Origin of the sequence: Brachybacterium rhamnosum, from assembly GCF_039526185.1 — a bacterium.
Classification (GTDB): domain Bacteria; phylum Actinomycetota; class Actinomycetes; order Actinomycetales; family Dermabacteraceae; genus Brachybacterium; species Brachybacterium rhamnosum.
Map to the genome: position 1 here is coordinate 733,464 of NZ_BAAAIS010000003.1, position 216,263 is coordinate 949,726.

Sequence of the window (216,263 nt, forward strand, 5' to 3'; positions counted from 1 at the left end):
CAGCTCCGGCTCGCCGCCGGTGCGGGCGGTGATCGTGACGACGGGGTGCTTCACGCCTTCACCTCCGGGAAGACGACGTCACCGTTCGCGATGAACGCGGCGACGTCGACGAGGTCGCGCTTCCCGACGAGCGGGACGTCCGCGCGCTTCCCGAACATCGCGGCGAGCGACCCGGCCTCCGCGCCCTTCCCGGCACGTCGGGACTCGAGGACGCGGAGGGCCTGCTCGAGCGCGGCGACCCGCTCCCGCTGGTACTCGTCGAGCTCGTACGTCTCCGGGAGCGTCGCGATCCTCGCCGCGAGCTCGTCGGCCTGCGCGGACAGTGCGTCGAGGCGCGCCTCGAACGCAGCCGTGTCCGGGGTGACGGTCACCGTCACGGAACCGAACGACGTCGACTCGCCGTCCTCGTCCTGGGTCGCGTCGTCGGCGTCCGCGTCGCGCGCGGCCCGCGCCTTCTCCCCGCGGGTCGTCGTTTCCGGCTCCTGGGAGAAGTCGCCGAGGATCGCGGTGCCCTCCGGGACGGACTCCGAGACGGAGACGCGGGGCCCGGCGTCGACATCCGGGGTGCGGGTTCGGTCCGGCTCGAGACCGAGCCGTGCGAGCGTCCGCGAGGTGTACCAGATGACGTTCCCGTCACGGTGGCGGGCCGGCTTGCCGAGCGCCCACTCCATGACATCCGTGCCGTCGTTCGTGAGCACGTCGCCGGGGCGGAGGTCCGCACGGCTCGCGCGGAGACTCAGCTCCGGGCCGTCCGGCTTCTCCCACCCGTCCGGGATGGTGACGGTGTCGCCCTTCGTGGCAGCTTCGAGGCGTGCGCGGCGTGCGTCGCGGGTGTCGTGGTCGGTCATGGTGGTGTCCTTTCAGCGCCGGGTGGCGCGGGTGGCGAGCACGGCGAGCGCCGCACCCATGAGGAGGTGCCGGCCGTCGATCGGTCCGGCGGTGGGGTCGAGGAGGATCGCGAGGGCGAGGGTGATCGCGGTCCCGGCGAGGATGACGTCGAGGATCGTGACCGTTCCGTCTACGCGGTGGAGACGGTGAGGGCGCGCGGAACCGCCCGCGGCGCGGGCGTGTCCCTCCGGGTTGCAGTTCATGCGCAGTCCACCGTGTCCTGCTCGTCGGCCCCCTCGAGGTACCCGACCATGCGGGTGAGGGAGGAAGCGAGGTCCGTCATGGTCGCGAGGGTGGCTGGCTCGTCGCCGACGGTCAGCTGGACGTGCGTCGTCGTCTCGTCGTCGAGGGTGAACGTGGTGGCGGTGACGTCGGCGGGGAGGTGGAACGTGCGGACATTGGTCGGCATGTGGAGTGGCTCCTTGTGGGGGATCGGCGAGCGGCCTCCCGCTCGTCTACAAATGATAGACGGATCGTCTCTTGTTGTCACATTTGCCGCGCCGACCAGACCGGGACGGCGATCTCGCCGACGGTCCACTCCGCGCCGCAGTCCTCGACGCCGCACTTCACGACGCCGCGCCCCGGATGGACCCACAGGGACATGAGCCCACACTCCGGACAGTCCACGTCGACCGGGAACGCCGACGCGACCTCGCCGACGAGCCGGCGGGCCCGCCACCGGAGCTTCGCGGCCCCGCCCTCCACGTCGACCGCGAGGGTGGGGTCCTCGAGCGCTGCCGTTCCGAGGTTGTTTCCAACGTAGGCGAGCGCACCCACGGTCGAACGTGTGTTCGATGAACCCGCGCGTAACGTTCCGGCAACGAGCCCCGCGTACCGCACCGCGAACACCTCCACGTCCCGGGCCAGGTCGATCACGTCGACCCGCACCGGCACAGACGGCCCCGCCGGCCTGCGCCCGCCCGGCGCACCCCGCCCCGGGGTCACCATCCCCCCGAGAGCCAGGTACCGCACCTCGAGGTCGTCGAGGTGCACGACGGCCCGATCGACCACGGCCCGCGTCCGCTCGTCGACCTCGTCCTGCCACGCCTTCGCCCAGTCAGCCACGCCGCCTCCGCTCCGCCGCGAGCCCCGCCGTGACAGCACCACGGACCCGCCGCACCTCGTCGTCACCGACCACCTCGCCACCCTCCGGGGGCCGCGCCGCGATGTACCGGTCCAGCCGCACGCCCTGCGCGGCGAGCTCGAGAGCCCGCCCGGGTGCTTCACCGTTCCCGACGGCGGTCCAGTACCACCGGATGAACGCCTGCCGCCGCGCCTGCCGATCGGCACGCTCCTCGATTGCGAGCTCCGGATCGTCCTCGAGCTGCGCCGGCGGAACGGGGGCCGGGGCCCGATCGTGCCGCTCCGCCCGCATGGCCCGCACCTGCCGGATCACGTCGCGGGCGGTGATCCACTTCCGCTCGCCGATCCCACCGGCGACGAGGTGCCGAATGGCGGCCTCCGCGTCCGCGAACCGCAGCTCGCACAGACCGAGCGTCCACCAGGCGAGCCCGATCCCGTCGTCCCGCCGGGCCATGCCCGACATGACCGCGAGACCCGCGATCTGCGTCGCCTGCACCGGGCACATGAGCACGTGCCCGTGCCCCGGGTCGGTGCATTCTCGGGGGCCGGCGCTCATCCGTTCCCACCTCCCGCGAACGCGTTCGCGCGGGCGAGCTCGCGACTCATCCAGCCGCCGCTCCCGCCGAGGTCGCGGCGCGCCTGCCCGACGAGGGTCGGCCACTTGTCCCGCAGCTTCGACACCGAGAGGATGTTCGGCGACCAGAACGACGACGCGGTCACCCACGCCATGACGGCGCGGACGTCGTCGACGGCGTGCCCGTCCGAGTCGAGCATGAGCCGCGCCTGCTGCTCCCACCGAGCACCGACCGTCGGCCGCTTCCCGGTGACCGCGTAGACGTGCTCCGCGACGATCCGGCAGACCTCCGCGACGTCCTCCCGGACCGTCGTCGCGTCGGCATCGCCGACACGGTTCACGGACGGTTCACTGGACGGTTCAAGGACGGTTCTGTCGGAAGCAGTGTTCCGGTCGTTCGTGCACCCTGCTTCCGGTCGTGACTGCACCGTGCTTCCGGTCGTGTCGACGTCGCCGTTCCGCCCGGAAGCTCCTTCCGCCCGTGCCGTCGCCTTCGTGAGGTGCAGCTGCAGGTCCCACACGAGGGGCCGCCGATCGGCGCGGAGGTGGGCGGCGAGCCGCTCGTCGCCGGGCACGATCAGACCCTCCCCCTCGAGGAGACGGAGCTTCGTGCGGATCGTCCGATCGGTGACGTTGACGTACGCCGCGAGCCGCTTCTGCGAGGGCCGCGCCTCCCGCCCCTGCGGGTCCGCATGGTCGGCGAGTCCGATCAGCACGAGGTGCGCGAGGGGGTCCGTGACGGGCGCGTGCTTCAGCGCCCACACCATCGCCTCGAGGCTCACAGGGCACCCCCGATGCTGTCGAGGGTGACGACGAAGCGGACCTTGTCGCCGGCGGGGATGCGGCCCCGGAGGGAGGGGTCGACGCCGCCGTGGTGGAGGTGGGGGCCGTCGACGTGCTTCCAGTCGTCGTCGGTGAGGACCCGCGCATCGCGGAGCCCGTCGACGAGCGCCTTCGCGGTGGGGTACAGGTTCGCGGGGTCGTAGTGGGAGGTGTAGCCCTTCCACACGTCGACGTCCACGCGGACGCGTACCCCGGCGGGCACCGGGTACATGGCCCGGCCCGCGCCCTTCCCGATCATCCGCAGCTGGGAGGTGCGGGCGTGCCCGGCTCCCCAGTGGCGACGGTCGTTCGCGTTGAGCAGCGTCCCGCGGGACACGAGCACGGTCGTCTGCTGCCTCACAGGAGCGCCCCGTCCTCGAGACGCACCGTCTCCGGATCGTAGACGGTACGGGCAGCGTAGCGGCGGGCAGGGTTGCCCATGCGGGACCTCCCGCCCTGGTCGACGACGAGCACGAGCTCGTCCTTCTCGAGCTCGTTGCACCGCGACCGGATCGACGAGTCCGACGCGCCGGCCCGCGCGAGACCGTCCATCTGCCGTCGCCGGTACGCGGCGATGATTTGGTCGTGCGTGAGCGGCCCGTCGGCCGCCTCGAGGATCGCGTACACGGCCGCGCGGACAGTGGGCAGGGAGCGGGTCGCGACGGCCGCGGCGGCCTGCGACGTGAACGGGTCACCGACGCGGGCGCGGGCCCGACGGTTCTGCGGAGTGGTCATGGTGGGGGTCCTCTCGGGGGTGTGGGTGGGGGTCACTCGTCGCCGCTGTCGCGGTGGAGCACCTCGCCGGTGTCGGCGTCGACGAGGCCGCCGGTCCGGTACTCCGTCACGCGCTCGTCGGCGCGGGTCGCGAGGGCGAGCGCGGTGGACGCCGGCAGGTCCGGGGCGAGCGCGCGGATGCCGGTCTTCCGGATCATCGCGTCGCGGTCCGTGGCCCAGGGGCCGCGCTGCCCGGCGGCACCGCGCTCGCGGCGCGCGTCGACCTGGTCCATGGGCGTGTACCTCGTCTGCACGGCCCCGTCGGCGAGGGACGCCCACGCGAGCACCCCGATCGGCGGGCGCTTCTCCTCGTGGTCCGCCGGCCGCCACGTCGTGTACTCGCCGCCACGCGCCGTGTCGAAGCCCTGGTCGAACAGGTCCCCTTCGCGAACGATCTGCGCCTTGACGGTGCCGACCTTCCCGGAGCGGCGGGCGAGCTCGACGAGGCCCTTGTACCCGATGATGGGGACGACCGTCTGCTCGCCCTTCACGCGCCGCGGCGTGAGGTACAGGTGCCCGAGCGCGCCGCCCGGCTCGAGGCCGAGCTGCGCGGACAGCATGAGCGCACCGAGGAGCGACGGCGCGGAGCACGCCTGCAGGTCCTCGTTCCGCTGCAGCTCCGTCAGCGTCAGTCGCATGAACGTCTCGACGGGCACCGTCTCCGGGAGCACCTTCGAGAACTCCCCGGACATGGACCGGACGAGGTCGTGAGCGGTGCGCCGCTCGACCGTCTGCGCGGTCGCGATCGTGGTCGACAGGTCGTTGCTGGTCATCAGTCGTCGTATCCCTTCACCGGGCGGAGCACCACGGCTCCGGGGGTCGTCTTCTTGTAGCGGGCGACGAGGTCCGGGTGATCAGCCTCGAGCGCCTTCGTGTCCAGCCGGCGGCCGGGCTTGTTCGCCTTCCACGTCACGAGCAGCTGCCCATCGCCGCGGGCGATCGCATTCGACCCGGCGTGGACCATCGCGTCTTTCATGGCGACCTCCGCGGCGGTCGCGTCGTCCGTGGCGGCCTTCGCCCGGTTCTTCGCGTCGAGCCACCGGCCGACCGCGAGCTCGAGCTCGTCGTCGGCGACGACGGGGTCCGCGTCGAGGTTCGGCACGTGCAGCTCGTTCATGCGGGGCGCGTCGGCGAACGACGCGGACGGCGGCCGCTGGGCGACCACGTGCTCCTTCCACCAGGTGCCCGCGTACTCGATCAGCTGGGCGTGGACGGCGGGGTCCGCGTCGATCCGGTACGGCTCCTTCAGCGCCTTCTCGGGGGTGTCATCGCGGACCCAGCAGGCGACCCATGCGGTGTCGAGTCCGGACACGGCGAGCTGCTGCTGCACCTGCACCTGCACGTACGCCGGCGGCACCCCGTCGACCCAGTTCTTCTCGTAGTTCCAGCGGGACGTCGTCTTCACCTCGAGCACGCCGAGCGGGTCAGCGCCGGTCGTGCCCCGCGGGTACAGGAGCCGGTCGAGGGTCGCGAACATCCACCCGTGGTCCGGGTGGACGAGCAGGCCGGGCGTCGGCCCGATCTTCCCGAGCTCCGGCCACTCCCGGACCGTCCACCGGGCGACCATGTCCTCCATGTCCGTCCCGATCTGCGCGGCGATGGACGGGGCCTCGTCGACGACGTCGGACGTGTCGACCTTCGACAGGTAGACGGACAGGGGCGTCGCCCACGCGGAAAGGCCGAGCACGGCGGCGGTCTCCGACGCGCCGAGGCCCATGCGGCGGGCGGTGAGCCACAGGCGACGGTCCCGTTGGTAGTCCTGCGCGGGGAGGACGAGCACGCCGGCGAGGCCGCGCATCCGGTCCGGGGCGGTCACAGGGCACCCCCGATGGGGTCGCCGTTGGGGTAGCAGAACAGGGCGTCGACGGGCTGGTCGAGGGCGGCGGCGATCCGCTCCGCCTTCGCGAGCTCGATGTTCGGCACCTTGCCGGGCGGGTAGGTGTGCACCCGCTGCTGCTTGCGGACGGTCTCGACGGACAGGGCGGCGCGGCGAGCGAGGGCGGTGCCGGACAGTCCGAACCGGTTCGTCAGCGTGTCCTGGTCGAGCGTGTAGGCGCGCGCTCGAACGTACGTGGCCATGGGTGGGGCGTCCCTTCGTAGACGTTCCGTCTACGGTGCGTAGACGGCGTGGCCACCATAGCCCCATGCCCCCCACCCCGTCTACTCCGAGTAGACATTTGTCAGACCCCACGCATACGATTTCCCCATGAACGCCACACCGAAGACCATCCGCGACCTACTCCGCGAACACATCGACCGCACGGGCGACTCCTACCAGGACATCGCCAAGAAGACCGGCCTTAGCAAGCCCCTCATTGGTGCGATCATGGCCAGCACGACCACCCGCTCGTACCGGCCCGCGACCGTCGACAAGCTCGCCGCCGGCCTCCGCCTCCCCGCCGACGTCATGCACCGCGCCGCAGCCGCGTCCGCCGGCATGGCCGTCAGCGTCCCCGACGCGCCCGCCGACCGCGACGACGCCCGGATCGTCTCCGAGCTCCTCGAGCACCTCGACGACGCGACCCTCCACACCGTCCGCGTGATCGTGCAGGCCCTGGTCGACGATGCCCGGTAGGCCACCCCTCCCGATCGGCACATGGGGCACCGTCACGGTGACCCGCGTCCCGGGCGGTTACCAGGCCCGGACCCGGTTCCGGGACGTCGACGGCGTGACCCGCTCCGTGACCCGCACCCGCCCCACGAAGGGCGCGGCACGCAACGCGCTCACCGAGGACCTCACGGACCGCCTCGCGCCCGCCGGCGAGGACCTCACCGCGAACTCCCCGATTGAGCAGGCCGTCACCCTCTGGCTCGCCGACCGGGAGACCGCGAACCTCGCCTCGAACACCCTCCGCCGGTACCGGGAAGTCGCGACCGACCACGTCAACCCCGGCATGGGAGCGGTCCGCCTCCGCGAAGCGACCGTCCCCCGCCTCGAGGCGTACATCCGCGGGCTCCGCGCGACGATCGGCGCACCCACCGCGCGCCTCGCACGGACCGTGCTCTCGGGGGCGCTGTCCCTCGCGACGCGGCACGGCGCGCTCGCCTCGAACCCCATGCGCGACGTCGCCGGCGTCACCGTCACGAAGAAGGACCCGCACGCCCTCACCGTCGACCAGGTCCGCGCTGTCCGTGCCGCGATCATCGCCTGGCAGTCCCCGCCGCCCCGCGAGGACGGCAAGCCGCGCCGCGGTCGCCCCCGCACCACCGCGCTCCTCGACGTCGTCGACGTCATCCTCGCCACGTCCGCCCGGATCGGCGAGGCGCTCGCCCCCCGCTGGTCCGAGGACATCGACCTCGAGGCCGGGACCCTCACCATCTCCGGGACCCTCTCGTGGACCGACGAGAAGCCCGCCCGCCTCTACCGGCAGGACTACCGCAAGGGCGACGCCGACCACGTCGTGCACACCCTCTCCCCGCACCTCGTCGCCATGCTCACCCGCCGCCACGTCAACGCCGACGGCAACCCCCACGACCTCGTCTTCCCCGCCGCGAACGGCGCGCACTGGGACCAGAACAACTTCCGCAAGACGCTGCGCGCCGCCCTCGAGCCGGCAGGCCTCGCATGGATCACCCCACACGAGCTCCGCCGGACCGTCGCGACCGAGGTCGACCGGACCCACGGCCTCCGCGCCGCCGCCGAGGTCATGGGCAACACGGAGGAGGTCGCACGCCGGCACTACGTCGAGCGCCGCACCCTCGCCCCCGACGTCCGGGACACCCTCGAGAAGTTCTTCGCCTAACCGTCTAGCGCGAGTAGATGCTTCGTCTACTTTTATGTAGACTGTAGGGGTACCGCCCACCCCGCCGAGGAGCTCGCCACCATGAACACCGTCACCGCCTACGCCGCCCGAGCCCGCGCCGCCCGCGACGCCGCCCTCGCGATCGCCACCGCCGACCAGCTCCCCACTCGCCTCGACGCGGACCGCGCCTGGCACCTCGCCGACTTCGCTCAGCGGTGCGACGCCCTGGCAAACATCGCGGACGGCGACCGCATGACCGCCGCCTTCCGGAACGCCGGGGACTACGCCGACCAGGCGCACGCCGCCGCGCGGACCGCCCAGGACCGCCGCCACGCGGCCTACGGTGTCGAGCGCGCATGCCGGGAGAACGACCGCAAGGCCCTCGCCGACGCGCTCCGGGTCGCCCGGGGGGCCCACATGACCGAGGGTGAGCGGACCGTTGCCGCCCGCGCCGCCCGCCGCCTCGCCACCCTGCCCGCCGGACGGCCCGCCGTCGACGCCCTCTCGTGGGCGTACGCGCGGCACCTGGGAATGACCGCCGAGCAGATCGAGCGAATGCGGGGCGCGGCCGCGCAGGCTTCCGCCGCCTGACCACCCCACCCCCGGGCGGGGGTCCCCCATGACCCCCGCCCCCGACGTCTACGCTTCGTAGACGGATCGACTAGGAGGACACCATGCACGCCGACCCCGACGACCCGACGCTCCTGCACTCTCACTTCGCGCTCCGCGCTCCTACCCTCGTCATCGCCACCCTTCCCGGACGGTTCCTGCTCCGCCGCGTGCTCCGCCGCATGGCCGAGAACGAGCTCCGCGCGACCGGCTTCACCCTCACCGGCCCCTACTGCTTCCACTTCGGCAGCACCGACGGTGCCGCCGTCGCCTTCGTCCACTTCACGTGCCGCGACCAGCTCGCCGCCGACTTCGCCGGGGAGACCGCCCGATGACCGCGCGCCCCTGCGCGTGGCGCGACTGCACCGCCCCCGCCACCGGCCGCGGCACCTGCCGACGGCACCTCGCCCGGACCTACGCCGCCGGCCACCGGGCCGCCACCGCCATGCACCCCGACGACGTCCTCGCCCGCCTCACCGCCCCGGCCCCGACGCCGGGCCGCACCCCGACCGTCAACCGCCTCGCCGACCTCGAGTGGCTGCTCGACGGCGGCGTGACCCCCGACCTCGCCGCCGCCCGCGTCGACTGGGCCCGCGACACCGCGCTCGCCCTCGCACACCGCCACGGCCGCGCCGACCTCGCCGACAAGTTCATCCGCCGCTCCCCCGCCCGCATCACGTGGGGGGCCGTCGCATGACCACCTGGGATCACCCCGACGGCCCCGCCGACTACGTCGAGGCCGGTCGCGGCGCACCCGAGCCCTACACCGGCGAGCCGACCTGGCTCCCCGGACAGCTCGACCTGCTCGACGCCCTCGACGACGACACGACCGACCAGCACCCCCGGAAGGACACCACCCCATGAGAGCGACCCCCGTCTACGACTCGACCCTCGCCGACGCGATCGACGCACTGCCCGCCGGCGACACCGCCGCCGCCGACCGCCTCGAGGCCCTCGACCTCGCCACCCTCCCCGACGAGGTCTGCCCCATGTACGCGAAGCAGACCTGGCCCTCGCCCGTCGCTGTTCTCGGGTTCGACCGATGATCGCCCCGAACCATGCCCGCACCGTCGCCGGGTTCGACCCCGCGCCGGCCATGTACCGGTTCACCGGCGAGACGCACGTCCAGCGGAAGCGGCGCGAGCGCTACGGCCACAGCCGCACCGGGTACCACGACCTCCCGGCCGTGGCGGTGACCGTGCTCGCCACCGACCAGGCCGATGCCGAGCGGATTGTGGGCGACATGCTCAGCACCCCGGCCGACACCCCGGAGGGCGGGTACAGCGACCACATCGACACCCACACCCGGCACTTCACGTGGACCCGCGTCGAGCAGGCCCCCGCCGATGCCGCTGAGGCCGAGCAGCTCCGGGAAGAGCTCGCCCGGACCGTCGCTCAGCTCGACGAGGCGCAGTCAGCCGGGCGGCTCGCGCTACAGCAGGCTCAGGCCGAGCGCGGCGCGGCCGAACACGCGCAGGAGAAGGTCGCCCGCGTATACGCGCTGCACCTCCCAGCCGGATCACCCGCCGTGTGCCAGCACTGCAACGGATCGCAGGGCACTCACCCGCCATTCCCGTGCGAGACGATCCGCGCGCTCGAAGGCTAGTAAAGCTGGAGCCTGCGTTACTTTCCGTCGTCGTCTAGCTCCTCGGCGTCTAGATCAGTGGGCGCATCGACCTCCTGGTGGATCGAGAACTGCTCTAGCAAGAACTCCGACCCCATGTTCGAGGCAATGCCATTCATGACCGGCACCCCGACCTGGCTGAAGAAGAAGACACCTCCGACGAACGCGATCTTCCGCAAGAACTCTCGCCCGGCCCTCGACCGCTTCACTGCCGGCTGGAACGCAAGCACGCCAACGGCTTCGTGGAACGTCGAGCGAGCGGCGAGCAGGTCCGGACGATCGCCCGACAGGTGAGCGAGCGCGGCATCGAGCAGCTCTCGAATGTACGTGCGGTGCGGCTCACTCATTCCAGGGATGCTTGCTAGCACCCCCTTCGCCTCTCCGATCGCTTGTCGAACGGCATCTAGATCGGCCTTCTCGAGAGTGAACTGCGGCTCTCCACGGTCGAGTATGAGCGCCCAGGACGCGAGAGATCCCATCTGCTCCGCCGAAGGTCGCTTCCCGGAACCCTGGCTGGACCAAGTCGAATCGGGCACGAAGATCGTTGCTGCGATCGAGTCCAGCATCTTCCGGTTGGCATCGAGGAGGTCGACGGTCTTGAGGCCTGCTCGCACCTCATCGAGAAGGCTCACTGCGCGCAGCACGTCGTCCCAGAGTTCCGGATTCGACGCGTTCTGTGCCCCACGCGACGAGTACACGGACGCGTTGTTCGCGACCGACCAGCCGCCTAGAAGAGAGTGGAGCTCGCGCGCGGGGTTGTTCATGGCAGGAGCCTAGCGAATAAGCGGTGAGTTTCCGGCCAGTCCGGTCGAATAGACGGGGAACGCGAAGCGGCCCCCACCCGGCAAAGTACCAGGTGAGGGCCGCTTTTCTCGTAGCGGGGGCAGGATTTGAACCTACGACCTCCGGGTTATGAGCCCGGCGAGCTACCGAACTGCTCCACCCCGCGGCGACATGGACTACTCTACGACGACCGAACCCGCAGGTCCAATCCATAGGGGTCGAACGTGGGCCAAGCCACGTTCACGCGCTGTTCGCGCGCGTTCCCGTGCCCGAGCGGCCTGCCCGCCCGCCGTGATCGACGGGCGGGCAGGCCGCGAGGATCGGGTCGGTCAGCCCTCGCCGCCGTCGGACGGCGATCCGGTGGGCACGCTCTGCCCCATCTCCTCCTGCGCGGCGATCGCGCGGTTCAGCGCATCGGAGACGCGGTCCTGGGCCTCGCCGTAGGCGGCCCAGTCCCCCTTCTCCATCGCCGCATCCGCGTCCTTGACGGCCTGGTCCATGTCCGCGAGCGCCTGGTTCAGGCGCTCCTCGGCGGAGCCCTGGTCTCCGCTCGCCGGGGCCTCGGTCTGCGTGCCCTCGTCCCCTGCGGGAGGCTCCGTGGTCGTGGCGTCACCGGTCTCGGCGTCGACGGCGCCGCTCGCACCGCCGGTGTCGCTCACGGAGGCGTCACCGGCATTGGCGCCGGAGTCGCCGCCGAAGACGAGGTCGAGGGCCTCGTCCAGCGTGGGTGCGAAGCCGATCTTGTCACCGAAGGAGACGAGCACCATCTGCAGCAGCGGGTACTGCGTGCCGCCTCCCGCGGAGGAGGACTGCAGGTACACCGGCTGCACGTAGAGCAGACCGCCGCCGACCGGCAGCGTGAGCAGGTTGCCGTTGATGACCTCGGAGTTGCCGGACTTCAGCAGGTTCAGCGCCCGCGAGACGTTCGGCTCCGAGTTGAAGGTCGCCTGCACCTGCCCGGGACCGTTGACCGGGTTCGACGCCGGCAGCACGAGCAGGCGCATCTGCCCGTAGCTCTCCGCGGGGTTGCCCTTCTCGTCCCCGGTCTCCGAGTCCACGGCGAGATAGCCGGTGAGGACGTTCTGGCCCTGCGCCGGGCGGTAGGTCGAGGACACCGTGAAGCGGGGGGCGTCCGCCCCCGGCACCTGCATCGTGAGGTAGGTCGGGGGCTGCGCCGGCTGCTCCCCCGGGGTGCCGTCCGGGTTCTCCGGGGCCGGCTTGGTGGGATCGGGCGTGACCTGCCAGAAGTCCTGCTGGCCGAAGAACTCCCCGGCGTCCGTCACGTGATACTTCGACAGCTGCTCGCGCTGGGCCTTGAAGTAGTCCGCCGGGTAGCGGAGGTGGCTCATGAGCTCGCTGCTGATCTCGGTGTGGTCGTGCAGTGACTTCGGGAACACCTCGTTCCACGCCTTGAGGATCGGGTCCTCGGTGTCCCACGCGTAGAGGGTCACCGAGCCGTCGTACGCGTTGACCGTGGCCTTGACCGCGTTGCGCATGTAGTTCGCGTTCGGCACCCGGTTCTGCGAGGTGTCCCCCGCCGAGGTCTGCGAGTCCGTGACGACGGAGTCGAGGTCCACGGACGTCGAGTACGGATAGCGGTCCGACGTGGTGTAGCCGTCGACCACCCACACGAGCGAGCCGTCCACGACCGCCGGGTACATCTGCGAGTCCAGCGAGAGGAACGGGGCGACCTCGCGCACGCGCTCCTGCGGGTCGCGGTCGTAGAGGATCTGCGACTCGTCGTTGACGTAGCTGGAGATGAGGATGTTGGGATCGCGGAACTTGATCGCGTACAGCAGGCGGTTCACGAAGCTGCCCACGGACGGGCCGCCGTCACCGGTGAAGGTGTAGTTCACCTGGTCGCCGCCCTCGTCATCGGTGCCGCCGGACTGGTAGTCGAACTCCTCGAGCTCCGAGCCCTCCGGGGCGCCGACGATCGAGTAGTCCGGGGAGTGCCGGCCGAAGTAGACGCGCTCCTCGTAGTCCCCGAAGGCGCCGGAGCCCGGCACGCCGGACTCGAGGAAGGTGGGCTCGCCGTCGCTGCTGCGCTGGTTGCCGTAGGCCGCGGCGGTGCCGTAGCCGTGGGTGTAGACGATGTGCTGGTTGACCCAGCCCTGGGTGTCCAGCTGGAACCGGTCCGGGCGCAGCTCGCGCACGCCGATCACGGTGTCCTGCTGCTGCCCGTCGATCTGGTAGCGGTCCACGGAGAGCACGTCGTCGAAGCCCCAGTAGCGACGGTTCGCCTCACGCTGCTGGAAGGTCGGCGCGATGACGTTGGGGTCCATGAGGCGGATCTGGGCGGTGGTCGCCGCGTCCTCGCGCAGGGCGCCGGGCTCGGCGTCCGTCGTCGCGGTGTAGGGGACCTCCTCGACGCCGTCGATGCCGAAGGCGGCACGGGTCGCGTCGATGTTGCGCTGGATGTACGGCTGCTCGAGGGTGCGCTCGTTCGGGCTCACCTGGAAGCGCTGCACGGCCCAGGGGTAGATGTTCCCGACCACGAGGGTCGCGAGGATCATCAGGCCGGCACCCACGGCCGGGATCCGCCAGTCCGACCGGGAGATCCACAGGACGAACAGCGCGGCCACCACGATCGCGGAGATCGCGAGGATCGTCTGTGCGGGGAGGATCGCGTTGACGTCCGTGTAGGACGCGCCGTCGAAACGGCTGTGCGTGCCCACGAGGAGGTCGTAGCGGCGGAACCAGTGGCCCGCGCCGAGCAGCACCACGTAGATCGCGGCGAGCACGCCGAGGTGGCGGCGGGCAGATCGGGTGACCTCGAGGCCGCTCTCCTGCCCCCAGGCGACGCCGCCGTAGACGAAGTGACCGATGAGCGCTCCGACGATCGCCACGAGGAGGACGAACTGCCCGAAGGAGATCACGAGGTCGATCAGCGGCAGCTGGAAGACGTAGAAGGAGATGTCCTTGGAGAAGATCGGATCGGTCTCGCCGAACTGCTGCGGGTGCAGGAAGAGCTGCACGTCCTGCCAGCGGCGCGCGGCCGCGAGACCGCCGAAGGCGCCGATCACGATCGGCGCGGCGATGGTCAGGCCGCGGCGCAGCGGCTCCACGGCGGTGCGGAACTGCTCGAGGGCCTCCTGCTCACGGGTGACCGGCGGATACACCGGGCGGCGCAGGTAGGACAGGCGGAGGCTGAGGAAGAGCGGGGCCGCGAAGAGCAGGAAGCCGAGCGCGAAGAGCACCGCCTCCGTGCCCCAGCGCACCACCAGCACCTCGGTGACGGCCAGCTGGTCGAACCAGAGGTACGTGGTCCAGACCTCGGAGGCCAGCAGCAGCACGAGCACGACGAGGGCGAGCACGCCGAGCGTGATCGCCAGCGGGGAGATCCGCCGCCGGCTCGGGGCGCCTCCCTCCGGCGCAGGTCGGGGTCGGGGGGTGTCGCCGAAGGGCGCGGAGAAGCTCACAGATGTCCTCGGGTCGTGCAGCTGGGGACCCCGACGTGCGAACGACGGACCGCGGGCCCCGGATACAGTGGGGAGTGACCACCGGCAGTGGTGGTCCCCACCATTCTGTCAGGTCGACCGCGAAGGGCGGCTCACGATTCGATGACGACTCCGGACCCTCTGGACGCCCCCACCGCCGCGCTCGCGGCCGCCGTGCTCGAGGTCGCCCGACACGTGGCCGAGGAGCCGCTCCCCGCACCGCGCTGGTTCGCGCTCGCGCGGGTCTCCGAGCTGCTCGCCGCCTCGCCGTCGCTCGCCTCGCTGCTGGGGGTCGAGGAGGCCGCCGCCGGGGAGAGCGCCGCGGACGAGCACGCCCTGACCCCCGTCGAGCTCGACGACGCCGCGGCCGCCGGGCCGGGCACCGCGCCCACGGACCCGCTCGAGGGCCTCGCGAGCATCGCCTGGCCCGATCTCGCCGTGGGCGGGGCGCTGGCCTGCGATCTCGCCGCCTCCGCCTGGACGGTGCGCGCCGAGGAGGGCCAGGAGACCCTGCCGGCCGGCTCGACGCTCCGGATCGTCGTCGCCGCTCTCGAGGACGGCACCACGTGGTCCGCCGTGCGCAGGCCCGGCGGGGACGGATTCGTGCTGGGCGAGGCCCTCGTGCCCGAGCTGTCCTCCGCCCTCCTGCAGTCCCTGCGCGAGGACGGCTGAACCCCGCCCTCGTGCTCGGGGCGCTCCTCCCGCTCGGGGCCGGGACGATCCTGCATCACCCCGGCCCCGGTGGATGGGCCTGCGCTCACGCGACGGCGACGGCCTCCTCGGGGATCGTGACCTCCTCCTCGCCGGGGGTGAGGACCTCCCCGGTGCTCGGATCGTGCTCGGGGATGGTGTCCAGGCGCAGGCGTCCCTTGTAGGTGGCGCTGCCCCAGACGAGGTCCACGGCGACGCTCTCGGCGTTGATCTGGAGGTCCGTGCGGTCCGTTCCGGCGTCGTCCTGCCAGGTGTTCGTGCTCAGCCGCCCGGTGACCACGACCGGGTTGCCCTTGCGGACCGAGGAGAGCACGTTGGCGCCCAGCGCGGGGCCGGTGAAGACGGTGTAGAACTCGGACCTGAGGTCCTTCCAGGTCTGCGACTCACGGTCGAAATAGCTGTCGGTGACCGCGACCCGCAGCTTGGCGCCGTTGCCCTGGGTCTTGGGCTGGGGGTCCTCGGTGAGGTTCCCGCGGATGGTGATGACGGTGGCGTCCTTCATGGGGGATGTCCTTCCCTGTGCCGGGAGGCTCCCGGCGCCGGCACCGTGCCGACTGCCCTCACTGTCCCGTCGGCCCGCCCGTCGGAGCCATGCCCCCGGCGGGGTTGTGGACGGACCCCCGCTGGGGAGGAACGATCGGTCCCCGGACGCGCGAGGACGGCCGGCCCCCTCGCGGGGACCGGCCGTCCGTCGGCTGCCCGGGGCCTGCCGGGCGGGGTCGATCAGGCCTGCGGCACGACCAGGCCGGAGGCGGTCGAGGTGGCGGCCTCGAAGCGCTTCTGGACGTCGGCCCAGTTCACGATGTTCCAGATCGCCTTGACGTAGTCCGCCTTGACGTTCTGGTAGTCGAGGTAGAAGGCGTGCTCCCACATGTCCAGCTGGAACAGCGGGATCGTCGCGACGGGCACGCCGTTCTGCTGGTCGTAGAACTGCTCGATGACGAGATTCCCGCCCACGGGCTCGTAGGCGAGGATCGCCCAGCCGGAGCCCTGGATGCCCAGCGCCGCGGCGGAGAAGTGCGCGCGGAAGGCGTCGAAGGAGCCGAACTGGTCGTCGATCGCGGCGGCGAGCTCGCCGGTCGGCTTGTCGCCGCCCTCCGGCGAGAGGTTCTTCCAGAAGATCGAGTGGTTGGTGTGACCACCGAGGTTGAAGGCGAGATCCTTCGACAGCTGGTTCACGGTGCCGAAGTCCTCGGCCTCGCGGGCCGCGGCGAGCTTCTCGAGCGCCGTGTTCGCACCCTTGACGTAGGTCGCGTGGTGCTTGGAGTGGTGCAGCTCCATGATCTTGCCGGAGATCGACGGATCGAGAGCGCCGTAGTCGTAGTCGAGATCGGGAAGCGTGTACGTGGACGCAGCCATTCGGATCATCCCTTCGAGGTGTCGTGCGCGGGAGCCGCAGGTGCGGGTCCCGCCGTGGATTAATCCTGCCACGTGCGCTCCTCGAATGGTCCGGGCAGTTCACAGGGAGCGAACACTCCCGGCCTCCTCCTGAGCCGTCCGGGGCCGGCGCGCCGCACGATCGTCGTCCCTGCGCGCCACAATGGGCGGATGCGCACCGGCCCGCAGGACCCTGACCCCGCCTCCGGGGAGGGCACCGGCCTGCCCGCCTCCTTCTCCCCCGCGACGACCGCCTGGTTCGCCGAGTCCTTCGCGGGCCCCACCCCGGCGCAGCGCAGCGCCTGGGCCGCGATCGAGCGCGGGGAGGACACCCTCGTCGTCGCCCCCACCGGCTCCGGCAAGACCCTCGCCGCCTTCCTCACCGCGATCGACCGCCTCACCATGGCGGCGCCGGAGGAGACTCCGTCGCCGCCCCGCGGTGCTCGCTCCGCGCGCGGTCCCCGGGAGCGACGGCGCACCTCCGTCCTCTACATCTCGCCGCTCAAGGCGCTCGGGGTGGACGTGGAGCGGAACCTCACCTCGCCGCTCGTCGGCACCGCCCGCGCCGCCGAGCGGCTCGGCCTGCCGCGCCGGGAGATCAGCGTCGGCGTGCGCACCGGGGACACTCCGGCCGCGGAGCGCCGCCGGCTCGTGGCGCATCCCCCGGACGTGCTCATCACGACCCCTGAGTCGCTGTTCCTCATGCTCAGCTCCCAGGCGCGGGAGACGCTCACCTCCGTGGACACGGTGATCATCGACGAGGTCCACGCGGTCGCCGGCACCAAGCGCGGCGTGCACCTCGCGCTGTCGCTCGCCCGCCTCGACGCCCTTCTCGAGCGGCCCGTGCAGCGGATCGGGCTCTCCGCGACGGTGGAGCCCGTGGACGAGGTCGCCGCCTTCCTCTCCGGGGCGGGGCGCCGCCGTGACGTGACCGTGGTGCGCCCGCCCTCGACGAAGCGCTGGGACCTCGCGATCACGATGCCCGTCCCCGATCTCCAGGCGATCGAGCCGCCGGCGGACGCGGTCGACGACGAGGACGTCTCCGGCACCATCTGGCCGCACGTGGAGCGGGCGGTGCTCGCGGAGGTCCTCGCCCACCGCTCGACGATCGTCTTCACGAACTCCCGCAGCCAGGCGGAGCGGCTGACCGGCAAGCTCAACCGGCTCCACGCCCGCCGCACGGCCGCCGATCCCTCGCCGCTGTCCGACGGGGCCGACGGGGCGGAGCGGGTCGAGGGCCCCGACGGCGCCGAGGTGGAGGACATCGCCCGCGCCCACCACGGCTCCATGTCCAAGGAGATCCGCGCCCAGATCGAGGACCAGCTGAAGTCCGGCAGCCTCCGCTGCGTCGTCGCGACCTCCTCCCTCGAGCTCGGCATCGACATGGGCGCCGTCGACCTCGTGCTGCAGGTCGCCGCGCCGATGAGCGTCTCGAGCCTGCTCCAGCGCGTGGGGCGCGCCGGGCACGATGTCGGCGCCGTCTCCCGGGGTGTGCTGCACCCGCTGCACGCGATGGACGTGCTGCGCTCCGCGGTCGCCGTGCAGGAGGCGGTCGCGGGCCGCATCGAGCCGCTCTCCGTGCCGCGCAACGCCCTGGACGTGCTCGCCCAGCACACCGTCTCCGCCGCCGCGATGGAGGACCTCCAGGTCGAGGAGTGGTTCGAGCTCGTGCGCAGCGCGCACCCCTATCGCGCGCTGCCCCGCGCGGCCTTCGACCAGACGATCGACCTGCTCGCCGGCCGCTACCCCTCGACCGCCTTCACCGAGCTGCGACCGCGGCTCGTCCACGACCACGAGGCGGGAACGCTCTCCGGGCGCCCGGGTGCCCAGCGCCTCGCGGTGACCAGCGGCGGCACGATCCCGGACCGCGGCCTCTACCCCGTGCACCTGGTCACCGGGGACGACGACACGCAGCAACGGCGCGTGGGAGAGCTCGACGAGGAGATGGTCTACGAGTCCCGCCGCGGCGACGTCATCACGCTGGGCACCACGAGCTGGCGGATCGAGGAGATCACCGCCTCCAGGGTCACGGTCTCCCCCGCCTTCGGCCTGACGGGCCGGATCCCCTTCTGGCACGGTGACGGCGACGGCCGCCCCGCGAGCCTGGGCCGTGCCCTGCAGGCCGCGCAGGCGGAGCTCGCCGCCCTCCCCCGCGAGGAAGCGGAGAGCCGGCTCGAAGCGCTGGGGCTCGACGGCAACGCCCGCACCGTGCTGCTCGACCAGCTCGCCGAGCAGCGGCAGGTCACGGGGGCGGTGCCCGGCCCGGGGCAGCTCGTCGTGGAGCGCTTCCTCGACGAGCTCGGCGACTGGCGGGTGGTCCTGCACTGCGCGCTCGGCCAGCGGATCACGGGCCCCTGGGCCCTCGCCGTCGGCGCCCGCGTCGAGGAGCGCTACGGGCTCGACGGCCAGGTCATGGCCGCGGACGACGGCATCGTCCTGCGGATCCCGCACGGCGAGCAGCCGCCCGGCGCGGACCTCTTCGTCTTCACCCCGGAGGAGATCGAGGAGGAGGTGCGGCGGCTCGTGGGCTCCTCCGCCCTCTTCGCCTCCCGCTTCCGCGAGTGCGCGGCGCGGGCGCTGCTGCTGCCGCGCCGTGACCCGAACCAGCGGGCACCGCTGTGGCAGCAGCGCCAGCGCTCCGCCCACCTGCTCGAGGTGGCGCGCCCGTACCCGGACTTCCCGATCATGCTCGAGGCCGCGCGCGAGTGCCTGCAGGACGTCTACGACCTCCCCTCCCTCGTGGACCTGATGTCCCAGGTGACACGGCGGACGGTGCAGGTGCGCGAGGTCGAGACGGAGGCGCCGTCCCCCTTCGCCCGCTCGCTGCTGTTCGGCTACCTCGCCCAGTTCATCTACGACACCGACGCTCCGCTCGCGGAGCGCCGCACGGCCGCGCTCGCCCTGGACCAGTCGCTGCTCGCGGAGCTGCTGGGATCGGTGAGCCTGCGCGAGCTGCTGGACGCGGAGGTGATCGCGGAGGTCGAGCAGCGCCTGCAGGGTCTCACCGAGGAGCGCGCGCTGCGCACCGGGGAGAACGTGGCGGACGCCCTGCGCCGGCTGGGACCGCTCACCCGCGCCGAGCTCGCCCATCGCGCCGCCGGCGAGCTCGACGTCGACGCGGCGATCGAGGAGCTCGAGCGGGCGCGGCGCGTGATCGCCGTGCGCTTCGCGGGGGCCGAGCACGTGGCCGGGGTCGAGGACGCCGCGCTGCTGCGGGACGCCCTCGGCGTGGCTCTGCCGCCCGGTCTCCCCGAGTCCCTGCTCGCCCCCGTGGACCGCGCCGTCCCCCAGCTTCTGCAGCGCTGGGCGCGCTCCCGCGGCCCCTTCCCCGCGGAGCACGTGGTCGAGGCGCTCGGTCTCGCCCCCGGCGTGGCCCGGGCCGCGCTCGAGCAGCTCGCCTCCGAGCGTGTCCTCCAGACCGGCGAGTTCACCCCCGGCCGCACCGGGGAGGAGTGGGTGGACGCGGAGGTGCTGCGCCGGATCCGTCGGGCGAGCCTCGCCGCGTCCCGGCGCGACATCGCTCCCGTGCCCGGCCCCGTGTACGCGCGCTTCCTCGGCACCTGGCAGCACCTGGTGCCGCGCCGGGCCGACGGCCGCCGCGCCCGCCCCGACTGGCACGGCCGGGACGGGCTGCTCTCGGTGATCGACCAGCTCACCGGGGTGTCCCTGCCGGCCTCCGCCTGGGAGTCGCAGGTGCTCCCGGCGCGACTGCCGGAGATCACGCCGGCGCTCGTGGACTCCGCCTTCGCCGCCGGCGAGCTCGTGTGGACCGGGCACGGCCGGCTCGGCGCCGACGACGCCTGGGTGCGCCTGCACCTCGCGGACGCCCTGCCGCTCGGCCTGGACGCCGCGGAGCTCGAGTCCTCGGCCGCCGCGCTCCCGGAGGGCTCCACCGCGGCGCGGCTGCTGGCCCTGCTGCGCGGCACGCCCGGTGCGCTCCGGACCGGGGAGCTCCTCACCGCCCTCGCGGAGGACGGAGCGGCGGTCCCGCCGGAGGAGCTGCAGGAGGCGCTGTGGGAGCTCGCGCTCGCCTCCCTCGTCACGAACGACTCCTTCGAGGCGCTGCGCGTGCTCACCCGCGGCAGCGCCCCACGCTCCGCCCGCTCGCGCACGCCCGGACGCTCCCGGCAGCTCAGCCGTCGCGGCGCCGCCCGGCTCTCCGCGGCGATGATGCGGCAGGGCGCGTCGAGCCCGTCGGAGCTGGTCACCGGGCCGACGGGCGCCGGCCGATGGTCGGCCGTGAGGGTGGAGCCGGTGGACCCGGCCGCACGGGCCGGTGCGCTCGCGACGCTGCTGCTGGACCGGCACGGGGTCGTCACCCGCGGCGCGATGGACGTCGAGGACCTGCCGGGCGGCTTCGCGGGCGTGTACCGGGTGCTGTCGGTGCTCGAGGAGAACGGCAGCTGCCGCCGCGGCTACTTCGTGGACGGCCTCGGCGCCTCCCAGTTCGCACCGGTCGAGGCCGTGGACCTGCTGCGGGACCGCGAGCGGGAGGCGGAGGAGCACTCCCGGCCGTCGCCGGAGGCGGGCGCCGTGGCGCTCGCCGCGACGGACCCCGCGAACCCCTACGGTGCGTCGCTGCCCTGGCCGCCTCTCGCCCCTGCCCCGCCGGAGGGAGCGACCGTCCGACCGGCCCGCCGCGCGGGCGCCCTCGTGATGCTCGTGGACGGCCATCCCCTCGCGGTCGTCGACAAGGGCGCCCGGAGCCTGCTGTGGTGGGCCGACGGCGAGCTGATCACCCCGGCCGCGGAGCAGCTGGTGCGTGCCGTCGTCGAGGACTCCCGCCTCCCCCAGCTGCAGATCGAGCGGATCAACGGCCATGCGATCGGAGCCGAGGCCGTCGCGAGGATCGCGCAGGCGCTCGTGGACGCCGGCTGCTACCGCTCGCCGAAGTCGCTGCGCGTGCGGGCAGGAGGCCGCTGATGCCGGAAGGGGACACCGTCTTCCGGCAGTGCCGGATCCTTCACGAGGCGCTCGCGGGCGCGACGCTCACGTCGAGCGAGCTGCGCGTCCCCCGGCACGCGACCGCGGATCTCACGGGCTGGAGGGTGCGCGAGGTGCGCCCACGCGGCAAGCATCTGCTGATCCGTCTCGTCCCGCCGGAGGGCTCCGGGGCGCCGCCGATGACCCTGCACTCCCATCTGATGATGGACGGCATCTGGCGCGTGGACGGCCGCGCCCTCCGCTCGAGCGACACGAGCGCCGGCCCGCGCGACCCCGCGACGATCCGGATCCGGCTCACGGCACGGCACGACGACGGCCGCGAGGTGCGGGCGATCGCCTACGAGGTCCAGCAGGTGCGGCTCCTGCGCACGGCCGACGAGGCCGAGCTCGTGGGAACGCTCGGACCGGATCTCCTGGACCCCGGTTGGTCCGAGGGGCACCGGGAGCGCGCGATCGCGAACCTCGCCACGGAGCCCGACCGGTCGATCGGCCTCGCCCTCCTGGACCAGCACCTCCTGGCAGGGGTGGGCAACATCTATCGCAGCGAGCTGTGCTTCCTGCGCCGGGTGCATCCCGCGGCGACCGTCGCGCAGGCCGGGGACCTCGGCACGCTCGTGGACCTCGCCCGCCGCCTGCTCCTGCTGAACGCCGAGCGGGAGGTGCGGGTCACCACCGGCGGCATGCTGGGGCGGGACGGCGACCTCTGGGTGTACGGGAGGGGCGGGCAGCAGTGCCGCCGCTGCCGCGCCCGGATCCTGCGCTCCGAGATCGCCGAGCCGCGCCTCGAGGGGACCGAGGGCCGGGTGTTCTGGACCTGCCCGCGCTGCCAGGGCGAGGACCCGCGCGACACGTCGACCGGGGCCCGGGCCTGGTCACCGCACGCGGGGCGCGGACCGCGGGGTCGCACCGGTCGTTAGACTCTGTGCGGCGCCGATCCGGACCAGCTCCGGCCCGCCGCGCCGCGCCTCCATAGCTCAATGGATAGAGCAACGGCCTTCTAATCCGTCGGTTCCCGGTTCGAGTCCGGGTGGGGGCACCGACCTGTCGCCCGGACGAGGAGGGATCCGATGCTGAAGCTCGTGACCCTCGGGGCGATCGTGCTGCTGGTCCTCCTGCGCCTCGCCGGCACCCGCCTCGGCGCCCGGCTGCTGGGCGTCTCCCAGCGGGTGCTGGCGTTCGTCTACCTCGCGGCGCTCGTCGTGGCCGGGGTCGCGGCCGTCGCGACCGAGCAGTGGACGCTGCTCGCCGTGGTGGGGGTCCTGCTGGTGATCAGCGGCATCCAGGAGCTGCGGCGCCGGCTCGCGGGCCGTGATCCCGTCAGGAGGCGGTGACCTCGACCGTCGTCGTGACGGGGGTCGGGTTCTGGAAGAGGTCGAGCACGGGGCAGTGGGCGTCGACGGCGGCGCGGAGCTCCTCGTAGCGCTCGGCGGTCTCCGGGCCCGTGAGGCGCACGGTCAGGCGCACGTCCCCGAAGCCGGCGCGCACGGACTCGTCCTTGCCGAAGAGGCGCGCGGCGTCGAGGTCGCCCTCGGCGGTGACGTCCACGTCGTCCACCTGGATGCCGAGCGCGTGGGCGTACAGGCGGTACACGACGACCTGGCAGGAGATCAGCGCGCCGAGCGCGACCTCGACCGGGCTCGCGGCGAGGTCGTCGCCGGCGAGCGCGGCGGGCTCGTCGACCGCGAACTCATGCTTGCCGGCGGTGATCCGGGAGGCGACGGAGCCGACGCCGGTGCCGGTGACGCGGTAGGTGAGGTGGGCGGAGTCGCGACGGGCGTCGATGCGCTCGCCCCAGGCCTGCCCGGCGGCGGTGAGGCGCTCGGACCGGGCGGCGGCGCTCTCGGCGAGGTCGGTGTCGAGGGAGGTGCTGTCGTTGAGGGTCATGGGCACACGCTAGGGATCGTGCACGCGGAGGTCACCATGCTCCGCCACATACCGTCATCAGCACAGGTGATGACCCCGGTGCGGCACAGTCCCTCACCCCCGGACGCGCGGGAATCCGGCATCCCGGACGCGACCTGCATCGATGTCGTGTCCGATCGGTAGTAGGGGGCCGCCTGCTCCGTAGGATGCCCCCCATGACCTTCACGCCGCCGAGGATGGACGCCACCGAGTCACGGGCCTGGCTGGCGCTCATCGCGACCTGCGAGCTGCTCCCTGCGGCGCTCGACGCCGAGCTCCAGGCGGACGCCGGCATGACCCATTTCGAGTTCCAGCTCCTGGGCCGGCTGAACCTCGCCTCGCGGCACACGCTGCAGATGAAGGAGCTCGCCGTCGCGACGAACTCCTCCCTCCCCCGGCTCTCCAAGGCGATCAAGCGTCTCGAGCACCGCGGCTGGGTCTCCCGCACCCCGCACCCGGAGGACCGCCGCGCGACCAATGCGACGCTCACCCAGGATGGCCGGCGCGCGATGATCCTCGCGACGCCCGGGCATCTGGAGACGGTGCGCGCCGGGGTGCTCGAGAAGCTCAGCCCCGCGCAGATGGAGCAGCTGGCCGACGCCCTCGAGCCGATCGTCGCGGGTCTCGATCCCAAGGACCATTTCCGGCTCACCCGCGCCGAGGACGCCGGCTGACGTCCACCCGGTCCGCTCAGCGTCCGCGGTCGTTCTCCCCCACCGCGCGGCTGTGCGCCGAGGACTCCTCGTTCCAGCGCTCGACCCAGTCGGGGACCACCAGGTGCTCCGGCATCGGGCCGGCGCCCTCGAGCACCTCGGAGACGTCCACCGAGCCGCCCTTCCAGCGCAGGAAGCGGGCGCGCACGATCGCGTCGGCATAGACGGTCTCCCCCACCCGGAACACCTGCTCCATGTAGATCCATCGCTCGTCGTGGCCGAGCACGCGTGTGGAGAGGTGGAAGCGCTGGCCGAGCGTGAGCGAGCGGCGATAGGTGATGGTCTGCCCGGCGACGACGGGGTACCAGCCCTGGGCGGAGATGTGCTGCCAGAACCCGGAGCGGATCATGAGGTCCATCCGGCCCAGGTCCATGAGGGAGAGGTACCGGCCGTTGTTCATGTGCCGCTGCACGTCGAGGTCGAGCGGGTTGACGCGGAACGCCGTGCGGGAGGTGTCCCAGATGCTCAGGGCGCGGCCGCGACGCAGGCGGAGTCGGATCATCAGCCACAGCAGGCGCAGGTACATGTTCATCGGTGAGGTCCTCCCGGCGACGGTGCCGTGCGGGGCGGCCCCCGCGACGATGACCCGATGGTAACTACTCATGGCGCTGACGGGGGCACGCGGTTCCGCGAGCAGGGCCCGGCGGGCGGGCCCGTGCTCGGCGTAGGGTAGGCGCTCGTGACCTCCACCAGCGCCCGCGCCGCCTCTGACCGCATCATCTGGGTCGACTGCGAGATGACCGGACTCGACAAGCAGAACGATGCTCTGATCGAGATCGCCGTCCTCGTGACCGACGCCGACCTCAACATCCTCGGCGAGGGGGTGGACGTCGTCGTGAAGCCCCCGGCCGGGGCGCTCGACGGCATGGACCCCTTCGTCGTCACCATGCACACCACCTCCGGGCTCATCGACGAGCTCGACGGCGGCATGAGCATGCGCGAGGCGGAGGAGCTGTGCCTGGCCTACGTCAAGGAGCACTGCCCCGAGCCGGGCAAGGCGCCGCTCGCCGGGAACAGCGTCGGCACCGACCGCGCGTTCCTGGACCGCGACGTGCCGGAGTTCGCGAGCTGGCTCTCCTACCGCACGATCGACGTCTCGAGCCTCAAGGAGCTCGCCAAGCGCTGGTTCCCGCGGGTCTACTACAACGTCCCCAAGAAGCACGGCGGCCACCGGGCGCTCGCGGACATCCGCGAGTCCATCCAGGAGCTCAAGTACTACCGACAGGTGCTGTTCGTCGCCGATCCCGGCCCGACGACCGCCCAGGCGCAGGAGGCCTCCCGCGCCTTCGAGCTGCCCGCCGGCTCCGTCGCCGCCCCCGTCGAGGCCGCGCGCCCGCCGCGCACCCCATGGCTCGACGCCCCGGCCCATCGGACCTGGCTCGAGGGCGAGGGTGACGACCTCCTGCTGTTCGGCTCGGAGTCCGTGCGCGAGGACGGCGGCTTCGCCTGGCTCGACGAGAACGGCGAGCCCGATCTCTCCCGTCCCTCGGAGCTGTGGATCACCTGCCGCATGACGCACTGCTTCTCCCTGGGCCACCTCCTGGGGCGCCCGGACTTCGGCCGCTTCGCCGATCACGGGATCGCCGCCCTGACCGGGGTCTTCCGGGACCGCGAGCACGGCGGCTGGTTCGCCGCCGTCGAGGGCGGCAAGGTCGTCGACGACACCAAGCAGGCCTACGCCCACGCCTTCGTGGTGCTCGCCGCGGCCTCTGCGACCGCCGCCGGCCGGCCCGGCGCCGCCGCGCTCCTGGACGAGGCGCTCGAGGTGCTCGACGCGAAGTTCTTCGACGCCGAGGCCCGCCTCAGCGTCGACACCTTCGACCGCACCTTCACCGATCTCGAGGACTACCGCGGGATCAACGCGAACATGCACACCGTCGAGGCGCTCCTCGCCGCGGCCGACGTCACCGGCGACCGCCGCTGGCTGGACCGCGCCGTCGGCATCGCGACCCGCGCGATCGACGAGTTCGCGCGCGCCAACGACTGGGCGCTGCCGGAGCACTTCGACACCGACTGGAACCCGCTGCTCGAGTACAACGCCGACGAGCCCAACCACCCGTTCCGCCCCTACGGCGCGACGATCGGTCACTGGATCGAGTGGGCGCGGCTCGTGCTGCAGGCCCGCTCCGCGCTCATCGCGGCGGACGGCGAGGCGCCCGAGTGGATGCTCGAGGCGGCGACCGCGCTCATGGAGAAGTCCGCGGCGACCTTCGGACTCGACGGCGCGCCGGGCTTCGTCTACACGGTGGACTGGGACGGGAAGCCCGTCGCCCAGGAGCGCATGCACTGGGTCGCGGCGGAGGCCGTGGGCGCCGCCGCCGTCATGTACCGCGTCACCGGCGACCCGGTGTGGGCCGAGCGCTACGAGCAGTGGTGGGAGTACGTCTCCACGTACCTGCTGGACGCCGAGGGCGGCTCATGGTTCCACGAGCTCGACGCGGACAACGAGGTGCAGGGCGTGACCTGGCCCGGGAAGCCGGACATCTACCACGCCTTCCAGGCCACGATCATCCCGCGCCTGCCGGTCGCCCCGGCGATGGCGGAGGCGCTGCGCGAGGGGCTCCTGGACAGCCAGGTCTGAGGGAAGCGACCCCGACGCCGACGGGCCCGGGGAGCGACGCCGACACGGCGATCTCCCCGGGCCCGTCCGCGCACCGGGAGGAGGCGCGGGGTTCAGCCCCGCTCGAGCCGCTCCACGGCCGCGTCGAGGCGCTCGATCTTGCCGTCGAGCTCGCCGGCGTCGTGGCCGGGACGGATGTCCGCCTTGAGCACGAGGGAGATCCGGGAGCCGTAGCGGCCGGCCTCGAAGGTGGCGGCCTTCACCACGGCCATCACCTCGTCCCACTCCCCCTCGATCTCGGTGAACATCGAGCTGGTGCGGGTGGGCAGGCCCGAGTCGCGGACCACGCGCACGGCGGCGGCGACCGCGTCGTGCACGCTCGCGGCATCCGCCCCCTCGCCGAGCGTGCGCTCGAGATGAGGGTCGGAGGGGGTGCCGGTGGGCTGGACGGAGAAGGCGACGATCATGCCTGCAGTCTCCTCCACGGGGCGCCCGGGCGGGGCCCCCGCCCGGATGGGGCGCGTCTCACACCACGAATCCCGCTCCGTGGTGCGGAGATCCGCTCCGAGGACGGTATGCTCGGTTCTCGTTGCGGAGCTCGCTCCGCACATGGTGGTCGTAGCTCAGTTGGTAGAGCTCCTGGTTGTGGTCCAGGCGGTCGCGGGTTCAAATCCCGTCGATCACCCCAAGAAACGCCCTGGCGACAGGGCGTTTTTCATGTCTGCGCGCCCCTGTCCCGCCCCGCGGTCACCGAGGGGCACCGCGGTCCCTCCTCATGCGGCGTCCCAGCCGCCCGGGTCCTGGCTCTCCTCGCCGACCTCGTCGCGCCACCACGTGGAGGCACGAGGACCGCGCGTGACCAGGCCGAGCTCGAGCTCCGCCTGTCGGGCGTCGACCCGCTCGCGCACCTGATGGGCCCACAGCGCGTACCGCTCCTTCGTGCTCATGCCCGTGAGTCTGCCGCCCGGGTCCGACGCACGAGCCGCCCGTGCGGTCCCCCAGCGCGCGAGGACAGAGCGCCGATCGCACGACGGTCGGGGCGCTCAGCCGGACGAGCACCTCGAGGCGGCGCTCCGGGTGCTGCGCATCATGCTGGCCGCCCTCGGCGACGTGGAGCGCGGCTGATCACTGCGCGAGGACGCCCGGGCGTCTGCCAGCTCCCCGTGTCACCATCGATCCTCCTGCACCCGACGGAAGGACCCTGCGATGACCGCGACGCCTGGAGACGCCGACGTCCCCGACCGGGTGCGGGACATGGTGGCGGCGCGCCAGCAGCAGCTCGCGACCGTCGGCGCGGACCCGCAGGCGCTCGCGGAGCAGCTCCGCCAGGTGTTCGAGGAGTTCACCGAGCTGCGGATGCACTACCAGTTCGGGATCGACGAGGTCCTGACAAAGGTGGAGATCCTCCGCAAGGAGTTCGAGCAGATGCACGACTACTCCCCCATCGAGCACGTGCGCACCCGGCTGAAGTCCGTGGAGTCCCTCGTCGAGAAGGCGCTGCGCACTGAGGGGGAGATGACCGTGCGGGCGATCCGGGAGCGGATCCACGACATCGCGGGGATCCGCATCACCTGCAGCTTCGTCTCCGACGCCTACTGGGTCGCGGAGATGCTCGCCGCGCAGGGCGATCTCGAGGTGCTCACCGTCAAGGACTACATCGCCTCCCCGAAGGCCAACGGCTACCGCTCCCTGCACCTCATCGTGCGGGTGCCCGTGTACCTCTCCACGCACGTCGAGCAGGTCCCCGTGGAGCTGCAGATCCGCACGATCGCCATGGACTTCTGGGCGAGCGTGGAGCACAAGCTCTCCTACAAGTACGAGCGGAACCTGCCGCCCGAGCTGCGCGCGGAGCTCGACGACGCCGCCCGGGTCGCCGACGACCTCGACGCCCGCATGGAACGGCTGCGCGGGGAGATCCGCCCCATGCCCGTCCACGAGGGCAGTCTGTTCGCCCAGCGGCCCGCACCGCCCGCGGAGGGCTGAGCACCGCGGCCCCGTCGGCTGGTCTCCCCCGCACGGGGGTTGTCGGCCCCGCGGGCGCCGGGGATCATGAGCCGATGCAGACCCCGGCTCCGTGGACGAGCACCCTCGCCCTGATGCTGCGCCTCGCGCTCGCCGCGGTGGTCCTCGCGGCGCTGACCTCCGATGCGGTGCACGCGGCCCGCGACGGGCTGCTCGCGCAGGACGTCTCCTACTTCACCAACCAGAGCAACGCCATGCTCGTGGTGCTCGCGGTGGCGACGGCGTGGATGGCGGTGCTCCCCCGCCGCATCGACGACCTGCGCGGTGCGGTCGCCTTCTACCTCGTGATGACCGGGCTCGTGTACGCACTGCTCGTGGCACCGCTCTCCGAGCTGGGGCGCTGGGACATCGGCTGGCAGGGCATCGTGCTGCACCGCCTCGCCCCGCTCGCCGCGCTCGCCGACTGGCTGCTGACCCCGCGGCGCGGCCCGGCCCGTCGCACCCGGATCCTGTGGTGGCTGGTCTATCCGCTCGCCTATCTGGCGCTCACCTGGATCCGCGGCGCGATCACGGGCTGGTACCCCTACGCCTTCCTGGACCCGACCGTCGCCGGCTGGGGTCCGGTGCTGGTGACGGTCCTCGTGGTGCTCGCCGCCTTCGTCGCCGTCGGCACGCTCATGCACCTGATCGGCGGGAGGCTCGCGCGGGGCGCGGGTGAGCCGGATCGGCGCACCCGCGCCCGCACGCGTGGGCATCGCTCCGCGAGCGAGGTGGGTCCGGGGCCCGCTCAGCCCTGACGCAGCTGCTGCCGGTAGGCGCGGCGGTACTGCGGCGGGATGATCTCGGCGTCGCCGTGCAGCGCGATCACGGCATGGAGAGCCCAGGCGGGGTCGCGGAGGAAGGCGCGACCCACACGGACCACCTCGGCCTGGCCGGTGACGAGCACGTGCTCGGCCTGGAAGGGCTCGTCGATCATGCCGACCGCGGAGATCGGCACGTCCGTGTGCGCGCTGAGGTGCGCGGCGAGCGGGGCCTGGTAGCCGGGGCCGACCGGGATCGTGGCGGGCACGTTGCCGCCGGAGGAGACGTCGACCATGTCCACGCCGTGCTCGCCGAGCCAGGTGACGACCTGGGTGGTCTCCTCGAGGTCGAAGCCGCCGTCGGTCCACTCGGTCCCGGAGAGCCGTGCGAGCAGCGGCATGCCCTCGGGGATCCGCGCGCGGACGGCGTCGACGACGCGCAGCATCAGCTTCGCGCGCCCGGCGAGGTCGCCCCCGTAGGAGTCGGTCCGGCGGTTGCTCAGCGGCGACAGGAACTCGTGGAGCAGGTAGCCGTGGGCGCCGTGGATCTCGAGGAGGTCGAAGCCCGCCTCGACGGCGCGCTCGGCGGCGGCCACGAAGGCGTCGACGACGCGGTCGATCCCGGCCTCGTCGAGGGCGACGGGATCGGCGAGCCCCTCGTAGGGCACCGCGGAGGGCGCCAGCGTGGTCCAGCCGCCCTCGGACTCCGGGAGCGACTGGCCGGGGCGGCCGGTCCCCCACTCGGCGCCGGTGGAGGCCTTGCGACCGGCGTGCGCGAGCTGGATGCCGGCGACGGCGCCCTGCTCGTGGACGAGCTCGACGACGGGCCGGAGGGCGTCGCGCTGCGCGTCGTCCCAGAGGCCGAGGTCGGTCGGCGAGATGCGGCCCTCGGGGACGACGGCGGTGGCCTCGACGATCACGGCGCCCGCCCCGCCGCGGGCGAAGGAGCCGTAATGCATGAGGTGCCAGGGGGTGACGACGCCGTCGCGGCCGGTGGCGGAGTACTGGCACATGGGCGGGACCCAGATGCGGTTGCGCACCGTGAGGTCGCGCAGGGTGATCGGGGACAGCAGCTGAGAGGGCACCGGAGGGGTCTCCTTCGCACGAGGGGATGTTCCGGCCCGCTCGGGAGCGGGCCCACCGGGCCAACTCGTTGCGTGCGCGCTTTATTTCTTCCTGCTCCATTGCAGCGCGCAGGTGTCGGACCCGTCACATCGTGGTGCGGACCATCCGGACATCCCGCCCGCCCGGACCCCAGCGCGATGTCCGTGGGTCAGATCGGGGCCACGCCGCCGGGACGTGCGGCGGACGACGCGTCGACCGTCGTCGCCCGAGCGACCGCCGCCCGCACGTGCGCGCGGTGCGCCCGCAGTGTGAGCACGAGCAGCGCGCCGACGCTCACCACGCCGATCACCACGTGCACCGCCATGCTGGAGGTCGCGTCCCAGGCGGTGTGCAGCACGATCGCCGCGACATAGGTCGCCGCGAGCTCGAGGACCGCGAGCACCTTGCGCGAGGAGGCCACGAGATGCCACAGGGCCGCGCAGATCGCCCCGGTCCACGCCACATGGCCCGCCGGGACGAGCACGCCCCGCAGGATGAGCGTCGCGTCCAGCTGGGCGAGGCCCCCGCCCCTCTCCAGGAGCGCGTTGAAGCCGTAGCCCATCGTCTCGAGCACCGCGAAGCCGGTTCCCGCGGCGATCCCCACGACGATCCCGCCGCCGCGGGTGGTGCGGTGCGCGGTCGCGAGCACCACGAGCGGCACCACGAGCTTCGCGGTCTCCTCGATGACCCCCACGAGCAGGATCGACTCCCGGCCCAGGAGCGCCCCCGCGATCGACTCCTCGAGCCCCGCGATCGTGATGCCGACGAGCCCGGCGAGCACGACCGTGACGAGCACGACGGGGGTGGGCACGAGAGCGCCGGCCCGGCTGGACTGGGCGAACAGCAGCACCGTGAGCGGGACCGTCGCCGCGCCGACCAGCAGGACGCTCGGGAGCATCGTCGAGTTCCGGGTGAGCAGCATGACGACGAAGAGCACGACGTAGGCGACCACCCCCACCACCAGGGCGGCGATCCACGAGAAGCGGTAGTACCACGGGTAGGCGGTCGGCATGGCGGGTTCCCTTCGACTCGATGAGGATCAGTATGCGTGTTGCCCAGGTCACCCGGGGGCGGGATCATCGGGGCATGAACGATCGACGTCGCGTCCTCATCACCGGAGCCACCGGAGGCGTGGGCCTCCACCTCGTCCAGGAACTGGGCCAGGAGTACGACCTGATCCAGCACGGCCGCACCCCGCGCACCCCCGAGCAGGAGGGCGCCCTGCACACGGCCGACATCTCCGCCTACCCCGAGGTGCTCGCCCTCATGGACGGCGTGGACACCGTCGTCCACCTCGCGGGCGCCGCCTCCCCGGAGTCCACCTGGGACGACGTGCTGGGCGCGAACATCGTGGGCACCCGCAACGTCCTCGAGGCCGCCCGCGAGGCCGGCGTGCGCCGCGTGGTCCTCGCCTCCTCGAACCATGCGATGGGCATGTACGACCGCCTCGAGCAGTGGCCCGTCTACCCGGACACGCTCCCCCGCGCCGACTCGCTCTACGGCGTCTCGAAGATCTTCGGCGAGGCGCTGGGCCGCTTCTACCACGACGAGCACGGCCTCGACGTGATCTCCCTGCGCATCGGCTGGGTCACCGAGGACCCGCTCGAGGCGGAGGAGGACGTGCTGCGCGCGATGTGGCTGAGCCCCGGGGACTGCGTGCGCGTGGTGCGCCGCGCGATCGAGGCGGAGAGCACCTTCGGCCTCTATTACGCGATCTCCGACAACCCCAACCGCCGCTGGTCGATGACCAACACGACGCTCGAGCTCGGGTACCGGCCGCAGGACTCGTGGGTGGACCTCCCGGGCGCCCGCGAGCACGTCGTCGAGGGCGGGGCCGACGTCCCCGACACCTGGCCCGCCGGGTCCTGACCACCACGCCCCGCACCAGACCTGACTGGCCCACCCCGACCCGAGGGCCGATGGTCCCCTGGGGCATGTCCGTTTGCGCGCTGGGGTTCCACAACGGGAACTCAGCCGCGCAAACGGACATGGATCCGGGATGCCAGTCACCGGGCCGGGCGACGCCGGGCACCGGGCCGGATCGTCGGCCGACATGACCCGGGAACGACGAAGCCCCTCGGTCTCTCGACCGAGGGGCTTCACATCGGGTGCGCCATCAGGGACTCGAACCCCGGACCCGCTGATTAAGAGTCTCGAGCCGCGCACCTCGGGGTCTCTGATCGAAGTCGACTTCGGCAAAGCCCGAGGTCGATGCACCATGGTTGGGTGACTCTTGGATGATTCCTCTGGCGGAGCAGGCGCTGTAGCGGCGCCCCTGCGCCTTCTTTCCTCCACAGGCCCCAGTTGTCCCCAAAACATCGGCGCCGCTCGAAACCCGACAGAGCTGTCGGGCAACGTGGAAGCTATGGACGTCATCGCACAACTCCCTCTCTGGACCGCTTGGCTTCGTGCCTCAGAGCGCTCCGAGACGACTGTGCGACTGCGCGAGTACCACGTGCGGCGCTACTTGAATGGTGTGCCTGCTGAGACGGATCCCCTAGATCTTGAGTGGCTTGTCGCCTATCTCGCGAATCCGCGCTGGAAGGCCGCAACCCGACGGAGCGCCCGCACCTCCCTGCGGATATGGACGACGTGGCTCCATCGCACCGGCAGGATTCTCGCAGATCCACTTGCGCTCATCCCGCCCGCCCGTGCTCCCAAGTCTGTCCCCAGGCCGTGTCCAGACCCGATCATCCGAAAGGCACTCCTCAGTTCGAGCACGAGGGTGCAAGCGATGATCACTCTCGCAGCCGAAGCGGGGCTACGGCGTGGCGAGATCGCAGTGGTCTCCCGCTCGGATGTCATTGAAGAGCGCACTGGATCGTCCCTCATCGTTCACGGCAAGGGTCGACGCGAACGCACCGTGCCCTTAACTCAGGCCGCAGCCGACGCCGTCGCACGACAGTTCCACGATGTCTCTCCTGAACTCCCCTGGCTCTTCCCGTCAATGGGGCGCTATGCCGATGCACACCTCCAGCCGATAAGGGTTGGCGAGCTCGTCAACGAGGCTCTCTCAGGCCACTGGAGTGCACATACCTTGCGCCACCGCTTCGCAACCGAGGCATACAGGAGCTCCCGAGATCTCCTCTTGGTTCAGACGCTCATGGGCCACTCGAAGCCTGAGACCACAGCCATCTACGTCGGCCTGGACACCGCCCAAGCGCGGTCAGTCGTCAACGGAATCAGCTTGGTTGCGTAGACCAGCCTGGTCACGTAAAAGAGCCCGCTCATTGAAGAAAGGTCAGATGATGTCTAGTCAAGCCCGGGTCCTGGAGCGCCGGTTCATCACTCTCGAAGGCGTACGTGAGGTCCTCTCCATCAGCGCCGCGCAGGCGTACGCCCTCGTTCGGTCGGGCGAGCTCCGCGCGATCCGAGTCGGACGGCGGGGACAGTGGCGCATCGAGAATGCTGAGCTCGAGGCGTACATCCTGCGGTCTTACCATTCGCCGCGGGCACGCGACCAGCACGCATAACTTCTGTGCGCACTGAACACTCGGGCCCCCTGGGCCTGGAGCAGTGGGAAGATCCGGACTCGAGGTGCGCCTGCGGGGTAGCGACGGAGGCCGTCATAGCCTCTCGTGGAGTCTGCCCGATGAACACACCCGTGATGGACGCTGAAGCCCGTTGCCCCGGCGGTGCAAGTCTGCTACCGGTTCGTCCTATTGACGCGAGTCGGACAGCAGCAAGAGCGGCGCGCACGAGACACTGGGAGGATGACACCGTCTTGGACGTTCGAAGTAGCCCACGCCCTCCGGTTGCTGATGGAGGACTCGTGGTACCCGTCGCATACCGGGCTCGACGACATACTCTCTCGGCGAAGCATCAATGTTCCGCGGGCTGATGATCGTGGGGAAAACCTGAATAAGCCCCGCCGGCTACGCGCGGCCTTCGAAGCGGCAGAAACTCAAGGCGAGGACGCCGTCAAATGGCTCGTGAACGACATTGTCGAGGAGATGCGCTTCCAAAACGTGTTCGCCCACCCTGCCCCAGGGCGACTCGAGCTTATTGAGAAGTTGCGCACCGCACTTGCTGCCGCTGGGGCGACCCTGGACGTCGATGGGCGTATCCAGTCGAAATTCGTGGGCCCAGATATCGCCGCAGGGGGCCGCAATACAGTCGATCGCCTACAAGCGCTACTCCGCAAGGATGATCTAGATCCAGGCTCGATTCTTGGCACATCTAAGGACCTGCTCGAAGCAACAGCGAAGCATCTGCTGCACGAGTACGATCCCGACGCCCGTCCGGGCGACATGCCGGGGATCGTGCCGCAGGCGATGAGAGCTGCCGGCCTGGCAACGAAGCCTAGCGAGATCGCCAGCCCAAACGCGAAGGCGATCGCTGGGCTACGAGACCAGGTAGTTAAGACAGCGGCGGCTGTCGCCCCGTTGCGTAACAAGGGTGGGGACGGACACGGGCACCTCGAACCCACAGACGTCAGTCCGCAGCTCGCCGACTACATCCGGCACCTGACACTCGCTGCGGTCGCCTACCTGCTCTCCTCCGTCGACGGGAGCCCACACGAGATCTAGCAGAACCGCCGATGCACGCGTACGTGCGGATGCGATCGCTAGATGTCGGTGTCTGTGACAGCTCGCTGGCGGCATCGAGGTCATCCTGGCAGTGCCGACTGGGAAAGAGTGCCTTGTGCCCGGAGAAACCTGCGAACATGTGTCCATGAGCCAGAAGCCCCTCGTGCTGCCCGACATCCGCTCTCGTGCTGGAGCGTTCGTCGCGCAGTGGCGCGACGCGGAGGGGTACGAGCGGGGTGAGGCCCAGTCCTTCGTCCGGGACCTGCTGCGGGTCTTCGGCATCACCCGCTCGGGCGCGGCGCTGTACGAGAAGCGTGCCCAGCGTGCCTCCACCGGCGGTCAGGGCTACATCGACGCGCTGATCTCCGGCACCGCCCTGATCGAAATGAAGTCAACCGGCGCCGACCTCGCCAAAGCCGAGGCCCAGGCGCTGGACTACATGGAGTCCCTGACCGAGCATGAGCGGCCCGACTTCGTCATCACCAGCGACTTCAAGCGCTTCCGGCTGCTGGATCTTGCCGCGGACTCGCCTGAGACTGAGCTGCTGGAGTTCCCGCTCGAGGAGCTGCCCGCGCACGTCGAGGATCTGATGTTTCTCGCCGGCTACCGGCGTGCGAAGTTCGGCTCCCTCGAGCAGGAGACCGCCTCGATCAAGGCCGCGCAGCTGATGGCCAAGCTGTACGAGCACCTCGAGGCCACCGGGTACGACGAGCACCAGGCCTCGATCTTCCTGATCCGCACCCTGTTCTGCCTGTACGCCGACGACTCCGGCCTCTGGGAGCGCGACCTGTTCTCCCGGTACATCGAAGAGCGCACCAGCGAAGACGGCTCCGACCTCGGCGCGCAGCTGACCACGCTCTACCAGGCCCTGAACAAGCCCGAGGACAAGCGGTACGGGCGCGACGACGACCTGATCCAGGCGTTCCCCTACGTCAACGGCTCCGTGTTCGGTGAGGCCGTGGAGATCCCCTACTTCGACCGGGCCTCCCGCGAGCTGCTGCTGCAGGCCGCGTACTTCAACTGGTCCAGCATCTCCCCCGCGATCTTCGGCTCCCTGTTCCAGGCCGTGAAGTCGAAGAAGGCGCGCCGCGAGCTGGGCGAGCACTACACGACCGAGACCAACATCCTCAAGCTCATCCGCCCCCTGTTCCTCGACGAGCTCGAGGACCAGTTCACCAAGGCGCACGCCAAGAAGCGCGAGCTGGAGAAACTGCTCGAACATCTGGGGTCGCTGTCGTTCCTGGACCCGGCCTGCGGGTGCGGGAACTTCCTGATCATCGCCTACCGGGAGCTGCGAGGCCTTGAGTTGCGCATCCACGAGCGCCTCCAGCAGCTCGACCCGTCGCGCGCGCAGCTGTCCTTGGATGCCGGTGATCGCGTTCACGTGAAGCTGTCACAGTTCCATGGGATCGAGCTCGAGGAGTGGCCGGCCACCATCGCCCGCACCGCAATGTTCCTGGTCGAGCACCAGGCCAACCAGGCCGTGAACCTCACCCTCGGCTACGCGGTACCGATGCTGCCCTTGCAGGACTCTGCTCGGGTCACGGTTGGCAACGCGCTGCGCTGCGACTGGGCCGCCATCTTGCCTGCCACGCCGAGGACGTACGTGATGGGAAACCCCCCATTCCTCGGACACGCAACCCGCACCCCCGATCAGGCGCAGGACCTGCGCGACGTCTGGCAACGCAAGGACATCGGGCGCCTCGACTACGTGACCGGCTGGTACCGCAAAGCCCTCGACTTCTTCGGCGACGTGGCCGGCCGCTTCGCCTTCGTCTCGACGAACTCGACCACCCAGGGAGAACCCGTCCCCGCACTCTTCGGCCCGATCTTCCGGGCCGGCTGGCGCATCCGCTTCGCACACCGCACTTTCGCCTGGACCAGCGAAGCCCCCGGCGCCGCGTCGGTCTACTGCACCATCGTCGGTTTCGATCGAGACACCAAGCCCGCGCCGCGGCTCTTCACCTACGAATCGGTGAAAGCCGAGCCCACCGAGATCCCGGCATCGTCGATCAACGCCTACCTCGTGGACGGTCCCAACGTCCTGGTCGAGCAACGCCGAACGCCGCTGAGCCCCCAGCTGCCTCCGGCATCGATGGGAAGCATGCCCCGGGACGGAGGGCATCTGATCATCGAGAGGGATGAATACGAGCGAGTCGCCGCCGATCCCATCGCCGCGAAGTACATCAGGCAGTTCATGATGGGCAAGGAACTCATCCATGATCTGCCTCGCTGGTGTTTGTGGCTCGTCGACCTCGACCCCGCCGACGTGAAGAAGTCCCCTGTCCTCACCGAGAGAATCGCTGCTGTCCGGGCGTTCCGGCAGGCAAGCTCTGCCGCCTCGACCCGCGCAATGGCCGCCACCGCGCACCTCTTCGGACAGAGGTCCCAACCGGACGTTGAGTATCTGGGGATCCCCAAGATCTTCAGCGAGACTCGCCCATGGGTGACCGCTTCCAGACTGTCTCCCAACGTCATCGCCGGCGACAAGGTCTACAAGTGCGAGGATCCCGATGGCTTCGCTTTCGCAATCATCAGCAGCTCCATGTTCATCACCTGGCAGAAATCCGTTGGCGGCCGCATCAAGAACGATCCAGCATTCTCGAACACGCTGACCTGGAACAGCTTCCCGCTTCCCAAGGTTAGCGACACAGAGCGCCAGTCGATCATCGAAGCCGGCGCCCGCATCCTCGAGGCGCGAGCGAAGCATCCGGAGCGCACACTTGCTCAGCACTACGCCGAAGGCTTCATGGACCCCGACTTGCTCAAAGCCCATGCGGCACTGGACCGAGTCGTTGATCGGCAGTTCTCCCCTCAACGCAGGTGCGGAACGAACGAGCGTCGCGCGCAGCTGCTCTTCGAGCGTTACGCCCAGCTCACTACCAGCAAGCAGTACTGACCCACTCACTGACCCGGAGGTCCCACGGTGCAGCACTATCTCGGTCCCGGACGGCCGCTCACGTTTCTTGACACCTGGGACAAGGTGCGCGCGGCTGCCGAAGGAGGCCTGCTCGAGGAGAATCAGTGGTGCGAGCTGAAGGAGGCGATTGGCCCGTCTACTAAGGCCGTCAACACGGAGCTGGCCCGCGACATCGCCGCTCTCAGCGTCCACGGCGGAGTTCTCATCTTCGGCGTGAAGGACAAGACCTACGAGGTCGTGGGGTGCGAAACCGGCGGTATGCGAGATCGAATCTCCCAGGTGGCGGCAACAAGGATCTCCCCTCCCCTCGTGCCAGTGGTCCTGGATGACGTCGAAGGCCCCGACGGCCGCAATGTCCTCATTGTCTCGGTGCCGCCATCACCGCTCGCGCCACACATGGTGGACGAGCGGTACTACGGGCGCTCGGCCGACGGGAAGCGAGTGCTCTCTGATCCAGAAGTACGAACCCTCATTCTCGCTCGGGACCAGCGCACCCACGGCTTCGTCGAGCGCCTCCAGGGACTCGCGCTGAACGACCCGATCGACCAGCTGATAGAGGGCGCTCCCACCGGCCACGGCCACGCGTTCTTCCTCGCAGAACCCTGCTCTCCCGTCCCATCTGAACCACTCTCCCAGGAAGGACTCACCTCGATCCTCGTGAACCTGGACAACGGTCGACGGAGCTGGTCGACTCTCCTCCGCGGATGCCTGCACACCGCGAACGACCCCGACGGTCTGAGTCTCCGCACCAGCTACGACAAGGTACGGCCGGAATACGAGCATCGAGAGGCTCAGATCGGCCTGCACGACGACCTCACGATCAGCGCGGTAAGCGGTGGCGCAACACGGATAATTGAGCGTGCGCCTGGAAGTGTCCAGCACGTGGCGCTAACGGGAACAATGGCCCTGTTCGGCGCTCAGTTCCTCGAAACACTTCGCAAGATATCCCTGGCCCAGGGATATCAGGGGCAGTGGCGTGTCGGTGTGCACCTAAATCATCTGCGTGGGGCTAGCGCTATTGAAGATGCCTTCTCTGGGAGAGCGCCGCAGTTTCCACGCGACTTCTCTACACATCACCTGGTCATTCAACCGACGGCATGGGAAGATCCGCAGACTCAGATCGAGGCTCACGTGCTGGAGTTACTCGCCAAGTACCTGAGAGGGCTGGGGCGTAGCGGTTGGTCGTACAACCAGCTCCTCCAGCAGGCGTAGAGGGTGCATTTGCGAGGATCCACCCGTCTGAATCTAGTCAAGCACCTGGTAGCAGCGGCGACGTCCCGAGGTAGCGGTACAGCGTGGATCGGCTGATGCCGTGCTCACGGGCGATTTGGGCTTTGGGTGTGCCGGCGAGGGCGGCGTTGCGGACGGAGCGGATCTGCTCGCTCTCGAGGCTGCGAGGCCGGCCCTTGTAGGCGCCGCGCTTCTTCGCGGCGGCGATGCCCTCGGCCTGGCGCTGACGGATGAGCTCGCGCTCGAACTGCGCGAAGGCGCCCATCATGTTCAGCTGAAACGCCGCCATGGGGTCCGCGTGCCCGGGCTCGAAGGTGAGCCGCTCTTTGAGGAACTCGATGCTTGCACCCTTCCTGGGGCGCTGCTCGGTGTGCTCGGCGGGGTCGCCGGTGATCTGCTGGACGATGTCGTTCAGGTCGATGACTGAGCGGGCCAGGCGGTCCATGGACGCGACGACGACGTGGTCGCCGCGGCGGACGTGCCGGATGAGCGCCTGCAGCTGCGGGCGGTCGGTCGCGCTCTTGCCGGACTGCTTCTCGGTGAAGGTCTGGTCGCACTCCCCCACCGCCTCGAGCTGCCGTGCGAGGTTCTGGCCGGCCGATGACACCCGGAGGTACGCGACGCGCTGCCCCGGGGCCCGATGTGTTCCATTCACATCTAAGAGCCTAGCCGAGACATGCGCCAAAAAGCCGGACTGGACCTTTTGATACAGCGGCGATGTCTGGGCGGCGGGTGTCGCGTTTGGGTATACCCAATTGGGCCACCAATGCGCATGTGGCGCTGCGTCACCGGAGTCACGCGGGAGGGGTGAGGCAGACTGGCTTCATGAGCGACAAAGATGAGGCGGATCAGCTACTGCACATCGGTGCGGTCGCTGAGCGTACTGAGCTCAGCCTCCGCACGTTGCGACACTATGACGAGATCGGGTTGGTCAATCCGTCCGAGCGCAGTGAGGGCGGGTTCCGTCTCTACTCCGACGCCGATGTCGAGCGGATCCTGCTGATCCGGCGCATGAAGCCGCTGGACTTCACGCTGGAACAGATGCGCGAGCTGCTCGACATCACCCACCAGGTCGCCCAGCCCGACGCTCCGCTCGAAGCACGGCAGAAGCTTCAGGAGATCGAGGCGATCGCGATCGAGCGCCGCAGCGCGCTGGAGAGGAAGGTGGCGATGGCCGATGAGTTCCTCTCGCGCCTCCGTGACCTCTCCGTACCCGCAGCCCCGGGCGATGCGAGGACGTCGGAGACCTAACACCAAGTCACTCGTGACGCAGGTCTCGTACCCGTCACCTGAAAGCTCACGTAACGTGAGGGTTAGTTAGCTGGCCCCTCACGGAAACGTTCCGTGCCGCCGGGGCCCTCCCTCCCCACGCTAGGACTTTCCGTGACTTCCCTCAGCACTGCGCCCCTCGACAGCACGCAGCAACACTCCCAGCAGCAACCGGACACCGTAGTCGCGGCCCTGCGCAACCCCCGCAAGCTCAAGACCGAGATCCTCGCCGGACTCGTCGTCGCCCTCGCACTGATCCCCGAGGCGATCTCCTTCTCCATCCTCGCCGGCGTTCCCCCGCAGGTCGGCCTCTTCTCCTCGTTCATCATGGCGGTCACGATCGCCCTCGTCGGAGGCCGACCCGCGATGATCTCCGCCGCGACCGGTGCGATCGCCCTGGTGATCGCGCCCGTCGCCCACGAGTACGGGCTGGATTACTTCATCGCCACCGTCATCCTCGCCGGACTCCTGCAGATCATCCTGGCTCTACTGGGCGTCGCGAAACTGATGCGGTTCATCCCCCGCAGCGTGATGACCGGCTTCGTCAATGCTCTGGCGATCCTCATCTTCACCGCCCAGCTTCCCCACCTCTTCGGCGAGAACATCCCGTGGATCGTCTATCCGCTGGTCGCGGTGGGCATCGCGATCATGGTGCTCCTGCCGCGGCTGACCACCGTGGTGCCGGCGCCGCTGGTCGCGATCGTGCTGCTCACCGCAGCGGTCCTCGCCACCGGCTGGTCCATGCCGAACGTCTCCGACCAGGGTCAGCTGCCCGAGTCGCTGCCGGAACTGTTCATCCCCGATGTGCCTCCGACTCTCGAGACGCTGCAGATCATCGCGCCCTATGCCCTGGCGATGGCGATCGTCGGGATCATGGAATCGCTGATGACCGCCAAGCTCGTCGACGACATCACCGACACCCACTCGAACAAGACTCGCGAGTCCTGGGGACAGGGCATCGCCAACATCGCCTCTGGGTTCTTCGGCGGCATGGGCGGCTGCGCCATGATCGGCCAGACCATGATCAACGTGAAGCAGTCCGGGGCCCGCACCAGGATCTCCACGTTCCTCGCCGGCACCTTCCTGCTCGTCCTCGTCCTTGCCCTGGGAGACATCGTGGGCCTGATCCCGATGGCCGCCCTGGTCGCGGTGATGATCATGGTCTCCGTCGCGACCTTCGACTGGCACAGCATCCGCCCCACCACCCTGCGCCTGATGCCCTGGTCCGAGACCGCCGTCATGCTCGTCACCGTCATCGCCACCGTCGCCACCCACAACCTCGCCATCGGCGTCGTCCTCGGTGTCATCACCGCGATGATCCTGTTCGCCCGCCGCGTCGCCCACCTCGTCCACATCGAGAAGGTCTGGGAGACCGACACTGATGGCGACGGCGCCATCGACATCCGCCGCTATGCCGTCAAGGGCGAACTATTCTGGGCTTCTAGCAACGATCTCGTCTACCAGTTCGACTACGCCGGCGATCCCGAGACCGTCATCATCGACCTCACCGCGGCCGATGTCTGGGATGCCTCCACCGTCGCGAGCCTCGACGCCGTGCAGAGCAAGTACGCCGCCCGCGACAAGGAAGCACGCATCATCGGCCTGGACGGCGCGAGCCTCCAGCGCCTCGAACGCCTCTCCGGCAAGCTCGGTACCGGGCACTGAGCATCTAGAGGGTCGGCCTCAGAGCTCTAGGCGGGGTCCGCCGGAGGAGTCTCCGGGGATCGCCATCCGAGGACCTCGTGGGCAAGTTCCGCGAGAGCTCTGCGGTCATCGTTCAGCGCGTCGCGGCCCGCGTCGGTCGCGCGGTAGACGCGTCGGTTGCGTCCCTCGACGGTACGGCCGGTCGACGTCAGAAGCCCATCGGATTCCATGCGGTGCAGAGTGGGGTAGAGAGTACCGGGACTGATGGAGTACCCGTGCTCGGCGAGCTCGGCCATCATCCATGCGCCGTGGATCTCGTCCTCCACCGCGTGATGCAGGATGTGCAGCCGCACCGCACCTCGTTGGAAGTCGCGCACGCACCCCACCTCCCCTGCACTCACGGATCCGATATCGGCACCGGAGTCTACGCCCCCGACCGACGGGGTCTCGAACAGCTCAAGATCGACATCCGATATCGGGTTACGATTCATAGGTCGGGTGGTTGTGCCCGCGAGGTCCGATCTGGAGGGATGACGACATGAGTGCTCAGCCTGGTCTGGCTCGGCGGTTGGGGACGGGTGACGCCGTCATGATCGGTCTGGGGTCGATGGTGGGTGCGGGCATCTTCGCCGCGTTCGCGCCGGCTGCCGCAGCTGCCGGGGCGGGGTTGCTGATCGGCTTGGCGATCGCTGCCGTGGTGGCGTACTGCAATGCCACGTCCTCGGCGCAGCTGGCGGCGCAGTACCCGACGTCCGGGGGAACCTATGTGTACGGTCGCGAGCGTCTCGGGCAGTGGCCGGGGTTCGTGGCGGGGTGGGGGTTCGTCATCGGCAAGACCGCGAGTTGCGCGGCGATGGCGATGACCTTCGCGGCGTACGCAGTCCCTGGCCCCTGGCAAAAGCCAGTCGCCGTGGCGGCTGTGCTGGCGTTGGCGGCCATCAACTACTTCGGAGTCACGCGCACTGCGGCGGCGACACGGGTGATCGTGTCGCTCGTGCTCGTGGTGTTGGCCGTGGTCATCGTGGCCGGGCTGACCTCCGGCGCTCCAGCGCTCGATGGCGCCGAGGGGCTGAGGGTTCAGGGCGGCTGGTACGGCGTGCTGCAGTCAGCGGGCCTGCTGTTCTTCGCGTTCGCGGGCTACGCGCGGATCGCGACCATGGGCGAGGAGGTCAAGGACCCTCAGCGCACCATCCCGCGGGCGATCCTGGCCGCGCTCGGTCTCGCGCTGGTGATCTACGTGCTGATCGCTGTCAGTGTCCTGATGACGCTGGGGGGCTCGAGCGTTGCGATTTCAGCGACACCGCTGGCCGACGTCGTCATCGCACGCGGCTGGGCTGGGGCGGAGCCGCTGGTGCGGATCGGGGCGGCCGCCGCGGCCTTGGGTGCGCCGCTGGCTCTGGTGGCGGGTGTCGGCCGCACCAGCCTGGCAATGGCACGCCACCAGGATCTTCCTCGCTGGCTGGCCGCAGTGCACCCGAGATACCAGGTCCCCCACCGTGCCGAGATCACCTTGGCGCTGGTCGTCAGCGCGATCATCGTCGTGGCCGATCTGCGCGACGCAATCGGGTTCTCGTCCTTCGGCGTTCTTGTCTACTACCTCATTGCCAACATCGCCGCCGCCACCCAGGATGCGCCCCACCGCCGCTACGCCAAGGCGTGGCAGGGCTTGGGCGCGATCGGCTGCGTGGTGCTGGCGGCCACCCTGCCCCCGACCTCGATCCTTGCCGGCGTTGCGGTGCTCGCGATCGGGGTGGTGTACCGGCTGATCCGCCTGCGCGTGAGCCGTCCCGGGCCACTTCACTGACATGCCTCGCACCACAGCGTCCCTCTAGCTCTGGGGTTCCCGCAGGTCCTCGAGCAGTGCCTGCACGTGGGCGTCGATGTCATCGCGCACCAGCCGCATCCGCTCCATCCCCTCGATGCCGCGGGTCGCGGGTTCATCGGTGTGCCAGGTGGTCACCGTCGCGGCCATCCCCGCAACGCGCTCGATAACAGCCTCCTCCCCAAGGACGATCACCTGGTCGACGCTCCGCAACAGCTCGTCTGTCACCGGCTGGGGCACGGCGGAGGACATGTCTGCGCCGACCTCGGCAATCGCTTCGGCGGACTGGGCGTTGATGGCCGCTGCGGGGCGGGTTCCGGCGGACAGCACGCGCACGGCGTCTCCGGCGTGGTGGCGCATCAGCGCGGCGGCCATCTGGGACTTACCTCCGTTCTTTACGCAGACAAATAGCACCGTGGGGGGCTTCGTGCTCATCATCGGGTTCTCCTTCAGCAGGATCATCGGGTGGGGACAGTGGCGTCGCCGGGGAACAGGCACTGACCCATCGCCAGGGCGACGTAGACCAGGGCGACCAGGACGGGCACCTCGATCAGGGGGCCGACGACACCGGCGAGGGCCTGGCCGGAGGTGACGCCGAAGGTGCCGATCGCGACCGCGATCGCGAGCTCGAAGTTGTTGCCCGAGGCGGTGAACGCGACGGTGGTGGACTTCGCATAGTTCAGGCCGATCGCGCGCCCGAGCAGGAACGACCCCAGGAACATGACCACGAAGTAGACCAGCAGCGGCAGCGCGATCCGGGCCACGTCCAGCGGGTTGGTGGTGATCGCTTCGCCCTGCAGGGCGAACAGCAGCACGATGGTGAACAGCAGCCCGTACAGGGCCCACGGCCCGATCCTCGGCAGGAAGCGTTCCTCGTACCAGGTGCGCCCCTTGGCGCGCTCACCGATGACACGAGTCAGGAACCCGGCGATCAGGGGGATGCCGAGGAAGATCAGCACGCTGAGCACGATCGCACCGATCGAGAACTCGGCCGAGGTCGTCGACAGGCCCAGCCACGACGGCAGCGCCTGGAGGTAGAACCAGCCCAGGGCACCGAAGGCGATCACCTGGAAGACAGAGTTGATCGCCACCAGCACTGCGGCGGCCTCGCGGTCACCGCAGGCCAGGTCGTTCCAGATCAGCACCATCGCGATGCACCGCGCGAGCCCGACAATGATCAGCCCGGTGCGGTACTCCGGCAGGTCGGCCAGGAAGATCCAGGCCAGCGCGAACATCAGGGCCGGGCCGATCAGCCAGTTCAGCACCAGCGAGAAGATCAGCAGGCGCTTGTCGGCGCCGATGCGGCGAGTCTCGTCGTAGCGGACCTTCGCCAGGACCGGGTACATCATCACCAGCAGTCCGATCGCGATCGGCAGCGACACCGAGCCGATCTTCACCGCCTCCAGCGCGACATCGAGGCCCGGGATGAACCGCCCCAGCAGCAGCCCGACCACCATCGCGGCGATGATCCACACCGGCAGCCAGCGATCCAGGAAGGACATCTCCTTCATCACGCGCGGCTGTGCCACGTCCTGGGCGGTCGTACTCATCAGGGCTCGGCACCTTCCATCGACGGATATCGATCCGAACGCTATGCTTCACATCGATATCCGTCAATGTGAGGTGAGGGCATGACCACCACGATCGATACCCCCGCTGCGCCCCTCGAGGCGGCGTCCGGCGCCGAGGCGTGCTGCACGCTGTCCGCCGGGCCCATCGACAGCGTCGACGCCGAGAGGCTCGCGTCGATGCTGAAAGCGCTGTCGGACCCCACTCGGCTGCGGCTGCTCTCCCACGTTGCCGCCCAGGGCTGCAATTCAGTCTGCGCCTGCGACCTCACCGAGCCGCTCGGGATCAGCCAGCCCACCGTCAGCCACCACATGAAGAAACTCGTCGAAGCCGGCCTCCTGACCAGGGAGCAGCGGGGCCGGTGGGCTCACTACTCCGTCGTACCCGCCGCTTTCGCTGAGCTGCGCGCGTTCCTCGACCTTGCCTGACCCCCTATCCCCGCGCCCTTGGAGGTTTCCCCGTGACCACTCGTCCCAGTGTCCTGTTCGTTTGCGTCCACAACGCCGGCCGCTCTCAGATGGCTGCGGGGTGGCTGCGGGAGCTGGCCGGTGACCGCATCGAGGTCCGCTCGGCCGGCTCCGCCCCCGCCGCCTCAGTCAACCCGGCCGCGGTGGCCGCGATGGAAGAGGTCGGCATCGACATCTCCCACCAGGTACCCAAGGTCCTCACCACCGACTCCGTCCAGGCCTCCGAGGTGGTCATCACCATGGGCTGCGGCGACGCCTGCCCCTACTACCCGGGCAAGCGCTACGAGGACTGGAAGCTCGATGACCCCGCCGGGAAGGGCATCGACGAGGTGCGGCCCGTACGCGTTGAGATCCGCACCCGGGTCGAGGAGCTCATCGCGAGCCTCCTGCCCCAGGGCGCCCCGGCCACCCCCACGCAGCGCTGAGGCGCCCGCCATGTCACGCCCCCGCGAGACACCCTCTCTACTCAGCGCTGACCACGTCCTGCACACCATTGCCAGCGACCTCGCCCACCGCTTCGCTGGAGTGTTCGCGCCCGAGACCGTCGACCGGTACGTTTTCGAGTCCTACACCGCCCTGGCCCGCACCGCGAAGATCACCTCCCACCTGCCATCCGTCACAGAACGCTTCGCCCGAGACCGCCTGACCGCCCTCGCGCAGGCCAAGGGCGCGGCCCCTCACGACGTACCCGAGATCCTCTTCGTCTGTGTCCAGAACGCCGGCCGCTCCCAGATGGCCGCAGCCCTCCTGAACCGCCACGCCGCCGGCCGCGTCCATGTCCGCTCCGCCGGCTCCGCACCCAGCACCGACCTGCACCCGCGCGCCGTGGACGTCATGCAGGAGATCGGCATCGACCTCCACGCCGCCTTCCCCAAGCCCCTCACCGACGACGTCGTCCGCGCCGCCGACGTGGTCATCACCATGGGCTGCGGCGACGCCTGCCCCCTCTACCCCGGCAAACGCTACGAAGACTGGGACCTCCAAGACCCCGCTGACACCACCCTCGAGCAGGCACGCCAGATCCGCGACGACATCGACACCCGCGTCCGCCACCTCCTCGACGAGATCCTCACGCACAAGACCCCAACCGCCCAGTAACTTCCTCGACGGGTGTGTCCCACCAGGGGAAGCCGAGCGCAACAATTACCCCGCGGTCACTGGGGGTGCCGAGAGATTCACTGCGGCCGTATTGCGCCAGATCTGCGCCACCGGGTTCACCACAGCGCGACACCGTCACCAGATGGCGGGCCGCGGGGGCCCGCTGAGGCGCCAAGGGGAGGTCAGTGGGCGCGCGACAGCGACGCCAGGGCTGCGCGCAGCCGCGCATCGGCGTCGTCGGCCACCGCGCGGACGTGGTCGCTGTCGCTGAGCTGGACCATGACCTTCGGATCCATCGCCTCGACGATGCTGTGGCCTGCCTCGTCCCCGCCGCGGACGATGACGTTGCACGGCAAGAGGGCGCCGAGCTGCGGCTCCGCGGCGAGGGCTCGTCGGGCCAGTCCGGGGTTGCAGGCGCCGAGGATGAGGTAGTCGCCGATCTCATCGGCTGCGTCGGTGTCGAGCTTCTTCTCGAACGTGGCCCGCATGTCGATCTCGGTGATGATCCCGAACCCCTGCTCGGACAGCGCTGTACGGACGGACTCGACGGCCTGGGTGTACGGCTGGTCGAGGGTGAGGTGGTGCGTGTAGGCCATCGCGCGCTCCTTCGGATCGTCGTGCCGGGTCCCGATCTTCTCGGGATCTCGGGTCTCAGGCCAGGGTCAGGAACAGCTTCTCGAGCTCCTTGCGGTCAAGGTCCTGGTCCGGGCTGGTCATGCACTGCTCCATGCCGCTGGCGATGATCGCGAAGCCGGCGCGGTCCAGGGCCTTGGAGACGGCCGAGAGCTGGGTGACGACGGCCTTGCAGTCCTTGCCCTCCTCGATCATGCGGGTCACGGCAGCGAGCTGCCCCTGGGCGCGCTTGAGGCGGTGGATGACGGGGGTCATGTCATCGGGGTTCAGTTCCATGGCGTTCTCCTGACGAGCCGAGGCGGTTCCACCACACTATACCCCCGGGGGTGTCTTGCATACCCCCATGGGTATGTGGGAGTGTGTGCGCCACTGGCGATCGTTCGCCCGTCGTCGACGGATCCCGTCGCCGGTTCTTCGATGCTCGAGAGGGAGTTTCCATGTCTGAGATCACTGTTGCCGAGGTGGACGTGCGTCGCGTCCGCGACCAGATCGTCGACGTCCGCGAGGACGGAGAGGTCGCCGAGGGGATGATCCCCGGGGCGATCCATATGCCGCTGGGTCAGCTGGCCTCGCGGGCGGGAGAGCTGGACCGGGAGCGGCCTGTGGTCACGGTGTGCCGCAGCGGCAAGCGCAGTGCCCGCGCGGCGGAGGAGCTCGCCGCGGCCGGTTTCCAGGCCGACACCATGGGCGGCGGCATGATCGCCTGGCAGAACGCCGGCCTGCCGACCTCCTGACGCCCCACCTCGAAAGGAAGGTCCTCTGTGACGCCCACCCTCGTCCTGACCCTGCTGCTGGCCGTCCTGATCGGAGTCTCCCTCGGCCTTCTCGGGGGAGGCGGCTCGATCCTGACGGTCCCGATCCTGACCTATGTGGCCGGCCTGCCGCCGAAGGAGGCCATCGCCTCCTCGCTGTTCGTGGTCGGGGCGACCTCCGCGGTCAGTGCTATTAGTCATGCCCGCGCTGGCAGGGTGCGATGGAAGACCGGGCTGATCTTCGGTGGGGCCGGGATGGTTGGCGCCCTCGGTGGTGGGATTCTCGGCGGCTACATTCCGGGCACCGTGCTGATGATCGCCTTCGCCCTCGTGATGGTCGCGGCATCGATCGCGATGATCCGCGGCCGTCGGGGCGCCCACGCGGGACACTCCGCCAGGAGCGAGCTGCCGACGGTGAAGATCATCGTCGAAGGTCTCGCCGTCGGACTCGTCACAGGTCTGGTCGGCGCGGGGGGCGGGTTCCTCATCGTGCCCGCCCTGGCGTTGCTGGGCGGACTGCCGATGCCCGTGGCGGTGGGTACCTCGCTGCTGGTGATCGCCATAAATTCTTTCGCAGGCCTCGCCGGACACCTCACCTCGGTCTCACTGGACTGGGCCCTGGTGGGCGGGGTAACCGTCGCCGCGATCCTCGGCTCCCTGCTCGGAGCGCGGTTGGCCGGGCGGATCCCCGAGCCGATCCTGCGGAAAGGCTTCGGTGTCTTCGTACTGTTCATGGGGGTGTTCGTCCTGGTTCAGGAGCTGCCGTCAATCGCTGGCGCAATCGCCGTTGCGGTGGCGGTGCTGCTCGCCCTCGCGGCCGCCGGGTGCTGGTTCCTCCTACCGAGCTGTCCCCTGCGCGCACGGAGGAGGACCGCATGAGCGGCTCCACTTCCATCGCACCAGGGCGCGTCCGCGCGCTGACGGAGACGACCTTCGGTGCCGCGATCCGGTCCCACGAGGTGGTCGTGGTGGATTTCTGGGCCGCCTGGTGCGCCCCGTGCCGGCGCTTCGCCCCCGTGTTCGCCGGCGTCGCCGCCGAGCATCCGGAGGTGCTGTTCGCCTCCGTCGATACCGAGGCAGAGCCCGGACTGGCAGCTGCCGCGCAGGTCCGGGCCCTGCCCACGCTGATGATCTTCCGTGACGGCCTGCTGGTGCAGACCCACCAGGGCGGGCTGCGCGCCTCCCGCCTGGCCAGGGCTCTCGAGACGGTGCGAGCCCTGGACATGGGCCCCGTGGAGGCGCAGGCTCGGAATGCGGGTCGAGGATGACCCAGCGCGCCGTCATCGCTCCCCTGCGCTGGGGGTTGCGGGAGAACCTGCCCCAGTTCCTGCTGCTCGTGGCAGTTAACGCCCTGGTCGGCGCGAGCCTGGGGCAGGAGCGGACCGTGCTGCCGCTGCTGGCCACCGAGGAGTTCGGGCTGGAGCAGTACTCCGGGGCACTGACCTACATCCTCGCCTTCGGACTGGCCAAGGCCTGCGCTAACTACCTCGCCGGCACCCTCAGCGACCGCCACGGCCGCAAGCCCGTGCTGGTCGCCGGATGGATGCTCGCGATTCCCGTGCCGGTCCTGCTGATCCTGGCCCCGACCTGGGGGTGGGTCGTGGCTGCGAATGTCCTGCTGGGCATCAGTCAGGGTCTGACCTGGTCGACCACCGTGGTGATGAAGATGGACCTGGTCGGCCCCCACCGGCGCGGCACCGCCATGGGCCTGAACGAAGCCGCCGGCTATCTCGGCGTCGCCGGGACCGCCATCGCCACGGGATACCTCGCCGAGGTCTATGGGCTGCGGGCTGCACCGTTCCTGCTGGGCACCGCGTTCATCGCCCTCGGCCTGGGACTGTCGATGCTCCTGGTGCGCGAGACCCGCGATCACGCACGCCACGAACCCGGCAGCACCGGGATCCTCGACCGGGACAGCCGCAGCGACCGGGAGGTCTTCGTGCTGACCAGCGTCCGGGACCGGTCGCTGTCCTCGATCAGCCAGGCCGGCCTGGTCAACAACCTCAACGACGGCCTCGCCTGGGGACTCTTCCCCGTCCTGTTCGCCACCGCCGCCCTGCCGCTGGGACAGATCGGACTGCTCGCCGCGATCTACCCGGCCACCTGGGGCGCCGCGCAGCTGGTGACCGGCGCGCTCTCAGACCGGTGGGGCCGCAAAGGCCTCATCGTCGCCGGCATGCTCACCCAGGCCCTCGCCCTCGCATTGATCGCTACCGGATCGAGCTTCCCGGCATGGCTCGGGGCCATGACGCTGCTGGGAGTCGGTACCGCCATGGTCTACCCGACCCTGCTCGCCGGCATCGGCGACGTCGCCCACCCCACATGGCGGGCACGCGCGATCGGCGTGTACCGGCTGTGGCGCGACGGCGGCTTCGCCATCGGCGCACTGGTCGCCGGCATCACCGCCGACGCCCTCGGGCTCGAGGCCGCGATCCTCATCGTGGCCTCCCTGACCGCCGCCTCCGGACTGGTGGTCGCCCTGCGCATGCGCCCCACCGACCACCACCCCACCCCAGCATTGCATACCCCCAGGGGTACCTGATACCCTCGGGGGTATCGGACGACCGTCATCGCACCCACCGCACAGGAGGATCCATGCTTCTCGAACGCATCTACGACGAGGACCTGTCCCAGGCCAGCTACTTCATCGGCTGCCAGGCGAAGAACGAGGCCCTGGTGGTCGACCCCCGGCGCGACATCCAGGTGTACCTGGATCTCGCCGCGCACCACGGGATGGCCATCACTGCCGTGACCGAGACCCATATCCATGCCGACTTCCTCTCAGGCACGCGGGAGCTGGCCGCGGCGACCGGCGCGACCGCGTATGTCTCCGGCGAGGGCGGTGAGGACTGGAGCTACGGCTTCGAGGCCGAGCTGCTGCACGACCATGGCACGATCCAGCTGGGCAACATCACCGTCACCGCTCGCCACACCCCGGGCCACACCCCCGAGCACCTCTCCTATCTGGTCACCGATGGCGCCTTCACCGACCAGCCCGGCTACTACCTCACCGGCGACTTCGTCTTCTCCGGGGACCTGGGCCGTCCGGACCTGCTGGACGAGGCCGCGGGCATGGAGGACACCCGGTTCGAGGGAGCCAAGCAGCTGTTCGCCTCGCTGAAGAGCGCCTTCCTCACCCTGCCGGATCATGTGCAGGTCTTCCCCGGCCATGGCGCTGGCTCGGCCTGCGGCAAGGCGCTCGGCGCTCTGCCCTCCACGACCGTCGGCTATGAGCGGAAGTTCGCCTGGTGGGCCACCTATCTCGAGCGCGATGACGAGCAGGGTTTCATCGACGAGCTGCTGGACGGACAGCCCGACGCCCACGCCTATTTCGCGCGGATGAAGCGCCAGAACAAGCAGGGACCCGCCATCCTCGGCCATCGCCCCGCCCCCCGCCCGATCGAGGCGGCCGAGCTCGCCCGCGGGCTCGAGGACGGCACCTACGCACTGATCGACACCCGCCCCGTGGACCAGGTCCATGCCGGGACCGTGCCCGGTGCGCTGAGCATTCCCGCGCTCGGCAAGGCCGCCACTCACATCGGCTGGGCCTTCGACCCCGAGACCGACGACGCCGAGCTCGTTGTCCTCGCCGGGGACGCCGAGACCGCCGCCGAGTACGGCGACCACTTCGTGCGCGTCGGCGTGGACTCCCTGACCGGCTTCGTGAGCTCCTTCGGGGGACTGCCGACGATGGTTCCGCAGGTCGTCTCTCCGGCCGACCTGGAGGCGCTGCGCGCCGAGGACTCCACCGCCCTCCTGCTCGATGTGCGCAACCGCAGCGAGCATGCGGACGGGACCGTCCCCGGTGCCGAGCAGCTCTCCGCCGGGAAGGTGCTCTTCCACCAGGACGACCTGCCCGATCGCGAGTCGGGCCGGCTGATCACCTTCTGCCAGTCCGGACTGCGCAACTCCGTGGCCGCCTCCACCTTGCGCCGCGCCGGCTACGACGTCGTCGAACTCGACGGCAGCTACGCCGGCTGGTCCCAGTGGGACGCGCAGCAGCACGACCTCGCCACCACCGGGGAGGATGCCCGATGACCACGACTCCCATCACCCCTCGCACCGTCGCGCCGGCCGAGCTCACCCGACGCCTCACCGAGGACCCCGAGCTGATGATCGTGGACGTCCGCACCCCGGGCGAATTCGAGACCTCCCACATCCGCGGCTCCTACAACGTGCCCCTGGACCTGCTCACCGAGCACACCGAGGCCCTCGCCGAACGCATGCACGACCACGTCGTGCTGGTCTGCCAGTCCGGCGCCCGAGCGAGCCGAGCCTGCTCGGCTCTGCATGAGGCCGGGTTCGACGCGGTCGACGTCCTCGAGGGCGGCATCGCCGCCTATCAGGCAGCCGGCGGCACCGTGGTGCGCCGCGGAACCCTCTGGGCGATGGACCGCCAGGTCCGCATGACGGCCGGCTCCCTCGTCCTGCTCGGCACCCTGGCCGGCCAGCTGATCCACCCCCGCCTGGGACTGCTCGCCGGCGCGATCGGCGCGGGCCTGACCTACTCCGCCCTCAGCGACTCCTGCGCCATGGCCTCGGTCCTCTCGAAGATGCCCTGGAACCGCGTCGCACCGGACCCCTCCCTCGGAGCCCTCTTCGAGAAGGCACCCTCGCAGGCCGCTTGAACCACCCCGCCACCACCGCAAGGAGAACCCCATGTGCAGAGCCACCACTTGCCGCACCTGCGGCAAGACCACCTGGGCCGGCTGCGGCCAGCACGTCGACCAGGTCATGAAGAACGTCGCCCCCCGGGATCGCTGCCCCGGCCACACCGACGACGCCCCCCGCGCCGGCTTCTTCGCCCGCTTGTTCGGACGCTGACCCCACCGAGCACTTGACGTCATACCGGAGCCCTCCACGAGCACTGCTGTGCCCGTGGAGGGCTCCCCTCTACTCAAAGCAGGCGCGTCGTGTCGGGAGGTACGTATCAAACTGGGACACCCCAGCGAAACAGCTACCGGACGGTCTTTTACGGTTCCCAATAGGGTCGATTTTCGCACTTTTGTTACACAACTGTCGCACTGGCTATACCCCAACGCGACACGCTGGTTCACAGCGGAGCCGGCCCATAAGTCAGCCCGCGGACACGTTCCCCGTAGCGGGGTCGTCCACGATGTCTTGAGACTTCACACGGGGTCGTTCACGACACTCGCACGGGGGGCTCCCGAAACCAGTGCTTGTGAGATGCGGTCACCTCGGCGGCTTGACCTTCCCCTCCAGGGTAAGGTGCAGGCTGAAGGCAGCACTGCACACGGGAGGCGCCATGGGGGCCTCCCCAAAGGTTCTGGGAGGACCCATGTCGGACGCTGTCACCTCAGAAGTCGACCTGGCGATCATCGGATCCGGGGGCGGTGCGTTCGCCGCCGCGATCCGTGCCACCACGCTGGGCAAGCGGGTGGTGATGATCGAGCGGGCCACGGTCGGGGGCACCTGTGTGAACACGGGGTGCGTGCCGTCCAAGGCGCTGCTGGCCGCGGCCGCGGCCCGGCACACCGCGCTCGACGCCACCCGTTTTCCCGGGATCACCGCGACCGTGGGGCCGGTGGACATGCCGGCTCTGGCCACGGGCACGGCCGAGCTGGTCGAGACCATGCGGGCCGAGAAGTACCTCGACCTGATCCGCGAGTACGGCTGGGACCTGATCCGGGGCGAGGCGGTGTTCGCGGGCACCGTCGAGGACCCGGTGCTTGTGGTCACCGGACCCGACGGCGCCCGGTCATGGGTGCGGGCGGCCCACTACCTGGTGGCCACCGGATCTGCCCCGGTCGTCCCGGAGATCCCGGGCCTGGGCGAGGTCGCCTACCTGACCTCGACCACTGCCATGGAGCTGGCCGAGGTGCCGGAGTCACTGCTGATCCTCGGCGGCGGCTACGTGGCCCTGGAGCAGGCGCAGCTCTTCGCCCGCCTGGGCGCGCGGGTGACCCTGGTCGTCCGCTCCCGGCTGGCCTCCCACGAGGAGCCCGAGGTCTCCCGGACCCTGCGGGGCGTGTTCGCCGACGAGGGGATCCGGGTCCTCCGCCGCACCACCGTCACCGCGGTGGAAACCGACCCGGCCACCGGGGAGGTGCTCGCCACCGTCACAGGACCCGGCGGGCGGGAGACGGTCCGGGCCTCCCACCTGCTGGTCGCGGTCGGGCGGCGCCCGGTGACCGCCGGGCTACAGCTCGAGTCGGTCGGGGTGGCCACCGGTGCGGACGGGGAGATCCTCATCGATGCCCGCACGCGCACCTCCCACCGCCGAGTGTGGGCTGCCGGGGACGTCACCGGCCACCCGCAGTTCGTCTACGTCGCCTCCGCCCACGGGGTCACCGCGGTGGAGAACGCCTTCAACGACGCCGGCCAGGAGCTGGACTACACCCACCTGCCCCGGGTCACCTTCACCACCCCGGCCGTGGGCGCGGTCGGGATGACCGACCAGCAGGCCCGCGCGGCCGGCATCCGCTGCGAGTGCCGGGTCCTGCCCCTGGAGCACGTGCCGCGGGCCCGGGTCAACCGCGACACCCGCGGGTTCGTCAAGATCGTCGCCGACGCCAACACCGGGCGCATCGTCGGCATCACGGCGGTGGCGAAGGAGGCCGGGGAGCTCGCCGCGGCCGGGGTCTACCTCTTGGCCGCGGGCATGACGGTCGACCAGGTCGCCACTCTGTGGTGCCCGTACCTGACGATGACCGAGGGGCTGAAGATCGCCGCCCAGTCCTTCCGCACCGACGTCTCCAAGCTCTCCTGCTGCGCCGCCTGAACCCCGGCACCCCCGCCCCGGTCGTCCCCCCGCCGGGCAGTAGCCTTGTCCCGAGGAGACCGGGCCGGAGGCGGCCCTGGAGCGAGGTGTGCCGTGCGTATTGGTGAAGCCGCCGCAGCGGCCGGCATGACCCCCAAGGCCCTGCGGTTCTACGAGCAGCAGGGACTGCTGCCCCCGGCCGCACGCTCGGCCAACGGGTACCGCGACTACCCGCCCGCGACGCTTGCGCGCCTGCGCTTCATCCGCCGCGGCCGGGCCGCCGGACTCACCCTGGCCGAGATCCGGGACATCCTGCGGACCCGCGACGCTGGTCAGCCCCCGTGCGCCCACGTGGCCGACCGGTTGGCCCGACAGCTGACGGCCCTGGACCGGCAGATCGCCGAGCTCACCGCCCTGCGCGCCACCGTGGCCGAGCACTACGAGACCGCCGCTCACGGCGAGCCCTCCCGATGCGATGCCCAGCAGATCTGCAGCTATCTGTGAAGAGGGCCCGCACGCATACCAGTCCATGACGGGCTTCCTCGCAGACGCAGACCGCCATGTAGCGATCACATCCACAGCACAGCCATCTTGCTCGGGACGACGGCGGGCACGATGCGGACGAGGATGACCATGGCGATGAGTTCGACGAGGGTCTGGGTGACGACTGCGAGTGGCGTGATCGCCAGGGCGTCGGGGAGGGCCAGTGCGAGGGGAAGGACCACCAGGGAGTTGCGGGTGGCGACCGAGAACATCACCGCCCGCGTCGAGGCGGTATCCAGCCTCGTGACCCTCGAGGCCGCGAAACCGATGAAGACGGCCGCGACCACGAACCCTGCATACAGGGGTAGGAGCCGCGCGAGGGTCCCGATCTGTGAGCCGACGGCAGCGATCTGGGAACCGATCACAGTTGCGAGGGTGAGCATCATCAGCGGCACCATGGCCCCCGCCATGACCCCCTCGATGGCTCGGCCCGACCGGTGTCGGCGCGCCAGCGCCTGCACGGCCGCTGCCGCGGTCAGCGGCACCACGATCAGCAGGAAGAACGCCTCTGCGAACGGGGCCACGTCAATCACCCCGACGACCTCGCGGCCCGCGAAGGCGAACAGGTGCAGCGGCAACAACGCCAGTTGGAGGAGCATCAGCAAGGGCGCAGCGGCCAGGAGTTTCGCGCGCGCTCCCCCCGCGAGGCCCGTGAAGACGATGACGTAGTCGATGCATGGGGTTAGCAGCACCAGGAGCACGCCGAGCAGGAGCCCTTGATCGTCGGCGACGAACCGGGACAGTGCCCAGGCGAGCAGCGGCACGATCGCGAAGTTCGCCACCAGCACCGTTCCCAGGAACCGCCGGTCACGGAAGGCCTGCCCGACCTCGATCAGCGGCACACCCAGGAACGTGGCGAACAGCAGCAGCATCAACACCGGCTCGATGGAGTGCTCCAACGTCGGCGCGAGCCCGGGAGCTGCCAGCCCGATAGCGGCGCCGGCCGCCATCGCGGCCAGGTACAGCGCGATCTGGTGGGCGTCCCACCAGGAGACCAGGCGGTTCACAGTCGGGGTGCTCCTTCAGCAGCGTCACGGGATGTGCAGGGCTGGTGGCGCTCGTCCAGGAGGACGCATTCGCTGCGGCACGAGGCGCCGCTGTCCGGGCAGGCGGCGACACGCTGGTTCGGCGGCCGCCCATAGCGTTTCACGCCGACGATGCAGATCTTCTTGTCCGGGGTGGCGAGGACGCGCTCACCGGGTCAGGCCGAGGACTGTGTGAGGTCGGCCAGGAGCGCACGGACGCGGCGGTCGATGTCGTCGCGGACCAGGCGCATCCGCTCCACTCCTTCAATGCCGCGCGTCGAGGGCTCGTCGGTGTGCCAGGTGGTCACCGGCGCGGTCATCCCCGCAACGGGCTCGATGACAGCCTCATCCCCGAGGACGATCACCCGATCGACGTTGCGCAGCAGCTCGGCAGTGACCGGCTGGGGCACAGCGGAGGACATGTCCGCGCCGACTTCCGCGATCGCCGCGGCGGACTGGGCGTTGATGGCCGTACCGGGGCGGGTACCGGCGGAGTGCACCTGGACGGCGTCGCCGGCGTGGTGGCGCATGAGGGCCGCAGCCATCTGGGACTTGCCGCCGTTCTTCACGCACACGAACAGGACTGCGGGGCGTTTCGCGGTCATGGTGACTCGATCTCTCTGCTGGTTCATCGGGTGGGAACGGTCGCGTCGCCGGGGAAGAGCCGGCGGCCCATCGCGAGGGCGACGTAGACGAGGGCGACGAGGACCGGGACCTCGATCAGGGGGCCGACGACACCGGCGAGGGCCTGGCCGGAGGTGACGCCGAAGGTGCCGATGGCGACGGCGATGGCGAGCTCGAAGTTGTTGCCCGAGGCGGTGAACGCGACGGTCGTGGACTTGGCGTAATTCAGGCCGATCGCCCGTCCGAGCAGGAAGGACCCCAGAAACATGACCACGAAGTAGACCAGCAGCGGCAGAGCGATGCGGGCCACGTCTCCCGGGGCGGAGAGGATCGCGTCGCCTTGGAGAGCGAACAGCAGCACGATGGTGAAAAGCAGCCCGTACAGCGCCCACGGGCCGATCTTCGGGAGGAACCGCTCCTCGTACCAGGCCCGACCCTTCGCCTTCTCCCCGAGGATGCGGGTCAGGAAGCCGGCGACCAGGGGGATCCCGAGGAAGATCAGCACGCTGAGGACGATCGCGCCGATCGAGAATTCGGCCGACGTGGTCGGCAGCCCTAGCCACGACGGCAGCGCCTGGAGGTAGAACCAGCCCAGGGCACCGAAGGCGAACACCTGGAAGACGGAGTTGATCGCGACCAGCACGGCGGCAGCTTCGCGGTCGCCGCAGGCGAGGTCGTTCCAGATGAGCACCATCGCGATGCAGCGCGCGAGGCCCACGATGATCAGGCCGGTCCGGTACTCCGGCAGGTCGGCAAGGAAGATCCACGCGAGGCCGACCATGAGTGCCGGTCCGACGAGCCAGTTCAGCACCAGCGAGGTCACCAGCAGGCGTCGGTCAGCTCCGATTCTCCGGGTCTCGTCGTAGCGGACCTTCGCCAGGACCGGGTACATCATCACCAACAGTCCGATCGCGATGGGGAGGGACACAGACCCGATCTTTACCGCCTCCAGGGCGGTGTTCAGGCCGGGGACGAACCTCCCCAGCAGGAGTCCCACGGCCATGGCGGCCAGGATCCATACCGGGAGCCAGCGATCGAGGAAGGACATCTCCTTCATTACGCGCGGCTGCTCCACGTCCTTGGTGGTCGTACTCATCAGGGCTATGTTCCTTCCATCGACGGTTATCGATGCGTACGCTATGCCCGACATCGATGACTGTCAATGTAAGGTGAGGGCATGGCCACGACGACCGACGCCACAGCCACCGGATCCGCGGCGAGGACCGGCTCTGAGGAGTGCTGCTCGCTGTCCGCAGGTCCGGTCGACACCGTCGACGCCGAGAGGATCGCCTCCCTGTTCAAGGCGCTGTCCGACCCCACACGCCTCCGGCTCCTCTCCCACGTCGCCGCCCAGGGCTGTGAGTCGGTCTGCGCGTGCGATCTCACCGAGCCGCTCGGCATCAGTCAGCCAACCGTCAGCCACCACATGAAGAAGCTTGTCGACGCCGGCCTGCTCACGCGCGAGCAGAACGGCCGCTGGGCCCACTACTCCGTCGTCCCGTCAGCCTTTGCCGAACTCCGCGCGTTCCTCGACATCGCCTGAACCTCACCCCCGGTCGGGAGGCTCCCATGACCGCACGTCCCAGCGTCCTGTTCGTCTGCGTCCACAACGCCGGCCGCTCCCAAATGGCCGCCGGATGGTTGCGCGAACTCGCCGGCGACCGCATCGAAGTGCAATCCGCCGGATCCGCACCCGCCGACTCCATCAACCCCGCGGCAGTCGCGGCGATGAACGAGGTTGGCATCGACATCTCCCACCAGACCCCGAAGATCCTCACCCCCGACTCCGTCCAGGCCTCCGACGTGGTCATCACGATGGGCTGCGGTGACGCCTGCCCCTACTACCCCGGCAAGCGCTACGAGGACTGGAAGCTCGAGGACCCGGCCGGCAAAGGCATCGACGAGGTCCGCCCGGTGCGCGATGAGATCCGCGTCCGCGTCGAGGATCTCATCGCCAGCCTCCTACCCCAGGACACCCCGACCGCTCCGGCTCAGAACTGAGGCTCCAGATGGCATCGCCGCGGGCAACCCCCTCGCTCCTGAGCCCCGAGCACGTCCTCCACAGCATCGCCAGCGACCTCACTCGCCGCTTCACCGGAGTGTTCGCCGCCGAAACGGTCGACCGGTACGTCTTCGAGTCCTACACCGCTCTGGCTCGCACCTCCAAGATCACCTCACACCTGCCCTCCCTCACCGAGCGCTTCGCCCGAGACCGATTGACCGCACTCGCACAGTCCAAGGGCGCCGCCCCGCACGACGTCCCCGAAGTGCTGCTGGTGTGCGTCCAAAACGCAGGCCGCTCCCAGATGGCCGCCGCACTGCTGGATCACCACGCTGCCGGTCGAGTGCACGTCCGCTCCGCCGGCTCCACCCCCAGCGACGCGCTGCACCCACGCGCCGTGGAAGTCATGCGAGAAATCGGGATCGACCTGGGCTCCGCGTTCCCCAAGCCCCTCACCGACGATGTCGTCCGCGCAGCCGACGTTGTCATCACCATGGGCTGCGGCGACGCCTGCCCCATCTACCCCGGCAAACGCTACGAAGACTGGGACCTCCGCGACCCCGCAGACAGCACACTCGAACAAGCACGCGCAGTCCGCGACGAGATCGACACCCGCGTCCGCCACCTGCTCACCGAGATACTCCCCGCCCCGACTCCACGCAGCTGACCGCCACGACGAACAACCCCAAATCAGGTGACGCTAACGGGGCCCGGTCGCCCTGTTGGCAGCTGAAGACTGACACACCGAAAGGTGGCACGCACCGCGCCGCACGTTGCGTGCCGAACTGGGGCACCTCAGCAGGACAGTTACTCACCGGTCGTTTACGGTTCCCAATAGGGCCCGAAGGCGCACTTTTGCGACACATCTGTCGCACTGGGTATACCCCAACGAAGCAACTGCCATGAGCCGAATCATGGCATGCGGTCGACCCTCGACGCACTCGCCCTTACCCGCCGCGGCCGCCGGCCGCCGGAGCATGATCTGAAACACCGCCGTGGCGCTCGCGATTCTCATCGCGCTGCTTCCTCGCGTGCTCTTCGATGTCTGGACCTAGTCGGCCCGGTCCTCGCCGCCGAAGTCGCCGAGGGCAGCGCGCCGCTCCCTACAGGGGTGAGGGCCAGCACGAGACGCCCGTGCCGGTGACCTCCGCAGCCCGCCAGGAGGAAAGCTGCGCCTCGGCGCGCTGACGTCGGGATCGCCGACCCGTGAGGCGTCGTGCTCCACTTAAGCCACAGTCTGCCCAACGAAGGCAAAGGCGAGCCCTACCCCCCGGGGGTATGCACGGTTGTGGAGTCAAGGATCGGCTAAATCCTTCGGTGGACCCTCCCATCGTTGTTCTGTGGGGCTGATCAGGGCCGTACGTTGATGTCGCCGCCCACGACATGAGCCGTCGCCTCGTTGCTCGCTCCGCTGTCGCTGTGGCACTGACGAAGTCATCGACTCCCTCCCGTCTCAAGGAGGGGAACTAACGGAGCAGAACTATGTCCCAGAACAACACCCATCGGGCCGTCGGCCGAGCAGTCACGCCTGTCGGGATCGCTGGTCGGGCTCTGCGGGGCACGGGCGGTGCCGCTGTGCTCGGCACGGTCGTCCTCGGATCCGCGCTACTCGCAGGCCCCGCACAGGCCGCCCCCGCCGGCTCGCCCGCCGCACCTGCCGTTGCTGCGCAGGCTTCAGCCCCCACGACGCCGGCTCCTGCACATGCGACGTCTGCGTTGGGGGCCGAGAAGCTGCGGTGGGGTTCCCAGGGTTCTGCCGTGGAGCAGCTCCAGACGGCGCTGAACGAGCACGGTGCCTCACTGTCCGTGGACGGCAAGTTCGGTCGGCTCACCCATGGGGCCGTGAAGGACTTCCAGCGCTCGCACGACCTGAAGATCGACGGGGTCGTGGGCCCGCAGACCCGCGGTGCACTGAACGGCGGGGGCGCTTCGATCTCTACCGGCGGAACGTCTGCTCCGGCTCCGGCGCACTCTGCGACGAACTCTCAGCAGGCGATCGTCGACGCCGCGCGCAGCCAGATCGGGGCCTCCTACTCGTGGGGCACCTCCAAGCCGGGCGTCAGCTTCGACTGCTCGGGCCTGAGCTCCTACGCGTACGCGCAGGCCGGCATCGACCTGCCCCGCACCTCGTCGCAGCAGGTCGCGGCCGGCACCACGATCTCCAAGTCCGAGGCCCAGCCCGGCGACCTCGTGGTGTGGCCCGGCCACCTCGGGATCTACGCCGGTGGCGACACGGTCATCGACGCGGGGCGCACCCCGGGCGCCGTCACCGAGCGGACCATCTGGGGTTCGCCGACCTTCGTCACCTTCCGCTGACCGCAGGTCGCAACGCCCGCGCAGAGGGAGCCCCGACCAACGGTCGGGGCTCCCTTTGCGTGCAGAGGCAGCGGTATCAGCTGATCGAGGCCAACAGCTCTGCACAGGCCTGCTCGCAGCGGCGACAGGCGTCCGCGCAGACCTTGCAGTGCTCGTGCATTTCAGCGTGCTTCTCGCACTCCTCGGCGCAGGACCGGCACGCCGCCTGACACGCCTCGAGCAGGGCACGGTTGAGGGCGACGTTCTTCCCGGTCTGGCGGGATAGGACCCGGCCGGTGACCTCGCAGACGTCGGCGCAGTCCTGGTTCAGGCGAATGCATTGGGTCAGCTCCGCCACCATGTCTTCGGCCAGGCAGGCGTCCGCGCAGGCGGTGCAGGTCTGAGCGCACTCGAAGCACGCCTCGATGCATTCGGCGAGCTTCTGCTGGTCGATGGTGCCGAGGTCCTTCGGGTAGGTCTGAAGCATTGATGCGACGTGATGGGTCATGATCCTGCTCCTTCTCGTTCCGGACGGACCGGCGGATGCCGGCCCGTCCTGACGACGCTAGCCATCGCCCCCCGAAGGACGGAAGCGGATAGACCACTCGTTTGGAGGCAATGCGGAATGACTGGCCAACGTTGTGCTCAAGAAGTCAAGATCTGACCTTGAGGAGACCTTGATCTAGGGGTCATAGGCTGGTGCCAAGTGTCCTCTGACTAGGAGAAATCATGCGTTCTCGTCGCTCTCTCGGCCGTCTCGCGGCCGTCGTCGTCACCGGTGCGATTGTGTTTGCCGGCTGCACCGACAGCGGGTCTGAGGAGGGTCAGACGCCGGGCGAGTCAGAAGCGTCGGAGGCGTCCGATGGAGGCAGCCACGGCGGCATGGAGCACCCGATGGATGGCGGCCCTGCGCCCGAAGGTATGGCGTCTGCGGAGGATCCCGAGTTCCCGGTCGGCACGGAGGTGACGCTCACGGCGGACCACATGGAGGGCATGGAGGGGGCGACGGCGACGATCTCGGGCGCCTTCGACACCACGACCTACTCGGTCAGCTTCACGCCGACCGATGGCGGTGAGCCGGTCACTGACCACAAGTGGGTCGTTCACGAGGAGCTCGAGAACCCGGGCGAGGCACCGCTGGCAGAGGGCACCGAAGTGGTCATCACCGCCGATCACATGACCGGGATGGAGGGTGCTGAGGCCACCATCGACAGTGCCACCGAGGAGACCGTGTACATGGTCGATTACGAAGCCGACGGGATGATGATGACGAACCACAAGTGGGTCGTCGAGAGCGAGATCGAGCCTGCGTGATGACCTCCCCGTCGAGCCCTCGAGGTGCGCTCGCCTCCTCCGGGGGTAGGCCCCGTCGCCGCACCGGCCGGTTGCCGCGCCGATCGCTCGTGCTCGGTGCCGGCCTGTTCCCGCTCGTGGTCGCCGGCTGCGGGGCCGGCGGGTCCGAGCCCGCATCCATCACGGGTGATCAGGAGTTGCTTCAGGAACATGGCTTCGCCGACGCGGACGCGCACGAGATCATCGACCGGCTCGAGGCGCTCCCGGTGGCTGAGCGCCCGCAGGATCTGATCGCCAGCGTCACCGCGACGTCTCTGCAGCTCCAAGACGATGCAGGGCGCGAGGCCGAGCTGCCCCTTCCCGAGGACCAGTTCTACTTGTCGGTGGCCCCGTTCGTCGAGACCACCCACGAGTGCGCCTTCCACAGCCTGACCACGTGCCGCGGAGAACTGCGCAGCCGCGAGCTCACCGTGAGCGTGGTCGACAGCAGCTCGGGCGAGGTCCTTGAGGAGGGCACTCGCACCACGCATGACAACGGGTTCCTCGGTCTCTGGCTACCGCGCGGGATCACCGCGGAGCTCACGTGCACCCTCGAGGACTACACGGGGACCGCGTCCATCTCGACCCAGGCGGAGGATGATCTGACCTGTCTGACCAGTCTCCAGCTGACGTGAGCAGGCGAAGCACCCGGTCCGCCTTCTGGCATTCGGTGGTCGGCCCAACTGGGCGGAGCGTGACACCACGCCTGAGTCGTCGGACCACGCTCCGACTGGGCGGGAGCCTGCTCGTCCTCGCGCCCCTTCTTGCGGCGTGCAGCAGTTCTTCGGACGCCGCGAGCGAGGCGAACGCCGGGTACGTCTCCGGCGATGGTGTCGTCGTCGAGATCCCCCCGGAGGGACGCGCCGATCCTCTGGAGATTCGGGGAACCACCTACGACGGCGACGACTTCGACTCCACGGCGCTGCGCGGTGCACCCTTGCTGATCAACGTCTGGTATGCGTCGTGTCCGCCGTGCCGGGTCGAAGCACCGGCGCTGAAGGCCGTGCACTCCGAGTACAGCGCCCTGGGAGTGGAATTCGTGGGCGTGAACACGCGCGACAAGGCCGGGCCAGCCGCCGCGTTCGAGGAGACCTTCGGCATCACCTACCCCTCGATCCCCGACACCGACGGGGCGGTGATCGCGTCCATGGACGGCAGCGTCTCGCCCAACGCCGTCCCCACGACTTTGATCCTCGATGCTGAAGGACGAGTAGCCGCCCGGATCGCGGGCGCAGCCGATCAGAGCACCCTAGAGAGCCTCTTGGATGCCGTGCTAGCGGAGGCCGCCTGATGGGTGAACTGTTCGCCACCACCGTGCTGAGCGGACCCCTGGCCGCAGCCCTGCTGCTGTCGATGGTGGCCGGTCTGGTCGCGTTCCTCTCGCCGTGCGTGCTTCCGGTGGTCCCCGGCTACCTCGGATACATCACCGGGCTCACCGGAGGAAGCGCCGGGCCGCCCCGCACCGGCGATCCCGGGGAACGGCCATGGCGCCTGGTCACCGGCGCTGTGCTGTTCGTCGCCGGGTTCACTGCGGTATTCCTGGTCATCGGCGGATTCGTCGGTGCACTCGGGTCATTGGTGATCCAGTACACCAGCGCGATCAATCGGATCTCCGGAGTGCTGGTGATCCTCATGGGCCTGGTGTTCGTGGGAATCTTCCCCCGCCTCTCCGGTGAGAAACGGATCCGGAAGCGCCCCGATGCCGGACTCGCCGGCGCCCCGCTGCTCGGGATCACGTTCGGCTTCTCCTGGACCCCGTGCATCGGCCCGACGTTCGCCGCAGTCGCCGCACTCAGCCTCGGGGAGGCATCCGCCAGCCGCGGCGCCCTCCTCGCCTTCGGCTACGCGATCGGGCTCGGGATCCCGTTCATCCTCTTCGCCCTCGTGTTCCGGCGCGCCCTAGGAATCTCCAAGATGCTGTCCCGGCACCGCCGCACGCTCCAGATCATCGGCGGGTCCGTCCTGATCACCATCGGGCTGCTGCTGGTCTCCGGGGTGTGGGAGCAGTGGATGGCGCTCCTGCAGGTCCAGATCGGCACCTTCACCACGATCGTCTAAGGGTGCTGCTCTCGAGGATCAGCGTTCAACGGTCGCTCGAGGAAGCCGGATGGTGAAGACGGCTCCCCGCCCGGGCCCCTCACTGGCGGCAGCCATGGTCCCGCCGTGCGCATCCACGAGGGCGCGACTGATCGTCAAGCCGATTCCCGAGCCGGAGTTTTCGCGGGTGCGAGCGCTGTCGGCGCGGAAGAAGCGTTCGAACAGCCGCGCCTGGTCACGCGCGGTGAAACCCTCACCGTCGTCGGACACCGCGATCTCCACCACGTCGCCGGTGGTGAGCGCTGAGAGAGAGACGGCGCCCCCGGGCGAGGTGTGCCGCAGGGCATTGCTCAGGAGGTTTCCGAGTACCTGGGCGAGGCGGTCCGGGTCGGCGTGAATGATCGGGGAGCGGCGCATAACGAAATCTCGTCGCAATGCCACACCCGCTGCCTCGAACCTCTCCTCCCATTCCTGGAGTGTTGAGTCCAGCAGGTCGCGGACCGACGTGGGCCGCAGCTTTACCGGGAGCTGTCCCTCTTCGGCACGGGACACCTCGCTGATGTCGTCGGCCAGCCGGGACAGGCGTATGGTCTGACCGGCAAGGATGGGCATGGCCGCCTCCGGCTCGATGACACCATCAGCCATCGCCTCGTGATGTGCCGAGAGAGTAGCAATGGGAGTACGTAGCTCGTGGGCGAGGTCAGAGAGCAGCCGGCGGCGATTCTCTTCGACGGCATCTAGGCGTGCAGCCATGTCGTTGAGCGTGGCGGCCAGAGAGTCCAGCTCGGTTCCCGCACCGAGGGCGGGCACCCGAGTGGAGTAGTGGCCTCGGGAGAGTTCGTCCACGGCCAGGGTGAGGCGGTGGAGTGTCTGCCGGAGTCGTCGCGCCAGTCTCCAGGTGACCAGGCCTGCCGCTAGGAGGGAGACCACCAGTCCGATCCCCAGGGCGAGGGCGAGGGCGTCACGGTAGGCGCGCTCGATATGCAGAATCTCAGCGCTGCCCACCGGAAGAGCAGTCTGGAGCAGGTGATAGTGGAAGACGGCGGGTCCGATCATCACCGTCAGAGCGGTGATGCTGACGGCGCCGGCACACAGCACGATGAGCTGGCCGATCATCAAACGTGAGGCGAGGCTCGTGCCGGGGCGGATCGTTCTGGCCGATGAGCGGGGATCAGTCACGCCCTCACCCCTTCCCCATCCGGTACCCGATACCGCGGACCGTGGTGACATACCGTGCCGAACCCGCTGTCTCGTCCAGTTTTCGTCGCAGGTTGGCAATATGCACATCGACGAGATGGTCATCTCCGATCCAGGTATCACCCCAGACGGCTTCCATCAGCTGGTGGCGGCTGAAGACCTGGCCCGGCCGACGGGCCAGGGTCATAAGCAGTCCCCTTTCGGTGGGGGTCAGCGGGACTGGTTGGCCAGCGAGCCGCACCTCCTGGGCGGCCGTATCGAGCTCAAGCTCTCCGAATGCGCGCACGGTGCCCGAAGGAGCGGTCCCGGGCTCGCCGCGGGGCCGCCGCAGCACGGCCTGGACCCGGGCGACAAGTTCACGCACGCTGAACGGTTTGGTGAGGTAGTCATCCGCACCCACCGACAGGCCCACCAGGCGATCAACCTCCTCTGATCGCGCCGTCGTGATCAGCACGTAGCAGTCGGAGAAGGCGCGGATCCTCCGCATCACCTCCAAGCCATCGAGGCCAGGCAGGCCGAGATCGAGGATGATCACGTCCGGTGACAAGGCGCGGGCTACCTCCACCGCCTCCGGACCGCTTCGCGCGCTCCCCGTGGCGTAGCCGGCCTTCACGAGGTATGCCTGCACGACGTCCGAGAGCGCGACTTCGTCTTCGACAACGAGAACCGTCGCTGCAGCTCGAGCCGATTCACTCCTCATGGGCTCCAGTCTGATCTCCGTTCCTGGGCGCCGTGGAGGTCCTGCTCGAGTCCGACCGGGAGCTGGCCGAGCCCGCGCGGCTCGAAGACTGGGTCGTCGACACCGAGGTCGAGCTCTCGCGGCCCGCCAGGCGCGCCGCGCTCTTGGCAGGGGTCAGATCCAGTCGGCGCAGCATCTGCGCATTCAAGGCCACAACGACAGTGGACAACGACATCAGGATCGCGCCGACCGACATGGGCAGTACGAATCCGATCGGCGCCAGGACACCGGCGGCCAGCGGAACGGCGGCGATGTTGTACCCGGCAGCCCACCACAGGTTCTGCTTCATCTTGCGGTAACTGGCACGGGAGAGCTGGATCACCGAGAGTACCGAGCGGGGATCGTCGGAGGCCAGGATCACGCCGGCGGAGGCGATCGCGACGTCGGTGCCGGCACCGATCGCGATGCCGACGTCGGCCTGCGCGAGGGCGGGGGCATCGTTGACGCCGTCGCCGACCATCGCCACGGCTCGTCCGTCGCGCTGGAGCTCGAGGACCTTCTCGCTCTTGTGCTCCGGGCGCACCTGGGCGAAGACCTGGTCGATACCGAGCTCGCCGGCCACGGCGCGGGCAACGGGCTGGGCATCGCCCGTGATCATGACGACGCGGATTCCCAGCTCATGCAGGGCATCGACGGCCTCGCGAGATTCCTGGCGCACTTCGTCGGCCAGGCCGATCGCTCCCGTGACCTGCCCGTCGAGGAGGACATGGAGGACGATCGCTCCGTCCGCGGACCACGGCCCGGTGGCCGGTAGCGGTCCCTGGCCGTGCTCGGCCAAGAGGTTGGGTCCGCCGACCTGGACGGTGCGCCCGTCCACGGTGGCGCTGACGCCGACCGCGGTGGTGGACTGGAACTCGGTGGCGCGCGGCACGTCGAGTCCGCGTTCCGCGGCAGCGGCGGTGATGGCGCGGGCGAGCGGGTGCTCGCTGTCGGCCTCGGCCGCGGCGGCCAGCGCGAGCAGCTCGTCCTCGCCCAGGGTGCCGACGGTGGTGACGTGGTTCAGGGCGGGCTCGCCCTTGGTCAGCGTGCCCGTCTTGTCGAACAGGACGGTGTCGATGGTGCGCATCCGCTCCAGGGCGGCGCGCTCCTTGACCAGGACGCCGCCCTTCGCGGCCCGCTCGGTCGAGATGGACACCACCAGCGGGATCGCCAGACCCAGCGCGTGAGGGCAGGCGATGACCAGAACGGTGATCGCGCGGACCAGTGCACTCTCGGGCACCCCGACGACTGTCCACACGATCGCGGTGACGATCGCCGCGATCAGCGCGTACCAGAACAGCCAGCCGGCGGCTCTGTCCGCGAGCAGCTGGGCCCGGGTCGTGGAGGATTGGGCGTTGGCGACCAGGCGCTGGATGCCGGACAGGGCGGTGTCCTCACCGATCGCGGTGACGCGCACGCGCAGCGCGTTGTCCGTGGCCACCGTGCCGGCGACGACCTGATCACCGATCTCGCGACGCACGGGGCTGGACTCGCCGGTGATCATCGACTCGTCGACGTCGGCGCCACCATCGATGACTTCCCCGTCGGCCGGGACCCGGCCACCGGGTCGCACGATCACGACGTCTCCGAGCTGCAGCTCGGCCGGGGAAACCGCGACGATGTCCTCGCCCTCGATCTTCTCGGCCTGGTCGGGCAGGAGCGCGGCCAGGGAATCCAGCGCGGAGGAGGTCTGCGCGAGGGAGCGCATCTCGAGCCAGTGGCCCAGCAGCATGATCACGATCAGGAGGGCGAGCTCCCACCAGAAATCGAGCTCGTGGGAGAGCAGTCCGAGGCTGGCGCCGAGCGAGGAGACGAAGGCGACCGTGATCGCCATCCCGATCAGGAGCATCATGCCGGGCTTGCGGTCCCGGATCTCCTCGATCGCTCCGGTCAGGAACGGTCGACCGCCCCACAGGTACATGACCGTGCCCAGGACCGGCGAGACCCACGGCACCCAGGCCGCGTCCGGCAGCGCATAGCCGAGCAGGTCGGCGAACATCCCGTTCAGCAGTACCGTCGGGATAGCAAGGACGAGCATGATCCAGAACAGCCGACGGAACATCCCCACGTGATCACCATGACCCGCATGGCCCCCGTGACCCGACATGTCGTGCCCCGCGTGCGGGTCGTGGTGCTCGTGGCCCGCCATGTCGTGCTCAGCGTGCCCGGTCATGTCATGGCCGGTGTGCGTGGCGGTCGGCAGGGCATGCCCCTCGTGCGCCATCTGCTCGGCATCGTAGCCGCCATGACGGTCCCCGCCCGGCGGAGCGTCCGCCGGGCCGTGTGGGCCCGTGCCGCGGTGATGCCCGTGCTGGGCCATGTCGTGCCCGGCGTGGTCGGGTTCGGGGGTAACCGGGTGGTCGTGGCGGTGGTGGTGGGGGGTGCTCATGGTGTCCCTTCCGCAAGGCCCCGGACGGGGCTGGGTGTTGCCGGGGTGGGTCAGGCGTCGGCCACGGTGTAGCCGGCCTCCGCGACGGCGGCGCGGACGGCGGCCGGTGCGGCAGCTCCGGCCACGGTCACGGTGGAGATCCCACCGGGCGCCAGGTCGATCCGTACTTCCTCCACGCCCTCGAGAACGGTGATTGCCGTGGTCACGCTGTCGGCGCAGTGACCACAGGTCATGCCCCGCACCGGATACGTCGTGGTCTCGGCCGCGGACGTCGCAGTCGCCTCAGCAGCGGCGCGGTCCTCCACCGGGGCGGTGGCGCAGCAGGAACAGCCGGTGGAAGCCATCGGCAGGGGTCGAAGTGTCTCGGGGCTCATGAGGTACTCCTCGCATCAGAGGGTGCAGCAGCGGCGGAAACTGTCGTTGCTCCCCTCAGTTTTATACCCCCCGGGGGTATTTGGCAAGTGATTCACTGCGGGAGCATGGGGTCGACCGGTCGACCGGTCGACCGGTCGCTCGGTGCCGGCTGCGCGGCTCTCGTCGGACACGCTCTCGTCCGCGATCGAAGAACGGCCGAGCCTGCCCGTCCTGCTGCTCGCAGTTGCGTGCGGCGCCGCCATTAGCAGGAACCCCCGAAATCACGCCCGCGGCCCGGGCAGCCGCTTTTGAGCTATTAAGGTCCCGGCCCCAACGGGCGCTAGCCGGAAAGACCAGCTATCGGCTAGTGCCGGCCGCGGCGGTCCGGGCTAGCCCGCGGCGCCGCGGACACGCCGCTGCGGCATGCCCGAGCGCGCCGCGGGTCGGGGTCGGCCCATAGGGTGGCGCGCCCGCTGGAGGGGAGGGGGTGAGTCGGGAGATCACAGAGGCGCTGGTGGCGGTGGCGGCACTGGCGACGGCGCTGCTGAACCTCTGCGCAGCCGTACTGCGGCTGCGTGAGGCCGAGCAGACTCGGAGCCGGGAGCAACGGGGTCGCGGCGGACGACACCGACGATGAGATGACGGGAGGGGCGGGAGCAACCCGCCCCCTCCCGTCATTGCGGGACTCTCGAGCTGCACGGAGCGTTCCTACTGAGACCCGGCAGGGTCTCCGCCCGCTGGTGACACCATGGAGCGTGCCCACCAACGCTGAGAACATCCGCGCCCGCGACATCAAGGTGGTCACCTGGGCCGCCCCCTTCATTCGGTCCGGTCGCTCTGTGAGTCGTCGGTTTCGATTTGATGGGTGCACTGCCGAGCGTACTCGGCCGGGGGTAGGTAGCCGAGCGATGAGTGCCGACGCTGATGGTTGTACTCAGTCTTCCAGTCGCCGATCACGACCTGGGCGTGCAGCAGTGAGTAGAAGCTGTTGATGTTGAGGCACTCGTCGCGGAGGCGGCTGTTGAACGATTCGACGTATCCGTTGTGCCAGGGCGAGCCGGGCGGAATGTAGAACAGGCCGGTGCGGGTACCCGCCCAGTCGGCCATCGCGTCGCTTATGAACTCGGGCCCGTTGTCGCTGCGGAGCACACTCGGTGCACCGCGGACGGCGACGAGCTCTTCGAGGTGGGCGGTGAGCCGGTCGGCGGTGATCGACCGCTCCACGAGCCCGCCGATGCATTCGCGGGTGTGCTCGTCGACGATGGAGCAGATCTTGATCGGGCAGCCCCGCTCGTCGGCGTCGAACTGGAAGTCCACCGCCCATACGAGGTTCGGTGCGACTGCCGCCGGGGCGTCGACGGTCGAGGATCCGACACGCTTGCGGCGTCGCCGCTGCGGGACGCGGAGGCCTTCGGCTCGCCAGAGGCGTTGGATCTTCTTGTGGTTGACCGCCCAGCCCTCACCCCGGGCGTCGTGATACGCCCGCCGGTACCCGTAGCGGGGATGCTTCTTCGCCCACGCGCGCAGCCAGTCTCGCAACGCGCGATCAGGGTCGGCGACCGTGTCGCCCTTGAGCGGGCAACGGTACGCGGACCTGCTCAGCCCGGCCAGACGGCACGCCATCCGCTCGCTCACCTGCAGTGTCCTGATCAGGTGCGAGACGGCGGCGCTGCGCCTGCCCGGGCCTAGAAGTTTCCCTCGGCCAGATCCTTGAGCGCAGCCTTCTCCAGCTCCGCTTCGGCCAGCAACCGCTTGAGCGTGGCGTTCTGCTTCTCCAGCTCCCTGAGGCGCTTCGCGTCGTCGGCCTTCAGTCCGCCGTACTGGTTACGCCACCGGTAATACGTCTGCTCGGATATCCCAAGCTCCCGACACACCGCGGCGATGTCGCTGCCGTCGGCGAGCATCCTGTCGGCCTGCCCGAGCTTGCGGACGACCTGCTCCGGGGTGTGACGCTTCCTGCTGTTCGACATGATCTGACCAGTCTCCCTGCCCGCAACCACGGGCGACAGGACGACTCCCAGAACCACCGGACCTAAAAAACGGGGTCAGCCCAAGCGCACCATGGCCGGGCTCGAAGCCGCTCGGAACCGCGGCCACCGCCCCGGCCGACCGATCGCCGTCAAGCCCGAGCAGTACGAGACCGTCTTGCTCCTGCGCGGCCAGGGCCGGCCGTACCGGGACATTGCCTCCGCAACCGGACTATCCGCCAGCACCGTTGCTCGCATCTGCGAGAAGACACCCCCAGCCACGAGACGTACCGCCAGCAACAGGAGATCCAGCCCGTTCTCCGCTGACCGTCCCGCCGGACCAGGCATTGCAGTAGTGCAGTAGTTCCGTATTGCAGTAGGTCCGTATTGCAGCAGGTCAGTAGTTCCGTATCGCGAGCGGATCACGGGGCCGGACCTCAGGGGCGGCATCCACGCAGCCGAGGACCGTGCGCTGCCCGCATTCTTGGCAGTGCCAGGTCCGATGCCCGAGCGTCATCGGTCCCCCGCCGCACAGACACGCGGCCCATCCCACGAGGTATCGAGTCGAGCCGCAGCCGCAGCGTGGCGGCGTGGGCTCGCTCCAGCCGTTCGGGCCGCGCCGAAGCCATGCCTCAGTCATGACGCCATGGTGCCCTGGAGGTCCGACAACGGCACTCGATCGGTGGGCTGGGAAGGCGCTGCCGCGGGCCGCTTCGCGCCCCTTGCCTCCGAAGAACCGAGGGGTGCGCTGACAGCCGTACCCGACGCACTGTGCCAGTAGCCGGCACCTGTCACGTTCCAGCGACCGCGGGGCCGTGGTCCGGTCCCGAGAGGAGAGGCTGTGAGAGCGTGCAGTATTGAAGTACCTCCGTAATGCAGTGGGTCCGTGGGTCAGTAGCTCGACTGGCAGGTCTGGGGGGAGCTGTCGTGATGGGCGCGCTTGTCTGGGGCATGCGATCAATCCGAGCAGTTCCGATAGCGGCCGTCGCGCTCCTGATGGTGGGCTGCAGCGGCCCGGCCGATGTGCCCGAGCCGGAACCGACCACCAGCGAGGCCCGGGCGACCACGACGAGCGAGCCCGCGCAGCCGGAGGAGTCCCCGACCGAGTGGGACGTGGCTCCGAGCGACGAGGCCCCTCCGGTGCCCGGCGACGAGGGTCCGCCCGAGGCCGAGGAGGGAGACGCCGAGGAAGCCGGCACGGCCGCTCACGCGGCCGTCGAGGCGTACTTCGCCACCGACAACCCCGACCAGTGGTGGTCGAACTTCTCCCAGCACCTCACGCCGGCCGCACAGGAGGTCTGGCAGTTCACCGATCCGCGCCGCGTGCCGACCGGAGCGCCCGAGGGCAGCGCCGAGTACGGCTTGGTCAGCGGCACCGATGCTGAGATCACCGTCCCGACGACGATCGGGGACTTCCAGTTGGTGATGGTCCGCGCGGACTCCGCCGACCCGTGGAAGGTCTCGTACTTGGAGCCGCCGGAGGAGGTGGCCTGACCATGAAGAAGAAGGCGATCGCGGCGAGCCTGGTGGCCGGTTGCGCGGCGCCGCTGGTCCTGGCTGCCGGGGCCGGTGTCGTGGGAGTCGGCATGTTCGCCGGCAGCGCCGGCAGCAACGAAGCGATCTGCGCTGGCAGCTCGCTGTCGGTCATCATCGACGGTGAGCTACCCGCGCCAGTCAGCGGCTACACGCCGCGCGCGATGGAGCAGGCCGCGATCATCATGACGGTGGGGGAGGCCGAGGGAATCTCGGCCCGAGGCCAGCTGATCGCGCTCATGACCGCGATGCAGGAATCACGTCTAGGAGACCACCCGAGCACCTTCACGCCGGACGGGAATGGTGACGCGGGAGTATTCCAGCAGCGGCAGCTCGCTGGCTGGTATGGCTCCCTAGAGGAAGTCAGCGATACCGCCTATGCCGCGAACGTGTTCTACAAGGGAAAGACGCTCACCGAAGCGATTCCCGGAGGAGCCGGCCCGAAGGGTTATCACATTCCCGGATTGGTGAATGTGGAGGGCTGGGAGTCGCTGGCTCCGACCGTGGCCGCGCAGCGCGTCCAGCGCAGCGCCCACCCGCAGGCATACGCCAAGCACGAACCGGCAGCGCGGGAGATCATGTCCGCCCTGTCCGGGGTGGACGTGTCGATCGACCAGAACGAGGCCGGCTCCGCGGTGTGCGGCGACGGCAGCTCCACCGCGACCGGCGACATAGCCGCTGTGATCGAGCGCGCCCACACCACCCTGGGACAGCGCTACGTGTTCGGGGGCGGCGGCTGGGACGGCCCCACACGCGGCGGGCAGGACTGCTCTGGACTGACGACGTACGCCTACGCGGCCGCAGGGATCACGCTTCCCCGCACCGCCCGCGCGCAGTGGGCGGCGCTGCGCTCCCACGCGGTCTCTCCCAGCGAGGCGCAACCCGGGGATCTCATCTTCGAAGCCTGGGGACGGCTTGGTGCTGAGGTGTCCCACGTCGGCATCTATCTGGGCGACGGGAAGATGATCGAGGCGAGCCGCGGCGCGGCCGTGACGAAGATCAGCGATGCCCGCCTCAGTGGTGGCCAGTTCGTGGGGATTGCCCGCGTTCCCGAGGGGTTCACGCAGTGATCCCCGATGACCCGAGCACAGAGGGCACCGCCCAGCAGCCGGCCCCGCCCATCCCCACCACCGAGGAGGCCCCAATGAACGTCACCGTCTACACCAAGCCGCAGTGCGTCCAGTGCGACGCCACCAAGCGCGCACTCACCAGCAACCGCATCGAGTACGAGACCGTGGACCTGACCAAGGACCCAGCGGCCCTGGCGAAGGTCAAAGAGCTCGGCCACGCCCAGGCCCCCGTGGTCGTCACGAGCGAGGACCACTGGAGCGGCTTCCGGCCCGACAAAATCAAGGCGCTGGCTCCCGGCCGCAGCGCCGGGCGCGGAGGGCAGATCGGGTTAGATCCGGCAGCACCACGAGGGCGCATCGCCCTATGACCCCACCACCCCACAGCAGTGACCCCCGTCCTCGAGGACGGGGGTCACTGCTGTGGGGGAGCGCTGCCTAGACGTACATGGCGATGAAGGCGGCGACGATGAAGATCGGCGTGGCGATCACCGAGCCACCCAGGAACACCCCGCAGCTCTTGAGGAACCGGTGGCGCCGGGCGAACAGCAGCGTCAGGAACGACGCCACGACGATGACGAGGGCGAGGCCCCCGAGGGTTGCGCCGAACACGATCATTCCGGTGTCGCTGAACCCCTCGACTTCACTGCCCATGACCGTCTCCCTCGCTCCGTTCCGGTGCCCTATGGTCTCAGCGACCGCGCCCCTGGCGCGCTGCGTCCGAGTCCGCAGGCTTCCCGTGGCCGGTCTCCCGCAGCCGCCGCCGTCTCGCATCGCGATACTGCTGGTCCTCGGTCTCGGTCGCTGCCAGCAGCTCCAGGAGGTCTCCCTGGCGCGGATCGGCACCCGTGCTGTCGTGCCGGGAGTCGTCGGCGTTCATGTCGCATCCCCCGCCGCGTACTCCGCTTCTTGATCGTAAAACGGCCACGCTTTCACCCAGAGTTCTTCGGGGTCGTCGAGGTCGATCCGCAGGAGGACTGCCCGCATGCAGCGTGCGCAGAAACCGGTGTACCAGGTGCTCAGGCCCTCCGAGATCGAGGCTCCGTAGCCCGTCATGTAGTGCGCGCCCACGCCCGCGGTGAGGCAGTCTGGCCGGTCCAGCAGCTCCCGAACTTCGGAGGCGTCCCGGCGTAGTGGATCAACCCACGCCTTGCTCCACTGCTCGGTCAGGTAGGCCATGGTCTCCTCCTCTCGTCGGTCCAGCGCGGGCCGGAGGAACGGGTGATCCAGCAGCGCCGGCCGGGGGAAGCGGGGAAGCCCGCTGACCCCTTCCCACATCACCTCGGACAAAAACGGGGCATCGTCGGCGCGCCCGTCCCGGCCCTTCGCCAAGCCAAGCCCCACCAGATCCCACCAATCCACCGCATAGGGCCGTCCCTCCAGCGCGACCCGCCGCCCGCGGTCCAGGTACTTCCTCGTCCCGTTCATCGTTCTTCCTCTCGTCGCTGCCTACGACAAGCCACCTCGCCCCGACAGCGCCGCTGTTCCTCGGCACCCCGCCGCTGTTCCTCGGCACCCCGCCGCTGTTCCTCGGCACCCCGCCGCTGTTCCTCGGCACCCCGCCGCTGTTCCTCGGCACCCCTAAAACTCTCCCGTCACCTTCCAGCTTCCTCACCAGCTACAGCAATGCACGCAAGCACTACGTGGTCGGTGCGCTACGCTGGCCGCATGCGCGGAGGGGTACAGGTGTGGCGACGTGGCGTTGACGGCCACGGAATCCGTCACGCCACGGCCTACGCCCTCCAGGGCGGCTGCGACGCCGCCGAGGTCGAGCGCCAGGTCTCGGCCGGCGCGGATGCCGCCGCCGCGTACGGCCCCGACGACGCCCCCACCGTCGTCCGGCACACCGCCCGGACAGACGGCATCCAACGCGACCGGCTGGACGCCGAGCAGCTGCGCGCGTGGATCGACGGCGTGGACCCCGCGACCGGCGAGCAACGCGGCCGGACGATGACTTACCCGGACGCCCATCTGCTCTATGACGCGACGATCAACGCCCCGAAGTCCTACTCGCTGGCGGCAGTGCTGCACCCCGAGTTGCGCGAGGAGTTCGACGCTCTGATGGACCGGGTGACCGAGGAGACCGTCACCGCCTGGAGCGAGGAGCTGACCACCCGCCGCGGCGCGGGAGGGAAGCAGCGGATCGGCCTGGCGCAGGTCGAAGTCGTGACCCTGGACCACGAGCGCTCCCGGTCCCTGGACCCCCACGCGCACCGCCACCTCTGGCTCAACGCCAAGGTGCAGGGCGCCGATGGGAAGTGGTCCAACGTGGACTCGCAGCAGGTGTTCCGGCACCAGGTGCTCGTCAACGCCCGGGGCGAGCTGGCAGCGCGGACCGATGCCCGCTGGAGGGCAGCGCTGGCCTCGCACGGGTACACGCTGAACGACGAGGGAGAGATCGCGGAGCTGTCTCACTTTGTGGAACCGATGAGTAAGCGCGCGGCCCAGATCGGCCGGAACAAGGCCCGTTTCGAGCGGGAGTGGAGGGCCGCGAATCCGGGCGAGGAGCCCAGCCCGCGGCTCATCGAATCGTGGGACCGGCAGGCGTGGGCGCTGGATCGAGCGCAGAAGCCCGACGAGCTGGACGAGGACCAGTGGCGCGATCAGGTGCGCCGTGAGATCGCCGACGTGGACCCTGCCGTGCTGGTGGCCCGCCCGCCGGCCCCGGTGCAGCCCCGCGAAGCGCACGAGGTGGACCGGGACCAGCTGACCGCCTACGCGCTGGGTTGGACCGATCAGCGGGCCGTCCGCTCGCAGGGCCGGTTCTCCCGCGTGGACCTCCGCGCCGGGGCGACCATGGCCGTGGCGCAGGCGCAGCTGACCGTGGCCCCCGAGGAGCTGCACCGCCTCATCGGAGAGGTCGAGACCCGGGCGCTGCTGGAGGTCGAGTCGCTGGCTCCGGCCGGCGTCCGCGGCCCCGACGATGTGAAGGCTCTCCGGCTCACCGCCGTGGGTGAAGCCCGCGCCCGCATCACCGAGCGCGCCGCCGTCCGCGCGGCGATCGGAGACCCGGCACCGGCGCCCGTGGAGACGATCGCCGCGGTCGTCGCCGTGGTGGACGCCGAACGCGCCGCCGCTGGGGATGATCCGGTGCAGCTCGATGATTGCCAGATCGCCGCGGCCCGCGCCGTGGCCGGCAGCTCCCCGCTGGTGACGATCGAGGGGCCGGCCGGGGCCGGCAAGACCACGATGTTGACCGTCGCAGAGCGGGCGATCGCCGCTGACGGTCACCGGATGCTGACCGTCGCGCCGACGATGAAGGCCGCGCAGGTGGCGCAGGCCGAGATCGGCGCTGACGGCTCCAGCCTCCACGCGCTGCTGTATCAGCACGGGTTCCGGTGGCGCACCGCAGCGTCCGGGCAGACGACCTGGCAGCGCCTCTCCTCCGGGGACACCGACACGGACGGCTCGATCTACTACGGCCCGAGCGCCGCCGCGCAGCTCGGTGCCGGTGACGTGATTGTCTGCGACGAGGCCGGCATGGTGGACGTCGACGCCATGGCCGCGCTGCTGACCGTGGCCGACGACACCGGGGCACGGCTCGCCCTGGTCGGTGACCCCCACCAGGTCCGTCCCGTGGGGCACTCCGGCGCTATGGCCCTGGTCCAGGCCCAGGTGCCCGAGGACGCCCGCGTGGACCTCCACTCGATCCACCGGTTCCGCCGCGCCGATGACCCCCGCGTGGCCGACACCGCCTACGCCGAGATCTCCCGCGACATGCGGACCGCGGGGACCCCCGCCAAGGCGCACGAGGTGGCCCTGTGGCTGCACGAGCACGGCCATGTGGACCGGCTCAGCGACAGCGCCGCCCAGACCGAGCAGGCCGCAGCCGCCTGGCTCACCGCCCACGGGGCCGGCGAGTCGATCGCCGTCATGGCCACCAACAACGAGACCGTGGACGCGATCAACACCGCGATCCAGGAAGCCCGGATCGAGGCCGGCCAGCTCGACACCAGCACCACGACCGCCGCCGGCCGCGACGGCGCAGTGCTGCACATCGGAGACGTGGTGACCACCCGCCGGAACCACCGCGGCGAGGACTTCACCGTCGCCAACCGCGAGGTGTGGACGGTGCGGGACGTGGCCGAGGACGGCACCGTGACGCTCTCCGGTGGCATCGACCAGCGCACCGAGCAGATCCCCGCCGAGTACGCCGCCGCGAGCGTGGCCCTGGGGTACGCCAGCACCATCCACGGCGCGCAGGGCGTCACCGCCCGCCGCGCCGTCACGGTCGTCTCCGAGGACACCACCGCCGCCCAGCTCTACGTGGGGATGACCCGCGGAAAGCTCGAGAACCGCGCCCTGGTCACCGGGGCCGACACCACCGCAGTGCTGACCCAGCTCAGTGACGCGATCCTCCGAGAGCGCAACGACCTGACCGACGAGCAGCTGCGCCAGCTCGTCGCCAGCGACCTCGACCGCGCCGGCACGAACGCGGAGGCCGAGCCGGCGCGGGACGCCGAGTCGTGGCGGCAGCGCCCCTACGGGGACCTGCCCGATCCGGGAGTGGTCCACGACCGCCTCACCCGCCGCCGGGACCGGCTCACCGCCACGGTCCGCAGCGACGAGAACCGCCACCACACGCTGGCCGAGAAGATCAGCGTGGAGCTGGAGCCGGCCGTGGCCGTCGCCCGCCGCGACCAGGCCGATGCCCTGACGATCCGCACCGCCGAGAAGCGTCACGAGATCGCCCAGCGCCAGCTGGAGGAGGTCAGCGCGCGGCTGGAGAAGTCCCGCAAGCAGCTCGGACGCATCGACCACCACCTGTCCGGCCTGGCCGAGGAGATCGAGACTCGGACCGTGATGGACCCCGAGCAGGCCCGCACCGAGCAGCACGCCCGCGAGCACGCCGCGATCTACGAGCCGGCGAAGCCCACCGACTCGCTGCGCCGGCCCTTCGGTCTCGCCGCCAGCCTCGCCAAGGAGCAGGCCCGCATCCGCGCCGACCGCGACGAGGCCCGCACGACCATCGCCCGCGCGTCGGCCGAGCAGAACAGCGCCGGGGCGCACACCGCCGACATGCGTCGCGAGGCCGAGCAGGCAGCAGCCGTCGCCCGCGCCGCGCAGCAGCAGATGGACGCCGCGGCCGAGCAGGCAGCCCGGGAGCACGCGACGACCCTCCGGGCCGAGCTGACCGCTCTTCAGCAGGCCCGCGAGGCGGCAGCGTCGGCCGGGATGCTGCGCCGTCGCGGTGCGCAGCGTGCCGCCGCCGAGGTCGAGGAGCGCTTCATCGCCGCGCACGGCGCGGTGCCCGAGGAGACCGCGGCCGAGACCTGGGTGCAGGCGACCGCGGCCGAGGCCGCTCACCGCACGGTCAGCGCGGCCGGCCTCCCGGCCCGGGTGGAGCAGGCCACGGCTCAGGCAGCGCGCGCGCAGGCCGAGGTCGAGAAGGCCGACCGCACTGAGGTGTCGCTCGCGAAGTCGATCCACACCGCGCGCCTGGACCTCACCGACCTGGACGCTCAGGAGAACGAGCTGCGCCAGGAGGCGAAGGTGCGGCGCGAGATGCCCGAGGAGCCGGCGGCGAAGGAGAACCGCCAGCGCCACGCCCGCGCCCGGCAGAGCACCCCGACGCCCGCCCAGTCGCGCACCGCGCTGCCGCAGCGACCGATCCAGGACGAGGACGCACAGCGCCCCTCTCGCCCACTGCGCTGACAGCCGTCACGAGCGGGCGAGCAGGCGGATTGCCGTACGGGGCGGAGTGTTCAGTCCGCACTGTATAGTTCAGTGCATGCTGACTATTGCTTCGCGTCTCGACGTGATGAACCGCCTGGGTCGTGCACTGGCCGACCCCACTCGATCCCGGATCATCTTGACCCTGCTCGACCATCCCGCTTACCCGGCGGAACTGGCCCGAGATCTGGACCTGACACGCCCGAACGTGTCCAACCACCTGGCATGCCTGCGCGATTGCGGGATCGTCGTCTCCGAGCCCGAGGGTCGTCGGACACGATATGAGATCGCCGATTCGCACCTGGCGCAGGCGCTGACGGCACTGGTCGATGCCACCCTGGCAGTGGACGAAGACGCCCCGTGCATCGATCCCGCCTGCTCGCTTCCCGGATGCGACGCAGCTGGGGAGGGCGCATGATCCTCACCTCGGTCTTGCAGGCGATGGGCCTGTTCGCAGCGACCAACATCGACGACATCATCGTGCTCTCCCTCTTCTTCGCGCGAGGGGCAGGCCAGCGCGGCACTACCGCCCGCATTCTGGCCGGCCAGTACCTCGGATTCGCCGGCATCCTCGGTGCCGCGGTCCTGGTGACCATCGGTGCCGGAGCATTCCTGCCCTCGGCAGCCATCCCGTACTTCGGTCTCATCCCTCTGGGCCTCGGCCTCTGGGCCGCATGGCAGGCCTGGCGCGGAGACGATGACGACGATGACGACGAGGCCAAGGTTGCCGGCAAGAAGGTCGGCGTGTGGACAGTCGCAGGCGTCACCCTTGCCAACGGCGGCGACAACATCGGGGTCTACACCCCTGTCTTCCTCAGCGTGGAACCTCTCGCAGTAGTCGCCTACTGCATCGTCTTCCTCGCGCTCGTCGCGGTCCTGGTGGCCCTGGCAAAGTTCGTCGCCACCCGCCCCCCGATCGCCGAAGTACTCGAACGCTGGGAGCACATCCTCTTCCCCATCGTTCTCATCGGCCTCGGCATCGTGATCCTCGTCAGCGGCGGAGCCTTCGGACTCTAACGCAGCGGCAGCGATCCAAACGGCCCCGACCGGGCGCACCCCTCTCGGTCCAGACCGCGACACCTACCTGCAACCAGTCCTGCGTGATCGCGGCAACAAGACCGCCACGGAGCGCTGCAAAAACCCCGCCACCAAGCGAACGAAGCCACACCCTTCCCACCCGCTGCGCTAACAGCCAGCTCCACAGAGAAAGGCCGGGGCGTTTGCCCCGGCCTTTCTTGCGTCCCAGCGACTTAATGCCCGCTGTTCCTCAGCGTTCCTTGCTGAAATCAACAAACACCACATTCAAGGGACCGCCCGTGCGGCCCTTGTTGAGGTGATTCTGGACCGCCATTTCCACGCGGGAATCAGCAGCCGCCGCGTATTCGCTCGACTCGCCTTCCTCCGCGATCGAGCGAGCCCATTCCTGGAGCTTGTCGGCGCGATGCTCGGTCGGCGTGCACCGTAGCGCCCCGGTGATCGAGGCCAGCTCTGCGCGCCCCCACGCCCAGTACCGCTGCCAGTCGATCGAGCCGGTGCCCGGCTGCATCTCGTGGTAGAGCGTGTCGTACCCATCGCGCAGCGCGCCGAGCAGCTGCACCTGCCCGGGGTGCTGCTCCCAGCAGGGCAGGATCACGGACGCCGGCAGAGCCCACTCCGTGACGATCTGCGCGACCCACAGGCGCAGCCGGCCGATCTCCTCGCCCCACTCGTGGATCGACAGCCCCATCCAATCCACGGGCGTCGGCAGCTCGGCCACCTCCGGCTCGTCGGTCTGCTCGATCTCCAGTTCCAGGTCCGCGAAGTCGTCTTCGTGGTCACTCATCCCAACACCCACCTTTCGTACGTCTGCCACGACGGAGCCCCGCCCAGCGGAGCCCCCACCGTGACCAGTTCCGGTCTCTTCCTCACTGCTTGGACAAGCCGTTCCACCACGACGGCATGCGCTGGGAACCGTGCCCCGAGCGCATCGACCTCCGGCACCGGGGAGGTGTCGGCCGCGATCGTCAGATAAGCCCGCACCACCGCTTCGTCATCCAGCGAGCCCGCAACGGCGCGGGCCGCTCGGTGGGCGCCGGCCTGCTCCAGCAGCCGCGGCAGCTCCTCGCACAGCTCCGGTGCCTCGATCTGCTCGACGTGAGAGCGCAGCAGACGGCGCAGCAGCGCCGATAGCGCCGCCTGGCTGACCGCGCGCCCGTCCTCGAGGACCCCCATCACGCTCTCCAGTCGCCACCCATCCACGTCGCGCACGATCAGAGACCGCCACCCTTCATCGACAGCCACCACGCGCTGTACGAAGGGGTACGCCTTCTCCAGGTGGTTGAAGTTGGCGCGGGCGGTCAGCTCCCGGTGCCGCTGGCCCCAGCGGGTGCCCGGCACCTCCAGCCATGACTCCGCATCCGGCAGGTCGCGGGCGGTGTGCAGGGCGTGGAACGGCACAGCAGGACGGCCCTGGTCCTCGACCAGACCCGCCGCCTCGCGCATCCACCATCGCGTCATGCTCGCCGCCGTTCGTGCTCCTCGCGGGTCAGACGCAGCAGTCGCCGCATCACCGCCTCGTAGCCTAAGTGCCGCCAACGACCAGCGTCATAGGCCCGGTGCAGTTGTTCATGGTGGGGACGGCACAGCGCCACCATGTCTCCGTGCCGCTCCTGCCCCATCCGGTCATAGGTCAGGTGGTGCAAGTCGTCCCAGTCCTCACTGCCGCAGACCGCGCAGCTCACCGGCCTTCCGGTGCGCTGTTCCTCGTCCTCGACCCAGCGGCGCCGGCGGATATGCCACGCCGCCGAGGCCATGTACTCGGCGTACTGGCGTCGGCGTCGTGCCCGCTGCTGGCCCACGACGGCGTGACCTCGAACCCTTCTCATTGGCTCAGACGCGGCCCGCTGGAGCGTAACGACGCTGCTGGGTCCTCGTCCCGGATTCCCGCCGGCACCTGCCGTGCCAGGCGCTCTGCGTTGCGCTCTCGCACCGTCGCGGCTGGCGCTTGGGCCGGCGCGCGATCAGCGGGTGTGCGCCCGGCCGCGGCTTCGGACTGCTCCAGCCCATCGAGGACCGCGAGGCGTGCGCCTCGCAGCGTGGGGCCGTTGACCGCCAGCAGGTCCGCGGTCTCCCGCAGTGAGAGCCGTTGCCCCGCGGAATCGTGCTGGACGATCCACGGCCCATCGTCGCGGCCCAGCGACACCGTGACCTCATCGGTGGTGTCCGGTAGTCCCTCGCGGCCCAGGACCACCCGCGGCGGCTCGTCGGTCAGCATCGCCCGGCGCACCTCCAGGCCAGTACTGAACCCGGTCTCCCTCTCCCACTGCTCTGTCCATGCCTGCCAGCGTGAGTCGAAAGCGCGCCGCTGCGCGCCCTCCAGCTCCTCCGGATCTCGGTCGGTCGGTGTACTCATCGCTGCCTGCCTTTCTCATCGCCGGGCGCGCAGCGTCGGCCGCGGCCCGTCCTCGACCGGCGACTCCTCGCGGATCTTCGCCGGGGCCTGCGCCTCCATGCGCAGAGCGTTCCGTACGCGCCGCTGCTCAGGGCTCGGCGCGTTCGTTCCTTCGGGCTTGGGCGGTGCCCCGGTGCCGAGGTCCCCGCCCACCGGCATCCGGTCGATGGTGCCGTTGACCGCCTTCATCACCCGATCAGCAGCGCTCACGGTCATCTCGGCGGTGCGGCTGGGATCGGCGTGGTTCTGCCCGAACGTCCAGCCGGCGGCGTAGGCGTCCGACGAGGCCGAGGTGTCCATCCCGTGCAGCCCCGCGATGACGTGAGCGAACGTCTCCGCTTCAAACTCCATCTGCCCCCGGTGGGCCGAGCTGTTGAGCATGTCGGAGCCGGCCGCTGGGGAGTGCAGCTTGATGTGCCCCAGCTCGTGCAGCAGCGTGACCACCTGTTCGTTCTCGGCGCGGCTCGCATCGAAAGTCACGACCTTGGAGCGGAAGTCGGTGGTGCCCTCCGCGCCGGTCTGCCCGTTGACGGTGCTCGAGAGCGTGTAGCCCTCGGCCGCGATCTCCGCTTCCACGGCCTCGCGCAGCCCCTCCGGGACGAGGCCGGGGCTAGCGGCTCCCACGCCGGCAGCGCCGGGATCTCCGGCCCGTCCGTCTGGGAAATGTCGAAGACGGTCGCCGGCTTCACCCCGACCATCTTGGACTCCACCCGCTCCCCCGGGTTGGGCTTCTCCCGCGGCGCGAGCCGCCGCCACGAGTTCGCGTCCTGGGGCGTGGCCGAAGCGAACCTCGCGGTCACCGGCGAGAGGATCTGATAGCCCTTCTCGCCCTTGCGGACCTGCCGGCCCATCTCCTGAAACTGCTTGTATCCCGCGATCATGCTGGGCCGCTCCGGCCGCTGCGCCGGGTCCTCCTGCGCCTGGCAGCGCGCCTCCCACTGCTGATAGATCAGCATGGCGTTTCGGGGAGACCGGGATCGGAACTGCGCCACGAACGCCACCAGGTCTTGTGCTTCCGCACCGGTGGCGATCGCAGACACGCGATCAGCCATAGCCTCGGTCAGCTGCTCAACCTTCTGGGCTCGCTCAGCGAGGTACTCCTCGCGCGATTGCTTCGGCATCACTGCTCACCCTTCGGGCTCTCGGTGTTCGTCTCGGTCGCTCCCGGCACTGCCCCCGCAGCCACCGGACGAGAGTCCCCCAGCTCCCGATCCTTCTTCGTCGTGGGGTAGCGCCGGAAGGCCGGTTCCAGCTCCACCACGATGAGATGTTTCGTAGCCTCCACGACGCAGGCCAGACCGCGCCGCATCGTCTCAATCTGGCTCTTCTCCAGCACGTTCTCCTCGCGCTCGGAGTATGACCGACCCGGCTGTTCACCCCGCCGATTGGTGCTCACCGACTCCTGCACCACCGTGCGTGTCCCGCCGATCCGCGACAGCTCACTGAGCACCGAGTCATCAGACACGCCACCCAGTACAAACCGCTGGGTGGATGCCTGCCACAGTGCCCGCGCGCCGGCCGCGGCGTAGCGCAGCTCCGCTTGAGAGAGTGACTGGAACCCGGCCGTGGTCTGGATACCCAGACCACCGCCCTCGCTCATCATCCGCGGCAGCACCGGCAGCGTGCCGATGTTCCCGATCTCATCGAGGCTCAGGTGCATCGGCGGCTCGATCCGCCCGCCCGGAGCGCTGTTGGCCTGCACCACCGCGCGCCGCCACACCGCATCGACCAGCGTCAGCACCAGCGACGAGGCGTTGCCGTTCTCCTGGGCGATCAGGTAGATCGTGCCCGAGCGGCGCAGAAAGTCATCGACGTTCAGCTGCCCACCCTGGGGCCCGAACGTGTCGCGGATACGCGGGTCCACCAGGGCCGTGCCGACGTTCGCCGCTGGAGCCCACATATTCGCCCGGGTTTCCAAGTCGTCCATCTTCACCACGGACTCCAGCATCGCGGCCAGATCCTCTGAGCCCGGATGCTCCTGGAGGATCGTCAGAGCGTCCTCCGCGAACTTCGGATCAAAGCACCACTTCTGGAAGTCAGCCATGGTCGTCTCCGACGACAGAGCCGCAGCGTGCAGCAGCGGGGTGAACACCCGCTTGGTGACGTTCTCCCAGAAGTCGCCGTTCTGCACGCCAGTCGAGCCACCGGCGGCGAGCACCTTCGCCCGCGACAGCGCCTCGGTCACGTCCTCGCACCCGGACCACAGGCACCACCGCACCGAACCCGGCATCCCGGCCTCTGCACCCACGCCCTCGGGATCGCAGATCAGCATGGGACCGCCCAGCTTCTCCCGGTGCTCCCACGTCAGCCGCACCAGCTCCGTCTTCGTGGAGGTGGACAGGACCGCGCCGGGGGCCTCGATCAGCCGCGGCGCGATCACGTTCTGCGTCTTGCCGACCCGGCTCGCTGCCAGCAGCATCGTCGGGGTCTCAAACGTGGTGTACACCTTCACGCCCTGGCACCGGCCGTCATAGAAGGCGTAGTCGGTGACCCGGGGACGCCGGCCCTCGGGCACGAAGTCCGGCCGGATCTGCTTGCGCCGCGCCATGACGGAGCGCTCTCCGTACTCCCGTGCGACCACGCTCTTGTCCGGCAGGCCCTTCTCCTTCTGGATCTCCTGGCGCTGCTGCTCGCGCTGCCCGCGCACTGTGCGGAACATCGCCACGGCGAGGAACCCCACCACCGCCAGCAGCGCCGCGAACACCGCCCACACCGCAGAGGTGGAGCCGGCGCCGAGAGCGGCCCCGGCCTGCCCGGGTCCGGTGATCGCCGCCCACAGCTCCCCCGGGCCGGCGCTGTACGCCCGCCCGGTCAGCTTCGCCACGATCCAGCCGGCCCCCCACAGCAGCACCGGCGGCACCAGCACCACCAGCAGCAGGTACGGAAGTGCGGCATCGAGCCCTCCAGCTCGACGCCGCATCTCGTCTCTCGTGTCACGCCGCGCCATGGCTCACCATCCGCTCGTCGGTGTCGAACAGGGCCGCTTCGCGCTCGGTGCGCGTGACCTGGACCAGGCTCATCCGCTGCCCGATCCGCCAAAGGGACTGCCCGCGCCGCAACCGGGTCAGCAGGCTCGAAGCGGTGTCGGTCAGATCCAACATCTCCTGGGCCGCGGCCACGGCCTTGCCGGACTGCCGGAACGAGATCACGGTGGAGGAGTCGTTGACGAGGTTCGCGGCCATGGCGCGGGAGGCTTCCCCGCCGTCACCGGCCGTCTGGAGGTCTCCGAAGCCGTGCATCACGAGCACGTTGGAGATCCCCCAGTTGCGGGCGACCTTCCAGTGCTCCTGCATCCGGCGCAGCAGCGGGGGTCGCGCGAACACGCGCCACCCCTCGTCATAGATCATGTAGCGCCGCGAGTCGGTGCCGTCCATCAGCGCCGACTCCATCCACGACGAGGTGCAGGTCATCACCACGTCCAGCAGCTCACTGCCGCGCAGCCGCGACACGTCCACCGAGACCATCGGATCGGACGGGTCGAACTGCACCCCATCCGAGCGACGATCCAGAACGCCACTGAGCGCGCCGGTCGTCAGCCGCGCCAGCGCGTGCCCGACCTCCCGCGAGTTCGTGGCGACCTCAGCGAGGCTGCTGAACCCATCGGGCACCTTGCCGTCGCTGTTCGTCTGCGGGTTGAACAGCTCGTGAACGACCTCAGCGAGTGTCGGTTCCTCCTGCTCGCGCCGCTCGACCTGCTCCAGCGCGTAGGCCAGGGCGCTACGCTCCATGGCCCACAGCTCCCGGTTCAGCAGCCGCTCCGCGATCGACTCCAGCAGCATCGCGCGCCGGTTCCGGGAGGTGATGACCCACTCCTGTTCGCTGATCGAGGGAGGCCGGTGGATCGGGTTGGCCAGCGGGTTGATCCGCGCCAGCATCCCCGGGCCGATCTCAAACGCGGAGCCGCCGATCGCGCGGCACGGCCCCGTCCACTCTCCCTTCACGTCAGCCGGGACATAGGAGCGGCACATGAACGCTGCCCCCCGGCTGGTCAGCACCTTGACGAGGGTTGACTTCCCCTCCCCCACCTTGCCGCTGATGATGATGTTCGGATCGGAGATGATCCCCTCCTTGTACAGGTCAAACGGCCCGTACACGAAGGCGCTGCCCCCCAGCAGGTTCCGGCCCACCATCGTCCCCTTGGTCCCCAGCCCGGGGTCCGCCAGGAACGGGTACGCCAGCCCCAGAATCCCCGAGTCCGCCCGATGGGTCGGCGCGACGAAGGATCGGGACGTGCGCAGCGCCGTCGGCCCGTCCTCGCCGGCCGCAGGCAGGAAGTCCCGCGACCGCCAGGCCGCTTTCTCCTGCTCCGCGACCCGCGCCCGCTGTGCGGCCTCCTGCTTGTGCGCATCGATGAACAGCCGGCGCTCAGCCTTGCGCAGCTCGCGCAGCTCCTCCCTCGACAGCTCCCCGAACCGGGCTCGCATCACCCGGCGCTTCGTGCGTTCCTCCAGCATCACAGGCCCCTTCCGAACGGCAGCGCCCCGGCGATGAACGCCGACGCCTGCTCTCCACCGATGATCCGCAGCTCGCACCCCGACCGCAGCGCGGCCGTGCGGACCTGCTCTGTCGCCATGCGCAGCTCATCGAGGGTGTGCCCCGAGACCGTCACCAGGCCCGCGAAGTTCAGCGCGCCGTGCCCGGACTCCAGCGCTTCCTCCTCGCGCGCCAGCGCAGCCCGCTCGCGCTTGCGCTCCACGGTGTCCACGGCCCCCGACTTCCGCTCCCAGATCCGCGAGGTTTCGGCCGAGGTCGAAGCTCGCCGCGCCTGGGCCATGGCCTTCCGCGTGGGGATCGGCTCGCAGATCAGCGCGAAGGTGTGCCGCACCTGAGCAACCACGAGGTGCTGGAGGAACCCCGCCGTGGTGGCCTTGCGCGGCCACTCCACCACCAGCAGCACCCGCTGATAGCCGGCCTCGGTCCGCAGGTAGGTGAACGACTCATCCAGCCCCATCGGCCCGGCCCCCGCCAGGGACCGGCCCACCTCCCGGTGCGCCTCCAGCTCCGGCTGCACGTCCGGGTCATAGGCGGTTCGCGCCAGCACCGCCACATCGTCAGAGCCGACCCAGGACACGAACGACAGGGACGCCTCCGTGAACTGCGACCGCACGTACTCCATGCGGCTGCGCAGCACCTCCGCGCCGCCGGCCACACCGCCGCCAGCCTGGCGGATCAGCGCGGCAACCCCGCCGACCTTCATGTCCAGCGTGATCGAGACGAACGATTCATGACGGATCGAGTCGGTGCGGGAGCGCGAGAGGTAGTCGGCGTACGCCTCGTACGCGGCCGGGGAGACCTGATCGCTGCCGTGCTCTTGGAACCAGGCATTGATCTCCTCGCCGCCGTCGCTGACCGACCGCAGCAGCACCCCGACCCGAGTCACGCCGTTGGAGGAATCGGTGCAGAAGCTCGACAGCAACGACCCCCACGCCCCAGCCACCACGTCCTGCCGCGACCCCTCCGCCAAAGCGAAGGAGTCCATCGGCTCGACCTTGGCGATCGCCGTCAGCCGCCTCGCACTCGGGTCATGGAGCAGTCCCGCCCCGGTGCGCTCATCGACCAGCACCCGCAGCCGAGCAGCATCCCCCGGGAGCCCCAGCGTCCCAATGGGACGAGGGGCCAGCGGTCGCACCCGGTAGGAAGTCTGACCCCGCACCTTGCGACGGGCCCACTGCCCCAGCAGCGGCACCCACTGAATCAGCGGCCGACCGGTAAACCAGGTCGGCACCAGCGCCAGCGCCACCACGATGACGGCCGCGAAGAACAGCCACCGTCCCGTCATGAACGCCGCGATCAGGCTCACGAACGCGATGCCGACCAGCACCAGCTGGGCCTTCCCCAGGCCCATGATGAGGCCGCGGCCCGACAGCCTCGGGAACCGGGCAGTGACCCGGCGCTCCTCCATATCCACAGCCATACCGGCCTCCTCTTTCCCTCCTCCTGGTCAGGAGAAGATCGTCACGCCCTGGCCCGCGAAGAACCCGATCGCCGCGTTGGCACCCGCGCAGATGATCGCCACGGCCGCAGCCACAGCGAGGATCTTCACGCCCACGCTGCCGACGCCGGGCCGGTTGCTCAACGCGCCGAAGCCCCACACGATCGCGCCCGCGATCAGCACGGCCACGGCCGCGAGAATGCCGACGTTCATCAGCGTTCCCACCACATCGACCAGGAACGTCCGCACTCCGGGAGGCAGTGCATCCCACGTCGGCGAAACACCCGGGTCGGTTCCTGCCACCAGTTCGTCCAGCATCTCTGGCTCCTTCACGACTCATCGGCGGTGCCTCTCACCGCCCATGCAGGGACAAGCCAGCCCGTCACGACACACGAGGAGGGGGTGCCCCGGCTTCCGCCGAGACACCCCCCACCGTTCCTCGAGCTGCGCTAGTTCCAGATAGAGATGGCCTGCTGTCCGAACCACGCGATCCAGGTGTTCAGACCCGCCGCGACGATCGCGCACGCGACCGCTCCGACGATGGTCTGCACGCCGTTCTGACTCAGGCCCGGACGCTGGAGCACGACGCCCGTACCCCAGAGGATCGCCCCGATGATCAGCGCCGCGACGGTGGCCAGGATCGCCGCGTTGGCGATCGTTCCCGCGACAGAGATCAGCAGCTCCCGCGCCGAGTCCATGCCGTCACTGACCGGCACCAGCGGCCTGACCGGATCGTCACCCTCACCCATCACTTGCTCCCTTCCGCGTTCTCACCGGTCACCGGGATCTCTAGCGGAGCGCTTGCCGGTGCGGGTGGGAAGTCCCAGGACACGGGCTCCTGCGAGGTCCCCGTGTCCGTGGCCACTGGTGCCGGCTCCGGCAGCGGCATCTGCGCCGCCGGTGCAACGTCCACCGGGGCGCTGCTCTCGGTGCCACCCGGCGGTGCCTCGACCGGTGCCGGCTCCCCCGCCGCCGGCCCCTCGCCGCTCATCGGCACATCGCCGCTCATCGGCACATCGCTCCCCACCGGAGCAGAGCTGCCACCGTCCCCGGCACTCTCCCCCGGTGCCGGACCCTCCGAGGAGTACGGCTGCTCGCCACCCGCAGTGCTCGATCCACCAGCGGGGCCGTCCCCGCCCGTCTCGGTCGTCTCGGTCGTCTCCGAGACCGCGCCGCCGATGTTCTCCTGCACGCCGTCTGTGACGCCCTCTCCGGCCTCTCCAGCCTCAGAAGCCACCTCGCTTGCGACCACGGCGCCGGCAGCGAGGCCACCGCTCCCGGCCGTCGCGGCGACCGCCGCGCCCTTGCCGGTCTCAGCCGCCGTGTCACCGCCCCCAGCGCCGTCACCGCCGGCCTCCCCACCGACCAGGCCCGGATTCGCGCCCTGGCCCGAGCCACCGCCACCGTCAAGCAACGAGGACAGCCGCCCACTGGCCTTCTGCCCAGCCGACAGCGCGGACGCGGGCACGGAGGAGAGCGCTCCCTGCGCGCCGTCGGCAGCACCCTGGAGTTCCCGCACACCGGCCTCACCCATCCAGCCGAACAGCGCGAAGCACGCCACCGGCATGAACGCCGCCAGAATCAGCATCAGCACCCCGGACAGGACCGTGGTCAGCCCCGGCAGCGGATCAGCGCTGACGGCACCGGACTGGATGGTCGAGGTGACCGCCAGGACGCCCAGGCCCATGACGACGACGATCGCCAACTTGGTGAAGATCAGCGCCACCATCCAGCCCAGCCAGATCGACGCCCACCGCCGAGTCGGCCCCCACGCCAGCCCGGACAGGCACAGCGGACCGACCACGATCACGATGTACAGCAGCATGTTCCGAGCCACCAGTGCCAGGCCGATGATGACGCACGCGACCATCAGCAACCCCGCGGCCGCAATGCAGATCAGCGACGTGGCAATGACCCCTCCCGCCGGCACTTCCCAGGGCGAGATCGGGCCAGCGACTTCCGCGCCGCCGACGAGGTTCCCCACCAAGGTCCCCAGCTGCACCACCGCCGCCATGACCTCATCCACGAACTGGTCACCATCAGCGAGGGTCGCTCTCAGCATCCCGTCTGCCACGGCATCGACCGCCCGCACCGCTATGGCCGTCAACGGCACCAGCGCCACCGTTCCCAGCACCGACACCCCCGCGCCGATGAAGGCATCCCGCGCACCGGTGAGCGCCTGCGCCCGGACCGACGCCGATATGATGCGGATCGCCGCGAACGCCACGATCAGCGGCAGGCTGATGAAGAAGATCCGGCCACCCATCGTGTAAATGAACTCCCCGGTCACCTGGGGCTCGGACAGCTGGAGCATCAGATCCACGATCAGATGGAACAGCACCTGCGTGCCGTCCACGACGGCTTGCGCGAAGTCCCACAGGAACTCCTCGGCCTTGCCCTCGATCACGTCTCCCACAGCGTCCTTGGCCGCATTCCCCACCAGGCTCAAACCTCCCCCGACCACAGTCGCGCCGGCCGACACGATGCCGCCACCCAGCGTTACGCCCGCTCCTGCAAGGTCCTCCAACAGGTCACCCATGACTCAGCCCTCCTCCGCTGCTTTCGAGAGAGTGCCGGGAAGAGCGAGGAACACCGTGCAGTCCTCGCCTTCGGGGCACAGCATTGCAACCGTCCAGCTCACCGTGCCCATGTCCCTCTGCTTGCGGAGCCCGTCCTCTGGATCAGTGACCTCGCGCAGCAGCGTCCCCTGAACTCCCATGACCACCAGACCCTCGCCCGTCAGGTACTCCCGCGCCTCGTGCGAGCCCTCCACCGACAGCGGCGCAAAAACGTCCAGGAACGCCCCGGTATCGGCCGTGGTCACCTTCTGCGCCGTAAACGTGTCCGTCGTCTTGTACTGCGCCCGATCCGCCCACGGGTCCTGCTCCCACGCCGTAGTGACAACCTGCTGCGCCCACTGCTGAGGCGTCGTCGGCTCCCCGCCCTCGTTCGGAATCTCCGGCGCAGCCGACGCGATCGTCGCCACGTAGTACGCCTCCTGGAACCGGGCCGTATCCCCACTGCCCAGCACCTCCGCGACCGCGGGCGCCAGCTCCTGGGGCTCACTCGTGCTCGGCAGCGGCAGCACCACCGGGTTCGCTTCCTGGGTCGGATCATCCAGCCCGACCACGCTGGGCTCCTCGCTCGTGGGTCTCACGTCGATCCTCTCGTCCTCCGGCACCGTGGAAAACTGGCCCACCACCGCAAGGGCGATGATGACCAGAACGATCGCCCCCACAGCAGCCAGCGCCACTTGAACCTTGCGCACCCTGAAAATCCACATAGCAGCTCCTCCGTCTATCTGTCCTCATCGACAAGCGCGCCCACCACGACACAGCGCTAAGCGACGCCCACGAGCTCCGGTTCAAATCCAACATCCGGCGGAGGACCATCCCGCACCACCGCCGCCCACCACTCGGCCGAGACCGCGTGGCGCGACAGGTGCTCGATCCACGCGCGCCGCTCGGCACGGAACCGCTCGACCAGCAGCCCCACGACCAGAGCCGCACCTACGCGCTCGGCCACCTCCCCCAGACGTGACGGCACCGCCAGCAACCGGCCCCTGCCGTCGCGCTCGATCAATCCCCAGGCCAGCAGCAACTCCAGTGCTTCATAGGCCGCTGACCTCGACACCGCCGCACGCACCCGGGCCGTCTCGATCGAGGGAGCCCCGTGCTCGATCGCCTCGAAGACGAGTGCCGCCACGACGCCGAGCTCGCGGAAGACCGGCCGCAGGGCGTGAACCTTCCCGCTCGGCAGCTCAACGTGCTCGACGCGCTCGGCGTGACGGGCAGGAATGCGGAGTTCGTACAGGTCAGCACGGGTTCCCTCCCCTTCTCGTACCAGCACCAGCCAGGGGTCCTCAGCAGATCGCAGCTCGGCTAGGACGCGAGAGACCGTCGACGGCTGCACCGGGAGAGCCAGCGACAGAGAGCGCACCCCGAACTCGATGTGCCGGGAGCCCTTCTGATGAGCAGCAGCAGCCAGAGCCCGCAGTAGGAACCGTGCGTGCATCCCCCGTGGCCCGGACAGCTCCAGCGCCTCTACCTCAGCCAGCACCGCTCGCCAACGGCGGATGAAGCGATGCTCGTCAATCGCGATCTCTTCGTTCGTGCGAGCCCTGGGTGCCCCCCTCGTGACTTCCACTCCCTCGCTTGTGTTGCAGTGACGGACAGACTTCTGCATGCGCTGGCTGTTCGCCACGAAAGCGACGGCCTTCCGCCACTCTTTGCCGAGCAGCTGCCCCGGCTTGCTCGCGTTCTGGAACAGCTCGACCAGGCCCGCCCAGCGCCCGTCCTCCACCCGGGCCACCACGTCCTCAAAACGCAGTCCCGCCCGTGCCGCCGCGCACAGCACCGCCATACGCGCCGTGGAGCGATCCCCGTAGCCGGCCTCCCGGTACAGCCCCTCCTGAGCCAGCCTCACGAAGCGCGGAGCCATGACCCGGCCGACGAACGGTGCGTTCAGCACCGCCGCCTCCTCCTCCAGCTCCTCCAGGGGCCGCGCCAGCGTCATTGCCTCGCGCGCCCCCGCAGCCAGCTCCTCGGTCAGCTCCCGGCGCAGTGCTCCCAGTACCTCGGAGCCGTTGCGCATCAGCAGCACCCGCCGCGCCGTATCCAGCGGCGTGACCAGCTCCTGGTAGCCGCTGCCGTCCTTGTAGGGAGAGCCCGGTGTACGGATACAGCCCGAGGTCGCCCCGGTGGTGTGAGGCAGCGGATCAACGCCCGGGAAGCGGCGCGCCAGTGCTTTCGCCAGCGTCCCTGCCTCCTCGACGCTCAGACCGTCGCGCAGCGGCACGTAGACGTGATGCTTGCCCGCGGGAGACCGGTCTACGACGACTCGTGCTCCGCAGCGCTCCAGCAGTGCCACGATCCGGTGCAGCAGCTCCAGCCCATCGGCGCCGGGCACGTCCACATCGACCACCAGCGTCCGGCAACGCGCCTGCGAGTTGTACAGCAGCACCGCCGCTGGCCTGTCCGGCACTTCTGCCGTCAAGTCCCGCTCATCGCGCGTGGAGTACTGCCACTTGCTCCTACGACCGTCCCAGCGTCCTATACGAACGCGCGATCGGCCCGCGATCAGCTGGCCCAGCGCCCACAGCGATGCTTGATCCGCTGTCACCGTCCGACGTACCATGAGAGCCGTATCTCCTGTCGATCTACGTGGTTGATGGGGTTCAGGACTCGGAACAGGCCGCCAAAACCTTGAAGTTCCGAATCCGCTTTCCGGAGCGCCGGCCCACGGGTCGGCGCTCCGTTCGTCTATGCCGTCATGCGCCTCGGCCGCGCCGTCTCTGAGGGGTCAGGGAACAGGGCGGGCTGACGACCTGCCTCGCGCCGTACCCGACCGGGCCGCGCCGCCACCGTGCGCGCGTTCCGGACATGCCACGGGGAGACCTTCACGGAGTCCCCCTCACGCACCGCCCGGGCGCACTCCGCCAGCAACGACCACTCCGGGTGCCGCTCCGTCCCGAACAGCAGCCACGCGAACGCTTGCGCCTGCGCACGATCGAAGGACCCCCTCAACGAAGGGAGCTCCTTCATGAACAGCCCGACCCGCCGCCGCGACGTCGCGGCGGTCATGCCTACCCCCGCATCGCCTGTCAACGCGGCTGTCCCAGCCACCTCCAGACCTCGGTGAATTGCTTCTGGCCGAACACCGAACCTCTGCGCGAGCACGGAGACGAAGGTGCCAACGACCATGCGCACTTCCGGCGCAGGTTCGCTCGGGCCGCGGGCCCATGGGCGCTCTACGGCCAACCGGTCTAAGGGGTCGGTCTCTAGCGCGCCGGCCAGTTCGTCGAAATGAAGGATCCGCGATGATCCCCGCGTGACCTGACGTGAACCAGTCCCCATCTGTCCGGACAGTTCGGCACGGGACAGATTTGCGGCCACCGCACCCACGACATAGCCGAGCGGTCTCTCCATCGCCAGGATCCGCCGCACGTTCTGCGGCAGAGACACTCGCTCAGGCCCCTGCACCACGAGGATTGCCTCAGTAATCGCATCAGCGGGATCCACCAGCAATGAGCCTCCTCGCGGACCACGGTCCCGGCCAGCAATCATTCGTGCGAACACGCGCTGCATCAGCGAAACGAAGTTGTCCCCAGCAGGGCCGGTCCACCCGTCAGGGTCCGCGGCCAGGCACTCCATGACGCGACGGAACTCCTCCGCCTCAGCCCCCCGGCTCGCCGTCACAGCCGAGCCTCTTCGTGCACCCCGTGCTTCCGCCGCCCGGCACGGGTCTCTTCGGCAGCGAGCAGCCACTTTCTGAGCATGTCGCCTTTGACGACGACTGCACCCTCGGTCTCAACCGCTAGTCGCTCCGCGAGTTGGCCCCAGTTGGGAGGCCGCACGGAGCGACGTTGCTCCATTGCCCACTCCCAGAGCCCCCCGTGGCCTGACAGTCGAAGGAGCAGGTCTGCGTACGGCGCCTGACTTCTCATGGAGTGAACGGTACTTCAATAAAGCGAACTTGTGAACCATGGATTGTATGCTGCGCTAGACCAGTGCGCCGCAGGACAGTAGATTGCACCTATGACTACTCAGCCAGACCACTCAGCTGCGCCTACCGCCGACGAGCGGATTGCAGCCGCAGTCCGAGCGCTCGCGGCCGGGCGCGGCGTACGTGCCGTCGACCTTGCGCCGATCATCGGGATCGGAAAGACGCGAGTCTTCGCCAAGTTGAAGGGCGAGGCGATGTGGAAGGCCAGCGAAGTGGAGGCCGTCGCCGAGTACTTCGACGTCTCGGTGGCCGACCTCTTCGACGGCCTCGGTTTGTTCCGAGACGCGAAGAGGCCCCACCGAATCGGTGGGGCCTCTCTCGCGGGTGCGCCATCAGGGACTCGAACCCCGGACCCGCTGATTAAGAGTCAGCTGCTCTAACCAACTGAGCTAATGGCGCCAACGGAGAAGAACATTACCGTCCGTCCGGCCGTGCGCCAACTCCAGAGGGCCCTCTGTGAGGGAGCTGACAGCGACGACCGCCCGGCGCGCCCGCCACGGCCCCGCGCCCGCCATCCAGCCGACTCCCCGGCCCCACCTGGAGGATCGCCTAGACTCGACCTCCTAGACTCGGACGCCCGGACCGTCGCACCCCGGGCGGTCCGCCACCACCGCACAGGAGGTCTGCGTGAGGATCGCCGTCACCGGAGCCACCGGCGTGCTCGGCCAGGAGGCCGTCGAGGCGCTGGTCGCCGCGGGCCACGAGGTCACGGGGGTCACCCGTCGTGACTCCGGCGTCCCCATCATCGAGGGGCGCGGCGGCAGCGCCGTCGTCGCGGACGTCTTCTCCTCCGGGGACCTCGCCCGCGCGTTCCGCGGCCACGACGTCGTCATCAACACCCTCGCCCACGTGCCCGTCGGCATGTCCGGCCTGCGGCCCCTCGCCTGGCGCGAGGACGACCGCCTCCACCTCGAGGCCTCCGTCGCGATCGCCGAGGCCGCCGCGCGCTCCGGTGCCAGGCGCCTGGTCCAGGAGTCCACGGTGTACCTCTACCCGAGCAACGGATCGGACTGGATCGGCGAGGACGAACCGCTCTCCGTGCGCAACCAGGCGTTCCGCCCGCGCGTCCGGGAGATGCGCGCCGCCGTCGACTTCGCGACCGCGGGCCGCACCGCCGTCGTGCTGCGCCTCGGCCAGCTGTTCGGCCGTGACCAGCACACCACGCATGCCCTGAAGGCTGTCCGCCAGGGCGACCCGATCCTCCTGGGCGGCCAGCAGGACTACATCACCCTGCTGCACCACAGCGACGCGGGCCGCGCCTTCGTGGCCGCCCTCCGCGCCGGCAGCGGGTTCTACAACGTGGGCGGGGAGCCGATCACGAAGGGCCGCTGGGCGAAGGACCTCGCCACGGAGGCCGGCGCCTCGGCCCCGGCGAAGTTCTACCCGGAGATCACGCAGGCGATCGTCGGCACCCGGCTCGAGACGCAGCGGCGCTCGCTGCGCGTCTCCTCGGTGCGCTTCATGTCGGAGACGGGCTGGCGCCCCACCGTCGGCCCCTCCACCCCGGGCTGGTCCCGGCGCTGAGCGCAGCAGCTCCCTGAGCAGCGCGAGGGGCCCCGCCGTCACGACGGCGGGGCCCCTCGCTCCTGGTGTGTGCTCAGAGGGTGCGGATGACCTTCGCGGGGCTGCCGACCGCGAGGGAGCTCGCGGGGACGTCCCTGGTCACCACGGAGCCGGCGCCGATCACGGAGTCCGCGCCGATGCTCACGCCGCCGATGATCGTCGCCCCGCCGCCGATCCACACGTTATCCCCGATGGTGATCGGCTCCGCGGCCTCCCAGCCGGCCCGGCGGGGCTCGGCCTCGAGCGGGTGGATCGGGGTCAGCAGCTGGATGTTCGGGCCCAGCTGGCAGCCCTTCCCGATCCGGATGTCCACGACGTCCAGGGCGGTGAGCCCGTAGTTCACGAAGGTGCCCGCGCCGATGTGCAGCTGGGTGCCGTAGTCCAGACGGAGCGGGGCGCGCACGTGGGCGCCCTCGCCGAGCTCGCCGAGCAGCGCGCGGAGGATCTCCTGGGAGCCGTCGGGGTCCTCCGGGTAGGCGCGCTCGAAGCGGGCGGCGGCCTCGAGGGCGCGGCGGTAGGCCTGCTGGATCGCGGGGTCGTCCGCGATGTACCAGTCCCCCGCCTGCATGCGCTCCATCGCGGGGCGCGGGTCGTTCTCATCGATCTGGAAGGGCTTCATGGGTCAAGCGTACGGGCGTACACCCGGGGAATCCGCCGCACACGATGAGTCGCTCGGCACGCTCGCGGCGACGGCCGCACCGCGCCGACCCCCGCCGCCCCGATAATCGGGGGATGAGCATCTCCCCCACGCCCCTCGAGGACTCCGCCCGCTGCCCCTGCGGGAGCGGCGACACCGTCGGCGGATGCTGCGGTCCGCTGCTCGCGGGCACGAAGCGCGCCGCCACCGCGGAGGCGCTCATGCGCTCGCGCTTCACCGCCAACGTGGTCCACGACGCCGATCACCTGCTGCGCACCTGGCACCCCCGCACGAGCCCCTCCTACCGGGACCTCGAGTCCTCCTTCGACGACGGCTTCGTGTGGAAGCGGCTGCTGGTCACGGCGACCGAGGCGGGCGGCCCCTTCGACGCCGAGGGGATCGTGGAGTTCACCGCGATCGCGCGCACCCCGGAGGGTCGGAGGGAGCTGCGGGAGCGCTCGAGCTTCGTGCGGGAGGACGGCACGTGGCTGTACGTCTCCGGCGAGCTGACGAACGCGCCGGGCTCGCACTGACGACGGACGCCCCGGGCCCGCGCTGAGGCGGGCCCGGGGCGTCCGGTCGGAGTGGGCGATCAGCGGCCGACGGCCGCGGCCCTCTTCTCCGCGCGCTTCGCGGCGTCCTGCAGGAGCGACGCGAGCTCGCCGGCATAGCGCTCGGCCTCGTCGGTCCCCGGCAGGGTGGACTTCTTCAGGGCCTTCTGGACGTCCTTCGCGGACCGACCGGTCTGCTTGCGGCCCTGCTTGATGGCCTTCGCGGCCTTCTGCCCGCGGGTGGGCTCGCGGCGGGAGGCGGCGACCGCGATCGCGACGCCCGCTCCCAGCACCGCCACGCCGATGACGCCGCCCGCGATGGCCTTCAGGGGCACCGCGGGGGACTTCCCGTCACCGGCGTCGGAGAAACCCTTCAGCGACCCGACGAGCTCGTTCTTCCAGCGCAGCGCTGCATTCCTGGGGTTGACCCGGTCGATCAGCTCGTCGATGTCAGCGGCGAGGTTGTCCTGACGCCGGTAGGCCTCGTCGCGCATGTCGTCCAGGCTCTGCTTCTTGGCCACCATTGCCTCCGTGCGGGGTTGCGGTCTCGGTTGCGGGAATCGTATCGCGAGCGGGGATCAGCCCTGGGTGCGGGCGAGGAAGTCGCCCGCGCCGCCCACGAGCTCGACGTGCCCGGAGGGGACGTCGGCGGTCGCGGCCTTCACGACCTCGGTGGCGAACTCGTCCACCGAGTAGAGCCGGCCGGCGGCCTCGCGCCGCGCCTCGAGGGCGCCCGGCTCGGCACGGTTCAGCAGGGTCGCAGTGACGGTGCCCTCGATCATGTCGCCGGAGACGACGACGAGGGAGACGCCCTTCTCGGCGAGCTCGGGGAGGCGCGCGGTGAGCGCGTCCTCGCCGGCGCGCTTGGAGCGGGCGACGGCCTCGTACTGCGCCATGGTCTCCACCTCGTTGATGAAGTGCGCCTGGTGGCTCGTCACGAACACGACGCGCGAGCCCTCGCCGAGGTGCTCGAGACCGGCGGTGAGGGCGTCGTCCTGGGCGTCGCGGTTGAGCTTCATCGCGTAGTCCTCGCCGAGGTCGCTCTCCATGCCGCCGGAGGCGTTCAGGACGAGCAGGTCGAGGCCGCCGAAGGTGTCCACCGCGGCCTGCAGCAGGGAGCGGACGCCCGCGGGGTCGGTGAGATCGGCGCCGACGGCGATCGCGTGGCCGCCGGCGGCCTCGATCTCCGCGACGACCTTGTTCGCGCGGGGCGCCTTCTGGCGATAGTTGACGACGACGTTCGCGCCCTGGGCGGCGAGCTGCTTCGCGGTGGAGGCGCCGACGCCTCGGGAGGATCCGGTGACGACGGCGGTCTTGCCTGCGAGGGCGCTCATTGCTTCTCCTGTGGGACGGGGACGTGACCCGGGAAGCCTACCGGTTGCGGCTACCCTGGTCCGGCGCGCGAGTGGCGGAATCGGTAGACGCGCTGGATTTAGGTTCCAGTGCCCCAGGGCGTGGGGGTTCGAGTCCCCCCTCGCGCACGCGACGGCCGCCGGGCACGAGGATCGCGGACCCGTCGGCGGTGACGACCAGCTGCGCGCGGGCCCGGGCGGGGGGTCCCGGGCAGGCGGCTCGCGGAGGTGCGGGCGGTGCCCACCGGGGAGAGGGACGCGACGGGCTCGACGGCGACGTCGGCGCGGTGCCCCGTCACCCGCGAACGGCGTCAGGACGTCCCGTCGGCCTTCCTGCGCAGACCTCGCGCAGATGGGCTCCTCCCTCGCCATCGCCGGCATGATGTTTGGCCTGATCCTGCACTTCCAGTACGCGAACGGCTGGAGCCCGCTCGTCGCCGGCCTCGCGAACCTCCCGATGATCGCCGCGGCCATGGTCGTGCTCACCCTCGGGATGCGCACCGTGATGACCATCTGCGCCGCCGCCCTCGTCGAGGCGATGCCCCAGAACCGCACCTCGCTCGGCGCCGCCCTGAACGACACCGCCCAGGAGCTCGGGACCAGCATCGGCACCGCCCTCGTGGGCACGCTCATCGCCGTCCTCGTCGTCTCCGTGCTGCCCGCCGGCACGTGGGACACGGCGCTCGTCACGCTCTTCCACCACGGCGTGGCGCTCACCGACGGCGCGCTCGCGGTGGTCGTGGGGCTGCTCGCCGGATGGGGCGCGCTCACCCTCACCGATTCGCGCACGGCCGAGGCGCACTGACCCCGGCTCCGCCCCTCGGTCGGTGCCGATCACCGCGCCGACCACCGGCGGTACGCTGGCGGGCGTGCCCCGCGACCGCGCTCACGCCCCGACCTCGAGGAGATCCCCGATGACCCTGTTCGGTCTCGTCCGCCACGGCCAGACGGAGTACAACCGGCAGGGCCTCTTCCAGGGATCCAGCGATGTGCCGCTGAACGAGACGGGTCGCGAGCAGGCCCACGTCGCGCTCGACACCGTCCCCCCGGTCGACTGGGATCTCGCGATGTCCTCCTCCCTCTCCCGGGCGGAGGAGACCGCGCGGATCATCGCGGAGGACCACGACATCCCCGTCGCGGGCACCGAGCCGCGGCTCGTGGAGATCGACTGGGGCGCCGCGGAGGGCAACCCCGTGGCCGAGATGGAGGAGCGCTACCCCGGCCGCGCCTTCCCCGGCCGCGAGACCACCCAGTCCGTCGTGGACCGCGCCGCCGAGGCGCTCGAGGACCTCGCCGAGCAGCACCCCGGGAAGAACGTCCTGGTCGTCGCCCACGGCACGCTCATCCGCCTCCTGCTCTCCGGCGTCACCGGCGAGCACCTGCCCTCGATCCCGAACGGGACCCTCTCCCTCATCGAGGTCGAGGGCGAGACCTGGCGGGTGCGCATGGTCGCCGGTGACGAGGTCGAGTTCCCGGCCGTCACCGTGCCGCGCGACCGCTCCCCCCGCTTCGCCCTCGATGACCTCCATCTGCGCCCGCAGGGCCTCGAGCCCGCCCGCGACTGACGCGGGCCCGCCCCACCCGCGGCAGCAGCCGCCTGGACCGATCCGTCGACACACCACCGAGGAGACACCGTGAACCGCACCGCCGTGGACACCGAGGGCGCCTGGTTCGAGCCGGAGCGCATCACCGAGCTGCGCCGCCTCCTGCCCATCCCCTACGTGGACGTCGTGCCCGTGCGCACCGACGTGGACGGGACCGTCACCGACGTGGGCCTGCTCCTGCGCGCCTCCGGCAGCGGCCGGATCGTGCGCACGATCATCTCCGGCCGCGTGCTCGTCCACGAGACCCTGCGCGAGGCGATCGCGAGGCACGTCGAGAAGGACCTCGGGCCGATGGCCATGCCGCGGATCCCCGCGTCCCCGACGCCCTTCACCGTCGCCGAGTACTTCCCCACCCCGGGGCAGTCCCTGTTCACCGACCCGCGGCAGCACGCGATCTCCCTCGCCTACCTCGTGCCGATGGGCGGGGAGACCGAGCCGCAGGAGGACGCCCTCGAGCTCGCCTGGCTGCCCGTGCAGGAGCTCCTGGACTCCACGATCCTCGACGAGATGGAGGGCGGGCACGACATCGTCGTGCGCCGGGCCCTCGCGCACGCCGGGGTGATCTGAGCCCTCGCGCCGCCGCGCGCACGCCACGAGACGGAGCAGGCCCCCGGGGACGTCCCCGGGGGCCTGCTGCCTGCGACGGTCGATCGTGTCGGGAGGTTCAGCTCTCGAGCAGCTCCGCGACGTGCCCGGCGATCGCGCGGAACGCCTTCCCGCGATGCGAGATCGCATCCTTCTCGGCGGCCGTGAGCTCTGCGGAGGTGCGGGTCTCCCCGTCGGGCACGAAGAGCGGGTCGTAGCCGAAGCCGCCCTCCCCGCGCCCCGCGGTGAGCAGGCGGCCGGTCATCTCCCCCCGCAGGACGATCTCGCGGCCGTCCGGGGAGACGAGCGCCGCGGCGCACACGAATCGGGCGCCGCGGTGGGGGTCCGCGATGTCGGAGAGCTGGGCGAGCAGCAGGGCGTTGTTCGCCGCGTCGTCCCCGTGCCGGCCGCTCCAGCGGGCGGAGAAGATCCCCGGGGACCCGCCGAGCACGTCCACCGCGAGACCGGAGTCGTCGGCCACGGCGAGCAGTCCCGTCGCCGACGCCGCGGCCCGGGCCTTGATCAGGGCGTTGCCCTCGAAGGTCACCTGGTCCTCGACGACGTCCGGCAGCGCGATCCCCGCGGAGGAGACCACCTGCTCCGGGGTGAGCGAGGGCACGGCGTCGGCGAGGATCCGCCGCAGCTCCTCGAGCTTGCCCGTGTTGTGCGAGGCGAGGACGACGCGTGCTCCGCCATTGACGGAGTGCACGCTCATCGCTGCTCCGCCAGCACCTCGCGCTGGATCCGCGCGAGATCCGCGCAGCCGCCCTCGGCGAGATCCAGCAGCTGCGTCAGCTCGGCGCGGGAGAAGGGGGCGCCTTCGGCGGTGCCCTGCACCTCGACGAGGCCGCCGCTGCCGGTGACGACGACGTTCATGTCGGTGTCCGCGGCGACGTCCTCGCGGTACTCGAGGTCCAGCAGCGGGCGGCCGTCGACGATGCCCACGCTGATCGCGGAGACGGAGTCGGTGAGGACCTCGGCGGTCGCGGAGAGGGAGGTGTGGCGACGCCCCCAGGTGATCGCGTCCGCGAGGGCCACGTAGGCGCCGGTGATCGCGGCGGTGCGAGTGCCGCCGTCGGCCTGGAGCACGTCGCAGTCGAGCTGGATCGTGTTCTCCCCGAGCACGTCGAGGTCGATGACGGCGCGCAGCGAGCGGCCGATCAGGCGGGAGATCTCATGGGTGCGCCCGCCGATCTTGCCCTTCACGCTCTCGCGCTGCGAGCGGGAGTCGGTCGCGCGCGGCAACATCGCGTACTCCGCGGTGACCCAGCCGGAGCCGGAGCCCTTCTTCCAGCGCGGCACGCCCTCGGTGAAGGAGGCGGCGCACAGCACCCGGGTGCGGCCGAACTCCACGAGCGCGCTGCCCTCCGCGTGGTCGAGCCAGCCGCGCGTGATGCGCACCTCGCGGAGCTGCTCGGGGGTGCGTCCGTCGACGCGCGGGGCGGAGGTGGCAGGGGTGGTCATCGGGGTGATGCTCCTCGGGGTCGTTCAGCGGGACAGGTCGAGGATATCCATCGGGGCGACGAGGCGGGCAGGGCCGTCGAAGACCTCGCGGGCCTCCGCGAGCGGGACGGCGGGGTCGGTCCAGGCCGGCACGTGGGTGAGCGCGAGGGAGCGCACGCGCGCCTGCTCCGCGATCAGCCCGGCGCGGCGGCCGGTGAGGTGCACGCCCGTGAAGCGGTCGTCGCGGCCCTCGATGTAGCCGGCCTCGCAGAGGAAGAGGTCCGCATCGGCGGCGAGGTCCAGCAGCGCCGGGCAGGTGTCCGTGTCCCCCGAGTAGGCGAGCACCTGGCCGCCGCTGGTGATGCGGAAGCCGTAGGCCTCCACCGGGTGCAGCACGGCGCGCACCTCGATGCGCAGCGGACCGATCTCGAGGACCTGTCCGTCCTCGATCGCGCCGTAGGCGAAGGGCACGCGGTCCACACCGTCGGGGACGTGGCCGTCGCGGCTGAGCACGGCCGCGAGGCGGTCCGGCAGGGCGGCGGGGCCGTGCACGGGGAGCTGGGGCAGGTCGGTGCGCTCGTGGTACGCCCAGAACACCTCGAGGCCGGTGACGTCGAGGAAGTGGTCCGGGTGCAGATGGGAGACGATCACCGCGTCGAGCTCGGTGGGGTCGATCGCGGACTGCAGGGGCCCGAAGGCGCCCGAGCCGAGGTCCAGGAGCACGCGCCAGGTGCGGCCGGCGGCGTCGGTCTCCTCGAGCAGGTAGCTCGACGCCGCGCTGTCCGGGCCGGCGAAGCTGCCGCTGCAGCCGATCACGCGGATCCTCATGGCACCACCACCGGGAGGGTCGTCGTCATCGTCACGGCGGGGCCCAGGAAGCGGCGCGAGAGGCGCGCGAACATCGAGGGCCCGCCGAGGCCGTCCGCGGTCTCCGCGAAGACGTGCTGCGGGGGCCGCGCGTCGGTGCGCTGGATGCCGGCGGCGCGCAGCTGCCGGTAGACGTCCAGCGCGGTCTCCTCCGCGGAGGAGACGAGCGTGACCTCGGGCCCCATGACGAGCCGGATCGGTCCGGCGAGCATCGGGTAGTGGGTGCAGCCGAGCACCAGCGTGTCCACGCCGGCGGCCTTGACCGGGGCGAGGTACTCCTCGGCCACCTCGACGACCTCGTCGCCGCTGATCTCGCCGCGCTCTACGAACTCCACGAAGCGGGGGCACGCGGCGGAGGTGATCTCGAGCGCGGGGGCGGCGGCGAAGGCGTCGTCGTAGGCGCGCGAGGAGACGGTTGCGCGGGTGCCGATGATGCCGACCTTCCCGTTGCGGGTGGCGGCGACGGCGCGGCGCACCGCCGGCTGGATGACCTCGACGACGGGCACGTCGTAGCGCTCGCGGGCGTCGCGGAGCACGGCGGCGCTCGCGGTGTTGCAGGCGATGACGAGCATCTTCACGTCCCGCGCCACGAGCGAGTCCATGATGTCCAGGGCGAGCGCGCGAACCTCCGCGATGGGGCGGGGCCCGTAGGGGGTGTGGGCGGTGTCCCCGATGTAGAGGATCTCCTCGCCGGGCAGCTGGTCGAGGATGGCGCGGGCGACGGTCAGCCCGCCCACACCGGAGTCGAAGACGCCGATCGGCGCGCTGCCGGAGGCCGGGCCGTGCTCGCCCGGACCGCTCGTCCCCACCACGCTGTCCATGCCAGAAGGCTAGGGCGCCCGCGCCGCGCGAGCAGTGACGGCGCGCTCAGTGGGTCGAGGGTCACAGCGCCGCGCCCCGGGCGCGAAGAGGCCGGGGCGCGGTGGGCGCAGCCGGGCCGACGGGGATCAGTCGAGGGCACGCAGGAGCGACTCCTGCAGCCAGGAGAGCAGCTCGTACACCGCGATGACGACCTCGGAGCCCACGTGCTCGTCGTCCTCCGGGGAGGCGCCCTCGACGCGCTCCCCGATCTGCTGGAGCATCCGCACGGTGTCGAAGTCGCCGTCCCGCTCGAGGCCCAGGCGGTCCGCGAGCACGATCCGCACGTCGTTCAGGGCGCGCAGGACGACGACCGCCTGCTCCTCGTCGATCACCACCTCGCCGTGCCCGGGACCGGACCCGTCGAGGATCGACATCACGGTGCGCAGGTCCGCGAGCTTCGCCTCGGCGAGGTCCTGCTGGCCGAGCCGCCGGTACTCGGCGGCCAGCTCCGGGTCCTCGCTCGCGGCGGGGAACAGGCGCCGGACCGCGCTGTCGGAGGGCTCCCGCGCCTCCCGCGTCGCGAACTCCGCCTCGAGCCGCTGGAGGGGGTCCTCGCTGCGCGCGGCGCGACGGAGGGAGCCGTTCCCGGTCTCGATGCCGAGGTCGGTGCGGATGAGCTCGGCCGTCTCCTGGGCGACCTGCGCGAGGATCGCCTTCTCCTCACCGTCGAGGCGGCAGGCGAGGGTCGAGTCGGGGCGGCGGCGGAACGCGTGGGCCATTCAGTCCTCCCCCGCCCGCTCGAGGGTGGCGCGCAGGCCGTAGGAGTGCATCGCCTGCACGTCCGTCTCCATCCGCTCGCGGGAGCCGCGGGACACGATCGCCCGGCCCTCCTCGTGGACCTGCGTCATCAGCGCCTCGGCGACCGGGCGCGAGTACGCGAAGTGGCGGCGGAACACGTAGACGACGTAGCTCATGAGGTTCACGGGGTCGTTGTGCACCGCGGTCGCCCAGGGGCCCTCCACGGTCGGCCGCTCCTGCGGGCTCAGGTCGGTCGCTGCGCCCGGCGCGGATCGGGGCTGCGACAGCACGGCGGGCATGACATCTCCTGACGGGACGGGGGAAGGCACAGGCGATACTACGTGGCGCGCCTGCGCCGGAGGTGGCCGTACACATTACGGTGGGACCGTGACCTCCTCCCTGCTCACCGACCTGTACGAGCTGACGATGCTCCGCGCCGCCCGCGAGGCGGGCAGCGCGGAGCGCGCCTGCGTGTTCGAGGTCTTCACCCGCTCCCTCCCCGAGGGCCGTCGCTACGGCGTGCTCGCGGGCACGGACCGGGTGCTCCGCGCGATCGCCGACTTCCGCTTCGACGAGGCGGACCTCCGCTACCTGCGGCGCACCGGCGTGCTCGACGAGGACACCCTCGCCTTCCTCGCCGACTACCGCTTCACCGGTGACGTGCACGGCTATGCCGAGGGCGAGCTGTTCTTCGAGGGCTCCCCCGTCCTGCGCATCGAGGGCACCTTCGCGGACGCCGTCATGCTCGAGACCGTCGTGCTCTCGATCCTCAACCACGACTCCGGCGTCGCCTCCGCGGGCTCGCGGATGATCACCGCCGCCCGCGGCCGTCCCTGCATCGAGATGGGCGGGCGCCGGGTCCACGAGGACGCCGCGATCGCCGCCGCCCGCGCCGCCTACCTCGTGGGCTTCGCCTCGACCTCGAACCTCGCCGCGGGGGCCCACTACCGGATCCCCGTCGCGGGGACCTCCGCGCACGCCTTCACCCTGCTCTTCGACACCGAGGAGGAGGCGTTCCGCGCGCAGATCGCGTCCCAGGGCGCGGGGACGACGGTGCTCGTGGACACCTACGACGTCGAGCAGGCCGTCCGCACCGCCGTCGGCATCGCCGGACCGGAGCTGGGCGCCGTGCGCCTGGACTCGGGCGACCTCGGGGCGCAGGCGCGGGAGGTCCGCGCGCTGCTGGACTCCCTCGGCGCGACGTCGACCCGCATCACCGCGACGAGCGACCTGGACGAGCACCGGCTCGACGAGCTCGCCGGCGCCCCGATCGACGGCTACGGGATCGGCACGCGGCTCGTCACCGGGGGCGGCCACCCAGCTCCCGGCTTCGTGTTCAAGCTCGTCGAGCGCGAGGGGGCCGACGGCGCCATGCACCCGGTCGGCAAGCGCTCCGCGGAGAAGCAGACCCTCGGCGCCGGCAAGAGCGCCTACCGGCTCCTCGTGGGCGACCGCGCGCGGGCGGAGCTCGTGCTCCCCGGAGAGGCGGAGGTCGCGGAGTTCGAGCGGGAGCTCACCGCGCAGCTGCTCGCCTCGCAGGCCCCCGCGGAGTGGGCGCGCACGCGGCTGCGGCCGCTCCAGGTGCCGCTGCTGCAGGGCGGGCACCGGGTCTGGGACCTCTCCCCCGTCGAGGCGCTCGAGCACGGGCGGGAGCGGCACGCCTCCTCGCTCGCGGAGCTCTGCCTGCGGCCGGAGGACGGCCCCGACGGGCCGATCGCGATCCCGACCCTGACCGACGGCGCCCAGGCCGCCCGCGCCCTGGGCTGACGGCAGCCCCGGGGCCGACGGCGGCCCGGCATCGAGCCCGACCGAGCCCGGCCGGTCCGCCCGGGGACTACTTCCGGCCCACGAACCAGCCGCGCAGCAGGTCGATCCGCGCCTGGATCTGCTCCGCGCTCGCCTGGGCGACGGCGGGGCCGCCGGTGCGGGAGCGCAGCGCGCTGTGCACGGAGCCGTGGGGCGTGCCGGACTTGCGCGACCAGGCGCCCACGAGCGAGCTGAGCTCCTTGCGCAGCTCCATGAGCCGACGGTGGTCCACGACCGGCACCTGCCGCTCCTCGGCGCGGGAGCCGCCCGCGCGCCGCAGCCGCTCCTGCTGATCCGCCTGGTGCTGCTGGAGGACGGTGCGCATCTGGTCCGCGTCCAGCAGGCCCGGGATCCCCAGGAAGTCCTGCTCGTCCTCGCTGCCCTCGACGCCGCCGGAGCCGTACTCGCCGCCGTCGAACAGCACCCGGTCGAAGGACGCCTTCGACTCGAGCGCCTCGAAGGACATCTCGAGCTGGTCGGAGGCCTGCTCGGACCGGTTCGCCTGCTCGATGAGGGACTCGTCGAGGCCGGTCTCCGCGTCGCCCTCCGCGGGCCGACGGTCCAGCACGTGGTCCCGCTCGGCCTCCATCGCGGCGGCGTGTGCCATGAGGATCGGCACCGTCGGCAGGAAGACGCTCGCGGTCTCGCCGCGGGTCCGCGAGCGCACGAAGCGCCCCACGGCCTGCGCGAAGAACATGGGCGTCGCGGTCGAGGTCGCATAGACGCCCACGGAGAGCCGCGGCACGTCGACGCCCTCGGAGACCATGCGGACCGCGACCATCCAGCGGGCCTTCGAGGCGGAGAACGCCTCGATGCGGGCGCCCGCGCCGGCGTCGTCGGAGAGCACCACGGTGGGCTGCTCGCCGGTGATGTCGTGCAGGGTCGCGGCGTACGCGCGGGCCGCCTTCTGGTCCGTCGCGATGACGAGGCCGCCGGCATCGGCCACGTGCCGGCGCACCTCGGTGAGGCGGCGGTCGGCGGCGGCGAGCACCGTCTGGATCCAGTCGCCCTTGGGGTCGAGCGCGGTGCGCCAGGCCTGCTGGGTGATGTCCTTCGTCTCGAGCGCGCCGAGCTGCGCGGAGACCTCGTCGCCGGTCTTCGTGCGCCAGTGCATGCGCCCGGAGTAGGTCATGAACAGCACGGGGCGCACGACGTGGTCCTTGAGCGCCTCGCCGTAGCCGTAGGTGTAGTCCGCCTTCGAGCGCAGGAAGCCCTCGCCGTCCTCCTCGTAGGTGACGAAGGGGATCTGCGAGTCGTCGGAGCGGAACGGCGTTCCCGTGAGCGAGAGCCGTCGCACGGCCGGGTCGAAGGCGTCGCGCACGCCGTCGCCCCAGGTGCGGGAGTCGCCCGCGTGGTGGATCTCGTCGAGGATCACGAGGGTGCGGTCCGCCTCGGTGCGTGCCCGGTGCAGCGCCGGATGCATGCCCACCTGCGCATAGGTGAGCGCGACGCCCTGGTAGTGGGCGCCGTGGCGGCCCTGGGCGTTCGAGAAGTTCGGGTCCAGGGAGATGCCCACGCGGGCGGCGGCGTCGGCCCACTGGGTCTTGAGGTGCTCGGTCGGGGCGACCACCGTGATCCGGCGGACGGTCCCCTCCTGCAGCAGGCCGGCGGCGATCTGCAGGGCGAAGGTCGTCTTGCCGGCGCCGGGCGTCGCGACCGCCATGAAGTCCTTGGGGGACCTGCTGCGGTAGAGCTCGAGGGCCTCCGCCTGCCAGGCGCGGAGCTTGGTGGCGGTGCCCCACGCGGCGCGCTCGGGGTAGGCCGGGGACAGCGATCGCGCGGCCGCCTCGGAGGGGTGGCGCGGGTCGCTCGCGGAGAAGAGGGAAGGAGTCGTCACAACGCCGTCCACCGTACCGTCGCGGGCCGACGAACCCCCTGCAGGGACGATGTGAGGAAGTCGCCCCGGCGCGTCGTCACGGACGCGGGCCCGCACCCTCCCCGGTCGGGACGGGCACGGGCCCGCGGGGCCGATGCGAGGATCAGCGGCGGCTGCCGAAGAAGCCGCGGAAGCCGCCGCCCTTCCCCCCGCCCTTGCCGCCCTTGCCGTCGCCGCCGTCGGCGGGCTCGCGCAGGCCCTCGTAGATCTCCTTGCACTCCGGGCAGACCGGGTACTTGTTCGGGTCGCGGCCGGGCACCCACACCTTGCCGCAGAGGGCGATCACGGGCGTGCCGTCGAGGGCCGCCTGGGTGATCTTGTCCTTGCGCACGTAGTGGGCGAAGCGGTCGTGGTCGCCGCCGTCGGTCTCCTGCTCCTGGGCCTGCTTCTGGCGGTCGAGCACGGCCGTCGAGCCGGAGCCGGGCTGATCGGCGTAGGGGTCGGTGCGCGACGGGTCGGAGGTGGAGGACATGACGGCTCCCTGGGGCGATGGCGCGGGCGGACCCCCCCGAGCCTAGCGGCCCCGCCTCCGCGCTGTCAGGGAGCGGCGGTGGGACGATGCGGGGCATGAGCACCGGGACGGACCTGCCCCCGACGATCCCCGCGCGAGCGGCGGCGTTCCTCTCCCGTGTCCCCGCCGAGGTGCGCCGCGCCGGCGGCTCCCCCGCCGCCCGGATCGCGGTCGCGGCGCTCGCCCTCGTCCTCAACATCGGCTTCTTCCTGCCCTCGCTGCCCGAGGGCACCCCCGGGGTCGGCGTGCCGGGGATGGACAAGCTCTGGCACCTGCTCGTCATGGCGCTCACCGTGTGGGCGATCGGCCGCCTGCTCGCCTCGCGCCGCCGCTTCCCGATCGGCTGGGTCGCGATCGCCGTGGTCCTCGAGGCGGCGCTCGTGGAGATCCTGCAGGGGGCGCTCATGCCCGGGCGCTCCGCCGATCCGCTCGACCTCCTCGCCGGGGTGATCGGCGTGGGCGGCGGCGTGACCGCCTGGTCCCTCGAGCGGCGGCGGGCGCGGGGACGGCGACGGGCCGCCGAGGACGAGACGGAGCTCGCCGTCGACGGCCCGCGGGCCTGATCCGGGTCACGCCCGGGGCGCGGCCGGCGGCCGCGCACGCTCAGCGCTCGAGGACGATCTCGTCCGCGTAGACCGGCCGCATGGCGCCCGTGATCGTGTCCACCGTGCCGGCCTCCTCGCGGGCGACCTCCTCGACCGCGCTCGCGACCGCCTTGGTCACCCCGTCGTGGAAGACGCTCGGGACGATGTAGGTGGGGTTGAGCTCGTCGGCCGAGACGACGTCGGCGAGGGCCTTCGCGGCGGCGAGCAGCATCCGGTCGCTGACCTTCGTGGCGTGCGCGTCCAGCAGCCCGCGGAACACGCCCGGGAAGGCGAGCACGTTGTTGATCTGGTTGGCGAAGTCGCTGCGGCCGGTCGCGACGACCTCCGCGTGCTTGGCGGCCTCCGCCGGGTCGATCTCCGGGGTCGGGTTCGCCATCGCGAACACGATCGAGCGCTCCGCCATCGTCGCGACGTCCTCGGCCGAGAGGATGTTGCCGGCGCTCACGCCGATGAAGACGTCCGCGTCGCGGATGGCGTCGGAGAGCGTGCCCGTGAGCTCGCGGGGGTTGGTGACCTCCGCGATCCACGGCAGGCGGCCCTCGAGCTGCTCGCGCCGCTCGTGGACGATCCCGTGGATGTCCGTGACGACGACGTCCCGGGCGCCCGCGGCGCGCAGCAGGCGCAGGATCGCGGTGCCCGCGGCGCCCGCGCCGGAGAGCACGATGCGGGCGGTCGCGATGTCCTTCTCGACGACCCGCAGCGCGTTGCGCAGCGCGGCCACGACCACGATCGCGGTGCCGTGCTGGTCGTCGTGGAAGACGGGGATGTCGAGCTCCGCGCGCAGGCGGTCCTCGATCTCGAAGCAGCGCGGGGCGGAGATGTCCTCGAGGTTGATGCCCGCGAAGACCGGGGCGATCGCCTTGACGTGGGAGACGATCTCGTCCACCGAGTGGGCGTCCAGGCAGATCGGGAAGGCGTCGATGTTCGCGAAGCGCTTGAAGAGGGCGGCCTTGCCCTCCATGACCGGCATCGCGGCGAGCGGGCCGAGGTCGCCCAGGCCCAGGATCGCGGAGCCGTCGGTGACGACCGCGACGGTGTTGCGCTTGATGGTGAGGCGACGGGCGTCCTCGGGGTTCTCCGCGATGGCCTTGACCACGCGGGCCACGCCCGGGGTGTAGATCATCGAGAGGTCGTCGCGGTGGCGGATCGGCAGCTTCGACTCGACGGTGAGCTTGCCGCCCAGGTGGGCGAGGAAGGTGCGATCGGAGACCTTGCCGAGCTCCACCCCGGAGAGGTCCTTGAGGGACTCCACGACCTGCATCGCATGGTCGTGGCCGGCGGTGAGCACGGTGATGTCCGCGCGCATGCGCTCGGGGCCCGAGGCGGAGACGTCCAGTGCGGTGACCGTGGCCCCGCCCTGCTCGAGGCGACTGGTGATGTCGCTGACCGCGGCGGAGCGGGCCTCGAACTCGAGGCGGATCGTGATGGAGTAGCTGACAGACGGCGACGGTGACATGAGGCACAGCCTAACGAGCGCGGGGCGGTGGCGAGCACCGCCCCGCGGCGGGTTCGTCAGTCGGTGTACGGATCGACCTCGGACTGGTAGCGGTCCCAGATCGCCGCGGCGGCCTCGGCCTGCTCCTGGTAGCGCTCGGGGAAGGCGCTGGCCTGCACGGCCTGCGCGGCGCTGCCCACGTCCCAGCTCTCGTAGTCGGGGGCCACGTCGAGCAGGCCGGGGGCCTCCGAGTGGTCGCCGAGGCCCAGGAAAGCGTCGATCGCGCGCTTCTTGTGGCGGACCTGCTCCGCGGTGCCCCAGCCCATGGAGGGGCGCTGCTGGAACATGCCGCCGGAGTCGAGGTCGACGGCCGGCTCGTAGTTGTACAGCCACGCCTCGACGATCGCGGTCGCGAGGACGATCTGGGCGCCGTGGGCGCTGATGCCGTGGCCCTTGCACACCGCGATGACGAAGCGCGCGTTGTCGGTCTGCCAGTCGTCCATGTCGTCCAGCGCGAAGTACTCGCGGTTCTCGGCGCGCGTCAGGAACTCCTCGGTCCACTCGTCGGAGGCCTCGGCGGGGGCCGACGGGGCGGCGAGCGCGGTCGCGGCGAACGTGGGGACGGAGACGGCGGCGAGGCCCAGCGGGGCGGCGCGGAGCAGGTGGCGGCGGGAGACGGTCATACGGGAGAGCACCTTCGGGCGGGGCGCCCCGGAGGACGCGGTCGGATCCGCGGCCGGGGACCCGGCGGCGGACCGGGGCTGCGGGCCAGGAGATGGGCCGACCGCGCCCCGGTGGGAGTCCGATCGACGGTACGGACCGCTCGCAGCGCTGTGAACAGGGGTTTCGCGGATCACACCGGGAAAGTCCGCCTCGCCGGAGTGCCGTTTTGCCGACGCATGACGATCCTTGACCGTCCTTGACGGCGTTTCGGACACCTGCCTGTCAGGGCATCGTCGCCGGTGACCGCCCGGGAACCGGGCGCGACCGGGGCCGGAGCCGCTCCGCAGCTCCCGCGCCGAGGATCCGACGGCAAAAGTTCGACCACCGGGCGCGTCCCGTGAGCGCGAGCACGCTCCGACGTCCCCGGGATGTGCGCCCGACCACGCGGACGGCACCGCTCGGAGCGCCGCCGCGCCGTCCTCAGAGCGCCGCGATGGCGCTGCGGATCCGCTTGTCGGAGACGGTCATCGCGGTGCCGAGGGTCTGGGCGAACAGGCTCACCCGGTACTCCTCGAGCATCCGGTCGATCTCGAGCACGTCGGCCTCGCGCCGGCGGCGCGGCGAGAGGCGGCCGCGCACGGCGTGCCAGTGCTCCTCGGCCATCCGCAGCTGCCCGTCGAGCTGCTCGTCGCGGCGCGGGTTCTCGGCGAGCTTCTGCAGCCGCAGGCGATCCGCCTCGAGGTAGCGGCGTAGATCGCCCAGGCGCTCCACCCCGGTGCGGGAGACGAAGCCGTCCCCCAGCAGCGAGGCGGCGTGCTCGCGCACCCGGGTGAGCTGGCCGAGCACCGACAGCGAGGGCACCCGGGAGAGCTCCTTCTGGAGCTTCCCGTTCACCGCGAGCGCGGCGGCGGCGTCCTTCACCGCCTGGGCGGCGAGCTCGTCGTGCCGGGCGCGGACCTCGGCGACGAGCGCGTCGAAGGCGGCGCGCTCGCGCACGTCCCCCTCCCCCACGAGCGCGGAGATCGCGGCGCGCGAGGCGTCCTCGAGCAGCGCGGCGGTGCTCGCGTACGGGGAGCCGGCGACGGCGAGCTTGGTGGGGTTCGGGAGGGCGTTCAGCACGCCCTGGAGGTCCGTGCCGACGGCCCGGTCCACGAGCGCGACGACGCCCTCGCGGTGGGCGAGCGCCTGCTCGTCCGCGGTGGCGAGCACGGCGAGGTCCACGCGCTGCAAACGGCCGTCCTGCCCGCGGCGGGCGACGAGCGCCGGATAGCCGGTGACGGTGAGCCCGCCCGTGCGGGAGACGTGCGTGCGCGGCACCCCGGCCTCAGGGAAGCCGGGCAGGTCGGTGCGGGCGAGGTCGTCGCCCTGGGTGGAGACGGTCGTGTCGATCCGGGCTTTGAGCTGCGTCTTGAGCGCCGCGAGGTCGTCCCCGGCGCCGATCTGGCGACCCTTCGCGTCCACGACCCGGAAGTGCATGCGCAGGTGCGGCGGCAGCTTCGCCGTGTCGAACTCGGGGCCGTAGAGGCCGAGGTCGTCGGGCACGCCGGGCAGGCCCACGAGCTCGTCGGCGACCGCCTCGAGGAAGGGCTCACCGGCGTCGGGGTCGTCGTCGTGGAGGGTCGCGGCGACCGTCCTCGCCCGCTCGGGGGCGGGCACGAGGTGGCGGCGGATGGGCTTGGGAAGGGAGCGGATCAGCTCGGTGACGAGCTCCTCGCGCATGCCTGGCACGAGCCAGTCGAAGCCGCGAGGCTCGAGCCGGTTGAGCACGGCGAGCGGCACGGTCGCGGTGACGCCGTCGGCGCCCTTCGCGCCGACCTCGCCGAAGGAGTAGCTGAGCGGGAGGGTGAGGTCCCCCTGCACCCAGACGTCGGGGAACTCGGCGAGCAGGGTCTCGGCGACGTCGTCCTCCGCCGCGAGCAGGTCCTTCTGGGTGAGGGTGAGCAGGTCCGGCGTCTCGTGGCGCTGCTTCTTCCACCAGGAGTCGAAGTGCCGGCCGGAGACGACCTCGCGCGGGATCCGGGCGTCGTAGAAGCCGAACACCTGCTCGTCGGAGACGAGCAGATCCCGCCGGCGGGTCTTCGCCTCGAGCTCCTCGAGCTCGGCGACGAGCGCCCGGTTGTCGCGGAAGAAGTGGTGGCGGGTGCGCCAGTCCCCCTCGACCAGGGCGTTCTGCAGGAAGATGTCGCGCGCGGCCTCGGGGTCCACGCGGCCGTAGCCGACGACCCTATCCGCGACGAGCGGCACGCCGTAGAGCGTGACCTTCTCGTGGGCCATGGCGCTCGCCTGCTTCGAGGACCAGTGCGGGGCGGAGTAGGAGCGCTTGAGCACGTGCGCGCCGACCTCCTCCGCAAAGCCGGCGTCGATGCGGGCGGCCGTGCGCCCCCACAGCCGGGACGTCTCCACGAGCTCGGCGACCATGACCAGCTCGGGCCGCTTCTTGGCGAGGGCGGAGCCGGGCCACAGGGCGAAGCGGGCGCCGCGGGCGCCGGAGTACTCGCGGGTGCGGTCGTCGTAGAGGCCGACGTGGCTGAGCAGCCCGGCGAGCAGCGACTGGTGGATCGCGGCCGGGGAGGCCGGGGTGTCGTTCGCGGAGAGCCCGGCGTCCTTGGCCATGTCCCGCAGCTGGGCGTGCAGGTCCCACCACTCGCGGATCCGCAGGTAGTGCAGGAACTCCTGGCGCACCTCGCGCCGGAAGGCGGAGGAGGAGAGCTCGTCGCGGCGCTCCTTGAGGTGGTTCCAGAGGTTCAGCAGGGCGAGGAAGTCGCTCGTCTCGTCCTCGAAGCGCTTGTGCTTCTCCCGGGCCTGCTGCTCCTGGCCGAGCGGCCGCTCCCGCGGGTCCTGGATGGAGAGGGCGGCGACGATGACGAGGGCCTCGCGCAGGGCGCCCAGGCGGTCCGCCTCGATGAGCATGCGCGCCATCCGCGGGTCCAGCGGGAAGCGGGCGAGGGTGCGGCCCACGCGGGTGAGGCGGCGGCCGCCCGGCGAGCGCGGGTCGTCCTCGATCGCGCCGAGCTCCTCGAGCAGGCGCACGCCGTCGATGATCGCGCGGCTCGCGGGCGGCTCGACGAAGGGGAAGGACTCGACGTCGCCGAGGCCCAGGGAGGTCATGAGCAGCACGACGGAGGCGAGGGAGGTGCGCAGGATCTCCGGCTCGGTGAACTCGGGGCGACCCTCGAAGTCCTCCTCGGAGTACAGGCGCACGGCGATGCCGGCGTGGGTGCGGCCGGAGCGGCCCGAGCGCTGGTTCGCGCTCGCCTGCGAGACGGGCTCGATGGGCAGGCGCTGGACCTTGGTGCGCTGGGAGTAGCGGGAGATGCGGGCGAGGCCCGAGTCGATGACGTAGGTGATGCCGGGGACCGTCAGCGAGGTCTCGGCGACGTTCGTGGAGAGGATGACGCGGCGGTAGGTGCCCGCCGAGGGCGGTGAGAAGATCTTCTGCTGGTCCTGGGCGGAGAGCCGGCCGAACAGCGGCAGCACCTCGACGGGCAGGGCGGCTCGGCCGCGGGTGCCGCGGGCGAGGTGCGCGGTGAGGGCGTCGGAGATCTCGCGGATCTCCCGCTCCCCCGGGAGGAAGACGAGCATGTCGCCGGGACCTTCCGCCGCGAGCTCGTCGACCGCGTCGAGGACGGCCTGGGTGAGGTCGCGCTCGACGGAGTGGACGTCCTCGAGCTCGTCGTCCTCCTCGAGGTCGGGCTCGAGCACGAGCGGGCGGTAGCGGACCTCGACGGGGAAGGTGCGCCCGGAGACCTCGATGATCGGTGCGGGGACCCGCTCTCCGGAGGGAAGGGTCGCGGCGAAGTGCTCCGCGAAGCGCTCCGGGTCGATGGTCGCGGAGGTGATGACGACCTTGAGGTCGGGCCGCTCGGGGAGGATCTGGCGGAGGTAGCCGAGGATGACGTCGATGTTCAGCGAGCGCTCGTGCGCCTCGTCGATGATGATCGCGTCGTAGCGGCGCAGCAGGCGGTCGCGGCCGATCTCCGCGAGCAGGATGCCGTCCGTCATGAGCTTCAGCCGCGCGCCCTTGGCGGTCTGCTTCGTGAAGCGGACCTGGTAGCCGACGGTCCCCTCGCCGAGGGTCTCACCGAGCTCGCTCGCGATCCGGCTCGCGACGGAGCGCGCCGCGATCCGTCGCGGCTGCGTGTGGCCGACGAGGCGGCCCTCCGCCCCCAGGCCCATCTCGAGCAGCATCTTGGGGATCTGCGTGGTCTTGCCGGAGCCGGTCTCGCCGGCGACGACGACGACCTGGTGCTCGCGCAGCGCCTCGACGATGTCGTCGCGGCGCTGGGAGACGGGGAGGTCCGCGGGGTACTGGATGCGCAGGGCGGGCGTGGTCATGGCGGATCGATTCTACGGGCCGACGACCGGGACGGTCACGGGGATTCCCTCCGCCCCGCAGGACGGTGCGAAGCCCCGCGCTCCTGCGGCCCGGCCCCTAGACTCGTGCCCCGCGTCCGGAGACCCCGGCGCACCCCGAGCGATGGAGCCACGGAGACCACCCATGTCCCAGCCCCCCATGCGCGCACTGCGCAAGACCTCCCCCGCCGCGGGCCTCGAGCTCGTCGAGCTGCCCCGGCCCGCGTGCGGCCCCCACGACGTCCTCATCCGGGTGCTGCGCGCCGGGATCTGCGGCACCGACCTGCACATCCAGGACTGGGACGACTCCGCCCGCGCCATGTGCGACACGGTGCCCTTCACCCCCGGCCACGAGTTCTACGGCGAGGTGGTCGAGGTCGGCGCCGAGGCCGGCGACGTGCGCATGGGCGATCGCGTCTCCGGCGAGGGGCACGTCGTGTGCGGGACCTGCCGCAACTGCCGCGCCGGCCGCAAGCAGATGTGCATCCGCACCCGCAGCGTCGGCGTGCAGCGCGACGGCGCCTTCGCCGAGTACGTCGCGATCCCCTACCTCAACGTCTGGGTCCACGAGCACGAGGGCCGCACCGACCTCATCTCCCCCGAGCTCGGCGCCCTCTTCGACCCCTTCGGCAACGCCGTGCACACGGCGCTGAAGTTCCCGCTCGTCGGCGAGGACGTGCTCATCACCGGCGCCGGACCCATCGGCCTCATGGCCGCCGCGGTCGCCCGCCACGCCGGGGCCCGCTTCATCGCCGTCACCGACGTCCACGAGCACCGCCTCGAGATGGCGCGCGCCGCCGGGGTGGACCTCGCCCTGAACGTCGCGACGACCACCGTCGACCGGGCGAAGCTGGACCTGGGCCTCAAGGAGGGCTTCGACGTGGGCCTGGAGATCTCCGGCCAGCCCTCCGCCCTGCAGGGCATGATCGCGACGATGAACCACGGCGGGAAGATCGCCCTGCTCGGACTGCCGGCCCGGCACTTCGAGCTCGACTGGACCACCGTCATCACCCACATGCTCACGCTGCAGGGCATCTACGGCCGCGAGATGTACGAGACCTGGAACGCGATGAGCGCCATGATCTCCACCTCCCCCGTGCTGCGCGAACGGGTCCTCGCGACCGTCTCCCACGTCCTCCCCGCCGCCCGCTGGGAGGAGGCGTACGACGTGGCCCGCTCCGGCAGCGGCGGCAAGGTGCTCCTGGACTGGGAGCACTCGGACTGACCCGCCCCGCGCCCATCCCCGTCACCGCCACCCCGGAAGGACCCCCGTGTACACCGACCTCAAGGACCAGCTGACCGCCGAGCTCACCGCGATCGAGGAGGCCGGCACCTTCAAGCACGAGCGCGTCATCACCACGCCCCAGGCCGGCCGGATCACCGCCGGGCCCGCCGGCCGCGACGGCGCCGAGGTGCTGAACTTCTGCGCCAACAACTACCTGGGCCTGGCCGACGACCCCCGCCTCGTCGACACGGCGAAGCGGGCGCTCGACGAGCGCGGCTTCGGCATGGCCTCCGTGCGCTTCATCTGCGGCACCCAGGATCTCCACCTCGAGCTCGAGCAGGCGCTCAGCGCCTTCCTCGGCACCGAGGACACGATCCTGTTCTCCTCGTGCTTCGACGCGAACGGCGCGGTCTTCGAGCCGCTGTTCGGCCGGGAGGACGCGATCGTCTCCGACGCCCTGAACCACGCCTCCCTCATCGACGGGATCCGGCTGTCCAAGGCCGTGCGCTACCGCTACGCGAACGCCGACCTCGCGGACCTCCGCACCCAGCTCGAGGCGACCCGCACCCAGAACGACGGCGCGCCCGCCCGCCGCATCGTGATCGTCACCGACGGCGTGTTCTCGATGGACGGCTACCTCGCCCCGCTCCCCGGGATCTGCGACCTCGCCGAGGAGTTCGGCGCCCTGGTCATGGTCGACGACTCCCACGCCGTGGGCTTCATGGGCGCCACCGGCGCGGGCACGCCCGAGCACTTCGGCGTCTCCGACCGCGTGGACCTCTACACCGGCACCTTCGGCAAGGCCCTCGGCGGGGCGAGCGGCGGCTACGTCTCCGGCCGCGCCGAGATCGTCGCGCTGCTGCGGCAGAAGGGCCGCCCCTACCTGTTCTCCAACTCCCTCGCCCCCTCGATCACCGCGGCGACCCTGCAGGCGCTCGAGCTCGTCGAGGGCAGCGCCGAGCTGCGGGCGACCCTCTTCCGCAACGCGGAGCTGTTCCGGACCCGGATGACGGAGGAGGGCTTCGACCTGCTCCCCGGCGAGCACGCGATCGTGCCCGTCATGCTGGGCGACGCGGCGCTCGCCGGACGCATGGCCGACGCCATGCTCGAGCAGGGCGTCTTCGTCACCGCCTTCTCCTACCCGGTCGTCCCGCAGGGGAAGGCGCGGATCCGTGTGCAGCTCTCCGCCGCGCACACCGAACAGGACGTCGAGGCCGCGGTGCGCGCCTTCGTCGCCGCCCGCGCCGCCGTGCAAGGCTGACGGTCCGTCCGCACGAGAACACCCGACACTCGCTCGCCCCGGTGCCCGGGCCGCACATACGGTCCTGCGCATGGACGTGATCAGGCTCGCAGGACCGCCCGGGGCCGGGAAGTCGACGCTCGCGCAGAGGATCGCGCAGGAGAGGTCCTCGGCCCGCCCGTCGGTCGGGTACGTGGACATCGATCAGCTCGGCATGCTCTACCCCGCGCCGGAGGGCGACGACGACCGCTGGGCGCTCAAGGAACGCGCCCTGATCGCGCTCGCCGCCGTCCACCGCGAGCGTGGCACCCGCCTGCTCCTGGTCTCCGGGGTCGCCGATCCCGTCGCACCGCCGCCGCAGACCGCACCGGGCCGCACCCGCTCGCTGTGGCTGACCGCGGAGCCGGAGACGCTGCACGCACGGCTGCAGGGACGCGGATGGGGACCGTCCATGGTCGAGGAGACCGTCGCGACCGGCAGCGCCGAGTCCCGGCGGCGGCACCCCGACTGGACCGGTCTCCCGGTCGACGGCGTCGACGAGGCACAGGCGGCCGCCGCGGTCCAGGAGCACCTGGCGACGGCGGCGGGATCCGCCCCGCCCGGAGAGGGGGAGGCGCCCGGAGGACGGCTCGCCGACCACGCACCCAGCGACCGGGAGCGGCGCGCGGAGCACGATGCGCTCAAAACACCGGTGCTGTGTGTGACCGGGCCGCGCTGCGCGGGCGCCTCGAGCGTCGCCAGGTCCCTCGCGAGCGGCGGCTGGGCGCAGGGACGCCCCACCGGGTTCCTCGATCTCGCCCAGCTCTCCTTCCGGAGCTCCGACGGCGGCGACGGGTCCGACGCCGCGGAGGCCGTCTCCGCAGAGCCCGTCTCCGCAGAGGCCTGGCAGGATCCCGCGCTCGGTCTGGACGTGCTCGCGGCCGTCGCCGCTGTGCTCGTCGGGGCGGGGATGCAGGAGCTCGTCGTCACCGCGCCGTTCCCGGTCCGGCCGGCGCAGGTCCGTGCGGCGCTGCCCGGCGCCCCGGTGCGGGTCGTGCGGCTGGACGACGAGCCCGGCGCCCTGCGGGAGCGGGCGCTGCGCCGACGCGGGGGCGAGGGGCCGATGCTCGCGGGCGACGACCTCCTCGGCGCCTCGGACGAGCAGGTCGAGGCGGTCCTGGAGCGCGCCTCGCGCGAGCGGGCCGTGCCGCCGCGCGACGGGGAGAAGACCCTCGAGGTCCACGGCCGGACCCCGGAGGAGCTGGCCACGCTGATCCGGGACGGCGCCGGCCCGTCCGGTGACGCGCGTGATCCGGCGCCCGGTGCAGCCCGGGACGAGGCGGGACGCTGATCAGGCGTCGAGCAGACGATGCCCCGCCCCACCCAGCGGGTGCTCTGCCGGGTAGGCGGTGACCATGGCCAGGGCGAGCCGCACGGACCACGCGCCTGCCCGCTCGGCGAGCGCCGCCCATCGGGCCTCGTCCTCGATGCCCGGCCAGGTGGCCGCCGCGCGGTAGCGCGCGAGGATCGCCGCATCCGGGCGGTGGAGCAGCAGGGCGCCCAGGTCGCTCGCGGGGTCCCCGGGGGTCGCATCACCCCAGTCGATGAGCACGGGCGGCTCGGTGCCGGCCTCCGGGACCACGAGGTTCCCCGGGTGCGGGTCCCCGTGGAGCAGCAGGTCCGGGCCCGTCCAGGTCGAGGCGTCGAGCCCGCGCTCCCAGCGACGGCGGGCCTCGTCGCGGGCCCGAGCGGGGAGCTCCGCGCGGTCGAGATCGTGCGCGAAGGCCGCGGCCCGGGTCGCGAGCGGCACACCCCGCACGGGGTTCCGCTCGAGGGGCGCGGTGATGGGGAGGGAGTGCACGGCGCCGAGCATCTCCGCGAGCGCCACGGCGGCCCGCTCCTGCTGCGGGGACGGCGCCGAGGCGGCGACCTCCCCGGACGTCCAGGTCACCAGCAGCGCTTCGGGGTGCGTTCCGAGCAGATCAGGGATGCGCATCGGCAGCGGCCCGGCACCGTTCAGCAGGCGCAGCACGATCGCCTCGCGCATGAGCAGCGGCCGCGCCGCATCCCGTCGGACGACCCGCAGCACGACCGGTCGGCCGTCGGCCCCGGCCTGCTGCCGATGCCCCCGCTCGGGCCGCTCCTCCCCCACTGGCCGGTGCTTCCCCACGGGCCAGAGCACGTTGTCCCATCCCTCACCGAGCGGCGCGGGCCCGATGCGCAGCTGCAGCGACGCGCGCTCGACGCCGGGCTCGAGGTCCAGCTCCCCCAGCAGACGCCGGACCCGCCGCTCGTCGACAGGGAGGTCGGCGGGCGGCGGGCTGACGGTCGACGGACTGACAGGCAGCGGGGCCGACGGAGGCGGAGGGACGGGATCCGAGGTCACCGGGCCACGATAGGCGGCCGCGCCCCTGCTCCCTCCGACGGGTGAGGGATCAGATCGCGCCGTCGAGCACCGCGGCGGTGCGGGCGTCCTGCTTGGCGCGGTCCCGCGGGTACACCTTGTAGAAGCCGAACCACAGGACGGCGTTCAGCAGGTAGGGCACCGTCATGAACCACAGGAAGGTGCCGCCCAGGCCGATCGCGTCGGCGATGTTGCCGGCGAACATCGAGAACAGCGCCGCGATGCCGCCCTGGACGAAGGAGAACAGGAACGCGAAGGCGGTGGCGCTCAGCTGCAGCGGGACGACGGTGGAGATCATCGGCAGCACGCAGCCGGAGAACCCGATCGAGAACACGAGACCCATCACGAGCGCCGAGCCGTACACGAACGGACGGTTCTCGAAGGGCAGCTGGGTGGTGAGCGCGACGGTGATCGCGAAGGTGACCAGGTAGATCTGCATGAGCATGACCCGGCCCTTAGCCCCGAAGCGCTTGTCGAAGAGGTCCCCCAGGTAGCCGCCCAGGAACGCGGAGAACATCGTGCCCAGCGAGTACACGGCCATGATGACCGTCGACTCGGGCACCGAGTAGTGACGCACGTCGACCAGGAACGTCGAGAAGAACGGGATCACGGCCACCGAGGTCACGAGGGGGATCATCGCGACCGTGAGCGCGATGGTCGGGATCCGGAACAGCTTCAGCGCGTCGGAGAAGGAGAAGGTGCCGGAATCGGGGTCCGCGCTGATGAGCGCGGAGGAGACGCCGCGGGTGCTCGGCACCCACAGCAGGATGAGGATGCCGGAGAGGATGGAGACGCCGCCCATGGCCCACATTGCGTAGCGCCAGCCGTCGGGGTTCGCGCCGAACATGCCGATCGCCGGGCCCATGACGATGCCGACGCCGCCGCCGATCCCGCGCACGAGCCCGTAGGCCTTCCCGCGCTCCGACTTCGCGAAGATGTCCGGCAGCAGGCCGTTGAGGATCGGCTCCGAGGCGACGGTGCCGATCGCGGAGATCGCGAAGAGCACCACGAGCACGGTGTAGTTGGGGGCGAAGCCCGCGAGCACCGTCCACAGACCCCAGACACCCGTGACGAGGAAGAGGATCCTCTTGCGGCCGAAGCGGTCCGCCATCATCGCCCAGAACGGGCCGAAGAGCATGCGCGCGAGGCGCGGGATCGCGGTGAGCATGCCGAGCGCGCCGTAGTCGAGGCCGAAGGCCGTGCGGATCAGCGGGAAGAAGACGTTGATGAGGCCGGACTCGGAGTTGTCGACGGCCTGCGAGAAGCCGAGCGCGGCGACCGTGCGACCGCGCCCGGGCGGGGCCGCGCCGGGCGCGCCGCGGCTGGGGGTCGGGGCGCCGGAGCCGGTGAGCTCGGCGGTGTCGTGGAGCTGAGACATCGATGTCTCCTTTCATGGGCCGCGTGGAGCGCCGGCGGCGGGCCGCGGTGGCCGCGGCTTCGACTGCTGCGCGGGAGAACGAGGCCTCTGCGGTACGGCCCCGGCGCCGATCCTGGGGCTCGTTGCAGTCCTCCCTGCATCCGTTGCCAACCCTTGCCAGGGGCAACTCCCGGCAACTCCGGCGGGGCCTCGGAGCGCCTGTGAAGGCCTCTCCTCGACGACCTGCGGGCACGAGAAAGGCCCCTCCCCCGCGCGGCTGCGCAGGTGAGGGGCCTTCGTCGGTGAGTGCAGTCGTGGAGACGGCGGGAATCGAACCCGCGTCCGATAGTGCGAAGCCAGGGCTTCTCCGGGCGCAGTCCGTGAAGGCGTTTTCTCAGTCCCGACGATCACACGGACACGTCGTCGACGGACTCAGTCACTCTGAGGTGTTCACCCGACCTCGATGACGAAGGTCGGCAGCAGTGGCTCCTTTGATGATGGAACGATCCGGGTCAGGAGCAAGCCCGGGGTTCCAGACTGCTCACGCTGAATCAGGCAGCGAGAGCGAAGTCAGTGCGCTTGGTTTCGGCACTTATGGGTTTCCGGAGGACATTAACGAGTTGACTCCGGGTTCTCGGCCCGCTTCCCCTCGCAGGACAACTACCGTCGAAACCGATCGTCCCCTTGCGTGGGTTGCAGCACGTAGGTGACGGCCCTCGGGCCGTCCCTGCACTCACTCTTCTGTTGTCAAGCAACCCGTCCCCGGCAGCCGCACGCGGTCCCCGGGAGCGAGGACGAGTCTACTCCCCCTCGGCCTCGCTGCCCAGCGGATATCCGTCAGCTCACGGCGAAGCGGCTCACCCTGGACCTCGCGGCGCCCGCGGCGGGATGATGCGGCGATGAGCGGATTCCTCGCCGAGGGCGTACCGGTGACCATCGACGAGTCCACCCTGCGCGAGGTGGTCGAGGATCCCGCCACCCTCGCCGCGTGGTGCGATGCGCACCCCGAGGATCCGCGGACCGTCGCCTATCTGCGGATGCTGGGCCGGCTCGACGAGGCGGCCGCCGCCGGCCGGCGAGGGCTCGAGGACACGGCACTGCCCCCGCTCGTGCGGGCCGTGCGCCGCGCCCGCTACGCGCAGGTGCTGCAGTGGCAGGGCGCCTTCCTCCCGGCGGACGAGCAGTTCGACCTCGCCGCCGAGGAGACCGGTCTCGAGGACCCGACGACGCCCTCCTCGCTCTCCGTGCTCGCCGCGGTGTTCCACCAGCGGGCGCTCAGCCGCTTCGAGCATGCGCGGGCGGAGCTCGGCCGGGAGCGACCCAGGGCGGCGGAGCGGCTGCGCACGAGCGCGCTCGAGGACGCCCGGCGCGCGCTCATGATGCGGGAGCACCTCGCCGCGGACGACGAGGACCTCGTGGACGCGAGCCGCCGCGCGGTGCGTCGCCTCGAGCTCGGCCTCTGAGCGGCGTCAGACCAGCTCGCGCTGGCGCATGGCGCGCTGCGCCTCGCGCATGTCCTGCTGCTCGCGGAGGGTCTGCCGCTTGTCCCATTCCTTCTTGCCGCGCGCGAGGCCGATGCTGACCTTCGCGTGGGAGCCGAGGAAGTAGATCTCGAGCGGCACGATCGTGTAGCCCTTCTCGCTGGACTTGCCGGCGAGCTTGAGGATCTCCCGCTTGTGCAGGAGGAGCTTGCGCTTGCGGCGCGCGGCGTGGTTGGTCCACGTGCCCTTGACGTACGGGGCGATGTGGACGGCCTCCATCCACACCTCGCCGCCCTCGATGAAGCAGTAGCCGTCGACCAGCGAGGCGCCGCGGTCGCGCAGCGACTTCACCTCGGTGCCGGTCAGCACGATGCCCGCTTCCCAGGTGTCGTCGATGAAGTAGTCGTGGCGGGCGCGCTTGTTGGAGGCGATGAGCTTCTTGACGGGGCCGTCGTCGGTCGCCGCCCGGCCCTTGTCGGTCTTCTTCGCCATGGAGTCCTCCTGTCGCTCGCCCGCGGTGTGCCGCACCCTTCGTGCGGCGGACGGACACCCCAGCCTACGCGGCGACGCGCCGTGCGACGAGCCGTTTTCCTGCGCCCTGGGCGGACGTCACCACCCGCCGCCGGCCTACCCCGGGCCGCCGCGTACGGGGCGGACGGTCACACGTAGCCGGCGGGGTCCACGGCGTTGCCGTCCTCGTGCACCTCGAAGTGCAGATGGCAGCCCGTCGAGGATCCGGTCGTGCCGACGTAGGCGACGGTCTGGCCGGCCTTGACCGACTGTCCCGTGCTCACCGCGAAGCTCTGCAGGTGGTGGTACGAGGTCGTGATGACCTTGCCGCCGGAGATGCCGTGGCTGAGGATCAGCTTGTTGCCGGCGCTGTGGTTGGAGGTCGTCGCGAGGACGCGACCGTCGTGCGCCGCCTTCACGGGGGTGCCGCAGGCGACAGGGAAGTCGACGCCCGCGTGCAGCTTCCGCGTGTGGTAGATCGGGTGGTAGCGCCAGCCGAAGTTCGAGTTCATGCGCGAGTCCACGGGCCGGATCCAGCCGCCCTTCGCGGAGCTCGAGCCGCCGCTGTCCCCGCCCGAGGGCGCCGGCGTGGACGCGGCCGCCGCCTGCTCGCGCTCCTTCTCCTGGCGGGCGAGCTCGGCGATCTCGTCGTCGAGCGTGCTGCCGCGGTCCTCGAGATCGCCCTCCTGGTCCTGGTACTTCTTCTTCTTCGCCTCGAGGTCGTCGCGCTGCTGGGTCTGCTGGGCGTAGAGGTCGTCGAGGGAGGACTTCGCGTCGGAGGCCTTCTGCTCCGCGTCCTCCGTGCGCTGGACGGCGTCCTCGGACTGCTGCTTGAGGTCGTCGATCTCCTCGCGCACGGCGGTGAGGCGGTCCGCGGAGTTCTCGGTGAGCGCCTGATCGGTGCGCAGCGAGTCCAGACGGCTGCCCTGGGAGGCCAGGGTGAGGCGATAGTTCATCGAGCGGTCCACCGCGTCCTGCGGGGTCGCGCTGTCGAGGTACACGCTCGCCGGGCTGGGCAGCCCGCCGCCCTTGTAGGCCTCGATCGCGACCTGCTTGAGCTCCTCGTCGGAGGAGTCGACCTCCTGCTGCCCGGTGTCGACCTCGCCGGAGAGCTCACGCTCCTCCTCCTGAGCCGCCTCGAGCCGGTCACCGGTCTGCTGGTCCTCCTGGCGCGCCGCCTCGAGCTCCGCCTGGGCGTCGTCGAGATCCTGCTGCGCCTGCGGGATCAGCAGCTCGGTCTCCGCGAGGTCGAGGTAGGTCTGGGCGAGGTCGTCGTCGACGTCGCTCAGCTCGATGCGGAGGTCCTCGAGCTGCTGGTCGACCGAGGCGCGCTCGGCGATCTTGTCGTCCTTGGAGCCCTCGGCGAGGGCCGCCGGCGCGGTGAGCAGCGGCCCCATGAGCAGGGCCGCTGCGGCGAGCACGGTCAGCGGGCGGCGCAGCGCGGAGGGCCTCATGCTCACACCTTCAGGTAGCGGTTCAGGGACACCACGGAGGCGCCGATCGCGAGCACGGCGCCGAGGACCACGAGGATCGGCGCGGCCCACAGCAGGTCCCCGGTCGTGATGGTGATGAGCTCCGCGCCGAGGGTCGGTGTCAGCCAGTCCTCGACGATGTAGTGCAGGCCCAGCCAGAGCATGCCCGAGGCGATGACGCCGCCGATGATCGCGGCGACCGCCCCCTCGAGCAGGAACGGGGCACGGATGAAGACGTTGGACGCGCCCACGAGGCGCATGATCGCGATCTCCCGCCGCCTGCCCGCGACGGACATGCGGATCGTGGTGGCGACCAGCAGCGCGGCCGCGATGAGCATGAGCACCGCGAGCCCGAGGGCGAAGAGCGTGGACTGGTTCAGCACGTCGATGAACGGGGCGAAGGCGCTCAGGAGATCGGTGACCTCGTCGACGCCGTCCCTGCCCTGGAAGAACTCCACGACCGCAGCGGACTGCTCCGCGTCCTTGAGCGTGAGGTGGAAGGAGACGGGCATGTCCGCGGCGGTGAAGTTCGAGACGAACCCCTCGCCGGAGAACTGGTCCTGGTAGATCTCCAGCGCCTCCTCCTGCGACCGCTCCTCGTAGGACTCGACGTACGGGGAGAGCACGTCGCCCTCGAGGGCAGTGCGCACCTCCTCGATCTGGGCGTCGCTCGCCGCTCCCCCGGCGCACGAGGCGGCGGTCGAGTGCGGGGAGCACAGGTAGATCGTCACCTGCGACTGCTCGACGAGCGTGGACTTCATGTCCATGATCTGCTTCTGCATCAGCAGACCGGCGCCCACGAAGGAGAGGGACACGGCGGTCACGATGACCACGGAGATCACCATGGCGACGTTGCGCCAGAGCCCGGTGAGGATCTCCCCGAGGATGTAGCGCGCCCTCATCGGTGGTCCTCCTCGTCCTCGGCGAAGGCGGCGTCGTCGGCGTCCAGGTGCTGGGCCTCGCGCTCGTCGATGAGGTCCTCCTCGAGGACGTCCTCGGAGGCTCGGACCTCGTCGACGTGATCACGGCCGGCGCGATCGGCGCTCTCGGCGCCGTCGGGAGCGGGCGTCGGGTCCGACGGCCGCGTGGGATCGGCCGGGTCGGCGGTGCCGGCGGCGGTCACCGACTCGCCGTCCTCCGCATGGCCCGAGATGACGCTGTCCTCGACGGCGGACTCGTAGCCGCCGCCCTCCTCGTCGCGCACGACCACGCCACCCACCATCTCGACGACGCGGCGGCGCATGCGGTTCACGGCGGCGCGGTCGTGTGTGGCCATGACGACCGTCGTCCCGCGCTCGTTGATCTCGGCGAGCAGGTCCAGGATGCCCTCCGCGGTGGCCGGGTCGAGGTTGCCGGTGGGCTCGTCGGCCAGCAGGATCGAGGGCCGGTTGACGTAGGCGCGGGCGATCGCGACGCGCTGCTGCTCACCGCCGGAGAGCTCGTGCGGGAGGCGGCGGCCCTTGTCCTCCAGGCCCACCATCTCGAGCATCTCGGGGACCAGGCGCCGCACCACCTTGCGGGGCGTGCCGATCACCGCGAGCGCGAACTCGATGTTCTGGTAGGCCGTCTTCGAGGGCAGGAGCCGGAAGTCCTGGAACACCATGCCGATGTCGCGGCGCAGCGCAGGCACGCGCCACGAGGGGATCCGGGCGAGGTCCTTGCCGGCCACGTGGACGGAGCCGCGCGTGGGCGCGACCTCCTTGAGGACCATCCGCATGAGGGTGGACTTCCCCGAGCCGGAGGCGCCGACGAGGAATACGAACTCCCCGCGGGCGAACTCGATGTCGAGGTTCTCCACCGCGGGGCTCTGACCGCGCAGGTACGTCTTGGTGACGTTGTCGAAACGGATCACGGGAGGGGATCGGTGCCTGTCACATCGGGGGCGTCGTGCCGTTCCAGGGTAGAAGGCGCGCGGGGCGGCACGCCGCACGGCCCGCCCGGATCGAGGTCAAGACCTGGTCAAACCTGATCGGGGCGGAGGCGCGGCGGCCCGCAGGAGCGGCGGGCGGCGGGGTGGTCCGCCCCGGGGATCAGTCCTCGGAGCGGTTCTGCCCGGCGCGCCAGCGGATGCCGGCGTCGATGAACTCGTCGATCTCGCCGTCGAACACCGAGGAGGGGTTGCCCTCCTGGTACTCGGTGCGGAGGTCCTTGACCATCTGGTACGGGTTCAGCACGTAGGAGCGCATCTGGTCGCCCCAGCTGGCCTTCACGTCACCCGCGAGCTCCTTGCGCTCCGCGGCCTCCTCGGCCTTCTTCAGCAGCAGCAGGCGGGACTGCATGACCCGCAGCGCCGCGGCGCGGTTCTGGATCTGCGACTTCTCGTCCTGCATCGAGACCACGATGCCGGTGGGGAGGTGGGTCATGCGCACGGCCGAGTCGGTCGTGTTGACGCTCTGGCCGCCGGGGCCCGAGGAGCGGAACACGTCCACCTTGAGCTCGTTCTCCGGGATCTCCACGGAGTCGGTGGACTCGATGAGCGGGATGACCTCGACCGCCGCGAAGGAGGTCTGGCGGCGGCCCTGGTTGTCGAAGGGGCTGATGCGCACGAGGCGGTGGGTGCCGCCCTCGACGGAGAGGGTGCCGTAGGCGAAGGGCGCGGAGACCTCGAAGGTGACTGACTTCAGGCCCGCCTCCTCCGCGTAGGAGGTGTCCATGATCTTGGTCGGGTAGCCGTGGCGCTCCGCCCAGCGCACGTACATGCGCAGGAGCATCTCGGCGAAGTCCGCCGCGTCGACGCCCCCGGCGCCCGCGCGGATCGTCACGACCGCGTTGCGCTCGTCGTACTCGCCGGCGAGCAGGGTGCGCACCTCGAGCTCGTCGAGGGACTTCTTGATCGAGCGGTACTCGGACTCCGCCTCGGCGAGGGTGTCCTCGTCGTCCTCCTCCGCGGCGAGCTCCACCATGACCTCGAGGTCCTCGATGCGGCTGTCCAGCTCGGAGATGCGGCGACGCTCGGCCTGCGCGTGGGAGAGGGCGGCGGAGACCTTCTGGGCGTTCTCGACGTCGTCCCAGAGATCCGGCGCGGAGGCCTGCTTCTCGAGCCCCGCGATCTTCTCGTCGAGGGCGTCGATGTCCGTCACCTGCTCGATCGACGAGAGCGTCGAGCGCAGATGGGGGATCTCTTCGGAGAAGTCGATGGAAGCCACGAGGAGGGAGTCTACGGCAGGGTCGCGGGCGGGCCTGCGGGATCGCCGGGAGCGGCGGCCGCGGGGCGTCCCATCTCACGGACGTGACCCGCCTCGATCGCCTGCCCGATCTCCTGCCCGATCGCCTCCAGCAGCTCCTCGCCGCGGGCGATCGCGTCCTCGACGCCGCCCGCGCGGGAGACGAGGTCCAGGGCACGACTGATCCCGGCCTGCTCGAGCTGTTCCGCGCCGAGGGTGACGGCGCCAGCGACCGCCCACACCGGGATCCCGGCGGCGACGGCGCGGCGGGCGACCTCCGCGGGCCCCTTGCCGTGCAGGGTCTGCTCGTCGAGCTTCCCCTCCCCCGTCACCACGAGATCGGCGCCGGCGAGGCGCTGGTCGAAGCCGGCGAGCTCGAGGACGACGTCCGCCCCGGAGCGCTGGGTCGCCCCGAGCAGCAGCAGGGCGAAGCCGGTCCCCCCGGCAGCCCCGGCGCCGGCGGCGCGCGCGTGCCCACCCTCGGAGTCCAGGAGCGCGGCCGCGCTCGTGAGGATCGCCTCCGCCTCGCGCACACCGTCCTCGTCCAGGCCCTTCTGCGGGCCGTACACCGCGGCCGCGCCCTCGGGGCCGAGCAGGGGGTTCGCGACGTCGTTCGCGGCGATCAGGGTCACGCCGTCGAGGGCGGCGAGGGCCGGGGCGACGTCCGCCTGCGCGAGCTGCTCGAGCCCGGCGAGACCCGGGGCGATCGGCTCGCCGCCGGCGGTGAGCAGTCCCGCGCCGAGGGCCTGGAGCAGTCCCGCGCCGGCATCGGTCGAGGCGCTCCCGCCGAGACCCACGACGATCGTGCGGGCTCCGGCGCCGACGGCCGCGTGGATCAGCTCCCCGAGCCCGCGGGTCGAGGCGGCGCGCGGGGCGAGGTGCCCGCCCGGGAGCGCCGCGAGGCCCACGGCGCTCGCGAGCTCGAGCACGGCGACGTCCCCGTCGAGGGCCCAGGTCCCCTCGCGCGGCTCGCCCGTGGGCCCGGTGATCCACGTCGTGCGCTCCTCGGCGCCGGCGGCGATCGCAGCGTCGACCGTGCCGTCGCCGCCGTCCGCGATCGGGCAGCTCGCGAGCGAGGCTCCGGGAGATGTCGCCGTGATCCCGCGGGCGAGGGCGGCCGCGACCTGCGCGGCGGTGAGGGAGCCCTTGAACTTGTCCGGGGCGAGCAGGACGGCCGTCATGCCGAGGCTCCCGGGTGCGGGGAAGGAGCGGTTCTCGGGTGCGACGGCGTCATCGGCGGGTCTCCGGGTGGTGCGGGCGGGACGGGCGCTGCGGGCGGCGGCTCTGCGGCGCGTGCTGCACGCACGCTAGTCGACGGCGCTCACCGGGGTCGACGTGCGGCCACGGGTCGGGAGGGGCGTGAGCCGGGCGCGCGCATCCTGCCCATCGGTCGGTGCCGGGGTCGGCGGGCGGGTGCGCCCGTCCCGATCAGCGGGCGCGCGACTCGCCCTCGACATGGAGCGGGATCGAGGTGCCGCTCCGGCGCGTGAACCATCCGGCCAGCGGCGGGTCCGTGCGCGCGGAGAGGACGATGCGCACGGTGCCATCCGCCTCCACGCTCACGTCGTCGAGCCCGATGTCGTGGGTGCGGGTGGTGTCCAGCGGGTAGCGGGAGAGCTGCTCCTCCGCGGCGGCCCGGGCCGAGGACTCCGTGATCGGGGAGGAGTCGCCGGCCGTGTAGATCTCCTCCATGTCCACTCCCTGGGCAGCGGCGAGCGCGATCGAGTCGGCCGCGGACTGCAGCTCGTTGCGCTCGAGGTGCATCCCGGTGATCGCGGCGCCCACGGCCATCACCAGCAGGATCACGACGAGCACCCCGGTGGTGAGGACGGTCATCGATCCGTCGCTCGCGCGGATCGCCGCGCGCAGGGAGCGCGGTCTGGGACCGTGGGGGCGGGCGCGATGCACGGGACGGGGCACGGCGCTCATCCGTTCGGCGTCCGATAGCGGTCCACGGGCACGGCATGGGTAGCGCTCACGGCGACCGGTCCCCCACCGCCGAGGAAGGGTCCGAGGCCCGGCACCGGCACGGGGATCCGCACCTGCGCGGTGACGAGGCCGCCGGGGGTCGAGCAGGGATCCTCGGTGCAGGAGATCGTCACGACGTCCTGGGCCTCGAGGCCGAAGTCCTCGAGCACGAGCCGGGTGTGCCGGGCGGCGCGGTCCCGGGCCGTGCCCGGATCCTCCTCGACGGCGTGGATGCGGGCGGCGTCGCGGGCGACGACGTCCGCCGCGAACACCGCGGACTGCACCGAGCCGAGGGTCAGCACGAGGTACAGGGTCGGGATCAGGAGCGCGACGCCGAGCACGACGAACTCCACGAGGGCGTTGCCGTCCTCCCCCGCGGGCCCGGCGGTCCGGACGCCGCGCCGCGCGCCCGCCGGGAGGTGGCGGCCAGTGGCGAGGCGGAGCTCGGCGCCGGGTCCCCGCCGCCGTCGCGGGACCGGCCGCCCGCTCACCAGGACTCCTCGTCCAGGGCGCGCCCCTCGACGTGCAGGGAGGCCTCGGGACCCAGCAATCCCACGAGCGGGAGCGTCGCCTCGACCTCGACGGTCACGAGGCCGTCGGCGTCCTGGGAGGCCACGGCATGCGCGTCGTATCCGGAGCCGAAGCGCTCGGCGATCAGCCGCTCCGCCCGAAGCGCACCGTCCTCCGGGGTGGCGCCCACGAGCGCCGCCCGGTGCGCGCCCTGGACGGCCGCGTCGGTGAGCGTGTTGCGCGTGTGCAGCAGCATCGCCGCCTGCACGATCGTGAGGGCGATGACGATGATCAGCGCCGCGACCATCGGGAACTCGGCGACGGCGGAGCCCCGTTCCGAGGCGAGCCGGTCCCGCAGTCGGTCGAGGCGGGTCGACCGTGCGCGTGCGGAGGCTCCGGTCGCCGTCGCCACCGCCGTCGGGCGCGGCGCCGGACGAGACGCCGGGGACAGGTCTGATGGACGCGTCATCGACGAGGACCTCCTCTCCGGTCTGGTCGTGCGGGGTGTCAGGACGGGCCGGGACAGCTCAGAGCGAGCCGCCGAGGAACGGCGCCATCGCGTTCTCGAAGATCTGCACGATCTGGTCGCTCGCCACGGCCCACAGGGCGATGACGATCCCGGCGGTCATCAGGGTGATGAGGACCCAGCCGGGGACGTCCCCGCGCTCGGAGCCGAGGCGGGAGGCGAGAGCGGCGAGCAGCCGGCGGTGGACCGGCGGCTTCGGGCGGGCGAGGTGGGTGCGGTGCACGGTCATGGTGTCCTCCTCGGACGATTCGGTGTGCGTGCGATGCAGGGACGGTGGGGCGGGGTGGGACAGGACGGCGCGGAGCGCCTCACAGCGCGATCTCCAGGACGGCGAGGCCGGGGAAGATCGCGAAGACGATGACGAGCGGCAGGACCAGGAACACGACGGGGACGAGCATGACCACCTCACGGCGGCCGGCGGTCTCCATGAGGTCCCGCTTGGCGGACTCCCGCGCGTCCTGCGCCTGGGCGCGGAGCACGTCCGCGAGCGGGGTGCCGCGCTCGATGGCGACGGAGACGCCCTCACCGAACCGGGCGAGTGCCGTGAGCGGGGTGCGCGTGCCGAGCGCCGCGAGCGCCGGGGCGACGCCGGTCCCGGCGTGGATGTCCGCGACGGTCGCCGCGAACTCGTCCGGCAGCGCACCGGTCGAGGAGCGGGCGACCCGCTCCATCGCCCCGATGGGGCTCTCGCCGGCCGCGACGGCGAGCGCGAGGAGATCGGCGACGGTGGGGAACTCCCGGGCCATGCGCGAGGCGCGGCGCTTGATCTCCATGGTCAGCAGGTAGTCGCGCAGGAGGACCCCGAGGACCACACCGATCGCGACGATGAGCAGACCCATGAGGGGGCTCGTCCCGCGCAGGCCGATCGCGGCGAGCGCGACGCCGAGCCCGATCACGAGTCCGATCGCACTGAACACCACCTGCTCGATGCGGAAGGAGTCCACGCTGCTGCGCCGACCCGCGAGGCGCAGCCGCTTCTCGAGCTGCTCCGCGCCTCCCGTGAGCCGCTCGAGCAGGCCGAGCGCGTGCTGGGCGACGGGGCCCAGGAGGTTCTCGACCACGAGGCGGGCGCGGCTGGAGGAGGGCGAGGCGTCGAGCAGGGCGCTGCCCGCGGCGCGGCGCAGGTACGGGTCGACGCGCGCGGCGAGGTCGCGGCGTCGCAGCCAGGGAAGGAACCCGCTGATGAGGACCAGCCCGACGCCGAGCATGAGGCCCACCAGGGCTCCCGCGACGACGGTGCTCGGCCCGGTCATCGCAGCACCCGCTCGTCCTGAGGGAGCCGCGCGATGACGAGCATGACGCGGTAGGCGATCACGGAGACGACGGCGCCGCCGAGGATCATCACGAGCCCCGCGCTCGAGTCGTAGGCCTGCGCGGCCTCGGGCCGCGTCGCCATGAGGGCCAGCACGAGCCACGGGGCGACGAGGGCGAGGCGCGCGGCGTTCACGGTCCAGGACTGGCGCGCCTCGATCTCCGAGCGGGTGCGGGCGTCCTCCCGCAGGAAGGCGGAGAGGGTGCGCAGCAGCGCGCCCAGGTCGGTGCCGCCCACGTCGCGGGTGATGCGCAGGGCCTCGACGATGCGGTCGCCGACGGGATCCGCGAGGCGCACCTTGAGCCGGTCCAGGCTCGCCGCGAAGTCACCGCTGGCCTGGTAGTCCCGCCCGAACTCGGTGAACGCGGGACGCAGCTGCTCGGGGCCCTTGCGGCTGAGTTGGACGAGGGCCTCGGGCAGCGAGAGCCCCGCCCGGATGGCGGAGTTGATGTGGTCGACGGCCTCCGGCCACACCTCGCGCAGGGCGGTGGCGCGACGCCGCGCGGCGGAGCGCAGCAGCAGGACCGGGAGGCCGCTCGAGGCGGTGCCGATCGTGACCGAGGGGACCACCGCGCCGGAGACCGCCCACAGCGCCGCGGCGACCACCAGCCCGAGGCCGGCGCTCAGCAGGGGGACCGCGATCGGCGGGACCGTCCCGAGGCCGACGACGACGAGGTCATCGCGGAGCCGGTCGAGAACCTCGCCGATCCGGCCGCGGCGCACGGCGGACCCCTCCTGCTCCCACAGCGACCACCAGATCGCGAGCAGCCCGAGGCCCAGCACGAGGCCGACGAAGGCGCCGTCGATCATGCCGCCTCCCCGGGCGCAAGGATCCCGCGGAGGTCGACGTCGGCACGGGCGAAGCGGTCGGGGTGCGGCGGGTGCCCGTCGCCGCGGACGAGGCGGTCGCCCTGGACGCTGAAGAGGTCGGAGACCTCGATGACCTCGTCCTCGACGCGCCCGGAGAGGCCCACGATCTCGCGGACCCGCCGGCGGCCGTCGGCGAACATGTCGAGGTGGACGACGATGTCGATCGCGCTCGCGACGGTGGGGACGACGAAGCGGCTCGCGACGTTCTCCCCGGCGAGCAGCGGCAGCGTGCAGAGCTTCGCGACCGCGTCCCGCGCGGAGTTCGCGTGCAGGGTGCAGAGCCCGGGAAGGCCGCTGTTGAGGGCGATGAGCATGTCCAGCGCCTCCGCCTCGCGCACCTCCCCCACGACGATGCGGCTGGGGCGCATGCGCAGCGCCTCCTTCGCGAGGCCACGCAAACACTACAGATGGTGCACGACCACCCGACGCCCAGCGTCGAAGTCCACCGTCACCCTGAACAGGCGACCCAGCATCTCTCTCCGGTGAGCGACCGGCAGCACCTCCCAATCCTCCAGCAACGCCACCACCCCCTCCCCCACGGGCGCCGGCGCCGCCCCTGCAGCACGCACCGCCGCGATCTGCGCGTCGAGGGCATCTCGCTTCGCGACGAGCGCCGCCAACGCCTCCTCGTACGCATCCCCGGGAAGTCCTTCCGCGACCTGCAGCGCCAAGTTCGCCATCGACGTCGTGACCCGCTTCCGGCGCCCCTCAAGAACCGACAAAGACGGCCCCGCCATCTGGGCGCCGCGCGTCGCCTCGACGCGCTCCTGGGCGGCCCTGTCGATGCGGGAGGCGAGGCGGCGGAGCTCGGCCTTCACTTCCGACTCGATGGTGGAGCAGCGGACGTACCCGCCCGTGTGGTTCCCGGACGTGTACCCGGTCGCGCACCGGTAGTAGGACACGCCACCGGTGGCCCGGCACCCGGTCATCACGGTCCCGCATGCCTTGCAGCGCACCAGCCCGGACAGGAGGTACTGGGAGGCTTCTGCGCGGGGTCGCTTCGAGCGGTGCTGCCGCTTCTGCCGGTACGCCTCCCACAGGTCGAGGGGGACGATCGGTTCGTGGGCGCCGTCGACGATCTCGCCGCGGTAGATGAACCGGCCCGTGGGGAACGGGTTGTCGAGGGTGCCGCGGAGCGTGGACTCGGACCATGCGTGGGTGCCGCGCTTCCCGGCGTGCTCGACGGTGGGGATGCCCTGCTGGTTGAGCCACTGCACGAGCCGGTAGATCGACGTGCCGTCGACGTACCGCTGGTAGAGGTCCTCCACGATCGGGGCGGTGTCGGGGTCGGGGACGTGGAGCTTCTGGACTGGGTCGTAGCGGTACCCGAAGCGGTTCTTGCCGTGGTGGGGGCGTCCCTGGCGGACGCGCCGTTCGTGCGCTTCGCGCCACTGGTCGCCGGCGCGGTCGGATTCGAACGCGGCGATCTCGATCATCATCCCGCGGGACAGGCGCCCGATGGAGGTTGAGGTGTCGATGGGTTCGGTGGCGGATTCGATGCGGCCGCCGGCATGCTGGGCCTTGTCGGCGGCGACGTACCAGTCGAGGCGGTTCCTCGACCAGCGCGACCACTTCCACAGGAGGATCACGTCGACGTCGCCTCGTTCGACCATCGCCATGACGGCCTGCACGCCGGGGCGTGCGAAGGTGCGGCCGGAGATGCCGGGGTCTGCCTCGACTGCGACGACGTCGTAGCCCTGCCGGTGGGCGTAGTCGCGGCACGCGGTCTCCTGCAGCTCGAGGCTGATGGATTCGTCGCGGGCGGTGGACTGGCGGAGGTAGGCGACGGCGCGAGGTTTCCTAGCCATGGGGGTTCTCCAGGTGGGGCATGTCGTGGTGGACGTCGTGAAAGACGTGGGCTAGCTCGAGCAGCTCGTCCGCGTGGAGGTTCGAGGTTCGGGCGCGGAGGATCGGGATCGTCACCCACAGTTCCGCGGCGAGTTCCCGCTCGGAGCGGGCCCACCGGAGCGCTTGGACGAGCGCGTCCCACGTGATGAGGCGGCGCGCGGTCTCGCGGTTCACGGCGTCCTCGTTGGCGGGGCTGCAGGCGCCGGTGTGGCCGTGCTCGAGGTGGACGAGCTCGTGGGTAAGTGCGCAGCGCCGTTCGACCTGGAGGAGCCGGTCGCGGAGGCGGATCTCGTCGAGGCCGTTGGTGTCGCCGAGTCGTCCTAGCGGGAGGTCGCTGGTGTACTTGACGTTAACGTGCGGCCAATGCCGGCCGAGGACTCTCCACGGGTGGTAGATCGGGGCCGGGTGACAGTGCTCGCGCATGGCGAGACCATAGGCGCTGGGGCCGACAGGTCAGGGTGCCGGGGTGTACCTTTTTGCGGCCGGCTCAACTTTGCTGGGGTTCAACTTCTCGGTGTCGTCCAGCCGTACAGCCTCGATCAGCACACGGACGAGCCAGAGCATACGAAGAGCGGCATGGACGCTCAGTAGGACAGAGAGCAGCAACGCCCCGAAGCCAAGCGGCAGGGCGCCTACCGCGTATGCGACCGCTGCGGCCATGGCGGCGGCGGTCGACAGGAAGCCGGTCGCGATCAGGACTAACCAGTTCCTTCCGAGGCTTTGGCCTGCAGCGACACGGAATCTGACGAACACCGGTGCAGATGCTTGGAGACCGAACACCACTACGACTCCGACGAAGCCGGCCATGATGCCAGCAACGGTCAGCATCCCCAAGGACAGGTCAAGGCCATCGCCCCTGAGTAACTCGAACGTTCGGCCATCCTCGCCATTGAAGACCCAGACGGCGCCGAGGACGAGCAGGAAGAGCGCGCAGTTAACCAGGTGAGGGTGATCCTCCAACGCGCCGCGTGTGGCCTTCATGAGCGCGCGGGGCACCACACGAAGCTTCCGCAGGGCATCCCTGAACTCATCCACGCCAGCACCTCCGACCTGATCTGGTCCGCCGCTGAGACTTCGAGTCAGTCTACGTCGGAGCGCTGACGAAGCAGCTCGTACTCGCGGGTCTTCTTGAAGTCCGAGACCGCGTCGCTCAGCGCGGGGTATGCAGTTGCGACGCTCAGCGATGTGGTCGAATCCCCAGTTATCTTCTTGTACGTGAACCGGTGCGAGACTAGGTCGAGCATCTCACCCCGGAGCCCCCGTTCGCCGTGCGGGACGATCGCTCTCACCTTCCCCCGCTTAAGAGCAGGATCTGTGAAGAGGCCGCGAGCAGCCTCGAGGAACTCTCCGCTCCCATCTGAGTGGCGACCTTGTCCCATCGAGAGCGAAATGGTTGCTCGGCCCCTGCCCTCGTTCGCCTCCGCCGCCAAGGCGAGCCCCCGTTCGACTCGCCCGGAAGACCTCGCCTCGTACTCAGCCGCGTCAACACTGAGCTCGAGCGAGGTCGCAGTGATCGCCCGCTCGAGGGTCTCGGCCTGGTCGCGGCGGATGACCGGATGGAGTTCGATCGACTCGCCCTTCACCGCGCTCGTGAGATATCCCGTAAGCCAGCGACCAACCGCAACAGGTGTTGCCGCCCCCGACGTTCCCATGACTGCCACTGCAGGTGTCGCGGGGATTGGGAGCACGAAGAGTGGCTCGTGGATCGGCGTTGACAGCGGAACCGCGTCGTCACCCTCCCACTGACTCGGGGCGTCGTCTGCGTTCCGCTGCTTGGCGAGGTAGAGGATTGGCTCGAGCGCCCTCTTGACTCGTCCTCGGTAGTCGTGGCCGTTGTGCTCCCAGTCGAAGTACGGGTCCGGCTCTCGGGAGCTCAACGCGTCGAGGACCGTCGGCCAGAAGTCACTGGACTCTTCCGCCACGACGCTTCCGGAGTCTGTGTCTGTGCGTACGACCTTCATGATTCGCACAGTCCGCCTCTTACCTCTTGCCATAGCTACCCCTTCGTCTCGTACTGAACGTCAGCTCTGCTCGAGCCAGCCCTCTGTGTCCTGTGACTCTTCGCCGCGTGCTGCGGCTTCGGCGTCGAGGCGGTCGAGGTCGGAGACGCCGACCATCGCAGCACGGTCGAAGTCCGCCTTCGTCGGGGCGCTTGTTGCGCCATGCGGGACAGTTCGATCCGCCAGGTTGTCGCCTGCCGGCGCCGTGTCGGGCTCGGCTGGTGGTGTCGTTCGTTCATGGGTGCCGCCTCCGTTCAGGCGCTCCGCGAGGATGCGGAGCAGTTCCTCGTTGCTGAGGTCAGCGGCGGCAGCCACCTCCACGCGTGTCGTCGGCAGTCCCATCGCTTCTGCGACGTGGGAGAGGACGACGTTCTCGGTGACGCCGAAGGCGCCTGCGAGGGACGTGACGGTGGCGGCGTCGGGCCGCTGCTGCAGCTGCTCGCGGTCGTCCCGGAGAAGCCGGGAGAGGTTCTGCTTGGTGAGCCCCGATGACCTCTGGAGGTCGGCCGCGGTCCAGCCACGCTTGTCCATCTCGGTCTGGACGAACCTTCGATACGCGTGCATGGGCACAGAGTCCTGAACTGCTCGGCGGTGGTGCAACGTGGCGCGACGCGCCGTGTCACCTGGTGGTGGACCCACTTTCCCACGAACCGCGTCAACTAACCAGAAGGGGCGCGCGCCCCGTTCTGACCTGCGACCGGCCGAACTACACCGCTGTCACTAGTTGACACCACGTCACCCACCTGTGTACCTTCAGTCCATCAATAGTTGACAACCAAGAACGAGGAGGCCAGACTCATGGAACGCACCCGACGACGCACGAGAAGGGATCGCTGGATGAAGCTCCGCGACGCCGAACTCCTGGCCCGCTACATGGACGCCAAGGACTTCTCCCAGGCGCGACTCGGCCGCTACGCCGGCGTCTCGCGCCAGTTCATCCACAAGCTGGTGAACGGAGAGACCCGCACCTGCTCCAAGCAGGTCGGCTCCCTCATCGAGGAGGGCCTGTCGGTCCTCCCCGGCACTCTCTTCACGCCCGAAGAGTCCACCGCCACGCGACCCCGAGTCGCGCAGCGCAAGACCGCAGCCTGACCCCGACCACCCCGCCGAGCCGACCAGGGCACGGCACACCGAAGGGACCCCGACATGACCCAGCAGGACCCCACCCCGCTCCCCGAGCTGTTCGCCTACCTCCCCGACAACGAGCCCCTCGCCGCGCTCGCCGAGGACGGCAAGTCCATCGCGATCCACCTCGACCTCGACCACCCCCTCACCTCCGGCGACGGCGAGCTGACCGGCGACCACCACCTCGAGCTGTCCCTCACCGACGCGGCCCGCCTCTCCGCCGCCATCCAGACGCAGCTCGCCACGGCGCTCGACCTGCAGGAGCAGAAGGCCAGCGCCGAGCTCCACGCCCACCTCACCGAGGAGCTGACGCAGCGATGACGGCACCCACCGCTCGCCGCCGCGGCCCCCGCCGCCGACTCCGAGACCTCGCCCTCGCACTCGCCACCAACTCCCCCACCCACAGGAAGACGCCCCGGCCATGACCACCACCCAGATCCGCAACCAGATCCAGGCCGGCATCACCGCCCGCATCGACCAGCCGATCCTCAACGCCGCCCAGCCCCTCACCCTCGCCTACCGCACCCTCTTCGGCTGGGACGGCACCACCCTCGACGACGCCGTCGAGCAGGCCTACACCCCCACCGGCCCCAGCCGCGACATCCTCCGCGCCCGCATCGCCTTCCGCCGCGCACACCCCCAGCAACTGCACCCCGCGAGGGCCGCCGCATGACCGCCCTCCAGGCCATCGCCGACCTCATCATCCACGCCGCCATGGCCGTGATCCTCCTCGGCGCCACCGCCACCTCCATCGCCCTCCTCACCGAGCAAGCCCACCTCATCAAGAAGGACCTGAACCGATGATCAACAACCTCACCCCCGAGCAGACCGCCGACCTCGAGCAGTACGCCATGCACCGCGCCAAGCTCGCCGAGGAGATCAAGAACCTCGAGGACCTCCGCAAGGAGTACGACGACAAGATCGCCGACCTCGCCGGCGACGGCACCACCCACGCCGGCGCCTACAAGGTCACCGTCACCCGCGCCAAGCGACTCGACACCAAGAAGCTCGAAGCCGCCTACCCCGTCATCCAGCACCCCGAGCTGTACAAGCAGGCCATCGACACGGCCAAGGCGAAGGCCGCCGCCGAGCTCGGCCAGCTCACCCTCGCCGACTTCCAGACCACCGGCTCCCCCACCGTCCGGATCTCCTGATGTCGACCCTCGAGCAGCTCCTCGGCCACACCCCCGGGGCCAACGCCCTCGCCGACTACCAGTCGACGATCGAGCAGGCGATCCGGCACCAGCCCCGGTCCCTGCAGAAGCTCATCGGCCCCTCCGAGATCGGCACCGACTGCACCCACTGCCTCGCCGCGAAGCTCGCCGGCTGGACCGAACAGGAACGCGACGTCCCCTGGCTGCCGTTCATCGGCACCGCCGTCCACGCCGAACTCGCCCGCATCTTCGAGGACGACAACAAGACCAGCAGCACCAGCGGCGGCCGCCGCCGCTGGAAGGTCGAGCAGAAGGTGTACGTCGGCCACATCGGAGCACACGCCATCACCGGCACCTGCGACCTGTACGACACCGTCACCGGCACCGTCCTCGACCACAAGATCGTCGGCGCCGCGACCCTCCGCACCGCAAAGACCGGCCCCAAGCCCGTCTACCGGATCCAGGCGCACCTCTACGGCCTCGGCTGGGAGAACGCCGGCCACATGCCGGAGACCGTCGCCGTCGCCCACCTGCCCCGCAACGAAATGTCCCTCGCCCGCGCCGTCATCTGGTCCGAGCCGTACGACCGGGACCTCGCCCTCGCCGCATTCGAGCACGCGAACCAGCTCCACGCGAACCTCACCACCCTCGCGTCCATCTCCCACGAGACCCGCGACCAGTGGATCAGCAACCAGCCGCGAGCAGACGGGTGCTTCTCCTGCCCCCGCTACCCGGACTGGACCCCCAACTCCCGACTCGGCACCGAGTTCGGGTTCACCAGCAGCACCCCCGACCGAAAGGCAGCCTGACCATGACCAGCACGTCCCTCTCGTCCCTCGACGACATCCTCGCCGGAGGCGGATCCACCGCGAAGTTCGAGGCGCCCGGCGACCTCTACACCGGCGAGATCGTCGACATCGCCGTCCGCCAGGTCAACGACTACGACTCCGGCAAGCCCGCCTTCTGGGACGACGGCCGCGCCCAGGAGCAGATCGTCATCACCCTCGCGACGGCCGACTCCACGGGCCCCGACGACGACGGCCACCGCAACGTCTACATCAAGGGCTGGGGCGACCAGCTGAAGGCGTTCCGGCAGGCGGCGAAGAACCTCGGCCGGAACCCCCGCAAGGGCGACATGTTCACCGCGACGTACATCGGCGACGGGGAGAAGAAGAACCCCCGGTTCAACGCTCCGAAGCTGTTCCAGTACGAGATCGCGGAGGGCACCGCCGGCCTCACCGGCCTCACCGGACAGGAGCCGGCGGCCCCCGTCGCGGCCCCCGTCCAGCAAGCCGCCCCCGCCCCGGCTGCCGATGGCGGGAAGTCGGCGCAGGACAAGGCCCGGCAGCTGATCCAGCTCGGCCTCGACGACGCCACCATCGCCACCCAGCTCGGCCTGGATGCCGACGTCGTCGGGATCCTCCGCCAGTCCCTGCAGGGCTGACCCCTCGCCCCGGCCCCCGCGCAGGCGGGCACCGGCGTCACGGCCGAGCCGGGGCACCCCTCCACCATCCCGACCACCACAAGGAGCACCCCATGGCGTTCACGAAGATGCCGAAGACCTACCAGAAGGCCCCCTCCGCAGGCCCCAAGATCACCCTCTCTTCCCACCCCCAACACGGGTCCATGAAGCTCGCCCTGTCCAAGGCACTCGTCGAGATGCTCGGCTCCCCCGTCGCCGTCCACTTCGAATGGGACGCCGACGAGTACCTCCTCCGCATCGTCGCCTCGTCCCCCGACGACCCCGCCGCCTACAAGCTCCCCAAGAACGGCTACCTGTCCGTCACCGGCCTGTTCCGGCAGCTCGGCGTGAAGGTCAACGAGACCATGCGGATCCCCGTCGCAAAGCAAGGCCGCCTCGCCGGCGTCGCCGACCTCTCCGACCTCCCCGCCGCCCCGACCCTCCTCACGCGGAGCGCCGCCGCATGACGCCAGCGCAACTCGCCCAGCGGCACTCACTGAACGAGGCCCGCCGGACCTCCACGGAGGAGCGAATCGCGGAGCTCGAGTGGCTCGTCGACGGAGGCGTCCTCATCGAGTTCGCGCTCCCCCGGGTCGGTTGGACGCCGGCCGCAGCAGAGCAGGCGCTCCGCCGTCGAGGTGGGCACCGGTTCCTCACGGAGCTCCGGAACCTCGTGTCCATCGAGAAGCGGAGGGCGGCATGAGCCACCACACGAGGACCCGCCGCCGCGGCCTCTGCCCCTGCATCGCATGCAAGGGCCGCACCGGGGACGTGCACGGCACGCAGCGGATGTCCGCCTCCTGCCGGTGCGACTTCTGCCGCCGCGCGGCGACCACCTACGCACGCCTCCGGGCCTACACGAAGGACGCGATGAAGACGACCACCCCGCTCCCCGGGAACCCGTACGCGGAGTTCATGGCCGGGCTGGCCGAAGACGGCACGCGCTACCCGGCCTCCGCAGCGCCCGTCCTGCAGGTCGTCGCCACCCTCGCGCTCGCGCACGAGCAGCACCAGCGGAACCGCCTCGCCGCGATCACCGCCATCGCGAAGGGCCTCGACCTCCCCGTAGACCTCGAGGACCTCGCACGCGAGGGGGCCGACCGATGATCCCCCGCCAGCTGCCCCGCCTCGTCACGGACGCGCTCGAGAACCGGTGGGCCGTGGACCTCCGCCCCCTGTCCGTGACCCTCTTCGCCTACTTCACGTCCCGCTCCGGGCACGGGGACGAGGTGGAGATCCAGTGGATCGAGGGGCGTGTCGCCGAGTCCTACATCAACGGCGTCCCGACCCCGTACGCGCAGTGCGCCCGCCTGATCCGAGCCACCCCGTGACCGTCCACCGTCCCCGCCTCACCTACGCCCGCGGGGTCTGGACCGTCACCTGCCGGTGCGGGTGGACGACCGCCCGCACCACCGCGATCCGCGCCCGACGGATCGCAGGACAGCACACCGAGAAGGAGAACCGATGACCACCGACGCCTTCACAATCAGCGAGGCCGTGATCCGTGCCGAGTGGATCGGAGCTATGACCACGCCCGCCCCAGACGAGGCATGGGAAGGGATCACCGAAGCCGAGGCCTCTGCCCGCTGGGACAGCTTCATCCGCAAGGTGAAGACCGACGCCGCACGGACCGCCTGGAACGAAGGCCGAGACGCCCTCGCCTTGGCGATCGCCGGCCCGGCCGACGAGAACGGGATGCGCCGCTCCCCGACCAATCCGTACACCTCTCGCATCAGCGACGGCGGTGACCAAGCATGAACCGCCGCCAGTTCACCCTCGCCATCCGGATCCTCTCCGGCATCTACGCGGGAACCTCCACCGTCCTCGCCGCCATCAACGGCCACTGGGACGTCGCCTACTGGGCCCTCATCGTCACCATCTACCTCTTCCTCCACAGCATCCACCGCTGCCCCACCCCGCCCGAACCCGACCCCACCGACCGCGGCGCCCAGTACGTCAACTTCAACGGCGGCCCCGTCGACGGCGGCACCTACACCATCCCCGGCACCGACCGCGACCTCCACCACGCCACCCTCCACCTCGCCGGCACCGACTACCACGTCACCACCGTCCACCACACCTGCTACAACGCCGAGGCCACCCCGTGACCGCCAACCACGGGACCCGCGCCCGGTACGTGCGGGGCAAGTGCCGGTGCGACGCGTGCCGCGCTGCGAACACCGCCTATCAGCGGGACCGGGCACGGAAGTACTGGGGCGTTCGTCGGGCTCTCACCCGTGGCGACGACCTCGACTTCCTTCGCCGCCAGCTCAAGGCCCGTGACGCGGTGCTTGCCGCCTCCGACCTGCCCCGTGGTGAGGTGCGTGGACGGCGGGACGAGATCGCCCGGTTCCTCGAGCTGATCGACGACGCGGACGCGTACCGGGAACAGCTGCTCCGGGTGGCGTCATGACCGCCACCCGGATCCGTGACGGCCTGATCTGTCTTGCCGAAGGGCCCTTCTGGACGCTCGAGGCCATCCTCGGCACCCGACCCCCATGCACCGGTGAGGTGAAGGCGTCGATGTCGAGGCCGTGGGCGTACCAGAAGACCCGCCACGCCTTCCACTACGAGTCCGTGGACACGTGGGGCGGCTGGTACGCGCACCCCCGCAACGCGATCACCTGGGACGAGCTCGACAAGGCGATCGCCGAGGACCCCCGGCTCCCGGAGATCCGCGCCTGGTCCGAGTCCCTCACTGCCGTCGACGCATGGCGAGACCGGATGCGCCCCCACCGACTCACCACGAGCGCCGACCAGTGGCACCCCAGCTACCACGAGAGCGACGAGACCCGGCCCGGCTGGGCCGCACGCCTCCACGCATGGGAGTCGACCATCGCGCTCCTCCGAGACGCAGCCGCCCGCACACCTGACGAGCCCGAGCAGCTCGACCTCCTCGACTTCCTGGAGACCACGTGACCATGACCAGCCCAGACCCGACCCCGGGCACCCTCACCATCCCCGACATCACCGGCCTCGACACCATGGCCGCCGCCTTCGCCTACGCCAAGCACGGCTGGCACATCGGGCCCGTCCGCCCCGGCACCAAGCACCCCGGCTCCATCCTCGGCCGCCAGTGGCAGTCCCAGACCACCCGCGACCCCCAGGTCATCGCCGACTACTGGATGACCCACACCGACGCAGGCATCTTCCTCCACGTCGGCCGCTCCGGCGCCATCGTCATCGACGTCGACACCCCCGCCAACCTCCCCGACGTCCTCACCGACGCCCTCACCGAACACCCCGCCCCCTTCCAACGCACCCGCCGCAACGACGCAGCCCGCCGCCACTACATCTACCGCCAGCCCCACGGCCGCACCCTCGGCAACGGCCTCGGCCAACTCCCCCACGGCTGGGGCGACCTCCGCGGCTCCAACGGCGTCATCATCGTCGCCCCCACACCCCACCCCGACCCCGACCCCGACGGCCACTACACCTGGGGCCGCACCGGCACCATCCCCGAACTCCCCACCACCATCAGCGACCTCCTCACCGACACCACCCGGCCCGTCGACGTCGCCTCCGACGCCACCATCCGCGACTTCATCACCCTCCACAACCAGGGCACCGACCACGGCAAAGCCCGCGCCATGATCGCCACCTACAAGAAGGCGATCACCGCCGGCGACTCCCGCCACCAGCGAGCCATCTCCATCCTCACCGGCATGCTCAAGGAAGCAGCCGCCGGCTACTACCCCGCCGGGCACGCCGAAGCCGAACTCCGCACCGTGTTCCTCGACGCCGTCGCCACCCCCGGCCACGGCCAGCAAGGCACCGCCCGCACCGGCCACCAGGCCCTCGAGGAATGGCGCGGCATCCTCGCCTGGGCGATCGCCCAGGCCTCCCACGCCAACCCCACCACCACCATCGAACGCGCCGAAGACCACGGCCCCCGCGACCTCGCCTCCCTCATCGACACCCGCCCCACCCCCACAGCAGCCCCCGTCGAGCACGACGTGCCCGCCCCGGTCGACGACACCACGGACCCGGCCCCCGTCGAGCTCGAGGCGCCGACCAGCCTCGACCGCCTCCTCGACCCCACCACCACTACCCCCACCGCGGACACCCCCACCCCGTCCTGGCGGCCCCTCGACCTCACCCGCATCCTCGACGGCACCTACACACCCCCCACCCCCACGATCATGACCCGCACCGACGGGCACGCCCTCTTCTACCCCGGCAAGGTCCACACCGTGTACGGCGAATCCGAATCCGGGAAGTCCTGGATCGCCCAACACGCCACCGTCGAGACCCTCCACACCGACGGCCGCGTCCTCTACATCGACTTCGAGTCCGACGCCCCCGACGTCACCGGACGCCTCACCGCCCTCGGCGCCACCACCACCCAACTCCTCTCCACCCGCTTCGCATACGTCCGCCCCGAAGCGTCCCCCACCACCTTCCACGAAGCCCCCGACTTCCAGCAGCTCCTCAACCAGCCCTGGAACCTCGCCATCCTCGACGGCGTCACCGAAGCCCTCGGACTGTCCGGACGCTCCACCATGGACAACGACGAGATCACCGCCTGGATGCGCGACATCCCCCGCCGCATCGCCCGCGCCACCGGCGCCGCCATCATCCTCGTCGACCACGTCGTGAAGTCCGCAGAAGGCCGCGGCCGATTCCCCATCGGCGGCCAAGCCAAGATGGCCGCCATCGACGGCACCGGCTACCTCGTCGAACCCATCTCCGCCCTCGGTCGAGGCCTCGACGGATCCCTCACCGTCCGCGTCGCCAAGGACCGCCCCGGACAGGTCCGAGCCCACGCCGGGGACTGGCGCAAGACCGACCGCACCCAGGAAGCCGCACGCGTACGCGTCGACTCCACAGCGGAGGACGGCACCACCCGCGTCACCGTGCAGCCCCCCGAATTCGGGGAAATCCACGCCCGCGACAATGACACGCCATTCCGCCCCACCCGCGTCATGGAGAAAATCTCCCGCATCCTCGAAACGATGCGCGAACCCATTTCACGACGCGCCCTCTACAAGGCATACCGCGACACCGGTGCATCCGCGAAGGAGACCACCGTCGCCGAGGCCACCAACCTCCTCATCGAGGGCGGCTACGCCACCGAGACCGAGGGGCCCCGCAACGCCCGCATGTTCCGCAGCGCGGCGGTCTACCGGTCCGCGAACGACGCCCTCAGCGAGGACTACCGAGGCGATCTGGGCAGCTTCTCCACCACCGCCTCCGACCGTCTCCCGACCGTCTCCGACCGTCTCCCCGGAGACGGTGCCGACCGTCTCCCAACGACCGTCTCCCACCGTCCCCCCTTTACGGGGGACGGTGACGGTCGTGACGGTGCACAACCCACCCTCAACACCACCACCGTCTCCCACCTCAACAAGAGCACCGGCGAGATCCACACCGGAAGCAACCCCCAATGACCAACACGCCGCCCTTCACCCCCACCCCCTTCCCCTACCAACTCCACGGCGCCTGCCGCGCCGCCTGGGACGGCCACACCCTCATCGCCGACGAACCCGGCCTCGGCAAGACCATCCAAGCCCTCCTCGCCGCCCGACTCCTCAACGCACAACGAATCCTCATCATCTGCCCCCCAATCCTCGTCACCAATTGGGAAACCGAAACACGCCGTACCAACAACGCCACCGCCATCAACGGCGAAATCACCACCATCACCGCCGCCACCAAAAACCCCACCCTCCTCCCCCACACCGGCTACGTCATCGCGTCCGACGCCATCGTCGCCAGCCGCCGCACCCTCGACCCCCTCCTCGACACCTGGCACGCCGACCTCCTCATCGTCGACGAAGCCCACCGCTTCAAGACCCCCACCACCCGCCGCACCAAAGCCGTCACCCGCATCGCCAAGACCACCCGCCAGCAGATCCTCCTCACCGGCACCCCCATCGTCTCCAGCCCCCTCGACGTCCTCCCCCTCCTCACCATCCTCCGCAAGCTCCACCACATCGCCCCCACCACCCACGCCTTCATCAACGAGTACACGGCCCCCGCCCCCTGGAAAGGCGGCCGCCTCCCCATCAAGGCCAAGCTCCCCCAGCTGCAGCAGCTCCTCGAGCAGCACGTCTGGACCCGCCGCACCAAGACCCAGGTCCTCACCGACCTCCCCGCCAAGCTCCGCACCGTCCACCACATCACCCCCGACCCCACCCGCATCCACGACGCCTACACCGACGTCACCACCAAGATCGACACCTGGCTCGCCAAGCACCCCACCCCCACCGACGACGACATCAGCGAACTCATCGCCGACGCCCTCCCCTTCGTCTCCCAGCTGCGCCGCGCTACCGGCCTCGCCAAGATCCCCGCCGCCATCGACTGGATCAGCACCCACCTCGACGGCGCCCCCGGCGAACCCCTCATCGCCTGGACCATCCACCGCGACGTCACCATCGCCCTCGTCGACCAGCTGACCCGAGACCGCCCCGACGCCACCATCCGCGTCCTCGACGGCGCCACACCCCACGACGCCCGCAACGAAGCCGTCACCGCCTTCCAGAACGGCCACGTCGACATCCTCGTCGCCCAGATTGTCGCCGCCGGCGTCGGCCTCACCCTCACCCGCGGATCCACCGCCCTCTTCGTCGAAACCGACTGGACCCCCGCCAACGTCGTCCAAGCCGAAGACCGCCTGCACCGCATCGGCCAGACCCGCCCCGTCCACATCACCACCCTCATCGCCGCCGGCACCCTCGACGCCCGCATCCACCAGGTCCTCGCACGAACCATCGACGTCCTCGACGACCTCACCCCCGGCAGCGACCACACCGTCACCCGCCACAGCACCGACACCACCGCCCCCCGCGACATCCTCCGCCACCTCATCAACGACCGACTCAACGAAGGAGCAGCAGCATGACCAACCGCCCCAAGCAGATCGGCACCGCCGGCGAATCCGCCGTCGTCGCCACCGCCCAGACCCTCGGCTTCCCCTGGGCCGAGCGGCTCGTCCTCCACGGCGCCAAGGACATCGGCGACGTCCGCCTCGCCCTCGGCGTCCACCTCGAGGTGAAGTCCGGACACGCCGCCGAGACCGCCTCCGACGCCCTCATCGAGACGTGGATGCGGGAACTCGAGACCGAACTCGAGAACGCCGACGCCCTCGCCGGCGCCCTCATCACCAAGCGGAAGGGCATCTCCGGCGCCCGAGCCCACCTCTGGTGGGCCCACGTCCGCTCCTCATGGCTCGCCACCTGGCGCTGCTACCCGCCCCACCCCGCCTTCGGACAGGTCGGCCCCGACGCCACCGTCCGCATGACCCTCGACAGCCTCCTCGCGCAGCTCCGCGCCACCGGCTACGGCGACCCCCTCCCCACCGACACCACCACCGATCTGGAGACCACCCGATGAACACCACCCCGAACCCCTACACCAGCCCCATCCTCCCCACCGACCCGCGGCCCATCGCATCCCTCGCCACCATCCAGCCCCGCCCCGTCCGCGAGATGACCGCGCTCCTCACCCGCATGTACGGGCCCGGCCTGATCGTCACCAACCGCGGGAAGCGGACCGTGTGGGCGCTCCCCGCCCCGCCCCGGAAGCGGACCCAGAAAGTGGAAGCAACCGCCGCCGCTACTTCCAGTTTCGGAGGTGCCGCGTGAACCTCACCGACCTCGCCCACCACCTCGAGCAGCTCGCCCGCATCGCCGCCGTCACCGCGAAGTACCTCACCGACCTCGGCAAGGAGATCACCCGATGAAGACCCTCCTCGCCCGCACCACACTCACCGCCGCCGTCGCAGCCCTCCTCGCCGCGATCTGGGCACCCGGCCCCTGGTGGTCCTGGCTCCTCACCGCAGCCGTCCTCGGCTTCGTCGGCGCCGGCCTCTCCGCACCCGAACACCCCGACGACGTCCCCGAGTCCGGGACCGACGACGTCATCGGCAACGTCCCCTCCACCCTCGAGCGGATCACCACCGACGACGTCACCAGCTACAAGCGCCAGTACGGACGGAAGGCCAACCAGTGACCACCATCGGCGAACTCACCCTCAACGACATCGACTCCACCACGATCAGCATCGAGTGGCGCGGGGACACCATCACCGGAGTCATCCGCGACATCCAGACCAGCACCTGGCAGGTGAAGTCCACGCTGGGCCTCGGGATCCCCGGAGTCAGGGTCGGCGACCGCGTCACCGACGTGAAGATCCACTTCAGCAACTTCGTCGTCGACAAGATCCGCCTTGACCACCCCTGTGAAGTGATCTCGTGAGCCGCTCAGTCCACGTACCGATCACCGTCGGGGCCGCCCGATGGTGCGACAGCTGCAACACCACCAGCCGGAGCCCCCTTTACGCAGACCTCGGCGACCCCAGTACCCCCTACACGATCGCCACCTACTGCCCGAACTGCCCGCCCAGCCCCGACGAGGACGACGAATGACTACCAGCCCGCTCGACGACTTCGAGCAGCAGAACCACATCAACCGCTACCGCAACCGCCTCGACGACATCCGCACCATGCTCAACGAAATTCCCGACACCATGCTCACCATCAGCTCCTACGCCATGGACCTCGCCGGCAGCCGCGCCACCACCGAACCCGCACTCCCCGGCGGCGAAGCCCTCATCCTCACCGGCCCCTGGTCCAGCGACGCCACCCACGGAGACGACACCCCACACCCCGCCCAGACCATCACCGAATGGGCCCACACCATCCACGACGCCCACGGGCAAGTCCCCCCACACCACCTCCGCTTCCCCCAAGCAATCCGCTACCTCCACGACCAGACCCCCTGGATCCTCACCTCCCCCTGGGCCCCCGCATGGCAGCGCGACATCGACGCCGTCCACGGACGCCTCCGATCCCTCTGCCCACCCGAAGTCGACCACCACCACGACGACGCCATCGAGCACGACCAGATCACCGAGGACCAGCTCTGGGACGCCCTCGCCCTCCACCCCGACCACGAGCTCACCCGCCGCGATCTCGCCCACCTCGGCATCCCCGCCTCCACCGTCACCACCTGGCGACACCGAGGGAAGGTCACCGAGACCAGCCCCGGCCGGTACCGCGCCGGCGACATCGTCGACGCCAGGAGAACCGCATGAACGGCGACCAGATCAAGCCGTCCCACCATCCGCTTGCGAAACGGGCAAAAGGGGTGAGACACTAGGCCTGCATCAAGCATGCCCAGAAGCCCCGAGACCACACCGGTCCGGGGCTTCTCCCATACCCCCGCTCGAGCACCCCCTGGTCGGGACGTGCAGTGCTCGCGGGGCGCGCGCGCAGGAAGACCCACCCACCCCCAAGGGACACCCGCGCAGCGCCAACCCGCCCCCCGCCCGAGGAGAGACAACCCCGGGCGGGGCCGGCGGGCCCACCCCCGCTACGGCAACGGCACCCCCGCCATCTTCGCCATCACCCGGTCCCCCTTCGACAGGGGCACCCCTTCAGCGACCTTCGCATGCAGACGCTCAGCGATGTTGATCCGGTCGCGCCAGTTCTCGTACCCATCGATCCGCTCACTGCGCTGCACCGGCAACGAGTCATCCATCGACAACAGCGCGCCGACGCCGAGGAACACCTCGCCACGGCGACGCTTCGGCAACGGCGCGTCCCCGACACCGACTACGGCCGCACGCGCGACCAGATCTTCATGGTCCTCACCGAGCGACGCAGCTCGAGCACGGAACCATGCGAGCGCTGGATCGACCTGGTCTGCCGCTCGCTGCACCTTCGAAGCTTCGACCTCAGCGCGCACCTCAGCCTCACGTTGCTTCGCACGCTCAACGCGAGCATCAGCACGAGCATTCATCGCGTCGATGCGAGCGTTCTGCCGCTCACGCCACTCCTTGTAGCCCATGCTCGGAGGATATCCGTGAACTGGACAACTCACCCGAGCATCCGCACTGTCACCCGTGCACAGCGCGCCGCCTGGACCAACAAGGTCCTCGCCCGCGACCGGCACTGCCAGATCCGTGGCCCCCACTGCACGGGCCTCGCCACCGAAGCGGACCACATCCGCAACGTCGCCGAAGGCGGCAACGAACTCGACCTCGCCAACGGCCAAGGCGCCTGCCACAACTGCCACGGCGAGAAGACGCAGGACGAAGCGACCCGCGGGAAGAACCGCTGGAAGCGCCAACCCGAACCACACCCCGGGCTGAGATGACACTCGGCACCCCGGGGGTCGTATCCCCTCCCCCTCCCCCGTGCACGGAGCCGCGGTCTCGCTAGGCGCTCGGATTCCGTACGGGTCTGGGGGAAACCTCAGTCGATGATCTCGAGCTCGGAGAGCCCCGACCACGACCTCGTGTGCCCGTCAATCCTGAGAGTCCAGTCGCCACTGGGCCGCGTGAGCGTCTGACCACCCCACGTGGGGGTCGACATCATCTCGGCCCTGGCGCCCTCGAGGACTCCTGTCGCGTTCTCGACGCCCGACTCGATGCGCACCTTGTGCCCGATCGCTGCCTTGATCTGCTTCTCGTCCATGTCGTGAGTATGACCGTTTGGAGGTGGTTGAGGATGGCTGGTCGTGGACCACAGCCCAAGGACCCCTCGAAGCGCGTCCGCCGCAACGCCGACCCCACCGCCGAGACCCTCCTCCGATTCGAGGAGGCAGAGCAGCCGAACCTCCCGACGTTCTTCCTGAACGTCGAGGTCGACGGCGCCATGGTGCGCCGCAAGTACCAGTGGCCGAAGATCACCCGCGACTGGTGGGCGATGTGGCGGGACTCCCCGCAGGCCGAGCACTTCGGTTCCACGGACTGGTCGTTCCTACTGGACACCGCGCTGCTCCACGCCGAGGTGTGGGGGCGGGGCGAGATGAAGCACGCGCCGGAGCTTCGACTCCGCGTCGCGAAGTTCGGCGCCACCCCCGAGGATCGCGCGCGCCTGCGGATGCAGTTCGCGGACGCCGATGCCGCGGACTCTAAGCGGGCGGCGCCGGCTGCAGCGTCCGCGCGGGAGCGGCGCGGTCAGATCCAGGTTCTGCGACCGAACGAGAAGGCCTCCGGAGAGTAACCGTGTAGGGGGTGACCGGCGATGCCGTGGACGCCCATCGGTGGCGACGAGTTCCCCACCCTCGGCTGGGAGGTCATCGACTGGATCACGGAGAACCTCGTGCGGCCCGACGCGGGCCTCGTGACCGAGCCGTTCCGGCTGTACCCCGAGCAGGAGGACTTCGTCCTGAACTTCTACCGTCTGGACCCGGCGACGGGCCGGCGGAAGTTCCGCCGCGGGGTCCTGTCGCGGCCTCGTGGCTGGGGGAAGTCGCCGTTCGCTGCGGCGCTCATGGCGGTCGAGGGGCTGGGGCCTGTCGTGTTCGACGGCTGGGACGCCGACGGGCAGCCGGTCGGAAAGCCGTGGTCGGAGATCCGGACGCCGCTAATCCAGGTCGCGGCGACCAGTGAGACGCAGTCCCGGTACACGTTCGACGCGCTGCTGGAGATGATGGAAGGCCCGGTCATCGACAACTACCGCGGGATCGAGCTACTGGGCACGCAGGTGAACTTCCCGTCGGGGCGGGCGGAGATGGTGACGACGGCGGCGCGGACCATGAAGGGTGCGCGCGCTGACTTCACCGTCTGCGATCAGACCGAGGAGTGGGTGCCGTCGAACGGTGGCGGCCGGCTTCACCAGGTGATCGACTCGAACGCGGCGAAGCGCGGCGGGGCGTACCTCGAGACGCCGAACGCGTTCATCCCGGGCGAGAACAGCGTCGCGGAGAAGTCCGCGAACTACTGGTCGATGATCCAGGAGGGGAAGGCCATCGCTGATGGCCTGTACTACGACCATCGCGAGGCGCCGGGCGACACCGACACTGGGGACCGTGAGTCGCTGACGATCGGCCTGCGGATCGCCTACGGCGACGCATCGCAGCATCCCGATGGGTGCCTGATCCACCAGCCGGCGTGCCCTCCGGGGCATGCGGACCTCGAGCCGCGGATCCAGTCGTTCTGGGACCTGACGAAGGACGTGCAGGTCGCCCGGTCCGACTACCTGAACCAGGTGACGCACGCGTCGGACTCGTGGCTCTCCCGGCCCGAGCTGAACGCCGTCGTGGACCTCGAGAAGGTCGTGGCGGCCGACGATCCGATCGTGGTCGGGTTCGACGGTTCCCGCGGGCGTGCTCGTGGCGTCGCCGATGCGACGGCACTGATCGGGTGTCGCGTCTCCGATGGGCACTTGTTCGTGCTCGACGTGTGGGAGCAGCCGCAGTCCGCGGCGACGTGGCATGTGCCGGTCGCTGATGTCGATGCGCGCGTGCGCGAGGTGTTCGCGGACTACAACGTCGTCGGGTTCTACGCGGATCCGAACGGGTGGACGTCGCAGCTGTCCGAGTGGGAGGCGAAGTACGGCGCCAAGCTGGCGGTGAAGGCGAAGCGCGAGGCGCCGATGACGTATTGGCCGAAGGGCAAGGACTCGAACGTGCCGCGGCTGCTCGAGGAACTCCACGATGCAGTCGTGAACGGTGACTGCTCACTGGATGGGTCGACGGTACTGATGCGGCACATGTTGAACGCTCGTCGGCGGCGTACTCGCTCGGGGTACCTGCTGTACAAGGCGTACCCGGACTCCCCCGACAAGATCGATGCCGCCTATGCGGCGGTGATGGCGTGGAAGGCGCGGCTGGATGCCGTGTCGTCTGGTGCTGGCAGCAAGCGAAAGCAGATCCCTGCGAGACGAAGGACGGCGGTGATCCGATGAGCCTCGGTATTGGTCCTGGCCCGATGGTCGACGTCTCGCATGTGCCGGCTCGAGTGCTGAACCTGCCGACGATCCGTGATCTGTCGGAGGCGGAGAACGCGGACATCGTGGAGATGTCTGAGCAGGTCCGTCGGGTGGCTGATCGGAACCGTGAGCGGTTCGTGTTCTACAACGCTGAGCAGTCGTTCGTGAACATGGGTGTGGCGATCCCGCCGGAGTTCGAGCAGTACGCGTCGGTGCTGGGCTGGAACGCGACGGCGGTCGATGCGCTCGCTCGTCGTGTGCAGTTGGACGGGTTCGTGCGCCCGGGGGCGATCGACCGGTTCGACGGGCTCGACGCGGCCCTTCGCCGGGTCGGCTTCTACCAGCAGCACAAGATGTGCGTGCAGTCGATGCTGATCTATGGCGTCGCGTTCATGGCGACCCTGAAGAACGCGGGGACGCTGCAGGTGCAGGCGTACTCGGCGCGTGATGCGACGGGCCTGTGGGATCCGCTGCGACCGGGGCGGCTCCGTGTGGGGCTCGCGGTGCAGGAGTGGGGGCACTATGGGCCGAAGTCGATTCTGGTGTTCTACCCCGGGCAGGTGATCCTGCTCGAGCGGCCGGCGCCCGCGTCGGACTGGTCCGTGTCGCGGTACTCGACGGGGCTCCCTGATCGGGTGTCGATTCGGCCGTTCCGGTTCCGTCCGCAGCTGGACAAGCCGTGGGGGCAGTCGCGGATCACGCGGCCGATGATGTCGTTGACCCGTTCTGGTGCGCGCAGCTTCCTGCGTGGCGAGATGAACGGTGAGGTGTACGGGTACCCGCAGCTGTACGGGACGAACACGCCGCCGGAGGCTGCGGAGCAGTTCCGGTCTGGGATGGCCCGGTTCTTCGCGCTCGACTACGAGCGTGACGAGGAGGGCGCCCCGGTCGAGGGTGCGCCGGAGTCGAAGATCGGGCAGGTCCAGATCGGGTCGCAGCAGCCGCACATGGATCAGCTGCGGATGACCGCGACGATGTACGCCGCGGAGTCGCAGCTGTCGCCGGACAAGATGGGCGTCGTCCAGGACAACCCGTCCTCGGCTGATGCGATCGACCGTGCAGACGGTGAGCTGAACGACCTCGCCGACGAGACGGGTCGCGACATCGACGATCCGACGGTCGACGTGCTTCACGACATGTGGCTGCTCGAGAACAACACGATCGCCCTCCCCGCCGAGGTTGAGGCGCTGTCGTGCGACCTGCATGACCCGGCGATGACGACGCGGTACTCGCAGCGGATGGCGCTGGCGTCGCTCGTCACCGCGGGTGCCGTGGTGCCCGGTGAGGTCGTCACCTACGAGGCGGCGGGCTACTCGCGGACGACGGCGATGCGACTGTCGGAAGCGTTCAAGGACGCGGAGCGGCGGAAGAACCAGCAGGCGATCGCTGAGCAGGCGATCTCGGCTCGGTCGAATCCGCTGACGGCGTCGCTGGTTGCGGCTCGTGAGGCAGGGACGCAGCTGTGAGCTGGCATGCGTTCTCGGCGTACAAGCGGGAGACCGCTGACATCGCGGACGCGACGACGCACGGGTTGACCCTGCTGATGGAGCGGGCGCCCGATGGGCCAGACGTCTTCGAGTTCATGTCGGTGTCCGCGCCGGTCGTGGTGTCGTCCTACGCGCAGTCCGCGCAGGGCGCCGCGCTGTCGTACCTGGGATCTGCGCAGCGGGCCGCCGGGTACGCGCCGGTCCTGTATCAGCCGTCGCCGGCGGCGATCACGTGGGCGATGCTGCAGCCGGTCGTGAAGTGGGCGCTGACGGATGTCGTGATGCCGTGGGCGATCTCGGAGGTTCTGCCGAAGGTCGTGCAGGGCACCGTGCGGCTGGTGCAGAACACCGGCCGGGACACGCTGACCGGTGCGATGGACTTCCTCGACGAGGGGTCCTCCTGGCGGCGAGTGCCGAAGGCGGGCGCGTGCGCTTGGTGCCGTCTCCTTTCCGTCGTCTCCCACACGAAGGACGTCCCCGACTCGGCGTACCACGGCAACTGCCGGTGTGAGCCGGTCCTCGCGATCGCGGACAACGGGTACGACGTGCCCGCGTCCGTCGAGGACCTGTGGGTCGAGTACGAGGCGCAGTACTGGGCCGGGTACGAGTGGGCTCGCGTGGAACAGCGCCGACTCGACAGCGAGCTCTGGGACCGCGTGAAAGACCTCCCGTACTCGATGAACTCGAGGAAGCGGCGGCATGGCGCGCTTCGCCGTGCTGAGCTTCCGAGCCTTCAGCAACTGACCCTGTCTCGGATGCGTTCCGAGCTCGGGATCCACTGACCAACAGCTCTCTCTGCAGCTTCACCAAACCGGTGGGGCTGTTCGTCATGCCTGCGCGAAGTAGGCACGAAAGGACTCCGCGATGGACCGCAACCTCCTGAACCTCCTGCAGACGATCGGTGCTCTCCGGTTCGTCGACTCCCCCGACGAGAACGGTGGCGGCTCCGACGAGCCGGCCGGCGACGATCAGGGGGACGATGGCGACGAAGATGAGCCGCTCGGCGAGAACGGCATCAAGGCGCTGAAGTCGGAGCGTCTCCGGGCGTCCCAGGCGAAGAAGCGCGCCGACGCCGCCGAGGCCCGTCTGAAGGAGATCGAGGACGCCGAGAAGACCGAGCTGCAGCGTGCGCAGGAGCGCATCAGCGAGCTCGAGAAGGCGAACAAGGACTTCGAGGACGCGAAGCGCCGCACTGAGCTGCGCGCGTCGGTCCTCGCTGAGAAGAACGTGCCCAGCGAGTGGGCAGATTTCGTCACGGGCGACACCGAGGACGAGATGACCAAGGCCGCGGACCGGATCCTCGCGAACCTGTCCCGCGCCGACAAGGGGCCCTCCCTCCGACCGACGGCCGGGCAGACCGGTGGATCGCTCGAGGCTGGCCGTGAAGCCGCGAAGAGCTTCCGCCCCTGACCTCTCCCCACCCCTTCATCACCAGAAAGGCCAGCCATGGCTATCAAGGATGAGGACCTCCGGGGCACGTCGAGCCGTATGGCGCTCGCGTCCCTGCTGGGTCTGGACACCGCCACCACCTTCAAGGCGACCGCCGACGTGAACGACGGGCCCGTGCCCGCTCTGTCGCCGGTCGTGATCACCGCCGCGGGCGTCGCCACGGTCTACACCAAGGACGATGCGGCGCCCACCCTCGGCGAGACCGACCAGGTCGGCTTCACCGTTTCCGATCGCGTCTCCGACGCCGACGGGAAGCTGAACGTCGCCGTGATGCGGCAGGCGCACGTGCGCAAGCCGCTCCTGTCCGCCGCGGCCAAGGCCGTCGTCGACGCTGCCCCTGCGGCCGCGCTGACCCACATCATCGTCGAGGAGGCCTGACATGGCGCTCAACACCAAGTACCTGACCCCGGCGGAGACCACCGGGTTCGTGCGCGGCCGCATCGAGTCGTACACCGAGCAGGACGTGCTCTCGCAGATCCTGCCCGACGAGACCGTCGACAACATCGCGGTCCGCTTCAGCGTCGGCGACGCCGGCGTGACCCCGGAGGCCGAGGCCCGCGACTGGGACGCCCAGCCGTCGGTCGGCGACCTGCCCAAGCAGGCCCGCCGCACGATCGACCTCGTCGCGTTCTCCCGCCGCATCCCCGTGTCGGAGTCCGACGCCCTGCTGTCCCGCCTCGCCGGCGGGGAGGGCTACGCGAACCTGATCAAGCGTGCCGGTGACACCGTCGCCCAGGCGATCTTCAACGCGGCCCGCCGCCAGCGTGCCACCGTGCTCGCCACCGGCAAGGCCACCATCAACCAGGCCAACTTCGGCCTGGACGAGGACTTCGGCCGCGACGCCGCCCTGACCGCTGCGCTCGCGAACCTCGCCTCCGCGGCCGGGTCCGACGTGCTCGGCCAGCTCGGCGCGTTCGTCGACATCTTCGAGGAGAAGTCCGGCGGCACCCGCCCCTCGTACGCGCTCGCGTCGACGAAGGCGATCAACGCCTTCCTCAACCACCCCCAGTTCGCGTCGAAGGTCAACGACATCACCCGTCCCGCGACCCTCGACCAGGTCAACCAGGTCCTCCTGGCCTCCGACCTGCCGCAGCTGGTCCGCTACAACGGCAAGATCGGGCAGAGCCGCCTCCTCCCCGAGGACCGGCTCATCCTCGTCCCCGACTACGTCAACGGTGGCACCTCGGACCTCGGCGCGACGATCTGGGGCCTCACTGAGTCTTCGTTCAAGCCCGAGTTCTCCGGCATCGGTGGTCAGCTGCCCGGCGCGGTCGCGGCCGTGTGGGACACCGAGGGCACCGCCGGCAAGACCGTGGTGGACGCCGACTCGACGTTCCTCCCCATCCTCAAGAACGCGAACCTCTCCGCTTCGCTGAAGGTGATCTGATGCCGCGCCTCACCGAGAACGTGCTGATCGGTGACCGGGTGTACCTCGCTGGCGAGGACGTCTCGGAGGCGGACGCGAAGGGCGTCCGCCCCGAGGTGTTCGAGCAGGCCAAGGCGCCCGAGGCCGAGCCCACCGCTCAGCGGGGGAAGCGCGCCTCCACCAAGTAAGGAGGTGCCCGCGATGGCGGACAACATCGAATGGGCCACAGAGACCGACCTCGAGGGCGCTGACCTCGAGGGCGTCACCGCCGCCTACGAGACGGCGCAGATGACGTACTGGCTGGGCCGGGCGAAGCGGGCGATCCTCGCCGAGGTGAAGCTGCCGGTGCTCGCCCAGCGGATCCGTGACGGGCTGATCGACGAGGACGCCGCGAAGGACGTCCAGATCGACCTCGTCCTCGGGAAGTTCGCGAACCCCGGCGGTGTCCGCACCGTGCAGGAGTCCAACGGCCCCTCCTCGGGGTCGATCACGTACGGCGGCGATACCCCGGGGCAGCTCTCCCTCACCGCTCACCACCGGAAGATGCTTGGCATCCCCGTGGCTGGGACCCGATCCGCGAGGACGGTGAACACATGGGGCTGACCGTGACCGTGCATCCCGTCGGCACGGCGGGGCAGGACGAGATGGGCGACGACATCGAGGTGCCTGGCACCCCGTACGAGCTCGAGGTCGTGTCGGTCTACCCGACGACGTCGACGGAGCCGGGTCTACCGAACCGGTCCCTCGTCGTCACGGGGCTGACGATCCTCGCGTCCGAGGACACGCGCTTGGGAGCCCACGACGAGCTCGAGGTCCCCGGCTACGACGGCCGCTGGGGCATCGTCGGCGAGGTCGCGATCTACGACCAGCGGTCGAACCCCGCGCGGCGGCGAGGCGTCCTCGGGTGTGGCCGCCGGCCGGGGCTCGACCTCGGCTGCGTCCAGATCACCGTGGAGAAGTCCGATGGCTAGACCGAACGTGCAGCTGAACTCTGAGGCGCTCGATGCCCTGCTGAAGGGCACCGGGGTGCAGAAGGAGCTGAAGCGGCGGGTCGACGCCGCGGCGAAGGCCGCTGGTCCGGGCTACGAAGGCACCGTGACCGTCGGCTCCACGCGAGCGCTCGGGAAAGTCACTGCGGAGACCCCGCAGGCCGCCCGGGACAACGCGAAGAACCACACCCTCATGCGAGTCCGAGACCAACTTCGGGGGTGAGCCGTGGGGTTCGCGAACGCTCAGGGGCTCATCAACGCCCATCTCGCCGCGGTCACCGGTCTCCGCTGCGTCACCCAGATCCCCACGTCCCGCCCGGAGCGGTTCGTGCGGACGATCCGCACCGGCGGCTTCCTGGCGAACCAGATCACGGACGTCGCTCGTCTCACCGTCGAGTGCTGGGCGAAGGACAAGTCCACTGCCCAGCAGGACGCACAGCAGATCCGTGGAGCGCTCCTCGCGCTGCGCGGCACGTCTCTCTCCGGGGTCAAGGTCCATCGCGTCACCGAAATCGCGGCGCCGTCGGACTCCCCCGACCCCGACACATCCACTCCCCGCTACGTCCTCACGCACGAGGTGCATCTGCGGGGCACATACAGGAAGGGCCAGTGATGGCTGACAGCAAGGTCAAGGCGACCGTCGCTCACAACCAGGTGATCGACGGCAAGCCCTACAAGCCGGGCGACACCGTCTCCCTCGACGGGAAGCTCGCGAAGGTCCTCGCCAATCGTGGCGCGGTCCAGATCAACGAGGCTGTGAAGGCCTCCCCGTCCAAGGCTGCCGCTGACGCGGACGCCGGCAAGAAGGAGGCCTCCAAGTGAGCGTTCCGATCACCACTGCCACTGAGAACACGTGGATCGACTCCGACAACGCCCGCATCTACGGCGGTGACCTCGACTCCGTCTGGGTCGGTGACCACGGTGCGGTGTTCCCCGCCGGTGACGACATCGTCGTCCCGGAGAACCACGACAACATCGGCTGGCTGTCGGAGGACGGGCTGAACTTCGCCCACAACGACAACACCGAGACGTTCAACGGTCACCAGGGTGGCAAGGTCGTCCGCAAGAAGGTCACCACCTCCGAGGACACCTTCACGTTCACCGCGCTCGAGACGACGCTGCTCACCTTCGGGCTGATCAACGACGTCAAGTCGTACACCACCACCGGTGGCGTGTCCCGCCTCAAGGTGTCCGGGTCGAAGAAGTCGAACGACAAGCGCTCCTGGATCGTCGACACCTGGGACGGGGACATCTGGTACCGCTACCTGATCCCGTCCGGTGAGGTCGGTGAGCGTCCCGAGGAGGTCAAGTCCAACTCGGCGATCACGATGTACGAGCTCGCCGTGACCGTCTACGGCGGCTACGAGATCCTCACCAACGACCCGGCGATGGCGAAGCCCGCCGAGACCCCCTGATCCCCCGGGATCCGCTTCTTGAGCCTTGACGCCAGCACTGCTGACGCGGGGCTCTTCTCATGCCGGCGTGGCGCCCGTTCGTGACGGTCCGGGCGCCACGCCCCCTCGCTTCACCCATCCGACCGTCACGCCCTTCCTTCCTCTTGACCGTCACGAAAGGACCGTCACCATGACCGACACCAAGGTCGCCACCCAGCAGGCCCGAGCCGCCGGCGCCAAGACCCCCGCCGACCGCAAGAAGGCCGCCTCCGCCACCGTCAAGGCGCTCCAGGCCGAGGCCGCCGAAGGCGACCGCGTGATCGAGCTCCGCGGCGAGCCGATCACCGTGCACCTGAAGGCATTCCAGGACCGTCTCGCCGACGACTACGAGTTCATGGAGCAGGTCACGCAGGGCATGATCCCCGCGATCCTCGTCGAGCTCGTCGGCAACGACGGCCACCAGCAGCTGAAGGACCTCGCCCGCGACAAGACCACCCAGAAGGTGTCCACGGAGTCGATGGCCGAGCTGTTTCAGGAGGTCATGGAGGCGACCAACCTGGGAAACTGATCGGCTTCCTCCAGCTTCTCTCGGACTTCCCGGAGGAGCTGGAGGCGGACCTCGCCCACTACTACCAGGTCGACCTCGTCGACCTGTGGCGAGGCCAGATCAGTCTCCGGCGCCTCGCGGCACTGACGTTCAAGATCCCATCCGGTGGGGAGCTGTGGCAGGCGACCGGTGGGAGCCGCGCCTGGTCCGACACGTACGCCGGCCTCATGTCCGTCCAGCACGGTCTGCACGTGCTCGCCTGGCAGCAGACCGAGGACGGGCAGAAGGGCCGCAACCAGCCCACACCCGCGGAGCCGCCGCCGTTCTACACGGACGTCGACGCGAAGGTCTCCAAGGCCGACGCCGCCGCACGGAAGTTCGAGGAGCGCCAGAAGCTCATCGCTGAGCAGCGCGCACACCGCATGACCTGACAACTGCATACGGAGGTGCCCGATGGCTGCTGCGCCCTCGAACCAGATCGCGACAGCCGCCCTCGGGCTCGTCCCCGTGATCAGCGGGATCAAGGGCAACATCACGGCGCAGCTCGCCGGGTCGTCGGTCATGTCCAGTGCCGACTCCGCCGGCAAGTCCATCGGCTCGCGCATGGCGAACTCCGCCATGTCCGCGCTGAAGGGCGGGCTGAAGGTCGGCGGTGTCATCGGTGCCGCGGTCGGTGCGATCACCGCCAAGGGTGGCCTCGACCGTGCCCTCGGCATCGAGGACGCCCGCGCGCAGATGTCGGGACTCGGCCACGACACCAAGTCCGTCGACAAGATCATGGGCAACGCGCTCAAGTCCGTCGAGGGCACCGCGTTCGGACTCGACGCCGCCGCGACCACCGCGGCCGGTGCCGTCGCCGCCGGCATCAAGCCGGGCGAGCAGCTCGAGCAGACGCTGACGACCGTCGCGAACGTCGCCGCCGGCGCGAAGGCGCCGATGGAGGACATCGGCGGGATCTTCAACACCGTCGCCGCCGTCGGCACCGCCTACACCGGCGACATCAACATGATCGCCCAGCGGGGCATCCCGATCTGGCAGTCCCTGGGCGACCAGCTCGGGAAGACGCAGGACGAAGTCAAGAAGATGGCCACCAAGGGTGACATCGACTTCGCGACGTTCCAGGCGGCAGCGCAGGACGCCGCGGGCGGCGTCGCGAAGGCGATGGGCGACACGACCCGTGGCTCCTTCGCGAACATGATGGCGTCCGTCCGGAAGCTCGGCGCGATGTTCGTGACCGGGATCCTGCCCCTCGCGAAGACGACGTTCACAGGGATCCAGAGCCTGCTGAACGCGGTGAAGGCGAAGGTCGAGCCGTTCGTGAACGGCTTCTTCGAGGCGTACGGCGACGGCGCGCAGAAGGGCATCGAGGGGTTCTTCCAGGGGCTCGTGACCTGGGTGGAGAGGTTCGATCCGACCCCGGTCGTGAACTTCTTCAAGGAGGTCAAGGGCGGGATCATCGCCTTCGGTGCCGCCTGGACGCAGAACACCGGCGACGTCACCTCCTCCGGGTTCCCCGGGTTCATGGAGAAGGCCGCCTACTGGATCCGCCAGGTGTGGGACCAGATCAAGACGCTCGACTTCTCGAGCTTCTCCGCGTTCGGCGACTCGATCTCGGCGGCGATCACCAGCCTCACCGGTGGCAGCGGCGCGTCGACGGCGCTCGCTGGGATCGGGTCGGGGCTCGCCGCGATCGCCCAGGCGTCCCCGGACCTGCTCGCGTACGCGCTGAAGATCCTCGGCGGCGCCATGGGGTTCGTCGCGGACCACATGGGGATAATCGCCCCACTGCTGCCGTTGATCGTTGCCGGCGTCCTCGCCTGGAACGCCGCGACGAAGACGCAGTCGATCCTCTTCTCGGTGACGCTGCCCCAGCGCATCGCCAGCAACACCGCGCTCGCGATCGCCAACGGCCTCGAGCTCGCGAACACCATCGCCACGAACCGGTCCACCGCCGCGCGGGCCGCCAACGCCGTCGCGACGAACACCGCGGCGACCGCCACGACCCGCGCCAGCATCGCCACGCGACTCGGCACGATCGCCACGAACGCCGCCGCCCTCGCGCAGCGCGCGTTCGGCGCAGCGCTTCGCTTCGCGATGGGCCCGATCGGCTGGATCATCACTGGCATCACCCTCCTCGTCGGCGGGCTGATCTGGTTCTTCACCCAGACCGAGGTCGGGCAGCAGCTCTGGTCGAAGATCTGGGGATGGATCAAGGACGCCGCCGCGGCGGTCGTCACCTGGTTCACCGACACCGCGTTGCCTTTCCTGAAGGCGGCGTGGGACGGGATCGCCGCCGGCGCCCTGTGGCTCTACCAGAACGCGATCCTCCCCGCGTGGAACGGCATCCAGGCTGCGATCGGCGCGGTCGCCACGTGGGTGTCTGGGACGCTCGTCCCGGCGCTGCGAGCCGCGTGGAACGGGATCGCTACGGCCGCCATGTGGCTGTGGACGAACGTCATCCAGCCGGTGTGGACCGGGATCAAGACGGCGATCGCCATCGCGGTTACCGCGGTTCTCGTCTACATCGACCTGATGAAGTGGTACTTCTCCAACGTCATCGCTCCGGTGGCGCTGTGGCTGTACAACTCGGTCATCGTACCCGTCTGGAACGGGATCAAGACGGCGATCGGTGCCGTCGTCGACTGGATCGGGAACGTCGCGTGGCCGGCCATCAAGGTCGCCTGGGACGCGATCGCTGCAGCCGCCCAGTGGCTCTACAACACGGTGATCTTGCCGGTGTGGAACTCGATCAAGGGTGCGATCGCCTCGGTCGTCACCTGGATCCAGACGATCGGCTGGCCGGCACTGCAGCTGACGATCAAGTGGATCGGCGACGCGTTCTCCTGGGTCTACAACAACGTCATCAAGCCCGTGTGGAGCGGGATCCAGACCGCGATCCGCGTCGTGGTCGACTGGTTCAAGGCCGTCGCCTGGCCGATCATCAACGCCGTCATCGGGTACCTGAAGAACTCGTTCGAGGGCTGGAAGATCGTCGGCAAGGCGGTCTGGGACGGGATAAAGGCCGCCGTCTCGGCGGTGGCGTCCTGGTTCCGTGACACGGCGTGGCCGATCGTCTCCAACGTCATCGAGAAGCTGAAATCCGGCTTCAACACGATGCGCGACGTCATCAAGACGGCCTGGGACTTCATCAAGGACAAGGCGATCAACCCCGTCGCCACCTGGTTCCGCGACACGATCAAGCCGCTGTTCGACAAGGTCACCGGCGGTGTCAAGGATGCCTTCACGGGCATGAAGGACACCGTCGAGAAGATGATGAACGGGGTTCGGGACACCGCGAAGGCGCCCGTGAAGTTCCTCGTCGAGACGATCATCCGCGACGGCATCATCGGGAAGTACAACGAGGTCGCGAACGGTGTGTTCGGCCTCGACAAGGTCGACACCGGCAAGTTCACCGTCGGATGGTCGTCGGGCGGCTACACGGGCCCCGGCTCGAAGTACACGCCAGCCGGCATCGTCCACGCCGACGAGTACGTCATCCGCAAGGAGTCCCAGAACGACCTGCGCCGCAGGGCGCCGGGGTTCCTCGACTCCCTCAACCAGTACGGCGCGGCAGCCCTTGGGTACGCCAGTGGCGGCCTGGTCAAGCTGCGGATGCCGTTCGCCGGCTCGTACCGGCAGGGCGAAGGGTTCGGTGCGCGCGGCGGCGCCCACAAGGGCATTGACTGGCCGATCCCCTCGGGGACCGTCCTGAAGGCAGTGGCCGCCGGCGTCGCTTCCCGATCGACCAACAGCAAGGCGGGCAACAAGCTCGAGCTCAGCATCGGCGACGGACTCGTGGCGGGCTACCACCACCTGTCCGGCTACATCGCCAAGAACGGGCAGTCCGTCGGCCGTGGTGCTGACGTCGGCTACGTCGGCTCGACTGGACGCTCGTCCGGACCGCACCTCCACTTCTCCCTCCGCAAGGACGGCACCTACGTCGACCCGGCCCCGTATCTGGGCGCCGGCGGCGCGGCTGGTTCTGGCGGTGGCGGGTGGTGGAACCCGTTCGACGGGCTCTGGGACTCCCTCAAGGAGAAGGTCCGCGAGGGCGTCGGCGACTCCGCGTTCGGCAACGCGCTCTTCGAGGTCCCACAGAAGGTCATCGGTGGCGCGGTCACGTGGGCGACGGAGAAGCTCTCCGCGCTCGGCGACTTCGCCTCTGAGACCGCTGTGACTGTCGCTGGGGCGGCCCGTTGGACGCCCGTTGCTACCGAGGCGCTGACCCGTGAGGGGCAGTTCGGTCCGAACCGGCTGTCTGCTCTGCTCCGGCGGATGAAGCAGGAGTCCGGCTTCGACCCGCGGGCGATCAACAACTGGGACAGCAATGCCAAGCGCGGCACGCCGTCCAAGGGCCTGATGCAGGTCATCCAGCCCACGTTCGACGCCTACCGGGATCGGTCGCTCTCGAGCGACATCTACGACCCGCTCGCGAACATCGTCGCCTCGATCCGCTACACCCTCTCCCGCTACGGCGACCTGGAGAAGGGGTGGAACCGGAAGGGTGGCTACGCGAACGGTGGCTGGACCGGTCCGGGGTCGAAGTTCGACCCCGCGGGCATCGTCCACGCGGACGAGTACGTCATCCGGCGGGAGTCCCAGCGGTCCATCTCGCGAGTTGCCCCGGGGCTGCTGGACTCGCTGAACGCGCGCGGCGCCTCGGCGCTCGGCCTCGGTGGCTACGCGTCGGGTGGTCTCGTGTCCCCGACGTCGAAGATCGGCTCCACCAGGGTGTCGGTCATCGTCGACGGGCTCACGGGCACGACGAAGCAGGTGACGGCGGCGGCGGGGAAGCTCGCCGACGCGATCACCGCCGAGTTCAAGAAGAAGCTCGGCAACAGCAAGACGTCGACCGTGAACGCGCTCGCCGATCAGCTCGCTGGGCTGAAGAAGCAGGCGCAGGATCTGCAGAAGGTCGCGAAGGGCACCACTAAGGTCGTCCAGAACGTCGGGAGAACCAAGGCCGGGAAGCCGATCACCAAGACGGTGAAGGTGTCCACGGCGGAGGCGAAGAAGGCCGCCGAGCAGCTGAAGTCGGTGCAGAAGCAGATCCAGTCGACGTCGGCGACCTTGAAGAAGGCGCGCCGCGGGGACATGACTGCTGCGGCTGCTTCGGCGTCGGCGGCGTTCTTCACGAAGAACGCGCAGTCGACGACGCAGAAGCTGACCGAGCTCGCGACCACGCGGGAGAAGCTGACCGCGAAGCTGAAGGACGCCAACAAGGCGCTCACGGACGCCATCAAGGTCCGCGACGACTACGGGTCGTCGCTCATCGACAAGTTCGCTGGTGGGTACGTCCTGTCGGATGCGGACGCGACGATGAGCATCGGGTCGATCATCGAGAACTTCCAGACCGCCACGTCGAAGGTGAAGACCTTCGCGGGGCAGATCGGGCAGCTCTCGAAGCGTGGCCTCGCACAGGGGCTCATCGACCAGATCGCCCAGCTCGGTGCTGACACCGGCTCCAATGTGGCAGCGAACCTGCTGTCGGCGACCCCGGATCAGCTGAAGCAGCTGTCCTCGCAGTACGGGGCGCTCAACTCGGCATCCTCGAAGGCAGGGACGAGCATCGCATCGTCGATGTACCAGTCCGGTGTGGATGCCGCGCAGGGCATGGTCAAGGGGCTGAACTCGGAGATCGAGTCCGTGAAGACCGCCTCGGAGACCCTCGCCGAAACAGTCGTGACGACCGTGCGGAAGAAGCTCGACATCCGCTCCCCCTCCCGGGTGCTGTTCAAGGACGGCGCCTACGGCGGGCAGGGGCTCGGGGACGGGTTCCTGTCGAAGGTCGACTACGTGCAGTCCGCGATGGCGTCGCTAGTCGACCCCTCCGCGGTTGCGGCCCCTCTCGGGGACCTGTCGTCTCTCGCGAACCGCACTGTTCGCTCCCCCGTCGCGTCGGCTCGCGCCGGCTACCGGGGCGCGGCGGTGACGGAGAACCACTACCACTACGAGCCGACGCAGGTCGACCTGGATGCCCAGGTTGAGCGGCGGACGCGGAGGGAGTTCGAGACGATGGTGGATGCTGCGAAGCGGGTGCGCCTGTGATCACGGCAACCCTCACAGACCCGACCGGGGTGCAGGTCGTCGGATCCTGGGATCACGACGGTCAGCACTCCGGTGGGGACCTCCTCACCTCCCTCGTGGGGTGGATAGCTGGTGTCGGCGTGGAGTCGGAGCGGGTGTCTCGCTCCTCTGGGCATGGGGACTTCCCTGCTCCGACCCGCCGCACCTCGCGGACGCTCACCATGTCGGTGCTGTGCGAGCGGGACAGTCGCGCAGAACTGTGGGCGCTGGAGCGGGAGTTCTCCGGGCTCTTCGCCGAAGGAGGGACCGGCACCCTGACCGTTGATCAGGATGGTTCGGTCCTGACGGCGCAGGTGGACCTTGATGGTGAGCCGAAGCCGCTCACGAACCTTGATGCGGGGTTCGTGTCCGTGGAGGTCCCGCTCCATGCGTCCGATCCTGTCCTGTATGCCCCTGAGCGGGTGACGACGCTGCACCCGGTGGGTGTGGGGATCGGCCTGCGGTACCCCTTGTTCGCGGATGGTGTCCTCGACTTCGGGGCCGGCGTGACCGGAGACGAGGTCATCCAGAACTTCGGCAACACGACGGCCTACCCGATCGTCTGGGTGTACGGGGACTTCCCTGGCGGCTGGCAGCTGACAGCGGGCGACCGGTCGATCGTGTGGCCGTGGCCGACGGTACTCACCGCGCCGGTGCGCGTCGACATGTCGGGGTCGATCTGGATCGGCCCGGACAACGTCACCCACCTCGCCTCCGTGCGCCGGTGGGTGTCCATCCCCAAGAACGGGTCCCTCTCCCTCACGCTCGCCCCGATCCAGGGTGGCAGCGGGTGGGGCGAGGTGCACCAGCGTGACACGTATCTGTGAAAGGAGCCCCTGATGGGCTACGCATTCGGTAAGGCTCCCCTCGCGGACGGGACAGGCACCACTCCCGAGGATGTGCAGCAGGTGTGGTGGTCGATTTTCCGCTCCGACGTGCCTGCCATCGTCCGTGGCGGCGTCGTGACGGGCACGTCGACCATGGCGTACTCGGTCGCGCCGGCGGTGCTGGTGATCCCCTCCGGGGACTCGCGGCGACTCCTCGTCCCCACGGATCGGGTGACGGTGCCGACGGCGGCCGCGCCTTCGTCGGGCACCCGGACGGACATCATCTACGCCGGGTCGGATGGTGCGATCAAGGTCGGCACGAGCCTGCCGGCGAACAACATCATGCTCGACAAGCGGTCGGTCCCCGCGGGGGTCACCGCGACCACGGCGACGTCATCTCTCCTCGGTGATCGCCGCTTCGCGCCCCTCGTCGGCGCGTCGATGGGTCGGCTCATCTCGTGGGAGGAGTCGATCGGTCACGGTTACCACTTCCCTGCCGCACAGACCACGGTCATGTCCAAGACGATCACGCTCGAAGAGGATCGACTCATCGATTGGCGGTTCTTCCAGACCATCGCCCTCGAAGACGGGCTCGATGGGGAGTGGGCGTCGATGAAGTGGGACCTGCTCATCGATGGGGCCGTGCAGCGGTCCTGGGAGATGAAGGTCGAGAACATCGCCGAGACGAAGTACTTCAACATGAACTCGTCCCTCGGCGCGGGCACGCACACGGTCACCCTCCGCCGCACCGTCAAGCGGGACATCAACAAGGCGCTCCTCTACTACAAGGGCGCGTCCGGGAACTGGCCCGGCACGAACTTCTCCGCTGTCGACATCGGGGCGCTCGCGTGACCTGGCGGGTCTACCTCGGACGCACCATGACCGGGGATCTCGGCGTGGAGCTGCCGTGGACGTCCGGGTCGGTCACGCACACGCTCAACGATCACGACCAGATCGACGTGGTCGCGTCACTCGACGCACTCGACGGCGTGTCGCGGGAGTGGTGGTCGCCTCGGTCGGGATGCCTGGTCGTCACCTACTCGGACGGGTGGGGTGTGGAGCGGATCGTCTCCGCCGGCGTGATCGCGTCCCCACCCAAGGACGACAGGCAGGCCCGGACGACGACGTTCACCGCCCGCGGTGTGACCGGTCTGCTCGAGGACCGGATCATCCTGGACCGGGACTACGAGCCTGGCGCGTCGCAGGGTTTGCGCACGTCGAAGATCGTGTGCGAGGACCAGACCTACCGGGCAATCATGGGCACCCTCGTCCGTACGGGCCTCGCGAAGCGCAACGGGTGGCTGCCGATCATCACTCCGCCGGCGGAGGCAGGGAACCGTTCTCGGACCTATGCCGGATACGACGTCGCCAACAACGCGGTGTGGAAACGGATCCAGGAACTGTCCGAGGCGGATGGTGGACCGGACTTCGCGTTCCGTGCCGAATGGGCGGACGACGAGCACACCCGCTTCCAGTGGAGGCTTATCGCCGGGTCAGATGCGCAGGCGACCCTCCCCCAGGACGGGGAGGTCCTCTGGGATGCGACGTCTCGTGACGGGGATGTCGCGACTCTCGACCCGGTGACGAGTGATGAGAGCACCGCGCACCGCGTCTACGCGACAGGGTCGGGATCCGGGTCAACGGTCGGCCTCGAGGTCGCCGAGCTCGAGACGCTCACTGAGTTCGATCCGCTGGTGGAGAAGGTCGTGTCGGCATCGTCAGCGGAGCCGAACGTGGGCGGCGTGACGATGCTCGTCGACGTCGCGAAGGGCGCGCTTGCTTCCGTGCCGATCTACCAGCTGTCACTGCAGGTGCATGCGGATCTGCGCCGGAAGCCGATTGGCACCTGGTGGTGCGGTGAGCTCGCGCTCGTCGCGACCGAGGGGTGGCGGGACTTCCCGAATGGCGAGTTCCGACTGCTGGCGATCTCGGTGAAGTACACGCTCGGCTCGGACATGGCCGACGTCGAGTTCCAGGAGGACTACATGGCGGGAGGCTCCTGATGGCGGTGCGGGTGAACCTGCGGGAGGACCCGGCGCAGGGGATGCAGCGAGTGCTGACGAGCATCGCCCAGTCCGCTCGGCAGACGAAGACGGGGCCGACGGGCAACGTCGATCTCGGTGAGGATGGCGACCTTTCGTGGCCGTCTACCGACAAGCAGGGCGCCCCGGTCACCAAGTCCGTGAAGCGGTTCGCGGTCGAGCTCGACGACACGACCGAGCTCGCCGCGCAGCTCGAGCAGGACCTTGCCGCGGCCGCCGCGCAGCTCGCTACGGCAGAGGCGAACCTCGCGACCCTCCGGGACGTGACCCTCCCCGCGATGCGGACCGAGCTGGACGCCGCGGACACGGCGGCGCAGACGGCGCTCGGCGCGCTCGACGGGCGGCTCGAGGACGCCGAGACGACCCTCACCGCCGCGCAGGGCGACATCACCGCCATGCAGTCCCTCCTCGAGGGCACGGACCTCGAGCAGCTGCAGATCGACCTGCAGGCCGCGCTCGCCGACATCACCGCCTTCCAGACGGAGACGATGCCGGCGCTCGAGGCGCGCCTCCAGGACGCCGAGGATCTGCTCGCGCAGCTCGAAGGCACCGACATCAGCGACCTCCAGACACGCCTGGGCGCCGCCGAGACCGCCGTCAGCGACCTCCAGACCACGACCCTCCCCGCGCTCGAGGCGTCCCTCGACGCACGAATCACGCAGGGCCAACAGGAGACGGCGGCCGCGCTCGCCGTGGCGTCGGGGGACATCTCGACGGCGCAGTCGGCGATCGATGCGGCGCGCGCGCGGCTGGACGCACACGACGTGTCGATCACTGGGCAGGCCGAGGTGCTGGATCTGGTGGCGAAGCAGGCAACACGCGGGCAGCTGCCACCGCGGGGTGCCCCGCTGGGGGCGCATTGGATCACGCCGGAGGGACGGATCTACGTACGAGTCCCCTGTGAGGAGGTGGCCTGATGCCCTACACGGCACGCGATTGGACGGACGGTGAACTGGTCACCGCGGAGGACCTGGATCGGATCGAGCAGGGGCTCGCGGCGACAACCGCGAAGGCGGATGCGACGGCGGCGACCGTCGATGGGATCAAACTCGCCAACTCGTCGATGGGGACCGGGGCGCCGACGGGCACGGCCCCGGTCGGCTGGTACTACACGGACGTGGCCACGGGTGACGTCTACCGGATGGAGGCGTGATGGTTTGGAACCTGAAGCAGCGCCGGTCGACCGGGCTGCGCGATATCTCGGGCCTGCTGAACGCAGACTTCTCGGCGTTCCAGCTGCGGGTCCTGCGGATCGGGGACTCGGTCACCGTGCACATCGTGAACCTGTCCTATGCGGGGGCGGGCACCGGGACGCTCTCGGTGATGCTGCTCCCCGCGGGGCTCCGCCCGCCGGCGACCGCGGCCGGGTACACCACCCGCGGGCAGAGCTCGCTGGTCACGAGCTCCGGGGTCGTGCAGGTCGTGAATCCCGGGCCATCCGTCGCGAGCGTGACGTTCTCGTACCTCACGCTCGACCCTTTCCCTTCGACCCTGCCGGGGGTGAGCGCGTGATGGCGTGGAGCAAGAAGAAGATGGCCCGCGCCTGGGTGGCGGTGCCGATGAAGGTCGCGGGGACGCTGCATGTGCGTCTCGCTGCGCCGGGTCTGGTGGAGCTGTCGCTGCGGAACGGGCAGCCGGGGGCGACGGGCACGGTCGTGCTCGGCACTCTGCCGGTCGGGTATCGGCCGTCGCGGCCGCTGGACGTGGCGGCGACATCGGGGGTCCTGCGGATCACGCAGGACGGGACGGTCTCGCTCGTCTCGGTCACGCAGGCGACGGCGTGGCAGTACGTCGCGCACGTCTACACCACCGACGAGGAGGTGGCCTGATGGCCTGGAAGAAGAAGACCGGCTCGACGGTCCGCGACCTCACGCCGCTGATCGTGGAGGGCTGGACGCCGGGCACGGCGACCGCGCGCCGCAGTGGCGACGTGGTCTTGATTGATGTGCAGGCACTCGGCCGCCCAGCTGCGGGAACGGGGGTCGTGCAGATCCTCTCGCTCCCCGTCGGCTACAGGCCGGCGGCGAACGTCTATGGGCGAACGTTCCGCGGATCGCTGACGCGCTGCCTCACCGGTGGAGCGCTGTCGATCGACGCGCCGACGTCGTCGGTGGACTACCTGCACTTCACGTTCCTGACCTCCGACCCGAGGAGCGCCGCCTGATGGTCTGGTCCAAGAAGCGCTCCTCATCCACGGGGGTCGTCTCGGCGGTGCCGCTGCTCGCGCACCTCACCTCCGCCTCCTTCAACATCTCGATCATGCGCACGGGCGACGCTGTGGAGCTGTCCTGCTACGTGAGGCAGTTCGATCGCGCTGGTGTCGCGCAGGGTGGGACGCTGCTGACCCTCCCGGTCGGGTGGCGGCCTGCGATGCCATACCGGGCCTACGCGGTGGTCCCCTCCACGGCGCAGCTCGACGTCGCTACCAGCGGGGTGGTCACGGTCATCGCCGGGTCGATCGCTCAGAACTCCTACGTCACGATCCACCTCGCGCACCTCACGCGCGACGCCTGGCCCACGGGAGGGGGACTCTGATGGGTTGGATGAAAAAGCCCGCCTCGACGGGCTGGCTCGACGTGTCGGCCCTGCTGGTCAACGGCTGGGCGGGGAAGGCGTACCTGGCGCGGCGGGAGACGGTCGTGATGCTGCGCCTGCATGCGCTCGCCGCGACCTCAGCGACCAGCGGGGGAGTGATCACACTGCCGACCGGGTTCCGGCCGGTGTCCATCGGCTCTTCGACAGAGCGGCCGCTGCTGCACACCACCGCGCCCGCAATCCGCCGGGCCTACTTCGCGGGGGCCACGCTCACGGTCTCCGCCTATCAGGCGGCAGATCAGCTGTACGGCGACATCCGCTTCGACACAGCCGACGCATGGCCGTCTAGCTACCCGGAGGTGAGCGTCTAATGCCGTGGAACAAAAAGCCGCGTACGACCGGCTGGCGGAACGTCTCGACCCTCCTCGAGTCGGGGATGAGCGGGAACATCTTCCTCGCCCGTGAGGGACAGGTCGTGCACCTCATGATCAACAACCTCGCCTCGACCACGGCGGGGAACGTGAACGTCCTCCGCCTCCCCACGGGGTTCGTGCCGACGACGGTGACGGGCGCGAACTGGCGTAACGGCTCGGTCCTCTCCGACGCCGGCGACGTCGTCCGGCAGCTGTCCTTCTTCAACGGGTACATGCGGGTCCTGCAGATGCCGACCGGGAAGCAGCTCGGCGGGTACGCCACCTGGCTCGTCCCCGCCGACTGGCCCACGACCCTTCCGGGGGTGTCGGCATGAGCCTGGACACCGACTGGCAGGTCATCCAGACCGCCGCCGCCGGTCTCGCCCCGCAGGGGCTCAACGATCCGATCCAGGCTTTCCGGGTCCGCCGGATCGACTCGACGGTCCTCGTGGACCTGTCCGGGCTGCGCCTCGCCCCTGGTGCGGGGCTCGCGAATCTCGGCCAGCTGCCCGCGTGGGCGGCCCCGGTCCTCCCGCACCAGTACTTCTGGGTCAACGACTCCCCGACCTCGCTGCACGCCTCGGTATGCGCGGTGTTCGTCGGGAAAACCCTCTACTGGACCGGCCAGGTCGCCGAGGGCCGCATCGTCGTGAACCGCCCCGAGTCCCTCCGCGGCGGCTTCGAGTTCACCACCACCACCGCATTCCCCCGGGACCTGCTGCCCGCCCCCGGGAAGCCCAAGCAGAAGGAGCACCGATGGATGCCGTGACCACCCCCGAGGACGTGACCGCCATGACCGACGCCGAGCTCGCCGAGAAGGCCGCCAGCATCGAAGCGGAGCGCGCTCGCCGAGCGGTCGTCACCGACGCCGAGCAGCGCACCGACGCGATGTGCCTGGAGTACCTCCTGGCGAGCGGCCGCACCAACGGCGCCGCGTTCGAGCCGCCGGTCGGGTTCATCGGCGCGTACCCCCGCGGGTGGCGCGTCACCGTCGACGGCCGAGCGTTCGAGGCGTCCGTGCCGGGCGCGACGGGCACCCCGCCGGGCACCGGCTGGACCGAGGTCGACCCGGCGTCGTCGTTCGTGGACTTCTGGGCGCCCGGCAGCTACGAGGAGGGCGAGCAGGTGCGGGACGCGGGCCTGATCTGGACCGCCCGCACGACTGTCGTCGACGGCCCCCGCCCCTCCGAGTACCCCGGCGGCTGGACCACCACCTGACCCAGAGAGGAAGGCTGCTGATGGCGACGACGTCGACCCTTCCCCTGCAGCTCGGCACCGCGATCCTCGGCCGGCACACCGAGCCCGGTGGAGAGGCACCACCTCGGATTAGCGTCGGCGGCGAATGCTGGGAGCTGGTCACCGACCCGAAGGTCATCGAGGCCGCGCTCGCCGCCGAGCAGGCGCAGACGGCAGCGACTGCCGCGCAGGGCGCCGCGCAGGCCGCCGATGCGAAGGCCGTCGCCGCCCAGGATGCCGCCGATGCCGCGGAATCCGCCGCGGTCGAGGCGCGCGGGGTCGCGGACCAGGCGACGCGCGACGCGCTCGACGCCGTGGGGATCGCCGCCGGCAAGGGCCAGTTGATCTACCAGGCGACCGCCCCGACCGGGTCCCGGGCGAACACGGCGAACATCTGGGTCCGCTCGAGCGATTCGCAGGTGCACCGGTACGACGAGACGACCGGAACTTGGGTGAAGGTCACGGATCCTGCGGCGGTGGCGGCGGCGCAGGCTGCCGCGGCCGCGCAGCAGACCGCCGACCAGGCAACGACCGCCGCGGCGAACGCGATGGCCGAGGCCCGGTACGCGCCCCGCATCGCCTCCCGCGCCCCGACCGTCGCCGACGGGACGTCGAAGCCCGTCGGGGCCGGCTGGAACGAGTACAACACCAGCGGTCTGCTGGTGCAGATGTGGCGCTGGGACGGAACCGCGTGGCAGCGGCTGAACATGTCGCCCACGATGATCCCGGTCCTGCAGATCGGCACCGGCACCGCCGGTGACCTCACCGCTGACAGGGTCACCGTGACCGGGGATTTCGCGGCGCGGCTCGCGACGATCATCGAGCTGAACGCGGACAGGATCACGTCGGGGACGATCGCGACCGGGCGGCTGAATGCGGCGGAGATCGCGGCGGCTGTCGCGTCGGTGATCGAGCTCGACGCCGGCCGGATCACCGCGGGCACCATCGACACCGCCCGCCTGAATGCCACGGCCGTCGCGGCGGCGGTGGCGACGGTGATCCAGCTGAACGCTTCCAGGATCACGACCGGCACCCTGGACACGGCGCGCCTGAACGCAACGACGGTCGCGGCGGCGGTCGCGAACGTCATCAACCTGAACGCCTCGCGGATCACGGCGGGCACCATCGCGACCGCCCGCCTGGACACGCAGGGCATCGCGGCCGCGGTCGCAACGATCATCGAGCTGAACGCCTCCCGCATCACCACGGGCACGCTCGGCGCGGACCGGATCGCCGCGAACTCCATCACGGCCGCGAAGATCCTCGTCGACGATGTCCTCGCCGCGAAGATCGTGCAGGCGATGGACGTGGCCACGAAGCGGCTCGTCGTCACCGAGGACGCGATCCTGAACCGCGCGACGATCATCAACGGCCTCGCCGCCGACGTCGTCTCCGCTGCCACGATCTACGCCTCCCAGCTGGTCGTCGCCGCCCTCGATGAGGACGGCAACCTCAAGTCGGGCACGGTGGACACGGTGCAGATCGTCGACGGGGCCGTGCGCGCTGCACAGATCCACGCCGAGGAGGTCGCCGGCGCGGTCGCACGCTTCCTCACCATCGAGGTCGGGCAGCTCACCGCCGGCACCGCCGCGATCGACACGCTCGTCGCTCAGAAGATCGCCGCCGGCACCGCCTCCTTCCAGGAGGCGTACATCCAGAACCTCCGCACGAACGGCGCGGTGATTGACGCCGCGGTGATCGGGGACCTCGCGGCGAACATCATCACGTCCGGCCTGTTCCGCACAGCGATCACCGGGCAGCGTCTCGAGATCGACTCCAACGGCCTGGTCATGTACGGCCAGGACGACGACGGCAACGACTACGAGCTCGTGAGGATCGGCCCCTCGGGCGAGAACCTCGTGACCATCGGCGACACGACCATCGCCCCCGACGGAATCGCGACCCCGTCCCTTGAAGCGGGTGCAGTGTCCGTGAATGGCGTCACTGTGCAGGACATGATCGGTGTCGCCCCGCAGGGCGTCGTCGCGTGGGCTTACTCGACGTACCCCGCAGCGTGGGACGGCACCGGCAACGAGCTACGACGCCTGCAGGTCGACGCGGTTCTGCAGCCGGGACGCCGGTACTCGGTGACCCTCGACCAGCACTGGGCACGCCTCCGCACGGGCGCGACCTCGACGACTTTCGTCGAGTTCCTCCGGTTCGAGGCCGGTGCATCGGCTTCGGAGGCGACGACCTCGTCGTCGCAGCTCGCCGTGCAGCGTTCGTTCCTGCAGGCGTCGACGCAGTCGCAGACGATGCCACCACTCGTCGGGTGGCTCGACACAGCGGACCTGAACCTGAGCGCAGAGCGGCGCGTGTACTTCCTGTTCACGACTCGCTCGGCTGGCGGCCGGGATGCGCGGATCGAGGCGGCGTCGGGCGAGACCCTGCGGCTCACGGTCCGTGACGAGGGCCCGTCGGTGCCATCGTCGGGACGCTCGTGGATGGACCAGGGCACTCCGTCGGAGGGATCGGCGGACGCCCCGCCGGCCGTGCCGGTGAAGGTCGTGCGCACGGAGAAGTTCGCGGCGACGCGGGCGGAGTCCTGGAACCGCGGCGCAGGGTCGTTCCTGTCGGGGAAGTCCGGCACCGTCTACCAGGGCAAGTACCCGAACGTGCCCGCACGCGAGGGCGCCTGGTGGTTCAACTCCCTGAACGGCAACCTCGCCGGCGCGACGATCAAGCGCGTCCAGCTGCGCTTCTACATCGATCACACCTACTGGGGTGCGGGCGGCACCGCCGACATCCGCCTCCACGGGAAGACCGGCTTCACCACCGGCGGCCTGGACACCTCCATCCGCACGATGAAGGTGAAGCGAAAGGCGCAGTACTCGATCGACGTACCGACCAGCTACCTCGACGGCTTCCGCACGGGGACGTGGCGCGGCTTCGGCCTGTCCACCTCCTCGACGAACCTCGAGTACTACGTCCAGGCGACCCTGGCGAACGCCGAAATCTGGATCACCTACGAGAAGTAGTCGCATCCCACCGAGGGCCCCGCCGCCGTGCTGCGTCGGGGCCCTCACCCTGCCCACCCACCGAAGGAGACCTCCACCATGGCTGTTCTCAACGGCCAGATCGACACGTCCGATCTGGCCCCGATCCCCGCGGCGTTCCACACTCACGGCACGACCGCGTACCTGCGGGACGACGCCGCCGGGGCGTTCCTCCGCGTCGCCGCCGCTTTCCAGAGCCGCTTCGGGAAGCGCCTCGTCGCGATGTCGTTCTACCGGCCCCGCGCGGACCAGATCCGGATCTTCCTCAAGAACTACTACCGCTACAACGGCAAGCGCCGCGCCGGCACCACGGACCGGTCCTACAACGGGTCCACGTACCGCCTCCGCGCCGGCATGTCCCCGGTCGCCTCCCCGGGCTACTCGAACCACGGCCTCGGCGTGACCGTCGACTTCAATGCGGGCGTCCAGACCCGCGGGTCCGACGAGCACGACTGGATGCTCTCCGAGGGCGTGAAGTACGGCTGGGACTGGACCGAGGGTAAGCGCGTCGGCGAGCCCTGGCACTGGACCTACATGCCTGCCAAGGACCGCATGAAGTCCGCCCCGGCCGCGTCCGCGGGCTCCGCGGCGAAGCCGCCCGTCCTGATCCCCACGACGGCACCCGCCCTGGGCGACGTCGCCACGGCTCAGAAGCACCTCCTCGAGCTCGGCTACCAGCCCGGCCCCGTGGACGGTTCCCTCGGCGACGCGACCCGCGCCGCCGTCAAGCGGTTCCAGACCGACCAGGGGCTCGCCGCCGATGGCGTCCCCGGCCCCGACACCCGAAAGGCATTGGCCACCACCATGAGCAAGATCGACGATTTGATTGCTATCGCGACCGAGAACCAGAAGCGGATCAATAGGGTCCTCGACTCCGTCGAGAACGGCAAGACCGGCGTCCGCTCCGACGGCACCCTCGTGAAGCTCCTCAAGGACCAGCACAAGGAGACCCTCGGCATCATCGCACCCGGCAAGGCCGGCGTCCGCACCGACGGGTCCCTCGTCGAGGTCATCAAGACCGAGGCCCGGAAGAGCTGACCCCATGGCCCGCCACTTCGCGAAGGCCTTCGAGCGGGTCGTCCGCATCGCCGCCTACGCCGCCCTCCTCATCAGCGGCATCGGCGTGCTCGCGTGGACCCCGCAGTCCTACGAAGGCATCTCCCTGGCCTTCACCTACGCCTGGGGGATCTTCCAGGTCCTCGGCGGGGGCGTGGCCCTGATCGCGCTGCTCGCCCGCCGGGTCCTGTGGGAGTGGCGGGTCGTGCTCCTCGCGGCCCTCGGCGTCGGCCTCTACGCCGGCCTGTCCTGGGTGCAGGTGTTCACCGAAGCCGCCGTCCACATGGGTCGCGCAGGGGACATCACCGCTCTGTTCCTCCTCCTCGTCGCACGCTGGGCGATGCTCTGGGTGAAGGTGGAGGAAGCCGAGGCCCTGCAGCTCGCCCGCCAAGAGGCAGTGCAGGAGGACGCATGGGACTGACCGAAGCGATCGTCACGGTCGTCGGTGCTTTCCTCCTCTTCCTCGGCACTGTCGTCACCGTCCGCGGGAAGAGCGCGGGCGGGGAGGACCGACCGCGGGTGACCAGCGAGCAGGTCGAGTCGGCGAAGGACCCCGGCGTGGAGGCGCTCGCGCTGGCCCTGTCGATGTCCCGGCGCGTGGAGAAGCTCGAGGAGTCCAACGCCCGCCTGGTCGTGCAGAACAAGCTCTTCCGGCGGGTGCTGCTCGAGGTCGCTGACCTCCTGCGGAAGATCCCCCCGCTCCCGCACGACACGATCCTCGCGCACATCCTCGACCGCCTCCCCGACCTCGGAGAGGACGACGACTGATGCCCCCACCCTCTGACCCCTCGCTGTGGCTCGACGTCCTCCGCGGGATGAACGCGGCCATGGCCTTCTACGTGGCAGTCCTCGCCGCGCTCCTAGCTCCGTGGTGGGCACGCCTGGACATGACCCTCCGCTTCCTCCTCCTAGGGATGCTCGCCCTGTCCACCGTCCTCGGCTGGGGAGCGCTCGAGAGCCTCCTCCGGGACGTCCCCGGCGGATCCCGCACCATCGCCGCCGTCCCCGCCCACCTGTGGACCTGCGTCGGCGTCACCCTCGCCTACCTCAAGCACCGCACCAAGGAGACCCCGTGAACACTCATCGCGCCACCGCCACGCAGACCACCTACCCGTGGCGGGCGACCCTCCGTACCGTCCTGTGGGCGGTCGTCGCGTTCGCCGCGATGGCCCCGCTGATCTACTCCGCAGCTGCCGGCGGTGACCCCGAGCAGGCCGTCGGCTGGGTCGCGACCGCACTCGGCATCCTCGCCGCCATCCAGCGCGTCATGACCCTCCCTGTCGTGGACGAGTTCCTCCGCCGGTACGTGCCGTGGCTGGCCGCGACCCCGCAGGACCGCGGCGGTGCCTGACCCGGCCCAGCTCCCGCACATCTGCCCCCGCTGCGACGCCGCGTACAACTCGCAGTGGGCCGCCACGGAGTGCGCACGCGAAGACGACCTCGCCGACCGCGACGCACGACGACGATGACGAAGCGCCCCCACTCTCCTACGGGAGGGTGGGGGCGCTTTCGTCCGTCTCGGGTTAGAGAATGCTGGTGAGGTACGCCAGCTCATTCTGGTAACGCGTGACCGATGCGTTAACCTGCAGGCGCTTCCCCTCAACCGTATGGAAAGACCCGACCTTGAGATTCGCAATGGGTGTGCCCTTCGCCCCACTGATTCGCCCGGAGGACATGAAATCGTCGGTGACAACGATTGAATCCACCGGATCAGAGGTATCGAACACCTGCGGGTACCTGTTCGCGATCTCGATCGCACGCTCGATGTACATCCGTGACGCCCGGTCAGGAGTCGACCGGATACGGCTCTTCGAGCCGACCATGGTCATAACGATCGCAGCAACCTTCGGCGTACTCCTGCCGTGTGCGCGATCGTTCCACATCTGGAAGTCCTTGTGCGGGTCCGTAAGCATTCGGAGCGTGAGCTCCAGCGAATCGAGAGAGTGCTCGTCGACACGGACGGGAATGATGATCGCATCAGCGGCACACCACGCCAGGTGCGTCCCGCCAGAGTAGAACGGACTGGTGTCCATGACGATTACGTCCGCTCCGACATCGGCCGCCTGCTTCTCGAGGACCGATTCCAAGGCGCCGAGCAGCGAATTGACAGCGTCGGGGCGCTGCTGGGAGTGAGCAGTCTGCAGCTGCTGGTACAGCTGAGATGGAAAAGCAAACATCTCCGCGGAGCCGGGGACGATCCAGGCGGGCTGGACACCCTTGAAGGCGTCGCAGTACCGGGAGATGCGGTACGTGACATCACTGGGTGCTATACCAAACGCGGGGCCTAGCAGCACCGGTTCGAGCGCCTTCACAATATCCACCTGTACATCGAGATCGTCTTCGAGCAAGGTCTCGGTGAGGTTCATCTGCGCACACACGTCCGCGGCGAGCACGGAATGCAGGCGCGCCAGCTCGTAGGTCAGATTGAAAGAGAGCGTCGACTTCCCGACGCCACCTCGGAGGGTTGAGATCGCGTACTTCTTGTAGCGCAGGTCAGTTGGGTCCTTCCGGAACCCTTCTTCTACGACTCGTCGGTGAGTTTCGAGGAGCTTATCGAGCTGATCCATTCTTGCGTCCCCCTGGGATGCGGCCCGGGCTGCGGGCTCAGTGCAGGTGCACAATGCTACTGCAGGAGCAACGATACCATGCAGGTGCTGCAGGGCCAACGTGATCTCGCAGGACCTCACGTCACACCTGCGCAATCTCCTAGCTCCTGCACTCCATCCGCTGCACCCAGTCCGCGTGCCAGTCCCCGGGTGAGTGGCGAGCGCTTCTGGACCCCGTGCCGTCCAGGTGCGCTAGCGGCTACTCTTCGGAGACGCTGATCCGACCTAGCAGATGGGCCCTTCCATGAGCATGTTCGCCTCCAACGGCACGATCGAGAAGTCCTACACTGCTGCACCCGCTGCCGTCGGCGCAGCGATCGCAGCAGTCTGCACGGAGGCCGGGCACCACCTCGGTACCGTCAGCCCCGATCAGACCCGGTTTGAATTGACGACCAAACGGACCGCGCTGAACTGGGGCACCGCGATCGTCCTCACGCTTAGCGAGGCGGGAGCGAACACGAACGTTCGCGTCGACTACGACAACTCGGCGGGATCCCAGAAGGCACTGCTAGACGGTCGGAAGAACAAGAAGACCGTCGAGTCGTTCCTCGGTCAGCTGGACGCGCGGATCTGACTCTACGTCGCCGAAGCGCCCCATCTCCTTCGGGAGGTGGGGCGCTTTCGTCATGCCCGGTCGGCGCGCGGCGCACCTGGGGTCAACAGTCGATGCTCGACGACCTGCGTCGCGGCCGCGCTCGAAGCTGGACGCCGCCGACGTAGTGGATGATCGCCAGGATACCGACCACCCACACGAGCGCGGAGAGCAGGCTGGTTCCGACGCCGATTGCAGTGCTCTGCGCGGGCGTCGCCGAGGTGAATACGACGTCCCTCAGCAGGTGGGTCAGCGCCGGGCCACCCCAGTTCACGCCTGCGAGCAGTCCCACGCAGAGAAGGACTGTCCACAGCCGTCGAGATCGCATGGCGCGATCGTAGACCGGCAGGCCCGGAAGTTCACGCCTGCTCGGCGCGCTCCATCCGCTCAACCCAGTCCGCGTGCCAGTCGCACACCATGATCGGCTGATCGCCGTCCTCGAGTCGTAGCTCGATGACCATCGGCACCGTCCCGGGTGCGGTGCAGTCGAAGAGGTCGCAGGCGTCCATGGCGAGGCACGCTACCCGTCCGGGTGGACCTGGTGCCAGGCCTGCAGCCACTCCGGCGCGAGCCGCTTCGGATCCGTCTGCAGCTTCGCCGCGTTGAGGTCGACGTGCGCCAGCAGCCACCCGAACACGCGACCCTGCACCTCATCCGTCCGACCCACCCACTCCTCGGACCGGAGGAGCAGCTCGTGCCCGCCCGTGCGCACGCGAACCGAGTACGGCGGCAGGGAGTCGTCCAGGTCCGAATGCGTCCAATCCACCTCCGGACCATCCAGCGTGATCCCGTACCGGATCACCAGACCCGCGACATGCTGCTGCACCGCCTGATGCGCCAGGTACACCTCGAGGCCGCTCACGCCGCGTCCCACCCGCCCGGGTCCTGGGACTCCTCGCCGGCGAGCTCCTGGCGGCCGTCAAGGTCGATCCGCTGCCGGGTGGGGAGACCGAGCTCGAGCTCCTGCTGCCGTACGTCGATCCGCTCCCGAACCTGCCGCGCCCAGGCGGCGTACTCCTCACGCACGCTCATGTGCCACCCCGTCTTGCGCGGATCAGTCGTCTCCTCGCCGACGCATCTTGCATCGCCTGCGACCGCCTCGACCGCGGTTCAAGCCAGATCCCCGGGGCGACCTCGACACGCCCGGGCGGCTGCTGGTGTCGCTCCAGGTCTGACTCCGGGATCCTCCACGCGCCGCCCTTCACCGCCTGGAAGGCGTTCGGAAAGACCCCGCTCTTGCAGTACTGGCGGATCGTCTCCGGAACGAGTTGCAGACGTTCCGCCACCTGCTTCGGCGTCAGGTACTGGATCACGTCGGGTCCCCCTCGTTGCGGATCCACTCCGTGAGGTCGTCGACCATCACGAAAATCTTCCCCCCGACTCCGCCGGTTTGGCGACCGGGCAGGTGGTTGCGGTCCGTGCGATGGATCGCCTGACGTAGGTACCCCTCAGAGAAGGGAACCAACTGCGCAGCCTCTTTGATGCTGACCGCGATCTTGTCGCGCCTGGCGAGGCGGAGAGGTAGTGGTTCGTCCATGGGGAGAGCCTCCGCTCCACGTGCGACAGTCGAACCTCCCGTACGTAACGTTTACACGGCTTAGCGTTCACGAGACGCCGCATCGAGATCTCGCCGGTGCCCTCGAGGTTCGCCTGGCGGGTCTGGAGGGCGACCACGTCCCGCAGCGGCAGCGCGAGCTCGAAGACCTCCTCAATCGTGACGACGCGCTCGCGGGGCCCGACGGACTGGGCGAGGCAGCGCAGGAAGGTCGTCTTCCCGGCGCCGGTCGCGCCGCTGACGATGACGTTGAGACCGGCGGCGACGGCGGCGTCGAGGAAGGCCGCGGCCTGCGTGGTGAGCGAGCCGAGCTGCACCATGCCCTCGAGGTCGTGGGCCTTGGCGACGAACTTGCGGATGTTGACGGAGGCGTGGCGCCGGGTGACCGAGGGGATGACCACGTGGAGGCGGGAGCCGTCCGGCAGGAGAGCGTCCACGAAGGGGGTGCTGAGGTCGAGCCGGCGCCCGGAGCTCACGAGCATCCGCTCGACGACCCCGCGCACCTCGTCGTCCGTCATGACGATCGTGGTGAGCTCGCTGCGCCCGTTGCGGGCGCAGAAGATCTGGGTGGGCGAGTTGACCCAGATCTCCTCGACGCCCGGGTCGTCCAGCAGGTCCTGGAGGGGCCCGAAGCCGCCGATCCTCGCCGCGACCTCCGCGACCACGAGGTCCGTGTCACGCACGGTGGGCACGGCGCCGCCGGCCGCGCGGCGGTCGTAGTCGGTGACGACCTCGCGGATGAGCGGCTCGAGCCCGTCGGCGCGCGCATCGAGGCCGCGGCGGCGGATCAGCTCCCGCGACTCGGCCTCGATGATGGTGGCGGCGTCCATCCCACTCCCCTCGGTGGTCCCACGATCGCGGGCGGTGCCGACCCCTCGGTCGGTCCCACGTCGTTCCTCGCCGGTCACTGTAAGAAGCGCGGCGCCCCGCCCGCTCGCCGCTCCCCGGGAATGTGGACAACTCTCCCAGACTCCATTCGTGCAAGGATGTCGGTGCAGGTGACACACCGTGGCGCCGCCGCGCGCCCCGTCCCGTCAGGAGCACGTCCATGGCACTGTCCTCCGCATCGCCCGGCTCGAACGGCGAGCTCGACTCCTCCCCCCGGCTCAGCCGGCCCACGCTGAAGTACATGGCCAAGCGGGTCCTCTCGGAGTTCTCCCGGGACGGCGGCACCGATCAGGCCGCGAAGCTGACCTACTTCATGGTGCTGTCCATCGCGCCGACCCTGCTGGCCGTCTTCTCCCTCGCGACCCTGCTGCTCTCGAGCATCAAGGACCAGATCTCCCAGCTCCTCGTCGACGCGATCAACAGCGCGGCCGGCGGCAGCGGACTGGGCGCCGACGAGGCGGTGAAGTCCACGGTCGACTCGCTCATGGGCTCCGCGAGCGGCGGCACGATCGCGCTCATCATCGGTATCGCGACCGCGCTGTGGTCCGCCTCCGCGTACGTGAAGGCCTTCGGCCGCGTCGCCAACGACATCTACGAGGTGCCCGAGGGCCGCGGCCCGATCCGCCTCAACGGCGGGATGCTCGCCCTCACCGCGGCGCTCGTGCTCGGCATCCTGCTCGTGCTGATCTCGATCCTGCTCAACGAGACGATCGTGCAGGGTGTGCTGGGCCCGATCGCGGACACGATCGGCGCGGGCGGCGTGCTCGCCTTCCTCATGGATTCCTTCCTGCCGATCTGGGCGTGGGTGAAGTGGCCGGTCATCCTGCTGCTCGCCTTCGCGCTCATCTCGCTGCTCTACTGGGGTGCCCCGAACGTCGAGAAGCCGTTCCGCCTCATCTCCCCCGGCGGCGTCGTCGCGATCATCGGCGTGGCCGTCGCCGCGGTCGCCGTCTCGATCTACATGTCCACCTTCGCGAGCTACTCGAGCTACGGCGCGATCGGCGGCATCATGGCCGTCCTGTTCGCCCTGTGGATCATGAACATCGTGGTGCTGATCGGCGCGGAGGTCGACGCCGAGTTCGAGCGCGCCCGCGAGCTCGAGGCCGGGCGCCCCGCGGAGGACGGCCTCGCCCTCCCGCTGCGCGGCGAGAAGGGCGCGGAGAAGGCGGAGTCCAAGCACGAGAAGCTCGTGGACGAGGGCCGCGACATCCGCCTGCGGAACCTCCACCGCGACGCCGACTCCTACACCTCCGAGGAGTACCGCCTGACCCCGCGCGAGGCGAGCGGGGAAGGCGCCGCTGGCGGCGAGGGCGCCGGGACGGACGAGACCGGGTCCAAGGACTCCTGACATGTGCGGTCGCTTCGCCTTCTACCAGGAGATCGATCCGCTGCTCGACGACCTCGACGCCGTGGACCTCACGGACGGCGAGCTGCGCCGGCGCTGGAACGTGCCGCCCACCGCCCCCATCCACGTGGTCACGGAGTCGGTGGACAAGGAGTCCGGTGAGGTGGTGCGCGCCCTCCGGGTCGCCCGCTGGGGCCTGCTGCCGCCCTTCGCGAAGGACGAGGCGTTCTCCTCGCGCACCTTCAACGCGCGCCGGGAGACGATCGAGGAGAAGCCGAGCTTCCGCGGGAGCCTGGGCCGCTACCGGGCGATCGTCCCGATGGACGGCTACTACGAATGGGTGCGCGGCGAGGGCGGGCGCTCCAGGAAGCAGCCGTACTTCATCACCCCGCAGGACGGCTCGCGCCTGTACATGGCCGCGCTCGTCTCCTGGTGGAAGGGCCCGGGCCATCACGAGGGCCCTGCGGCCAGCGAGGACGGCACCTTCCTGCTCAGCGCCACGATCATCACCCGCGAGGCGACCGGGGAGCTCGCCCGCATCCACGACCGCACCCCCGTCATGCTGCGCCGCGACGCGGTGGACGCCTGGCTGGACACGTCGATGGACGACCGGCACGACGCGGCCGCCTGGATCCGCGACGACGCCCACCTCCTGGACGATGCGACGCTCGAGCTGCGCGAGGTCGGCCCCGCCGTCGGGAAGGTCGGCAACGACGGCCCCGAGCTGATCGAGCCCGAGGAGCGGCTGCTCTGACCCGCCCGACCCCGGGCGGAGGCGCCCTCCGCCCGCAGGATGACGACCGCGGGCGGCGCCGGCCCCTACGCTTCCGGACATGACCCCTTCGAGCCACCCGGCACCGGTGCGCCCCGAGCGCGGCCGCCGGGACCCCTTCCGCTGGGTCATCGACCATCCGGGCACGGTGGACGCCGCCGTCTTCGGTGCGGCGGCCGTCGCCCTCCTGGGCTTCACGCTGCTCACCGGCGCCTGGGGCTGGTGGCTGCCGGCGACCCTGCCCATGCTCGGCGCGGCCGCCGTGTGCCGCACCCGCCCAGGGCTCGGCGTCGCGCTCATGGCCGCGTTCGCGCTGCTCCACATGCCGCTCGTGCCCGTGGTCCTCGGCGACGCGCTGACCTTCTACGCGATGTTCTGCGCGATCGCCTACGGCCGCCCGCTCGTCCACGCCCTCGGCATCGTCGCGGGCGTCGTCGGCGCGCTCGTCCAATCGGCGTACTGGGCGCTCCACGCGCTGCTGAGCGGCTCGTCCTCCCCGCTCGAGGCGCTCGTGACCCTCATAGGGCTGCTGTTCGCGGGGACCGTGGCTCTCGTCGCCGTCTGGGCGCTCGCGAACCTCCAGCGCGCCCGCGTCCAGCAGATGCGGCTCGTCGCCGAGCGCGCGGAGCAGGCGGAGCGGGAGCGGGAGCAGCGCACCGCCCTCGCCGTCGCCGGCGAGCGCAGCCGCATCGCCCGGGAGATGCACGACGTCGTCGCCCACTCCCTCTCCGTGATCATCGCGCAGGCCGACGGCGGCCGCTACGTCGCCTCGGTGCGCCCCGAGCAGGCGGCGGACGTCCTCGCGACGATCGCCGACACGGGCCGCTCCGCCCTCGCGGACATGCGCTCGCTGCTCGGCGTGCTCCGCCAGGACGACGAGACGAGCTACGGCCCCCAGCCTGGTCCCGAGATGCTCGAGGAGCTCGTGGCCCGGGTGCGCACCGCCGGCCTCGACGTCGACCTGCACGTGGACGGGCGCCTCGACGACCTCCCCCGCTCCGTCGGCACCTCCCTGTTCCGCCTCGTGCAGGAGGCGCTGACGAACACGCTCAAGCACGCGGGCCCGCGGGCGACGGCGGCCGTGCGCGTGCGGCGCACCGCCGGGGGCCTCGAGGCCGAGGTGATCGACGACGGCCAGGGCACCGATCCGGCCTCCGACGGGCAGGGCCACGGCATCACCGGCATGCGCGAGCGCATGAGCGTGCTCGGCGGGACGCTGCAGGCGGGCCCGCTGCCCGGGCACGGCTTCCGGGTGCTCGCCCGGATCCCCCTCGGCGCCCCCGCATCGACCTCGCCATCGGCCCCGCCACCCTCGAGCTCCTCGTCGGCTCCCGCGGCCCCGTCGGCCCCGCCGTCACCGAACGTCCCACCCCATCCCGAGAGGACACTCCCGTGAGCACTCCCGCCTCCTCCCCCGACGCCCCCGGCGGCCGCCCCCTGCGCGTCGCCCTCGTCGACGACCAGCCCCTCGTCCGGGCGGGCTTCGCGATGGTGATCGGCACGCAGGACGACCTCGAGGTCACCGTCCAGGCCTCCGACGGCGCCGAGGCGGTCGAGCAGCTGCGCGCCCACCGGGTCGACGTGGTGCTCATGGACGTGCGCATGCCGCGGATGGACGGCATCGAGGCCACCGCGCGCATCCTCGAGCAGTCCCCGCCGGACCGCGCCCCCAAGGTCATCGTCCTGACCACCTTCGACCTCGACGAGTACGTCGTCTCCGCGATCCGCGCCGGGGCGAGCGGCTTCCTGCTCAAGGACGCCCAGCCCGAGGACCTCCTCGCCGCGATCCGCACCGTCCACCGCGGCGACGCCGTCATCGCCCCCTCGGCGACGCGCCGCCTGCTCGAGCGGGTCGTGAGCACCCCCGAGCCCCAGCAGCGCGACACCTCCGTGCTCGACGCGCTCACGGACCGTGAGCGGGAGGTGCTCGTGCTCATGGGCCGCGGCTGCTCGAACCAGGAGATCGGCGCCCAGCTCTTCGTCGCCGAGGCCACCGTCAAGACCCATGTGGGGCGGGTGCTCGCGAAGATCGGGGCACGGGACCGCGTGCAGGCCGTCATCATCGCCTTCGAGACCGGGCTCGTGACGCCCGGGGAGGGCGGGGCTCCGCCCTCGGTATGACATCGGGGGCGTCCTTCCCCCTCCCGCGGTGGAGGGCGCGGGGCCCGTGGACGGATGCCCGGGGTGCCCGGCGCGGGCGAGGATCGACGAGAATCCCGACCCCGTCCCGAGGAGAGCCATGAGCCAGCCGTCCCCGTCCGCCCTCGCCCCCGCCACGAGCGCGGGCCCGGGCCCCGCCCTCGTCGCCCGCGATCTCGTGCGCACCTACGGCAGGGGCGAGGGCGTCGTCACGGCCCTCGACCACGTCGACGTGGACATCGAGCGCGGAGCCTTCACCGCCGTCATGGGCCCCTCCGGCTCCGGCAAGTCGACCCTGCTGCACGTGCTCGCCGGACTCGACACCGTGGACTCCGGCTCGATCCTCCTGGACGGCACCGAGATCACGGGCCTGCGGGACGAAGCGCTGACCCGACTGCGCCGCGACCGCATCGGCTTCGTCTTCCAGTCCTTCAACCTGCTGCCCATGCTCACCGCGGAGCAGAACATCCTGCTCCCCCTCGAGCTCGCCGGCCGCCGTGCGGACCGCGCCTGGCTCGACACGATCACCTCCGCCTTCGGGCTGACCGACCGGCTGGGGCACCTCCCCTCGCAGATGTCCGGCGGGCAGATCCAGCGCGTCGCGATCGCCCGCGCCCTGGTCACCTCCCCCGCCGTCGTCTTCGCGGACGAGCCCACCGGCAACCTCGACTCCCGCACCACGGAGGAGGTCCTGGACTTCCTGCGCCTGAGCGTCGACGAGTTCGACCAGACCGTCGTCATGGTCACCCATGAGCGGGACGCCGCCGAGCGCGCGGACCGCATCATCACCCTGGCCGACGGCCGCCTGGCCTCCGACGAGGACCTCCGCGGGGCCCGCCGATGAGCGCCTCCGCACGCCGCGTCCCGATCCGCCTGACCCCGATGCGCCGCCACCTCGCGGCGATCCTCACGGTGGCCCTCTCCTGCGCGTTCGTCGCGGTGATGGTGCTCGCCGGCAACCTCGTGCAGGAGTCCCTGCGCGCCTCCACCGCCCAGACCTACTCCGGCGCCGACCTCGTCGTCGAGCAGGAGATCCCGGACGACGCCTGGGAGAGCACGACGCCGCTGCCCGCCCCCGAGGTCGCCGGCACCGAGGACGTTTGGCCCCTCACCCAGGGCTTCGCGCAGCTCACCTCCTCCGCCGTGGCCGACGGTCCCTACCTGCAGGTGGTCCTCACCCCGCCCGGCGAGGACACCCTCGAGGAGGGCTCCCCCGCCGCGGACGACTCCCAGGTGGTGCTCGACCGGACCGCGGCCGACGCCCTCGAGGTGGGGGTCGGCGACACCGTCACCCTGCCCGCGGGCACGATCGTCCCCGAGGACACGACCGATCACACGCTCACCGTCTCCGGCATCGCCCCGGCCGCCGAGGGCGCGGCCCTCGGCGCGACCCCGCGGATCCTCGCGGACGACGCGAACTCCGCGCTCCTGCTCGGCCCCACCCGCGGCACGACGACGGACACCTGGCTCGCGACCGTCCCCGCCGGCACCGATCCCGCCGACGTCGCCGCCGCGGCGAGCACCGGCGGCACGACCGTCACCACCGTCGAGGACGCCGAGCAGGAGGCCGTCGACCAGCTCATGACGGGCTTCGCCGCCCTCGGCGTCATCCTCGGCGTCTTCGTCGTCATCGCGCTGTTCACGAGCGCCGTCGTCATCGCGAACACGTTCACGGTGACCGTCGCCCAGCGCACCCGATCGCTCGCCCTGCTGCGCACCCTCGGCGCGACCCGCGGCCGCGTGGGCCGCATCGTGCTGCGCGACTCCGCCCTGGTGGGCGTGGTCGGCGCGGTGCTCGGCGTGATCGGCGGGCACCTGCTGGTGCAGGCCGCGCTCGCGGCCGCCGCCGCCGCCGGCTGGCTCGACGCGGTCATGGCCGTGCCCGTCTCGCCCACGTCCGTCCTCGTGCCGATCCTCGCGGGTCTCCTCCTCACCGTCCTCGCGGGCCTCGCCCCGGTGCGGGCGGCGACACGGGTCGCCCCGCTGCAGGCGCTGCGCTCCGTCGCCGCCCCGCCCCGCGGCGGCTTCGGGGTGCGCGGCGTGCTCGGCGTGATCGGCGCCGGGGTGGGTCTCGCCCTCATGATCGGCGGCGCCGTGCTCGCCGGCTCCCACCCCCTGCCGGGCATCCTCCTGGCGGTGCTCGGAGGGCTGCTGAGCTTCGGCGGCATGCTGCTCGCGCTCGTGGTCCTCGCCCGGCCGCTGGCCCTGCTGCTGGGCCGCGTCGCCGGCCGGATCGGCGGTCTCCCCGCGCGGATCGCCGCGGCGAACATCGCCCGCAGCCCGGGCCGCAGCGCCGCGACCGTCGCCGCCCTGCTCATCGGCACCACGCTCATGACGATGATGGCCGTCGGCGCCCGCACCACCGAGGCGTCGCTGACCGCGGAGCTCGACTCCAACCGTCCCATCGACCTCGTGGTCTCCGCCGCCGCCATGCCGGCGGACGCCGCGGCGCAGATCGGCGCCGTGGACGGCGTGCGCGTCGCCGAGTCCGGCACCGTCGGCAGGATCGACGTCGGAGCCGACGAGCCCCTGCTCGTCTACGGCCTGGACCCCGAGACCGTGCGCGAGACCTCGCACCGCCCGGCCGTGGCCGACGAGCTCGCGGACGACACCCTGCTCGTGGGTTGGGAGCGCGCCGAGGAGACAGGCCTGCAGGACGGCGAGAGGATCACCGTCCCCACCGCCGACGGCGGCACCCGCGAGCTCACCGTCCGCTACGACGCGAACCTCAAGATGCCGATGCTCACGCCCGGCACGCTCGAGGCCGTCGCCCAGGGCGGCACCCGCCCCGTGGTCGTCGCCGACTTCGAGGACGAGGGCACCGCCGCCCGCGGCGACACCGACGCCTACGGCATCGTCGACGCCGTGTACCAGGTGACCTCCGGGGACGGGTACTCGGAGGCCGACGTCGTCGCCGGCGGCGCCGAGCGCGAGATGTACGGCCAGGTCCTGCGGGTCCTGCTCGGCATCACGGTGGGCCTGCTCGCCGTCGCCGTGCTCGTCGCGCTGGTCGGCGTGGCGAACACCCTGAGCCTCGGCGTGGTCGAGCGGCGCGGGGAGAACGCGCTGCTGCGGGCGCTGGGAACCACGCGCCGCCAGATGCGCGCGATGCTCGGCTGGGAGGGCGTGCTGCTCGCGCTCATCGGCGCCGCGCTGGGGATCGTCCTCGGCGCGGTCTACGGAGGGCTCGGCGTCATCGCGCTGCTGGGCTCCGCCGTCGCGGTGACCGTGACGATCCCCTGGGGCCAGGTGGTCCTGGTGGTCGTGGCCGCCATGCTCGCCGGCTTCCTGGCCTCCGTGCTGCCGGGTCGCTCCGCGGCCCGCACGGCCCCGGCCGCGGCGCTCGCCGCCGCGGAGTGAGGCCCCGCGGCGGGGGCCGTCACCGCCGCTGACGCGGAAGGGCCCGGAGGATCGCTCCTCCGGGCCCTTCTTCTCGGTCTCCTGCGGGTCGGGGCCCGCTCAGCGCCCCTCACCGGTGGGCAGCGGGGTCGAGCGCACCAGGGAGAGCAGCAGCAGGAACGCGGCGATCGCGACGACGAGGGCGAGCGCGCCCTGCCAGACGAGGCCGCCGCTCAGCATGCTCGCCCCGACGAGGGCCTGGAACAGCTGCCAGGTGATGCCGTAGCCGAGGCCGAAGCGGCCCCGCACGAGGATCGAGCGCGCGGCCACCGCGGCGCCCGCCGCGAACAGCAGGAGGAACACGCCGAGCCCGGTGCCGAAGCGGCCGTCGAGCTGCCCGCCGGAGACGCCGACGAAGCAGAAGGTCGCCACGGCGACGAGCAGGACCGCCTCGAGGGCGAGCAGCGCGGCGGCCACGGGGCGGATCCGCGGGTCGCGCTCGCTCGCGGTGGCGGGGGCGGCAGGGCTCTCGGAGCCGGGACGGGAGGCGCGGGGCATGGAGGCACTGTATCCGCCCCTATGCCCCTCCCACGGGCTCCTGTCCAGCGCTCCGGGAGCGGCATCACAGGACCCGCAGGACCGTGTGGGAAGTGCCACCCAGGCTTTGCGGCCAGGCCCTTGTCGCCGCCGGGAGCGGTGCTGAGAATGGATGAGGCCCCTCCACGGCGAGGAGAACCGCGGCGGAGTCCCTCCGTCACGGGGACGCTCCGGCGGGGCCGCCGACCCCGAGCACGCCCCTTGCGGGGGCAATCCTCGCCTCGCGCCACCGCAGCGGTGGGACGGGGCGATTCCGGAAAGTGAGAGTGACGATGGACTGGCGCCACCGTGCCGAGTGCCTCAACCATGATCCCGAGCTGTTCTTCCCGATCGGGAACACCGGACCGGCGATCACGCAGATCCAGGAGGCGAAGGCGGTGTGCCAGAAGTGCGAGGTCATGACCGCCTGCCTGAAGTTCGCCCTCGAGTCCGGCCAGGACTCGGGCGTCTGGGGCGGCCTGTCCGAGGACGAGCGCCGCTCCCTCAAGCGTCGCAACGCCCGCGCCCGTCGCGCGAGCTGATCGCACCGCCGCACCGCCTGCGGCACCCCTGACCTGATCAGGGCCTCGTCCCGCGCGCCGCGGGACCCCTGCTCCGCCACGGCGCGGCCGACCCTCCGTCGGCCGCGCCGTCGTCGTCGGAGCACCCGGCCCATCGCCGCCCGCCCCGCGGGGGCCGGCGGCTCGGGGCCCCTCCCTCAGAGCCCGATCGGCTCGAGGTACACGTCGATGACCGCGCTCGTGCCGCCGTCGGGCAGGTTCTGCCAGGTGAGCGTGCCGCCGAGCTGGCCCTGGACGAGGGTCTGGGCGATGTTCGTGCCGAGGCCCGAGGGCTTCGCCGTCCCCATCCCCGCACCGTCGTCCTCGATGGAGATCACGAGGTGGGCGCCCGTGCGCTCGCTGCGGATCGTGAGCGTCCCGCCGGTCTCGGAGAGACCGTGCTCGACGGCGTTGGTCGCGAGCTCGGTGACGACGAGCGCGAGCGGGGTCGCCTCGTCGGCGCGGATCTGCCCCACGCGCCCCACCTTCTCGGTGCGCACCTCGACCTGGCTGTCCACGATCCGCGGCGAGCCCTCGCGGTGCACGGTCGCGCTCGCCGCGTCGACCGCGAGCCGCAGGCAGCGGTCGATGACGTCGTCGAAGACCACGGCCTCCTGCGAGCCCTGGAGGAGCGACTCGTGGACCAGGGCGATCGTGGACACGCGGCGCATCGCCTCGGCGAGCGCGTCCCGGGCCTCGTCGGTCTTCATGCGGCGCGACTGCATGCGCAGCAGCGCGGCGACGGTCTGGAGGTTGTTCTTCACCCGGTGGTGGACCTCGCGGATCGTCGCGTCCTTCGTCATGAGCTCCCGCTCCCGACGGCGCAGCTCGGTCACGTCGCGCACCAGCACGATCGCCCCCGTGCGGGCGCCCTGCTCGGTGATCGGGACGGCGCGCAGGGAGAGCGTGCCGCCGCGGGCCTGCATGTCGGAGCGCCAGGCCGCGCGCCCCATGAGCACGAGCGGCAGCGACTCGTCCACCGGTGCGCGGCTCTGGAGCACCTCCGTCGCGGTCTCGGCGAGCGTGCCGCCGAGCATGTCCCCCGCGATGCCGAAGCGGTGGAAGGCGGAGAGCGCGTTGGGAGACGCCCACTGGACCACGCCGTTCTCGTCGAGCTGCACGACGCCGTCGCCCACACGGGGCGCTCCGCGGCGCGGCGGGATGGGCGCGCCGTCGATCGGGAAGGCGCCGTGCTCGATCATCCGCAGCAGGCGGGTGCCGAGCTCCTGCTGGTGCGTCTCGCTCGAGGAGGGGTTCGAGGTCGGCGCGGGCGACTCGACGGCGAGGACCGCGAGGGTCCGGCCGTCCTTGCGGACCGGGGTGAGCAGACCGCGGGCCTCCCGGCCCTCCCGCTCGAGGACGACGACGCCGCGCTGACTGCGCTCCCCGTCGAGCAGGGCGTCGAGGTCCGCATCGGCGCCGCGCGGGAGGCGGTCGCCGACGGGATCCTCGAAGTACACGGTCGAGCCGGTCGCGGGACGGCAGTGGGCGACGGCCATGGGGCCGTCCTCGGCGCGGACCCAGAGCACGAGATCCGCCCGCAGGAGGTCCGAGACGAGGTTCCAGTCGCCGACGAGGTGCTGCAGCCAATCGGCGCCCTTCTCGGAGAAGGAGCTGATGTCGGAGAGGTACTTGGACAGGCTCGGCATGAGCTCAGGATAGGCGCCGCGGCCCGTGCTCCTGGGAATCGACCGCGACGCCTGCCGTAGGCTGGCGCCGTTGCCCGTTCCCGCTGGAAGGACGCCTGTGAAGCTCTCCGAGAACCTGACGATCCCCGCCTCGGCGGCCGATGCCGCTGCGATGTACGCCGACGAGTCCTACGCCGAGGTGCGGCGCGCGACGCTCCGCGCGAGCTCGGCCTCGTCCCGGGTGGAGGGCGACCCGGCGGGCGCCTTCACCGTGCGCACCGAGATCGCCATGACGACCGAGAAGGTGCCGGACGTGGCCCGCCGTTTCGTGGGTGCGACGGTCACGATCCGCGAGGAGCAGGTGTGGTCGGCCCCGGCGGCCGACGGCGCCCGCACGGGCACGATGTCGATCGACGTCGCCGGCACCCCCGCGACCTTCACCGCGGCGCTGGCGCTGACCCCGCAGGGCGAGGCCACGAGCCAGGTGGTCATCGACGGCGACCTGACCGTCAAGGTACCGCTGCTCGGCGGCAAGCTCGAGAAGACGGCCGTCCCGTACGTCTCCAAGGTCCTGCGGGCCGAGGAGCGCGCCGCGCGCACGTACCAGGACTCGCGCACCCGCTGATCCCGCTCACCGGATCATGACGGCGCCCTCCCCCTGCACGGGGGAGGGCGCCGTCGTGTCCGGCCCGGGGCGGGGCCCCGGCCGGGGCGTCGTCGGAGGGGTCAGCCGTTCCCGTCGAGATAGGCGATCGCCTCGCGCCCCTCGCTCGGGTCGAACCAGAGCAGGGCGGGGTCGGTATCGTCCTCGGCAGCGGCCTGCGCCGTGAGCTCGGTGACGTGCACCGCGGCGAGCGACGACGTGACCGTGTCGAGGAGCACGGCGCCATAGGCGCCGCCGGTCTCCTCGGCGAGGCCGAGCGCACGGTCCGGCACGTCGAGCGCGAGGACGAGCCCGCGCGAGGTGGGACCGGCCTCGGACAGCGCGACGTGCACCGCGTCCTGCAGCGCGTCGTACTCGAGATCCTCCTCGTCCTCCCCGGGCCGATCGGCGCGGGCGGGCGCGGTGACCGCCCAGGCCGGGCGACCCGCGGCGATCTCGATCCGGGTGCCCGCGGCGCTCAGCACGGAGCGGTCCTCGGCGGTCAGGGGAAGGAAGATCCTCATGCAGACATCCTCTCATCCGGCCCGGGCGGGCTCCGGTGCGGCCTCCTCCGCCGGCCCCGTGCTCGGGGCCTCCCCCTGGAGGGCGGGCGAGGCGGCGAGGTCCCGCAGCGCGCGGCGCAGCGGTGAGCGCGGTGAGCTCTCGGCGAGCAGCGCACCGTCCCACACGGCGGTGCGGCACGCGCCCGGATCGTCCGGGAGCAGGTGCAGGCTCGTCGTCGGCATCCGGGTGCCGAGGAGCTCCTTCACCCGATCCCCCGGCACCGGTGAGCCCATGCGGTTCACGACCACGTGGAGCTCGCGCACGCCCAGGTCGCGGAGCCGGTCGTTCTCACGCAGCAGCCGGGTCAGGCTCACCGGATCCGCGGTCGCGGTCGCGATGACGGCGTCGGCCCGCTGGATCGCGGTGAGCGACGCCCCGTTGCGCTGCGGGGCGGCCGTGTCGTAGCTGAGCTCCTCGTCCTCCTCGAGCGGGGCGGCGACGTCCACGATCACGAGCTCACCCCGGCGGGACAGCGCCCGCCAGAGTCCGTCGAGCGAGCTGCGTCCCAGCTCCGCCCATCGTGAGGGGACCCCGATCCCGCTGAGGAGCCGCAGGCGGGGCTGGACGACGGGCAGCAGCGCGTCGAGCGTGCGCGAATCCAGGGTGTCCCGGTCGAAGGCGCGGCAGGCCGCGACGATCCCCGGGGCCTCGTCGATCACGCCGAGCAGCTGGCCGAGCGCCGGACCGTAGGTGTCCGCGTCGACGAGGACGGTGTCGCGTCCCGCGCGGGCGGCCTCCGCGGCGAGGTTCACGGCGAGGGTCGAGCGTCCCGGGGCGCCCGCCGGCCCCCAGACCACGACCACGCGGCCGCCCTCGGGGGCGTCGTCCAGGACCGGGTCCCGCGTCCAGGGCTCCGCGGTCTCCTCGCCGTCGATCGCGGCGGAGATCGCGGCGAGGATCTCGTCGATCGGCGCCCCGGCATCCACCACCTGGCGCAGGCCGAGGGAGGTCTGCTCGGGGGCGGTCTCCGCACGCAGCCCGATGACGGCGACGTGCTCGAGCAGACCGGCGAGCACGTCCCGGCCGAGCCCGCGCACCGAGAGGTCCAGCAGGACCGCCTGCCCGATCCCGGCGCCGACCACGGCGGCGGTCTCGGCGAGATCGGCGCAGCGGCGCACCACCCGGACGTCGTGATCGCCGTCCTGGGCGAGATCGTGGACGATGCGGACCTCGTCGGCGCCCGAGGCGCACAGCACCAGGTCGATCATGTGCCGACCCCGTAGGCACCCGGCACCCCGATGACGTCGAGCCGCTCCGCCCGGGAGAGCACCTCGAGGACCCCGGCGAGATCGTCCCGCGGCACGAGCACCTCGACGGCCATCGACCGCATGCCCAGGGTGCTGCCCTCGTCGATCGTCCTCACGACGGCGTCCTCGACGAGCAGCTCGGCCTGGCCGGTGCCCTCGTCCACCTCGCCCGTGTGCCAGAGCTCGACGGTGCTGCCGGCCTGGACCGACTGCGCGACGGAGGAGTCCACCGGGATCACCACGGGCCGCAGGTCGACGTCGGCGCTCTGGCCGACGGCGGCGGCGGGCAGCAGCTCCCCGGCACGGACCGGTTGCGTGGCGACCGCGCCCTCGGGGATCGCCTCGAGCGAGCCGACGTACATGCCGTCCTGCTCGCCGAGGCGCAGCTCGACGACGGTGAGGTCCTCCGGGGCGAGCGCCTGCCCGGGGACGATCACGGAGCGTGCGACCAGCACGGGCGTGGTCTCGGCGAGACGGGAGACCAGCAGGGCGCCCATGAGCACGCTGCCGAGGACGAGCACCACGCCGACGATCAGCCGCGGGTCCTTCCACCGCGGCCGCCGCAGCCTCATCATTCCTGTGCTGGCCCCCACGGTCCCCTCCTGCGCTCCGCCCGATCGTGTCCCGACCGGGTCCTGGCCGGGAGAGTACGGGAGACGGCGCCTCGCCTACCCGGGAGGGCGGCGGATTGTGGACAGCCCGCCGCGGAGGAGGGGTCGTCGGCCGTTCGTCCACAACACCCCCACGCCCGGGCGCCGGAGGTGTGAGACTGTCCCGGACCGTCCGACCCGCCAGGCCCCGTTGCCGGAAGGAGCGCCGATGCAGCCCCGTTTCGTGCCGCTGACCGACGTCGCCGAGATGCTCTCGATCTCGGCATCGCAGGCCTACGCGCTCGTGCGCACGGGAGAGCTGCGCGCCATCAAGGTGGGGGGCCGCGGTCAGTGGCGTGTCGAGATGACCGAGATCGAGTCCTACATCGAGCGCAGCTACGCCGCCACCGAGCGGGTGCTCGAGGAGGAGCGGGAGCGCACGCACCGCTGAGCGGTGCCGAGCCCATCGGCGCGGGCCTGATCCGAGCGGAGCTCAGGCGCGCGACGCCGAAGGACGCCGGGTCACTCAGCTCGAGGAGACCAGGAGCAGGCCGCCGAGCGCGACGGTGATCGACCCGGGCCCGGACGCGGCCCCGGCCTCCCCCGTCGGCACCGTCCTCAGGTCCAGGGCGTCGGCGCCGACGGTCGAGATGCGTCCGGTCACCTCTCCCGCGATCGTGGTCACCCGGACCACTCCGCGGTCCCGCGCGAGCGCGCGCAGCACTGAGGTGAGGGACTGCTCCGGCGCCGCTCCCTCGGCGCGGGGACGAGCTCGCGCGCCGAGCCCCTCGACCATGCCCACGGCGGGCAGCGGGACGAGCCGTCGCGCACCTCCCTCGGTGAGGAGGACCCATCCGTCGGTGGCCTCGGTGAGGCGGCCGCCGATCCTCCGGCCGCCGCGGAGATGGAGCACGAGCCGCGCCCCGATCGCCGCGCGCATCCTGTCCGCGAGCAGCAGCTGCGAGCGCTCGGCACGGGTGAGGTCCTCGGCGAGGGCGCGCATCTCCTCCCGCTGCTCGTGGGCATGACGGCCCTCGATGTCCTCGAAGATCCGCTCGAACCGCATGGGCTCACTGTACGGAGGCGGCGCCCCGGCGGGAACGGGTCCGTCCCTGACGGCGACCGTCCCCGCTGCTGCACCCATGACACCCGATACGGACGTTCCCCTCAGAGCGTGAGGCATCACCCTTTCCGGTCGTACCTAGGGACGAACGATCACGCGCCCCTCGTCCTTTGGTGCTGTTGACCTGCGGTGATGGGGCCGGATTTTCGTACCGATGACCGATTGTGCGCCGTGTCACCCGTCCGTAGATTCCTGGACTACGACGTCATCGACACCAAACGGCATCAAACGCACGGGTCGAGGGGCACCGGCCATCAGAGGAGAAGAACCATGGGGGAATCGCAAGTCGCCGAGGCGGCACCGGGACGGACGGGAGCCGTCCGCACCGGGCTGACGGCGGTGCTCGCCGCGGCCGGCACCCTCGCCATGGCGGCGGCGGCACGCACCCTGGTCGAGCCGGCCCTCACCGGCAGCGGGGAGCAGGCGCTCCTGAACGGTGTGCTGCTGGTGCTCGCGGCCGCCGGCGCCCTGCTGTGCCTCTACCTCACGGTCGTGTGGGCCCTCGCCACGCTCGTCCTCGTCGCCGGGCCGGCCACCGCCCTGGGCCGCACCCTGCTCGGCGCGCTCCGTCTGATCGCTCCCCAGCTGGCGCGTCGGATCACCGTCGCCGCCGCTCTCGGCACCGCCGCGACCGCGATGGTGCTGGGTCCCGCGAGCGCCGCGGACCAGGGGACGGGGTTCCTCGACCTCTCGGGCGTCGGGGCCGGCGCCGCGCAGGAGCTCACCGCTCCGGTGGACCCTGCCCCCTCCGACGCCGGAGGCGAGGCCGGGGGCGCAGCACCCACCGAGGAGGGCGAGCTGCCCCCGCTCGGCTGGGAGAGCGCTCCGAGCTCGCAGGATCCGGGCACCACCGAGGACGAGGCGCCCGTCCAGCACGAGGCGCACGAAGGCGACGACACGTCCGATGCCGACCCGGAGCCCTCCGACGCCCCTGTCCCCGCCGACCCCACCGCACCGGCGGAGGGTGCGAGCGACCCTGCGGACGGCGCCGACTCCACCGACGCCACCGACGCCACGGATTCCCCCGGCGCCACCGATGCCACGACCCCGCCGCACACGATCGTCGTCGGCGCCGGGGACTCGCTGTGGACCCTCACCGACGAGGCCCTCGGCCCGGGAGCGGATTCGCCCCAGGACATCGCCAGCTCCTGGCCCCTTCTCTACGAGGCCAATCGACATGAGATCGGGTCCGATCCCGATCAGCTCACCCCCGGGCAGGTCCTCACCGTGCCCTCCGCCCTGACCGACGAGGAGTCGTCATGACCACCACCGACCAGCGACCCCTGCCCGCCGCCACGCTCACGGACGGCGCGGCGCTCGCCCCGGAGGACCCCCGCAGCGTCGAGCGGATGGTCGAGCCCGTCGCCCGGTTCGCCGTCGAGATCGTGCGGGACATGCGGCCCGAGAACGCGCTCGCGCGGGTGGTCACCCCGGAGGTCGCGACCATGCTCGCGCGGCGTGCCCGGCTCACCCGGCGTCTCCGCGACTCCACCGGGCACACGCCCTCGCGCCGGATGCAGGTCACCGGTGTCCACACCTGCATCGTCAACGAGACCACCGTCGAGGCCAGCTGCGTGATCCGCGACCTCGACCGCGCCCGCTTCCTCGCCATGCGCTGGGAGCTGCGGCACACGGGCTGGCGGGTGACCGTCCTCGAGATCGGCTGACCGAGCGGCGCACACGAGAACGAGGCCCGTCCTCCCCGAGGGGAGGACGGGCCTCGTCGTCAGCGGCGGGACCGACCCCGCGCCCTGCTCAGGCCTTGCGGCGGCGTCGGCGCTCCGCACGGTTGGGCTTGTCGCGGTCCTTCGGACCGTGATCCGTCTCGGTGTGGTCCGCACCGTGCTTGGCGTCATGGCGCGCCTGGCGACGACGCTGCGCACGGGACATGGTCCCGGGATCCGTCCGGCCCGAGCCCTCCGCGGAGCTGTAGCTGAGCCGGCGCGGATCGGGCCCGTCACCGAGGCCCTTCGCGGTCACCACGACGCTCCGCTCGGCGGCGAGCTCGTCGGCGTCCTCGAGCTTCGCCTCCTCCGAGCCGGCCTCTGAGTCCTCGCCCTCCCGGTCGTCCAGGAGGCTCTCGAGCTCGCCCTCGTCCTCGGCGGTCCCGTCGTCGGCGGTCCGGTCCCCGGCCTCGGCGCTCTCGCGATCGACGACGGCCTCGTCGGCCGATCCCCCGGCCTCCTCGGTCTTCCCGGCCTTCTCGTCCTCCCGCGCGGCCGAGGCGGTCGCCGCCTGGGCGGCGGCGGAGGTCGTGCGCAGGAGCTCCGAGACGGCCTGCGGCACCACGGGCGAGGCCTGCTGCACCTGCACCTCGAGGTTGAAGAGGTAGCCGACGGCGTCCTCCTTGATGCCCTCCATCATCTCGTTGAACATCAGGTGGCCCTCGCGCTCGTACTCGACGAGCGGATCGCGCTGGGCCATCGCCCGCAGCCCGATGCCCTCCTTGAGGTAGTCCATCTCGTAGAGGTGCTCGCGCCAGCGACGATCCATGACGGAGAGCAGCACGCGCCGCTGCAGCTGGTGGACGGCCGCCTCGCCGAGCTCGTCGGCTCGACGGTCGTAGGCCAGCCGCGCGTCGGAGAGGATCTCCTCGCGCAGCATCGCCGCGGTGAGGTCCTCCTTGCCGCCGGCCTCCTCGATGAGCTCCTCCGCGGTGACCGAGATCGGGTAGGCGCTGCGCAGCGCCCCCCACAGCTCCTCGAGCTCGAAGTCCTCGGGGTTGGATCCCTTGGTGTGCTCGGTGACGATCCCGCCGATCACCTCCTCGATGAAGCGGTCCACGTGCTCGTCGAGGTCCTCGCCCTCGAGGATCCGCGAGCGCTCCTCGTAGAACTTCTTGCGCTGCTTGGTCAGGACGTCGTCGTACTTCAGGACGTTCTTGCGGATCTCGGCGTTGCGCGACTCGATCGAGTTCTGCGCGCGCTGGATCGCGCCGGAGACCATGCGGCCCGTGAGCGGGATCGCCTCGTCCACGCCGCCGCGGGCGAGCAGCGCCTCGGCCGCTCCCGCGTTGAACAGGCGCATGAGGTCGTCCTGCAGCGAGAGGTAGAACCGGGACTCGCCCGGGTCGCCCTGACGCCCGGAGCGGCCGCGCAGCTGGTTGTCGATGCGCCGCGACTCGTGGCGCTCCGTGCCGAGCACGTACAGGCCACCGAGCTCGGTGACCTCGTCGTGCTGCTCCTCGACGGCCGCCTTCGCGCGCTTGAGCGCCTCGTCCCAGGCGGCCTCGTACTCCTCGGCCTGCTCCTCGGGGTCCAGCCCCGACTCCTGGACCTCGGCGTGCGCCATGAACTCGACGTTGCCGCCGAGCATGATGTCGGTGCCGCGGCCGGCCATGTTGGTCGCGACGGTGACGGCGCCCTTCGCGCCCGCCATCGCGACGATCGCGGCCTCACCGGCGTGGTTCTTCGCGTTGAGGACCTCGTGGGTGACGCCCTGTGCGGTCAGCAGCTTCGAGAGGTACTCCGACTTCTCGACGCTCGTGGTGCCCACGAGCACGGGCTGGCCCTTCTCGTGACGGGCGACGATGTCCTCGACGACCGCGTCGAACTTGGCCCGCTCGGTGCGGTAGATCCGATCGGCCTGGTCCACGCGCTGCATCTCGCGATGCGTCGGGATGGGCACCACGCCGAGGCCGTAGGTGTTCATGAACTCGGCGGCCTCGGTCTCCGCCGTGCCGGTCATGCCCGAGAGCTTCTCGTAGAGCTTGAAGTAGTTCTGGAGGGTGATCGTGGCGAGGGTCTGGTTCTCCGCCTTGATCTTCACCCCCTCCTTGGCCTCGATGGCCTGGTGCATGCCCTCGTTGTAGCGGCGACCGGCGAGGATGCGGCCGGTGTGCTCGTCGACGATCATGACCTCGCCGTTGAGGACGACGTAGTCCTTGTCCTTCTTGAACAGCTCCTTGGCCTTGATGGCGTTGTTGAGGAAGCCGATCAGCGGGGTGTTCAGCGACTCGTAGAGGTTCTCGATGCCGAGGTGGTCCTCCACCTTGTCGATGCCGGCCTCGAGCACGCCGACGGTGCGCTTCTTCTCGTCGACCTCGTAGTCGCGGTCGCGGCGCAGCTTCTGCACGACCTTCGCGAACTCGGAGTACCACTTGTTCGCGTCGCCGGAGGCGGGGCCGGAGATGATCAGCGGCGTGCGGGCCTCGTCGATGAGGATCGAGTCGACCTCGTCCACGATCGAGAAGAAGTGGCCGCGCTGCACGCGGTCCTCCGGGGTGAGCGCCATGTTGTCGCGCAGGTAGTCGAAGCCGAACTCGTTGTTCGTGCCGTAGGTGATGTCCGCGGCGTACTGCTCGCGGCGCTCCGCCGGGGTCAGGCCCGCGGTGATCACGCCCGTGGTCAGGCCCAGGGCACGGAAGACGCGGCCCATGATGTCGCTCTGGTAGGTCGCGAGGTAGTCGTTGACGGTCACGACGTGGACGCCCTTGCCGGCGAGCGCGTTGAGATAGGCCGGCAGCGTCGCCACGAGGGTCTTGCCCTCACCGGTCTTCATCTCCGCGATCCGGCCGCGGTGCAGGGCCGCGCCGCCCATCACCTGGACGTCGTAGGGGCGCTGGCCCAGCGTGCGCTCGGCGGCCTCGCGGACGGCCGCGAAGGCCTCGACCTGGATGTCGTCGAGGGTCTCGCCGTCGGCCAGGCGCTCACGGAAGCGGGAGGTCTCCTCCCTCAGCTCCTCGTCGCTCAGCTCGGTGAAGACGTCACCGGCGGCCGTCACCCGCTGGGCGATGGACTCGAGCCGACGCCGCTCGCGGCCCTCGCCGGCGCGCAGGATCGTATCGAAGAGGTTTGCCACACGTGCTCCCGTTGCTGTCGTCTGCGCCCGGGTGGGCGCGTCGTGCCGGACCCATCGTAAGCGCCGCGCCCCTGGACGGCGCCTGCGCGGTCCCGGACGGGCGTCCTGGCCGTCGCGGATCACTCCGCGCGGCGCCCCGTGCCCGCCCCTCAGACGGGGCCCGCGGTCCCCGCTCTCCCCGTGGTCCCCGCCGGCCGCTCCCCCGGGCCGCCCTCGCGGACGGCCTCCGCGAGCACCCCCGACAGCTCCCCCGTCCCGCTGCCGGTGCTCACCTCGATCCCCTCGAGGTCCTGCCAGCGGGCGGCGCGCGCGAGCTCGCCGGCGAGCGCGGCGGCGAGCTCGTCGGGGCCCGTGCGCAGGTAGCGCCCCAGGCGCGGCAGGGGCTCCGCGTGCACCCCGCGCACCTCGAGGACGCCGCGGGCGCGATCGGCCCGCAGGTCCACCCGCAGCGGGAAGCGGTCGCCGTGGAGGAAGGGCAGCGCGTAGTAGCCGGTGGTGCGCTTCACGGCGGGGGTGTAGATCCCGATCCGGTACTCGACGTCGAAGAGCCCCTGCAGCCGGGGCCGGAAGAAGACGCTCGGGTCGAAGGGGCTGACCAGGGCGGCGGTGCGCAGCGGCGCGGGCTGCGGCGCGTCGCGGTGCAGGAGCATCGTCACGGGGCCGTCGGGTCGCCGGACCTCGACCTCGGTGACCTCGCCCCGCCGCCGCAGCTCCGCGATCGCCGGTCGGGCGTCGGCGGCGCGCAGGCGGAAGTAGTCCGCGATCGCGGCGGGATCGGCGACGCCGAGCGCGCGGGAGGCGAGGCGGGTGAGCGCGAGGACCTCGGCGTGGTGGTCGCCCGGGCCGGGCGCGGGACCGTCCCGCTCCGCCCCGGCGGCGCGGGCCCAGGCCTCGTCGTCCTCGGCGGGGAGGTAGAGCCGCTCGAACTGCACGCTGCGGCCCACGCAGTCCAGCGCCCCGGTCCGGAAGAGGTACTCGACGACCCATTGGCTCGAGGTGCGTCGCCATCCCCATCCCTCGCCGCGCTCCTCGTCACCGAGCAGCCGGGAGATCGCGGCGGCGCTGAGCGGACCGTGCTCCTCGAGCAGGCCGCGGACGTGCTCGACGAGGTGCGGCGAGCGCGCCGCGGCCTCCCGCACCGCGCCCCAGTCGCGGGTCCCGGCCGCGCGGCGGCGGAAGCGCAGCAGGGCGTGGACCTCCTCCGTCGTGAACGTCGCCTCGTGGGCGAGCGCCTCGCGCAGCAGCCGCTCGTGCCGGGTGCCGGGCATCGAGAGCTGGTCCAGCGCGCTCACGTCCCAGCTGCCGCTGCGGGTGAAGACGGGCAGGTGGTGGGCGCGGGCGAAGACGCTCACGGAGTCGATCTGGAGCAGGTGCGTCACGGCGACCGTCCGTCGCAGCGCCTCCCGGCTCACGGCCGGCGAGGGGACGGCGGTGCGGCGGGTGCCGCCGATGCCCTGCGAGCGCAGGGCGATGCGACGGGCCTCGGCCCAGCTCAGGGTGGTCGTCATGGGATGGGGCGTCCTCGGCGTGGGACGGGCGGGAGGCGCGAGGGGCGCCCCCCGCCCGGGGCGGTCGGTGGCTTCAGATGGTGCGGGGCGGGATCAGGAGGGCGTCAGCTCGCCGTCCAGCTCGATGACGCCGTAGTGCCATCCCTTGCGGCGGTAGACCACCTTCGGGTGCCCGGTCCCGGCATCCACGAAGAGGTAGAAGTCATGGCCGACGAGCTCCATCTGGTAGAGGGCGTCGTCGATGCTCATGGGGGTGGCGGGGTGCTTCTTCTCGCGGATCACCACCGGGCTGGCGGGATCGTCGGCACCGGTGCCCTCGAGGCCGGTGGGGGCGTCCTCCACGGTGCCCTCGGGCTCCGTCTCCTGGAGGGGGGCGGGCAGCTCGGCGTCCGCCGGCATGGTGCGCACCGAGGCCGCACCGGGGCTGTGCGCGCGGTCGCGGCCGCGGTGGCGGTCCTTGCGACGGTCCCGGGCGCGGCGCAGGCGTTCCAGGAGCTTGCCGTAGGCGACGTCGAGCGCGCCGTAGAGGTCGTCCGCGCGGGCCTCGGAGCGGATGACGGATCCGTTCTCGAACACGGTCAGCTCCACGCGATCGCTGAGCTCGGCCTGCCGGGGGTTCTTCTCCTGCGAGACCTCGACGTCGACCCGCAGCGCCGCGGGGGCGAGCTGCGTGACCTTGTCGAGCTTCTCGGCGAGGTGGCGGCGGAATCGATCCGGGACGTCCATGTGGCGTCCGACGACATTGATCTCCATGAGTACTCCTCAGGTTCGGTGGGCGGCCGCTCGGAGCCCGGCCGCAGTGGCTCGTGGGCTGGGTGTGCGCACCTCCTCCGGTCCAGAGGGGTCGTCGGTGTGACGAGTCGCACCAGTGTGCCACGGATTCCCTGCGTGTGTCCTGGGCCTCCCGGAGGTCTCCTCCCTCGGTTCCGGGGACACCGCGCGGCGCGTGCCGCAGGCGCCTCCGGGACCGGCGGGCATCACCGCACGTCCGGCGGGGACGGCAGCCGTGACGCCGCCACGACGACCGCGCCGAGCACCTCGGCCCCCTCCGCGACGAGCGCGTCGTGCATCGCCCGGAGCGTCGCGCCGGTCGTGACGACGTCGTCGACGATCACGAGGCGGCGACCGCGCAGGGCGCCCGGCCGTTCCCGGCGCCGGGAGAGGGCGAGCTCGATCCGCCGCTCGCGCCGGCCGCGGCGCCCGCGTCCCTCCTGCGCCGTCGTGGGACGCGAGCGGAGCAGGAGCGCGGTCCCCGCGCCCTCGCGCTCGAGGGCGCGGGCGAGCTCCGCGGTGTGGTCCTCCCCGCGTCGCAGCCGCGCCGCGCGGCGGGAGGGCACGGGGACCAGCTCGACCGGCGGCGGATCCGCCGCCCCGTCCGATCGCCGACGCCCGTGCCCTCCACCACCTCCCGTCCTCTCACCGGCGGCACCCGCGAGCAGCGCGACGGCCGGCGCGAGACCCTCTGCGATCGGGGCCGTCAGGTGGGCTCGGCCCCCGTTCTTCCAGGCGAGGACGAGCGACTGCAGACCGGCCGTGTACTCCCCCAGCGCGAGCACCGGCATCACCGGCCGGTGGTCGACGCCTGCGGGGAGCTCGACGCCCTCCGCCGTGGTCCCGGCACGGATGCGGGCGGCGGCGAGCACCTGCAGGGCGTCGCAGCCGTCCTCGACCCGCGCGCACCCCCCGTGCAGCAGCGCGGCGCAGTCCGGGCACAGCCAGTCCCCCTCCGCGCCGCAGGGGCAGTCGCGGGGCGCGACGAGATCCGCGGTGCGCCGCAGCAGCTCCAGGAGAGCGGCGCGAGCGGCGAGCGCGGCACGGAGGATGCCGGGCGGGAACGGGTCAGGGGACGGGAGCGGAGCAGTCGCTCCGGCATGTGCGGTCATGCGCCCATCCCAGCCGGGCGGCGTCCCACCCGCCTCCCCGGCTCCCCCGCGGTGGACGGCGCTGCGCTGGGGAGGGACGACACCACCGCCCCGGGATCAGTAGAAGGCCGGGTCGGTGGACCGCACGCCGATGTCGGTCCAGCCCTCCCCGTCGCTGCGCAGCAGTGTCCCCTCCACCGTGCCCGCCCAGAAGGCCTCGGCGACGGCGGTGCCGGCGAGGCTCTTCACGGCGGTCTCGAACACCGGGAGCAGGTCCCGGCCCGTCGCGAGGTCCAGGACGGCGCCGCGCACCTGCTCGGCGCTGGTGTCCGTGCCCAGCACGATGACGGCGATCTCGTCGTACCAGGTCGCCCGCGTGAGGTCCCCGAGCAGCGGGGTGGGGACCTGCCGGGGGTCCGTGAGCCCGCTCGGCGCACCCGAGGCGTCGCGGACGATCGCGCACAGGTCGAGCCTGGTGCCGGTCGCGTCGGCGGAGAGCACGATCAGGCGCGTCGCGTCCGCCGCGACGTCGAGGGCCCGCACCTCGCGCCCCTCGAGCCATGGCGCGTCGATCTTCACGTCCTCCTCGGCGGCGCGCCCCGAGAGGGCCAGCAGCACGCCGCCGCTGTCCCGGCTCGCGGTCCACACGTATCCGGCGTCGTCGATCCGCGGGGCGACGAAGCCCGCGCCCGTCGCGGCCTCGCGCAGCGGCACCGAGCCGTCCGTCGCGGTCACCAGCACGACCTTCTCCTCCGGGGAGAGCGCCGCGACGAGCAGGCCGTCCTGCGCGATGACGGGGGCGTGCACGGTGCGGTCCGAGAGCGAGGGCACCAGCTGCGGGAGGGCCGTCGTGGCGCTCGCCTCGGCGAGGGAGACGACGCCGGTGTCCCCCGCGGCGATGGGCCGGTGCCCGGGCAGCGCCCGCTCGATCCGCGCCTCCTGGGTCGCGCTCAGATCGGCGCCGTCCCACACGAGCTGGACCCCGGAGAGGGTGCGCAGCGAGCGGAGGGACGCCTCGAGCTGCGCCAGGGCGAGGGCGCGACGCTCGTCGGACAGGTCCCCCAGGGCGGAGGGCACGGTCACCTGGACGCCGCCGTCGGCCCCCGTCGTGACGCGGGCCTCCGCGACCTCCTCCGTGTCCGGCACCTCGGAGCTCACCGCCCCCGCGAGGAAGTCCGAGGGGCCGTCGGCGAGCCGGGCGAGCACGCCGCTCGCCCCGTCGAACAGGGAGAACCAGCGGTGATCGGGCACGAGGTGGCGGGCCCGGGCGTCCACGAAGTACAGCCGGCCCGGGGCGAAGAGCGACTCGAACACGGCCTCCGAGAGGAAGATGCCGTCCGGCGGGTCGACGATCCGCCAGCTGTCGCCCTCCTGCGAGAGCTCGACGGTGATCTCCCGCATCGCGGGGACCGCGAGCGTCGTGCGCACCCCGTCCACGTCCACCGTGTCCACCGCCTCGGCGATGAGGCGGACGTGGGTGTCGTCCACGGGCTCGGCCCGCAGGTCCTGACTGCCCGAGTAGATCGTGACGCCGGCGCCCGGGTCCCACGAGGTCGAGGCCTCGGAGGTCAGGAACTCCCGGGCCACGGCGTAGTCGTCCTCGGGTCCCACGCCGGCCTGGACGAAGCCGAGCACGATCTGCGCGGGGGTCGCGCCGTCCGCCGGGGGCACCGCCTGGACGTAGGGGGCGCCGCCCTGGGCCTGGTCGCCCAGCGGGCGCACGGAGACGGTCGACGAGGAGGGGATCCGCGCGCAGGCCGCACCGAGCCCGACGAGACCCGCGGCGCCGAGCGCGCCGAGCACCTGCCGTCGGCGGGGTCGGGGCGCCGGGCGGGGACGGGGCGGGGTCATCGGCCCTCCTTCTCGGTCGGGGACGGGGCCGTCCCGGGGCCCAGGTCCGGCAGACGATCGGGGCCGATGGGGATCTCCCCGGTGAGGGTCGAGGGCTCGAACTCCGGCGCATCCCGGTCGAAGGAGCGCTCCAGGCGCAGCGGGGAGCGGGTCGGGGAGGTGCCCGGCCGGCGCGGGAGGGTCAGGCGGAAGACGGCGCCGCGGCCCTCCTGCCCCCAGGCCTGCAGCCACCCGCCGTGCAGGCGCGCGTCCTCGACGGAGATCGACAGCCCCAGGCCCGTCCCGCCGAGGGTGCGGGCGCGCGAGGGGTCCGCCCGCCAGAAGCGGTCGAAGACGCGCCGGGCGTCCTCCGGCGAGATCCCCCGGCCGAAGTCCTGGACGACGACCGCGACGGTGTCGGCGTCCGCCGCCGTCTGCACGAGCACCGGTCCCCCGGCGCCGTGCTCGATCGCATTGGTGAGCAGGTTCCGCAGGATCCGGTCGATCCGCCGGGAGTCCACGACGGCGGAGGTGCCGCGGCCCGCGAGCCGGAGGTCCAGGGTGCAGCCGCGGGCCTCGGCGAGCGGGGCGGCGTTCTCCGCCGCGTGCCGCACGAGGTCGTCGATCTCCTCGCGGTGCGCCTCGAGCTCGGCCGCGCCGGCGTCGAAGCGGGAGATCTCCAGGAGGTCCGCGAGCAGCGAGTCGAACCGCTCGACCTGGGTGGAGAGCAGCTCGGCGGTGCGGTGCAGGTCGCCAGGCAGCTCCTCACGGCGCCCGTCGAGCACGGCGGCGGCCATCCGGATCGTGGTCAGCGGTGTGCGCAGCTCGTGGGACACGTCGGAGACGAAGCGGTGCTGGACCCGGGAGAGCTCCGTGAGGTCGTCGATCTTCTGCTCGAGGCTCAGGGCGAGATCGTTGAAGGACCGGCCCACCTGCGCGAGCTCGTCGCCGCCCGAGACCTGCACCCGCGTGCGCAGGTCTCCCGCGGCCATCCGCTCCGCCGCCTGGGCCGCGCGGCGCAGCGGCACCGTCACGAGCCGGGCGACGACGATCGCGATGCCCACCACGAGGGCGAGGAGCACCGCGCCGCCGCCGAGCATCACCCGCTGCACGAAGGAGAGCGTCTGCTGCTCCTCCTGCAGGGGGTAGAGCACGTAGAGGTCGTAGGTGCCCACCCCGGCCACCGTCACCCGCGAGCCCACGAGCAGGGCGGGCGTGGTGCCGTGGGCGCCGTCGGGCAGGCCCACGGAGCGCCAGGCGAGGGAGTCCGGGTGCGCGGCGACCTCGTCCTCGAGATCGGGGTCCACGAGGGAGAGGAGGTCCTGGTCCGAGGCCACGGAGAGCACGGTCCCGGACGGATCCGCCGGCACGAGCGCCACCTCCCGGCGGGTCGCGTCGCCCTGGCCGCCGGTGTCCTGCACGAAGGCGAAGGCGGCGTCCTGCTGCTGGGTGGTCGTGGCGCCCGGGAGCTGGGTGAGGGTGTCGGTGAGCGCGCCGCGCACGTCGACCGTCTCCTCAAGCACGCGGTCGCGCCGCTGCTCGTACAGGCCGTCCGCGATGACGGTCGAGAGGTAGACGCCGACGGCGAGGATCGCGAGCAGGGCGAGCAGCGTCGTCACGGTCACGACGCGCAGCGCGAGCGGCCAGGTGCGCACGTCCACACCGCGCCGCAGCCGCTCCCGGATCACCGCGGGGCGTCCCGCACCGCGCTCCGGGGCGGGCTCGGAGGGGCTCCGCTGCTCGCTCAGACCGCGCCGCCCGCGCGGTAGCCCACGCCGCGCACGGTCACGACGATGCGCGGGTTCTCGGGATCGTGCTCGATCTTCGAGCGGAGCCGCTGCACGTGCACGTTGACGAGGCGGGTGTCCGCGCTGTGGCGGTAGCCCCAGACGTCCCGCAGCAGCACGTCGCGGGTGAACACCTGCCAGGGCTTCCGGGCGAGCTGCGTGAGGAGGTCGAACTCGAGCGGGGTCAGCGGGATGACCTCGCCGGCGCGGCGCACCTCGTGGCCGTCGACGTCGATCTCGAGGTCGCCGATCGCGAGGGACTCGGTGGTGGGCGCGTCCGCGCGGCGCACGCGCGCCTTGATGCGGGCGACGAGCTCGTCGGGCTCGAAGGGCTTGGTGAGGTAGTCGTCGGCCCCGGCCTCGAGCCCCTCGACGACATCGGCCGTGTCGGAGCGCGCGGTGAGCATGATGATGGGCACGCCGGACTCGCGCCGCAGGCGGCGGCACACCTCGATGCCGTCCATGCCCGGGAGCATGAGGTCGAGCAGGACCAGGTCGGGCTTCAGCCGCGGGAAGGTCTCCAGCGCCGAGGCGCCGTCGGGCGAGGTGGCGACCTCGAAGCCCTTTCCGCGCAGCACGATGCCGACCATCTCGGCGATCGCCTGGTCGTCGTCGACAACGAGGATCCGTGAAGGCGTCGTCATGAGGGTCATTGTGCCACCGTCGCGCCCCCACCCCGTGCAGGTGGGGAGCTCGCGCGCCCTCGCCCTCGGGGCAGGGCCCGATCGACGTTCGTCGGAGGGCCCGCGCCCGCCGAGGCCGTACGTTGGAGCGGCACGACCGTCGCCGTGCCGACGCCCGCCCACATCCGCGCCGCCCCGGACAAGACACCGACCCCGACCCGCAGCAGCTGCCGAGGAGGCACCATCCCATGAGCACCGGCTGGACCGCCCCCGGCGCCGCAGGAGCAGAGGGACCGCAGGAGGGCCAGGGCGCCCCCGTCGACCAGGACCCTCTCGGCGCCGTGGCCGCGGGGGCCCCGCGACCGGGGGGCCCGCCCACGGGGCCCGCCCGCGAGCTCGCCCTGCACCTCCCCCTCTTCCCGCTGCGACCGCTGGGCGTGGGCGAGATCCTCGGCGCCGCCGTCCGGATCTACCGCCTCCGCGCGCGTCCCGTGCTCGTGCTCTCCGCGGCCGTTTTCGGCGGCGCGACGATCCTCACCGGCCTGCTCACCGGGGTGGGGCTCGCGCCGATGGTCGGCGACCTCCGGGCGATCATGCAGGAGTCCTCGACCTCCGCCACGGGCAGCTCCACCGACGTCTTCGGCTCCGTCGGGGACATGGTCCTCACGGCGGTCAGCTCCGTGGCCACCTCCCTCATCATGCTCGTCGCGACCGCCGCGGTGCTCGCCCCGCTCAGCCGGATCGCGATCGACGCCGCGACGGATCCCTCCCCGGACGCCCCCGTCGACGTGTGGGTCGCGGCCCGGCGCCTCGCCCCGACCGCCGTGCTCACCGCGCTGCTGACGAACGTGCTCCTGGTCCTCGCGATGCTCGTCCCCGCGGTGCTCGGCGCGCTCCCGCTGATCCTCACGGGCAGCGCTGACGCCGTGACCGTGTCCCTGCTGGTCGTCGGCCTCGTCATCGGCCTGCTCGCCACGGTGTACGTCTGGGCGCGGACCGTGCTCGCGGTGCCCGCCCTCGCCGTGGAGGGGCTCGGCCCCGTCGCCGCGCTGCGACGCTCCCTGCACCTGACCTCGGGCCGCCGCCAGTGGCGCGTGCTCGGCGTCTCGGTGCTCGTCACCGTGCTGTTCACGATCGCGATCCAGGTCGTCTCCGGGGTCTTCGGGACGATCGGCACGATCGCCTACCTGGCGGTGCTGCTCGCGAGCTCCTTCGAGGCGATCGTCCTCGGCATCACGCTGCTCACGATCGCGACGATGCTCGGCTCCTTCGTCGCCCAGGCGCTCCTGGCCCCCTTCGGCGCCGCGGCCTTCGCCGCGCTCTACGCCGACGTCCGGATGCGCGACGAGGCCTGGGACGTCGAGCTCGCCCGCACGGCCCGTGAGCGCGCCGGACTCGGCGAGCACGGCGGCGCGGGCCCGCTCGGCGGGCACCGGTGACCCCCGAGGAGGCGCGGCGGCGCCTGCACGAGGAGCTCGCCAAGCGCGAGTACGCCGACTCCGAGGGATTCGTGGCCTGGGTGCTGCACCGCCTCGAGCTGTGGTTCACCGCGCTCATGGACGGCGTCCGCGCGAGCTCCGTGATCCAGGGCTCGCTCGCCGTGCTCTCGGCGCTCGTCCTCGTCGCGGTCGTCGTGCTCGTCCTGCGCCGCACGGGACTGCTGCGCCGCAGCGCGGGCCTCGCCGTCTCCTCCTCGCTCGTCGCCGAGTCCGCCCTCACCGGGGCCGAGCTCCGGGAGGCCGCCGCCCAGGCCCTCACCGAGCACCGCGCCGACGACGCCACGGTGCTCGCCCTGCGCGCCCTCGTCCGCGACCTCGACGAGCGCACCCTGCTCGAGGCCGACGAGGGCCTCACCGCGCACGAGGCCGCCGCAGTCGCCGCACGCTTCTTCCCCGACCTCCGCCACCGCCTCGATCGCGGGGCGACCGCCTTCGACACCGCCGCCTACTCCTCACGCAGCGCGCAGCTCAAGGACGGGGAGGACCTGCTGCGGCTCGCCGAGTACGTCGCGCAGTCCGCGCCGGACCTCGACGCGGCCCCCGCGCCCTCGCCCGCGGTGACCGCCCCGTGACCGCGCCGACCCCCACCGGCGTGCGCGCGATCCCGCGCTCCCGCGTCCTCCTCACGGCGGCGATCGCGATCGCGCTGATCGCGACGGTCGCCGTGACCGTGCTGCGCGGCTCCTACCGCGACGGCGCGCTCGAGCCGGACGCCCCCACGCCCCAGGGCAGCCGGGCGGTCGTGCGCGTCCTCGGGGACACCGGGACCGAGGTCGGCACCGCCCGCCATACGAGCGACGCCGCCCGGGACCTGCGCGGCGGAGGCACGGTGCTCCTCGCGGACGCCGAGGGCCTCTCCCCCGCCCAGCTCGACCTGCTGGCCTCGTCCCTCGACGCACCGGGGGCCGGGCACCTGGTCCTCGTGGCACCGGACGCCCTCACCCTCGCCGCGCTCACCGACGACGTCGAGCCCGCGGGCTCGATCGCCGGGGAGGCGACCGTCCCCGCGGGCGACTGCGGGGACCTCGCCCACGGGGCCCGCGCCCTCGCCGTGCGCGGCGAGGACGGCGCGCTCGCCGACCAGGGCCGGCTCGGCGCCGCCCGCACCTATGCGGTGCGCGGGGACGCCGAGGGCTGCTTCGACGCCGGCGGCGGCTCCCTCCTCGTCTCCGACGGGTCGATCACGGTGCTCGGCGCGGCGGACGTCCTCACCAACGAGTGCATCACCGGGGCCGACGACGCCGCGCTCGCCCTGAACCTGCTCGGCGCGGAGGACACGCTCACCTGGTACGTGCCCTCCGCGACCGATCCCCTCGCCCTCACCGCGCCGTCCCTGCTCACGCACCTGCCGCGCTGGACCGGCCCCGTCGCGCTGTGGCTGATGGCACTGGTCGTCGTCGCCCTGGTCGCGGCCGGCCGACGCCAGGGACCGGTCGTCGTCGAGCCGCTTCCCGTCACGGCGCGCGGCGAGGAGCTCGTGCTCGGCCGGGCGCGTCTGCTCGAGAGGGCCTCGGAGCGGACGGCCGCCGCCTCCGCGCTGCGCGCCGCCGCCGCCGGCCGTCTCGCGGCCCGCCTCGGCCAGCGGCACGAGACCTCCCTCGACGCGCTGCTCGCCGCGCTCGCCCCGCACACCTCCCTGTCCCCCGACCGCCTGCGGGCGCTGCTCGAGCACCGTCCGGTGGCGGACGACCAGCAGCTGCTCCGCCTCGCCCACGACCTCGACACCCTCGAGAAGGAGATCGACCGATGACCACCCCCGCCCCCTCCCCCGAGCCTCCCCTCGACCGGACCGCCGGATCCGCTCCCGCGCGCGACGCCCTGCAGGGCCTCGCCTCCGAGATCCACAAGGGCGTGGTGGGCCAGGACGCCGCCGTGACCAGCCTCGTCGTGGCGCTCCTGTGCCGCGGCCACGTGCTGCTCGAGGGCGTCCCCGGCGTCGCCAAGACCCTGCTCGTGCGCTCCCTCGCCGCCGCGCTGGACGTGCGCATGCGGCGCGTCCAGTTCACCCCGGACATGATGCCGGGCGACATCACCGGCTCCCTCGTCTACGACAACGCCACGAGCGACCTCGTGTTCCGCGAGGGCCCGGTCTTCACGAACCTCCTGCTGGCCGACGAGATCAACCGCACGCCCCCGAAGACGCAGTCCGCGCTGCTCGAGGCGATGGAGGAGCGGCAGGTGACGGTCGACGGCGTGCCGCGACCGCTCCCGGACCCGTTCCTCGTCGTCGCGACGCAGAACCCGATCGAGTTCGACGGTACCTACGCCCTGCCCGAGGCGCAGCTGGACCGCTTCCTGCTCAAGGCCGTCATGCCCCTGCCCGAGCGGGACGACGAGATCGACGTGCTGCGCCGCCACGCGGACGGCTTCGACA

At 70.8% G+C, this 216,263-nt stretch carries 247 protein-coding genes, 5 tRNA genes, 1 other RNA gene and 2 pseudogenes (2 of these 255 cut by a window edge); 141 read left to right on the plus strand and 114 right to left on the minus strand.

Annotation, left to right across the window (positions count from 1 at the left end):
* The 12 genes from ABD080_RS13480 to ABD080_RS13535 all read right to left on the minus strand — a co-directional run.
* A protein-coding gene (locus tag ABD080_RS13480) for a single-stranded DNA-binding protein (RefSeq protein ID WP_343905596.1) crosses the window boundary here: on the minus strand, nt 1-54 show its beginning. The gene continues 414 nt to the left of window position 1, outside the view; only the first 54 of its 468 coding nucleotides appear in the window; the start codon lies at nt 52-54; the stop codon falls past the left edge of the window.
* The gene (locus tag ABD080_RS13485; RefSeq protein WP_343905598.1) at nt 51-848 is read right to left on the minus strand and encodes a hypothetical protein; all 798 of its coding nucleotides are present in this window, start codon (nt 846-848) and stop codon (nt 51-53) included. The genes ABD080_RS13480 and ABD080_RS13485 overlap by 4 nt, the downstream gene beginning before the upstream one ends.
* A 12-nt stretch (nt 849-860) precedes the next feature.
* Complete coding sequence (locus ABD080_RS13490; protein ID WP_343905600.1) at nt 861-1,091, minus strand: hypothetical protein; 231 nt, start codon at nt 1,089-1,091, stop codon at nt 861-863.
* Entirely contained in the window at nt 1,088-1,297 is a 210-nt protein-coding gene (locus ABD080_RS13495) for a hypothetical protein (RefSeq protein ID WP_343905602.1), read from the minus strand. The genes ABD080_RS13490 and ABD080_RS13495 overlap by 4 nt, the downstream gene beginning before the upstream one ends.
* 77 nt (nt 1,298-1,374) lie before the next feature.
* Nucleotides 1,375-1,881: a hypothetical protein gene (locus ABD080_RS13500; protein ID WP_343905604.1), complete on the minus strand. Its 507-nt coding sequence runs from the start codon at nt 1,879-1,881 to the stop codon at nt 1,375-1,377.
* Nucleotides 1,882-1,945: 64 nt separating this feature from the next.
* A complete protein-coding gene (locus ABD080_RS13505; RefSeq protein WP_343905606.1) occupies nt 1,946-2,527 on the minus strand; it encodes a hypothetical protein in 582 nt (193 codons plus the stop codon).
* Complete coding sequence (locus ABD080_RS13510; RefSeq protein WP_343905608.1) at nt 2,524-3,312, minus strand: helix-turn-helix domain-containing protein; 789 nt, start codon at nt 3,310-3,312, stop codon at nt 2,524-2,526. The genes ABD080_RS13505 and ABD080_RS13510 overlap by 4 nt, the downstream gene beginning before the upstream one ends.
* An 11-nt stretch (nt 3,313-3,323) precedes the next feature.
* Nucleotides 3,324-3,728 carry a hypothetical protein gene (locus ABD080_RS13515; protein WP_343905610.1) on the minus strand — a complete coding sequence of 135 codons (405 nt, stop codon included), beginning with the start codon at nt 3,726-3,728 and terminating at the stop codon, nt 3,324-3,326.
* On the minus strand, nt 3,725-4,102 hold the full coding sequence (locus ABD080_RS13520; RefSeq protein WP_343905612.1) for a hypothetical protein: 378 nt from the start codon (nt 4,100-4,102) through the stop codon (nt 3,725-3,727). Before ABD080_RS13520 ends, ABD080_RS13515 begins: the two co-directional genes overlap by 4 nt.
* Before the next feature lie 32 nt (nt 4,103-4,134).
* Nucleotides 4,135-4,914, minus strand: a complete 780-nt coding sequence (locus tag ABD080_RS13525; protein ID WP_343905614.1) for a recombinase RecT — start codon at nt 4,912-4,914, stop codon at nt 4,135-4,137.
* Entirely contained in the window at nt 4,914-5,957 is a 1,044-nt protein-coding gene (locus ABD080_RS13530) for a lambda-exonuclease family protein (protein WP_343905616.1), read from the minus strand. The genes ABD080_RS13525 and ABD080_RS13530 overlap by 1 nt, the downstream gene beginning before the upstream one ends.
* A complete protein-coding gene (locus ABD080_RS13535) occupies nt 5,954-6,220 on the minus strand; it encodes a hypothetical protein (RefSeq protein ID WP_343905618.1) in 267 nt (88 codons plus the stop codon). The genes ABD080_RS13530 and ABD080_RS13535 overlap by 4 nt, the downstream gene beginning before the upstream one ends.
* Nucleotides 6,221-6,347: 127 nt before the next feature.
* Between ABD080_RS13535 and ABD080_RS13540 the strand changes: the two genes are divergently transcribed.
* The 8 genes from ABD080_RS13540 to ABD080_RS13575 all read left to right on the plus strand — a co-directional run bounded on the left by ABD080_RS13540 (nt 6,348) and on the right by ABD080_RS13575 (nt 10,099).
* Complete coding sequence (locus ABD080_RS13540) at nt 6,348-6,716, plus strand: hypothetical protein (RefSeq protein WP_343905620.1); 369 nt, start codon at nt 6,348-6,350, stop codon at nt 6,714-6,716.
* Nucleotides 6,717-6,753: 37 nt separating this feature from the next.
* Nucleotides 6,754-7,884, plus strand: coding sequence for a tyrosine-type recombinase/integrase (locus ABD080_RS13545; RefSeq protein WP_343905622.1), 1,131 nt, complete (start codon nt 6,754-6,756; stop codon nt 7,882-7,884).
* An 81-nt stretch (nt 7,885-7,965) separates the two neighbouring features.
* Nucleotides 7,966-8,475 (plus strand): hypothetical protein, encoded by a 510-nt coding sequence (locus tag ABD080_RS13550; RefSeq protein ID WP_343905624.1) that lies wholly within the window; start codon nt 7,966-7,968, stop codon nt 8,473-8,475.
* Between the two features lie 83 nt (nt 8,476-8,558).
* The gene (locus ABD080_RS13555) at nt 8,559-8,828 is read left to right on the plus strand and encodes a hypothetical protein (RefSeq protein ID WP_343905626.1); all 270 of its coding nucleotides are present in this window, start codon (nt 8,559-8,561) and stop codon (nt 8,826-8,828) included.
* A complete protein-coding gene (locus ABD080_RS13560) occupies nt 8,825-9,190 on the plus strand; it encodes a hypothetical protein (RefSeq protein WP_343905628.1) in 366 nt (121 codons plus the stop codon). Before ABD080_RS13555 ends, ABD080_RS13560 begins: the two co-directional genes overlap by 4 nt.
* Nucleotides 9,187-9,357, plus strand: coding sequence for a hypothetical protein (locus ABD080_RS13565; RefSeq protein WP_343905630.1), 171 nt, complete (start codon nt 9,187-9,189; stop codon nt 9,355-9,357). Before ABD080_RS13560 ends, ABD080_RS13565 begins: the two co-directional genes overlap by 4 nt.
* The gene (locus ABD080_RS13570) at nt 9,354-9,539 is read left to right on the plus strand and encodes a hypothetical protein (RefSeq protein WP_343905632.1); all 186 of its coding nucleotides are present in this window, start codon (nt 9,354-9,356) and stop codon (nt 9,537-9,539) included. The genes ABD080_RS13565 and ABD080_RS13570 overlap by 4 nt, the downstream gene beginning before the upstream one ends.
* Entirely contained in the window at nt 9,536-10,099 is a 564-nt protein-coding gene (locus tag ABD080_RS13575) for a hypothetical protein (RefSeq protein WP_343905634.1), read from the plus strand. Before ABD080_RS13570 ends, ABD080_RS13575 begins: the two co-directional genes overlap by 4 nt.
* 17 nt (nt 10,100-10,116) lie before the next feature.
* On the opposite strand, the gene ABD080_RS13580 is transcribed toward ABD080_RS13575, so the two are convergent.
* The 3 genes from ABD080_RS13580 to ABD080_RS13590 form a co-directional block, all read right to left on the minus strand.
* Nucleotides 10,117-10,881, minus strand: coding sequence for a hypothetical protein (locus tag ABD080_RS13580; protein WP_343905636.1), 765 nt, complete (start codon nt 10,879-10,881; stop codon nt 10,117-10,119).
* A 111-nt stretch (nt 10,882-10,992) separates the two neighbouring features.
* Nucleotides 10,993-11,066 (minus strand) — tRNA-Met (locus tag ABD080_RS13585).
* A 163-nt stretch (nt 11,067-11,229) separates the two neighbouring features.
* Nucleotides 11,230-14,322: a UPF0182 family membrane protein gene (locus ABD080_RS13590; RefSeq protein WP_343905638.1), complete on the minus strand. Its 3,093-nt coding sequence runs from the start codon at nt 14,320-14,322 to the stop codon at nt 11,230-11,232.
* A gap of 141 nt (nt 14,323-14,463) precedes the next feature.
* Between ABD080_RS13590 and ABD080_RS13595 the strand changes: the two genes are divergently transcribed.
* Nucleotides 14,464-15,012 carry a PPA1309 family protein gene (locus ABD080_RS13595; protein ID WP_259359523.1) on the plus strand — a complete coding sequence of 183 codons (549 nt, stop codon included), beginning with the start codon at nt 14,464-14,466 and terminating at the stop codon, nt 15,010-15,012.
* 85 nt (nt 15,013-15,097) lie between these two features.
* On the opposite strand, the gene ABD080_RS13600 is transcribed toward ABD080_RS13595, so the two are convergent.
* Nucleotides 15,098-15,553 carry a single-stranded DNA-binding protein gene (locus tag ABD080_RS13600; RefSeq protein ID WP_264449415.1) on the minus strand — a complete coding sequence of 152 codons (456 nt, stop codon included), beginning with the start codon at nt 15,551-15,553 and terminating at the stop codon, nt 15,098-15,100.
* A gap of 221 nt (nt 15,554-15,774) precedes the next feature.
* Nucleotides 15,775-16,410 carry a superoxide dismutase gene (locus ABD080_RS13605; protein ID WP_137770453.1) on the minus strand — a complete coding sequence of 212 codons (636 nt, stop codon included), beginning with the start codon at nt 16,408-16,410 and terminating at the stop codon, nt 15,775-15,777.
* Between the two features lie 189 nt (nt 16,411-16,599).
* Between ABD080_RS13605 and ABD080_RS13610 the strand changes: the two genes are divergently transcribed.
* The 4 genes from ABD080_RS13610 (at nt 16,600) to ABD080_RS13625 (ending at nt 22,703) form a co-directional block, all read left to right on the plus strand.
* Entirely contained in the window at nt 16,600-21,351 is a 4,752-nt protein-coding gene (locus tag ABD080_RS13610; protein WP_343905642.1) for an ATP-dependent helicase, read from the plus strand.
* Nucleotides 21,351-22,289, plus strand: a complete 939-nt coding sequence (locus tag ABD080_RS13615; RefSeq protein ID WP_343905644.1) for a DNA-formamidopyrimidine glycosylase family protein — start codon at nt 21,351-21,353, stop codon at nt 22,287-22,289. The genes ABD080_RS13610 and ABD080_RS13615 overlap by 1 nt, the downstream gene beginning before the upstream one ends.
* A gap of 46 nt (nt 22,290-22,335) precedes the next feature.
* Nucleotides 22,336-22,408, plus strand: a tRNA-Arg gene (locus tag ABD080_RS13620).
* A gap of 31 nt (nt 22,409-22,439) precedes the next feature.
* Nucleotides 22,440-22,703, plus strand: a complete 264-nt coding sequence (locus ABD080_RS13625; RefSeq protein WP_343905646.1) for a hypothetical protein — start codon at nt 22,440-22,442, stop codon at nt 22,701-22,703.
* Here the strand turns inward: ABD080_RS13625 and ABD080_RS13630 are convergent.
* The gene (locus ABD080_RS13630) at nt 22,690-23,256 is read right to left on the minus strand and encodes an OsmC family protein (RefSeq protein WP_343905648.1); all 567 of its coding nucleotides are present in this window, start codon (nt 23,254-23,256) and stop codon (nt 22,690-22,692) included. The genes ABD080_RS13625 and ABD080_RS13630 overlap by 14 nt on opposite strands.
* Nucleotides 23,257-23,450: 194 nt before the next feature.
* On the opposite strand from ABD080_RS13630, the gene ABD080_RS13635 reads away from it, so the two are divergent.
* Nucleotides 23,451-23,948: a MarR family winged helix-turn-helix transcriptional regulator gene (locus tag ABD080_RS13635; RefSeq protein WP_343905650.1), complete on the plus strand. Its 498-nt coding sequence runs from the start codon at nt 23,451-23,453 to the stop codon at nt 23,946-23,948.
* Nucleotides 23,949-23,964: 16 nt separating this feature from the next.
* Here the strand turns inward: ABD080_RS13635 and ABD080_RS13640 are convergent, their stop codons facing one another.
* Entirely contained in the window at nt 23,965-24,591 is a 627-nt protein-coding gene (locus ABD080_RS13640; protein WP_343905652.1) for an acyl-CoA thioesterase, read from the minus strand.
* A gap of 75 nt (nt 24,592-24,666) precedes the next feature.
* Here ABD080_RS13640 and orn point away from each other — a divergent pair, with 75 nt between their 5' ends.
* Nucleotides 24,667-26,568 carry an oligoribonuclease gene (orn, locus tag ABD080_RS13645; RefSeq protein WP_137770438.1) on the plus strand — a complete coding sequence of 634 codons (1,902 nt, stop codon included), beginning with the start codon at nt 24,667-24,669 and terminating at the stop codon, nt 26,566-26,568.
* A gap of 92 nt (nt 26,569-26,660) precedes the next feature.
* On the opposite strand, the gene ABD080_RS13650 is transcribed toward orn, so the two are convergent.
* Complete coding sequence (locus ABD080_RS13650; protein ID WP_137770437.1) at nt 26,661-27,014, minus strand: thiamine-binding protein; 354 nt, start codon at nt 27,012-27,014, stop codon at nt 26,661-26,663.
* Nucleotides 27,015-27,159: 145 nt separating this feature from the next.
* Here ABD080_RS13650 and ABD080_RS13655 point away from each other — a divergent pair.
* Nucleotides 27,160-27,235 (plus strand) — tRNA-His (locus tag ABD080_RS13655).
* Between the two features lie 85 nt (nt 27,236-27,320).
* Here the strand turns inward: ABD080_RS13655 and ABD080_RS13660 are convergent.
* On the minus strand, nt 27,321-27,494 hold the full coding sequence (locus tag ABD080_RS13660; RefSeq protein ID WP_168198072.1) for a hypothetical protein: 174 nt from the start codon (nt 27,492-27,494) through the stop codon (nt 27,321-27,323).
* Between the two features lie 259 nt (nt 27,495-27,753).
* Between ABD080_RS13660 and ABD080_RS13665 the strand changes: the two genes are divergently transcribed.
* Both ABD080_RS13665 and ABD080_RS13670 read left to right on the plus strand, forming a co-directional pair.
* Entirely contained in the window at nt 27,754-28,530 is a 777-nt protein-coding gene (locus ABD080_RS13665; protein ID WP_137770436.1) for a GTP pyrophosphokinase, read from the plus strand.
* A 74-nt stretch (nt 28,531-28,604) separates the two neighbouring features.
* Complete coding sequence (locus ABD080_RS13670; protein WP_343905656.1) at nt 28,605-29,306, plus strand: Pr6Pr family membrane protein; 702 nt, start codon at nt 28,605-28,607, stop codon at nt 29,304-29,306.
* Here ABD080_RS13670 and ABD080_RS13675 read toward each other — a convergent pair.
* Nucleotides 29,297-30,394, minus strand: coding sequence for an NADH:flavin oxidoreductase/NADH oxidase (locus ABD080_RS13675; protein WP_343905658.1), 1,098 nt, complete (start codon nt 30,392-30,394; stop codon nt 29,297-29,299). The genes ABD080_RS13670 and ABD080_RS13675 overlap by 10 nt on opposite strands.
* A gap of 188 nt (nt 30,395-30,582) precedes the next feature.
* Nucleotides 30,583-31,425: a PrsW family glutamic-type intramembrane protease gene (locus ABD080_RS13680; RefSeq protein ID WP_343905660.1), complete on the minus strand. Its 843-nt coding sequence runs from the start codon at nt 31,423-31,425 to the stop codon at nt 30,583-30,585.
* Between the two features lie 74 nt (nt 31,426-31,499).
* Here ABD080_RS13680 and ABD080_RS13685 point away from each other — a divergent pair, with 74 nt between their 5' ends.
* The 6 genes from ABD080_RS13685 (at nt 31,500) to ABD080_RS13710 (ending at nt 39,074) form a co-directional block, all read left to right on the plus strand.
* The gene (locus ABD080_RS13685) at nt 31,500-32,282 is read left to right on the plus strand and encodes an NAD-dependent epimerase/dehydratase family protein (protein WP_343905662.1); all 783 of its coding nucleotides are present in this window, start codon (nt 31,500-31,502) and stop codon (nt 32,280-32,282) included.
* Nucleotides 32,283-32,778: 496 nt separating this feature from the next.
* The gene (locus ABD080_RS13690; protein ID WP_343905664.1) at nt 32,779-33,612 is read left to right on the plus strand and encodes a tyrosine-type recombinase/integrase; all 834 of its coding nucleotides are present in this window, start codon (nt 32,779-32,781) and stop codon (nt 33,610-33,612) included.
* A gap of 49 nt (nt 33,613-33,661) precedes the next feature.
* Complete coding sequence (locus tag ABD080_RS13695) at nt 33,662-33,886, plus strand: helix-turn-helix domain-containing protein (protein ID WP_343905666.1); 225 nt, start codon at nt 33,662-33,664, stop codon at nt 33,884-33,886.
* 240 nt (nt 33,887-34,126) lie between these two features.
* The gene (locus ABD080_RS13700) at nt 34,127-34,942 is read left to right on the plus strand and encodes an abortive infection family protein (protein WP_343905668.1); all 816 of its coding nucleotides are present in this window, start codon (nt 34,127-34,129) and stop codon (nt 34,940-34,942) included.
* Between the two features lie 145 nt (nt 34,943-35,087).
* A complete protein-coding gene (locus ABD080_RS13705; protein WP_343905670.1) occupies nt 35,088-37,841 on the plus strand; it encodes a DNA methyltransferase in 2,754 nt (917 codons plus the stop codon).
* A gap of 27 nt (nt 37,842-37,868) precedes the next feature.
* Complete coding sequence (locus ABD080_RS13710) at nt 37,869-39,074, plus strand: AlbA family DNA-binding domain-containing protein (protein ID WP_343905672.1); 1,206 nt, start codon at nt 37,869-37,871, stop codon at nt 39,072-39,074.
* A gap of 37 nt (nt 39,075-39,111) precedes the next feature.
* Here the strand turns inward: ABD080_RS13710 and ABD080_RS13715 are convergent, their stop codons facing one another.
* Nucleotides 39,112-39,747: a recombinase family protein gene (locus ABD080_RS13715; RefSeq protein WP_343905674.1), complete on the minus strand. Its 636-nt coding sequence runs from the start codon at nt 39,745-39,747 to the stop codon at nt 39,112-39,114.
* Nucleotides 39,748-39,917: 170 nt separating this feature from the next.
* Between ABD080_RS13715 and ABD080_RS13720 the strand changes: the two genes are divergently transcribed.
* Nucleotides 39,918-40,343, plus strand: coding sequence for a MerR family transcriptional regulator (locus tag ABD080_RS13720; protein WP_343905676.1), 426 nt, complete (start codon nt 39,918-39,920; stop codon nt 40,341-40,343).
* 132 nt (nt 40,344-40,475) lie between these two features.
* The gene (locus tag ABD080_RS13725; RefSeq protein ID WP_377827319.1) at nt 40,476-42,026 is read left to right on the plus strand and encodes a SulP family inorganic anion transporter; all 1,551 of its coding nucleotides are present in this window, start codon (nt 40,476-40,478) and stop codon (nt 42,024-42,026) included.
* 26 nt (nt 42,027-42,052) lie between these two features.
* Here the strand turns inward: ABD080_RS13725 and ABD080_RS13730 are convergent, their stop codons facing one another.
* Complete coding sequence (locus ABD080_RS13730; protein ID WP_343905678.1) at nt 42,053-42,496, minus strand: Rv3488 family transcriptional regulator; 444 nt, start codon at nt 42,494-42,496, stop codon at nt 42,053-42,055.
* Nucleotides 42,497-42,543: 47 nt separating this feature from the next.
* On the opposite strand from ABD080_RS13730, the gene ABD080_RS13735 reads away from it, so the two are divergent.
* On the plus strand, nt 42,544-43,809 hold the full coding sequence (locus ABD080_RS13735; RefSeq protein WP_343905679.1) for an APC family permease: 1,266 nt from the start codon (nt 42,544-42,546) through the stop codon (nt 43,807-43,809).
* Nucleotides 43,810-43,833: 24 nt separating this feature from the next.
* On the opposite strand, the gene ABD080_RS13740 is transcribed toward ABD080_RS13735, so the two are convergent.
* Both ABD080_RS13740 and arsB (ABD080_RS13745) read right to left on the minus strand, forming a co-directional pair.
* Entirely contained in the window at nt 43,834-44,262 is a 429-nt protein-coding gene (locus ABD080_RS13740) for an arsenate-mycothiol transferase ArsC (protein WP_343906109.1), read from the minus strand.
* A gap of 23 nt (nt 44,263-44,285) precedes the next feature.
* Nucleotides 44,286-45,377 (minus strand): ACR3 family arsenite efflux transporter, encoded by a 1,092-nt coding sequence (arsB, locus tag ABD080_RS13745; protein ID WP_343905681.1) that lies wholly within the window; start codon nt 45,375-45,377, stop codon nt 44,286-44,288.
* An 81-nt stretch (nt 45,378-45,458) separates the two neighbouring features.
* On the opposite strand from arsB (ABD080_RS13745), the gene ABD080_RS13750 reads away from it, so the two are divergent.
* From ABD080_RS13750 to ABD080_RS13760, 3 genes are read left to right on the plus strand one after another with little or no spacing between them, the layout of a single operon-like run.
* The gene (locus ABD080_RS13750) at nt 45,459-45,824 is read left to right on the plus strand and encodes an ArsR/SmtB family transcription factor (protein ID WP_343905683.1); all 366 of its coding nucleotides are present in this window, start codon (nt 45,459-45,461) and stop codon (nt 45,822-45,824) included.
* Between the two features lie 32 nt (nt 45,825-45,856).
* Complete coding sequence (locus ABD080_RS13755; RefSeq protein WP_343905686.1) at nt 45,857-46,288, plus strand: arsenate reductase ArsC; 432 nt, start codon at nt 45,857-45,859, stop codon at nt 46,286-46,288.
* A 10-nt stretch (nt 46,289-46,298) separates the two neighbouring features.
* A complete protein-coding gene (locus ABD080_RS13760; protein ID WP_343905690.1) occupies nt 46,299-46,961 on the plus strand; it encodes an arsenate reductase ArsC in 663 nt (220 codons plus the stop codon).
* 182 nt (nt 46,962-47,143) lie between these two features.
* Here the strand turns inward: ABD080_RS13760 and ABD080_RS13765 are convergent, their stop codons facing one another.
* Complete coding sequence (locus tag ABD080_RS13765) at nt 47,144-47,557, minus strand: DUF302 domain-containing protein (protein WP_343905692.1); 414 nt, start codon at nt 47,555-47,557, stop codon at nt 47,144-47,146.
* A gap of 55 nt (nt 47,558-47,612) precedes the next feature.
* The gene (locus ABD080_RS13770; protein ID WP_343905694.1) at nt 47,613-47,870 is read right to left on the minus strand and encodes a metal-sensitive transcriptional regulator; all 258 of its coding nucleotides are present in this window, start codon (nt 47,868-47,870) and stop codon (nt 47,613-47,615) included.
* Between the two features lie 161 nt (nt 47,871-48,031).
* Between ABD080_RS13770 and ABD080_RS13775 the strand changes: the two genes are divergently transcribed.
* The 9 genes from ABD080_RS13775 (at nt 48,032) to ABD080_RS13815 (ending at nt 55,571) form a co-directional block, all read left to right on the plus strand.
* Nucleotides 48,032-48,328, plus strand: coding sequence for a rhodanese-like domain-containing protein (locus tag ABD080_RS13775; protein ID WP_343905696.1), 297 nt, complete (start codon nt 48,032-48,034; stop codon nt 48,326-48,328).
* A 27-nt stretch (nt 48,329-48,355) separates the two neighbouring features.
* A complete protein-coding gene (locus ABD080_RS13780) occupies nt 48,356-49,225 on the plus strand; it encodes a sulfite exporter TauE/SafE family protein (protein ID WP_343905698.1) in 870 nt (289 codons plus the stop codon).
* Nucleotides 49,222-49,614: a thioredoxin family protein gene (locus ABD080_RS13785; protein WP_343905700.1), complete on the plus strand. Its 393-nt coding sequence runs from the start codon at nt 49,222-49,224 to the stop codon at nt 49,612-49,614. The genes ABD080_RS13780 and ABD080_RS13785 overlap by 4 nt, the downstream gene beginning before the upstream one ends.
* Nucleotides 49,611-50,888 carry an MFS transporter gene (locus ABD080_RS13790; RefSeq protein ID WP_343905702.1) on the plus strand — a complete coding sequence of 426 codons (1,278 nt, stop codon included), beginning with the start codon at nt 49,611-49,613 and terminating at the stop codon, nt 50,886-50,888. Before ABD080_RS13785 ends, ABD080_RS13790 begins: the two co-directional genes overlap by 4 nt.
* 53 nt (nt 50,889-50,941) lie before the next feature.
* Entirely contained in the window at nt 50,942-52,384 is a 1,443-nt protein-coding gene (locus tag ABD080_RS13795) for an MBL fold metallo-hydrolase (RefSeq protein WP_343905704.1), read from the plus strand.
* Nucleotides 52,381-52,974: a rhodanese-like domain-containing protein gene (locus ABD080_RS13800; RefSeq protein WP_343905706.1), complete on the plus strand. Its 594-nt coding sequence runs from the start codon at nt 52,381-52,383 to the stop codon at nt 52,972-52,974. Before ABD080_RS13795 ends, ABD080_RS13800 begins: the two co-directional genes overlap by 4 nt.
* Before the next feature lie 31 nt (nt 52,975-53,005).
* Nucleotides 53,006-53,170: a hypothetical protein gene (locus ABD080_RS13805; protein ID WP_343905708.1), complete on the plus strand. Its 165-nt coding sequence runs from the start codon at nt 53,006-53,008 to the stop codon at nt 53,168-53,170.
* 475 nt (nt 53,171-53,645) lie between these two features.
* The gene (gene merA, locus ABD080_RS13810; protein ID WP_204409799.1) at nt 53,646-55,088 is read left to right on the plus strand and encodes a mercury(II) reductase; all 1,443 of its coding nucleotides are present in this window, start codon (nt 53,646-53,648) and stop codon (nt 55,086-55,088) included.
* Between the two features lie 93 nt (nt 55,089-55,181).
* Nucleotides 55,182-55,571, plus strand: coding sequence for a heavy metal-responsive transcriptional regulator (locus ABD080_RS13815; protein ID WP_204409797.1), 390 nt, complete (start codon nt 55,182-55,184; stop codon nt 55,569-55,571).
* 65 nt (nt 55,572-55,636) lie between these two features.
* On the opposite strand, the gene ABD080_RS13820 is transcribed toward ABD080_RS13815, so the two are convergent.
* The 3 genes from ABD080_RS13820 to arsB (ABD080_RS13830) all read right to left on the minus strand — a co-directional run bounded on the left by ABD080_RS13820 (nt 55,637) and on the right by arsB (ABD080_RS13830) (nt 58,355).
* The gene (locus ABD080_RS13820; protein WP_343905712.1) at nt 55,637-56,617 is read right to left on the minus strand and encodes an arsenic resistance protein; all 981 of its coding nucleotides are present in this window, start codon (nt 56,615-56,617) and stop codon (nt 55,637-55,639) included.
* A 194-nt stretch (nt 56,618-56,811) separates the two neighbouring features.
* Nucleotides 56,812-57,240, minus strand: coding sequence for an arsenate-mycothiol transferase ArsC (locus ABD080_RS13825; RefSeq protein WP_204409761.1), 429 nt, complete (start codon nt 57,238-57,240; stop codon nt 56,812-56,814).
* A gap of 23 nt (nt 57,241-57,263) precedes the next feature.
* The gene (gene arsB / locus ABD080_RS13830) at nt 57,264-58,355 is read right to left on the minus strand and encodes an ACR3 family arsenite efflux transporter (RefSeq protein WP_343905713.1); all 1,092 of its coding nucleotides are present in this window, start codon (nt 58,353-58,355) and stop codon (nt 57,264-57,266) included.
* 81 nt (nt 58,356-58,436) lie between these two features.
* Between arsB (ABD080_RS13830) and ABD080_RS13835 the strand changes: the two genes are divergently transcribed.
* The 4 genes from ABD080_RS13835 (at nt 58,437) to ABD080_RS13850 (ending at nt 61,577) form a co-directional block, all read left to right on the plus strand.
* Nucleotides 58,437-58,802, plus strand: coding sequence for an ArsR/SmtB family transcription factor (locus ABD080_RS13835; protein WP_204409759.1), 366 nt, complete (start codon nt 58,437-58,439; stop codon nt 58,800-58,802).
* Nucleotides 58,803-58,828: 26 nt separating this feature from the next.
* Nucleotides 58,829-59,260: an arsenate reductase ArsC gene (locus tag ABD080_RS13840; RefSeq protein ID WP_343905715.1), complete on the plus strand. Its 432-nt coding sequence runs from the start codon at nt 58,829-58,831 to the stop codon at nt 59,258-59,260.
* An 8-nt stretch (nt 59,261-59,268) separates the two neighbouring features.
* Nucleotides 59,269-59,928 carry an arsenate reductase ArsC gene (locus tag ABD080_RS13845; RefSeq protein ID WP_259886529.1) on the plus strand — a complete coding sequence of 220 codons (660 nt, stop codon included), beginning with the start codon at nt 59,269-59,271 and terminating at the stop codon, nt 59,926-59,928.
* 1,091 nt (nt 59,929-61,019) lie between these two features.
* Complete coding sequence (locus ABD080_RS13850; RefSeq protein WP_343905718.1) at nt 61,020-61,577, plus strand: C40 family peptidase; 558 nt, start codon at nt 61,020-61,022, stop codon at nt 61,575-61,577.
* A gap of 76 nt (nt 61,578-61,653) precedes the next feature.
* On the opposite strand, the gene ABD080_RS13855 is transcribed toward ABD080_RS13850, so the two are convergent.
* Nucleotides 61,654-62,064 carry a four-helix bundle copper-binding protein gene (locus ABD080_RS13855; protein WP_204408536.1) on the minus strand — a complete coding sequence of 137 codons (411 nt, stop codon included), beginning with the start codon at nt 62,062-62,064 and terminating at the stop codon, nt 61,654-61,656.
* Between the two features lie 221 nt (nt 62,065-62,285).
* On the opposite strand from ABD080_RS13855, the gene ABD080_RS13860 reads away from it, so the two are divergent.
* The 4 genes from ABD080_RS13860 to ABD080_RS13875 all read left to right on the plus strand — a co-directional run bounded on the left by ABD080_RS13860 (nt 62,286) and on the right by ABD080_RS13875 (nt 64,946).
* Nucleotides 62,286-62,870: a YdhK family protein gene (locus ABD080_RS13860; RefSeq protein ID WP_126988720.1), complete on the plus strand. Its 585-nt coding sequence runs from the start codon at nt 62,286-62,288 to the stop codon at nt 62,868-62,870.
* Between the two features lie 89 nt (nt 62,871-62,959).
* A complete protein-coding gene (locus ABD080_RS13865) occupies nt 62,960-63,523 on the plus strand; it encodes a CueP family metal-binding protein (RefSeq protein WP_184325319.1) in 564 nt (187 codons plus the stop codon).
* A gap of 59 nt (nt 63,524-63,582) precedes the next feature.
* On the plus strand, nt 63,583-64,179 hold the full coding sequence (locus ABD080_RS13870) for a TlpA family protein disulfide reductase (protein ID WP_259792588.1): 597 nt from the start codon (nt 63,583-63,585) through the stop codon (nt 64,177-64,179).
* Nucleotides 64,179-64,946: a cytochrome c biogenesis CcdA family protein gene (locus ABD080_RS13875; protein WP_343905726.1), complete on the plus strand. Its 768-nt coding sequence runs from the start codon at nt 64,179-64,181 to the stop codon at nt 64,944-64,946. The genes ABD080_RS13870 and ABD080_RS13875 overlap by 1 nt, the downstream gene beginning before the upstream one ends.
* An 18-nt stretch (nt 64,947-64,964) precedes the next feature.
* Here ABD080_RS13875 and ABD080_RS13880 read toward each other — a convergent pair whose 3' ends face one another.
* The 5 genes from ABD080_RS13880 to ABD080_RS13900 all read right to left on the minus strand — a co-directional run bounded on the left by ABD080_RS13880 (nt 64,965) and on the right by ABD080_RS13900 (nt 71,553).
* Nucleotides 64,965-66,041, minus strand: coding sequence for a sensor histidine kinase (locus ABD080_RS13880; protein WP_343906112.1), 1,077 nt, complete (start codon nt 66,039-66,041; stop codon nt 64,965-64,967).
* Nucleotides 66,042-66,108: 67 nt separating this feature from the next.
* A complete protein-coding gene (locus ABD080_RS13885; RefSeq protein ID WP_259889855.1) occupies nt 66,109-66,822 on the minus strand; it encodes a response regulator transcription factor in 714 nt (237 codons plus the stop codon).
* Entirely contained in the window at nt 66,812-69,229 is a 2,418-nt protein-coding gene (locus ABD080_RS13890; RefSeq protein ID WP_377827321.1) for a heavy metal translocating P-type ATPase, read from the minus strand. The genes ABD080_RS13885 and ABD080_RS13890 overlap by 11 nt, the downstream gene beginning before the upstream one ends.
* Nucleotides 69,230-69,279: 50 nt before the next feature.
* A complete protein-coding gene (locus ABD080_RS13895) occupies nt 69,280-69,603 on the minus strand; it encodes a cation transporter (protein WP_017824292.1) in 324 nt (107 codons plus the stop codon).
* A gap of 799 nt (nt 69,604-70,402) precedes the next feature.
* Nucleotides 70,403-71,553 (minus strand): IS3-like element ISPfr10 family transposase gene (locus tag ABD080_RS13900; protein WP_343906116.1). Its coding sequence is split into 2 segments (ribosomal slippage): nt 70,403-71,283 and nt 71,283-71,553, totalling 1,152 coding nucleotides; the frame shifts between segments, so codons are not numbered across the junction.
* Nucleotides 71,554-71,644: 91 nt separating this feature from the next.
* Between ABD080_RS13900 and ABD080_RS16830 the strand changes: the two genes are divergently transcribed.
* The 4 genes from ABD080_RS16830 (at nt 71,645) to nrdH (ending at nt 74,521) form a co-directional block, all read left to right on the plus strand.
* Complete coding sequence (locus ABD080_RS16830) at nt 71,645-71,914, plus strand: helix-turn-helix domain-containing protein (protein WP_377827322.1); 270 nt, start codon at nt 71,645-71,647, stop codon at nt 71,912-71,914.
* A gap of 566 nt (nt 71,915-72,480) precedes the next feature.
* Nucleotides 72,481-73,044, plus strand: coding sequence for a hypothetical protein (locus ABD080_RS13905; RefSeq protein WP_343905732.1), 564 nt, complete (start codon nt 72,481-72,483; stop codon nt 73,042-73,044).
* 2 nt (nt 73,045-73,046) lie between these two features.
* Nucleotides 73,047-74,153, plus strand: coding sequence for a C40 family peptidase (locus ABD080_RS13910; RefSeq protein ID WP_343905734.1), 1,107 nt, complete (start codon nt 73,047-73,049; stop codon nt 74,151-74,153).
* A gap of 74 nt (nt 74,154-74,227) precedes the next feature.
* On the plus strand, nt 74,228-74,521 hold the full coding sequence (nrdH, locus tag ABD080_RS13915; RefSeq protein ID WP_343905736.1) for a glutaredoxin-like protein NrdH: 294 nt from the start codon (nt 74,228-74,230) through the stop codon (nt 74,519-74,521).
* A gap of 67 nt (nt 74,522-74,588) precedes the next feature.
* On the opposite strand, the gene ABD080_RS13920 is transcribed toward nrdH, so the two are convergent.
* Genes ABD080_RS13920 through ABD080_RS13930 form a run of 3 tightly spaced genes read right to left on the minus strand, consistent with a single transcriptional unit; the run spans nt 74,589 to nt 75,578 of the window.
* On the minus strand, nt 74,589-74,804 hold the full coding sequence (locus tag ABD080_RS13920; RefSeq protein ID WP_343905738.1) for a hypothetical protein: 216 nt from the start codon (nt 74,802-74,804) through the stop codon (nt 74,589-74,591).
* 37 nt (nt 74,805-74,841) lie between these two features.
* Entirely contained in the window at nt 74,842-75,030 is a 189-nt protein-coding gene (locus tag ABD080_RS13925; protein ID WP_343905740.1) for a hypothetical protein, read from the minus strand.
* A complete protein-coding gene (locus tag ABD080_RS13930; protein ID WP_343905742.1) occupies nt 75,027-75,578 on the minus strand; it encodes a hypothetical protein in 552 nt (183 codons plus the stop codon). Before ABD080_RS13930 ends, ABD080_RS13925 begins: the two co-directional genes overlap by 4 nt.
* A 240-nt stretch (nt 75,579-75,818) precedes the next feature.
* Here ABD080_RS13930 and mobF point away from each other — a divergent pair, with 240 nt between their 5' ends.
* The 3 genes from mobF to ABD080_RS13945 all read left to right on the plus strand — a co-directional run bounded on the left by mobF (nt 75,819) and on the right by ABD080_RS13945 (nt 80,840).
* Entirely contained in the window at nt 75,819-79,805 is a 3,987-nt protein-coding gene (gene mobF / locus ABD080_RS13935; protein WP_343905744.1) for a MobF family relaxase, read from the plus strand.
* 76 nt (nt 79,806-79,881) lie between these two features.
* The gene (gene cmtR, locus ABD080_RS13940) at nt 79,882-80,241 is read left to right on the plus strand and encodes a Cd(II)/Pb(II)-sensing metalloregulatory transcriptional regulator CmtR (protein WP_006590980.1); all 360 of its coding nucleotides are present in this window, start codon (nt 79,882-79,884) and stop codon (nt 80,239-80,241) included.
* A complete protein-coding gene (locus ABD080_RS13945; RefSeq protein ID WP_016997609.1) occupies nt 80,238-80,840 on the plus strand; it encodes a cadmium resistance transporter in 603 nt (200 codons plus the stop codon). Before cmtR ends, ABD080_RS13945 begins: the two co-directional genes overlap by 4 nt.
* Before the next feature lie 250 nt (nt 80,841-81,090).
* On the opposite strand, the gene ABD080_RS13950 is transcribed toward ABD080_RS13945, so the two are convergent.
* From ABD080_RS13950 to ABD080_RS14020, 15 genes are all read right to left on the minus strand, one after another.
* On the minus strand, nt 81,091-81,645 hold the full coding sequence (locus tag ABD080_RS13950; RefSeq protein WP_343905747.1) for a hypothetical protein: 555 nt from the start codon (nt 81,643-81,645) through the stop codon (nt 81,091-81,093).
* A complete protein-coding gene (locus tag ABD080_RS13955) occupies nt 81,642-82,319 on the minus strand; it encodes a hypothetical protein (protein ID WP_343905749.1) in 678 nt (225 codons plus the stop codon). Before ABD080_RS13955 ends, ABD080_RS13950 begins: the two co-directional genes overlap by 4 nt.
* A complete protein-coding gene (locus ABD080_RS13960; RefSeq protein ID WP_343905751.1) occupies nt 82,316-82,660 on the minus strand; it encodes a hypothetical protein in 345 nt (114 codons plus the stop codon). Before ABD080_RS13960 ends, ABD080_RS13955 begins: the two co-directional genes overlap by 4 nt.
* 23 nt (nt 82,661-82,683) lie before the next feature.
* Nucleotides 82,684-83,214 (minus strand): hypothetical protein, encoded by a 531-nt coding sequence (locus tag ABD080_RS13965; RefSeq protein ID WP_343905753.1) that lies wholly within the window; start codon nt 83,212-83,214, stop codon nt 82,684-82,686.
* Nucleotides 83,215-83,229: 15 nt separating this feature from the next.
* Nucleotides 83,230-83,829, minus strand: a complete 600-nt coding sequence (locus tag ABD080_RS13970; protein ID WP_343905755.1) for an ImmA/IrrE family metallo-endopeptidase — start codon at nt 83,827-83,829, stop codon at nt 83,230-83,232.
* Nucleotides 83,730-84,374 (minus strand): ArdC family protein, encoded by a 645-nt coding sequence (locus tag ABD080_RS16835; protein WP_377827323.1) that lies wholly within the window; start codon nt 84,372-84,374, stop codon nt 83,730-83,732. Before ABD080_RS16835 ends, ABD080_RS13970 begins: the two co-directional genes overlap by 100 nt.
* Nucleotides 84,374-86,200: a type IV secretory system conjugative DNA transfer family protein gene (locus tag ABD080_RS13980; protein WP_343905759.1), complete on the minus strand. Its 1,827-nt coding sequence runs from the start codon at nt 86,198-86,200 to the stop codon at nt 84,374-84,376. Before ABD080_RS13980 ends, ABD080_RS16835 begins: the two co-directional genes overlap by 1 nt.
* Entirely contained in the window at nt 86,187-87,707 is a 1,521-nt protein-coding gene (locus tag ABD080_RS13985; RefSeq protein WP_343905761.1) for an ATP-binding protein, read from the minus strand. Before ABD080_RS13985 ends, ABD080_RS13980 begins: the two co-directional genes overlap by 14 nt.
* Nucleotides 87,707-89,167, minus strand: coding sequence for an SCO6880 family protein (locus ABD080_RS13990; protein ID WP_343905763.1), 1,461 nt, complete (start codon nt 89,165-89,167; stop codon nt 87,707-87,709). Before ABD080_RS13990 ends, ABD080_RS13985 begins: the two co-directional genes overlap by 1 nt.
* A 27-nt stretch (nt 89,168-89,194) precedes the next feature.
* Entirely contained in the window at nt 89,195-89,503 is a 309-nt protein-coding gene (locus ABD080_RS13995; protein ID WP_343905765.1) for a hypothetical protein, read from the minus strand.
* Between the two features lie 131 nt (nt 89,504-89,634).
* Nucleotides 89,635-89,934 carry a hypothetical protein gene (locus tag ABD080_RS14000; RefSeq protein ID WP_343905767.1) on the minus strand — a complete coding sequence of 100 codons (300 nt, stop codon included), beginning with the start codon at nt 89,932-89,934 and terminating at the stop codon, nt 89,635-89,637.
* A complete protein-coding gene (locus ABD080_RS14005) occupies nt 89,934-91,724 on the minus strand; it encodes a type IV secretion system protein (protein ID WP_343905769.1) in 1,791 nt (596 codons plus the stop codon). Before ABD080_RS14005 ends, ABD080_RS14000 begins: the two co-directional genes overlap by 1 nt.
* A gap of 3 nt (nt 91,725-91,727) precedes the next feature.
* On the minus strand, nt 91,728-92,468 hold the full coding sequence (locus ABD080_RS14010; RefSeq protein ID WP_343905771.1) for a hypothetical protein: 741 nt from the start codon (nt 92,466-92,468) through the stop codon (nt 91,728-91,730).
* 56 nt (nt 92,469-92,524) lie between these two features.
* Nucleotides 92,525-94,147, minus strand: coding sequence for a hypothetical protein (locus tag ABD080_RS14015; protein WP_343905773.1), 1,623 nt, complete (start codon nt 94,145-94,147; stop codon nt 92,525-92,527).
* Between the two features lie 299 nt (nt 94,148-94,446).
* Entirely contained in the window at nt 94,447-95,205 is a 759-nt protein-coding gene (locus ABD080_RS14020) for a hypothetical protein (protein WP_343905775.1), read from the minus strand.
* Nucleotides 95,206-95,721: 516 nt separating this feature from the next.
* Between ABD080_RS14020 and ABD080_RS16840 the strand changes: the two are divergent.
* A pseudogene (locus ABD080_RS16840) lies at nt 95,722-95,940 on the plus strand (helix-turn-helix domain-containing protein); the annotation flags it as partial.
* A 74-nt stretch (nt 95,941-96,014) separates the two neighbouring features.
* Here the strand turns inward: ABD080_RS16840 and ABD080_RS14025 are convergent.
* Nucleotides 96,015-96,088 (minus strand) — tRNA-Lys (locus ABD080_RS14025).
* Between the two features lie 228 nt (nt 96,089-96,316).
* On the opposite strand from ABD080_RS14025, the gene ABD080_RS14030 reads away from it, so the two are divergent.
* Nucleotides 96,317-97,213, plus strand: a complete 897-nt coding sequence (locus ABD080_RS14030) for an NAD-dependent epimerase/dehydratase family protein (RefSeq protein WP_343905777.1) — start codon at nt 96,317-96,319, stop codon at nt 97,211-97,213.
* Nucleotides 97,214-97,286: 73 nt separating this feature from the next.
* Here ABD080_RS14030 and ABD080_RS14035 read toward each other — a convergent pair whose 3' ends face one another.
* Nucleotides 97,287-97,871, minus strand: a complete 585-nt coding sequence (locus ABD080_RS14035) for a sugar O-acetyltransferase (protein WP_343905779.1) — start codon at nt 97,869-97,871, stop codon at nt 97,287-97,289.
* A 113-nt stretch (nt 97,872-97,984) separates the two neighbouring features.
* Between ABD080_RS14035 and ABD080_RS14040 the strand changes: the two genes are divergently transcribed.
* Nucleotides 97,985-98,422, plus strand: coding sequence for a YchJ family protein (locus tag ABD080_RS14040; RefSeq protein WP_264449395.1), 438 nt, complete (start codon nt 97,985-97,987; stop codon nt 98,420-98,422).
* Between the two features lie 59 nt (nt 98,423-98,481).
* On the opposite strand, the gene ABD080_RS14045 is transcribed toward ABD080_RS14040, so the two are convergent.
* Nucleotides 98,482-98,964, minus strand: coding sequence for a hypothetical protein (locus ABD080_RS14045; RefSeq protein ID WP_343905782.1), 483 nt, complete (start codon nt 98,962-98,964; stop codon nt 98,482-98,484).
* Between the two features lie 54 nt (nt 98,965-99,018).
* Nucleotides 99,019-99,774: an SDR family oxidoreductase gene (locus tag ABD080_RS14050; RefSeq protein ID WP_137770428.1), complete on the minus strand. Its 756-nt coding sequence runs from the start codon at nt 99,772-99,774 to the stop codon at nt 99,019-99,021.
* 65 nt (nt 99,775-99,839) lie between these two features.
* Here ABD080_RS14050 and ABD080_RS14055 point away from each other — a divergent pair.
* The 4 genes from ABD080_RS14055 to ABD080_RS14070 all read left to right on the plus strand — a co-directional run bounded on the left by ABD080_RS14055 (nt 99,840) and on the right by ABD080_RS14070 (nt 101,963).
* Nucleotides 99,840-99,921: transfer RNA gene (locus tag ABD080_RS14055), tRNA-Leu, on the plus strand.
* Nucleotides 99,922-100,144: 223 nt separating this feature from the next.
* Nucleotides 100,145-100,597: an MFS transporter gene (locus ABD080_RS14060; protein WP_343905784.1), complete on the plus strand. Its 453-nt coding sequence runs from the start codon at nt 100,145-100,147 to the stop codon at nt 100,595-100,597.
* 109 nt (nt 100,598-100,706) lie between these two features.
* On the plus strand, nt 100,707-101,357 hold the full coding sequence (locus ABD080_RS14065; protein ID WP_343905786.1) for a histidine phosphatase family protein: 651 nt from the start codon (nt 100,707-100,709) through the stop codon (nt 101,355-101,357).
* Nucleotides 101,358-101,426: 69 nt separating this feature from the next.
* Nucleotides 101,427-101,963 carry an NUDIX hydrolase family protein gene (locus ABD080_RS14070; protein WP_137770426.1) on the plus strand — a complete coding sequence of 179 codons (537 nt, stop codon included), beginning with the start codon at nt 101,427-101,429 and terminating at the stop codon, nt 101,961-101,963.
* Nucleotides 101,964-102,060: 97 nt separating this feature from the next.
* On the opposite strand, the gene rdgB is transcribed toward ABD080_RS14070, so the two are convergent.
* The 6 genes from rdgB to clpS all read right to left on the minus strand — a co-directional run bounded on the left by rdgB (nt 102,061) and on the right by clpS (nt 106,189).
* On the minus strand, nt 102,061-102,696 hold the full coding sequence (gene rdgB, locus ABD080_RS14075) for an RdgB/HAM1 family non-canonical purine NTP pyrophosphatase (protein WP_343905789.1): 636 nt from the start codon (nt 102,694-102,696) through the stop codon (nt 102,061-102,063).
* The gene (rph, locus tag ABD080_RS14080; protein ID WP_259359493.1) at nt 102,693-103,445 is read right to left on the minus strand and encodes a ribonuclease PH; all 753 of its coding nucleotides are present in this window, start codon (nt 103,443-103,445) and stop codon (nt 102,693-102,695) included. The genes rdgB and rph overlap by 4 nt, the downstream gene beginning before the upstream one ends.
* Before the next feature lie 24 nt (nt 103,446-103,469).
* Complete coding sequence (locus tag ABD080_RS14085) at nt 103,470-104,252, minus strand: MBL fold metallo-hydrolase (protein ID WP_343905792.1); 783 nt, start codon at nt 104,250-104,252, stop codon at nt 103,470-103,472.
* Nucleotides 104,249-105,112 carry a glutamate racemase gene (gene murI / locus ABD080_RS14090; protein WP_343905794.1) on the minus strand — a complete coding sequence of 288 codons (864 nt, stop codon included), beginning with the start codon at nt 105,110-105,112 and terminating at the stop codon, nt 104,249-104,251. The genes ABD080_RS14085 and murI overlap by 4 nt, the downstream gene beginning before the upstream one ends.
* 126 nt (nt 105,113-105,238) lie before the next feature.
* On the minus strand, nt 105,239-105,871 hold the full coding sequence (locus ABD080_RS14095) for a DUF2017 domain-containing protein (RefSeq protein WP_259359490.1): 633 nt from the start codon (nt 105,869-105,871) through the stop codon (nt 105,239-105,241).
* A complete protein-coding gene (clpS, locus tag ABD080_RS14100) occupies nt 105,872-106,189 on the minus strand; it encodes an ATP-dependent Clp protease adapter ClpS (protein ID WP_343905797.1) in 318 nt (105 codons plus the stop codon).
* 88 nt (nt 106,190-106,277) lie between these two features.
* Here clpS and ABD080_RS14105 point away from each other — a divergent pair, with 88 nt between their 5' ends.
* Nucleotides 106,278-107,657 carry a nicotinate phosphoribosyltransferase gene (locus ABD080_RS14105; protein ID WP_343905798.1) on the plus strand — a complete coding sequence of 460 codons (1,380 nt, stop codon included), beginning with the start codon at nt 106,278-106,280 and terminating at the stop codon, nt 107,655-107,657.
* 67 nt (nt 107,658-107,724) lie between these two features.
* On the opposite strand, the gene ABD080_RS14110 is transcribed toward ABD080_RS14105, so the two are convergent.
* Both ABD080_RS14110 and ABD080_RS14115 read right to left on the minus strand, forming a co-directional pair.
* Entirely contained in the window at nt 107,725-109,533 is a 1,809-nt protein-coding gene (locus tag ABD080_RS14110) for a DEAD/DEAH box helicase (RefSeq protein ID WP_343905800.1), read from the minus strand.
* A gap of 142 nt (nt 109,534-109,675) precedes the next feature.
* A complete protein-coding gene (locus ABD080_RS14115) occupies nt 109,676-110,044 on the minus strand; it encodes a DUF3039 domain-containing protein (RefSeq protein ID WP_343905802.1) in 369 nt (122 codons plus the stop codon).
* 95 nt (nt 110,045-110,139) lie between these two features.
* On the opposite strand from ABD080_RS14115, the gene ABD080_RS14120 reads away from it, so the two are divergent.
* On the plus strand, nt 110,140-110,646 hold the full coding sequence (locus ABD080_RS14120) for a VanZ family protein (protein ID WP_137770416.1): 507 nt from the start codon (nt 110,140-110,142) through the stop codon (nt 110,644-110,646).
* A 40-nt stretch (nt 110,647-110,686) separates the two neighbouring features.
* Here the strand turns inward: ABD080_RS14120 and ABD080_RS14125 are convergent, their stop codons facing one another.
* The 3 genes from ABD080_RS14125 to hrpA form a co-directional block, all read right to left on the minus strand.
* Entirely contained in the window at nt 110,687-112,144 is a 1,458-nt protein-coding gene (locus ABD080_RS14125) for an NAD-dependent malic enzyme (RefSeq protein WP_343905805.1), read from the minus strand.
* Between the two features lie 56 nt (nt 112,145-112,200).
* Entirely contained in the window at nt 112,201-112,806 is a 606-nt protein-coding gene (locus ABD080_RS14130; RefSeq protein ID WP_343905807.1) for a hypothetical protein, read from the minus strand.
* A 460-nt stretch (nt 112,807-113,266) separates the two neighbouring features.
* Nucleotides 113,267-117,121 carry an ATP-dependent RNA helicase HrpA gene (hrpA, locus tag ABD080_RS14135; RefSeq protein WP_343905808.1) on the minus strand — a complete coding sequence of 1,285 codons (3,855 nt, stop codon included), beginning with the start codon at nt 117,119-117,121 and terminating at the stop codon, nt 113,267-113,269.
* A gap of 178 nt (nt 117,122-117,299) precedes the next feature.
* On the opposite strand from hrpA, the gene tdh reads away from it, so the two are divergent.
* The 3 genes from tdh to ABD080_RS14150 all read left to right on the plus strand — a co-directional run bounded on the left by tdh (nt 117,300) and on the right by ABD080_RS14150 (nt 120,934).
* The gene (tdh, locus tag ABD080_RS14140) at nt 117,300-118,364 is read left to right on the plus strand and encodes an L-threonine 3-dehydrogenase (protein ID WP_343906118.1); all 1,065 of its coding nucleotides are present in this window, start codon (nt 117,300-117,302) and stop codon (nt 118,362-118,364) included.
* Between the two features lie 46 nt (nt 118,365-118,410).
* Nucleotides 118,411-119,625 carry a glycine C-acetyltransferase gene (locus ABD080_RS14145; RefSeq protein WP_343905810.1) on the plus strand — a complete coding sequence of 405 codons (1,215 nt, stop codon included), beginning with the start codon at nt 118,411-118,413 and terminating at the stop codon, nt 119,623-119,625.
* 70 nt (nt 119,626-119,695) lie between these two features.
* The gene (locus ABD080_RS14150; protein WP_343905812.1) at nt 119,696-120,934 is read left to right on the plus strand and encodes an AAA family ATPase; all 1,239 of its coding nucleotides are present in this window, start codon (nt 119,696-119,698) and stop codon (nt 120,932-120,934) included.
* On the opposite strand, the gene ABD080_RS14155 is transcribed toward ABD080_RS14150, so the two are convergent.
* The 3 genes from ABD080_RS14155 to ssrA form a co-directional block, all read right to left on the minus strand.
* On the minus strand, nt 120,935-121,969 hold the full coding sequence (locus ABD080_RS14155) for a phosphotransferase (protein ID WP_343905814.1): 1,035 nt from the start codon (nt 121,967-121,969) through the stop codon (nt 120,935-120,937). It lies immediately after the preceding gene.
* A 49-nt stretch (nt 121,970-122,018) separates the two neighbouring features.
* The gene (locus ABD080_RS14160; RefSeq protein WP_137770410.1) at nt 122,019-123,365 is read right to left on the minus strand and encodes an MFS transporter; all 1,347 of its coding nucleotides are present in this window, start codon (nt 123,363-123,365) and stop codon (nt 122,019-122,021) included.
* A 291-nt stretch (nt 123,366-123,656) separates the two neighbouring features.
* Nucleotides 123,657-124,028, minus strand: a transfer-messenger RNA (tmRNA) gene (gene ssrA, locus ABD080_RS14165).
* Nucleotides 124,029-124,243: 215 nt separating this feature from the next.
* Here ssrA and ABD080_RS14170 point away from each other — a divergent pair.
* On the plus strand, nt 124,244-124,807 hold the full coding sequence (locus ABD080_RS14170) for a hypothetical protein (RefSeq protein WP_137770409.1): 564 nt from the start codon (nt 124,244-124,246) through the stop codon (nt 124,805-124,807).
* 6 nt (nt 124,808-124,813) lie between these two features.
* On the opposite strand, the gene smpB is transcribed toward ABD080_RS14170, so the two are convergent.
* From smpB to ABD080_RS14260, 18 genes and pseudogenes are all read right to left on the minus strand, one after another.
* On the minus strand, nt 124,814-125,317 hold the full coding sequence (smpB, locus tag ABD080_RS14175; protein WP_137770408.1) for an SsrA-binding protein SmpB: 504 nt from the start codon (nt 125,315-125,317) through the stop codon (nt 124,814-124,816).
* A 167-nt stretch (nt 125,318-125,484) separates the two neighbouring features.
* Nucleotides 125,485-126,789, minus strand: a complete 1,305-nt coding sequence (locus tag ABD080_RS14180) for a peptidoglycan DD-metalloendopeptidase family protein (protein ID WP_343905817.1) — start codon at nt 126,787-126,789, stop codon at nt 125,485-125,487.
* A 2-nt stretch (nt 126,790-126,791) separates the two neighbouring features.
* Complete coding sequence (ftsX, locus tag ABD080_RS14185; protein WP_137770406.1) at nt 126,792-127,709, minus strand: permease-like cell division protein FtsX; 918 nt, start codon at nt 127,707-127,709, stop codon at nt 126,792-126,794.
* A complete protein-coding gene (gene ftsE / locus ABD080_RS14190; RefSeq protein ID WP_137770405.1) occupies nt 127,706-128,659 on the minus strand; it encodes a cell division ATP-binding protein FtsE in 954 nt (317 codons plus the stop codon). Before ftsE ends, ftsX begins: the two co-directional genes overlap by 4 nt.
* A gap of 178 nt (nt 128,660-128,837) precedes the next feature.
* A complete protein-coding gene (gene prfB / locus ABD080_RS14195) occupies nt 128,838-129,953 on the minus strand; it encodes a peptide chain release factor 2 (protein ID WP_137770404.1) in 1,116 nt (371 codons plus the stop codon).
* An 11-nt stretch (nt 129,954-129,964) separates the two neighbouring features.
* Entirely contained in the window at nt 129,965-131,152 is a 1,188-nt protein-coding gene (locus tag ABD080_RS14200) for a glycerate kinase (protein ID WP_137770403.1), read from the minus strand.
* Nucleotides 131,153-131,399: 247 nt separating this feature from the next.
* The gene (locus tag ABD080_RS14205; RefSeq protein ID WP_343905821.1) at nt 131,400-131,807 is read right to left on the minus strand and encodes a pilus assembly protein TadG-related protein; all 408 of its coding nucleotides are present in this window, start codon (nt 131,805-131,807) and stop codon (nt 131,400-131,402) included.
* A gap of 89 nt (nt 131,808-131,896) precedes the next feature.
* Nucleotides 131,897-132,430: a hypothetical protein gene (locus ABD080_RS14210; RefSeq protein ID WP_343905823.1), complete on the minus strand. Its 534-nt coding sequence runs from the start codon at nt 132,428-132,430 to the stop codon at nt 131,897-131,899.
* Nucleotides 132,427-132,861: a TadE/TadG family type IV pilus assembly protein gene (locus ABD080_RS14215; RefSeq protein ID WP_343905825.1), complete on the minus strand. Its 435-nt coding sequence runs from the start codon at nt 132,859-132,861 to the stop codon at nt 132,427-132,429. Before ABD080_RS14215 ends, ABD080_RS14210 begins: the two co-directional genes overlap by 4 nt.
* 115 nt (nt 132,862-132,976) lie before the next feature.
* The gene (locus tag ABD080_RS14220) at nt 132,977-133,204 is read right to left on the minus strand and encodes a hypothetical protein (protein WP_137770400.1); all 228 of its coding nucleotides are present in this window, start codon (nt 133,202-133,204) and stop codon (nt 132,977-132,979) included.
* A gap of 79 nt (nt 133,205-133,283) precedes the next feature.
* Nucleotides 133,284-134,228, minus strand: coding sequence for a type II secretion system F family protein (locus ABD080_RS14225; protein WP_137770399.1), 945 nt, complete (start codon nt 134,226-134,228; stop codon nt 133,284-133,286).
* A complete protein-coding gene (locus ABD080_RS14230) occupies nt 134,225-135,097 on the minus strand; it encodes a type II secretion system F family protein (RefSeq protein WP_137770398.1) in 873 nt (290 codons plus the stop codon). The genes ABD080_RS14225 and ABD080_RS14230 overlap by 4 nt, the downstream gene beginning before the upstream one ends.
* Nucleotides 135,094-135,555 (minus strand): annotated as a pseudogene (locus tag ABD080_RS14235) (ATPase, T2SS/T4P/T4SS family); the annotation flags it as partial. The gene ABD080_RS14230 and the pseudogene ABD080_RS14235, both read right to left, overlap by 4 nt.
* Before the next feature lie 3 nt (nt 135,556-135,558).
* Nucleotides 135,559-136,965 (minus strand): recombinase family protein, encoded by a 1,407-nt coding sequence (locus ABD080_RS14240; RefSeq protein ID WP_343905827.1) that lies wholly within the window; start codon nt 136,963-136,965, stop codon nt 135,559-135,561.
* A complete protein-coding gene (locus ABD080_RS14245; RefSeq protein WP_343905829.1) occupies nt 136,958-137,428 on the minus strand; it encodes an ImmA/IrrE family metallo-endopeptidase in 471 nt (156 codons plus the stop codon). Before ABD080_RS14245 ends, ABD080_RS14240 begins: the two co-directional genes overlap by 8 nt.
* Before the next feature lie 30 nt (nt 137,429-137,458).
* Nucleotides 137,459-138,040 carry a hypothetical protein gene (locus tag ABD080_RS14250; RefSeq protein ID WP_343905831.1) on the minus strand — a complete coding sequence of 194 codons (582 nt, stop codon included), beginning with the start codon at nt 138,038-138,040 and terminating at the stop codon, nt 137,459-137,461.
* Between the two features lie 44 nt (nt 138,041-138,084).
* Entirely contained in the window at nt 138,085-138,966 is an 882-nt protein-coding gene (locus ABD080_RS14255) for a hypothetical protein (RefSeq protein WP_343905833.1), read from the minus strand.
* A gap of 60 nt (nt 138,967-139,026) precedes the next feature.
* Nucleotides 139,027-139,569, minus strand: coding sequence for a helix-turn-helix domain-containing protein (locus tag ABD080_RS14260; RefSeq protein WP_343905835.1), 543 nt, complete (start codon nt 139,567-139,569; stop codon nt 139,027-139,029).
* A 273-nt stretch (nt 139,570-139,842) separates the two neighbouring features.
* Between ABD080_RS14260 and ABD080_RS14265 the strand changes: the two genes are divergently transcribed.
* From ABD080_RS14265 to ABD080_RS14365, 21 genes are all read left to right on the plus strand, one after another.
* Nucleotides 139,843-140,097 (plus strand): helix-turn-helix domain-containing protein, encoded by a 255-nt coding sequence (locus ABD080_RS14265; protein WP_343905836.1) that lies wholly within the window; start codon nt 139,843-139,845, stop codon nt 140,095-140,097.
* Between the two features lie 54 nt (nt 140,098-140,151).
* Entirely contained in the window at nt 140,152-140,451 is a 300-nt protein-coding gene (locus ABD080_RS14270) for a hypothetical protein (RefSeq protein WP_343905837.1), read from the plus strand.
* A 100-nt stretch (nt 140,452-140,551) separates the two neighbouring features.
* Nucleotides 140,552-140,803 carry a hypothetical protein gene (locus ABD080_RS14275; protein WP_343905838.1) on the plus strand — a complete coding sequence of 84 codons (252 nt, stop codon included), beginning with the start codon at nt 140,552-140,554 and terminating at the stop codon, nt 140,801-140,803.
* The gene (locus ABD080_RS14280; RefSeq protein WP_343905840.1) at nt 140,800-140,934 is read left to right on the plus strand and encodes a hypothetical protein; all 135 of its coding nucleotides are present in this window, start codon (nt 140,800-140,802) and stop codon (nt 140,932-140,934) included. Before ABD080_RS14275 ends, ABD080_RS14280 begins: the two co-directional genes overlap by 4 nt.
* Nucleotides 140,931-141,284: a hypothetical protein gene (locus tag ABD080_RS14285; RefSeq protein WP_343905842.1), complete on the plus strand. Its 354-nt coding sequence runs from the start codon at nt 140,931-140,933 to the stop codon at nt 141,282-141,284. The genes ABD080_RS14280 and ABD080_RS14285 overlap by 4 nt, the downstream gene beginning before the upstream one ends.
* Entirely contained in the window at nt 141,284-142,093 is an 810-nt protein-coding gene (locus ABD080_RS14290; RefSeq protein WP_343905843.1) for a hypothetical protein, read from the plus strand. The genes ABD080_RS14285 and ABD080_RS14290 overlap by 1 nt, the downstream gene beginning before the upstream one ends.
* A gap of 2 nt (nt 142,094-142,095) precedes the next feature.
* Nucleotides 142,096-142,728, plus strand: a complete 633-nt coding sequence (locus tag ABD080_RS14295) for a hypothetical protein (protein WP_343905844.1) — start codon at nt 142,096-142,098, stop codon at nt 142,726-142,728.
* Nucleotides 142,729-142,820: 92 nt separating this feature from the next.
* Complete coding sequence (locus ABD080_RS14300) at nt 142,821-143,213, plus strand: hypothetical protein (protein ID WP_343905845.1); 393 nt, start codon at nt 142,821-142,823, stop codon at nt 143,211-143,213.
* A gap of 232 nt (nt 143,214-143,445) precedes the next feature.
* A complete protein-coding gene (locus ABD080_RS14305; RefSeq protein ID WP_343905846.1) occupies nt 143,446-143,853 on the plus strand; it encodes a hypothetical protein in 408 nt (135 codons plus the stop codon).
* Nucleotides 143,850-144,077 (plus strand): hypothetical protein, encoded by a 228-nt coding sequence (locus tag ABD080_RS14310; RefSeq protein ID WP_343905847.1) that lies wholly within the window; start codon nt 143,850-143,852, stop codon nt 144,075-144,077. The genes ABD080_RS14305 and ABD080_RS14310 overlap by 4 nt, the downstream gene beginning before the upstream one ends.
* Before the next feature lie 133 nt (nt 144,078-144,210).
* On the plus strand, nt 144,211-144,504 hold the full coding sequence (locus ABD080_RS14315; RefSeq protein ID WP_343905849.1) for a hypothetical protein: 294 nt from the start codon (nt 144,211-144,213) through the stop codon (nt 144,502-144,504).
* A complete protein-coding gene (locus tag ABD080_RS14320) occupies nt 144,501-144,854 on the plus strand; it encodes a hypothetical protein (protein WP_343905851.1) in 354 nt (117 codons plus the stop codon). The genes ABD080_RS14315 and ABD080_RS14320 overlap by 4 nt, the downstream gene beginning before the upstream one ends.
* The gene (locus tag ABD080_RS14325) at nt 144,851-145,159 is read left to right on the plus strand and encodes a hypothetical protein (RefSeq protein ID WP_343905853.1); all 309 of its coding nucleotides are present in this window, start codon (nt 144,851-144,853) and stop codon (nt 145,157-145,159) included. The genes ABD080_RS14320 and ABD080_RS14325 overlap by 4 nt, the downstream gene beginning before the upstream one ends.
* The gene (locus ABD080_RS14330) at nt 145,156-145,665 is read left to right on the plus strand and encodes a hypothetical protein (protein WP_343905855.1); all 510 of its coding nucleotides are present in this window, start codon (nt 145,156-145,158) and stop codon (nt 145,663-145,665) included. The genes ABD080_RS14325 and ABD080_RS14330 overlap by 4 nt, the downstream gene beginning before the upstream one ends.
* Nucleotides 145,666-145,667: 2 nt before the next feature.
* On the plus strand, nt 145,668-148,136 hold the full coding sequence (locus ABD080_RS14335) for a bifunctional DNA primase/polymerase (RefSeq protein WP_343905857.1): 2,469 nt from the start codon (nt 145,668-145,670) through the stop codon (nt 148,134-148,136).
* Nucleotides 148,133-149,593, plus strand: coding sequence for a DEAD/DEAH box helicase (locus tag ABD080_RS14340; RefSeq protein ID WP_343905859.1), 1,461 nt, complete (start codon nt 148,133-148,135; stop codon nt 149,591-149,593). The genes ABD080_RS14335 and ABD080_RS14340 overlap by 4 nt, the downstream gene beginning before the upstream one ends.
* Nucleotides 149,590-150,084 (plus strand): hypothetical protein, encoded by a 495-nt coding sequence (locus ABD080_RS14345; RefSeq protein ID WP_343905860.1) that lies wholly within the window; start codon nt 149,590-149,592, stop codon nt 150,082-150,084. The genes ABD080_RS14340 and ABD080_RS14345 overlap by 4 nt, the downstream gene beginning before the upstream one ends.
* Nucleotides 150,081-150,335: a hypothetical protein gene (locus ABD080_RS14350; RefSeq protein ID WP_343905861.1), complete on the plus strand. Its 255-nt coding sequence runs from the start codon at nt 150,081-150,083 to the stop codon at nt 150,333-150,335. The genes ABD080_RS14345 and ABD080_RS14350 overlap by 4 nt, the downstream gene beginning before the upstream one ends.
* A 94-nt stretch (nt 150,336-150,429) precedes the next feature.
* Nucleotides 150,430-150,702, plus strand: a complete 273-nt coding sequence (locus tag ABD080_RS14355) for a hypothetical protein (protein WP_343905862.1) — start codon at nt 150,430-150,432, stop codon at nt 150,700-150,702.
* Nucleotides 150,699-150,947, plus strand: a complete 249-nt coding sequence (locus tag ABD080_RS14360; protein WP_343905863.1) for a hypothetical protein — start codon at nt 150,699-150,701, stop codon at nt 150,945-150,947. The genes ABD080_RS14355 and ABD080_RS14360 overlap by 4 nt, the downstream gene beginning before the upstream one ends.
* A 166-nt stretch (nt 150,948-151,113) precedes the next feature.
* Nucleotides 151,114-151,785: a hypothetical protein gene (locus ABD080_RS14365; protein WP_343905864.1), complete on the plus strand. Its 672-nt coding sequence runs from the start codon at nt 151,114-151,116 to the stop codon at nt 151,783-151,785.
* Nucleotides 151,786-152,063: 278 nt separating this feature from the next.
* Here ABD080_RS14365 and ABD080_RS14370 read toward each other — a convergent pair whose 3' ends face one another.
* Nucleotides 152,064-152,540: a hypothetical protein gene (locus tag ABD080_RS14370; RefSeq protein WP_343905865.1), complete on the minus strand. Its 477-nt coding sequence runs from the start codon at nt 152,538-152,540 to the stop codon at nt 152,064-152,066.
* A 15-nt stretch (nt 152,541-152,555) separates the two neighbouring features.
* Between ABD080_RS14370 and ABD080_RS14375 the strand changes: the two genes are divergently transcribed.
* Nucleotides 152,556-152,849, plus strand: coding sequence for an HNH endonuclease (locus tag ABD080_RS14375; RefSeq protein ID WP_343905867.1), 294 nt, complete (start codon nt 152,556-152,558; stop codon nt 152,847-152,849).
* Between the two features lie 98 nt (nt 152,850-152,947).
* Here the strand turns inward: ABD080_RS14375 and ABD080_RS14380 are convergent, their stop codons facing one another.
* Nucleotides 152,948-153,169, minus strand: a complete 222-nt coding sequence (locus tag ABD080_RS14380) for a hypothetical protein (RefSeq protein WP_343905869.1) — start codon at nt 153,167-153,169, stop codon at nt 152,948-152,950.
* Nucleotides 153,170-153,202: 33 nt separating this feature from the next.
* Here ABD080_RS14380 and ABD080_RS14385 point away from each other — a divergent pair, with 33 nt between their 5' ends.
* From ABD080_RS14385 to ABD080_RS14560, 36 genes are all read left to right on the plus strand, one after another.
* Complete coding sequence (locus tag ABD080_RS14385; protein ID WP_343905870.1) at nt 153,203-153,700, plus strand: phage terminase small subunit; 498 nt, start codon at nt 153,203-153,205, stop codon at nt 153,698-153,700.
* Nucleotides 153,701-153,721: 21 nt separating this feature from the next.
* Complete coding sequence (locus tag ABD080_RS14390) at nt 153,722-155,386, plus strand: hypothetical protein (protein ID WP_343905871.1); 1,665 nt, start codon at nt 153,722-153,724, stop codon at nt 155,384-155,386.
* Nucleotides 155,383-156,876, plus strand: coding sequence for a hypothetical protein (locus ABD080_RS14395; RefSeq protein ID WP_343905872.1), 1,494 nt, complete (start codon nt 155,383-155,385; stop codon nt 156,874-156,876). The genes ABD080_RS14390 and ABD080_RS14395 overlap by 4 nt, the downstream gene beginning before the upstream one ends.
* Entirely contained in the window at nt 156,873-157,679 is an 807-nt protein-coding gene (locus ABD080_RS14400) for a VG15 protein (protein WP_343905873.1), read from the plus strand. Before ABD080_RS14395 ends, ABD080_RS14400 begins: the two co-directional genes overlap by 4 nt.
* 82 nt (nt 157,680-157,761) lie before the next feature.
* Entirely contained in the window at nt 157,762-158,307 is a 546-nt protein-coding gene (locus ABD080_RS14405) for a capsid assembly scaffolding protein Gp46 family protein (protein ID WP_343905874.1), read from the plus strand.
* A 36-nt stretch (nt 158,308-158,343) separates the two neighbouring features.
* On the plus strand, nt 158,344-158,724 hold the full coding sequence (locus tag ABD080_RS14410) for a hypothetical protein (protein ID WP_343905875.1): 381 nt from the start codon (nt 158,344-158,346) through the stop codon (nt 158,722-158,724).
* Between the two features lies 1 nt (nt 158,725).
* Nucleotides 158,726-159,733 (plus strand): major capsid protein, encoded by a 1,008-nt coding sequence (locus ABD080_RS14415; RefSeq protein WP_343905876.1) that lies wholly within the window; start codon nt 158,726-158,728, stop codon nt 159,731-159,733.
* Nucleotides 159,733-159,900: a hypothetical protein gene (locus tag ABD080_RS14420; RefSeq protein WP_343905877.1), complete on the plus strand. Its 168-nt coding sequence runs from the start codon at nt 159,733-159,735 to the stop codon at nt 159,898-159,900. Before ABD080_RS14415 ends, ABD080_RS14420 begins: the two co-directional genes overlap by 1 nt.
* A 13-nt stretch (nt 159,901-159,913) precedes the next feature.
* A complete protein-coding gene (locus ABD080_RS14425; RefSeq protein WP_343905878.1) occupies nt 159,914-160,315 on the plus strand; it encodes a hypothetical protein in 402 nt (133 codons plus the stop codon).
* The gene (locus ABD080_RS14430) at nt 160,306-160,683 is read left to right on the plus strand and encodes a hypothetical protein (protein ID WP_343905880.1); all 378 of its coding nucleotides are present in this window, start codon (nt 160,306-160,308) and stop codon (nt 160,681-160,683) included. The genes ABD080_RS14425 and ABD080_RS14430 overlap by 10 nt, the downstream gene beginning before the upstream one ends.
* A complete protein-coding gene (locus ABD080_RS14435; protein ID WP_343905881.1) occupies nt 160,676-160,924 on the plus strand; it encodes a hypothetical protein in 249 nt (82 codons plus the stop codon). The genes ABD080_RS14430 and ABD080_RS14435 overlap by 8 nt, the downstream gene beginning before the upstream one ends.
* A 3-nt stretch (nt 160,925-160,927) precedes the next feature.
* Nucleotides 160,928-161,314 (plus strand): hypothetical protein, encoded by a 387-nt coding sequence (locus ABD080_RS14440; RefSeq protein WP_343905882.1) that lies wholly within the window; start codon nt 160,928-160,930, stop codon nt 161,312-161,314.
* Complete coding sequence (locus tag ABD080_RS14445; protein ID WP_343905884.1) at nt 161,314-161,523, plus strand: hypothetical protein; 210 nt, start codon at nt 161,314-161,316, stop codon at nt 161,521-161,523. The genes ABD080_RS14440 and ABD080_RS14445 overlap by 1 nt, the downstream gene beginning before the upstream one ends.
* Complete coding sequence (locus ABD080_RS14450) at nt 161,520-162,116, plus strand: phage tail tube protein (RefSeq protein ID WP_343905886.1); 597 nt, start codon at nt 161,520-161,522, stop codon at nt 162,114-162,116. Before ABD080_RS14445 ends, ABD080_RS14450 begins: the two co-directional genes overlap by 4 nt.
* Before the next feature lie 169 nt (nt 162,117-162,285).
* Nucleotides 162,286-162,663, plus strand: coding sequence for a hypothetical protein (locus ABD080_RS14455; RefSeq protein WP_343905888.1), 378 nt, complete (start codon nt 162,286-162,288; stop codon nt 162,661-162,663).
* A gap of 152 nt (nt 162,664-162,815) precedes the next feature.
* Nucleotides 162,816-163,073, plus strand: coding sequence for a DUF5361 domain-containing protein (locus ABD080_RS14460; RefSeq protein WP_343906120.1), 258 nt, complete (start codon nt 162,816-162,818; stop codon nt 163,071-163,073).
* 22 nt (nt 163,074-163,095) lie between these two features.
* Entirely contained in the window at nt 163,096-168,690 is a 5,595-nt protein-coding gene (locus ABD080_RS14465) for a peptidoglycan DD-metalloendopeptidase family protein (RefSeq protein WP_343905890.1), read from the plus strand.
* A gap of 200 nt (nt 168,691-168,890) precedes the next feature.
* Nucleotides 168,891-169,535, plus strand: coding sequence for a hypothetical protein (locus tag ABD080_RS14470; RefSeq protein WP_343905892.1), 645 nt, complete (start codon nt 168,891-168,893; stop codon nt 169,533-169,535).
* Between the two features lie 108 nt (nt 169,536-169,643).
* Nucleotides 169,644-170,387 carry a hypothetical protein gene (locus ABD080_RS14475; RefSeq protein ID WP_343905894.1) on the plus strand — a complete coding sequence of 248 codons (744 nt, stop codon included), beginning with the start codon at nt 169,644-169,646 and terminating at the stop codon, nt 170,385-170,387.
* Between the two features lie 26 nt (nt 170,388-170,413).
* Nucleotides 170,414-171,538, plus strand: coding sequence for a hypothetical protein (locus tag ABD080_RS14480; protein WP_343905896.1), 1,125 nt, complete (start codon nt 170,414-170,416; stop codon nt 171,536-171,538).
* On the plus strand, nt 171,538-172,494 hold the full coding sequence (locus tag ABD080_RS14485; RefSeq protein ID WP_343905898.1) for a hypothetical protein: 957 nt from the start codon (nt 171,538-171,540) through the stop codon (nt 172,492-172,494). The genes ABD080_RS14480 and ABD080_RS14485 overlap by 1 nt, the downstream gene beginning before the upstream one ends.
* On the plus strand, nt 172,494-172,730 hold the full coding sequence (locus ABD080_RS14490; protein WP_343905899.1) for a hypothetical protein: 237 nt from the start codon (nt 172,494-172,496) through the stop codon (nt 172,728-172,730). Before ABD080_RS14485 ends, ABD080_RS14490 begins: the two co-directional genes overlap by 1 nt.
* Nucleotides 172,730-173,089, plus strand: coding sequence for a hypothetical protein (locus tag ABD080_RS14495; protein ID WP_343905901.1), 360 nt, complete (start codon nt 172,730-172,732; stop codon nt 173,087-173,089). The genes ABD080_RS14490 and ABD080_RS14495 overlap by 1 nt, the downstream gene beginning before the upstream one ends.
* Nucleotides 173,089-173,406 (plus strand): hypothetical protein, encoded by a 318-nt coding sequence (locus ABD080_RS14500; RefSeq protein ID WP_343905903.1) that lies wholly within the window; start codon nt 173,089-173,091, stop codon nt 173,404-173,406. Before ABD080_RS14495 ends, ABD080_RS14500 begins: the two co-directional genes overlap by 1 nt.
* On the plus strand, nt 173,406-173,741 hold the full coding sequence (locus ABD080_RS14505; RefSeq protein WP_343905905.1) for a hypothetical protein: 336 nt from the start codon (nt 173,406-173,408) through the stop codon (nt 173,739-173,741). The genes ABD080_RS14500 and ABD080_RS14505 overlap by 1 nt, the downstream gene beginning before the upstream one ends.
* Complete coding sequence (locus tag ABD080_RS14510) at nt 173,741-174,112, plus strand: hypothetical protein (protein WP_343905906.1); 372 nt, start codon at nt 173,741-173,743, stop codon at nt 174,110-174,112. The genes ABD080_RS14505 and ABD080_RS14510 overlap by 1 nt, the downstream gene beginning before the upstream one ends.
* Nucleotides 174,113-174,120: 8 nt before the next feature.
* The gene (locus tag ABD080_RS14515) at nt 174,121-174,483 is read left to right on the plus strand and encodes a hypothetical protein (protein ID WP_343905907.1); all 363 of its coding nucleotides are present in this window, start codon (nt 174,121-174,123) and stop codon (nt 174,481-174,483) included.
* A gap of 65 nt (nt 174,484-174,548) precedes the next feature.
* Nucleotides 174,549-174,860: a hypothetical protein gene (locus ABD080_RS14520; RefSeq protein WP_343905908.1), complete on the plus strand. Its 312-nt coding sequence runs from the start codon at nt 174,549-174,551 to the stop codon at nt 174,858-174,860.
* Nucleotides 174,857-175,294 (plus strand): hypothetical protein, encoded by a 438-nt coding sequence (locus ABD080_RS14525; RefSeq protein ID WP_343905910.1) that lies wholly within the window; start codon nt 174,857-174,859, stop codon nt 175,292-175,294. Before ABD080_RS14520 ends, ABD080_RS14525 begins: the two co-directional genes overlap by 4 nt.
* Nucleotides 175,282-175,743, plus strand: a complete 462-nt coding sequence (locus tag ABD080_RS14530; protein ID WP_343905912.1) for a hypothetical protein — start codon at nt 175,282-175,284, stop codon at nt 175,741-175,743. The genes ABD080_RS14525 and ABD080_RS14530 overlap by 13 nt, the downstream gene beginning before the upstream one ends.
* Nucleotides 175,744-175,763: 20 nt before the next feature.
* A complete protein-coding gene (locus tag ABD080_RS14535) occupies nt 175,764-178,739 on the plus strand; it encodes a hypothetical protein (protein ID WP_343905914.1) in 2,976 nt (991 codons plus the stop codon).
* A gap of 78 nt (nt 178,740-178,817) precedes the next feature.
* A complete protein-coding gene (locus ABD080_RS14540) occupies nt 178,818-179,795 on the plus strand; it encodes a peptidoglycan-binding protein (protein WP_343905916.1) in 978 nt (325 codons plus the stop codon).
* Between the two features lie 4 nt (nt 179,796-179,799).
* Nucleotides 179,800-180,234 (plus strand): hypothetical protein, encoded by a 435-nt coding sequence (locus tag ABD080_RS14545; RefSeq protein ID WP_343905918.1) that lies wholly within the window; start codon nt 179,800-179,802, stop codon nt 180,232-180,234.
* Nucleotides 180,225-180,581, plus strand: a complete 357-nt coding sequence (locus ABD080_RS14550) for a hypothetical protein (RefSeq protein WP_343905920.1) — start codon at nt 180,225-180,227, stop codon at nt 180,579-180,581. Before ABD080_RS14545 ends, ABD080_RS14550 begins: the two co-directional genes overlap by 10 nt.
* Entirely contained in the window at nt 180,581-180,889 is a 309-nt protein-coding gene (locus tag ABD080_RS14555; protein WP_343905922.1) for a hypothetical protein, read from the plus strand. Before ABD080_RS14550 ends, ABD080_RS14555 begins: the two co-directional genes overlap by 1 nt.
* Entirely contained in the window at nt 180,886-181,164 is a 279-nt protein-coding gene (locus ABD080_RS14560; protein WP_343905924.1) for a hypothetical protein, read from the plus strand. Before ABD080_RS14555 ends, ABD080_RS14560 begins: the two co-directional genes overlap by 4 nt.
* Before the next feature lie 172 nt (nt 181,165-181,336).
* Here ABD080_RS14560 and ABD080_RS14565 read toward each other — a convergent pair whose 3' ends face one another.
* Nucleotides 181,337-182,380, minus strand: coding sequence for a ParA family protein (locus ABD080_RS14565; RefSeq protein WP_343905926.1), 1,044 nt, complete (start codon nt 182,378-182,380; stop codon nt 181,337-181,339).
* Nucleotides 182,381-182,663: 283 nt separating this feature from the next.
* Between ABD080_RS14565 and ABD080_RS14570 the strand changes: the two genes are divergently transcribed.
* Nucleotides 182,664-182,993 (plus strand): hypothetical protein, encoded by a 330-nt coding sequence (locus ABD080_RS14570; protein WP_343905928.1) that lies wholly within the window; start codon nt 182,664-182,666, stop codon nt 182,991-182,993.
* A gap of 82 nt (nt 182,994-183,075) precedes the next feature.
* Here ABD080_RS14570 and ABD080_RS14575 read toward each other — a convergent pair whose 3' ends face one another.
* From ABD080_RS14575 to ABD080_RS14600, 6 genes are all read right to left on the minus strand, one after another.
* Entirely contained in the window at nt 183,076-183,303 is a 228-nt protein-coding gene (locus ABD080_RS14575; RefSeq protein WP_343905930.1) for a hypothetical protein, read from the minus strand.
* A gap of 67 nt (nt 183,304-183,370) precedes the next feature.
* Complete coding sequence (locus ABD080_RS14580; protein ID WP_343905932.1) at nt 183,371-183,520, minus strand: hypothetical protein; 150 nt, start codon at nt 183,518-183,520, stop codon at nt 183,371-183,373.
* Nucleotides 183,521-183,531: 11 nt separating this feature from the next.
* Nucleotides 183,532-183,873, minus strand: a complete 342-nt coding sequence (locus ABD080_RS14585; RefSeq protein WP_343905934.1) for a hypothetical protein — start codon at nt 183,871-183,873, stop codon at nt 183,532-183,534.
* A complete protein-coding gene (locus ABD080_RS14590; protein ID WP_343905936.1) occupies nt 183,870-184,043 on the minus strand; it encodes a hypothetical protein in 174 nt (57 codons plus the stop codon). The genes ABD080_RS14585 and ABD080_RS14590 overlap by 4 nt, the downstream gene beginning before the upstream one ends.
* Nucleotides 184,040-184,324 carry a helix-turn-helix domain-containing protein gene (locus ABD080_RS14595; RefSeq protein WP_343905938.1) on the minus strand — a complete coding sequence of 95 codons (285 nt, stop codon included), beginning with the start codon at nt 184,322-184,324 and terminating at the stop codon, nt 184,040-184,042. The genes ABD080_RS14590 and ABD080_RS14595 overlap by 4 nt, the downstream gene beginning before the upstream one ends.
* A 46-nt stretch (nt 184,325-184,370) precedes the next feature.
* On the minus strand, nt 184,371-185,396 hold the full coding sequence (locus tag ABD080_RS14600) for a TadA family conjugal transfer-associated ATPase (RefSeq protein ID WP_343905940.1): 1,026 nt from the start codon (nt 185,394-185,396) through the stop codon (nt 184,371-184,373).
* A 218-nt stretch (nt 185,397-185,614) separates the two neighbouring features.
* Between ABD080_RS14600 and ABD080_RS14605 the strand changes: the two genes are divergently transcribed.
* The 6 genes from ABD080_RS14605 to ABD080_RS14630 all read left to right on the plus strand — a co-directional run bounded on the left by ABD080_RS14605 (nt 185,615) and on the right by ABD080_RS14630 (nt 193,070).
* On the plus strand, nt 185,615-186,802 hold the full coding sequence (locus tag ABD080_RS14605) for a YihY/virulence factor BrkB family protein (protein ID WP_343905942.1): 1,188 nt from the start codon (nt 185,615-185,617) through the stop codon (nt 186,800-186,802).
* Nucleotide 186,803: 1 nt separating this feature from the next.
* Complete coding sequence (locus ABD080_RS14610) at nt 186,804-187,553, plus strand: SOS response-associated peptidase (protein ID WP_343905944.1); 750 nt, start codon at nt 186,804-186,806, stop codon at nt 187,551-187,553.
* 79 nt (nt 187,554-187,632) lie between these two features.
* Nucleotides 187,633-188,967 carry a sensor histidine kinase gene (locus ABD080_RS14615; protein ID WP_343905946.1) on the plus strand — a complete coding sequence of 445 codons (1,335 nt, stop codon included), beginning with the start codon at nt 187,633-187,635 and terminating at the stop codon, nt 188,965-188,967.
* The gene (locus ABD080_RS14620; RefSeq protein WP_343905948.1) at nt 188,964-189,692 is read left to right on the plus strand and encodes a response regulator; all 729 of its coding nucleotides are present in this window, start codon (nt 188,964-188,966) and stop codon (nt 189,690-189,692) included. The genes ABD080_RS14615 and ABD080_RS14620 overlap by 4 nt, the downstream gene beginning before the upstream one ends.
* A 118-nt stretch (nt 189,693-189,810) precedes the next feature.
* Entirely contained in the window at nt 189,811-190,554 is a 744-nt protein-coding gene (locus tag ABD080_RS14625; protein WP_343905950.1) for an ABC transporter ATP-binding protein, read from the plus strand.
* Nucleotides 190,551-193,070: an FtsX-like permease family protein gene (locus ABD080_RS14630; RefSeq protein WP_137770392.1), complete on the plus strand. Its 2,520-nt coding sequence runs from the start codon at nt 190,551-190,553 to the stop codon at nt 193,068-193,070. Before ABD080_RS14625 ends, ABD080_RS14630 begins: the two co-directional genes overlap by 4 nt.
* Nucleotides 193,071-193,169: 99 nt before the next feature.
* On the opposite strand, the gene ABD080_RS14635 is transcribed toward ABD080_RS14630, so the two are convergent.
* Nucleotides 193,170-193,607, minus strand: a complete 438-nt coding sequence (locus ABD080_RS14635; RefSeq protein ID WP_137770391.1) for a hypothetical protein — start codon at nt 193,605-193,607, stop codon at nt 193,170-193,172.
* A gap of 311 nt (nt 193,608-193,918) precedes the next feature.
* Between ABD080_RS14635 and ABD080_RS14640 the strand changes: the two genes are divergently transcribed.
* Nucleotides 193,919-194,167 (plus strand): WhiB family transcriptional regulator, encoded by a 249-nt coding sequence (locus ABD080_RS14640; RefSeq protein ID WP_103385108.1) that lies wholly within the window; start codon nt 193,919-193,921, stop codon nt 194,165-194,167.
* A gap of 176 nt (nt 194,168-194,343) precedes the next feature.
* On the opposite strand, the gene ABD080_RS14645 is transcribed toward ABD080_RS14640, so the two are convergent.
* Nucleotides 194,344-195,834, minus strand: coding sequence for a sensor histidine kinase (locus ABD080_RS14645; RefSeq protein ID WP_343905954.1), 1,491 nt, complete (start codon nt 195,832-195,834; stop codon nt 194,344-194,346).
* A gap of 97 nt (nt 195,835-195,931) precedes the next feature.
* Here ABD080_RS14645 and ABD080_RS14650 point away from each other — a divergent pair, with 97 nt between their 5' ends.
* On the plus strand, nt 195,932-196,438 hold the full coding sequence (locus tag ABD080_RS14650) for a DUF2505 domain-containing protein (RefSeq protein WP_264450720.1): 507 nt from the start codon (nt 195,932-195,934) through the stop codon (nt 196,436-196,438).
* A 101-nt stretch (nt 196,439-196,539) separates the two neighbouring features.
* Here the strand turns inward: ABD080_RS14650 and ABD080_RS14655 are convergent, their stop codons facing one another.
* Genes ABD080_RS14655 through ABD080_RS14665 form a run of 3 tightly spaced genes read right to left on the minus strand, consistent with a single transcriptional unit; the run spans nt 196,540 to nt 198,839 of the window.
* Nucleotides 196,540-196,980 (minus strand): DUF6912 family protein, encoded by a 441-nt coding sequence (locus tag ABD080_RS14655; protein ID WP_343905957.1) that lies wholly within the window; start codon nt 196,978-196,980, stop codon nt 196,540-196,542.
* A gap of 12 nt (nt 196,981-196,992) precedes the next feature.
* On the minus strand, nt 196,993-198,228 hold the full coding sequence (locus tag ABD080_RS14660) for a CpaE/TadZ family protein (RefSeq protein WP_343905959.1): 1,236 nt from the start codon (nt 198,226-198,228) through the stop codon (nt 196,993-196,995).
* Nucleotides 198,225-198,839 (minus strand): SAF domain-containing protein, encoded by a 615-nt coding sequence (locus ABD080_RS14665; RefSeq protein ID WP_343905961.1) that lies wholly within the window; start codon nt 198,837-198,839, stop codon nt 198,225-198,227. Before ABD080_RS14665 ends, ABD080_RS14660 begins: the two co-directional genes overlap by 4 nt.
* A 247-nt stretch (nt 198,840-199,086) precedes the next feature.
* Between ABD080_RS14665 and ABD080_RS14670 the strand changes: the two genes are divergently transcribed.
* On the plus strand, nt 199,087-199,308 hold the full coding sequence (locus ABD080_RS14670) for a helix-turn-helix domain-containing protein (protein WP_103384782.1): 222 nt from the start codon (nt 199,087-199,089) through the stop codon (nt 199,306-199,308).
* Between the two features lie 75 nt (nt 199,309-199,383).
* On the opposite strand, the gene ABD080_RS14675 is transcribed toward ABD080_RS14670, so the two are convergent.
* Nucleotides 199,384-199,923, minus strand: coding sequence for a hypothetical protein (locus tag ABD080_RS14675; protein WP_343905965.1), 540 nt, complete (start codon nt 199,921-199,923; stop codon nt 199,384-199,386).
* A 327-nt stretch (nt 199,924-200,250) separates the two neighbouring features.
* On the opposite strand from ABD080_RS14675, the gene ABD080_RS14680 reads away from it, so the two are divergent.
* Together ABD080_RS14680 and ABD080_RS14685 are read left to right on the plus strand one after the other, a co-directional pair.
* Entirely contained in the window at nt 200,251-201,243 is a 993-nt protein-coding gene (locus ABD080_RS14680) for a LysM peptidoglycan-binding domain-containing protein (protein WP_343905967.1), read from the plus strand.
* The gene (locus tag ABD080_RS14685) at nt 201,240-201,647 is read left to right on the plus strand and encodes an Rv3235 family protein (protein WP_137770384.1); all 408 of its coding nucleotides are present in this window, start codon (nt 201,240-201,242) and stop codon (nt 201,645-201,647) included. The genes ABD080_RS14680 and ABD080_RS14685 overlap by 4 nt, the downstream gene beginning before the upstream one ends.
* Before the next feature lie 88 nt (nt 201,648-201,735).
* Here ABD080_RS14685 and secA read toward each other — a convergent pair whose 3' ends face one another.
* The 7 genes from secA to mtrA form a co-directional block, all read right to left on the minus strand.
* A complete protein-coding gene (gene secA / locus ABD080_RS14690; protein ID WP_343905970.1) occupies nt 201,736-204,780 on the minus strand; it encodes a preprotein translocase subunit SecA in 3,045 nt (1,014 codons plus the stop codon).
* A 149-nt stretch (nt 204,781-204,929) separates the two neighbouring features.
* Nucleotides 204,930-206,288: a winged helix-turn-helix domain-containing protein gene (locus ABD080_RS14695; protein WP_343905972.1), complete on the minus strand. Its 1,359-nt coding sequence runs from the start codon at nt 206,286-206,288 to the stop codon at nt 204,930-204,932.
* A gap of 93 nt (nt 206,289-206,381) precedes the next feature.
* Nucleotides 206,382-207,041, minus strand: a complete 660-nt coding sequence (gene hpf / locus ABD080_RS14700) for a ribosome hibernation-promoting factor, HPF/YfiA family (protein ID WP_137770381.1) — start codon at nt 207,039-207,041, stop codon at nt 206,382-206,384.
* 224 nt (nt 207,042-207,265) lie between these two features.
* Nucleotides 207,266-208,171 (minus strand): ComF family protein, encoded by a 906-nt coding sequence (locus tag ABD080_RS14705; protein ID WP_343905974.1) that lies wholly within the window; start codon nt 208,169-208,171, stop codon nt 207,266-207,268.
* Nucleotides 208,172-208,267: 96 nt separating this feature from the next.
* Nucleotides 208,268-210,001, minus strand: coding sequence for an LpqB family beta-propeller domain-containing protein (locus tag ABD080_RS14710; RefSeq protein ID WP_343905976.1), 1,734 nt, complete (start codon nt 209,999-210,001; stop codon nt 208,268-208,270).
* Entirely contained in the window at nt 209,998-211,668 is a 1,671-nt protein-coding gene (gene mtrB, locus ABD080_RS14715) for an MtrAB system histidine kinase MtrB (RefSeq protein ID WP_343905978.1), read from the minus strand. Before mtrB ends, ABD080_RS14710 begins: the two co-directional genes overlap by 4 nt.
* A 56-nt stretch (nt 211,669-211,724) precedes the next feature.
* Nucleotides 211,725-212,420, minus strand: a complete 696-nt coding sequence (gene mtrA / locus ABD080_RS14720) for an MtrAB system response regulator MtrA (RefSeq protein ID WP_137770377.1) — start codon at nt 212,418-212,420, stop codon at nt 211,725-211,727.
* 218 nt (nt 212,421-212,638) lie between these two features.
* Here mtrA and ABD080_RS14725 point away from each other — a divergent pair, with 218 nt between their 5' ends.
* The 4 genes in view from ABD080_RS14725 to ABD080_RS14740 are tightly spaced (each overlapping or abutting the next) and all read left to right on the plus strand, a layout consistent with a single transcriptional unit that may run on beyond the window.
* Nucleotides 212,639-213,829 (plus strand): glycerophosphoryl diester phosphodiesterase membrane domain-containing protein, encoded by a 1,191-nt coding sequence (locus tag ABD080_RS14725; RefSeq protein WP_343905981.1) that lies wholly within the window; start codon nt 212,639-212,641, stop codon nt 213,827-213,829.
* Complete coding sequence (locus ABD080_RS14730) at nt 213,826-214,461, plus strand: DUF4129 domain-containing protein (protein ID WP_343905983.1); 636 nt, start codon at nt 213,826-213,828, stop codon at nt 214,459-214,461. Before ABD080_RS14725 ends, ABD080_RS14730 begins: the two co-directional genes overlap by 4 nt.
* Nucleotides 214,458-215,639: a DUF4350 domain-containing protein gene (locus ABD080_RS14735; protein ID WP_343905985.1), complete on the plus strand. Its 1,182-nt coding sequence runs from the start codon at nt 214,458-214,460 to the stop codon at nt 215,637-215,639. The genes ABD080_RS14730 and ABD080_RS14735 overlap by 4 nt, the downstream gene beginning before the upstream one ends.
* Nucleotides 215,636-216,263: the 5' portion of an AAA family ATPase gene (locus tag ABD080_RS14740; protein WP_240811065.1), read on the plus strand. 374 nt of this gene lie beyond the right edge of the window; the window shows 628 of its 1,002 coding nt (coding positions 1-628); the start codon lies at nt 215,636-215,638; the stop codon falls past the right edge of the window. Before ABD080_RS14735 ends, ABD080_RS14740 begins: the two co-directional genes overlap by 4 nt.

Excerpts from the sequence above, each read along its gene's own strand:
- ABD080_RS13485 (WP_343905598.1), bottom strand. The coding sequence starts at position 848 with ATGACCGACCACGACACCCGCGACGCACGCCGCGCACGCCTCGAAGCT.
- ABD080_RS13490 (WP_343905600.1), bottom strand. The coding sequence starts at position 1,091 with ATGAACTGCAACCCGGAGGGACACGCCCGCGCCGCGGGCGGTTCCGCG.
- ABD080_RS13495 (WP_343905602.1), bottom strand. The coding sequence starts at position 1,297 with ATGCCGACCAATGTCCGCACGTTCCACCTCCCCGCCGACGTCACCGCC.
- ABD080_RS13505 (WP_343905606.1), bottom strand. The coding sequence starts at position 2,527 with ATGAGCGCCGGCCCCCGAGAATGCACCGACCCGGGGCACGGGCACGTG.
- ABD080_RS13510 (WP_343905608.1), bottom strand. The coding sequence starts at position 3,312 with ATGGTGTGGGCGCTGAAGCACGCGCCCGTCACGGACCCCCTCGCGCAC.
- ABD080_RS13520 (WP_343905612.1), bottom strand. The coding sequence starts at position 4,102 with ATGACCACTCCGCAGAACCGTCGGGCCCGCGCCCGCGTCGGTGACCCG.
- ABD080_RS13525 (WP_343905614.1), bottom strand. The coding sequence starts at position 4,914 with ATGACCAGCAACGACCTGTCGACCACGATCGCGACCGCGCAGACGGTC.
- ABD080_RS13535 (WP_343905618.1), bottom strand. The coding sequence starts at position 6,220 with ATGGCCACGTACGTTCGAGCGCGCGCCTACACGCTCGACCAGGACACG.
- ABD080_RS13540 (WP_343905620.1), top strand. The coding sequence starts at position 6,348 with ATGAACGCCACACCGAAGACCATCCGCGACCTACTCCGCGAACACATC.
- ABD080_RS13550 (WP_343905624.1), top strand. The coding sequence starts at position 7,966 with ATGAACACCGTCACCGCCTACGCCGCCCGAGCCCGCGCCGCCCGCGAC.
- ABD080_RS13555 (WP_343905626.1), top strand. The coding sequence starts at position 8,559 with ATGCACGCCGACCCCGACGACCCGACGCTCCTGCACTCTCACTTCGCG.
- ABD080_RS13560 (WP_343905628.1), top strand. The coding sequence starts at position 8,825 with ATGACCGCGCGCCCCTGCGCGTGGCGCGACTGCACCGCCCCCGCCACC.
- ABD080_RS13565 (WP_343905630.1), top strand. The coding sequence starts at position 9,187 with ATGACCACCTGGGATCACCCCGACGGCCCCGCCGACTACGTCGAGGCC.
- ABD080_RS13570 (WP_343905632.1), top strand. The coding sequence starts at position 9,354 with ATGAGAGCGACCCCCGTCTACGACTCGACCCTCGCCGACGCGATCGAC.
- ABD080_RS13575 (WP_343905634.1), top strand. The coding sequence starts at position 9,536 with ATGATCGCCCCGAACCATGCCCGCACCGTCGCCGGGTTCGACCCCGCG.
- ABD080_RS13580 (WP_343905636.1), bottom strand. The coding sequence starts at position 10,881 with ATGAACAACCCCGCGCGCGAGCTCCACTCTCTTCTAGGCGGCTGGTCG.
- ABD080_RS13595 (WP_259359523.1), top strand. The coding sequence starts at position 14,464 with ATGACGACTCCGGACCCTCTGGACGCCCCCACCGCCGCGCTCGCGGCC.
- ABD080_RS13600 (WP_264449415.1), bottom strand. The coding sequence starts at position 15,553 with ATGAAGGACGCCACCGTCATCACCATCCGCGGGAACCTCACCGAGGAC.
- ABD080_RS13605 (WP_137770453.1), bottom strand. The coding sequence starts at position 16,410 with ATGGCTGCGTCCACGTACACGCTTCCCGATCTCGACTACGACTACGGC.
- ABD080_RS13610 (WP_343905642.1), top strand. The coding sequence starts at position 16,600 with ATGCGCACCGGCCCGCAGGACCCTGACCCCGCCTCCGGGGAGGGCACC.
- ABD080_RS13615 (WP_343905644.1), top strand. The coding sequence starts at position 21,351 with ATGCCGGAAGGGGACACCGTCTTCCGGCAGTGCCGGATCCTTCACGAG.
- ABD080_RS13625 (WP_343905646.1), top strand. The coding sequence starts at position 22,440 with ATGCTGAAGCTCGTGACCCTCGGGGCGATCGTGCTGCTGGTCCTCCTG.
- ABD080_RS13630 (WP_343905648.1), bottom strand. The coding sequence starts at position 23,256 with ATGACCCTCAACGACAGCACCTCCCTCGACACCGACCTCGCCGAGAGC.
- ABD080_RS13635 (WP_343905650.1), top strand. The coding sequence starts at position 23,451 with ATGACCTTCACGCCGCCGAGGATGGACGCCACCGAGTCACGGGCCTGG.
- ABD080_RS13640 (WP_343905652.1), bottom strand. The coding sequence starts at position 24,591 with ATGAGTAGTTACCATCGGGTCATCGTCGCGGGGGCCGCCCCGCACGGC.
- ABD080_RS13650 (WP_137770437.1), bottom strand. The coding sequence starts at position 27,014 with ATGATCGTCGCCTTCTCCGTCCAGCCCACCGGCACCCCCTCCGACCCT.
- ABD080_RS13660 (WP_168198072.1), bottom strand. The coding sequence starts at position 27,494 with ATGAGCACGAAGGAGCGGTACGCGCTGTGGGCCCATCAGGTGCGCGAG.
- ABD080_RS13665 (WP_137770436.1), top strand. The coding sequence starts at position 27,754 with ATGACCGCGACGCCTGGAGACGCCGACGTCCCCGACCGGGTGCGGGAC.
- ABD080_RS13670 (WP_343905656.1), top strand. The coding sequence starts at position 28,605 with ATGCAGACCCCGGCTCCGTGGACGAGCACCCTCGCCCTGATGCTGCGC.
- ABD080_RS13680 (WP_343905660.1), bottom strand. The coding sequence starts at position 31,425 with ATGCCGACCGCCTACCCGTGGTACTACCGCTTCTCGTGGATCGCCGCC.
- ABD080_RS13685 (WP_343905662.1), top strand. The coding sequence starts at position 31,500 with ATGAACGATCGACGTCGCGTCCTCATCACCGGAGCCACCGGAGGCGTG.
- ABD080_RS13690 (WP_343905664.1), top strand. The coding sequence starts at position 32,779 with ATGGACGTCATCGCACAACTCCCTCTCTGGACCGCTTGGCTTCGTGCC.
- ABD080_RS13695 (WP_343905666.1), top strand. The coding sequence starts at position 33,662 with ATGTCTAGTCAAGCCCGGGTCCTGGAGCGCCGGTTCATCACTCTCGAA.
- ABD080_RS13700 (WP_343905668.1), top strand. The coding sequence starts at position 34,127 with ATGACACCGTCTTGGACGTTCGAAGTAGCCCACGCCCTCCGGTTGCTG.
- ABD080_RS13705 (WP_343905670.1), top strand. The coding sequence starts at position 35,088 with ATGAGCCAGAAGCCCCTCGTGCTGCCCGACATCCGCTCTCGTGCTGGA.
- ABD080_RS13720 (WP_343905676.1), top strand. The coding sequence starts at position 39,918 with ATGAGCGACAAAGATGAGGCGGATCAGCTACTGCACATCGGTGCGGTC.
- ABD080_RS13730 (WP_343905678.1), bottom strand. The coding sequence starts at position 42,496 with ATGAATCGTAACCCGATATCGGATGTCGATCTTGAGCTGTTCGAGACC.
- ABD080_RS13735 (WP_343905679.1), top strand. The coding sequence starts at position 42,544 with ATGAGTGCTCAGCCTGGTCTGGCTCGGCGGTTGGGGACGGGTGACGCC.
- ABD080_RS13740 (WP_343906109.1), bottom strand. The coding sequence starts at position 44,262 with ATGAGCACGAAGCCCCCCACGGTGCTATTTGTCTGCGTAAAGAACGGA.
- arsB (WP_343905681.1), bottom strand. The coding sequence starts at position 45,377 with ATGAGTACGACCGCCCAGGACGTGGCACAGCCGCGCGTGATGAAGGAG.
- ABD080_RS13750 (WP_343905683.1), top strand. The coding sequence starts at position 45,459 with ATGACCACCACGATCGATACCCCCGCTGCGCCCCTCGAGGCGGCGTCC.
- ABD080_RS13760 (WP_343905690.1), top strand. The coding sequence starts at position 46,299 with ATGTCACGCCCCCGCGAGACACCCTCTCTACTCAGCGCTGACCACGTC.
- ABD080_RS13765 (WP_343905692.1), bottom strand. The coding sequence starts at position 47,557 with ATGGCCTACACGCACCACCTCACCCTCGACCAGCCGTACACCCAGGCC.
- ABD080_RS13770 (WP_343905694.1), bottom strand. The coding sequence starts at position 47,870 with ATGGAACTGAACCCCGATGACATGACCCCCGTCATCCACCGCCTCAAG.
- ABD080_RS13775 (WP_343905696.1), top strand. The coding sequence starts at position 48,032 with ATGTCTGAGATCACTGTTGCCGAGGTGGACGTGCGTCGCGTCCGCGAC.
- ABD080_RS13785 (WP_343905700.1), top strand. The coding sequence starts at position 49,222 with ATGAGCGGCTCCACTTCCATCGCACCAGGGCGCGTCCGCGCGCTGACG.
- ABD080_RS13790 (WP_343905702.1), top strand. The coding sequence starts at position 49,611 with ATGACCCAGCGCGCCGTCATCGCTCCCCTGCGCTGGGGGTTGCGGGAG.
- ABD080_RS13795 (WP_343905704.1), top strand. The coding sequence starts at position 50,942 with ATGCTTCTCGAACGCATCTACGACGAGGACCTGTCCCAGGCCAGCTAC.
- ABD080_RS13800 (WP_343905706.1), top strand. The coding sequence starts at position 52,381 with ATGACCACGACTCCCATCACCCCTCGCACCGTCGCGCCGGCCGAGCTC.
- ABD080_RS13805 (WP_343905708.1), top strand. The coding sequence starts at position 53,006 with ATGTGCAGAGCCACCACTTGCCGCACCTGCGGCAAGACCACCTGGGCC.
- merA (WP_204409799.1), top strand. The coding sequence starts at position 53,646 with ATGTCGGACGCTGTCACCTCAGAAGTCGACCTGGCGATCATCGGATCC.
- ABD080_RS13825 (WP_204409761.1), bottom strand. The coding sequence starts at position 57,240 with ATGACCGCGAAACGCCCCGCAGTCCTGTTCGTGTGCGTGAAGAACGGC.
- arsB (WP_343905713.1), bottom strand. The coding sequence starts at position 58,355 with ATGAGTACGACCACCAAGGACGTGGAGCAGCCGCGCGTAATGAAGGAG.
- ABD080_RS13835 (WP_204409759.1), top strand. The coding sequence starts at position 58,437 with ATGGCCACGACGACCGACGCCACAGCCACCGGATCCGCGGCGAGGACC.
- ABD080_RS13840 (WP_343905715.1), top strand. The coding sequence starts at position 58,829 with ATGACCGCACGTCCCAGCGTCCTGTTCGTCTGCGTCCACAACGCCGGC.
- ABD080_RS13845 (WP_259886529.1), top strand. The coding sequence starts at position 59,269 with ATGGCATCGCCGCGGGCAACCCCCTCGCTCCTGAGCCCCGAGCACGTC.
- ABD080_RS13855 (WP_204408536.1), bottom strand. The coding sequence starts at position 62,064 with ATGACCCATCACGTCGCATCAATGCTTCAGACCTACCCGAAGGACCTC.
- ABD080_RS13860 (WP_126988720.1), top strand. The coding sequence starts at position 62,286 with ATGCGTTCTCGTCGCTCTCTCGGCCGTCTCGCGGCCGTCGTCGTCACC.
- ABD080_RS13875 (WP_343905726.1), top strand. The coding sequence starts at position 64,179 with ATGGGTGAACTGTTCGCCACCACCGTGCTGAGCGGACCCCTGGCCGCA.
- ABD080_RS13880 (WP_343906112.1), bottom strand. The coding sequence starts at position 66,041 with ATGATCGGCCAGCTCATCGTGCTGTGTGCCGGCGCCGTCAGCATCACC.
- ABD080_RS13885 (WP_259889855.1), bottom strand. The coding sequence starts at position 66,822 with ATGAGGAGTGAATCGGCTCGAGCTGCAGCGACGGTTCTCGTTGTCGAA.
- ABD080_RS13890 (WP_377827321.1), bottom strand. The coding sequence starts at position 69,229 with ATGAGCACCCCCCACCACCACCGCCACGACCACCCGGTTACCCCCGAA.
- ABD080_RS13895 (WP_017824292.1), bottom strand. The coding sequence starts at position 69,603 with ATGAGCCCCGAGACACTTCGACCCCTGCCGATGGCTTCCACCGGCTGT.
- ABD080_RS16830 (WP_377827322.1), top strand. The coding sequence starts at position 71,645 with ATGGCCGGGCTCGAAGCCGCTCGGAACCGCGGCCACCGCCCCGGCCGA.
- ABD080_RS13905 (WP_343905732.1), top strand. The coding sequence starts at position 72,481 with ATGGGCGCGCTTGTCTGGGGCATGCGATCAATCCGAGCAGTTCCGATA.
- ABD080_RS13910 (WP_343905734.1), top strand. The coding sequence starts at position 73,047 with ATGAAGAAGAAGGCGATCGCGGCGAGCCTGGTGGCCGGTTGCGCGGCG.
- nrdH (WP_343905736.1), top strand. The coding sequence starts at position 74,228 with ATGAACGTCACCGTCTACACCAAGCCGCAGTGCGTCCAGTGCGACGCC.
- ABD080_RS13920 (WP_343905738.1), bottom strand. The coding sequence starts at position 74,804 with ATGGGCAGTGAAGTCGAGGGGTTCAGCGACACCGGAATGATCGTGTTC.
- ABD080_RS13925 (WP_343905740.1), bottom strand. The coding sequence starts at position 75,030 with ATGAACGCCGACGACTCCCGGCACGACAGCACGGGTGCCGATCCGCGC.
- ABD080_RS13930 (WP_343905742.1), bottom strand. The coding sequence starts at position 75,578 with ATGAACGGGACGAGGAAGTACCTGGACCGCGGGCGGCGGGTCGCGCTG.
- mobF (WP_343905744.1), top strand. The coding sequence starts at position 75,819 with ATGCGCGGAGGGGTACAGGTGTGGCGACGTGGCGTTGACGGCCACGGA.
- cmtR (WP_006590980.1), top strand. The coding sequence starts at position 79,882 with ATGCTGACTATTGCTTCGCGTCTCGACGTGATGAACCGCCTGGGTCGT.
- ABD080_RS13945 (WP_016997609.1), top strand. The coding sequence starts at position 80,238 with ATGATCCTCACCTCGGTCTTGCAGGCGATGGGCCTGTTCGCAGCGACC.
- ABD080_RS13950 (WP_343905747.1), bottom strand. The coding sequence starts at position 81,645 with ATGAGTGACCACGAAGACGACTTCGCGGACCTGGAACTGGAGATCGAG.
- ABD080_RS13955 (WP_343905749.1), bottom strand. The coding sequence starts at position 82,319 with ATGACGCGATGGTGGATGCGCGAGGCGGCGGGTCTGGTCGAGGACCAG.
- ABD080_RS13965 (WP_343905753.1), bottom strand. The coding sequence starts at position 83,214 with ATGAGTACACCGACCGACCGAGATCCGGAGGAGCTGGAGGGCGCGCAG.
- ABD080_RS16835 (WP_377827323.1), bottom strand. The coding sequence starts at position 84,374 with ATGCCGAAGCAATCGCGCGAGGAGTACCTCGCTGAGCGAGCCCAGAAG.
- ABD080_RS13980 (WP_343905759.1), bottom strand. The coding sequence starts at position 86,200 with ATGGCGCGGCGTGACACGAGAGACGAGATGCGGCGTCGAGCTGGAGGG.
- ABD080_RS13985 (WP_343905761.1), bottom strand. The coding sequence starts at position 87,707 with ATGCTGGAGGAACGCACGAAGCGCCGGGTGATGCGAGCCCGGTTCGGG.
- ABD080_RS13990 (WP_343905763.1), bottom strand. The coding sequence starts at position 89,167 with ATGGCTGTGGATATGGAGGAGCGCCGGGTCACTGCCCGGTTCCCGAGG.
- ABD080_RS13995 (WP_343905765.1), bottom strand. The coding sequence starts at position 89,503 with ATGCTGGACGAACTGGTGGCAGGAACCGACCCGGGTGTTTCGCCGACG.
- ABD080_RS14000 (WP_343905767.1), bottom strand. The coding sequence starts at position 89,934 with ATGGGTGAGGGTGACGATCCGGTCAGGCCGCTGGTGCCGGTCAGTGAC.
- ABD080_RS14005 (WP_343905769.1), bottom strand. The coding sequence starts at position 91,724 with ATGGGTGACCTGTTGGAGGACCTTGCAGGAGCGGGCGTAACGCTGGGT.
- ABD080_RS14010 (WP_343905771.1), bottom strand. The coding sequence starts at position 92,468 with ATGTGGATTTTCAGGGTGCGCAAGGTTCAAGTGGCGCTGGCTGCTGTG.
- ABD080_RS14035 (WP_343905779.1), bottom strand. The coding sequence starts at position 97,871 with ATGAAGCCCTTCCAGATCGATGAGAACGACCCGCGCCCCGCGATGGAG.
- ABD080_RS14040 (WP_264449395.1), top strand. The coding sequence starts at position 97,985 with ATGAGCATCTCCCCCACGCCCCTCGAGGACTCCGCCCGCTGCCCCTGC.
- ABD080_RS14045 (WP_343905782.1), bottom strand. The coding sequence starts at position 98,964 with ATGGTGGCCAAGAAGCAGAGCCTGGACGACATGCGCGACGAGGCCTAC.
- ABD080_RS14050 (WP_137770428.1), bottom strand. The coding sequence starts at position 99,774 with ATGAGCGCCCTCGCAGGCAAGACCGCCGTCGTCACCGGATCCTCCCGA.
- ABD080_RS14060 (WP_343905784.1), top strand. The coding sequence starts at position 100,145 with ATGGGCTCCTCCCTCGCCATCGCCGGCATGATGTTTGGCCTGATCCTG.
- ABD080_RS14065 (WP_343905786.1), top strand. The coding sequence starts at position 100,707 with ATGACCCTGTTCGGTCTCGTCCGCCACGGCCAGACGGAGTACAACCGG.
- rdgB (WP_343905789.1), bottom strand. The coding sequence starts at position 102,696 with ATGAGCGTGCACTCCGTCAATGGCGGAGCACGCGTCGTCCTCGCCTCG.
- rph (WP_259359493.1), bottom strand. The coding sequence starts at position 103,445 with ATGACCACCCCTGCCACCTCCGCCCCGCGCGTCGACGGACGCACCCCC.
- ABD080_RS14085 (WP_343905792.1), bottom strand. The coding sequence starts at position 104,252 with ATGAGGATCCGCGTGATCGGCTGCAGCGGCAGCTTCGCCGGCCCGGAC.
- murI (WP_343905794.1), bottom strand. The coding sequence starts at position 105,112 with ATGGACAGCGTGGTGGGGACGAGCGGTCCGGGCGAGCACGGCCCGGCC.
- ABD080_RS14095 (WP_259359490.1), bottom strand. The coding sequence starts at position 105,871 with ATGGCCCACGCGTTCCGCCGCCGCCCCGACTCGACCCTCGCCTGCCGC.
- clpS (WP_343905797.1), bottom strand. The coding sequence starts at position 106,189 with ATGCCCGCCGTGCTGTCGCAGCCCCGATCCGCGCCGGGCGCAGCGACC.
- ABD080_RS14115 (WP_343905802.1), bottom strand. The coding sequence starts at position 110,044 with ATGTCCTCCACCTCCGACCCGTCGCGCACCGACCCCTACGCCGATCAG.
- ABD080_RS14120 (WP_137770416.1), top strand. The coding sequence starts at position 110,140 with ATGAGCACCGGGACGGACCTGCCCCCGACGATCCCCGCGCGAGCGGCG.
- ABD080_RS14125 (WP_343905805.1), bottom strand. The coding sequence starts at position 112,144 with ATGTCACCGTCGCCGTCTGTCAGCTACTCCATCACGATCCGCCTCGAG.
- ABD080_RS14130 (WP_343905807.1), bottom strand. The coding sequence starts at position 112,806 with ATGACCGTCTCCCGCCGCCACCTGCTCCGCGCCGCCCCGCTGGGCCTC.
- hrpA (WP_343905808.1), bottom strand. The coding sequence starts at position 117,121 with ATGACCACGCCCGCCCTGCGCATCCAGTACCCCGCGGACCTCCCCGTC.
- tdh (WP_343906118.1), top strand. The coding sequence starts at position 117,300 with ATGCGCGCACTGCGCAAGACCTCCCCCGCCGCGGGCCTCGAGCTCGTC.
- ABD080_RS14150 (WP_343905812.1), top strand. The coding sequence starts at position 119,696 with ATGGACGTGATCAGGCTCGCAGGACCGCCCGGGGCCGGGAAGTCGACG.
- ABD080_RS14160 (WP_137770410.1), bottom strand. The coding sequence starts at position 123,365 with ATGTCTCAGCTCCACGACACCGCCGAGCTCACCGGCTCCGGCGCCCCG.
- ABD080_RS14170 (WP_137770409.1), top strand. The coding sequence starts at position 124,244 with ATGAGCGGATTCCTCGCCGAGGGCGTACCGGTGACCATCGACGAGTCC.
- smpB (WP_137770408.1), bottom strand. The coding sequence starts at position 125,317 with ATGGCGAAGAAGACCGACAAGGGCCGGGCGGCGACCGACGACGGCCCC.
- ABD080_RS14180 (WP_343905817.1), bottom strand. The coding sequence starts at position 126,789 with ATGAGGCCCTCCGCGCTGCGCCGCCCGCTGACCGTGCTCGCCGCAGCG.
- ftsX (WP_137770406.1), bottom strand. The coding sequence starts at position 127,709 with ATGAGGGCGCGCTACATCCTCGGGGAGATCCTCACCGGGCTCTGGCGC.
- ABD080_RS14200 (WP_137770403.1), bottom strand. The coding sequence starts at position 131,152 with ATGACGGCCGTCCTGCTCGCCCCGGACAAGTTCAAGGGCTCCCTCACC.
- ABD080_RS14205 (WP_343905821.1), bottom strand. The coding sequence starts at position 131,807 with ATGACCGTCCTCACCACCGGGGTGCTCGTCGTGATCCTGCTGGTGATG.
- ABD080_RS14220 (WP_137770400.1), bottom strand. The coding sequence starts at position 133,204 with ATGACCGTGCACCGCACCCACCTCGCCCGCCCGAAGCCGCCGGTCCAC.
- ABD080_RS14225 (WP_137770399.1), bottom strand. The coding sequence starts at position 134,228 with ATGACCGGGCCGAGCACCGTCGTCGCGGGAGCCCTGGTGGGCCTCATG.
- ABD080_RS14230 (WP_137770398.1), bottom strand. The coding sequence starts at position 135,097 with ATGATCGACGGCGCCTTCGTCGGCCTCGTGCTGGGCCTCGGGCTGCTC.
- ABD080_RS14240 (WP_343905827.1), bottom strand. The coding sequence starts at position 136,965 with ATGGCTAGGAAACCTCGCGCCGTCGCCTACCTCCGCCAGTCCACCGCC.
- ABD080_RS14245 (WP_343905829.1), bottom strand. The coding sequence starts at position 137,428 with ATGCGCGAGCACTGTCACCCGGCCCCGATCTACCACCCGTGGAGAGTC.
- ABD080_RS14255 (WP_343905833.1), bottom strand. The coding sequence starts at position 138,966 with ATGAAGGTCGTACGCACAGACACAGACTCCGGAAGCGTCGTGGCGGAA.
- ABD080_RS14260 (WP_343905835.1), bottom strand. The coding sequence starts at position 139,569 with ATGCACGCGTATCGAAGGTTCGTCCAGACCGAGATGGACAAGCGTGGC.
- ABD080_RS14265 (WP_343905836.1), top strand. The coding sequence starts at position 139,843 with ATGAAGCTCCGCGACGCCGAACTCCTGGCCCGCTACATGGACGCCAAG.
- ABD080_RS14270 (WP_343905837.1), top strand. The coding sequence starts at position 140,152 with ATGACCCAGCAGGACCCCACCCCGCTCCCCGAGCTGTTCGCCTACCTC.
- ABD080_RS14275 (WP_343905838.1), top strand. The coding sequence starts at position 140,552 with ATGACCACCACCCAGATCCGCAACCAGATCCAGGCCGGCATCACCGCC.
- ABD080_RS14280 (WP_343905840.1), top strand. The coding sequence starts at position 140,800 with ATGACCGCCCTCCAGGCCATCGCCGACCTCATCATCCACGCCGCCATG.
- ABD080_RS14285 (WP_343905842.1), top strand. The coding sequence starts at position 140,931 with ATGATCAACAACCTCACCCCCGAGCAGACCGCCGACCTCGAGCAGTAC.
- ABD080_RS14290 (WP_343905843.1), top strand. The coding sequence starts at position 141,284 with ATGTCGACCCTCGAGCAGCTCCTCGGCCACACCCCCGGGGCCAACGCC.
- ABD080_RS14295 (WP_343905844.1), top strand. The coding sequence starts at position 142,096 with ATGACCAGCACGTCCCTCTCGTCCCTCGACGACATCCTCGCCGGAGGC.
- ABD080_RS14300 (WP_343905845.1), top strand. The coding sequence starts at position 142,821 with ATGGCGTTCACGAAGATGCCGAAGACCTACCAGAAGGCCCCCTCCGCA.
- ABD080_RS14305 (WP_343905846.1), top strand. The coding sequence starts at position 143,446 with ATGAGCCACCACACGAGGACCCGCCGCCGCGGCCTCTGCCCCTGCATC.
- ABD080_RS14310 (WP_343905847.1), top strand. The coding sequence starts at position 143,850 with ATGATCCCCCGCCAGCTGCCCCGCCTCGTCACGGACGCGCTCGAGAAC.
- ABD080_RS14315 (WP_343905849.1), top strand. The coding sequence starts at position 144,211 with ATGACCACCGACGCCTTCACAATCAGCGAGGCCGTGATCCGTGCCGAG.
- ABD080_RS14320 (WP_343905851.1), top strand. The coding sequence starts at position 144,501 with ATGAACCGCCGCCAGTTCACCCTCGCCATCCGGATCCTCTCCGGCATC.
- ABD080_RS14330 (WP_343905855.1), top strand. The coding sequence starts at position 145,156 with ATGACCGCCACCCGGATCCGTGACGGCCTGATCTGTCTTGCCGAAGGG.
- ABD080_RS14335 (WP_343905857.1), top strand. The coding sequence starts at position 145,668 with ATGACCAGCCCAGACCCGACCCCGGGCACCCTCACCATCCCCGACATC.
- ABD080_RS14340 (WP_343905859.1), top strand. The coding sequence starts at position 148,133 with ATGACCAACACGCCGCCCTTCACCCCCACCCCCTTCCCCTACCAACTC.
- ABD080_RS14345 (WP_343905860.1), top strand. The coding sequence starts at position 149,590 with ATGACCAACCGCCCCAAGCAGATCGGCACCGCCGGCGAATCCGCCGTC.
- ABD080_RS14350 (WP_343905861.1), top strand. The coding sequence starts at position 150,081 with ATGAACACCACCCCGAACCCCTACACCAGCCCCATCCTCCCCACCGAC.
- ABD080_RS14355 (WP_343905862.1), top strand. The coding sequence starts at position 150,430 with ATGAAGACCCTCCTCGCCCGCACCACACTCACCGCCGCCGTCGCAGCC.
- ABD080_RS14365 (WP_343905864.1), top strand. The coding sequence starts at position 151,114 with ATGACTACCAGCCCGCTCGACGACTTCGAGCAGCAGAACCACATCAAC.
- ABD080_RS14370 (WP_343905865.1), bottom strand. The coding sequence starts at position 152,540 with ATGGGCTACAAGGAGTGGCGTGAGCGGCAGAACGCTCGCATCGACGCG.
- ABD080_RS14380 (WP_343905869.1), bottom strand. The coding sequence starts at position 153,169 with ATGGACGAGAAGCAGATCAAGGCAGCGATCGGGCACAAGGTGCGCATC.
- ABD080_RS14385 (WP_343905870.1), top strand. The coding sequence starts at position 153,203 with ATGGCTGGTCGTGGACCACAGCCCAAGGACCCCTCGAAGCGCGTCCGC.
- ABD080_RS14390 (WP_343905871.1), top strand. The coding sequence starts at position 153,722 with ATGCCGTGGACGCCCATCGGTGGCGACGAGTTCCCCACCCTCGGCTGG.
- ABD080_RS14395 (WP_343905872.1), top strand. The coding sequence starts at position 155,383 with ATGAGCCTCGGTATTGGTCCTGGCCCGATGGTCGACGTCTCGCATGTG.
- ABD080_RS14405 (WP_343905874.1), top strand. The coding sequence starts at position 157,762 with ATGGACCGCAACCTCCTGAACCTCCTGCAGACGATCGGTGCTCTCCGG.
- ABD080_RS14410 (WP_343905875.1), top strand. The coding sequence starts at position 158,344 with ATGGCTATCAAGGATGAGGACCTCCGGGGCACGTCGAGCCGTATGGCG.
- ABD080_RS14415 (WP_343905876.1), top strand. The coding sequence starts at position 158,726 with ATGGCGCTCAACACCAAGTACCTGACCCCGGCGGAGACCACCGGGTTC.
- ABD080_RS14420 (WP_343905877.1), top strand. The coding sequence starts at position 159,733 with ATGCCGCGCCTCACCGAGAACGTGCTGATCGGTGACCGGGTGTACCTC.
- ABD080_RS14425 (WP_343905878.1), top strand. The coding sequence starts at position 159,914 with ATGGCGGACAACATCGAATGGGCCACAGAGACCGACCTCGAGGGCGCT.
- ABD080_RS14430 (WP_343905880.1), top strand. The coding sequence starts at position 160,306 with ATGGGGCTGACCGTGACCGTGCATCCCGTCGGCACGGCGGGGCAGGAC.
- ABD080_RS14435 (WP_343905881.1), top strand. The coding sequence starts at position 160,676 with ATGGCTAGACCGAACGTGCAGCTGAACTCTGAGGCGCTCGATGCCCTG.
- ABD080_RS14445 (WP_343905884.1), top strand. The coding sequence starts at position 161,314 with ATGGCTGACAGCAAGGTCAAGGCGACCGTCGCTCACAACCAGGTGATC.
- ABD080_RS14455 (WP_343905888.1), top strand. The coding sequence starts at position 162,286 with ATGACCGACACCAAGGTCGCCACCCAGCAGGCCCGAGCCGCCGGCGCC.
- ABD080_RS14465 (WP_343905890.1), top strand. The coding sequence starts at position 163,096 with ATGGCTGCTGCGCCCTCGAACCAGATCGCGACAGCCGCCCTCGGGCTC.
- ABD080_RS14470 (WP_343905892.1), top strand. The coding sequence starts at position 168,891 with ATGTCGGTGCTGTGCGAGCGGGACAGTCGCGCAGAACTGTGGGCGCTG.
- ABD080_RS14480 (WP_343905896.1), top strand. The coding sequence starts at position 170,414 with ATGACCGGGGATCTCGGCGTGGAGCTGCCGTGGACGTCCGGGTCGGTC.
- ABD080_RS14485 (WP_343905898.1), top strand. The coding sequence starts at position 171,538 with ATGGCGGTGCGGGTGAACCTGCGGGAGGACCCGGCGCAGGGGATGCAG.
- ABD080_RS14490 (WP_343905899.1), top strand. The coding sequence starts at position 172,494 with ATGCCCTACACGGCACGCGATTGGACGGACGGTGAACTGGTCACCGCG.
- ABD080_RS14495 (WP_343905901.1), top strand. The coding sequence starts at position 172,730 with ATGGTTTGGAACCTGAAGCAGCGCCGGTCGACCGGGCTGCGCGATATC.
- ABD080_RS14500 (WP_343905903.1), top strand. The coding sequence starts at position 173,089 with ATGGCGTGGAGCAAGAAGAAGATGGCCCGCGCCTGGGTGGCGGTGCCG.
- ABD080_RS14505 (WP_343905905.1), top strand. The coding sequence starts at position 173,406 with ATGGCCTGGAAGAAGAAGACCGGCTCGACGGTCCGCGACCTCACGCCG.
- ABD080_RS14510 (WP_343905906.1), top strand. The coding sequence starts at position 173,741 with ATGGTCTGGTCCAAGAAGCGCTCCTCATCCACGGGGGTCGTCTCGGCG.
- ABD080_RS14515 (WP_343905907.1), top strand. The coding sequence starts at position 174,121 with ATGAAAAAGCCCGCCTCGACGGGCTGGCTCGACGTGTCGGCCCTGCTG.
- ABD080_RS14520 (WP_343905908.1), top strand. The coding sequence starts at position 174,549 with ATGAGCGGGAACATCTTCCTCGCCCGTGAGGGACAGGTCGTGCACCTC.
- ABD080_RS14525 (WP_343905910.1), top strand. The coding sequence starts at position 174,857 with ATGAGCCTGGACACCGACTGGCAGGTCATCCAGACCGCCGCCGCCGGT.
- ABD080_RS14530 (WP_343905912.1), top strand. The coding sequence starts at position 175,282 with ATGGATGCCGTGACCACCCCCGAGGACGTGACCGCCATGACCGACGCC.
- ABD080_RS14535 (WP_343905914.1), top strand. The coding sequence starts at position 175,764 with ATGGCGACGACGTCGACCCTTCCCCTGCAGCTCGGCACCGCGATCCTC.
- ABD080_RS14540 (WP_343905916.1), top strand. The coding sequence starts at position 178,818 with ATGGCTGTTCTCAACGGCCAGATCGACACGTCCGATCTGGCCCCGATC.
- ABD080_RS14545 (WP_343905918.1), top strand. The coding sequence starts at position 179,800 with ATGGCCCGCCACTTCGCGAAGGCCTTCGAGCGGGTCGTCCGCATCGCC.
- ABD080_RS14550 (WP_343905920.1), top strand. The coding sequence starts at position 180,225 with ATGGGACTGACCGAAGCGATCGTCACGGTCGTCGGTGCTTTCCTCCTC.
- ABD080_RS14555 (WP_343905922.1), top strand. The coding sequence starts at position 180,581 with ATGCCCCCACCCTCTGACCCCTCGCTGTGGCTCGACGTCCTCCGCGGG.
- ABD080_RS14565 (WP_343905926.1), bottom strand. The coding sequence starts at position 182,380 with ATGGATCAGCTCGATAAGCTCCTCGAAACTCACCGACGAGTCGTAGAA.
- ABD080_RS14570 (WP_343905928.1), top strand. The coding sequence starts at position 182,664 with ATGAGCATGTTCGCCTCCAACGGCACGATCGAGAAGTCCTACACTGCT.
- ABD080_RS14580 (WP_343905932.1), bottom strand. The coding sequence starts at position 183,520 with ATGGACGCCTGCGACCTCTTCGACTGCACCGCACCCGGGACGGTGCCG.
- ABD080_RS14590 (WP_343905936.1), bottom strand. The coding sequence starts at position 184,043 with ATGAGCGTGCGTGAGGAGTACGCCGCCTGGGCGCGGCAGGTTCGGGAG.
- ABD080_RS14600 (WP_343905940.1), bottom strand. The coding sequence starts at position 185,396 with ATGGACGCCGCCACCATCATCGAGGCCGAGTCGCGGGAGCTGATCCGC.
- ABD080_RS14605 (WP_343905942.1), top strand. The coding sequence starts at position 185,615 with ATGGCACTGTCCTCCGCATCGCCCGGCTCGAACGGCGAGCTCGACTCC.
- ABD080_RS14610 (WP_343905944.1), top strand. The coding sequence starts at position 186,804 with ATGTGCGGTCGCTTCGCCTTCTACCAGGAGATCGATCCGCTGCTCGAC.
- ABD080_RS14615 (WP_343905946.1), top strand. The coding sequence starts at position 187,633 with ATGACCCCTTCGAGCCACCCGGCACCGGTGCGCCCCGAGCGCGGCCGC.
- ABD080_RS14625 (WP_343905950.1), top strand. The coding sequence starts at position 189,811 with ATGAGCCAGCCGTCCCCGTCCGCCCTCGCCCCCGCCACGAGCGCGGGC.
- ABD080_RS14630 (WP_137770392.1), top strand. The coding sequence starts at position 190,551 with ATGAGCGCCTCCGCACGCCGCGTCCCGATCCGCCTGACCCCGATGCGC.
- ABD080_RS14635 (WP_137770391.1), bottom strand. The coding sequence starts at position 193,607 with ATGCCCCGCGCCTCCCGTCCCGGCTCCGAGAGCCCTGCCGCCCCCGCC.
- ABD080_RS14640 (WP_103385108.1), top strand. The coding sequence starts at position 193,919 with ATGGACTGGCGCCACCGTGCCGAGTGCCTCAACCATGATCCCGAGCTG.
- ABD080_RS14645 (WP_343905954.1), bottom strand. The coding sequence starts at position 195,834 with ATGCCGAGCCTGTCCAAGTACCTCTCCGACATCAGCTCCTTCTCCGAG.
- ABD080_RS14655 (WP_343905957.1), bottom strand. The coding sequence starts at position 196,980 with ATGAGGATCTTCCTTCCCCTGACCGCCGAGGACCGCTCCGTGCTGAGC.
- ABD080_RS14660 (WP_343905959.1), bottom strand. The coding sequence starts at position 198,228 with ATGATCGACCTGGTGCTGTGCGCCTCGGGCGCCGACGAGGTCCGCATC.
- ABD080_RS14665 (WP_343905961.1), bottom strand. The coding sequence starts at position 198,839 with ATGAGGCTGCGGCGGCCGCGGTGGAAGGACCCGCGGCTGATCGTCGGC.
- ABD080_RS14670 (WP_103384782.1), top strand. The coding sequence starts at position 199,087 with ATGCAGCCCCGTTTCGTGCCGCTGACCGACGTCGCCGAGATGCTCTCG.
- ABD080_RS14675 (WP_343905965.1), bottom strand. The coding sequence starts at position 199,923 with ATGCGGTTCGAGCGGATCTTCGAGGACATCGAGGGCCGTCATGCCCAC.
- ABD080_RS14680 (WP_343905967.1), top strand. The coding sequence starts at position 200,251 with ATGGGGGAATCGCAAGTCGCCGAGGCGGCACCGGGACGGACGGGAGCC.
- ABD080_RS14685 (WP_137770384.1), top strand. The coding sequence starts at position 201,240 with ATGACCACCACCGACCAGCGACCCCTGCCCGCCGCCACGCTCACGGAC.
- ABD080_RS14695 (WP_343905972.1), bottom strand. The coding sequence starts at position 206,288 with ATGACGACCACCCTGAGCTGGGCCGAGGCCCGTCGCATCGCCCTGCGC.
- hpf (WP_137770381.1), bottom strand. The coding sequence starts at position 207,041 with ATGGAGATCAATGTCGTCGGACGCCACATGGACGTCCCGGATCGATTC.
- ABD080_RS14705 (WP_343905974.1), bottom strand. The coding sequence starts at position 208,171 with ATGACCGCACATGCCGGAGCGACTGCTCCGCTCCCGTCCCCTGACCCG.
- ABD080_RS14710 (WP_343905976.1), bottom strand. The coding sequence starts at position 210,001 with ATGACCCCGCCCCGTCCCCGCCCGGCGCCCCGACCCCGCCGACGGCAG.
- mtrA (WP_137770377.1), bottom strand. The coding sequence starts at position 212,420 with ATGACCCTCATGACGACGCCTTCACGGATCCTCGTTGTCGACGACGAC.
- ABD080_RS14725 (WP_343905981.1), top strand. The coding sequence starts at position 212,639 with ATGAGCACCGGCTGGACCGCCCCCGGCGCCGCAGGAGCAGAGGGACCG.